A 230,686-nucleotide genomic window follows, 5' to 3' on the forward strand; every position below is an offset into this window, starting at 1 on the left:
TGGTATTTGTCGATATACAGACTCCCGTCCAATTGGAGCTCTGCGTAAAATACTTGATCTAAAGAATAAATGTTGGCTTTCTTTAATTGTTGGTTGAGCCAGACAACGGAGACATCTATTTTATTAAGATTCTTTTCTACGATTTTACCATCAACGATAAGCTCAGTTGGGATATTGTGAATAGGTGCAACGTTTACTTTTATATCTTTTTTTGTTGCAGGCAGCAGTTCTTCTTTTATCAACACGCTAAGTTTACCGTCAGGTTCCAGAATTGCAAATTCGACTTCTTCGGGTGAAAAGACATCCTTATTCCGAAGTAACATGCTTAAATCGTCGATGTTGAGGTGCTGCTTAGCTAATGCCTCTTCCAGAATCTTGCCTTGTTTGACGAGAATCGTAGGTTGGCCGTCGAGAATCTCACGTGCTTTGACAGAGCGCAGTCCGATCAATGCAACGCTGAACGCCAAGAGCGACCATAAGACCAAGCTAGATATTCCTTGCAGCAGCGTGATTTGTCTGTTGACGATAATTTCCGCAGTGGTGGAGCCGAAGGTGATCCCTGTTAAATAATTGAAAAACGTTAGATGTCCGACTTGTTTTTTACCTAGAAGACGCGTCAAAACTAGTAGAGCAACGAAAGACGTTGCCGTACGAAATAGAATTTCTCCATATGTCATATGCTGAGCCCCTTCTTGCATAACAGATAGTCTTAAAGTGACCCCCATTTTCCTCGCTTATACTTGTTAAGTGAAAGGAATCGAATGAACATGAACGGCTGGACGAACGTTTAGATAGGACATGACGTTGTGTTTTTAGTTAGAAACTGACAAAAAAGTATCCTGGCTTTATAATTGTTTTATATATCCAAGTAGTGTCGCTGATCAGGAGGACGGAATGCAATTTCAACCAATGTATTATGACGGGAGATTTATTAAACCCCCTCCTCATTACCTTGGCATGGACAGTTGTGCTAACAGTAGTGTCTGTCATTTTGTATCAGCGGCGGTTGAAGGACGAGTAAGGGAGCTCTGAAGGGACTTTAGCCAGCCTTCGATGGGTCTTTGGTAGGGTCGAAACAAGCGGCCGACTGAGACTATATGACGATTATTCTCTAATTGAGGCTGTGATGTTGTCATGACGGGGCCTGCTGGGTAATAAAGATGATTAGAACTTTCAAATTTGGCTGAATTTGGATTGGGAGCCGAGGAAAGGGAGGGAAAGATCATGGCGGCACAGACAGTATCAGGCATCAGCTCTGTACAGACCATTGCGGCCTACGGCGGTACACAGAGTGATGTCAGTTCCCTGGAGAAACAGCGGAACCGGCTGATGATGGAACTGGATAAAGTGAATGCGGCACAAGGAAGTGAGATGCAGACTCCTTATCGCCGGGAGCAGCTGCAGCGGCAAATCCGGCTGCTGGAGTCCCAACTCGTACAGAAAAGCGGGAGTAGCGCCCCCGTAAATTTTGTACCGGCTTCTCCGCTTCAAGATCACCTCCCCCTCTCGCGGATTGAGTGGAAGGGAGGCCTCAAGGGCATCGGTCTGACCGATCCCCGGACGGCGACGGTGAACTCGGAGGGCCATTTCGACGCGTTAATTTAGGCAAGAGAGGGAAGGTGCGAAAAGCGTCCGGTGATGAACCGGCTTTTCGCACCTCTTTTTTAAATGCGCGGTGAACCGTATCTTAAGTAGCGGCAAGTTTCTCCTAGGTACCCAGCAAAACTGTGCATGAGATGTCGGATGGATGCCGACGATACTTGCTATATTGTTAGTGAAGGGAGGTCATTCGAATGGATTTGCTTGCAAATCTGAACGGGGCTCTACAATACATTGAAGAGAATCTTGCTGATAATATAGACCTGAAGGAAGCGGCTAGGTTGGCTTGTTGTTCCGAATATCATTTTTCTAGAATGTTCTCATTTCTTGCAGGCATCACGCTATCAGAATACATCCGTCGGAGACGCCTGACATCTGCGGCATTTGAGCTTCAAGCTGGAGAATTAAGAGTTATGGATGTGGCGGTGAAATATGGATATAGCTCAGCAGACGCATTTTCTAGAGCTTTCCAAGGCTTGCACGGTATTCCGCCCTCTTCGGTAAAGTTGCATGGCCCTTCATTAAAAGCCTATCCGCGCTTGACCTTTCAATTAACGATTCAAGGGGGAAGTGCAATGAACTATCGTATCATTGAAAAAGAGTCATTCTGTATCGTTGGCATTACGAGAAGGGTACCTATCCAATTTAATGGCGTAAATCCGGAAATCGCATCTATGTGGAAAAGCTTAACTAGCGATGACATCGACCAGCTCAAAAAGCTCTCAAATGTCGAACCTCAGGGACTGATTCAAGCATCGATGAATTTTTCTGAAGAGAGAATGGAAGAAAAGGGAGAACTTGACCATTATGTTGGCGTTGCTACAACCAAGGAATGCCCCGAAAAGTTAACGAAACTAGATGTTCCTGCAGCAACATGGGCTGTATTCGAAGCCGTTGGACCATTTCCCGATACATTGCAAAATGTCTGGGGACGCATCTATTCTGAATGGTTCCCTACCGCTAATTATGAGTTGGCAAGAGGCCCGGAGATTTTATGGAATGAGGGTAAGGATATATCTTCACCCACCTTCAGAAGTGAGATTTGGATACCGGTTTTGAAAAAATAATAAACGGTGATTACTATTGTACTTCTGATTTGTCAGGCCATCCCATAGAAGGATGGCCTTTTTTTGTTGTGGGGGATGGTTTGTAAACTTGAGATTGACCCTTATTTTTACATATGAGAGAATAATGGAAATTTGAAAATGAAAGGAAAATAATGTATGAGCAATCTTTTCCGATTCATTCCTATTAGTCAACTAGCAGATAAATTTCCGGAAGGATCTTGGTGGGCGAAGTTTTACCAGGATTTCAGTGACGAGCAGCTAGCCGCTTATTATGAAGGGGATTTGACGCTGCCTTCTCTTAATCTGGATTGGGAGCAGGCTTTCCCGCAACAAAAAGAGGTAATCATCATTTTTATCGATGGGAATTTTACAGTAGACAATCTCTATAATAAAGAAACAGATGGTGCTATAGGGCTTATGGTAACCGGTAATTTGAATGCGAAAAATATAGCTGTAGGCGGTCAGGAAATCTATGTTTCGGGCAATCTGATGGTTGAGGAAATATTGTGCGGCACCTACAATCATGGGGAAACAATTGTTATAGGTGATCTTAGCGCTGCGGTTTTAGTTCAGGATGACGAGTACAGCATCAAAGTAGACGGGCAGAAATCTATTGCATGCTTAGTAAATGTATGGGAGGGAGACGGCGTATTTCAGGAGCTTCCGGTGGACATTCATGAGGTGTTGATTGATGAAGTTTTTCTGGATATGGATGAGGAGGACATGGAATTTTCCTTTTGCACGCTGGTGAATGTTATTGTAGAAGGGCGTTCCGCATTGAAAAAAGTAAATGAAACCCTCACGAGAAAGAAACCTGTTCATTTATATTTTACCCATAACACAATCAATGAGGAAAATATATTGAAATTGACTCAGTGTATTTTAATGACGGATGACAAACCATCGTTTGATTTTCAGGAGCAAGGCGTATTTTTCAAAGTTCAACTGGAGCATATTGATGCAGACGGGGATGAGCGGGATCTCAGCGTTTATATGAAAGATAACCGGCATCACTATTATATTTGGCTGGAGCAAGATCATTCCATCGGTTTGTTGAGGAGAACTATAGATGAGGGGTCTGAGTGGGAGCACATTACAGAAGAGTCTCAGGAACAACTAGCGGAGATTAGCGATTGCTGGACTATGTTGCTGACCTGTATTAATATGGCTGAGCTTTATTTACGAAACATTGAGGTCCAATATGTGCAAGACATTTTGCAACACACTGTAATTCAGGAATTATATTCGGAAGAAGAGGAGGATGACGGGTTCTGGGACGGCTCAAAATATTACAGCTTCCGTAATGCGCATACGGACGAGGACGGAGACTACCTGCATGCTCGGATTGAAATCAAGACTCCAGATGAGGCGTATTATTTTTATACAGTGGATCATGGAACTTATGTTTCCCGGCATTATCAGCCGCCCAATCAATATGGCAAGCAGGACATGTCTTTTTTGGACCTTAGGCGCTGGGAGGCATCAGAGCAGTATTTTACAAGATTCAAGCAATTTATTGATCAGAAGATAGAGGCTGGTGTAAATAGTTAGGCTTGATGACGTTCTAAGAGGTGAGCTTTGTCGTCAAGGAGGTCACGCATCACGCATGGCAACTGATCTTCCACCGAGGAGACCAGCATGGCAGAAACAACAAAACAGGCGAGAGGGAAGCACCAATACTTCCTCCTCGCCTATTCGTGTTCATGCATTTTGTCTAGGGTTTATCCACTTTACTCCGGTGTTCCTTGCGTTACCCCATGGATTTACGTTAAGGTCGGGGAATCGACTGCCCCTAGCCCCGGATTATAGGTAAAGGAGTACTCGATGGTATCCCCGTGTTGCAGGTGATTTACAGGGTAGGTATAGTTACCGTTTCCTGCTGGGGTCATGGCTACGTTTAGCTGACCTATTTCGATTTTCAATACCTACATCCCATCTGGTAGAATAGGGAAAACCATATTTCTCTATATTCTAGTAATTTGATTATAAGCTTTGGGAGGTAGACCATGGACAAAGAACTAATCGCACAGCTGACACAGTGGCATGAAGATGATGAACACCAGAAGATTGTAGACACCTTGATGACGATTCCTCCAGCGGACAGAGATTACGAGGTAGTCAGCAGTCTGGCAAGAGCGTATAACAATTTGGGACGTTATGAAGAAGCGCTTGGACACTTCGCGATGATTGCGGAACAGGGGCAGAATGACCATCTGTGGCATTTTCGTGTGGGATATTCTTACTACTATTTGAATCGATATGAGGAAGCGGTGAGAGTGCTGAGTATTGCCCATGACCTCGATCCGGATGATGAGAATACGGCCATATTTCTAAAATTCAGCCAGCGCAAGCTACGCAAAGAACAGCACGCCGCAGCCAGACAGGCAATCAGAGAGCAACATAATGATTCGGGGACGACTGCAACTCCTTTTGAAGGGATGGACCTCTCCGAATTTTGGAAAGATAGCGATTATGCGCTAAAAGAATATGTTTCTGCCCCGCCTACGGATGATCTGATTGCTTCTGTAGAAGAAGAACTGGGTTACAAGCTTCCTGCCTCTTATATCAGTCTGATGAAGCAGCACAATGGGGGAGTTCCTTATAATACTTGTTTTCCGACGGAGGACGCGACCTCATGGGCTGAGGATCATATTGCGATTACGGGCATTATGGGCATCGGACGCGAGAAAAGCTATTCACTCTGTGGCGATCTCGGCAGCCCGTTCATGATTGAGGAGTGGGGGTATCCTGACATCGGCGTAGTAATTTGTGACTGCCCTTCGGCAGGCCATGATGTCGTGATGCTGGATTACCGGAACTGTGGGAGGGACGGCGAACCCGAGGTGATTCATGTGGATCAGGAAGACAATTATGAGATTACGTTCTTGGCCCAAGACTTCGAGACGTTTATACGCGGCCTACTGAGTGATGAGGAATACGACACCTCTGAAGAAGATAAAGAGGAGGATTTGCGCAAAGTAGCCGTAGGCCAATTCTCGCCTTTGCTTGCCAAGCTGTGCAGCCATGTGCCTGAGGTAGATCAGCTTGAGCAGAAGATCCGTAGAGTCTGTACCCGAATCGTAGAAGAGAAGGGACACTTTTCCTTTCATGCGGATGAGCTTTCTGCTCTGATGTACGATGTGCAGTTCTGGCTGTACACAAGCTCTTATCCAAATACGAGCCGTCAACAATATCTGGATGTATATGAGGAAATGATCGCTTTTGGCGGCGAGTTCGGTCAAGGCGGGTATGCTCCGGGCTGGATCAGCGATTGGCTGGATGGGCGGATACGGGAAGGGCTGATTGTTCAGAAAAACGGGGTGCTTTGCTTCACGAATCAAGCCCGCTCTGAGGTCATTGCACGGCTGGAAGCAGAATCCGCAGAAGAGGACGTTGCCCCTTTTATACTCGTGGATCAGCAAGGTGGAGGCATGTCTGTCATTCTAAATGTGGGTAGCTACCGATCGGAAGTGTTCGAGGCCCGGGCAGACGAAGGATTTGAAGGCAACGGGTACGATTGGGCTTCTTTGGCGGCTGTGTTTGTGAACGAATATATGCCTGAATGGGTAGATACGATTCATTTTGACCCGGAAGCGGATATGTTCTGTGCTTATTCGGAGAATAGCGAAGCTATTAAGCAGTTCGCGGTGCGGTTGAAGCAGGCCTGTGAAGATGAGACGTTGATCCTGGATCTCTTCTCCCGCGCGGAGCTCGATTGATCACAACAGTATTCAGGGGCTCGGTCACACAGAAGGTTGAGAGAATGCGTCAGGTAGGAATCCGTTTCAAGGTTTGTTTTCGATGGCACCAATATATGGATGATACGGTTTTTAGCTGACCGTCAGCATCTGCTGCAAGGACGAAGGCTATAAGTCTTGGCCGATTTGCAGCAGATGCTCTTTTTTAGAAAGTTACGGGCATAGATTTGAACATGTGAAGTGGATTATTTTTGATATAATATAGTTAAAATTTTAGTTATTGTATTCTATTGATAGGGAATAATGAGAGAAAAGGAGAGATGGAAATGACGTATATCGTTGATTTTAAAAATGTGTCTACGGTCGGAGTAGAGTCTTCACCTGTAGCAGAGGCGCTTGCTGGTTTACGTGCGAATGAAGCTCGTTACTTTATGAACAAGTACAAGCATGAATTTACAGTTGTCCCAGCTAACGAAAGCCAGGAAAACCTTGATTATGTGAGCCGAATTTTAAAAGAAGAACGTAATATTGAGTTTGCGGCAAAACCTTTAGAAACGTCGCGTTTTCAAGTGGAAAATATTAAATTCACTTATGTCTTTTATGAAGATGGACTCGAGGTTAATGTCATGTATACGGTTGATGATCCTAAGAAGCGAGCCGTTGGTTTTAAGCTTTCTGAGGGGATGGAGATACCAAAGGAGTTAGAAGAGAAGTTTAAATTTGCTAGGCAGAAGTCTAAACTAGCCGGTACAATCCGTGGCTCGTATTTTGTAATCAAAGGAGAGTATTAAAGGAGTAAGAATAATACAAGTCTCTATTCCGAGTGGCGGGATAGAGGCTTGTATTATTTGCTATCTGCATAAGCCAAGTATCTTAAAATGAGGGCGTAACCAAGGGATTCACGGTAACTGTAACCATCAGACTAAGTAATTTAAAGTCCATACTTTCTTTTAATTTATCTAATCCTGCGGAGATGATTTTATAGGATTATCTCCGCAAGGCGATATATCCCCTGCTCAATTGATGCTTCATCTACTTTTGCAAACCCCAATACCCATCCCTTTCTTTTGCTATCCAGACAATAGGGTCCAAGAGGGTAAACACGTATTCCATGTTGTAGGGCTAAATTTGTCACAGTTTCTTCGTCGTATGATTCCTCAGCCTCAAGTAACACATGCAATCCTGTTTCTACTCCACTGAGTGTAAAACGCTCCCCTAAACCACTAGCCATAATAGCTTTTGTCATGACCTCGTGTCTTCTTCGATATACATTTCTGACTCTTCTCATATGCCGCATAAAATGACCATTTTTAATGAAATGGGTTAGTGTTAGCTGATCCATAATCGGAAGATGACGGTAAGTCAGTTCCTGTACCTTCGCTAGTTGAGCAATTGCCTCGGATGAACCTATAATAGCCGAAATACGAATGCCAGGAGCAATCATTTTAGAGAAACTCATGAGATACAAAGTATTATTGGGTGCCTGACTAAACAACGTTGGCAGCGGCTCCCCACGATACCGGAATTCACTATCATAATCGTCTTCAATGATCCAAAACCGTTCTTGAACCGCTTTATGTAGTAATTGTTGCCGACGGGTCTCCGACATAACGACCCCTACTGCGCACTGGTGAGAAGGGGTGGCAAAGATCAGTTTGGATTGAGGGTGAATATGCTCCACCACTAGACCATACTCATCAACGGGAACAGGTACCACATTCATTCGTCGATATTTCATCGCCATCCAAGCAGCTGGGAAACCTGGATCTTCTACTGAAACTGTATCCCCATCAGCTAAAAGCGACTGTGCGATTAAGTCGATACTGTGTTGAGCTCCTGAGGTCAACAGAATCTGATTAGTTTGGATATGTATGCCCCGTTCAAGGGATAAATAACGCTGTATTTGCTCACGTAAAGGTGTGTAACCGTAGCAATTACCGTAAGCCCAGCTTGATAAATCCATTTCAGCAGATGCGTGGAGCAGCGATTGCCGCCAGTTCTTTTGGAATTGTTCATCCAAATAGGGTTCATGAGGACTGAAATCAATATCCACTTCTATCTGTTCTTTACCTCTGAACCAGTCATGTAAATGATCAACAGCTGAGTCTAACAAGGAGAGTGAAGGAGGTGTGGGACCCTCTGTTTCTATTTCCTTCGTTGACACATTGAATTGCTTCCATCTACTAACTCGCGTTCCTCCTCGGCGAGAGGTAACTGTATAACCTCGACTTAACAATTCCTCATAGACGATCTGTATAGTTGAGCGTGAGACACCTACGATGTGAGCAAGTTCGCGGGTAGGTATTAGTAATTCTCCTGGCGCCCAGACTCCGCTAGTAATATTATGAATTGCTTGATCAAGCAATTGCTGCCAGATCGGTCTCTTATCATTACGAATTACTTTCATCATCGTACACACCTCCAAATAGAAGCCCAATCATAATAATATTAATTATGGATTGCTTTAAACGGTGATTTTTGGATATTTTAATGCAATCCATTCATTGATATACTACCGTAACAACGCTGGTATTCGCAATTTGGTCGTTGCCGCACGCTAGAGTTAAAGGAGAGATATCGATATGAATTCGGTTCGTTACAAGAGCAGGGAATGCCTGGATCAAGAGAAGATTGAAGGGTTCCTTCAGCAAGCGAGATTGGGTTATCTTGGGTTGGCTGATGGCAAACTCCCCTATGTTGTGCCACTTAATTATGTATGGACAGAAGGGAAACTCTATTTTCACGGGGCTGGAGACGGAAGGCGGAATCAGGTGATGAGTGATAATTCAGAGGTGTGTTTTACGGTATGTGAGGAATATGGAACCATTACGGATCCGGTACCTGCGAAAACGGATACGGCTTATATGAGCGTAATGATATTCGGACAAGCAGAACCGATCACGGATTTGGATGAAGCCACTCATGTACTTCAGGAAATGATGAATAAGTATGTACCAGGTTACTATAATCGCCCCCTGTCCAAGCAGCATGTGGAGAAGTATAGATCAGCTGTATTCGGCGGTCCGGTTCAAGTTTATCGGGTAATTCCAAGCCATATGACGGCAAAAGAGAGTCCTATTGAAGCGGAAAAAATGTATAAAAAGGACATGGATACTGAGCGTCAAGTTTAACCACAAGATGTTCCCAACGAGTATCAATAGCTCAATAAACACGATAAGGCAGCCGATCAGTCAACGTGATCGACTGCCTTTATTCAGCTAACGGGCAGATTACTTAAACACTATTACAATAAAATTGTTCAAATGATGAAATAATCTGTTATTTAAAGCGCTATTATTTACCATTTGTTATTTACTTTGAAATAAGATATTATGAAGTTAACTTCACATGAAGTGAACTTCATATGAAACGAACTTCACTTCAGAAGAATAAGTTAGTTAGGAGAATTACATTTGAAAAAACTATTCATACAGCGACTTTTATTATCAATCTTGTTAATGGTATTGGGATTTATTCAATTATATCTCGATACATCGGAAGGATTTAATTATGGTTATGTCATGTTATTCATAGGTGGAATAATTTTGTTGATTTCAATAATTTCTTACCTTAAATCCCGCAATAACAAAATATTGGAACGGAACATGTCAAAGGAATATGATGAAAGAGATATTTTAATTGATGGAAAAGTTTCTCACTTTTCAATGCGTTTTTTGATGTATGTAATTATAATTATTATGTTTTTAACTAATTTTGTAGTAATTCCTACAAATACTGCATTATTAATTGTTTTAATATCTTTAATCATTAGTGAATTTTGTTCTAGAAAATATTATAATCATGTCCTTTAATCAAGGAGATATTTAATGAAAAATAGAGTGAAAGAATTACGATTAGAACAAGGAATAACTCAACAAGAGCTAGCTGATAAAGTAAGTGTATCTTCTAGAACAATCATCTCATTAGAAAAAGAAAAGTATAATCCATCTGTGCTACTTGCGTATAAAATAGCTTCAGTTTTTAATTTATCAATTGAAGAAACGTTTATTTTTGATGAAGATGACAAATAATATTTTTCGTAAATATGCGCATATGAAACAAATAATGGAGGAATATAATTGCTTAGTATATTATTTATTTTTGGGGTAGTTTTGATAGTTTGGGGTCTTTATCTTATGAGAAAAGAAGAGGGTTTATTTGGGGGAAATAGAAAAAGTAAAAACATATTCAATTTCATACTAATGGGACAAGCTTCAGGATTAGGACAATTTATAAGTGGGATTTTGTGTATTATAGTAGGGATTATCGCAATTATTATGAAGTAGTCATAAATATGAAGTTCGATTTTTTTAGTATGTGTTAGCGGCGGATCCTCCTTTAGAGATCCGCCGCTTATTCAGTTTAAAGGGGCTACTCATGATTTCAATAAATTCCTCAATTCCTATTTCTGTCCCGTCCCTTTTTCTTGAACGTGAGCAATGCTAATCTCCACAAAGTTCAGCACTTCGTCGGATACGGGATATAGTCCTGACTCTAATGTAGGGAGCTTCCTCACTTCCCAAAACTTCTCCATCAATTTCTCGTCTCCATTAAAGGTTTCGTGTGATAGCTTCATTAACTCGCAGGCAATGTTATAACCTTCATCAGATTCAGGTGGAACAGATTGCTGTATGCACCATTCAATCCGGCGCAGCAAAGAGGCATATTGCTGAGTGGTCTGGTCATTACTGTTGAGATTGGGGAGTGCATTCTGTAGAAATGCACTTTCGTCATCGTTGAAATAATCGATCCACTGTTTAGAAATGGGTTGTACGTTATGGACCAGATGAGAAACCCGATCCCAGGAGAGTGTACCTTCTAGATCAATCATATTGATCAAAGACGTAGTATTTGCAATACTGCCCTGAAGAGAAGTAAGCTGCTCCTGAAGATGATTATGATGTGCGATTAGAATATGACGAAAAGATAGCTTGTCCATTACATTTTGAATGTCTTCAAGCGGTAGTGATAGTGATTTAAGCAACGTTATCTTTTCGAGAGTGAATAAATCTTCCTCTGAATAATAACGGCGGCCGTTATCTTCCTTATAACTCGGTGTAAGAAGACCAATTTGATCATAATAACGTAGGGTTCGAACGGAAATGTTCCGCTGTTTGGATACTTGTCCTGTTGTCCATCTATTCATGATTCTTCTTTCCTCCCGAAAATAATGCTTGCAGGTGACGTAACGTCACCTAATATCATTAAATTATATCACAGAGGATTGAGGGATTAAGGATGACCAGTACGGAAATGTGGAAGAAGATGGATCAGTGGACATGGCGTGAGTTTATTGCTTTACTTGCGCTTGAATTTGTATTCGTTATATTCGTTATCAAGTATGCGGTACAGTCAATGTATGAGCAATGGTTGGGGAATACTCTTTACTCAGGGACTCTTACAGGGCTTACCATCGCGATTGTACTTTTGTTAGGATTATATTTCATTGCTTTACGACCGAAGAAAATGTCCTGGACAGAGGTAGGAGTAAAGGGGTTTCCGGCGAAAGATTGGTGGAGGATTGCCCTGTGGACACTCATTCTCATCGTATTTAGTGTGGCCACTCTCTATCTCACGAGTTTTCTTGGGAATACGGTGGACAACAGCAAAACAGAGAGTCTGAAGCAAAATGTCACTCTATTTACTATAATTATTGGTATCGTGTCGGCAGGGATCGTGTCACCCTTTTATGAAGAGATATTTTACCGTGGATTTATATATCGTTGGCTACGGGCTCGTGTTAGTATGAGATGGGCGATTGTGATTAGTTCGCTAATCTTTACTTTTGCACATTTTCCCACTATGAATGCCATGCCCGTGAATTTTATTAGTGGAGTTGTGCTTGCATGGACCTATGAACGTACGGGATCGGTCGTGCCTGGTATGATTGTTCACGGTGTGTTTAATACGATTGCCGTATTGTTAACAGCGATGAGTTAGAATGATGATTATATTATGTATACACGATGAGCGCTGATGACAGGACACGATAGTTGAGTAATTATAAATAACTTAAGGATATGCCGGTTTCGCTAGAAATTTCATCAAAAAAAAGCCTTTTGGAATAAAATCCAAAGGCTTTTTGTATGCTTATTTTTTTCAAGACCTTATTCAACATCATAATTGATCAGAAAGAAAAAGTCTATACTTTGGGCTGGATTTTATTTACTATTGTGAAGCCGGCAAAACTTAATCAATGGAGTGTTGTTAATGGACGTTACCTATCATCTCGATCAGGCCGACTTACAGGATTATATTGGACGGATTTTTGGCACCAGTTATTTAGTTACTCGTGTTTCACGAATGCATGGTGGCGCACAAAAGGTGGTCTACAAGATTGAGTGCAGTAATGGATTTTCCTGCGTTTTGTATGTGTGGGATCTTTCCATGAATTATTTTGAAGAAGAAAAAGCGAATGAAGATATAAATGAACAGTCCTATGGAAGTGATTTGTTTGAATTAAACAATAAGTATTTAACACAACATGGAATTCAGACCCCAGCACTTTATGATCTGAATAAGGAAAGAGACCGTTACCCATTTGATTATGCGCTTGTTGAATATATAGATGGACGTAAGGCAGAAACCTTTTTCCAACATTCCGAATTAGCTGTTCAAGATAAAGTGTTTCAGCAGTTGGGGGATATGCTTACTACAATGCATACCACCGAAAGGCAGATTTTTGGGAAAGCCAATTCTAACGAGATCAGTACAGAACAATGTCATTCATTACAAATGAAAAATGCGAAAGTACAGCTAGCTTACGCCTCTCAGCATATGGAGAAGATCGGGTCTAATCAAAGTAAACTGCTCGATAAGTTGTATGAGCTTGAATCAAGAATTAAGCCTAGAAAGCAGTATGGATTTATTCATGGGGAACTGGGTCCTGACCATGTATTGGTTAATGATAAGCTGGAGCCCTTTCTGATCGATATCGAAGGAGCAGCGTTCTTTGATATTGAGCATGAGCATAGTTTTATGGAGATGCGATTTGGAGATTTCTATCGGTATCTTAAGAACGATAAGCTTGATCCGGATAGGCTGTTATTTTATCAATTGCATCACCATATATCATTAACTTCAGCGGGTTTAAAGCTACAGCATAGAGGATTTCCCGATCAACAATTCGCAAAAGGTCTAGCTGAATATCAATCTGAACGTGCGCTTAGGTTTATCGAAAAATGAAGCAAGAAGCGGCGCGTCATCTCTTGTCAAATATCGTGGGGAGCTGAATATTCGAGTTAATACACGGACGTTTCAACGAAGCGAAGGGGGAGTCAACCTAACCTAGGGAGACTCCCTCTCTCTTGTGCGTTCTAGGGACAAGCCTGACGGTAGTCAAGAGGTGTATACGAAAGTAAAGACTAGTATATAGATGGGGGTCCTTTCCTTTCCTATACTAGAACTAGGAAGAGAAGCAGCATGAAGTAGATGCACGACCTATTTTGAGACAATGTGGAGGGGTAATATGAAGAAAAAAAGTAGAATACTTCTGATCGTTGCATTGATCCTAAGTTTAACTATCACGGCATGCGGCAAAACCACAAATGAAGGGGAGAAGCAGCCTGAGAAGCAGCCTGAGACATCTGTGGAACAAAAAAATGAAGTGATTGAAGTTTCAACAGTTTCGGCAAGCGATCAGTATCTCAAATTCGATGAGGGCGAAAGCTTTGAGAAGAACTCGGTCTATGATGCGTATGAGAAAGATATCGGTGTGAAGCTTACGAATAAATGGGTGTCCGCCGATGACGTTCAATTCAAGGAAAAAGTGAAGATGTCCATCGCCTCCAATGACCTTCCGGACTTCATGAAGGTTAATGCTACACAGCTGAAAGAGCTGACCGAAGCGGATATGATTATGGATATCACGGACGTATATGACAAGAATGCTACGGATGAGACGAAGAAATTCTTGTCGATGGATGGCGGAATGCAACTGAAGACCGCCACTTTCGACGGTAAACTCATGGGGATTCCAAGTTCTTATAATCCGTACCAGTATCAGTTCCTCTATGTACGCACGGACTGGCTGAAGAAATTGAACCTGCCGGAACCGAAGACGATGGCAGATCTCTTGACGATCTCCGAAGCGTTCAAAACAAAAGATCCAGGCGGCACTGGGAAACCGTATGGAATTGTAATTAGCAAAGATCCATTTAACAACCAGTCCACAGCTGTTACAGGACTAATAGCATTCTTGAATAGTTACCATGCTTATGAAAATCTTTGGATGGAAGACGGAAATGGCAATTTGGTCAACAGTGACATTCAGCCTCAAGTGAAAGACGCACTTAAGGCGCTGCAGGAGATGTTCAAGAAAGGATTAATTGATCCTGAGTTCGTCGTTAAAGATGTGGAGAAAGCAGCAGAGCTCCTCTATAACAACAACGCAGGTATCGTATACGGCCAGTCTTGGGTACCGGCTCAGCTCGCAAAAGGCGCAGTAAAGGATGGTAAAGTCGTACAAGAGTGGGGCGTATTCCCGATTCCATCGGTGGATAGCGAACCTGCACTATCGCAGATAGGTTTGGGTGTTGACGAATATTATGTTATCTCCAAGCAAGCGAAGCATCCGGAAGGCGTTATTAAATTGCTGAACCATTGGATTGTCGTGGATAATCATCCGACGCCAGAACAGAAAGTGTATGAGTATGGTAAAGACCTGAAGGAGAAAGGCAACAACTACTGGCTTCTAAGCCCGCTTCGTGTTGGTAAACAAAAGGATAATAACGGTGAAATATTGCCAAAAGCGATCGAGAACAAAGACGAGAGCATTTTGGAGACGAAAGATCAAAAAACTCGTTACGAGCGTGCCATGAAGTATGTTGACGGTACCGATATCAACATGTGGTGGGAATATCTGATCTCAGGTCCAAAAGGTGCATATTCACTTGTTCCTGAAATTCAGAACAATAAACAGTACCTACAAAACAAGTTCTACGGCGCACCGACTCCAACCATGGCAGATCGACAAGAAATCCTGAAGAAGAAGCGGGATGAAGTATACTTCAAGATTATGATGAATCAAGTATCCGTGGATGAATTCGATAAATTCGTGGAAGAGTGGAAAAAGCTTGGCGGCGACGAAATGACCAAAGAAGTCAATGAATGGTACGCGACTCACAAACAATGATAGCAGGAGAATCGAGGGGTTGGACACAAACGACCTCTCTTTTCTTTAACCTAGTTCTTCATTTTTAGTCCTATAGCGAGGTGGATGGCATGAATGTATTAACGCGTATGTGGAAGAGGGAGTGGCCGCTTCACTTGATGTTGGTTCCTGGGATCGTATTGGTCCTCATCTTCAGTTATATCCCGATGGCCGGCATTACGATGGCCTTTCAGAAATACGTACCGAATAAAGGGTTGTTCGGCTCACCATTTATTGGTCTTAAAAACCTTCAGTTACTGATGGATTACCCCGATATCGGCCGGATATTCTTCAATACAGTATACATTGCGGTGATGAAAATTGTAGCAGGCATGGTCGTTCCGGTCACCATAGCGATACTGCTGAATGAGCTGCGGAAAGAATGGGTCAAACGGACCTTCCAGACGCTCGTGTACTTGCCGCATTTTCTATCATGGGTCTTGTTAAGCGGTATTCTAATCGATGTATTGTCTCCATCTTCCGGTATTCTCAATCAAGTGCTTGGCTTGTTTGGTATCGACCCTGTTTTTTTCCTGGGAGACAATAAGTGGTTCCCTTATGTCATGGTCATATCGGATGTATGGAAAGAGTTTGGATTTGGTACGATTGTCTATCTGGCTGCGCTTACCGGTATTAATCCGTCACTGTACGAGGCAGCGGAGATCGACGGTGCAGGACGCTTTAAGCAGACGTTACATGTGACGCTACCCGGGATGCTTCCTATTATCGTTCTCATGTTTACGCTTAGTATCGGGAATGTACTGAATGCCGGATTTGATCAAATCTTTAACCTATACAGTCCTCCGGTCTATGAGAGCGCGGATATTATCGATACCTTCGTATATCGTATGGGGATTGAGCAAGCACAGTTCGGTTTCGCTACGGCCGTAGGACTGCTGAAATCAGTCATCTCTTTCATATTCGTATCTATGTCCTATATCTTAGCCTATCGTGTAGCGAATTACCGCATTTTCTAATGCAAGCGCGGTAATTCAGAAGGGAGACAGATCGTGCGTACTAACAGGTCATTCGGAAGAAAATTGTTTTTGATATGTAATTTCATTTTTCTGGCATCCGTATCTTTGTTATGCCTCATGCCTATTATTCATATTTTGGCGCTCTCGTTCAGCTCCGGGCAGGCAGCATCCGCCGGAAAAGTCATCCTGTGGCCAGTTGAATTCACAACGGCTGCTTATGCTAACGTATTTGGAAAACCTGAATATTTACGCGCATTCTGGGTATCGATTCAGCGGGTCCTTATGGGAACGACAATCAGCATGTTCCTGACGATTATCACGGCCTATCCATTATCCAAAGATTCTCGCCAATTTCGGCTGCGGACCTTCTATTCATGGTTTTTCGTATTCACGATTTTATTCAGTGGCGGGCTTATTCCAAACTATTTAACCGTGAAGAACCTTGGGATGCTCGATACAATCTGGGCTTTGGTGCTGCCAGGAGCGGTCACGGTGTTCAACGTTATTCTGCTGCTGAATTTCTACCGCAGTCTGCCCAAAGAACTTGAGGAATCTTCGCTGCTCGATGGGGCGGGTCAATTTACTACCTTATGGAAAATATATGTGCCGCTATCGTTGCCGGCATTGGCAACGACAGGTCTTTTCACCATGGTGGGGCATTGGAATAGCTGGTTTGATGGTATGATTTACATGAATCATCCCGAGAATTATCCGCTGCAGACTTTCCTGCAGACGATCATTATCAAAATGGATTTCCGCTTTATTAAACCTGAGAGGGCAGAATTAATGATCAAATTGTCCGATCGTACGAGCAGAGCAGCTCAAATATTCGTAGCAGCATTTCCGATTCTAATCGTGTATCCGTTCTTGCAGCGGTTCTTCATTAAAGGAATTGTGATGGGGAGTGTCAAAGAATAAAAGAGGGCACTCAAACTAAGACATTGCATTGCAGGAGAACAAACGATGAAAATCCGATTCTTGATTAAAGATTCCTCTATATTCCAGAAAATAATGGCTGCCTTTCTGGCAGCCTTGTTTCCGCTCATGGCGATTACCTGGTTGATTAATGAGAAGGGGTCGGACAATATTCGGAGTGAAATTTCCGAGTCTATTCTAAATACGACTCGCTTCTATCTGGATTCACTCGACAAGGAAGCAGACCGGATCAGCCGTTATTTGCCGAACTATGTGATGGACAAAGACTTGATGGAAATTGCAACTACAGGCAATTACATGAGTTATTACGATCGTGCGCAAAAAATATTAGATATCCAAAGACGACTTGAATTGATGAAGAACTCAAGTCCATTTATTCAAGAAGCAAGGGCGTATATCCCTCTTATCGACCGAACGATTCTTAGCAATAAATTTGAAACTTCGATGAATAAGCAGGAATATGCTTCTATGCAGCAAAACAAGAGATTATACGAAGAACCTTTCATTTACTGGAACGATCGATTATTTATTTCCATGCAATACCCCATTAATACCGTTAAAAATCCGATTTATATCGTAGCGGTTGAATTATCGACTACCAAAATCAGAGAAACGTTATCTCAAATCGGCAGCTCGCGTGGTGGACAGAGCGTATTGCTCAATCTGGAACGGGGTTGGGAGATCGAGAGTGACATGGATCCGGAACTGCTGGAACAAATGAAATCCTTCGCAGCGGATAAGCGGGAATTGCAAAAAGACGAAGGATACGAAACGATTATGTATAATGGTAAGCGGTTTCTTACGGTATATAAATACTCCAGTCTCTGGAATTCCTATTCGATTATGTGCATTCCCGAAGAAACGATTTTGGGTTCTCTTGAGATCTATCGAACATTGTTCTGGTGGGCTTGCGCGCTAGCTGTGGGTATTGTCGTTTTCTTCTCCTACTTTCTATTACGATTTATCTATCGACCATTAATGAAACTTGTGCATTCCTTTCGGCGCGTTCAGCAGAATAGGCTGGAACCGATCGTGATCGATCGTGGAGCCGATGAGTTCGGGTATTTGTACCAAGCTTTTAATAATACGATCCGATCCTTGAAAACACTAATCGAGGAAAATTACGAGCAGCAAATCAGGAACCAGCGTTCCGAACTGAAACGATTGCAATCGCAAATTAATCCTCATTTTTTATATAATTGTTTTTTTGTATTGTGCCGGTTAATTAAATCCGAGAATCAGAAGGAAAAGGCTTATCAATTCTGCCTGTACATCGGACAATATTTTCAGTTCATTACTCGCGATGACGAGGATGATATTCCGCTGGGGCTGGAGGTCAATCATTCTCGCACGTATGTAGACATGCAAACCATATGTTACGGAGACCGTATTCAAGTCAAGTTCGAAGGTGATGTTCCCGATCTCTTCGTGCCGAGGCTGATTCTGCAGCCGATCATCGAAAATGCTTATAAGCATGCCTTGGGCAATATGATTCAGCAGGGTGAGCTATGGGTTCATTGTGAGCGGGTGGGTGATGTATTCTCCATCTATGTCGAAGATAATGGCCGAAGCATCTCGGATGCGGAGATCGAACAGCTTCAGAAGCGACTGCGTCAATCCACCACTCGGATGGAGGAAACAACCGGAATCATAAATGTGCATCGCAGAATACAGCTGCGGTACGGTGAGGAATATGGCATTACAGTGTCACGTTCTGCTCTTGGTGGACTTCAAGTAAGAATCAATCTGAGCGCGAACTAGAGGAGGAATCAGCATGTACCGACTGCTAATCGTCGATGACCTTCCCATTATTGTCGATGGTCTTCTGGAGCTATTCAATGAGACCGATCATTTACAACTCGAGGTTATGAAGGCATATTCAGGTGAAGAAGCACTGGAGGTACTGTCTCATCATCGTATTGATATCGTGATTTCCGACATTAAGATGCCTGGACTGGAAGGGATTGAGCTGCTTCGGGAAATCAAATCCCAGTGGCCGGCCTGCAAAGTTATTTTCTTAACAGGATACAATGATTTTCATTATGCAAGGAGCGCAATTACGTACGGTGGGTTCGATTATATTCTGAAGGTCGAAAGTGATGAGAAAATTATTCAGTCCGTAGAACGGGCGATTGAGAAAATTGAAGAAGAAAATAACCAAGAACAGATGATTGCTAGAGCGCAATCCAAAATGAGACTGGCATTGCCCTCCCTGCAAAAAGAGTATGTGTGGGAGCTCTTTCAAGGCAAGCATGTATCGGATAGCCAATTAAAGCAGGCGTTCAAAGAAATCGATATCCCGCTTGATGCGACATTGCCGGTTTACTTGCTCATAGGCAGGGTAGACGCATGGAAAGAAATGTTCACGACGCCGGATAAAGCGTTATTGACTTACGCCGTACAGAACATTTGCGATGAGTATTTGTCCACGCAGGTCAGATGCTATTCCGTTGTATTCGAGTTATCCAAAATCGTCTGGATGATTCAACCGAAAATCCCGGATGGATCGTCTATCGAATACGGGGATCAGGATTGGATCAGAGCTCATCGGTATACGAGCGGTATTCTGGAGAATGTGCAGGGAAATTGCAAGAGATTGCTGAGTTTATCGGTTTCTTTCCTTCTTGGAAGTGAAGCAACGACATGGGATAACATATCTGATCGGTTTCACTCGATCAAATACGGCCTGGTACAAGGACATGGATTATTTAATGAAGTCATATTGACCGATAAAGACATTCAACGAGAAGTGAACGGTGATCTGAGTGGGAACTACCACGATGCCTTCTATCACGCCCGTGTTCAATTGCTGATGTCTTGTCTCGAGAATAATCATCGGGAGCAATTTAACAAGCTGTATGCCGAACTAACGTCCATTTGGAATGATGAGGAGTCGCCGAATGAGCGGAAGATCGAACTGTATCATTCGCTTTCAGCTATTTTTCTGTTCTATATCCATAAGAATCGAGAAATTCGGGATTACATCAATACGCTGATGGATCTGGATAAGTTATATCGCTATGGAGATTCCGCATCATGGTCGGAGCTGATTCAATACTTCTCGCAAATGGCGGATTGCTTCTTCGAATGGAATGCGCTGCGGGGTACGCAATTGCCAACAGAGGTCGTGAATAAAGTACATCGATATATTGAAGAACATATTTCCACTGATATCTCCTTAAATGCGCTGGCCGATTACGTGAGCTTGAATCCATCTTATTTGTCCCGACTTTATAAGCAAATCACTGGAATGGGGTTATCTAAATATGTGAACGACTATCGTAACCTGATCGCCAAAGATATGCTGCTCAACACATCGATGAAAGTGAATGAAATTGCTGCTGCCCTGGGGTACAACTCAGCGCTTGCGTTTATTCGCTTCTTTAAGAAGCAGAACGAAACGACGCCGCAAGATTTCCGTATGGCAAGGATCCATATACAGAATCAAGGTCAATAAATGTATATGAAATGTCAGTAACGATCTCTTTTACCTCCGTTCCTACCGCCTTACAATGGAAGTACACTAGGTGCGCAAGAGGAGGAGTAGTCTTGAGAACATTAACAGCTGTATTACTTGGCGCTGGCAGTCGAGGAAGATATATTTATGGGCCCTACGCGGAGAAGTTCCCGAATGAATTAAAGATTGTTGCCGTAGCTGAGCCGGATGATGAACGTAGAAATCGATTTGCAGAGATTCATAGAATTGCCCCAGAACATGTCTACGATTCTTGGGAGAAAGTATTCGATCAGGGTCAAATTGCGGACGTGATGATAATTGCTACGCTCGATCGGATGCATTATATACCAGCGATGAAAGCGATGGAGCTAGGCTATCATGTCATGCTAGAGAAGCCGATGTCTCCTTCCATGGAAGAATGCATCGAATTGGAGCAAGCTTCGCTTCGGTATAAGCGATTGCTCGTCGTAACCCATGTCCTGCGATATTCCCCGTTCTGGTCTGGGATCAAAAAATGCATCGAAGACGGTGAACTCGGAACGATAGGTACGATTCAATTAACCGAAAATGTGGGCTACATGCATATGACACACAGTTATGTCCGCGGGAATTGGCGCAATTCGGAGGAGACGAGTCCCATGATCCTGGCCAAATCATGCCATGATCTGGATCTCATCTCATGGCTTATGAATCAACCGTGTACAAGCGTGAGCTCGTACGGATCATTACTGCATTTCAGGGCGGAGAACGCTCCGGAAGGCTCCGCGGATCGCTGTATCAACGGCTGTGAGGTTGAGAAGGAATGCGCCTTCTCGGCGATGAAAATATATATTCAGCCCCCGGAACACCCTTGGGCACGCTATATGACGAATGATTTGTCGCAAGAGGGGATCTTGAAGGCGCTGAAGGAAGGACCGTGGGGTCGCTGCGTGTATCGCTGCGATAATAATGTCGTGGATCACCAGGTAGTCAACATGGAGTTCGAGAACGGAGCGAATGCATCGTTCATCATGTCAGGGCTGACACAGAGCGGCACGCGTCGGGTTCAAATTATGGGAACACAAGGTGAGATCATCGGGGATATGGACAAAGGATCTTTCACGCTGTACCGCTATGTATCGGGCGAGAAGGTTGAGATTGGCTGCAATGTGGAAGGCGATGGCCATGGAGGCGGCGATGACCGTATGGTAAGCTCATTCCTGCGGAATGTGCGTCAATTCGACAGCAATCCATCGCAAGGTTTGACCTCGGCGACGGCATCCCTGCAGAGTCATTTGATCGCATTCGCGTCGGAACATTCGAGATTGAACGCAGGTCAGGCTGTCAAGCTTTCGGACTTGCAGAAGAAAGGAGAAATGTCTGTATAAGATTAAATGGTACTAGGAAGCCTCTTTCGAAGTGATGGGATGCCGTCATGGAGAGGGAGGTTTTTTGGTATGTATTTGATTCAAGAAATCGAGTCAATATGGAAAAGGTTTTTCGTTACATAATTTCAAGGCATAATAAAAGACCGCTCTACTGGAATGACTTCCGGATCTGCGGCCTTAGGACAAGATTCTATTATAGGGTCAATCTGTATCTAAAGGTGGTGAGATTAATGGAATTTAACAGTCTTGATACGAGCTTCTTCTTCATAGGTGAGTGGTTTTGGGGATCTTGGAGTGTGCAAGTGGCGTTGCACAGAATATTCCATTTTTTGATAATCCTCATTACCTGAATTCATCGTTGGATTCCAATTTTCCGTTACCCAATTTTTAAGTTCTTTAAGACCTGCTAGCATTTCCTCCAGCCTCCTTTGGCGAAGAAACAATATATTTTGTATTGTTCTGGTTACGCTTTCATTATATCATAGAAATTAGTTTTTTAAAGCTGTGTCCACGTGAAAAACACAGTTTTTAAGTGAACATTGTGTGTTAATTAGGGTTTGTGCTTCCTATGGAGAAAAGTGTCTCCTTGTAGGAGACACTTATATTAAATTTAAAAGGATAATCTATTGCCCTTGAGAGTTGCAAAGGATTTCTAGTAATTACCAATCTGTCAGATGACTTTAAGGTCGTAGATAGTGTTACTCTGATTATAACTAGAGCTGCATATATCGTCCGATATTCTATTTTTAATTGGAAATTATAAGGTCTTATTTTATGGGCGTTCACTTAAATGAAACTATTTTTCTAGTATGACCGTTCTTCTGGTGGAAATAAATTTTATTTTTAAAAAAATAGAGAAAATAATTTACAGAACCTAATTTAAGTGATATCTTGAATATGTAGAAAAGAAACCGTTCACATCTTAAGGGGGATTATCAATGACACTCAACAAGTTCCACGGAATTATACCTGCCTTCTATGCTTGCTATGACGATCAAGGAAATATTTCTGAATCCCGGACACATGCCTTATGTGATTACTTATTTGAAAAAGGAGTTCAAGGTGTTTATGTGGGAGGCAGTTCTGGAGAATGTATTTACCAGAGTCTGGACGAACGCAAAGCGGTACTTAGCTATGTAGCTAGTAACCTGAAAGGTAAAATGACACTGATTGCTCATGTAGGAGCCCCTTCCACTAGAGATAGTATCGAATTAGCAAAACATGCGGCGAGCTTAGGATATGATGCACTATCCGCAATCCCACCTATATATTTCAAATTACCTGATAGTGCAGTAACTAAATACTGGAGCGAGATTATGGAGGCAACTCCTCTACCGTTCATTATCTACAACATTCCTCAGACTACGGGATATACACTAACTCCAGCTTTATTCGAGAAACTGCTTACTAATAAAAGAGTTATCGGCGTTAAGAATTCTTCTATGCCACCTATGGATATTGAACGCTTCAAAAGAGTGGGTGGAAAAGATGTAGTGGTCTTTAATGGACCGGATGAACAGTATGTTGCGGGAAGAATCATGGGAGCCGATGCTGGCATTGGTGGTACTTATGCAGTTATGCCGGAGCTGTTCTTGCAAGCTAATGCATTTGTACTTGCCGGCAAGTTTGAGGAAGCAGGACAACTTCAAAGTGAGATCAACGATATCATCATCGCGCTTTGTTCCCTCAAGGGTTCTATGTATGCGGAAATTAAAGAGGTTCTGAGATTAAGAGGCGTAAACATTGGTAGTGTAAGAGCACCGCTTGAAGGGGTAGCCGCTGAAGATGCTGGTCCAATCGCAGACATTATGAAATTGATTGATCAAGCGATCGAAAAATATTGTGGTTAATGCAATGAAGAGAACCATCGTATGCTTTGGTGATTCCAATACTTGGGGCTACGACGCAGAGACGGACCAAAGGTTTAATGATGAAATACGTTGGACCGGACTTCTACAATCAGAAGTGTGCAACACTTACCGAGTCATAGAGGAAGGGCTTCCTGGTAGAACTAGTGTTAGTGACGATCCGCTATTTGAAGGGTTAGCCGGAATAGCTTATCTCTATCCATGCCTCATGTCACATGCACCACTTGATTTGGTGGTGATCATGCTTGGGACAAATGATACGAAAGAAAGATTTGCACTAACTTCTTATAACATCGCACAAGGTATTGTTAGACTCGCTCATAAAGCTAGAGGGAGCGGGGCAGGTCCAGCCGGGAAAGCTCCAGAAGTGCTTGTGATCGCTCCTCCCCCCATTGGGGCAGAGTATTTGAATACTCCTATTGGTAAGCCAATGGGAAGTAATTGTAGCGAGAAATCTTTGGAGCTCTCTCAGCATCTTGCAGCTTTGCTTTCGGGGACAGATATCCACTTTATTGATTCCAGAGAATATGTATCGATGAATGAAATAGATTACATGCATCTTGATATACAAGGACATCGGAACATGGCTGATTTAGTGAAATATCATGTCAAACGGATACTAGAATAGGGGAGGATTTAAAATGAAGAAGAAACGTTTACTTTCGACAATGGTTGCATTAATGGTAATTATTTCACTGATTTCAGGATGCTCTGGTAACAACGCAGCAAGCTCTAATACATCCGATAATACTGCTAAATCTGGCAAGGAAAAAGTGGCGATTAAAGTATGGCTGACCCCTCAGTGGAAGGGTGTTGTGGATGCAACGGAACAAGGTGCTGACTATGATAGCTTCCTTAAGGCTGCTGCTGAGAAATTCAAGGCACAATATGATAAATATGATGCTGACATTCAGGTCGAAGTCATTGCCGGAGATCAGCGAGACCAACTCCTCAATGTTAACTTGAGCGGAGGAACGCCACCAAATGTCTTCTTTGAAAGCGTATTCCCAATGGGCGATTATGTTCACCGTGGAGCTTTGGAGCCTTTGACTGACATCATCGATGAGGACGCAAAAAGTGATATCGCACAAAATTACTGGGATGCAGTAACGTTCGGAAAAGATGTGTACTTCTACCCATTCCAACACAATCCAGGCACTTTGGTCTACAACGCAGACATGTTTAAAGCGGCTGGTTTAGAAAAGTTCGTCGGTGGAGAGTCCGAAATTAAGACTTGGAACTTGGATGAATATCAACAAATCTTGGATGGTCTGAAAAATAATCTTCCGAAGGACAAATATTCTAATGCCTATCCAATGGCACTGTACGCTGTGAATAATCAAGGAGATACGTGGAACCTTGCATACTTAAGAATGTTCGGCAACAAGTTCTTCGATGATCAAGGGAATATTGTTCTGAATGATGCGAATGGAGTTAAAGCTGCTACATGGTTGAAAAAATTATATGACGGTGGATATACAAATCCAGGTGCTGAATCTGTATCCTCCAATGATGCCAATGCCATGTTCCAGAATCAGCAGCTAGCGATCAGTTTCACCAATCCAATCTTGTTCAATGGAACAAAAGCAAATATGGAATCCGGCACGTCTCCAAAGTTTGATATGCGTCTTGCTAATATTCCGTCCGAAAGCGGAGATCCTCTATCCTTTACTTATGTAGTGGGTGCTAGTGTATTCAAGTCTAAAGATGCGAAGAAGACTGAAGTAGCTAAAGATTTCGTGAAGTTCTTTTCAAGTGATCCTGAATTAGTTAAATCCTCTAAGAATGGTATTCCTGTGAGAAGCTCCGTGGCTGAAGAACTTAAGTCGGAGAATCCTCTCTTTGCTGCTTATGATGCCAACTCAAAATATTTGTTTAACTTCACGGGCAACGTTCCAGGATATAGCCAATTAAGAGAAGTTTTGTACCCTGATCTACAGGCGCTTTACATGGGAGCAAAGACACCAGAACAGTTTGTACAAGATTATCAGACCAATGGTAATAAAGTGATTGATACGAATAAAGCTAGCTCTGTCATTTTCCAATAATCTAAGAACAGGTAAACAATAAACGATTAACAGCCTTTAGAGTCTGAAGAGGCTCGAAGGGCTGCTAATTAGAAAGGTAAACGATATGAAACTACGTAGTAATTACCTAAAAGAGAATATTACAGGTTATCTGTTTATTTTACCTCAGATGATAGTATTCTTAGCCTTTCTTGTCTATCCGATCTTAGAAGGGATGCGCCTGAGTTTATACCAAATTAATTATGATAGTGAGAAGTTTGTGGGTCTGGCTAATTACACCACATTGTTTAATGATCCGGTATTCTTCAAGGCGATCTTCAATACGATTATATTCGTAGTCTTTATCGTCCTACTTACAGTGGGCTTTGCATTATTTGTAGCCTCGGCTGTATTTGATAAGAACGCTAAGTACGTTTCCTTTATAAGAGGGAGCTATTATATCCCGGTCATGGTATCCATGGTTGTAATGAGTATGGTGTGGAGTTTCCTGCTGAATCCTGCTAATGGACTTATTTCTTTTATATATAAAGATATGGGTCTTGGGACGATCAATCTTCTAGGAAATCCAAAGACAGTTTTGCCAGTGGTGATCTTTGTGACCTTCGCGACTAACGTGGGCCAAGCCATTATTCTGTATATTGCTTCGATGATTGGTGTATCTAAAGAGCTTTTTGAAGCAGCAGAAATCGACGGTGCAAGCAGATGGCAAGTAATTTCGAAGATCCTCATTCCTTCTGTAGGACCAACAACGACCTATATTACGATTATCAATATTATTGCTGTTCTAAAAATATTTGTAGTCATCCAGTTATTAACCGGCGGTGGACCGAACAACTCATCGGTAACCTTGATGTACTACCTCTATAATAATGCCTTTAAGTACAACCAACTCGGCGTAGCTTCTGCGGTAGGCGTTATCATGTTCGTGATTACATTGTTATTATCTGTGCCTCAGCTACGAAGCATGATTAAGGTGAAGTGAGGGGGAATACAACATGTCGAAAATAAGAAATAAGAAGAAGAGAGAGAAGTTTGATGTGATATCGAATGTGATCATTGTCCTCTTCGCGCTCCTTAATCTTTTTCCATTGTATTGGTTATTCACTAGTTCTCTTAAGAACAGTTCAGATGTTGTGAAGATGCCTCCAGACTGGTGGCCTAAATCGATCACATTCTCCAACTATGTGGATGTGTTTCAGAACCAACCGGCTTTGAGATGGACGTTTAATAGTATTTATGTCTCAGGCGTATCTACGATTATCGTTATTATTGTAGGCGCTATGGCTGCCTATGCATTCTCAAAGATCAAATTTAAAGGTAAAGATATCATCTTCATTATTTTCATATCGAGCTTGATGATTCCTAAGGAAATTATGATCGTGCCTTTATTCCGGATTACACAGCAATTTGGAATGGTGAATTCGTATAACGGTATGATTTGGCCGAACGTTGCGGGCGCATTTGGAGTGTTCCTATTAAAAGGATTCTTCGATTTAACCCCTAACGCTTTGAGAGAAGCCGGGAGAATAGATGGTGCAAATGAATGGAGAATCTTCACTCGCATCATGGTGCCTATTATTAAACCTGGTATTGGAGCCTTATTTATTCTGAATTTTGTGCAAGTCTGGAATGATTATTTGTGGCAGCTGGTTATAGGCCAAGAGAACAAAATGAAAACATTAATGGTTGGTACTGCAACCTTAATGCAGGATCTGAATCCTAATTTCGCATATAAAATGGCCGGAGCCACCATTGCTGCAATTCCGATGTTGCTAGTGTTCATGTTATTCCAACGGTTCTTCACCAATGGAATTACAGCAGGAGCAGTTAAAGAATAAATAAAGATGTGGAGTGGGTTACTGATGAATACTGAAAATAATGTACTTAAAAAGATAAAACATAAACTAGTCGTCTCCAGTCAAGCCTTACCCGAAGAACCGCTGCATAGTCCGTTTATAATGGGAAGAATGGCTTATGCAGCATACTTGGGCGGTGCTTCAGGCATTCGGGCAAATAGCGTAGCGGATATTCAAGAAATTAAGAAAACAGTGAATCTACCGATCATTGGGATCATCAAAAGGGTATATGAAGGTTCTGAAGTGTTTATTACACCAACCCTGAAGGAAGTAGATGAGCTTTACCGCGAAGGGGTAGATATCATTGCTATGGATGCGACGGACCGGACTCGTCCGGATGGATCAACCATCTCAGAACTATTTCCTCACCTAAGAGAGACCTATAAAGATCAACTGTTTATGGCAGATTGCTCTACATTTGAAGAAGCTGCTAAAGCCGTTGAGCTGGGGTTTGATCTTGTGGGTACTACCTTAAGCGGATATACAGAATACACCAAAGAGCGGTCACTTCCAGATTTCGAGCTAGTCAAGCAAATCGTAAGCAACTTCTCTGTGCCTGTGATAGCTGAAGGCGGTGTTTCCACTCCTGAAGAACTGAAGACAATGTTCGATCTAGGTGTTTATTCAGCAGTTGTCGGCTCAGCGATTACAAGACCAATGGAGATTACCAAAAGGTTTGTAAACGCTATTCAGTAGATTGCCGGAGAGGGTAGATAAGGATGAGAATTCTCGCTGTAGATATTGGCGGTACCAATACCAAGATGTGTATATGCGATAAACTTGGGAATGTTCATAACTTTAAGGAGTATGCAACTGAGAGCCACTTGGGAGGGCCGCATGTAATCTCAAGATTGCTTGATAAAATTGCAGAAAATGATGATTTTGATGCCATTGCTATAAGTACGGCCGGTCAAGTCAATGCTGAAGAAGGAATTATAGTCTATGCTAACGAAAATATACCTAGATATACAGGGATGAAGATTAAGGAAATTGTAACTAATCATTTTCATAAACCTGTTATGGTAGAGAACGATGTGAATTCAGCAGCATTAGGCGAGGCTCATTATGGTGCTGCCCAGAACTTTAACAATTTTTTATGCTTGACGTTTGGCACGGGCATTGGTGGTGCCATTGTATTGAACCGCCAAATCTATAAAGGAGCAGATGGGGTAGCGGCCGAATTTGGTCATATCCTGACACATCCATTGTCAGATGTGGTGGAGGGACTGCCTTTTTATGAGAAGTATGCTTCAACCACTGCTTTAGTCAAGATGGCTCAGCAGGCAGATCCCGAATGTACAGACGGAAAAGTCCTTTTTGATAAAATTCACAAAGGGGACGAAGCTCTGAAACAGATCTTGGATTCATGGGTAACTGAGGTGTCCGTGGGTTTAGCCTCAATTATTCATATTTTCAATCCATCCGCTATAATTATTGGGGGCGGTGTTATGGAGCAAGAAGATTTAGTTCAAAGGGTCGAGGAACGGACGAAGTCTTTAATTATGGAGAGTTTTGCGGGTGTAAGAATTGTTAAGGCCTCACTTGGGAATAAGGCAGGCTTGCTTGGCGCTTCCTCTTTATTCGCACATTAAATCATTGTAAAGGAGGGGCTTATTTGCGAACAATCAGTATTTTTTCTTCTATTCATTCCAAGTACAATAATTTGACGAATACGGAGAAAAAGGTAGCGGACTACGTGCTGGAGAACACGAGAAGTGTTGTCTATATGTCGATTACTGATCTTGCAGATGCGTGCGATGTAGGTGAATCAAGTATTTTTCGATTTTGCAAATCTTTAAGTTATAAAGGGTATCAAGAGTTCAAGATTGCACTCGCTCATAGTATCACTGTAGAGAATGAGATCCCGCAGCTTACGGATCAAATTCTAATGGACGACACTACTGAAGCTGTGGCTTCCAAAGTGCTGACCACAAATGTAAGTGCACTGAACGAGACCTATAATTTAATTGATATACAGAAAATCAATGAAGCTATTGATTATATGATAAACGCGGAACGAGTATCATTTTTCGGCGTGGGCTCTTCATTAATCACGGCGATGGAAGCCAAAATTAAATTTATGCGCATTACAAACAAAACGGAGTGTTTGATGGATTCACATCTTCAGATGATGTCTGCGGCGCTAATGTCTAACCGAGATGTAGCTGTAATCATTTCTTACTCCGGTTCAACGAAAGATAGTATCGAGGTTGCAAGAAAGGCGAAGGAACGAGGCGCTAAGGTGGTGTCCATTACGAGATTTGAAAAGTCACCTTTAACGTCGTATTCGGATCTTACCTTACTTTGTGGTGCTAATGAGGGTCCTCTGCAGGGCGGTTCATTATCTGCTAAGATCTCACAACTCTATCTGCTGGATATTTTATATGTGGAATATTTCAAAAAGACTAGTGAGCAGTCCATTATCAATAAAGAAACAACCGCTGCGGCAGTTAGTGAGAAGCTCCTATAAGTGCGAGTTCAAAAAGTATGGTTTTCAGCACCGAGAAGATTGGATGAAGGTAGAAACTGAGGAGCGGAGCGTAGTGGAAGCTACGTGAGCACCGGAAGTTTCGCCTGAATTTAATATTCAATGTCGAGTAAGCTTCTTGGGCTACTTCGTGATCAAAAGCGGACTTTTTGAACAACCTCTGTAGATAATTGAGATGTGAGGAGAATGAGACAATATGATCTTAGGTTCATTGTCATCTTGGGAAGAGCATAGCAGATACGAGAATTCAGTCATTGTAGAGGCAATTGAGGAATTGAAAGTCATCTTACAACATGAACCTGATCTCGGACGAATCGAGATCCGCGGTAACGAGATATACGTTTCGATTATGGCGCTTGAGGCGAAGTCGCTAGAGGAACAGGTTGCTGAAAAGCATGAGGCTTATATTGATGTGCATTATCTGATCGAAGGTGAAGAAACGATCGGTTGGTCCCCTCTGCAAGAAGGGATCGAGGCTACTAAGCCTTACGATGCCGAAGCAGATTATGCGCTTTATCCTCCGTCATCCGATGAAATTTTGTTAACTTTGAAGTCGGGGATGTTCGCTGTCTTTTTCCCGCATGATGTACACAGACCTGGGATGGGTCAACCGGGCATGAAGATTAAGAAGGCAGTTATAAAGATCCATGTAGGATTATTAAATTCATAGATTGAGAAAGCAGCGATTCTCCTTTTTATTGGAGGATCGTTGCTTTGCGTTTCGGTCATTTGCAGCTTGCTTCTGTAGATTATGGGCAGGTAAAAGCCAAATCGACTTCTAGCACTACTGAAGAAGTGAAACGGAAGCTCTGATAGATAATTAGGGAAAATCTCCGTAAAATTCTGCGATTTTTGCTTATTTGACTAATAATTAGGGAAAATCTCCCTCTAATTCAACTGATTCGTTGGTGAATATAGATATTACCACGATTTTTAGGGAGGAATTCCCTAATTCTATTCATTAAAAGCAATTATCGGCTATAATCAGGGAGATTTTCCCTAATTACTCTCTACAAAGAATCCGTCCGATAATCAGGTTTCTCTAATTTTGTGACAACCACGTCTAATTTTACGTACAAACATTATAACGTTATATTTACTTAATACGCTATTCGTGTTATTTTAAACATTATAATGTTATATGGAAAAAGGTGAGAACAATGGATGAAAGATACGTGCTCCGTCAGGTGAAACGAGTAAGCGGAGAAGAGATCGACATTGTAATCGAAAATGGCAAGATCGCTGAGATCACCCCGGCAGGTGAGGCGCATGGGGGGCAGGAGTGGGAAGGTTCAGGCGCGTACGTATCCAGTGGCTGGATCGATATGCATGTGCATGCCTTTCGCGAATTTGATCCGTATGGTGACGAGATCGATGAGATCGGTGTCCGGCAAGGGGTGACCACTCTAGTCGATGCCGGTAGCTGCGGGGCGGATCGGATAGGTGATCTGGCTCTGGACGCGTCTCAGGCTAAGACGAATGTGCTGGCTTTTTTAAATATCTCGCGGATCGGACTGCTAAGAATTGATGAATTGTCCAACTTGGAATGGATTGATAAGGAGAAGATCCTGCAATCCGTCCGAACCTACGGGGAGATAATCGTGGGATTAAAGGCTAGGATCAGCAAGAGCGTTGTCGGCGCGAGCGGGATTGAGCCGCTGCATATTGCACGAAGCCTTTCAATGGAGACGGGGTTGCCGTTAATGGTACATATCGGTTCAGCACCGCCAGATATCAGAGAGGTTATGCCCCTTTTGCAGCGTAAGGATATCGTGACCCATTATCTCAACGGAAAAGAGAATAATTTGTTTGCTGCGGATGGTCAGCCGCTTCAGGTACTGACTGAGGCCATTGAACGGGGAGTTCATCTCGATGTGGGGCATGGAACAGCAAGCTTCTCTTTTAAGGTAGCTGAGGCTGCTAAACGTAATGGTATTGGATTGAATACGATTAGCACGGATATCTATCGAGTGAACCGATTGAAGGGACCTGTCTTTAGCATTTCTAATGTACTTTCCAAGTTTCTATGTTTGGGCTATGCTCTGGATGAGATTGTGGCAGCGGTTACTTCCAATGCGGCGGAATGGCTGGGCAGGCCGGAGCTGGGCCGAATTCAGGTGGGAGATCCTGCAAACTTGACTCTCTTCACCCTGCAGCATAAGTCTGCAGTGCTTGTTGATTCTGAAGGAGAAGAAAGAATGACGGATAAAGTAATCCATGCAAAAGGAGTGGTTATAGGTGGGGAATTCATTAAATGTGAAATACGGGCTTAAACGCGTAATCAATGCAAGCGGCAGAATGAGTATCTTGGGGGTGTCGGCTCCGTCTGACACAGTGATGGAGGCGATGAAGCAAGGCGGACAGAGTTATGTGGAAATAGCGGATCTGGTGGATAAAGCCGGAGATTACACGGCACGAATTCTCGGCGCTGAAGCAGCGCTTATCGTTAACTCAGCCTCCAGCGGTATTGCATTGTCCGTTGCGGCGCTAGTGACCCAAGGCAATCGGCGCCGCAGTGAACGTTTGCACCAAGAAGCCATTCCACGCAATGAAATCATCATTCTGAAGGGGCATAATGTACAGTACGGAGCTCCTGTGGAAACGATGGTCTATCTAGGCGGTGGGAAGCTAATTGAGGTCGGTTATGCGAATGAAGGCCGGGCCGAGCATATAGAGGATGCCATTTGTGAGCAGACGGCTGCCATTCTATACGTGAAGTCCCACCATGCGGTGCAGAAGAATATGTTATCCGTCGAAGAAGCATGGGAGATCGCAAACCGTAGGGGCATTCCACTAATCGTAGATGCCGCAGCGGAAGAAGACCTCTGTAAATATGTGAAATACTCTGACCTGGCAATTTATAGTGGTTCTAAAGCTATTGAAGGGCCTACATCCGGTATTATCGCCGGAAAACGTAATTATGTGGAATGGGCTAAGGTCCAATTGTATGGAATAGGACGCAGTATGAAGGTTGGTAAAGAAACTTCCTTTGGTCTGCTGCAAGCACTAGAGGAATACATGGTCAAGGAAGACAAGAGTGACACCGAGAAAGCGTCTTTGCAGGGATTGATGGTGTTGAATGATCTTCCGGGAATTCTTGTAACCATTGTGCAGGACGAGGCGGGCCGTGCCATCTATCGCGGCCGGGTTCAGGTTGATCCACAGCAGGCCGGAATTACGGCGAAAGAATTGGTGGAGGGGTTGCAGAAGGGCGAGATTTCGATCTACACCCGCGATTATGGAGTGAAGCAGGGATATTTCGATATTGATCCACGGCCGCTTCTGGGGGATGATCTGCACGTGATTGTAGACAGCATTCATAAATTAATAGGGGGACAATAAGATGACGATTTCACAACGTTTTTATAAGGGCCGCACCGCATTAAATGTACTCGCTAAAGATATCGCTAATGCTAAAGAGATTTATGAAGCGGCGGAAGGATATGTGCTGGTCGGTGTGCTCTCTAAGGATTATAAGTCGGTAGAAGAAGCCGTAACAGCCATGAAGCAATATGGTCAAGAGATTGAAGATGCGGTATCCATTGGCTTAGGTGCAGGAGATAATCGCCAAGCGGCAATTGTGGCCGAGATTGCTAAGCATTATCCGGGTAGTCATATTAACCAGGCATTCCCGCTGGTTGGAGCTACACGCGCTAATCTTGGTGGGAAAGACAGCTGGATCAACAGCATGATCGCCCCTTCTGGTCACGCTGGTTATGTGAATATTTCTACAGGAGTCTTCAGCGCTGCGCAGAGTGAAGCGGCGATTGTACCTATAGCATCGGCAATTGCGCTTGTTCGGGATATGGGTGGTAATGCACTGAAGTATTTCCCGATGGAGGGATTAAGCCGTGAAGAGGAATACCGCTCTGTCGCTAAGGCCTGTGCTGAGGCAGAGTTCGCACTCGAACCAACCGGTGGAATTGATATGGACAATTTCGAGGAAATACTAGAGATTGCGCTTGAAGCAGGGGTGCCACAAGTGATTCCGCATGTCTACTCATCCATTATCGATAAAGAATCGGGCCAGACCCGGACCCAGGATGTGCGTGATTTGCTTGGAATTATGAAGAGGCTGACCGATAAATATGCCTAAACGAATCGGGGCATTCGGAGAAGTGATGATGCGTCTGCAGGTGCCGGGAGTTCAGTTGCTATCACAGGGAAACAGCTTAAACTATTCATTCTCTGGTACCGGGGTTAATGTCAGCGCTGCCCTGGCACGCTTCGGGCATGAAGGTTATTTGATTTCCCGTTTGCCGACTACTTCCTTGGGAGAGGCCGCCGCCGCGTATTTGCGGAAGCTGGGCATCTCTTCTAGCCTCGTTATACGAGGAGGAGAATATCTGGGCTTGTATTTCTTGGAGAATGGATTTGGAGCACGTCCAAGCAAGGTGACTTACAGCAATCGTCTGGAGAGTAGCTTCAATACGGCTCCTGAGAAAACTTATAATTATGAAGAGATTGCGCGAAGTCTGGATGTGATCCATTTCTGCGGCATTACGCTGGCTATGAACGATAGTGTACGTCATCATATGAAATCCTTGGCTAGAGCTGTCAAGCAGCAAGGTGGGACTGTGATCTTTGATTGCAACTATCGTCCGTCCTTGTGGGGACCGGAAGGCTATTCACAAGCGAAGCCGCATTACGAGGAGATGCTGCAGCTGGCCGATATCGTAATGATGAATGAGAAGGACGCAATCTTTATCTTGGGGATCAGCACTGAACAAGCTGAACGTGAAGAGCAACTGATCGAACTGATTCCAGCAGTTGCGAAGCATTACGATATCTCGGTGATTGCAGGCACCCATCGCAGTATTCATGGCGACAACACACATTCACTGCGTGGGTTTCTTTATAAGAATCAGAGCTTCTTCTTTTCGGATACGCTGAGATTTCTCGTCTATGATAGAATAGGGGCTGGAGATGCCTATACGAGCGGAATTGTGCATGGCGAGCTAACAGGATTTACACCTGAGCAGACAGTACGGTTTGCCGCTGCCGCTAGTATGTTAGCCCACACTGTCGAGGGCGACACTCCCATGGCTTCAGAAGCGGATATACTTCGAGCTATGACTCTATCCGTAGGCGATGTAGAAAGGTAGTGAACCTCTTGAGTTTGTCCCGAAAAGATAAGCCCTTATATATGCAAATTGCAAATATTATAAAGGATCGGATTCTACACGGAGTCTATCCTATTGGATTGAATATTCCTTCCGAGCCTCAGCTAGAGCAGGAATTCAATGTCAGCAAGATTACTGTACGTGGTGCCATTCAGGAGCTCGTCCAAGAAGGATTTCTGGAGAAGGGTAGCGGCAAGGGGACGAAGGTGATCCGTAATACCTCATCATCCAAGCTGTCCAAGTGGAAAAAATTCACGGAAATTCTAGTGGATGAAGGGCACCAAATTCGGAAGCAATGGCTGAAGGCGGAGCGAGTATATAATGAAGTCGAAAGCGAAGCCTTTCGTTTATTCGGCGAACGTTGTATACGCTTGGAACGCATATATAGTCTGGGTGATATTCCATACGTTCATTACACGCATTATTTAGTAAATGGTATGGATGATTTGGATCTACTGGACTTAAATGCCCAGTCCTTGTATGAACTGCTTGAAGAGCGGAGCGTTTCCTTAGAGAAACTGCGTGATGAATTTTCCGTTGCCGTTCCTCCGCCTGATGTAGAGGAGATATTGCTCCTTGATAAGAAATGTCCCTTGCTGAAGCGAACTCGTTATTCTTATGATGAGCTGGGCAAGGTAACTGAGTATAGTGTAGGCTTTTACAATACAGAGCTGCAGAATTATGTAGTGAACTATGAGGTGTAGTTAGCGAAAATCCGGAGCAATTTGCAGGGGAGATTCCTTGCAGGCTGATTCGGATTTTTTTTGCATCTTAGTATGTGATAAATATAACTATTTAAATTTATGAATATACAAGCTGTGATGACTGATGTAAAATTACAATACCTGAAGCGTCCTGGAACAGCTTAAGGGCTTTTTGCATGCTCTTTTGCAGATTGCAAAGAATAGGGGCATGTCTACTATAGAAAGATTAATGGAGGTAGGAGAGTTTTATGAAGAAAAAAGCATTAAAAAGAATGTTGATGTTGTCGATGATGGTCGTTGTCGTCGCTGTACTTGCAGTAGGTTGTGGTTCAAAGAATAACACGAATACAGCATCGACAGAGGGTAACGCAGCAGAGGACTCAAAAGAAGCTGTTACTTTGTCACTTGGCTTACTGCCTTCGATTGATGCGATTCCTTTTGTAATTGCTCATGAGCAAGGTTTTGATAAGAAGCATGGAGTGAACCTAGATATCCAAACGTTCAAGAGTGCAAAAGACCGTGATGTCGCCTTTCAAGCAGGCAAGTTAGAGGGGATCAGTGCTGATTTGGTTGCGATTTCTATCTACAATGAAGCCGGGCTGGATGTGAAGATCACTAGCACAACTTTTGGTGAATTCGATTTATTGACTGGGAATGACGCCATCCAAGATGTGAAGGATCTGAAAGGCAAAACTGTGATTTTGTCCAAAAATACTTCCACACAATATACTGTGGCGATGATGCTGAAACAAGCGGGTTTAACAGAAGATGATATTACGGTAACTGAGGTCCCACAAATCCCTACCCGTTTAGAATTGCTTAAGAATAATAAGGCAGATGCAGCTATTTTGCCGGAACCATTTGTAACTATGGGTAAAGCTTCAGGCTTGCGCGTGCTTAGCTCCACGCATACAGCGGGAGTGAATCCATTTGTATTGGCTTTCCCACAAACCGCTATTGATGCTAAGGCAGATGCGATTCGCAATATGTATGCTGCTTATGACGAGGCGGTAGCGTATATGAAATCTCATGATCAATCCGAATATATCGATCTTGTGATCAAAGAAGTTGGTTATCCAGAAACGTTGAAAGATGAGATCAAGGTGCCTGATTATGTCCCTGCCAATCAAGTGGATGTGAAAGAAGTAGAAGCCGCATTTGCCTGGGCACGGGAAAAAGGTTTGCTTAGCAAAAATATCTCGGCTGAAGATGTGATTTCTGATGTCCAATTCAAGAAATAAAGGACTCGTCATTAAGGACCTTAAAGTAGAGTATAAGACAGGTCAACTGGCCTTAGGAAAGATGGATCTATCTTTACCGGAGCATGGGATTTACACGATCATCGGACCCTCTGGCAGCGGAAAATCAACTTTATTACGGGCGATTGCGGGCTTGCTGCCAAGCTATATGGGGCAAATTCTTTTTAATGAAAAATCCGTGCATGATAAAGAAACTCTGATCGGCCTGGTACCGCAAAACTACGGGCTTCTTCCATGGAAAACTGTACATGATAATATTCAAATCGCGATGAAAATCTCGCATACTGCGAGCACATCCAAGCAAGAACGGGAGAATCAGATTAATCAGTGGCTATCATCGATGGGAATCTCTGATTTAGCTGATCGTTATCCTCTATCTCTCAGTGGGGGACAGCAGCAAAGAGTGGCAATTGCCAGAGCATTCGCCATTTTGCCCACCATTTTACTGCTGGACGAGCCATTCTCCGCACTGGATGCGATTACTAGGGAAACGCTGCAGGTGCTCTTTTTAGATAACTGGCTGGCTCACCCGACTACTACATTATTTGTGACTCATGATGTGGAAGAAGCGATTCTGCTGGGACAAAAGATTATCGTCATGCCGTCCAACAAAGAAGCTACACCTGAAATGATTGATAATCATTTGGTGTTTCAGATGAAGCATGAAGATAAGCGGGACAGTGTAGATTTCTTTGAGCAGACTAAGCGAATCAGAAAGGTAATGCAGGAGATATGGTGAGAAAAAATCGGATTCATCACATAATAAGACTGCTGTTTGTGTTCTTTTGTATGAATGTGGTTTGGTATATTGCCTATTTGCTTATGAATCATTCGATTTTGCCGAGTCCATTCGCTGTATATAACGCTACGTTTCACTTAGGTGGTCAGGAGATTGCTTTAAATGTGGGGTATAGTTTGTTTAGAATTTTTGCAGGGGTAGTGCTGGCGTTAATCATTGGACTGCTCATTGGTCTTCTGATGGGACGTTCGCTGACTTGGAATAAGCTGCTTGACCCTGTCGTCTATTTAACCTATCCTGTTCCCAAAATCGCCCTGCTTCCCGTAGTGATGCTATTCTTCGGGCTTGGTGAAACGTCTAAAATCTTAATGATCATGCTGATTCTCTTGTTCCAGATTATCATCTCCGTTAGGGATGGTGTGAAGGCTATTCCTGAGAATACCTATGATGTCTTAACGAGTATAGGGGCAAGTACAGTGCAGAAATTCTGGCATGTGACACTGCCGGGTGCACTATCAGTCATTCTGAGTACGATTCGTATTTCGCTTGGAACAGCGATATCTGTACTCTTTTTCACGGAGATTTATGGAACTGAGCATGGCATGGGCTTTTTCATTATGGATGCTTGGTTAAGACTGGATTATCCGGAGATGTATGCGGGAATTATGCTGTTCAGCTTGGTGGGATTTGTCCTCTTCTTACTTGTTGATTATCTTGATTACAAGTTTATGAAGTGGCGGAATTAAATGTAGTTGGAGATATAACTATAGCTTTCCTTTGTCGAGTTTAGGCAAGGGGGAGCTTTTTTTGTGTGATTTTAGAGTGGCAACAAAGGGGCTTCAAATTAGTATATCAATTCGGTTAAGATGGATAAGTATTCGATAAACTGTATTGGATACACATCCAAACTAAGGGAGTAAAACGATGAATAAGCGCACATCGGGATTTGAGCACGGCACAGCAGCCTTTGCTGAGAAGAAAGTTACCTGGCTGGAACTATTTTATGATCTGCTTTTTGTAGCTGCAGTTTCAAAAGCGAGTCATGTCTTGTTGCATGTAGAGGCGGGTACAATTCCACTTGAATATTTATCTAAATTTATCTTAATATTCATTCCGATCTGGTGGGCCTGGGTGGGACAATCGCTTTTTGTAAATCGGTTTGGACAGGACATCTTTTCACACCGAATATTTCTGATTCTACAATTATTTTTTGTATTAATAATGACGGCCAGCTTATCGGTTAACTTTGATCAATACTATATGCCATTTCTAATCGGTTATGTTGGCTTAAGAGCTATGACTGCCATTCAATATCTTACGGTAAATAAGAATGAAGAGGATGATAGAAAGGGCACTGCCCGCTATCTGGGAAGCAGATTTTGGATTGGATTAGTGATCTCTGCTTTATCACTTTTCTTTGACTCCTGGATACGTTATGTAGTTTTGTATACGGGAATTACTATAGACATTTTGCTTCCATTAATCGGTCGGAGATACTTGGTGAAAAGCCCGATAAATACTCATCATTTATTAGAACGTTTCTCGTTGTTTACCCTCATTCTACTTGGTGAATCAGTGGTCAGTATACTTGCAGTCTTACAGTCTAGCCACTGGACGTGGCAATCTATTTTATTTGCATTATTAACTTTTCTATTAATTATAGCTATGTGGTGGCAATACTTTGATAATGTTGAAAAGAAAGTGGACAAAACGATAGAGACTGCCGGGCAAACCATAATTTATGGGCATTTATTTATTTATGTATCCTTAAGCATGATTGCAGCTTCAATCCAATTGCTATTTTTAGAACAATTAAATTACACATTTATGGTATGTTTTATTTTTGGATCGGTCCTGCTCTACTTCTTCTCTACCTCGTTGGTCTTCCATAAATACAGACGTATACAGCAACGGTTAGGGATATTTCATTTGGCGTTATTATTAGGTTTACTTGGTGTTTTTTTCGCAGTAGATTTGTTGTTCCTTATACCTAATTACCTGATCATTGGTGAAATGATGTTATTTTTTGTTGTATATGCAAAATTAACGACTTGAGCTTTTAGCCCCGAAGCTGAATAAAAACAGGAAGGAAGCCGGGTCATTGCAACCAGGCTTCCTTCTTTCATAATGGGAGTGCGCGGTATCCCCCTGTCGTTATTGCCCAAGAAGCGCTGGCACGATAAATCGGCCGAACACATTAGCTGGTGAGCCTTTCTTGTATTTATCCGCAGTAATGACTGCAACCAGCTCATAGGATGGAACCACAATAATATGCTGGCCCATGAAGCCAAGCGCAAAATAATAAGGGATCTCCTCTGGCTGCTGCTCCGTACCTGCATTGAATGAAGATACCCACCAGTGCCATCCATAGAAGCCCTTCTGCGGTAGCGTGGCTGAGACATAAGGGTGAGTGGACTTCTGAACGGTATCCGAATGAATGAGCTGTTGATCCTTCCAGCGCCCTTCTTGCAAATAAAGGAGACCGAATTTGAGCATATCCTCAGGCACCATATAAAGGCCAAATCCACCAGTGTGTATGCCTTGCGGATCACTGTCCCAGCGATAGCTTTCGATGCCAAGCGGCTGAAATAGCTGATCTTCAGCAAATGCTGCAACGTCTTGTCCAGAACATTCACGCAGGATAGCGGATAAGAGCTGAGAGCAGCCGGAGTTATAGTTCATCTCAGTGCCTGGCGTATGAGATAGCGGCTGGGCGAGCACAAACTTTATCCAGTCTGCGGTTCTAGTCATGGTTGGAAAGGAATTCTGCCCCCCAAACTCCGTCCAGTTAAAGCCTGCGGTCATCGTTAATAAGTGACGGATAGTGATCTCTCTTTTTCTTGGATCTTGATCCTCTTTTAATGAAGGGAAAAATAGAGAAACAGGTGTATCAGGTGGCGGAACGATTTGTTTATCTATGGCTATGCTGACTAAGGCGGCGAGCACGCTTTTGGTGCATGAGTTAATTTTACCTAGCTCTTTAGCGATTTCTGGCTCGCGATAATGCTCCAGTATAGGTTTTCCATGTTGAACGATTAGACAACTGCGAATTTCTAGGCCAGTAATACCGTCTATAAGCGGCTGAAGGTTCCAATCAGTGATGTGAATGGCCCCCTTTCATAGATGAGTTGAAGCTGTAGCTGCCTACCATTATAGCTTATATAGTGTGTATTACATAAACGTTGTAATTTCCTGTCGTTAATTAAATATGGAAAATATAAGAAATTATCTGTATAATGTTATGAATCACGTGTTAGAGGAGGATGAATTCTTTTGAAAAGCAATAATACTCACTTTGTTCATCAGACAGCTAAAACGGTATTGATCACTTCAGTGGCGCTCGCGTTATTATTACCTCCAAGCTTGGCCGCAGCCGATTCTACATCTGTTAGTAGCAACACTACGGTAACACAGGTTAGCGCACAAGCACCGGTGACTACAACGAACTCCGAGGCAGATCTTACAAAAGTGAAATTCACGCAGGAGCAAGCGATTGCGAAGCTAAAAGAATTATTCCCATCCCTAAAAGATGCTACGGTAAACAATGTACAACTGGGATCTAATCAAAGCTACCCCCCTCCAACAAATCAAATGATCTGGAATATTCAGTGGCAGATTCAAGAGGGGAATTCGGGATTTGGCTTTAGCAGTGAGGTAGATGCCATTAATGGAGATATCATCAGTACGTATATTTCATACCCTCGTGAGAATAACGAATCCTATTATCCACCGAAAGTATCGCAGACTCAGGCACTGGAGATCGCCAAGGCTTTTGTGGCTAAGGCAGCCTCATCGGTTAAGAGCAGTGATCTGCAATTAAATGAGAATGCTGGTTATAATTATTTTTCGAACTCTTTATTCGGTCCTGTTCAATACAGCTATTACTTCAGTGTCATGAAGAATGGTCTTCCTTCTGGATCGGATAACATTAACATAGCTGTGGATGGCAATGGAAATGTTATTCAATTCTCTAAGTTTTCTCAAGGGCTTGAGTATCCGTCTGCACAGCCGAAGATTACCTTGGAGCAAGCACAGAAGCAATTTGCGGAACAGTTTGATGTAGGCCTTTTTTACATTCCTATTTATAAGAACGGAAAACCTAACAACTGGATTCTAGGCTGGCGCCCAGTGGATCAGTCTCTATATCCTATCGATGCATTGACAGGCAAGAGAATAGATTATGAAGGAAAAGAATCCGTATCTACCGCAGTCGTGTATTCAGATGTAGCAAAGAGCAAGGATGTCTTTCAAGCAAGAACTTCAACTACAGAGCTTACTGCAAAAGAAGCGGAACAGCTTGTAAAGAAGGTTGCATATATTCCAGCAGATCGTAAATTGATCTCCCAAAGCTTGAGAAATGACTATCAGGATACAGATCGGAAGATCTGGCAGTTATACTGGGGTGGGGCTAGTGGAAATGAACGCTACATTGGGGCTGGCTTTCCAGAACAATCCTCTGCCGAGATCGATGCAAAGACCGGTGAAATATTACAGTACCAGGTTCAAGCTTATGGTGCTACTCAGGATAAGAAGAAGGAAGAGGCGGCCCCTGCTGGAGGGAAGAAGCTTAGTGAGGCTGAAGCTAAGACTAAAGTACTTAGTATAATAAATAGCCTATATCCTCAGGCGAGTCAGAAGCTAAAGCTTGTAGAATATGGAGATAACTCAAACGTTACTTCAGACGGATCAGGATTTAGATATCAGTTTATTAGATATCATCAAGGCATTCCTGTGAGTGACAGTACCCTTACGGTAAACTTGGATCTTTACGGCAGACTGATTGCTTACATGGGGAATCGGATAAACGGTATCGATGAAATCACATTATCTCCTGATGCAACAATTTCCAAGAAGGAAGCGCTCGAAAGTTATAAACCTAAATATCAGACTAAGCTGAAATATACTCAGGTTGGTGGATACTATAGTTATAATAGCTATGCCGCGCCAAAGGTGAAGCTGGTATATGATACAACTTTTGATGAATCTAATGGATTATATCAGGTTTTAGATGCAGCCACTGGAAAATGGGTAGCGGTCTATGATTACCTCGGTCAGCAAGATGCTCAAATATCTGCAACGGATATCAAAGGTCATGCAGCAGAACAACCCTTATCAGAATTAGTAAAATATCATGTGATTACTCCGGATGCCGATGGTAAAGTAAACCCAGATCAAGAAATAACAGTTGGCGATTGGTTAACCTATCTTGCCAAGGCTTCTAATCCGAATTTCAGCAGTTATATTGCTAATAATGAACGGAAAACTGTGGCAGGTGTGAAGCCTGAGAATTCATATTATGATGTTGTTACTTATGCAGCAGATCGTAAGTGGATCAACAAGGATCAAAGCCTGCAAATTGATAGTAAGTTAACCCGGGAACAGCTTGCTGTTCAGCTGGCTAATTTTTTGAAATACAACAAACTCACAGCCTATCTTGATAAAGATGTAACGGTAAGTCAGTTCAGTGATAGTGCATCTATAAACAATAAGGGAGCGGTGGCTCTTGTTGTGAAATTGGGAATCCTAAAGGATGACAACGGCAAGTTTAATCCGCAGCAGACGGTAACGAAAGCACTGGCGGCTACGGTGATTATGAAGCTAGTGGAACTGCAAGGTAAGACTGATCAGATCATTGGTCAATAAGAATATATAATGCAGAGCCTGCTTCCCATTTGATGGTGGAAGCAGGCTTTTCTGTATGAGGAGCAAAATAGGGAGTAAAAGAAAACAACCCGAAAGACAAACACCTTTACAGAAGGGGTGTGTCTTTCGGGTTATATTTGTTTTTGCTATTCAAATACAATTAATGGAGCTGTTTATCTACTTCTTTAACTGGATTCTCTCCAACATTCTCTTCTACCTTGCTGCTCATAAACCAACCGATTGCAGCGATGAGCACGAGTACAACATAGAAGGTGACCTTCCAAATGGTACTATGCGCGAAATCCTCGGAAAGAACACCAAGTGAAGGGTGTGCCAAGGTAATGACTGCGAGCTTAACGCCGACCCAGCCTACGATGAAGAAGGCTGCAATTTCAAGACCTGGACGGGTGTGAAGCAGCTTAACGAAGAAGGAAGCTGCAAAACGCATAATGACCAATCCGATAAATCCGCCGGCAAAGATGACGAGGAATTGTCCACCGTCAAGGCCTCCGATTTTTGGAAGACCACTTGCAGGTAGTGCAACCGCAAGTGCAACTGCGGCTAGGATGGAATCGACCGCGAAGGCGATGTCAGCAACTTCTACTTTAAAGACAGTAAACCAAAAGCTGGATTTCTTTTTGTTGACTGCGCCGTCCGTACCGCTTTCAGCTGCTTCATCCGTAACGGGCTTCTTGATTAATAGTTTTCGGAAGATATGGTTCCCCGCGATAAACAGTAAATAAAGTGCGCCGATGGCTTGTACTTGCCAAATATCAACCAGGTAAGAGATGACAAATAGTGAACCGAAGCGGAACACGAAGGCTCCGGCTAATCCGTAGAATAGTGCTTTTTTTCTTTCCTCATCAGGAAGGTGTTTAACCATAATTGCCAATACCAGTGCGTTATCTGCGGCTAGTAGTCCTTCAAGTGCTACAAGAACTAGTAATACCCAGCCGTACTCTAATAATAATCCCCAATCCATTACTGTTGTCCTCCCTTTTCTTATGCAAATATCTACTAAAAGATACTTACCTTACCATTTTAACCAATTTTATATAAAAAAGACCTTTACCAAACAGATTAGCCTTTGGAATAAAGGTCTAACCTGATTGGTAAAGGTCTCGCTAACAATGTTGAATTGCCAATAAAGCCGGAGAATATCCTCATATTCTCGTATTGACGACTTTATTTAACAGCTACTCCCCTTTACGGGATATATTAAATTTTTGATTTAATTCATTGTGATTTTGCCTAAGGAGATCATATACGAGTTGAAAGTTAATGTCAATAAAATGTTGGAGGAATAAGAGAAGCTAGAGTTCTCCACGCTTTTTATGTTAGCCCTTAACCGCCCCAGCGGTAATTCCCTTAGTCATCTGTTCTGTGAAGAGCAGATAGATCAGGATGGTTGGGATCGCAATGATCGTCATAACAGCGAATTGAGCACCGTAGTTGGACGAGTATTCTCCGGCGAATTTCATAATGGAGAATGGAATGGTTTTGAGATCCTCCGAGGTGAGGAAGGTGTTCGCCATAATAAATTCATTCCATGTGCTGATGAAATTGAGTACACAGATGGTAGCTAGTGCGGGTTTCGTAATAGGGAAGATGATGCGGAAGATCACACCGTAAATGCCGCAGCCATCGATAACCGCCGACTCTTCAATCGCACGAGGGATGGTCTCTAGAAAACCAGTCATGATGAGCACACTCATTGGGATGACAATAGCTGAATAAGGCAGAATCAGTGTGTACATATTGTTCAGCATTCCGAGCTTGTTAAACAGAATAAAGTTCGGCAGTAGTGTCGCGTGAATGGGAATGATCATGCCCATCATGATAAGTGACAACACGATACCACTTAGCTTCCATTTCATACGGGTGAACGCATACCCCATCATCAGTGACACTAGTGCGGACAGCGCAACGGTAATTACTGTAATGATAAGACTGTTGGCAAAATAGCGTGGTACACGCCCATAGGTAAAAGCGTTTCTATAATTCTCCCATTGCGGGGGGGACGGCCATTTCAGAAAAGAGCTTCCGAAAAAATCACCACTCTTTAGCAGGGAGTAATCGATCAGCCAGATGAGCGGAAATAACTGAATCAAAGCAATGAGACAAAGAAACACCATCATTAGGATTTTGCCAGTTGTAGGTTTACTGCGCTTCTGTTTATGAAGCTTCAGATTGAGGGGCGAAGCGGCAGGTGCTAATGAATTATTCATATGATTTCCTCCGGTTACAGGGATTCTAAAACTCTCCGATATCTTTCTTCAGAACCTTGTTGAGTATTACGGTCAGTACAAGGCAGAACACAATGAATAGGATGGATATGGCATTACCGTAGCCGTAAAGCGACGATGAGAAGGCTGTTTTGTAAAGGTAGTTCCCTAAGAATTGCGTACTGTTCGCCGGGCCACCGTTGGTCATTAAGAACACGGTTTCCATTTGCTTAAGACAGGTTGTAACCGCGATGATAATGGCAACTCGCATCATAGGCGAAAGAAGCGGTATGATGATGCGCGTGTAGAGGGTATAGTTGTTCGCGCCATCGATCTTTGCGGCTTCGCTTAGATCACTTGGAATGCCTTGCAGACCTGAATAATATAGCAGCAGTGCGTATCCAAATCCTTGCCACATTACAACAATGATGATGCACCAGATCGCTGTCTTCGGATCTCCAAGCCAATCATGTGTGAGTGAATCCAACCCAACGCCGCTTAGCAACTTGTTGAGCAATCCGTAATTGGGATGAAAAATCCCGCTCCACAGCTTGGCTGTAACCACAACAGAAATTACTGCGGGGATAAAAAAGATCGTCCGGAATATTTTTTCGTATTTGCCGGAATTGGTCAGGAATATCCCTATGAGAATTGCAAAGGGATGCTGTAAGAATACAGTAGCAGCGGTCAGTAACAGGGCATTGCCCAGTGAAGTCCAGAATACTTTGTCATGAAATAGGATTTCGCGATAGTTATCAAAGCCGATAAAATTGTACTTGCCGATCCCGCCCCAGTCCGTAGAGCCGTAATAAGCGCTCATGAAGATAGGGATGCAAATCATAAAAGCAAACAGGAATAGCCCGGGTGCGATGAGTAGGAATATCGCTTTTTTGTCGCTTAACACTCTGTGCATGGAAATCTCCGTCCTTTGAAAGAGTAATCTATCTACTACCATCGTAACGGGAAGCCAGACCCTGGAACATGCCGTATATTTCAGATGATTGTACACATTTTTTAAATTATGGAATGATAATTTTCTCTGACGTCGATGGGGCTTATGCTCGAACAACAAACCCCCGACCTCTGGGGGAAGTCGGGGGTTGTACGCCACTATTTATGATGTTAAATCAGAAGCGCCGTCATTCATGTACTTAGTAGTATTAGAGTTTATTTACCAGCCAATTTATCGGACGCAGCGTCGAGCGCTTTGGCGAATTCCGCTGTATTCATAGCGCCGGAGAGCAGGCTTTGGTGAGCCTCCATTACCTTTTGCTTGAACTCGTCGTTACCAATATCCTGTAGCGGAGTTCCGCTAGAAGAGGTCATCGAGCTGAAGACATCCACTAGTTCTTTTTGGAGTTGAGTTTCATTACCAGTTAAGAATTCATCGAATTTTTGCGCAGGTGTACCCGCGCCAGCTTGCCATAACATCTTGGACCAGTTCTCAGGAGCGAAGAAATATTTCAAGAAATCAACAGCAGCTTCAGGATGCTTGGAGTTTTTGCTTACTGCATATCCACCACCGTACCAAGCAGCATCATCCGTTGATTTACCTTTATCTGAACCAGGGAAAGCGAATGCGCCTACATTATTACGGAATTCTTCAGAGAAGTTCACATCTGTAGCTAGGCCAGACTCCCAAGCGCCCATAAAGAACATAGCGGCTTGTCCTTGTCCGAACAAGTTACGCGCTGCACCGTAATCGGCGGTCAGCCAGCCGTCGGCAAAACCTTTAGCATTTGCGAAATCTTGCATTTCAGTTGCAGCTGCAACAAGACTAGGATCATTAAAGGATATTTTACGAGCAACAGCTTCATCCATCTTATTAAAATCACCATTTTGACGTTGAGCAACAAACTCATACCAGATTGGAAGTGTCCATGCATCCATACCGTTCATAGCGATAGGGTTAATCTTGTTTGCACGCAATGTTTTGACAGCTGCGAGCAGGTCAGCCGTAGTCTTTGGAACCTCGATGCCGTTGTCAGCAAAGATTTTCTTGTTATAAAACATAACCATATAGTCGGCACTACGTGGCAATCCATACAGTTTGCCATCTTTGCTGAAGCCGTCCATGGAACCAGAAACAAACTGATCACCTTCGAAGTCAGCGCTGTTCAGTTCAAGCAGTAAGTCATTATCGAGCAGAGGACTCAGGAAAGAAGGCTGACCCCAAGCTTGAATGATATCAGGCATCTGATTGCTGGAAGCATATACTTTGATTTTTGATTTATAAGGTTCATCTTGAAGCGCTTCCACTTCTATCTTGACGTTAGGGTGCTCTTTCATATAAGCGTCGATAATGTCTTGCTCCACCTTGCCTGAACCGTTTGCCCGATCCGCAAGTGCGGTGAAGAACTTCAGTGTAATTTTTTCGGCTGGTGCGTTCGCTGTGGCCTCGGCAGTAGCTTCGGCTTTGTCATTTGCAGGAGCGTTTGTAGCTTTAGCATTGTTATTTCCGCCACCACAGCCTGCAAGCAGAGCTGGAAGCATTAGACTCATAAGCATTAGCTTGATTCCTTTACTTTTCATCAAAAACCCACCTTTTTAGAATGATGTATTTTGAAGAAACGATTGTTATCCATCAAGGAAGACGACAACGTCGTTTCTTCTTGAAATATAAGAATGTATAAGTTTCACGCTATACATTATCCTTATATTTCTCGCATAAACGCTGACCGTCTATAAGAGACGTCGAAGGCGTTTTTGCTTGCATCCTCATCTTAAGAGTTTCTGGCTAATAGAAACATGGTTCATATTTAAGAATGATGTAGGCATTTTTTAGCGAATGTAAAAAGCCGGTTCAGGGTGTAATGATTTCAGTTATACTTGGTTTACACATCTTTCTAGTATATAAGAAGGTGGTTCACATGAATCGAAACTTTCGCTTAGTCAGCCGTTATCGCCATCTTCCGCTCCAATTTAAGCTGTTGTTATGGTTCGTCCCCCTGCTTCTGGTGACCATATTCGCAATGGGCTGGAACTCGTATCAGATCTCTTCACAGCAGGTGGTGGAGAAAATGAAACAGTCGCAGGATCATCTTACCAAAAAAACAGCAGAGCAGATCGATGAGATGGTGCGAGGCATGATATCTTTTTCGAATACACTCTTTCTGGATGAAAGTGTGCAGCGGCTCTTAGCATCGTCTGAAGCACAAAAGGAACGTAATTCTGTATTTAAGACCGTTACCAATCTTATGGTTGCAGGCAATTCAATTCAATCGCTGATTCTGTATTCTTTAGACAATAACAATGGAGCAGAGCCTTTTGCTGCGAATCAGGCAGGATTGACGACAGGTATGAAGTACTCAGATTTCATCAAAACCTCGTATTATAAAGAAGCTATTAAAGCAGCAGGTAGCCCAACCTTTGGACTCTCCAGGCCGACGGACGGCATTTTTGTAGGCGATCATTATCATAAGATTGTGCTTTCCAGAATCATCATGAATATTTACACCTTAAAGCCGGCAGGACTCGCTGTGATCGGTGTGGATGCAGGGAAGATTGGGAGCCAATATCTCGACAATGCTGAAGATGATGTAGATATGTTCGTGATTGATCGGGATGGGCTGATTATTACGGCTTCGAATCCGAGCTGGATTGGCAAAAGAGATCTGGAACTTCCGTATTTTGCGGACAGCGACCCTAAGCTGACTGTGAAAAAAAGGCTGGAATCTACAGCGGATCATAAACAGTGGATTGTGTCACATCTGCAATCGGAGACGACAGGCTGGTATGTGGTGGTGGCTCATTCCAAGCGGCAGCTTGTTAAAGAGCTCGGTCAGATTTTACAGGTCACGATGACGATTGCTGTTCTGTGTTTAGTAGTTAGCCTAATGGTTACTTGGCTGGCAGCTGCCGCTATCACGAAACCACTGAAGAAGCTTTCCCGTTCGATGCGCAGACTGCAGACAGGTGATTTCACGCAGCGGGTATTTTTTGAAGGAAATGACGAGATCGGCTTACTCGGGCATGGTTATAATCTAATGGTGCAGCGGATTAAATCGCTCATCAATGATGTATACGCCTCAAGAATGAAGCAACAGGAGGCAGAGTTGAAAACGCTTCAAGCTCAAATCAGGCCTCACTTTTTATATAACACGTTAAATACAATCTGTTGGGAAGCTGAGAAGAAGGGAGATAAAGAAATTGCCGATATGGTGTATTCTCTCTCTCAAGTGTTCCGACTGAGCTTAAATGATGGACGGGATACGTTTACTTTGGAGCAGGAAGTGGAGCTGGTGACCAATTACTTGTTCCTGCAGAAAAATCGCTTTAAGGAGCGTTTTGAATTCGAAATTTCTCTGGATGAGAGTATCAAGGATTTCACAGTACCAAAGCTGCTGTTGCAGCCACTAGCCGAGAACGCAGTGATTCACGGGATTGAGCCGCTGTCTGGAAGCGGGCTGATATCCGTTCGAGCTTACCGTATAGAGAAGACTATTGTGCTTGAGGTACAGGATAATGGTGCAGGGATCACGGCAGATAGACTTCTAGAGCTTCATCAACGTTTAGCAAGGGGAAATTCTTTACCTGAGGAAGACAATGTTGGACGCACAGGATTTGCGCTCATGAATGTGCAGGAACGACTGGCCTTATTTTTTGCAGGAGCCTCTTTACAACTAGAGAGTGTGGAAGGGGCAGGCACACGTATTATTATTCATATCACTGTGGAGGGGCCATAAATGATGAAGCTGCTGATTGCTGAAGACGAAGATACGATCCGTGAGGGCATTGTGAATATGATTGATTGGAAGTCACATCAGATTGAGGTCATGGGTGAGGCGGGGAACGGAAGTGAAGCGCTGGCTTTGATGGAGAATGAACAGCCCGATCTTTTGTTAACGGATATTCGTATGCCACAAATGGGTGGTCTCGAGCTGATTGAAGTCGCACGGCGTAGAGGTTACGGCTTCCGGTCGATTATTTTATCCGGATATAACGAGTTCTCTTATGCGAAGCAAGCGATTTCCCTCGGTGTTGTTGATTATGTGCTGAAGCCATGCCGACCTGAGGAAATTCTGAAGACGGTACTGAAGGCCAAGGAACTCATTGAAAGACAACGAAATCAGGAGGATGAACAGCTTAAAAGAGATCGTTCTTGGCATAAAAATGCACCGCTTGTCAAAAGCCAGGTTCTGTCTCAATGGATTTATCATCCCCCGGTTCCGCTAGAACGGCGACAGGAGCTGATCGGAGAGTTATCTATGGCGATTGGCTTTGAAGGACCACAAATTGGTCTGGTCAGCTTTGATTTTGATCCACCCTCCGCTACAGGAACAGGACAGGATTTTGTACTTCTACGTTACGCAGCGTTAAATATTATCAGTGAGACCTTGTCGCCTATCTATAGAGGAAAAATAGAGACTTTTCATGATGGCAATAACTTGCTATGGATTGGCAGCGGATTAGCCGGAACCGATTCTCGCAAGCCTTACCGAGCACCCCTCCAATTGAAAGAGCAGATTGAGAAGCTGCAGAGTAATTTGGAGAAATATCTCAAACTGTCAATCAGTATTGCCGTTGGCTCCTGTCGTTCGGATATTTCTGAAGCGCATCTGTCGTATAAAGAAGCCCTTCAGGCGATGGAATCGCGATTTTTGAACGGAAAAGGTGGTGTCTATTACTATACAGAAGGAACGGGAGTAATAGGTGGCGCTCCACAGGAAATCGGGATTTTAGATGATTCTGAATTAAATGTGCTGGAGGATGAAATGCTTGTGGCGGTGGGGGCTGGGAGCAATGAGCTCGCACTCGATCTGCTGGAGAAATGGCTGGATCGTTTTCGTAGCAATCCGGGATGTCTTAAGCAAGAAGTGAATATTCGAGCAACTGCTTTTGTAGTTCGATTAAAGAGACTCGCGCAGGAAAAACAAGTCGCTGGCTTCGAATGGAAGCAGCATTTGGTCAATTGGATGGAGCAGGCTCCACAGATAGAGACGTTGGAAGAATTGTCTACGATTTTGAATAAGGTCATGCAGAATGTGGTGGAGGCTTTTTCTAAACATCGTCCACTACATCGCACAGTAGTCACTGCTATGGAGATCATCCGCAATAAATACAATACCAATCTGACACTAGAGTATGTCGCGAAAGAAGCCTATGTTTCTAATACTTATTTAAGCTCACTTTTCCGCCAGGAGCTTGGTGTGAATTTTCTCGATTACTTGCACCAATACCGGGTAGAAGAAGCGAAAAAGCTGCTCCGCCAAAATCTAAAGATGTACGCCGTTGCAAAATTGGTAGGGTACGGTGAAGAGCGTCACTTTAGTGCTACTTTTAAAAAATGGACTGGACTTACACCTTCACAATATCAAAAGGGATTAGGGAAGTAGGGGGATTTGTTATCTACTAGGCTCTGTGTGGTTAAACTCTACATATAGCTAAATAGGAGGTAACCGAGTTATGAACCCCAAATGGTGGAAAGAAAGCGTCGTGTATCAGATTTATCCGATCAGCTTCATGGACAGTAACGGAGATGGAATCGGAGACTTGCAAGGTATTATATCCAGACTGGATTATTTACAGGACCTAGGTGTAGATGTGATCTGGGTCTGTCCTATTTATAAATCACCTAACCATGATAACGGGTATGATATCAGTGATTACTGTGACATTATGAAGGAATTCGGTACGATGGATGATTTTGACCGGTTGCTCAGGGAGTTGCACACACGTGGAATGAAGCTGATGATGGATTTGGTTCTGAACCACACGTCACATGAGCATCCTTGGTTTGTAGAATCCAGGTCGTCGAAGGACAATCCTAAACGGGACTATTATATTTGGCGAAAAGGTAAAAATGGCGGCCCCCCGAACAACTGGGAGTCTTATTTCAGTGGCTCGGTATGGGAGCTTGATCCGCGGACGGATGAATATTATCTACATCTTTACTCCAAATACCAGCCCGATCTGAACTGGGAGAATCCTGTGGTCATTGATAAGCTACATGAAATGGTGGAGTGGTGGCTGAAGAAGGGTGTGGATGGATTTCGTTTTGATGCGATTGCACATATCGTGAAGACGAAAGGGTATCCAGATGCAGACAACCCGGGCGGAACACCTACTGTAAGGGCCTATGGTATGTTCTCCAATCTGGAGGATGTGCATACCTTGCTACAGAATCTATACGATAAGGTGTTATATTTCTACGATATTATGACGGTAGGTGAGACCTCGGGGCTCGGACCAGAGCAGGCGCTGGATTATGTAGGTGACGGACGCCGGGAGCTGAATATGACTTTTCAGTTTGAACATATGTTTCTGGATGCCGCTTCGCCGGGTAGTGGGAAATGGGATGTGGTTCCCTGGAGTCTACTTGAACTGAAAAAGATCATGAGTAGCTGGCAGACAGTTTTACATGAGAGAGGCTGGAATGCGAACTATTTATGTAACCATGATCAGCCGCGTTCGGTGTCTCGGTTCGGGAACGATCTCTTTTACCGGATTCCTTCGGCTAAAATGCTTGCGACCTTCATTCATATGCTGGAAGGCACTCCTTACATTTATCAAGGAGAAGAAATCGGTATGACGAATGTCTGTTTCGATTCCATTGATGAATACCGGGATGTGGAGACACTTAATTATTATGAAGAAAAGCGAAAAAACGGTGTTCCAGAAGAGCAGATTATGTCTGCGATTCATCATAAAAGCCGGGACAATGCCCGTACCCCAATGCAATGGGACGATGGACATGCAGGCGGTTTTACAACGGGGACGCCCTGGATTGAAGTGAATTCCAACCATATGGAGATTAACGCTGGCAATGCGGTTAAAGATCCGAATTCTATCTACAACTACTATAAGCAGCTGATAGCGTTAAGAAAAAAATACAAGGTGATCGTGTACGGATCATATGAGCTACTGCTTGCAGAGCATACTGAGATTTATGCGTATACCCGAACTTTAGAGGATCAGCGATTGTTGGTTATTTTGAATTTTTTTGATAGAGAGCCTGAATTCGAATGGCCAGCGGGGTTCGATCCAGATCAGCTGGAGCTATTAATCAGTAATTATCCGCAGTCAAAAGATCAGGATATTCGTTCTTTCAAACTTCGTCCTTATGAAGCAAGGGTCTATTTGCAGCAGCGTGTGTAAAGGAAGTTTCAATAAGAGTTGTCATTAAAGCCCAAGAGGTCAAGATGATGACTCTTCTTTGAGTTTGTCAGCAAAAGACTGTACAATGGCGATACATTAGCATACATGAAGTGGAGTTGCGGGATGACGCCTGTAGGAGGAGAGGAGAGACAACATGACTGAATGGTATGAAAAGAGCTTTGGTGAGGACTATCTGATCGTATATAAGCACCGGGATTTCGGTGGAGCACGTAAAGAAGTAGATCAGATGATCGCCTGGTTGAGACTGCCTCCAGGTTCGAAAGTGCTGGATTTATGTTGTGGGATGGGACGTCATTCTCTGGCACTTGCGAAGGAAGGATACGAGGTTACCGGAGTGGATTTGTCGGAGGTCTTGCTGCGTGAAGCTCGATCTCAAGTCGGGGCGGAGAAGGTAACCTGGATCCGTTCCGACATGCGTGATTTACCACTAGATGGAGGATTCGATGCCGTAGTTAATCTGTTTACTTCTTTTGGTTATTTTGAAAAAGATGAGGAGCAAGTAAAGGTTCTGCGTGAAATTTATCGTCTGCTGAAACCAGGTGGCAAGTTCGTTATTGATTTTTTGAATCCTGCGCATGTGATTCGTCATCTGGTGCCGCATTCTACGCGTGAGGACGGAGAGAATTTGATAGATGAGTCACGCCGGATTGAGGATGGTTATGTGAAGAAGGACATCATTCTAACCACTAAGAATGACCCTACGCCTCGTCAATATCATGAGCGTGTGAAGCTTTATTCACTGGAGGAGTTCAAGGAAATGATTGAGAAAGCGGGCTTGCAGCTCGAAGCTGTACATGGCAGCTATGAAGATGAGGTTTATGATGCAGAAAGGTCCACGCGGATGATCTTTGGTGGAACACGTCCCTAAATGGTTTCCGGAAAAAGATTTAAAGGTGGTGAACGCTCTATGTCTAAGGCAGAGATTACTTCATGGGACAAGAACATTCTCCAAGTCTCGGTACCCATGGACTCGCCTCTTCGTCAAGTGAACAGCTATATCCTCTCGGATGAAGATGGTAGAGTAACTATTATCGATCCAGGTCCGCGCAGCCCGGATACAGAGAATTGCTGGCTCGGGATTTTGCAGGAGCTGGACTTGTCGTGGATGGATATACGGGATATTGTCGTTACGCATCACCATCCCGACCATTACGGATTAGCCGGCTGGCTGCAGTCGCAGAGTGGCTGTAAGGTGTGGATGACGGAGCGCGCCCATGCGGAGGCAAGGTTGATGTGGGGCTTGGGCACTGGTGAAGATCAGGGGAATGACATGGATGAAGATACGGGAAATGGCGTAGACAATGATGTAGGCATAAATGAGATCTTACCGGATTATTTCATCCGGTATGGGATGACGGAGCAGTGGTCGAACGGGATTAAAGCCCACTTGGAAAGCTTTAATTCCCAAGTGGAGCCGCAGCCTGCCGTTTCTTATTTCAATGTGGCGGAGCCCTTCAAGATGGGCGACCGTGAATGGCAGCTCATTATTACCGGCGGACATGCACCGGGGCATGTGAGCCTGTACCATGCTGACAGCGGGCTTATGATCTGTGGGGACGCTGTGCTCCCGCAGATCTCGCCCAATGTCAGCCTGCTGCCAGGCAGCGATCCACAGCCGCTGCAGACGTTCCTTCAGGGGCTGCGGGAACTGGGCAGCTACCCGGTCAGCATGGCGTTCCCGGGTCATCGCGAGCCCTTCGCTGGCTTCGCGCACCGGGTAAGCAGCCTGCTCGTTCATCATGAGGAGCGGCTGGATACAGCGGCGGCGCTGCTCACCAGGGGCCCGCTTAGCGGATTCGCGGTGTGCGAATTTCTGTTTCGCAGCCGAGTAACGACTGTTCATCAGATGCGCTTTGCGATGAGTGAGACCCTGGCGCATTTGGAAGAATTGGTACGCCGGGGACGGGCAGTCATGCTGGAGGCAGACGGCGGTTTCTTGTTCGCCGCAGCTGAAAGTGTTGGAGAACATATCAGCTAGAGAGCATCTTGCAAGCAAGATCGAATTGTACTGGAAAGTATAACTTGTTAAAGAGCAGTCCTGATTGTGGGGACTGCTCTTTTTGTATTTGAGTAACCTTGTTCCTCCTTCCCTCTTTCCATCCTTCGATCGCTTCCATATTCATGCGTTAGCGTATGTATTCGGACTCAGATGACGCTATTCGTTGATTTTGGAGCTTTTGAGGTTAGTATCGGACCGGAAAGGCGTTATTACTTGTACAGAGTAGTGTTTTGGGTCATTTTTGAACGAATAGCATCTCTGGAGACCGTAAGTGTTCAGATTCAGGGTGATTTATGAGTGTAGCGCCTCCTGAGTCCGATAGCATGGGCGAAACGTTTCAAAAGTCGAGCAACTAAATGATGTATGTCATGCAGCTAAACGTTGGTAGTAATTATAGGGAATTTCACCCTATAATTTTGCGTTTAATGATTCTAAATCTGTTTATAGGGAATTTCTCCTTATAATTCTACTGATTTGGCTATAGATTAAGGTTTTCATAGAGATTATAGGGAAGAATTCCGTATAATCTCTGGATTTGAGCCAAAATCGTTATTTTATAGGGAGGATTTCCCTATAGGCAACGAGCTCCTGTAGAACCCCCACCGTAGAACCCCCATAGCAGAAGCACCATCGTAGAACTCCTCGTCCGCTACCCACAAAAAAGCGATTGTCTCAACAGCCCGCAGGGCTGTGAAACAATCGCTTTTTCCTCAGAGTTTCATATAGTCGATCTGAAACTCATCATTAAGGTGTACCTAAAACTCCTCATTCCGGAGTTTCATCATATTCTGCAAGTTTCCTAGCGGCCTCTTCGCGATCCTCTGGTGTGTGGGGCAGATCCAGCTCAATTTCGCGCTCCGCTTGCTTGCGGTGTGCGATTCGGCTACTGGCTGCCGCCGCCACGGCACCAACGATGTCGTCGAGATAGGTGTGGATCTGTCCGGTGCTTTTGTCATTTAACCTTTGAAGAACGCCTGGCTTCAGCTTGTCCACGTAGCCATAATTGGTAAATCCGATACTGCCGTATACGTTCACGATAGAGAAGGCAAGAATCTCATCTACGCCGTACAATCCCTCATCATTTTCGATCATATCTTGAAGTGGGGAGAACAGCTTGCCCTCTTCTGCCATTACATCTAATTGAATGCCTGTTAGTACAGCATTTTGTACTTCTCGCTTGCTAAGCACCATCTCTACATTATGGATACATTCATCCATCGTTAAATTCGGATAGTATTTCTGTTGCAGGAACATAACGAGTTCCGCGATTTCTTCCAGGGTTACTCCACGCTTGTTCAGCCAGAATTTGGTCGCATCTGCGACGGCCTTGCTGTTCAGACTGTACGGAATTTTTTCGATTTTGTCATCAGCCATGTTCAGTCACCTCGTTGTTTAGTAAGTCATTTCATTACAGCAAACGTTAGTATGATGTTAAGGACTGTTGTTACCTCAGATTGTACGTTTACTGGAAGTATTTGTCCAGCGAGGGAAGTTTCAGCGAACTGAAATCCAGGCCCTACTTGAGATGAAGAAGTAGTTCACAGGCTTTTCCAACAATTTAGGATAAGCTGTTGTTATTTTTTGGACAAAGGTCTCGTATACATAGCAGTACAAATGATATCTAACCTTGAAAGGGGTAATAAATGATGAAACCTATGCAACAAATCCGCGGAATCTCCGCAGTATGCTTACTCGCAGTTCCACTGGCACTGTCCGGGTGTGGGCTGTTTGGTTCAGAATCGGCATCGATTGATGCTCCGCCACCAGAGGTTGAAGCACAAATGTTACAGACTAGTGGGAATACTACGTTGGATTCAGGTGTATTCGGTCCTGTGACACAGGATGATACACAGACAGCGGTTAAAGGCAGCACCAAAACTTCACAGGGCAATGCTTCCGGAGATCGGACAACTGTATTTTTGGAAGATGGTAATGGATTACTCGCTCCTGTATCCCTAAGCTTGCCAAAGAGCAAAGATTCCAGCGCACTCAAAAACTCGTTAATGGCATTAGTGAGCAAGGGAGAATATGCCTCATCAGTGCCTGAAGGATTCCTAGGCGTTCTTCCAGCTGGAACGGAAGTCCAAAATGTTACGGTAGACAAGAAGTCGAATTTAGCTGTTGTGGAATTTAATAAAGAATTTAATAACTATGATGCTGCGGATGAGCGTAAAATCCTCGAAGCTATCACTTGGACGCTGACCGGTCAAGATGACATTAAAAGCGTACAGCTCTGGGTAGATGGTAAAAAGCTCACAGAGATGCCGCTTCAAGGAACTCCGCTGGATCGTCCATTAACCCGCACAATGGGCATAAACTTGCCGAAGCAAGGTCCACTTCTGATGAACTCCAGTGCGGTTACTGTTTATTTTTCCACAACATCTCCTGACGGTATCCAATATTATGTACCTGTAACCCGCTTTGTACCCGCCGGACAAGAACAGCTGACCGCTGCTTTGAACGAATTGATTGCAGGTCCTGAATCCGGAAATGGGCTGGAAATGGTCATGACACAGGGGACGATACTTGATTCCGTTGATGCTGGGCAGAACGGTGTAGTTACCGTGTCCTTGACGGATGATATGTTCACAGATGGTAAAGGTGTACCCGCTGAAATGCTGGAATCGGTCGTACTGACGGTTGCGCAAAATTCGGATGATTCTCTGGTACAAATTCGCTTGAACGGCAAGGAATCAATAACGGATACGGATAATGTGGACTACAGCAAACCTGTTTCCGCACCTGAATATTTGAATGAGATCCCGTTATAGAATGACCCTGTAAGGTTTAAAAGATGCTTTTGTGCCTCCTCTTTGGTAGAATAAAAGTTGCTCAAAAAGACGTTACGTCCCAAGCATTGTGTTACTCGGTATTTATGACGGGGAAATGGGACTCACGCTAAACTTTTAGTTATACGATGTAGGAGGCAGAAAAGATGAGATCAAACGGGCGAAACGACGACCAATTACGGCCGCTGACAATAACAACCCAAACGAATAAATATGCTGAGGGCTCCGTGATCATTGAAATGGGAGATACCAAAGTCATTTGTACGGCTACTGTGGAGGAAAAAGTGCCTCCGTTTCTTAAAGGGCAAGGAAAAGGCTGGGTAACCGCTGAATATTCGATGCTTCCTCGGGCAACTCAATCCCGTAATCAGCGTGAAGCAGCACGTGGTAAGCTTACCGGACGGACTATGGAGATCCAACGGCTGATCGGACGAGCGCTTCGTTCCGTAGTTAATTTACATGCGTTAGGCGAGCGTAGTATTACGCTGGACTGTGATGTGATTCAGGCGGATGGTGGTACGCGGACCGCTTCGATTACAGGTGCTTTTGTTGCGATGGCATTTGCTATTAACAAAATTGCACTTCAGCACAAGTTGCCTGTGTTTCCTATAACAGATTTCTTGGGGGCAATCAGTGTCGGTGTTGTAGGGGATAAAACGCTGCTCGATTTGAATTATGAAGAAGATTCCAAAGCAAAAGTAGATATGAATGTAGTTATGACTGGCGGCGGTGCCTTTGTTGAACTTCAAGGGACTGGCGAAGAAAGACCGTTCACTCGTCAAGAGTTGGATCTTTTGCTGGGTCTAGGTGAGAAGGGAATCTATGAACTGATTGCTGCGCAGAAAGAAGCGCTTGGAGCGATCGCTCTCAAAATCCCTTCCGGCCAGCCGGGCCAAGAGGTGTAGCATGAAGTCTGACGGCGGTATTCTTATTGTTGCGACGAAGAATAAGGGGAAAGTACGCGAATTCGAGCATGCTTTTGCCCCGCTAGGGCTGACAGTGAAAAGTATGTACGACTATCCGGATCTGCCCGATGTGGTGGAAGACGGAGCCACTTTTGCCGAGAACGCCTTTAAAAAATCCAAAGCCGTAGGCGATGCCCTGGGAATTCCGGTACTCGCCGATGATTCGGGTCTTTGCGTAGACGCTTTGGATGGCAAACCGGGTGTATACTCTGCACGTTACGCAGGGGAAGATGCGGGGGATGAAGAGAACAATCTGAAGCTGCTTAGCGAACTTGAGAAGCTAAAACAGGGCGAGGATACCGGACAGCCTTTGCTAAGTACAGCTCGGTTTGTCTGTACATTGTCCTTATACGATCCAAGCTCAGGACGGGAGTTAACCGCTGAAGGTGCAGTGGAGGGATGGATCACATCCGAACCTGCTGGTGGTGGTGGCTTCGGCTACGATCCGTTGTTTTACTTGGCGGAATATGAAAAGACAATGGCAGAGCTAACGCTAGAAGAGAAGCAGCGGATTAGCCACCGAGGCACTGCGCTAAGGTTGCTGACGGAGAAGCTGGCAGCTGCAGATGACTTGAATTCCTAATCCTAAACCTCTATGCGGTCGCATATGAGATGAAATAAAGAAGCTTGCAAATCCAAGGGGTGTACCTTGATTTGCAAGCTTCTTTTGATTTGTAAGGCTAGGCTTATAATTTTATTGAATTAGTTCAGCTTCCAGAGTGCGGGTGTCGCTGTCGGTTCCCAGCCCAGCAGTGAAGTGTGGGGCTGTAGACATGTATACGTTAACCCATTGTAGCTAACCTTATCACCCGCTTTGTATGCGACTCCCGCTGCCCAGGCAGATATTCCTGGATTTGGCGTTGGCGTAGGTGCTATGGTTGCAGTCGGTGTTGGTGCAACGGTCGGCGTTGGAGTAGGTGTTGCGGTTGCAGTCGGCGTTGGTGTCACAGTAGGTGTCGGCGTTGCGGTCGGTGTTGGTGTTACGGTAGGCACAGGTGTTGGTGTTGGTGTCGCAGTTGGTGTCGGTGTCGCAGTTGGTGTTGTTGTAGGTGTAGGCGTTGGAGTGATGCCTCCATATAGTTTGTCGTATTCCTGCTGGGACGAGCTTCCGTTCAGTGTAATTCGCTGCGGACCACCCGAGAAATTCAGCTTCATCATGCCTGGAACTTCCAGTGTACCTCCGTTTGCAATCGTTTGAGATGCAGTCCCGGTAATACGATAGCGATTAAAGTCCCAATCCGTAGAGATTTGCTCTACAGTACCGGCTCCCCATGCAGAGGTCAAGGTTGTTGTTGTCGGTAGATCGAATTCCAGCTTCCAGCCACCGGAGATATCCGCGCCTGTGTTATTCGTTATTTTCAGGGAGTAGGTATAATTCGGATGATCGTAAGCGCCACTGAAGCTAAGACTGAAGTTCGTAGGTGCAGGTAGTTGTGGCTTTGGAGTTCCACCTGGCAAAGAGGCTGACTTAAGCTGGTCATAGGCAAAATCGGTCAACGAGTTGCCATACGTGTAAGTGCCATCACTCTTTTCAGAGTAGTCGCCGGTCAGTTCCCAGAACATCATCCCTCCCAAGCCTTTTTGCTTGATATAATCCAGTTTGTAGCCGAGTGACTCCTTATCTTCATACGTAAGAAAGACCTTCTTGTCTGCGTTAAACAAGTATGGAGTTTTGGTAACGGGATCGAAATAACGTTTGTTCGCTGGATCTTTGAGCAGATTCAGCACATGCCAGATTGGATTTGCGCCAGCCGGCTGCTCTGGTGCAGGATCATTCCAGATTCCGTATACGCCGTCGGCTCCACCTCCGGTTGTAGGAGCTGTACCATAAAGACCGGTGTTGTTGATGCCTCCATTTACATTCTTCCAGCCACGTGAGTAATAAGGAACTCCGATGACGATTTTTTCCGGAGGAAGCGTACCCAAATAGTATCGAACGGCCCAGTCGGTATTCAGAACCGGAGTGCCCAGCGCAGCTGTTTCAGTATCACGAGAATCCGGGTACAGGGCGGAATGCGGCCCAACATATCCATTCCAAGCGCCGTGGAAATCATAGGTCATAAGGTTCGCCCAGTCCAAATACTGGTTAGCTTCCCCTAGCTTCATTCCGCCCAGAATCCAAGAGGAGGCGGTTGCAGCGATGGTTAGGTCATATTTCTGATTGTCCTGTGCGCCTGCCTGATCCAGCTTTTCACGAAGCTTTTTCATGAGGAGAACATAGTTGTTGTAATTCACTGTGCGCAGCGGCTCAGCCACACCGAAGTCATTCGGGTTACCTGATTGACCAGTACCAGATGGGTACTCCCAATCAATGTCCACACCGTTGAATTGGTAGGTACGTAGAAAATCCACAACACTGTTGGCAAAGGTCTCGCGGCCAGCTTCCGAATTGGCCATGTTATAAAAACCACCAGAACCCGACCAACCACCAACCGAAATCAGGGTGCGGACATCGGGGTATAACTGCTTATACTTTACGAGTTGATTAAAATGTCCTTTATACGGCAAATTAGTTAATTGGTCAGGGTAGTCTTTTTCGATAGCTGCTGTACGGTCCATCAGATCAATCTTGTTCGTTTGAGGGTTTACCTTGGCGAACGCATAGTTAATGTGAGTGATTTTGCCCCACGGTATTTTATCGACAGTATAAAATCCTTTGTTCTCCTGATCTCCCCACTCCGGGAAGTAAGCTACAATTTTACGCGGATGATCTGCAGCCGGAGCTGGAGCAGTAGGCGTCGTCCCTGCTGCTAAGGCTACTTGCGACGATCCACCTGCACTTGTGTAAAGCGGAAGCAGAATGATGGCGCTCATTAAGGCCGCAATGTAGCGTGCGGATTTACTTCGCCTATTACGTGTACTTATGTTCATTTAACATTCCTCCAAAAGGGATAATATAACTGCGGGAGTAGATTAGGAACGATGATCCTTTCGCGTTAATAATGAGTCTTAATTCAGCTTCCAAAGTGCGGGTGTGGTCGCTGGTTCCCAGCCTTGAAGTGAAGTATGGGGCTGGAGGCAAGTATACGTTTTGGCGTTGTAGCTAACGATGTCACCCGTTTTGTAAGCGATTCCTACAATCCAGCTAGAACTCCCAGGGGTCGGTGCTACAGTTGCGGTTGGAGCCGGAGTTGCTGTCGGTGCTACAGTTGCGGTTGGTGCTACTGTTGCTGTCGGTGTTACAGTGGCCGTTGGTGTGGGAGTTGCGGTTGGTGCCACTGTTGCCGTCGGAGTCGGAGTTGCTGTCCCGCATACGTTGATGAATTTCCAGACTCCAGCAGCACCGCTAAGGTCGGGACGATCGCCTTGAGTCCACCACTTAGCTTCATAGACTGAACCGTTGTAAGAAACTTGCTGGCCGCCAGTATATACGGCAGTCTGGTTCCACGCCGCTGCGCATTGTCCTGGAGTAGCCGTTGGTGTTGGAGTTACCGTTGGTGTTGGTGTTGTCGATGGAGTTGCTGTAGGCGTCGGCGATGGTGTTGGAGTTACTGTTGCCGTTGGAGTCGGTGTCGGTTGCACTACTCCGCCGCCAAGATCGGCGTTCAGTTTGTTGGTCAGTGTTTTGTTACGGTCACCACTTGTCTCCCAGAACATAGCACCCGCTAAGCCTTTTGATTTGAGATAATTGATCTTATGGCCAAAAGATTCTACGTCGTCATAGCTGATATAAGTTTGGTTCGTTGGATTATAGAGATAAGGCACTTTAGAAATGTCATTCCAATAACGGGTATAGCCGTTTTTGTTAATGTAATTAGCTTCAAGGTCATAGAAGTCATAACTACCCTTTTCCCATGTACCCGTGGACGAAATACCAGCGGACAATTGATATTGGCCATTTCCTGCGGCAGGAGCACCTCCCCAACCACGGCCATAGAATCCCATACCAAGCACTAACTTGTTCGCGGGTACGCCATTGGCTAAATAGCTGGTTACCGCTTTATCGACGTTGAAATTTTGCGGTTCGGTCAGGCCTGATGCAGAAGCGGCTGGATCATAGTACAAAGGAGCATTGTGACCGGTGGTCTTATTCCAGCTCCCGTTGAAGTCATAGGTCATAATATTGATCCAGTCAACAATGGAAGCAATACCTGCAAGATTATTGTTATTGACGTACGTCGGTCCTGCACCGGAAGCAATGGTCAGCAGGTAGGTTTTGCCATCGGTCTGACCGGCAGCATTTAGCTTCTCACGAATTTTTTGCAGTAGAAGTACATAGTTTTCCTTGTCTTCGGGACGATAACTGTTGCCTGCGAGCCCACCGCTGACTGGGTACTCCCAGTCGAGATCGACCCCGTCCATTTTATATTTACGAATGAAGTCTACCGCCGAGTTGGCAAAAACCTCACGGGTTACGGCTGTAGCCGCCACATCCGAGAAACGGTTCGACCAGGTCCAGCCCCCAACGGAGATCAACGTTTTCAGGTTCGGGTTCTTTTCTTTCAGCTTCCATAGCTGCTTCAGATTACCTTTGATGGGGTCATCCCATTTGTCATCTCCGAAGCTCTTTCCGGTGTCAATCCACGGGTCACCCAGCACAATCGTGCCGTTCGGAACGTTAATGGTCTGTGCTTGCTCATTTTGACAGCTCCATGTTACCGGATTAGGGCCGGTAGGATCAGGGTTGCCGTGAATGCCATTCCAACAAATATCTGCGAAGGCGTAGTTAATGACATTCATTTTGGTGGGATCGATATCTGATACATTGTAAGCCCGCCCGTAAGCGGCCCAAGAAGCGTAATAACCAACCAGTTTATAATCCTGTGCGGCGTTGGCCGTTTTGGCACTACTACCCAGGGCTGAAAAAAGTGTAAGAACAAGTGCGGCGATCATCGCGATCGCAAAGGTCTTACGTGAACTTTTTTTCGTGAATATCATTGATTTTATACCTCCAAGGTTCAATGTGTAGTTCGAAATTCTTTTCGGCAAGAAATCCCAACCTTCACCTCCCATAGTTTGAAATTCACCTGTACCTTCACCCTTGCAAATCTCTCACTCTACTGACGCCCTGTTCATAGATTTAGCAGCAAAAAAATAGCGGTCTACATGAAGCTCACGCAATAAGTAAGCGCTTTCTAAACTGCTGTTCTAAGAATTCCTTTTTGTTAAACTTGTAGATGTAACATTGTTGAAGGGGTGTAGGGTGAGTAGAAGAGTGGGTTTGGAGTTCAATAATTAGGATTAATTTCTTATTTATGGGTGAAGGCATTTCTTATTTTCAAGCATAGAGAGGGATTATGCTAGGGATAAAATTCGTTAATATAGGGGGACATTTTTCTAATTCATGGATACTTGTTTAGGTGAACTTTGATAGAAAAGGTGCATGTCCTCTTTTTAAGGAAACTCATGCAGAACACATAACCTCCGATGTTATGAATATAAATTATATACATGCCTGCAATATTTTTACGGAATTACGCAACGCATCGCTGTTTCTTTTCGTTATAGTAGTATCATACGGAAGGTGGTGGGTTCACCGATGGTTGTGTTTTGGTTGATCGCAGCCGGTGTCCTGTTTGTTGTTGAGATGATGACGCTTACTTTTTATCTGTTATGGCTTAGTATTGGTGCGTTGGCCGCAGGTTTGGTGTCGTTGATTGTTCCTGAAGCCATTTTGTTTCAGGTGATTCTCGGATCACTGGTCGCACTTGGTCTGACTATATTCTCGAAACCACTGGTTTCTAAATTTCGCAGTTCACGTGGGTTCAAGGATACAGGCACAGAAATCGTAGGCAGGCAAGGAGTCGTCATTGAGCCGATTGAGCAGGGGCGCTACGGGCAAGTGAAGGTAGGCGGAGATACGTGGAGCGCGAGCTCTGACCAGTCTTTGGGCAAGGACGAAGTGGTAAGAGTAGTGAAGCGAGGCACGACCATTATTGAAGTAGAACGATGGGGGGATATGAACTAATGGAATGGGCAATTATTTCAATTATTCTAGTGGTAGTCGTAGTATTTGTGGCATTAACGATCAAAATCGTACCGCAACAACGGGTAGGTGTAGTGGAACGCCTGGGTAAATTCAATCGTCTACTGACGCCGGGTCTGAACATTCTGATACCTGTGATTGATCAGGTACGTACTTACCATGATCTAAGAATTCAACAAGCGAATGTGCCTCCGCAAACGGTGATCACGAAGGATAACGTGCAGGTGCAGATCGACACGATTATTTTCTATCAGGTAGTGGGACCAGAGGAAGCTACGTATGGTATTTCCGATTATGTATATGGGGTAAGAAACATTTCAACGGCAACTATGCGGCAAATTATTGGTAAGCTGGAATTGGATGAAACGCTTTCTGGGCGTGAAAAAATCTCAACTGATATTCGTCTGGCGCTTGATGAGGCTACAGAGAAGTGGGGCGTAAGAATCGAGCGTGTGGAAGTCATCGATATCAAGCCGCCGCTCGATATTCAAGAAGCAATGGATAAGCAGATGAAAGCGGAGCGGAGCAAACGGGCGATTGTTTTGGAAGCGGAAGCTGCCAAGCAAGATATGATCCTGCGTGCTGAAGGGGATAAGCAGAGCAAGATTCTGAAAGCGGAAGGCGACAAGGAAGCACGTATCCGCCAAGCAGAGGGTTCAAGACAAGCACAGGAGCTGGAAGCTCATGGTGAGGCGAAAGCAATTCAAGCAGTGGCTGAAGCAGAAAAATCACGCATTGAGCTGATTCGCTCAGCAGGTCTGGATGAGCATGTGCTCGCATATCGCTCCTTCGAGGCTCTGGCTGAAATCGCCAAAGGTCCTGCCAATAAAGTGTTCTTGCCAACAAGCGCTGTTGAAACGCTGGGAAGTCTTGGGGCGATTGCTGAGGTATTCAAAGCGAGCAAGGATAGTAAATAGATTTTACAATTCGTGCTTCTTCCGTTAAAGTAAAAAGCAAAAACAACCCTATGCATACGAAGCTATTGTTGCTCATGCAAACTTTGAAGGAGAGAAGCTACCGTGACACAAAAAGAAATCTCACCGTTAGTTGAACTGCTCGGATTACAGCCCCATGTTGAGGGCGGTTGGTACAAAAGACTTTGGAACTCCGAATTTGAAATTCCGCAGGAAGTGCTTGGGGATAGCTATTCCGGATCGCGCCATTCGGCATCTTCGATTTATTTTTTGCTACACGAGGGGGAACAATCTGATTGGCATACTGTTTTGTCCGATGAAGTTTGGTTCTGGCATTCCGGTAGTCCAATAGTGCTTAGTCTCGGAGGTAATGGAGATAAGCCTGAGAATGTGCAGGAAGTTATTCTGGGTCTCGATATTGCTGCAGGTCAACAGCCGCAGGTCGTAGTTCCAGCAGGCGTATGGCAGGCGGCTCGCCCGTTAGGATCAGAACCGGTCCTGGTATCCTGTATCGTTTCTCCAGAATTCCATTTTGACGATTTCAAACTGATTGAGAAATAAAGCGTTACTTCTGTCTAAACGTTAAAGAAGCAAAAAGTAGCGAGTCTCCGGTCATCGGAGGCTCGCTACTTTTTTGCTTTCTGTCGTTGGTATCAGACGATGCACAATGTAAAAATCCTCGGAGTCTTGTAAATATCCTCTATTCCAGTAGAATCGGGCAATTTATATGATGGAGTTACTAAAAACATACGAACAAGGGGTTCGTAAGTGGAAGGAGTAACACCATGACGCCAAATTTAGAAACTAAGCGCATATCGTCCAGACCCAAGCGCGGGTTCGGGTCACGACTGACCGGATTGGGAAGTTCATCAACGTTCGTAGGCTACTTGTTCGTCACCCCCATCTTGATCTTGATGGGAATCTGGTTTTATTACCCACTGGTACAATCTTTAATCTACAGCTTCCAAGACATCAGTTTCCTAAATCCGGATGCAGCCAAATTTATCGGATTCGGAAACTATGTTGAGATTGTCCAGGATAAGGACTTCTGGACGGCTTTGAGTCATTCCTTATTGTTGACAGTAGTAGCGGTACCGCTACAAGCGATCATCGCCTTGGTGATTGCAGTAAACCTCAACAAGGTGATGCACCTTAAAGGTGTGTTCCGCACACTGTATTACATGCCTTATATCACCTCAACCATTGCGGTGACGACTGTATTTATGTATTTGTTCATGCAGAATGAAGGGATTGCAACACAATTGCTGACCTGGTTTGGTTTCCCCGACGTTTCATGGTACGCCAACGTTAAGTATGCACTTCCATTCTTAATGATCCTTACCGTTTGGACGTATGTGGGATTCTACATGGTAGTGTACTTGGGTGGATTGCAAACCATTCCAAACGATATTTATGAAGCGGGTCGTGTGGACGGAGCAAATGGATGGCAGCAGTTCTGGAAGCTTACGGTTCCTATGTTGAAACCAGTAACCTTCCTTGTCATAATGTCCGGGATTATTAACGTCATGCAACTGTTTGACCAGCCTTATGCCTTGGCAAGAAACGGCTCGCTCGGAAGTCCGGCCGGTGCAACGAGTACAATAGTAACTTATTTCTACAGCCAGGCATTCAGCTTCAACCGTTCCGGTTACGGTAGTGCTGCAGCATTTATTATTTTCGCCCTTATTATTGCGCTGTCTATGCTTCAAAAACGCTTTCTTAAGGAGGAGATTTAGATGATGCTTAACCGGAAAACTCATATTTTACGCTATGTACTACTGTTCGCATTCTCCATATTCTTCGTAGTGCCGTTTGGTTATGCCATCTATACATCGCTTTTGTCCAAAGCAGACATCGGGCATCTTGTGCTGCCAAGCCAGTGGACATTTGAAAACTACAGGGACATTTTCCAAACCTCGGATATATTGATTTGGTATAAGAACTCGATCATCGTAACGTTCGGTATTTTGATTGGTAACTTGTTTGTTAATACGACGGCTGCCTACTCCTTGGCTCGTATTAATTTTCGGGGCAGAGGTGTAGTGTTTTTCCTAGTAATCGGGATGATGATGGTGCCTTACCAAGTGATGATTATTCCGATTTTCTCCATGATCGTTGATATGAAATGGCTTAACAGCTACCAAGGCCTCATTATTCCATTTCTGTTTCAGGGCTTCCTTGTCTTTCTGATGCGTCAGTTCTTTTTGACAGTGCCGAAGGAGCTTGAAGAAGCGGCGGAGGTTGATGGATTGAGCAAGATTGGTATTTTCTACAGGATCATGCTTCCGCTATCCAAAGGTGCGATTGGCACACAAATCATTTTCAGTTTTACCGGTACGTGGAACTCTTTCGTATGGCCGGTGACCTTGGTGAATGACAGCCGCTGGTATGTAATGACTGTTGGTCTGAACACACTTAAGAATCGTTATTTTGAATGGCCAAACCTCACGATGACTGGTGTTGTACTCTTGACCCTGCCAATCATTATCGTCTTTTTGATGTTCCAGCGCCATATGGTGCAAGGCATTGCCACTACAGGATTGAAAGGTTAATACAGAATACGTTCAGACAGGAGGATGTAAAGTGATTGAATATACTGGATTAAATGCGCTCGATGACGGTTGGGTGATTGCGGAAACAGAGTTTGACGCTAGATTTTTAGGGAAGTTTGAAACGATTTTTTGTCAGGGTAACGGATATCTTGGGCTAAGAGCTGCTACAGAGGAGTCCTATCCGGGTGAACGCCGCAACTTGTTTGTTGCAGGAGCGTTTAACCGCTTTGCCAATCAGGAGGTTACTGAGCTTCCGAATGCCGCAGATATGGTGCAGCTCGATATCCGTCTGAACGGTAAACCATTTCATTTAGAAAAAGGGAAAATTCACAGCTACCGTCGGGAGCTGGATTTACGGCAAGGAGAGCTCCGGCGTGACATCCTCTGGGAGGACGAGAACGGCGATCAGTTTAAGATGACTTTCCTGCGGTTCGTATCGCTACAGGACCGGCATCTAATGGGTATGCGGGTGGAAATTACCCCGCTGACGAAATCCGCGGAAATTTCAATTCGTTCCGGTATCAACGGGCAGATGACAAATTCGGGCGCACAGCATTTTATAGAAGGTGAGCGGAGGGTGTTTGATAAAGAGCTGCTCCAGCTTACCGCAACGACATCGGAGTCGAATATTGAATTTGTACATACCTGTGTCCATCAGATGTATGAGGGGGGTGTACGTCTTACAACTGCGCCAGCTCCGAGCATGGATCGCAGAAGAGTTTCACTGACTTACAAGCTTAAAGCGGAAGTCGGCAAGTGCATTACGCTGGATAAGGTGGCTTCGGTGCATACGAGTTATGATAAGGAGTGGAGAGATCGGGGGGCCGCGCATCAAGCTTTGCAGGATACCGCCCGGGAATATCTCAGCAAGAAGGAAGAAAAAGGCTTTGATGTACTTGTTAATGAAAACGAGCAGGCCTGGAAAAGCGTATGGGCCAAAGCCAACATTGAGATCAAGAGCAACGACGTCTTCGATCAGTTGGCCATCCGTTTTTCACAGTATCATCTGCTTCTGATGACACCTGCTCATGACAGTCGTTTCTCTGTAGGAGCCAAGGGACTGACAGGAGAGGGATACAAGGGACATGTATTCTGGGACACAGAAATTTTTATTCTGCCATACTTTTTGTATACCGACCCGCAAACAGCCCGTAAGCTGGTGGAATATCGTTATCACACCTTGAACGGTGCGAGAACAAAAGCGCGTGACAATGGTTATCGCGGCGCGATGTACCCTTGGGAATCCGCAGCAACCGGCGAGGAAGAGACTCCTGAGTGGGGCCCTGTAGATATCGTTACCGGAAAGCCAACCTTTATTTGGACAGGCAAAATCGAACAGCATATTACAGCGGACGTGGCATATGGCGTGTGGCATTATTATCAGGCTACCGGTGATCAGGAATATATGGATCGGTGCGGATATGAGATTATATTCGAAACAGCGACTTTCTGGGCAAGCCGGCTGGAGTGGAGCGATAAGGAACAGAAGTATCATATCTGTGATGTGATTGGTCCGGACGAATATAAGGAACATGTCTCTAACAATGCATTCACCAACTATATGGCCTACTGGAATATGACAAAAGCAATCGAATGCACCCGCAAGCTTATGCAAGCGCAAAGCGATGTTTACTTGACTTTAGAAAGTCAGTTGGTTCTATCCGAGCGGTTGAAGGAATGGGAGGATAAATCCAAGCTGATCTATCTTCCGCAGCCAGATATGCATTCGTTCATCATTCCGCAGGACGATACTTATTTGAACAAGCAAATTATTGATCTGGAGAAGTACCGTGATCAGGATCAGGTGGCTTCCATTCTTGCCGACTACAGCATGACCCAGCTCAGTGAAATACAGGTTTCGAAGCAGGCGGATATTCTCGTTTTGTTTTACTTACTGGAGGACTGGTTCTCTAAAGAGACTAAAGCGGCGAATTGGCATTATTATGAGCCGAAAACGTTGCATGACTCTTCGCTCAGCTTATCCACGCACAGTATGCTGGCTAGCGATGTCAATGAACTGGAATTGGCTTACGATATGTTTGCCAAGGCAGCCCGCATTGATTTGGGTACAAACATGCATAGCTGCGATGAAGGTATTCATTCAGCTTCGATTGGCGGCATTTGGAAGGCAGCGATCATGGGCTTTGGCGGGGTTCGTTCCTGGGAGGGCTCTCTTCGCCTGAATCCGAAACTTCCACAGGCCTGGGAGCGCTTGTCTTTCCCGCTTGCCTGGCAGGGTGAGCGTCTGCAGGTGACGGTTACCCGTGGCAAGCTGGAGGTGGAGCGCCTAACTTCAGGATTGGGTGAGCTTACCTTGCTCATTCATGGCCGGGAATACGTGTTGAAGGATCGTATCGTTACAGACATGAAGGAGGCTGAGCGAAGTGAATAAAGAATATCAGGAGATTCAAGCCATGATTTTTGATCTGGACGGAGTAATTACCGACACGGCGAAATATCATTATGAAGCGTGGAAACAGCTGGCAGATGAGCTGGGTATTCCCTTTGACCTGGAATTTAATGAGCAGCTCAAGGGGATCGACCGCATGGCTTCCTTGGAAAAAATACTGAGTCAACTACCGGACGGCGGTGCAGCCTTCACTTTGGAACAAAAAAAGGAATGGGCTGATCGGAAGAACAACAATTATAAGCGATTGATTCAGGCTGTGGATAAATCTGAAATATTGCCAGGCATCCTGGATTTGTTCCATGATCTCGAGTATGCCGGAATACCGATCGGGTTGGCTTCGGCCAGCCGTAATGCCGGCACACTGCTACGGCAGTTGAAGGTAGATTCATATTTTCATGTGATTGCCGATCCGGAGAGTGTGGCTCATGGAAAACCGGCTCCGGATATTTTTCTGAAGGCAGCGGAGGAGCTAGGGGTTGACCCCCGTTATTGTGTTGGAGTAGAGGATGCAGAGGCTGGAGTTCAGGCGATAAAAAGTGCGGGGATGTTTGCCGTAGGGGTTGGTGATGCTGAGATTCTGTCGAAAGCGGACTATATTATCTCGGAAACATCGAAGCTATCTTTGTCCGAGATTCAGCAGCATATGGCCGGACGCTAATTTAAAAGTTAAATCTCAAAATACTATGTAAGTTGAACGAATTCGTATGAATAGTTCAGCTTACATAGTTTGCTATTGAAGCAAACCAGGATATAGCATAAGATTAATTCGTCAAAATACAACAAATTATTACAAGAGGAGAGGATCTCATCATGCGGAAATGGAGTAGGTTTCGGGATCGAAACATACGGCAAAAGCTGTTTTTGACCTACACGCTGTTGATGATTGTTCCTCTCGTGGTCATTAGTATTTACTTTTACATATACGCTATGTCTGTTTTTGAATCCCGCATTGTGAAATCGTTTCAGGAGACCAATCAGCAGATGGTATCCACTGCGGACTCGTTTGTTAGCAGTATGTTCAAATCCTCGGAGCAGCCTTTTTATGATGAAAGGCTTATGCAAATTTTGTCGAAGGATTATTCTGCTGTAAACTATGAGACTTTTGAAAAAAGTATGGATTTTCGTTACATAAGCGATAACGTTTTTAAAGAGCTGATGACATTTAATCCCGATATTGATTCCATTCTGATCTACCCTGTAAACAATTCATTAATCTATCGCAGGGGTTATGATACGACATTCAATTATAATTACAGTCCGGTGACTGAACCGTGGTACCGAACCATTGTGAATAATGCGGAGAGACCCATTCTGGTCGGCATGCATGAGGAAAAACAGATGTATGCCAAGCCCCGCTCTGTGGTATCTGTAGGCCGTGTACTGGTGGATGTGGGTAACTATCAGAAGCTTGGTGTGCTGCTCGTTAATTTCCGCATGGATAAGCTTGAAAAGCTATTCAGCGGACTAGGTGACAAACAGGACGTAAACCAGTTCATCGTGGATGAAAAAGGGATGGTTGTGTTCAGTTCAGATCCGGTCATGATTGGGATGAAATATAGTCAGGTCATGGGGAAAATGAAGCCGGACAATGAAAACTACTATGTTGTTCACGATGAGTCCAATGTGTCTGGGTGGCAATTCTACAGCATCGTTCTTCGTGACAAGCTGCTCACCGAAATTAACCAGATACGCAATTTTTCCACACTACTGCTCCTTTTGTTGATTGTATTGGGTTTCGTAACAGCTTATCTAATATCTGGGAGCATCACCAATCCGATTCGAAGGCTCAATCGGCTAATGCGCAAGGTAGAGAAAGGGGATTTTGATGTTACTGCTCAGCAGGACAGTCTGGATGAAGTGGGACATTTGTCGCGTTCCTTTAACCGGATGACTGCCGAAATCAAAGAACTGATTGAGCAAACCAAAATTGAAGAGAAGAAGAAGCGGAGTGCAGAACTTAATGCGCTGCAAAATCAAATTAATCCGCATTTCATTTATAACACGCTCTCCGTGATTAAATGGATGGCGCAGGCTCAAATGGCGAACAACATTACGGAAACAGTAGATGACATGATCAAAGTTCTGTCCTTTTCCACACGTAATACTCAGGAGTTTGTTTCTATTGAGGAAGAAGCGGCCTTTATACACAGCTATCTGGAACTGCTACAGCTCAGGTACTTTAATGTGTTTGATTTTGAAATCGATGTTGCACCGGATGTTTTGGAATGCAGAACGTTAAAATTTATGGTGCAGCCTTTTGTAGAGAATGCGGTGTTTCACGGTTTTGCAGAAGATTCCCGTCAATATAACTTGAGTATACGCGTGCAGAGAAAAGGCAGCGATATTCAGTTTACGATCTCGGACAACGGGATGGGGATCTCAGAAGAACAGCTAAGTAGACTCTTGCAGCAGGAAATGTCGGACGCGCAGACGATGAATTCTATTGGTGTGGGCAATGTCTCCCGAAGATTGAAGCTTCATTTTGGAGAAAAGTACGGGGTGACTATAAATAGTGTAAAAGGGGAAGGAACTACCGTTCTTATCCTGATTCCTGCTATGGAGCATCATCAGAACCACGCTGGAACGAGAAAAGAGGGATCCGCATGAAAATCATGATTGTGGACGATGAGTCCTTTATCCGAATGAATTTTAAGACCTTTGTGGACTGGAAACAACATGGCTATTACCTAATAGGCGAAGCTGCAAACGGCAAAGAGGCTTTGGAAAAAATGGATGAGCTTCATCCGGATGTGGTCTTTTTGGATATCCGAATGCCACTGATGGATGGGCTTGAGGTTCTAAGGCAGCTCCGGCATACCAAACATTCCTGCAAAGTCATTATTCTCAGCAGCCATAATGAGTTTGAGTATGCCCAAGAGGCGTTTAGGCTAGGTGCATGCGATTATATTCATAAACCGAATCTGACCCAGTCCGCTGTATTTGAAGCGTTGGAGCGTGTCCGGGCACAGGTGAATCATCAGCCTGTGGGAGATCATCTTGTTTCTTTACAGCAAACTATGGAGAAGAACCGAAATGAGTTGAAAACGCTTTTTTTACGGGATTTAGCGATCGGTGTTGTTCGTCATGAGTGGGAAATTGAGCAAAAGACAAAGCTGTACGATTTGAATCTGAAACAGCCTAATGTGCTTTGCATCGTCATGTTGATTGATCAGTATGACAAGGTGAAGGAACGTTACAATAAGGGAATGGAGCATTTACTCGGCTTTTCGATCCTCAACATTTTGCAAGAGGTGCTGCATCGGTACAGCGAGCTAGAGCTGTTTCTGATGAGTCCGAACGAGCTGGTTATTATAAAAACGTATTCCGGCATCAGAAGTATGAATGAGATTCTTGAAGAACGCTGGGGACTTATCCGTAAAATTGAAAAGACATTGAAACAGTTTTTGAACATACAAGTTAGTTTTCTTATCAGCGGGCTGCATGCCCGTCTGCTTGATATTCCCAAAGCCTATCATGAAGCTCAGGAATCTGCTGAAATGCTATTTTATGAGGATTGCAGCAACGTTGTTGTCTACGAACCAGGCAGCATCAAGGAAATGAATGATAAGGCACTGTTTACCCTGTTTGAACAGCGTATTCGCAAGGAAATGGATGAAAAGCACGTATCTTCTGCTATCGCCATAGTTCATGAGATGTTTGCTACGATCAAGGAGAAGAGATCTTTAGGTCGGCATGCCACCTTGGAAATGTGCGTGAATCTTCACTGCCAGATTCAGTCCCATATGAAGGAGGACAGTGGGGAGGAAGACTATACCGGGATGCAGGAAATCATGTCAGCCGAGCGTTTGGAGCATCTTCATCTGCTGCTGATCCAGGAGTTGGAGAGTCTACAGGAGAGTTATACGGATGCGGCGACATCTACGAACTACAAGATAAAAAGAGTCATTGATTATATTCACCAGAATTACAATCAAGATTTGACACTGAATGAGCTAGCTGGTTATGTCGGTCTGAATAACAGTTACCTGAGTCGTATTTTTAAGGAGCAAACGGGTTCCATGCTGATTCCATATATCAACGGCTATCGTGTGAAAAAGTCTCTAGAGCTACTTAAAGAAGGAAAGCTGAAAACGTATGAGATCGCGGAGAGGGTAGGGTTTAACAGCATTGATAACTACTATATCAGCTTTAAGAAGATTTATGGGCTCCCACCGAACGAATACCGAAAGACTAGTATGGGAAAGTAAAAAATCACAAAGATATGTAAAGATCCTCTGTTTGCTCTCGATTGCTGTGAAGCTAAGATGAAGATAACACCACTTACGGTGAATCTTCTTAAATAAAAGGGGTAGTGACAAATGAGAAAGAAGTCAGTCCTGTTATTGTGCTCTCTGATGTTGATGCTGTCTACTGCAGCGTGTGGCACCAAATCCAATACCGGTAACTCTGGCAACGGAGCTTCAGAGAACGCTGGAGCGGCAAAGCCGGAGAAGCAAGAAACCGTAGAAGTCACGATGGCATACTGGGCCAATGCATCCGAACAAAAGAACTTCGAATTTATGGTAGATGGCATTGATAAAGAGCATCCAAACATTAAAGTTAAGATGCAAATGTACCCAACGAGTGACGAGTTTTGGAAAGCGGTTCCAACGGCGATTGCTGCCGGGGTAGGACCTGATATCATTGCTATGTCGGATGAAGGAAACTATGAGTATATCAAGAAAGGCGTACTCGCTCCACTCGATGAGATGATCGACAAAGTGGGGTTTGATAAAGAACGTATTACTGGATCGCTGTACAAAGGCTGGACAGATGATAATAAACTTTACGGAATTCCTTACGATTCTTCTACTTCTATGCTGGCGATCAACAAAGAGATGTTTGAAAAATCAGGAATCACTAAATATCCAGAAACAATGGATGAGGTTGTTGAGTTGGCAAAATCCATGACTAAAGATGGTGTGAAAGGTATTATCGGCAGTATCGATCCATTCCACATCACTCAATATGTTCACGCTTTCGGCGGAGACTGGGGCTTCGGAAAAACGATCAATTCCAAAGAAAACGTAGCTGGTGTGCAGTTCTTCGTGGACCTTTTCCTCAAAAATAAGGTTGCTATTGCTCCAATCGAAGTAGGGGCTCCATGGGACGGCGAAGTATTCAGTCAAGAAAAAGGGGCTATGTCCACAGCTGGCCCATGGTATGTAGGTCATTTGAAAGAAGCTAACCCTGATATGGGATTGATTGCTCTGCCGATGCCTAAAGGTACGGTAGAAGCACAAAGCGCTTACTCTCACGGCTTGTCGATTCTGGACGGCAGCAAGCATAAGGAAGAAGCTATGCAAGTGATCAAGTATGCGCTGCGTGATGAGGCTCAATTAAATGCGATTGAGGCGGTTGGATATTCACCGGCAGTATCTTCTCTGCTTCCTAAATATTTGGAGAAGAATCCTGAATTGAAAGCAGTATTCGATAATATGGAAAAAGTCGGTATGCCATTTGCTTACCCTGAACAAACCAAAGCATTTCATGCGGATCTGCTTAAAGGCGTAGAGGAAATCATCTTTAAGCAAGATGGCTTGACGGTTGAGAAGTTGCTGAATGATCTCCAAAGTAAATACGGAGAAAACTAGTTATCGAGCGGTTGGACTTTGCCATAACCAAAGTCCAACCATTTTTTTCACAATCATATAAGGAGGTCAAAGGGGAAAATGAAAAGGTCGCTTAACAGTGTCATTTCAAAGATTGTACTCATGTGCTTGTTCATAACATCCATCGGTCCTGTGTACTCTATGCAGGCAGCACCCGCAGCACCCGCTCCTAAGATTAATGAAGGCGTGGTCAATGGCGAGTTTCCGCTGAATTTAACACAAACGGGGGATATCGACTGGCTGCATTTTAAAGCGGATAACTTGAATCAGCTTCAACGAATTCAGAAGGCAGGCCCAAACTCGGTCACCTTCAGTGTATATGGGGATACGGCAACTGAGGGCAAATTGAACAGAGGCACTGATGCCGATTACATGTCCTATACCTGGAGTAATGGTATGCCAGGATTTGAATATGGTTTAAATGACACGGGAACAGGTTTATTTTATCCAAAGTCCAGCCGAGACAAAGGGAGCTATAACAATGTTGGCTGGGATATTGAAGTAGCAGCACAGCCGCAGGATTCCACCCTTGTATTTGGTCTTGGGTTGTGGCAAGCGGATATAGATCTTAACATCTATACTGATGATATACTTTCGGTAACCCGAAACGTCTATGGCGATTCTGTTTCCAAGAACTATAAGTATCAAGTCAACGTGCCTGCTAATGTGAAGCTGAAAATTGAAGGGCGTTTGACAAAGGTTGTAGCGAAGAACGGAAATATGTCATTCTCTGGATTGGCTTTAAGCAGTGTGGCACTTGCGGATAAATTGCCGCTGCAAAATGAATACAACAGAGTTAGCAATATGACGCAAGGTCTTTATACAAATGAGACGTGGCAGGTTCTGGTGAATACGCTGGCTGCTGCCAAACTTGTACTTGATCGAACAGAGGCAACCCAGCCGGAAGTTGACAGCGCTATCAATGCTTTGGTAGCAGCGCAGCTTGGTCTGGTGAAGAGAGAATCGAACATTGTAATCGATTTTACGGATAAAGCGTTCAAGGAGTATACTTTCGGTGCTAAAACTGATCAACAGGACAGATATCAAACCTTCACAGTGAAGGAAGCTGTTGATATGAAGTATGTTCAGATCAATGTCAAAAGATATAAAGAGCCTGTGAGCGACTTGATTATCAAGTTGCATGCAGTAAACAGTGAAGGGCTGCCGACTGGAGATCCACTAGTCCAAACGACAGTGGACAAAAACCGGATTGTGGACGGAGGACTCACTACTGCGGAGCTGAGCTACAGTCTCCTTCAGGATACGCGATATGCGCTTGTTCTGACTCAACAAGAGCGGGGCTCCGGGGAATACCGCTGGGTCATCATGTCCAAAAACTTTGAATCTCAAAAGGAGTCATTTGGTAAATCGACATCAGGTGTCTTTAAATCTGAAGCGAGTCTGGGCACGGGCATCATGAGAATTGTGAAAGAGGGTAACGTGGATCGGGGCCCGCTGCAGGGCTTGATTGAAGAGCTTAAGCAATATAACAGACAGCTTTACACGCTCCAGAGCTGGTCTTCCTTGGAGATAGCATTGAGCAGCGCTCATGAGCGTTTGAACGATGTGGATGTTAAACAGTTAGAGCTTGATACGGCATTAAATCAGGTGCAAACTGCTTTTAATAACCTAGTGCTAAGTACGAACCTGGATGTAATGGCTAAACAGATGGAGACGATCAGCCAAGCGGCCCTGATTGGCTACACCAGCCAGTCGGCAGATGCTTTGCATCAAGCGATCCAGGAAGCACAAGCTTTGAATATCGGTGCATCCGAGCAAGAACGGATCAAGGTGTATTCAAAAGTACTGAATGCAATGGATGGATTGCAACTGGAAATGAAATATCAGTACGAATTGAACCCTAAAATGACCGCTGGTTTTGGTTTTGAGGGTGACAAGAACGCCACGCTGGCTTTCCTTGACGGATCCTATCAGATCGGCGGAACCCGCCCTATGCAGAATGGGTTTGTGGCAACGAAACAAATCGTTACGTTCGGTGCGACAAATACGTCAGGCATCAAATGGTATAATGCCGAAGGCTATCTGCCAGTCTTTATAAATGAGTTTACCAAAGATAATATGGACTATAAAATTGAATCGTTTGGCAACAAGCAGACGGTAGAAAGCAAGGACTACGTGATTAATTATTCCAGAATGACGGTTACCAATCATTCGGATGAGACGCGCCTGCTGCCGGTTGTATCTGCCAATCTGGTTCCGATGAATCAGGCTGCAAACGAAGTTTATACGATCAAACCTGGTGAGACTGTTGTCAGAGAGTTTGCTATTGAAGGGGATAAGTATGAATATTTCGATGCGGGGAAAACGAGCTTTACATCCTTAACGAGAGAGCAAGTGTCGAAACTAGGTACGTTTGACAGCAACTACAGTGAGATGAAATCCTACTGGAATAACAGACTGTCCACAATAGTTGATATCGATCTGCCGAATAAAGAGCTGGTTAATGCTTTTAAAGCAGGCTACATTTACAATATGATTATTAAAGACGGCAATTATCTGCATGTGGGTGAGAATGGTTATGCCAGACTATACTCTCACGATACCATCGGGATTGTTGTTCAATTGATTCAGAGCGGTGACTTTGCACACGCAAGAGAGTATCTGGAAAGCATACCTCTTACTGGCGGAATTAACATCGAGACCGGTCAAGTGGACCCAAACCTGTTCTGGGATGCCAACTGGAAGCTTCCGTGGACGTATGCTGTATATTTGAGCAAAACCGGCGATACATCCTTATTTGATGAAAAGATGAAAGCGGATGACGGATCAGAGGGTACCGTTTTCGATAAGCGGGTAAAATTCGGAGCAAGAAGCATTGAAAGCGACCGCGCTGGAGATGGTCGAATTATGAAAGAAACGAAAGCCATAGATTCATTGGGGTATTGGACGATTGACAATTACTCCGCTCTGACAGGATTGGCATCTTATGAATACATCGCGCGTGAGCTGTATAAGGTGAAAGGCCAAGCAAGTTATCTGGCAGAGGCAGAGTGGGCTAACGCTCAATACGAGGATCTGCTCGCGGCTTTCACGGCCAAATTGCAAAAAACAATTACCGACAAAGCACTAAACTATATTCCTGCATCTGTTGTGCAAAGTAATGACGAGAACCGGATGAAGGACTCCCGGGATGCCAACTGGGCTTCCATGTTCCTGTTCGGAAGATGGCTGTGGGATGGATATTTGTATGGTGCGAACCAGCCAGAGGACAATATCAACCTGACGATGCTAGATGATACTTATACCTATGGTATGGAGCGACGCGTCAAGGAAGGGACAACCGATTCTATTTATAACTTTGGCGGTTATCCGCATGGCTTCTACTCCAGTGCGTATAACGCCGGTTACGGCAGCGCGGCGCTTCGCGGTGAGAAATACAGAGACATGGGGATTAAAGCTTACGAGTTTATGATTGAAAACTCCATGAGTGGACCGTTTAGTTGGTGGGAAGGCGTAGCTTACCCTACCGCAGAATCTAGCCCTTGGACGGCAACCAATGATGAACTTGGTGTGCGTAGTACGCCTGGCGGTGGCGGATCGGCCCAGCATATGTGGGGGCAGGCCGTCAATTCAAAGGTATTGGTGGACTCGCTGATCACTGAGCGTATCTACGATCAGAACACAAAATACGAAATTATTGTGGGACGTGGTATTCCTAAAGAGTGGGTAACGGATGCCGATAAGAACAACAATGTGGTAGCGGATGTTCAGAACTATCCTGCATTCCAAGGTGGAAGAGTAGGATACAATGTGGTTAGAAAAGCAAACCAGCTTGTGGTTACATTTACGACCAGTCTGGAGCAAGCCAAGGCTGATACGAGCAATGCACAAATCAGCATTCAATTGCCTAGTATGGTTAACAACATTCTGGAGTCTTCTGGGGGTGTTGTTGATAACGCGAAAGGTATCGTTACCGTTCCGCTCAGTACAAAAACATTAGCAATCACTTTGAGTGATCTACCTAAGCCTACCGATGTAGAGCTTGATAGAGAGGAGCTTACCATTGGATTTGCTACCGGCGACTCCAGTGACTCGGTAACCCAAAACGTGGTGTTGAGAGCGGAAGGAAAGCGCGGTAGCTCAATCACTTGGTCTTCAAGCGAGCCGAATATAATTTCTAATACGGGTAAGGTGAAGCGCCCGACTGTTTCTACTCCAGTGACGTTGAAAGCAATTTTGGAAAAAGACGGCGTTCAGGTTGAGAAGACGTTTGTCTTAACGGTTATCAAGGCAAATGAAGATTCGGGCAATAACGGAAACAATAGCAACAACGGTAACAATAGTAATAATAGCAACAGCGGAAACACCAGCAATAATGGTAATAACGGGAACACCGGAAACAACGGAGGTTCGGTTAATCTACCGAAATTTCCGGACATTTCGAATCACTGGGCATTCGATTCTATTGTTACCGCAATAGAACGTGGAATTATCAAGGGTTATGAAGACGGAACATTCCGTCCGAATGCTGTGGTGAAACGCAGTGAGCTGATGGTTATGCTTGGCCGTGCGTTGAAACTCTCGGATACGGACACTACAACTCTTCCGTTTGAAGATGCAACTAGCATTCCGTCATGGGCGAAACCTTACATCTCCAGTGCAGTCAAATCTGGACTTATTAAGGGATACGAGGATAATTCATTCCGTCCTGATGGTAAGGTGACCCGGATCGAATTTGTAGCGATGGTTGCACGTGCGCTCGATTTGAAGAGCGGTACGAAGACAACCTTGCCTTTTGCTGATGCTGGTCAAATTCCTGCCTGGGGGAAAGATTATGCAGCAGCGGCATATGAGGCAGGTCTGATCCAAGGCAAAGGAAATGACCGATTTGCTCCAAATGATCCGGTGACGAGAGCGGAAGCGGTGACCCTGCTTTTGAGAATGTCTAAATAAGATTAGAATAATTTAGTTGGATAAACAGGTTAGAGGCTTGCGGGTAAGATGCAAGCCTCTTTTGATTTTACACAGCACCTGTTTTTTTATGAGGATTTTGGGAATGATGAAGCAGTCTGCTATACTTTTGTGGTAGCGCTTGCTTCTGAAGCGTGAATTTAGGTTAAGTAAGATTAATGAAATAACAATAAGCTTGGAGGGTTAAGCGATGAGTGAATTGAATGCACCGTTCTCGGGAGGTCCGACTTTAAATGATGGAGTGACCATGCCGTGGCTAGGCCTTGGCGTGTATCAGACTAAAGATGGGGAAGAGGTTATTCACGCGGTCAAGACCGCAGTGGAGCTTGGATATCGCAGTATTGATACGGCTGCTGGTTACAATAACGAAGAAGGTGTAGGTCAGGCTATTCGTGAATGTGGAGTGGCCCGTGATGAACTGTTTATTACGACGAAAGTGCGCAACCCTGATCAAGGCTATGAATCAACGCTGAAAGCGTTCGAGGTTAGCCGGCGCAAGCTGGGGCTGGACTATATAGATTTGTATCTCATACATTGGCCGGTGGCAGGAAAGTATCGGGAGACTTGGAAAGCTCTGATTCATCTGCAAAAAGAGGGTCTCATCAAATCTATCGGTGTGAGCAATTTTCAGATTCATCATCTGAAGGATATCATCGAGGACACTAGCGTAGTTCCAGTGGTAAACCAGGTGGAATTCCATCCGCTATTGACTCAGCGCGAGTTACTGAAGTATGCCAATGAGCAAGGAATCCAGCTTGAAGCTTGGAGTCCGCTAATGCAAGGAAACCTAGATCTCCCCCTTCTTAAAGAGCTGGCTGGAAAGTATGATAAGACCCCTGCTCAAATTGTACTTCGCTGGGATTTGCAGCAAGGCGTAATTACGATTCCAAAATCGGTACATGCGGATCGAATTAAGGAGAATGCGGGATTCTTTGACTTCACGTTAAGTGATGAGGATGTTAAAGCCATCGAAGATTTAAACAGAGACCATCGTTTCGGTCCGGATCCGGACAATTTTAATTTCTAAAAATTACGAATACAAGCCAAACAGCAAGCCACCGATACGGGGGCTTGCTGTTTGGCTTGTCGCTTATTGGATGGAGACGTTATATTTACGCAGCCAGAGATCTACTTGAGCTAGGTAAGCAAACAGCTGAGGACCGGACATGAGCTGACCGAACCAAGGCAGATTGGTAGAGGATTCTGGGGAAGCGGCGATCTCACGGATTTTGGCGGCATCGATTAAAGGAAGTATTGGCGAAGTAGAGTCATCTAGAATGTTCAATACTTGTGTTCGCACTGCGTTTAAATAGGCTGGATTGTGGGTTTTCGGGTAAGGACTTTTTTTACGATATAGCACATCATCTGGAAGAATTCCCTCAAGCGCTTTGCGCAAAATCCCTTTTTCACGACCGTTCAGGTTCTTGATTTCCCAAGGAATATTAAAGACATATTGAACGAGGCGATGATCACAATAAGGAACACGTACCTCTAGTCCGGCGCCCATACTCATTCGGTCCTTACGGTCGAGCAAAGTAGGCATGAAGCGGGTGATGTTTAAATAGGACATTACGCGCATTTGTGCTTGTTTACCTGTCTCCCCATCCAATGTTGGGACTTCAGCTACTGCATCACTGTATCTGTCACCCAAATATTCCAGCGGCCGAATCCATTCATTAACTTCAGGGGATAATAGACTTGCACGCATTTTAGGAGCAACTGACCAAGGAAAAGTGCCCGAGGAGAGCATCTCCTCCCGGTGGAACCAAGGATATCCGCCAAAAATCTCATCGGCAGCTTCGCCGGAGATGGCTACAGTAGCATTCTTTTTAATCTCACGGCAAAATAAATACAAAGAAGAGTCCACATCGGTCATCCCAGGTAAATCGCGTGTGTACAGCGCATTATCAAGTGCTTCTACAAGCTCTGGTGTATCAAATGAGATATAGTGATGGTTCGTATTTAATTCATCGACCATTCGCTTAATCCATGGACCATCTGCTCCGGGCTGAAAAGTATGACTCTTGAAGTGCTTGTCGTTGTCGACATAATCGACGGAATACGTATCCACTCGTCCCTGGCCGTTTCGGTTGTAGTAGTCCACTGCAAGTGCTGTCAGCGCACTGGAGTCCAGCCCTCCTGACAAGAGCGAGCAGACAGGAACATCTGAGACCAGTTGGCGTTCGAGCGTATCCTGCAGCAGTTCACGTACTTTAGCGGCTGTCTCTGCTTCATTGTCAGTATGTTTTGCGCTTTCCAGCTTCCAATAAGCGTAACTACGTAGACCTTCGCGACTATAGATCATGGCATGCCCCGGACGAAGTTCCTGCATATCCTTATAAACACCGTGTCCGGGTGTTCGAGCTGGACCGATAATAAAGATTTCCGCTAACCCTTCGGGCCCGACTATTGGCTGTACCTTGGGGTGCTGCAGTAGCGCCTTAGGCTCTGATCCGAAAACTAAGACGTCATCCACTTTACTATAGAACAGAGGCTTCACACCTAAGCGGTCACGTGCAAAAAAGACCTGATCCCGAAGTCCGTCCCACACTGCAAAGGCAAAGATCCCATTGAGCTTCTCTGCACAATCCGGTCCCCATTCGATATAGGCATGCAGCAGAACCTCGGTGTCACACTGGGTACGGAATTGATGACCCCGCTGCTTAAGTTCTTGTTTGAGCTCGGGTGCGTTATATAATTCGCCGTTGTACACAATCGCGTATACCTGTTCGTCATGGCGGGTGATCATAGGCTGCGCGCCGTTCTCTGGATCGATAACGCTAAGTCTGCGGTGACCGAATGCGCAAGGACCAGAAATCCAAGTTCCAGCTGCATCGGGTCCGCGGTTTGCTAAAGTTTCAGTCATTTTGACCAGCAACTGCGAGTGCTGCGTGAGATCTCCGCGCCACTGGATAAATCCGGTTATTCCGCACATGATGGTTCATCCTCTCTTTTTGTGCGATTGTTGTCCTTACTTTTTTGCCAAGTAATACAGATATATGCCGAAGGAAGGCATAAAATGTATGTCCTTATCCGAACACTAGGGGAGAGAGGAATTTGCCAGGAGGGAAGGATGACAGGTGTATTATATTAAAGATGCCAAAATTCGCAGAATGATGGAGTATGATGGTGCGCCTTGTGCAGAAGTAGGTGTATTGCCAGGTGCTGTTAGTGATCCTGCGCTTTTGGTGTATATCGTAGAAGATCAGCGTGAAGAAGGCTATGAGATTGTCCGTATCCTCACTAACGACGCAGACACTTCTACCGATTGGTTTGATAACAATATGCATGATGCTTTTAAAGATGTGACTTCTAGCGCGTTTACAGGCAGTATGATTATGACGCCAGAAGATGAACGTTCCAAGTTTCAGAGAGAATTAATGACATACGGAGATTTAAAAAAGCAGCTGGAGCAGCATTTTCGGAATCTGGAGTAATATGGAGTAGAAATGAGGGTATCCGTAAGCTATGAAAATAGCTAGGATACCCTTGTTATTATTAAAACAGGATTAAGATTACTTATTTTCCAAAATGTTTGATCTTGAAAATTCTGCTGAATAAGGTATAATAAATATCGTTGCGTCAATACATATCATTAATTCTTATATGTCCCGGTAGCTCAGCTGGATAGAGCATGCGCCTTCTAAGCGCACGGTCAGGGGTTCGAATCCCTTCCGGGACGTCAAGTAACAGCCTTCCTTCGGGAGGGCTGTTTTTGCGTGCAGGGAAAGAGAAGCCCGGGTGGTTCGTCGGAGCATAAGCATCGATAGGATCAGCTTCGCAGTCAGTCCGAAAGGGCTGCATCCCGCTCGGGGCAAGTAACAGCCTTCCTTCGGGAGGGCTGTTTTTGCGTGCAGAGCATCCTCGCCAAAGTAAGTAAACTGAAGCTCTGACAGATAATTAGGGAAAATCTCCCTATAATTCAGAGCTTTCTACTCAATAAACTAATAATTAGGGAAATCCTCCCTGTAATTTAACTAATTCGTTGGCGAATATAGATATTCCCCGATTTTTAGGGAGGATCTCCCTCTTTTCATTCATTTCAAGCAATTATCGGCTAAATAGAGGGAGCTTTTCCCTAATTACTCTCAAAAAGGCCAACCCTATAATTTGGGTTGGCCTAATTATACGAAAAGAAGGTGCCGAGAAAGTAGCCTTCACTACTTTCTCGGCGCCTTGAGTCTTCCCGTGAGAAGGCTGCCTTGCATATGCCCACCGCTAAAGAAGCGGCCAAATCCCCTCCCAGACAGTATCTAGAATAGCTTGCATATTATCTTCCATACTGTTAATAGCGATTACTACTTGAGCATCCGGTACAACAATGCAGAATTGACCATGAGCGCCATCGGCACGATAAGCATCGTGCGTACACAACCAGAATTGACAGCCGTACCCTTGGCCCCAATCACCAGCTCCGTTATTTTCGATCTGCTTTTGTGTAACAAAATCAACCCAAGCTGCGGGAATAAGCTGCTGTCCCTTCCACATTCCTTTTTGCAAAAGAAGCTGTCCAAATCGGCTTAGTTCTTCCGTATTGATCTGAAGTCCGGCACAACCGAGGGTGATCCCTTGAGGGGCCGTTTCCCAATCGACGTTTTCTATGCCTAGTGGGGCAAAGAGACGGGGAACGAGGTAATCCTTTACGGTTTGTCCGACACGGGCCTGAACCATTGCAGAGATCATAATGGTATCCCCGCTGCTGTAGGTAAACTGTTCCCCAGGAGGTCTGTCTAAAGGTAGCGATAGATAATGTTGTATCCAATTTACATCCTTCAAGGCCAATCTTTCTTCAACCCAAAACGGTGGGGAATCATGCCCTGTACTCATACATAGTAAATCGAACAAGGTCAACTCCCCAGGTTGCATGGAAGGAAGGACTTCTTTATGAGTGAATGCATATTCTGGAAACACATCCTTAAGTGTTGTATTTAGTGATAGTTTTCCTTCTTCGATGGCTAGACCCACCGCCATGCATGTAAAAGATTTGCTGACCGAATGCTGCAAGCGCCGAATATCCTCTGCGAGATCCACTTTTCCCACTAACGTTCCATTTTGAAGCACACGAACATTGAACACATTCAATCCACGTTCGCGGATCTGGGCTTCGAAGCGAGTCATGTTTAACATAAAATGTAGCCCTCTCTTTCTTAGATTCCAATCTGGGATTAGGAAGTTTGGTAGTCGAAATCATAGAAAATGATGTGGAAACGTTTCCTCTGACTAGATATTAAATAGCTAAATCGATGCTATTCTATTCTTATTTCAAAGTCAATGCAAGCAGAAAGACTACTATTTAACATCAAAACAATTAAAATTTAAAACAAATTTGAGATGTGAATCATTTTTAGTCAAAAATCATAGGTTGACTTCTAAAAAATATCTGTCCATAATGAACGTATTAAGCGATTTAGATCCGAAAACAGTCAAAATGATGTCATGGGAAACGTTTCCCATCATTTCATGCGTTTCCACCAAGCTGATTATATCAGGTGCAGGGGAGCTCATTATAGGGGTGAAACAGGGGGAATTATGAATATCAAGGATATTGCAAGGCTATCAGGCGTTGGTATCGCCACGGTCTCCAGGGTAATTAATAACTCCGGTGTCGTAAGTGATGCAACCAGAGCTAAAGTAATGGCTGTTGTAAGAGAACATAATTACATTCCAAATGGAAATGCAAGCAATTTGAAAAAAACGCGTTCTAATACGATAGCACTTATGGTTAAGGGGATTGCAAATCCGTTTTTTGCAGACATGATCAAAGAAGTAGAGCGTCAAGTGAATCTGCGCGGCTGCCCGCTTCTGATCCAGCATGTTGAAGATGGAGTGGATGAGATCAATGCTGCTCTTCAGCTTGTGAAGGAAAAGAATTTATACGGGGTAATCTTTATGGGTGGTACATATGACCATTCTGAAGAAAAATTCAAACAATTGCCGATCCCATTCGTTTTGACTACCATCACGACTACGAAGGATGTTGATCCTGCCGTATTCTCCAGTGTGATCATTGATGATATGCAAGAGTCTTATAAAGCTGTGAGCTATCTAATTTCACTCGGACACCGGAACATTTGCTTTTTGGCCAGATTCCCTTTGGTTCAGCATACTACCGGAAACCGTCGTCTTATGGGTTATATTAAGGCGCTTGAGGATCATGGGATTGAGTATGATGCTTCCTTGGTGGAGGATTGTGAATACAGTCCAAGTTCTGGTTTTACGGCTACGAAAAGACTGCTGAATAAGAAAAAAGATATCACCGCTGTATTTGCCGCATCAGATACCATCGCTATCGGAGCTGCCAAGGCTTTATTGTCTTTGGGTCTATCGATTCCAAATGATATTTCGATCATCGGATTTGACGGTATAGAGATGGCAGAATACTATCACCCATCGCTGGATACGATTAGCCAACCTGGGGTGGATATGGCGAAAGCCAGTGTTGAAATTCTGTTTGACCTGATTTCGGGACAATCGGAGAACAAACATGTGGTATTCGAGTCTGTTTTGGTGAAGCGGGGATCTTGTAAGAAGATTAATAAACAAGCATAAACGCCTTCGGCGTCCTTATAAAGACGGTAAGCGTTTGAGCGAGAAATAGAAGGATAATTTATAGCGTAAGCATATAATTTCTTATATTTTAAAAAAGGTTCCGTAAGGAGATGACATATGGCACTTCTAACCGTTGAGACTGGTTCTCCTACCTTAAGAATGACAACGTCCATCAGTATCATCTCCCCCGTCGATTCGGGCAACACCACCGGAGGAACGCTCTATCTGTTACATGGTGCTGGCGATAATGCTAGTACATGGTACAGGCTGACCACCATTGAGCAGTATGCTAACAAATATGGCTGCACAGTCATAATGCCTCAGGTAGGCAGAAGCTATTATACAGATATGGAGTACGGACTGGATTACTTTCACTATGTTACGCAAGAGCTTCCTGAGCTTTGTGGCCGAATGTTGAGACTGGATGATGATCCGCAGAAGACGTATGTTGCCGGTCTATCGATGGGCGGATATGGGGCGCTAAAATGTGCGCTTACTTATCCCGATCGTTACAGCAAAGTAGTTTCCTTATCAGGCGTTACTGATATTCAGAAAAGATTGAAAGACCCGCAAATGTCTTCGGATATGGCGAGGGAGATGGCAGGCACTTTCGGAAAACGCTTACAAGTTAAGCCGGATCAAGATCTGTATGCTTTAGCGGCTAAATTGGTCGACGATAAACGTAAGCTGCCTTCAATTTTGACCTGCTGTGGCTCGGAAGATCCATTTGTGGAGATGAACCGGGAATTTGCTTCGCATATGCAAGCGAGTCCCTATACATTTCAATATGTTGAGACTCCGGGAACACATGAATGGAGATTCTGGGAGGAACATCTGAAGACAGCTTTTGATTTTTTGTACAACTAAGAGCAATGAGCAATTGCAGAAAGAGATATTATGGAGGATTTGAGATGAAAGACCAGCAACTGACGTCCCTGTTGAACCAGATGACGCTTGAAGAGAAAATAGCACAATTGCAGCAGCTAGCTGCTAATTTCTATGAAGGAGCGGAAGAAGGAGGGCAAATCACTGGCCCTATGGCATCCATGGGGATTACGGATCACATGATTGAGAACAGTGGTTCAGTACTTGGACTTTCGGGCGCAGAGCAAGTCATTGCCGTCCAAGAAGCTCATTTACGTAAAAATAGATTGGGTATTCCACTGCTGATGATGGCGGATATCGTGCATGGCTTTAAGACGATTTTTCCGGTGCCACTGGCGATTGGTTGCTCTTGGGATATGGAACGGGCGGAGCTAAGCGCTGAGATTGCTGCTAAAGAAGCGGCAGTATCTGGTGTACACGTTACTTTTGCACCTATGGCGGACCTTGTTCGGGACCCGCGTTGGGGAAGAGTGATGGAGTCTACCGGCGAAGATCCTTATTTGAATGGTAGGTTTGCCCGTGCATTTGTACGCGGGTTTCAGGGAAATGACTTGACGGGTGATGTAAGTCGTCTGGCGGCTTGCGTTAAGCACTTTGCAGCCTATGGTCTATCCGAAGGCGGACGGGATTATAATACAGTCGATTTATCAGAACGTCAGCTACGGGAATATTATCTGCCAGCCTATCGTGCAGCACTGGATGAGGGTGCAGAAATGGTTATGACTTCGTTCAACACGATTGACGGGATTCCAATAAGCGGAAACGTTAAGCTGCTTCGTCAGCTGCTGCGTGAGGAATGGGGCTTTGACGGCGTGTTGATCTCGGATTGGGGCGCGGTGAAGGAACTGATCCCACATGGTGTCGCCGAGGATGAGGCTGAAGCAGCACTTAAAGCTATCAAAGCTAGCGTGGATATTGAGATGATGACAGAGTGTTATGTGCACCAATTGCCAGCTCTTGTAGCTGGCGGGCAAGTGGATGAAAGTATCATTGATGAAGCCGTACTTCGTATTTTGAAATTGAAGCAAAGACTGGGCTTGTTTGAGAATCCGTTACGTGGGGCAGATATAGAGAAGGAGCGCGAGGTGATTTTCTGTGATGCTCACCGGACAGCAGCGAGAGAATTAGCGGTTAAATCCTGCGTTCTACTGAAGAATGATCAGGTTCTGCCGCTTGCGACAGAGCAGCGGGTTGCGCTAATCGGACCGTTTGCTAATAACGGAGATATTCTTGGACCATGGTCCTGGTTGGGTTCAACAGAAGAAGCTAGCCGTCTTGCTCCAGCTCTTGAAGCTCGTGCAGCTGCAGGTAAGGTTACCGTTGCAGAAGGCTCCGGGATTGAGAGCTTTACAGAAGAGCAATGGCTGGAGGCGAAAGCGGCAGCGCTGGAAGCCGATGTGATTGTGCTGGCGCTTGGAGAACATTCGGATATGAGCGGAGAAGCTGGAAGTCGTTCGGATATCCGCTTGCCGGAAGCGCAGCGTGAGCTTTTGCAACGTATGAAGACGCTGGGTAAGCCTATTGTGGTGGTGTTGTTTAACGGACGCCCACTGGATCTTAGTGGTGTGATCGAGAATGCGGATGCCATTCTGGAAGCCTGGTTCCCAGGAAGCGAGGGCGGTGCTGCGATTACCAGTCTACTGTATGGTGACGAGAATCCGTCAGGAAGATTAACGATGTCTTTCCCTATATCTGTTGGGCAAATTCCGGTCTATTACAATCATTTCAACACTGGACGTCCTCTACATGCACCGGGTGCGGACAAACGTTATGTCTCACAATATCTGGACATTCCTAATGAACCGTTCCTGCCATTTGGCTTTGGTCTTAGCTATACGACATTTGGCTACAGTGAACCGATCCTTTCCGGTGAAATAATGACGAAGGATCAGCCTATTAAAGTAACTGTTACGGTGACTAATACAGGCAATGTACAAGGTGAAGAGGTAGTGCAGCTCTATATCCGAGACATTTCAGGAGAAGTTGTTAGACCAATGAAGGAACTGAAAGACTTTGCCAAGATCAGCCTCTCCCCGGGAGAAAGCCAAGAAGTGAGCTTTACGCTTACAGAAGAACAGCTTCGTTACTATCATAGCGATTTAAGCTTTAGCAGTGATCCGGGACAATTCAAATTGTTTGTGGGTCCAAATAGCCAAGAGGTTAAAGAACGCGATTTTCGCTTAACATTAGCTTAAGTAGAATATATACGACACAGGCTGTCGTAATAGAGGAGTGCAAGAATATGACTACTAATATGAATTCTAACATCCATTTAAACGCTGGAGACTTATCATTCACTTTTACAAACAGCGGGGACTTGTTCCAAGTTCTCCATGAACGGACAATGATCAATCAATTGCTGCCTAATATCGTGGATGGCTCCTTATCCAACCTATATTTACGCATTCATAGTAATGGAAGCATTCAAGCTGTTCCTTTGCTGGGCATTCATTCCTCAAGCACTGTACGTAAGGCTGGGAACCGCTTGGTTTGGGAAGGTACTGCGGAAAATATCGAGTATCAGGTTATTTTTACTCCGACGGCTCAAGGCGCTTGGTTCTGGGACGTGAAGCTTACAGGTCAAGATACAGATGTGGATCTCGTGTACGGACAAGACGTGGGTATTGCCGATATCGGCGCAGTTCGCAGTAATGAGGCCTACCTGTCACAATATATTGACCATGCCGTATTCGAGGATGAGTCAAAGGGATATGTCGTATGCTCCAGACAGAATCAGCCGCAAGGTGGCAAATTCCCATATTTGCAGCAAGGTGCAATCACTAAGGCAGCAAGCTTCTCAACAGATGGTTTCCAATTCTTTGGATTGTCTTATAAAGAGACAAATCAACCAGAAAGCCTGAGCCGTGAGCAATTAAGTAATGAAATCTATCAATATGAATTCGCTTATACTGCGCTGCAATCGGAGCGGGTGAAGCTGAGTGGGGAAGCCCAGTTTGTATTTTATGGATTGTTCAAGCAAGATCATCCAGAAGCGATTACCTCGTTAGAATTCACGAAGGATGTTGCTGCGGCTTGGGAAACGGTAAAAGAGTTGCCTTTAGAAGCTGAAGCACCGCTAGAACGTTCTTTCTTGACAAAAGATCTGGGAGCACCACTAGCTGCAAATTCTCTGACGAGTGAAGAGATCGAAGCCTTGTTCCCGGTTCGCTATCAAGAGGAAAAAGAGGGAGACCAGCTTCTGTCTTTCTTCACGGAAAATTATGAGCATGTTGTATTGAAAGAGAAGGAACTTAAGGTAGAGCGTCCTCATGGTCATATTCTAATGAGTGGGGACAACGCTCGACTTAACGATAAGGTTATCACGACAACTTCTTATATGTACGGGATCTTTAACTCCCAAGTAGTCATTGGCAATACCAATTTCAACAAGCTAATGTCCAATCCTAGAAATGCGCTTAATATTCCAAAAGCTTCGGGACAACGAATCTATGTGCAGTGGAATGGCGAATACCGCCTCTTGACCATGCCTTCATTGTTCGAGGTTGGTTTCAACTATGCCCGTTGGTATTACAGAACAGATGGCGAATGCTTCATTATTACGAACTACACTACTGCAGATTCTCCGGAGATATTCCTGAATGTGCGTACGGAAAGTGGAAAAGCTTATCGCTATCTAGTCACTAATCAAATCACTATGAACGTTAATGAATACGAGCTTCCATATCAATTCAAGCAAGAAGGAGGAACCATAACCTTCTCGGCTGATAGAAGCGCACTAAGTGCAGGAGAATATCCTGATCTGCAGTATAAATTCCAGGTACAGGGAGCGGATTTCACTCTTCAAAATGAAGGTAGACTTGTCTCTCATGCTGAGAAGTCTGATGCACCGCTAGCTATTCTGGAACTGTCGGAGAGCAGTGAGTGGACATTGAACATTCAAGGTCTTCTGGATGGTAAGGAGATTCAATCGAGCAGCGGTACAGCTGAAGAGGAGATTTCCGCATACCGCGAATTCTACAGCGGGGTTATGAATGGCTTCCGCTTGACGTTAGGTGATGGGTCCGAAGGTGAGTTGTTTAAGGTAAATGCTCTGGCTTGGTGGTATACACATAATATGCTCGTCCATTATTCAGTCCCTCACGGATTGGAACAATACGGCGGCGCTGCTTGGGGAACCCGTGACGTGTGTCAGGGACCAGTGGAATACTTCATGGCTACGCAAAAATACGATCAGGTTCGTGAAATATTGCTGACCCTGTATGCTCATCAATATGAAGATGATGGTAACTGGCCACAGTGGTTCATGTTTGATAAATATACGAAGATTCAGCAAGAGGAGAGCCATGGAGATATTATTGTATGGCCACTCAAAGTGCTTGGAGACTATTTGGCGGTAACGCAAGACTACAGTATTTTGCAAGCGACTGTACCTTATACTCGTAAGCATAGCTTTGATTTTACAGAGGAAAAAGCGACGCTGCTGGATCATGCACGGAAGGAAGTTGCTTATATTAAGAATCACTTCCTGCATGACACGCATTTGTCCTCGTACGGTGATGGAGACTGGGATGATACACTCCAGCCTGCAAATCCACAGCTGAAGCAGTACATGGTTAGCAGTTGGACAGTGGCGCTTACCTATCAGACATTGAATCAGTTCTCAGAAGTGCTTCATAAAGTTGATCCAGCAGGTTCGGAAGAGCTGAAAGCGATGGTGGAGGGAATTCGTGAGGATTTCAACACACATATGCTTCAATCTGAGGTAATTCCAGGCTTCTTGTATATGGAGGACCCAGAGCAAGTGAAGCTTATGGTGCATCCAAGCGATACGGAAACAGGGATCCAATACCGTCTGCTGCCAATGACGCGCAGTATGATCAGTGAGCTGCTTACACCAGAACAAGCTGAAGCGCACTATGAAGTAATCCAGGATAAACTGTTCTGTCCAGACGGCGTTCGTCTGATGAACCGTCCAGCTCAATATGTTGGCGGCGTAAGCACCCATTTCAAACGTGCGGAGCAAGCTTCTAACTTTGGTCGGGAAATTGGACTTCAATATGTACATGCACACATCCGTTATGTAGAAGCTATGGCTAAGCTAGGGAAAACCGATCAGGTCTGGAATGGCCTAGCGGCGATCAATCCGATCGGAATCCGCGACGTGGTGCCAAACGCTGAACTCCGTCAGGCTAACTCTTATTTCAGTAGCTCGGATGGTAAATTTAACACCCGTTACGAGGCACAGGAGAATTTCGATAAACTGCGTAATGGTGACGTAGCGGTTAAAGGTGGCTGGAGAATCTATTCAAGCGGTCCTGGGATCTACATGAACCAGTTGATCTCGAATGCACTGGGGATCCGTACGGAAGGCGGAGATTTAATCGTCGATCCAATTCTGCCGGAGTCGCTGGACGGAATGCGCTTTAGCTTTGAATATGCAGGCACTAAGGTAGACTTTATTTATCACCTTTCGGGCTCTGATAACAGTCGGATTACTGTTAACGGTACAGAAGTACAAGCGGAAGGTACGCTTAATCGCTACCGTAGTGGCGGTATCCGTATCAAACGTGAGGACTTTGATCGCCTCTGCGTAGAAGCTGGAAATGTGATAGACATTTATAAGTAAGATAATAAAAGAAGGGCAATCTCCGCGATAAGCGTGGAGATTGCCCTTTTTGTACTACATACGGCTCGGTGTCGGTAACCCAAGCACCTCTAGCACATCACCTAAAGTGTCCTTAAATCTCGAAGTGAGCCAGAGGCGGAACGCGATGGTAGCCTCCTCACCTTTTAAAATCGGACATATAGAATAGAAGTTATTGAAAAGTGTGGCTAAGGTATGAGCGTACGTGCAGAGTATATTCGGCGTCAATTCTATGCTGCCAGAATACAATGTCTCCTGCCAGAGGCTAAGCTGTCTCAGCAAAGCGAGCTCTGCTTTTTCCATTTCGAGTGGAAATTGAAGCTTTGAGGCATCTGTGATGAATGGGATTGTAGATTTGCTCAAAACACTGCTGGCACGGGCATAGGTGTACATCAGATAAACCCCGGTATTACCGGATATTTCGGTAGCCTGTTTGAAATCAAACACGATTTCCGTTCCCAGGTTAAACCGCAGCAGATAATAACGAATAGCAGCAGCTGCAATGATATGGCTGGAAAGACCCTCTTTATCGGAGCGCGAATGTTCTATGTTCTGTTCCATAAGCTTTACTAAATCGCTCACCTTAACGCCGATTCCTTGGCGCCCGGACATGGCATAAGAAGATTTCCCTTCTGAAACATCTATCCCCAGCTCAGCAGCAGAGGCCGGACTGAGAGAAACAACGCCATAACTTACATGATGGAGCTTCTCAGCCTGCTCGTTATATCCTAGTGCTCCTAAAGCCTGCTTAACCATTTGTTGCGGATATTCCTGTCTATAATCGATCACGTTAATAACACGGTCGGCATGTCCATAAGGCTCAGGGGTTCCAGTTAAACCTGTGGTCCATAAACCAGACGAGAATTCACTGTAGGTGAAATCTTTGGATAGTAGACCGAATTTCCAGAGATGATAAGCAATGTCTTTGGCTGTATATGTCAAAATCCCATTCGAACGCACAAGCACCTTATCCATCTGATGATCCTCTGACTCCGCTCCACTGCTAACCTCTGTCCCTTGCTTTAGCACCCAGCAGCCCGCAAGTTTGCCTTCAGTCTCCTGTACAAAAACTGCCGTTTGCTTCAATAGCTCAGATGCGGCTGTCCAGAAGCCCTCTTTTAAAATATTGCTCTCCCACACCAGCAGGTCATAGTGAATACCAAAACGCTTCATTTCCGATATATGTTCTCTCACAATACGTTCAGCGACTAGGTTGCCCAGCCACGCCTCATTACCATCACCCTGTTCAAGGGCATGCAGCATATCCGTGCGCTTGTGAGTGATCTCTGGATTCCGTGCATATTCTTTGTTCACTTTGGCATATAGATCCCAGCAATAATCACCGAAACGTTGATGTTCCCCTTCTAAAGGTACATTTAATAAACCAACGACTGTATCTGCCAGCTGGTTGCCCAGATCATCCACGTAGTTATGGACCTCTACGTTATGTCCGGTTCTTTTCATTATTCTGACCAGCGCATCGCCGATGCAAGCATTTCTCAGATGACCTACATGAGCAGCTTTATTTGGATTGATTGAAGTGTGCTCTATGATGACCTTTTCCCTTGTGCTGTCAGGCAGATTAAAGGAATGTTTAGCCCACACCTGCCAATTCATATACAAATTAATAAATCCAGGAGCAGCTACTTCGACTTTTTGTAAAAGACCCGTGTAACTCTCTTGTAATTTAATTTCTGCTTTTACTAACTCTGCTATGTCGAGAGGGGATTTACGCAGGAGTTTGGCTAGCTGCATAGCAATATTGCAGGAATAATCACCATGCTCTAGATTAGCTGGCTGTTCGATCAGAATTGCAACATCGTTTGGGTAGGCAACTTCTAAGGTGTGGAATACTTTTTTTACACTTTGTTCAATGCTGTGTTTGATGATTTGACTTAACATTTTATACCCTCCTTTAAAAATACAAAAAAGCCCTCGTCTCAAAAGAGACGAGGGCTTTAGCGCTCGCGGTACCACTCTCGTTGCTAAACAGATGTTTAGCCACCTTACAGGATAACGGTCTTCAGCCGGGACTTCCTACTTAGGTTCAGAAGTCCATCTCACGGGTGCGCTTCATTAGGTGATCTGTACCGGCTTGCACTTACCCGGCTCGCTGTGGACTAGAACACGTTAACTACTCTCCCGCTCATCGATGCTTGAATAATTTTTATCAGTATAACGAATATTTAGAAAAAAGCAATAGGGTGTTACTCAGTAAAGTCTAGAAGATGCTTGAGTTTTAGATTGTCCGATTAGTAGATTACAAATTCAAAGAATAGAAGGTTGTCTTTTTTTCGGGTGGCAATTCCTTTGCTTAAATGTCCACACATTAACTTTAAATACAGAATATTACTATATAGAGCTATTAGTTATGAACCATGTTACTAGTGTTGTAGTTTTTAATCTTTCGAACTGCTGGTGGAAGGGAGGAGTGAATAGAGATGGCTTTATTTTCAACTGGACCTATAGATAATAGTCCAATTCTGGGGATCAGACAGACGCAAATGGTAACAGTAAAAGTAGTTAATCGTGATTCCCTTAATTCTTATAATCTAGTCATTCAAGGGTTTTTACTAGATGGATCAAGAACGATGTATGTGAATGAAATGGTGAGTCTCGCACCTAACCAAGTTTTAACTAGGAATTATTTTGCTGATTTAGACGCATTTGAATTTGAGTTTGCAACCTTAGAAGAAATTGAAGAAGAGATAGGGATCTCATTTTGGGGAAAACAGAATTCAGGGGGATTGGTAGATTCTCATCGCGTAGTAGCATGGGAAAAACATGCAGGAATAATCTAAAGGAGTGTTGAGAATTGAGCTATTTATCTACCGGGCCGATAGATAATACCATGGTGGGAGGTATACGACCTACTCAACATGTTACGATCAAAATCGATAACCGAAGCGACGTTATTTCTTCTACGGTTCTTGTCCAAGGTTATTATATGAATGGGACAAGAACTTTATATGTTAGTGAGCTTGTTAACGTTATGCCTGATCAAGTTGTAACAAAGGACTATTATGCGGATTTTGATGCATTTGAATTTATTTTTACGACTTTAAGCCTGGTAGATGATCCTATTCAAATTTCTATATGGGGAAAAAATAGTGTAGGTCAAGTCGTGACTGCTCACCGACTTGTCCATTCAGAATTATACGGAGCAACGGTAGGGACAACTGGTGCTACAGGTGCAAATGGAGCGACAGGAGCAACAGGTGCGGATGGAGCAGATGGAGCGACAGGGGCAACGGGTGCGGATGGAGCAACTGGAGTCGCCGGAGCGACTGGTGCGACAGGGGCAGCCGGAGCAGACGGGGCGACAGGAGCAACAGGAGCAACAGGAGCCGACGGAGTGACTGGTGCAACAGGGGCAGCCGGAGGAGCGACCGGAGCAACGGGAGCAGATGGAGCGACCGGAGCAACGGGAGCCGATGGAGTGACCGGAGCAACGGGAGCCGATGGAGTGACTGGAGCGACGGGAGCGGCAGGTGTAACTGGCGCAACGGGAGCGGCAGGTGTAACTGGAGCAACAGGGGCAACGGGAGCCGATGGAGCAACGGGAGCCGACGGAGTGACAGGAGCAACGGGAGCCGATGGAGCGACAGGAGCAACAGGAGTAACGGGAGCCGATGGAGTGACTGGAGCAACGGGAGCGGCAGGTGTAACTGGAGCAACGGGAGCGGCAGGTGTAACTGGAGCAACGGGAGCGGCAGGTGTAACTGGAGCAACAGGGGCAACTGGAGCCGATGGAGCAACGGGAGCCGACGGAGTGACAGGAGCAACGGGAGCCGATGGAGCGACAGGAGCAACAGGAGCCGATGGAGCAATAGGAGCAACAGGAGCAACAGGAGCCGATGGAGCAACAGGAGCAACAGGAGCCGATGGAGTGACTGGAGCAACGGGAGCCGATGGAGTGACTGGTGCAACGGGAGCCGATGGAGTGACAGGGGCAACAGGAGCAGCTGGAGCGACTGGGGCAACGGGAGCGGCAGGTGTAACTGGAGCAACGGGAGCGACTGGAGCAACAGGGGCAGCTGGAGCGACTGGAGCAACGGGAGCCGACGGAGTGACAGGGGCAACAGGAGCAGCTGGAGTGACAGGGGCAACAGGAGCGGCAGGTGTAACTGGAGCAACGGGAGCCGACGGAGTGACAGGAGCAACCGGAGCAGCTGGAGCGACTGGGGCAACGGGAGCGGCAGGTGTAACTGGAGCAACGGGAGCGGCAGGTGTAACTGGAGCAACGGGAGCCGACGGAGTGACTGGAGCGACGGGAGCGGCAGGTGTAACTGGAGCAACAGGAGCCGATGGAGTGACCGGGGCAACGGGAGCCGACGGGGTGACTGGAGCAACAGGGGCAGCTGGAGTGACAGGAGCAACCGGAGCAGCTGGAGCGACTGGAGCAACCGGAGCAGCTGGAGTAACTGGAGCAACAGGAGCGACTGGAGCAACCGGAGCTGATGGAGCGACTGGAGCAACCGGAGCAGCTGGAGTAACTGGAGCAACAGGAGCGACTGGAGCAACCGGGGCAGCTGGAGCGACTGGAGCAACGGGAGCCGACGGAGTGACAGGGGCAACAGGAGCAGCTGGAGTGACAGGGGCAACAGGAGCGGCAGGTGTAACTGGAGCAACGGGAGCCGACGGAGTGACAGGAGCAACCGGAGCAACCGGAGCAGCTGGAGCGACTGGGGCAACGGGAGCGGCAGGTGTAACTGGAGCAACGGGAGCCGACGGAGTGACTGGAGCGACGGGAGCGGCAGGTGTAACTGGAGCAACAGGAGCCGATGGAGTGACCGGGGCAACGGGAGCCGACGGGGTGACTGGAGCAACAGGGGCAGCTGGAGTGACAGGAGCAACCGGAGCAGCTGGAGCGACTGGAGCAACCGGAGCGACTGGTGTAACGGGAGTAACAGGAATAACTGGAGTGACAGGAGCAACAGGGCCGAATATTCAAGCTGAGGGATTCTCTGCGTTCCTATCAGCTTTGTCAGTTTCTACTTCTTCCCAACTGACTGGATGGTCTGTGGCTTCTCCTTTCTATTCTGATCCTTCCTTTAACCCCGTTACGGGAAATTACACAGTTCCGACAACGGGTAGATATTCTATTGAAGCGACCATTAACTATTCCACAACTGCCTCAATCTCAATTAGTCTTGGTAGTGGGGTTAATCCAGCTTTCGTAGTTCAGAGAACTTCTCCTACTTCAACAAATTTGGTAAGTGGATTATTCCCTGTGTTGGATGTGAATGTTGCGCTTATTCTAGATTTGAGAGCTATTTTGGGAAGTGGGACTGTAACGCTGGTTGGAGAATTTGCACTAACAGCAGGTGATGTTATTGGCTTGTTCTATGTTTCTAATGGCTTGACGGTTCCTTTGAATCTGGGCGGTGCCAATACTTCGGGTATAGTTTGGTCTGTTCATGAATTGACGTAAATTTATCTCTGAGTTAATGGTACAAAGAGGGGATACTCTGTAGCCGTAAGTAAGGCTTACTGAGTTATCCTCTGTTTTGTTAACGGAACAAGTTTTGGGCAGAACGGAATAATGCTTCCAAGATTTTCAGTCTAATTGAATGATGATAGATTTCCAGAGTTTTTAAAGTAGGATTCAATATGTATAGTAGTAGCTTTTGATGGATGTCCACATCTTAAGGGGAGATAAGAATATTACTATTAAGAGCCGAAAACTTCCAACTGAAAAATATAATAGGCTCATTGTTAGCAAATTTAGAGTAGATCGGAGGAATGATTATAGTAACGCTACTATTAAGAATTTTTTGTAGGACAATCTTGTTGTAGTCGATCTATTTAAAGATAAAAGGAGTTGGGAAATTGAGCTACTTATCTACTGGGCCTATAGAAAACAATCTGGTAGGTGGTGAAAGACCCACCCAGCTTATTACGATTAAGCTTGTTAATCAGAGCGATGTCACTGCGGCAGCGATTCAAATCGAAGGCTATTATATGAATGGTACTAGAACACTATATGTTAGTGAACTTCATACTGTGGGACCTAATCAAGTGAAAACGAATGATTATTATGCAGATTTTGATTCATTTGAATTTTTATTCACAACAACAGCTCAGATAGACGATCCTATTCAAATCTCTGTTTGGGGAAAAAGCAGCACAGGTCAATTAGTGACTGCTCATAGGCTTGTCTATTCTGAATTATATGGTGATAATATTGGATTTACAGGAGCCACCGGAGGCACAGGAGCGACGGGAAGTGCAGGAGACACCGGAGCAACCGGAGCAACGGGAACAACTGGAGCAACCGGAAGCACCGGAGCAAACGGAGTAGCAGGAGCAACCGGAAGCACCGGAGCAAACGGAGTAGCAGGAGCAACCGGAAGCACCGGAGCAACCGGAAGCACCGGAGCAACAGGAGCAACCGGAGCAACGGGAGCAACAGGAAGCACCGGAGCAACGGGAATAACAGGAGCAACCGGAAGCACCGGAGCAACAGGAGTAACGGGAGCAACGGGAATAACAGGAGGAACTGGAGTAACAGGAGCAACGGGACTCTCTTTTGCACCAGTGAACCGCATATATGTTGCAAACAATCAAAGCGATAACGTTTCGGTGATTAACGGTCTAACCAATACCGTAATCGGTACAATTAATGTCGGTGATGGTCCTTTTGGTGTTGGGGTCAACACCTTCGCTAATAAGATTTACGTTGCAAATTCACAATTAGACAATGTTTCAGTGATCGATGGTTTTACCAATACCGTAATTGCTACAATCCCCGTTGAAAGTAGACCATTGGGAGTAGATGTTAACCCTTCTACCAATCGGATTTATGTAGCAAACAACAACAATAGCTCTGTTTCAGTAATAAATGGTTCAGACGATACTGTAATTGCTACTATACCCGGTTTTAGCGGGCCGTTTGCAGTCGGAGTCAATCCATCTACAAATAGCATCTATGTGACAAATCAAAGTTTAGACAACGTAATGGTAATAGACGGTATCACCAACAGTGTGTTTACTACCATTCCAGTTGGAGATAACCCTGTAGGTATAGGAGTTAACCCAATCTCGAATAAGGTATATGTTGCTAACGCTAGTAGTAGTAATGTAACAGTTATTAACAGTTTAACAAATACCGCAGTTGTTACGATTCCTGTTACCAGCGTAACAAGTATAGGAGTAAATCCTTTAACCAATCGAATTTATGCAGCAGGTTCCAACAATATTACGGTAATTGACGGATTAGCTGATAGTATACTTACAGATATTCCGCTCATTCTATTTTCGCCAGGAACTGACGGAGTGGGAGTAAACCCTTCTACAAACACAATCTATGCATCGAGTCAATTTGCTGATTCGGTTTTAGTATTCAGTGGATCTACCAATACTCAAATTACATCTATCACGGTTGGTGATTCCCCCTTTGGGGTAGGAGTCAGTACGTAATTCTGTCCATGAGACGAGGGGAGATGGTTATGGCCATTCAATATCCATTTTTTGGGTACGGGGCTAATGTTGATTGTGCCGACCAACTTCTTCACGGCCTTGCAAGGGCAAACCTTCGAGGGCGTAACAATTATTGCACCACCCACGACTGCTTTTGCCCAGTTATCCTTCAGCTTGTCGCAGAGGGTTCCCGCTTGCAACATCCTGGTGGATGAGGTTATTGTGATGCGTACACAGGAAGTTAACGGAGCAACAGGAGATACTTATGCACCTGGGCCGAACGTCCAACAAGAGGGATTCTCAGCATTTTTTCCTACATTTTCAGTTGCCACATCATCTCAAATCACAGGTTAGAGTGTAACGACATCTTATTATGATAGTGTGAAACTCAATGTAACTTCTGGCAACTATACTATTCCGGCTACAGGTAAATATCCATTTGTAGCGACTATCAATTATTCCACAACTACTACAATCACAGTAAGTCTTGGTGCTAGGATTCCATCCTTCGTAGTCCGGAGAACATCCCCTACTATAACTGATTTGGTAAGTGGCTTGTTTCCTTACTAAATGCGAATGTAGCGATCGTTTTATCTTTGAGAGCTATTTTGGGAAGTGGGACTGTAACGTTGGTTGGAGAATTTGCACTAACAGCAGGTGATGTTATTGGTTTGTTCTATGTTTCTAATGGCTTGACGGTTCCTTTGAATCTGGGCGGTGCCAATACTTCGGGTATAGTTTGGTCTGTTCATGAATTGACGTAAATTTATCTCTGAGTTGATGGTACAAAGAGGGGATACTCTGTAGCCGTAAGTAAGGCTTACTGAGTTCTCCTCTGTTTTGTTAACGGGACAAGTTTTGGGCAGAACGGAATAATGCTCCTAAGAGTTAAAATCTATTGAATATTGATAGATTTTAGATTTTTCCAATAGCACTCAATATGTATAGTAGTAACTTTTGATAGATGTCCACACATTAAAAAGAGAAAAGAATATTACTATTAAGAGCCGAAAATTTCCAACTGAAAAATATAATAGGCTCATTGTTAGCGAATTTAGAGTAGATCGGAGGAATGATTATAGTAACGCTACTATTTAGAATTTTTTGCAGGCAATCTATTTAAAAATAAAGGAGTTGATAACTTGAGTTATCTATCTACTGGACCTATAGAAAACAATCTGGTAAGCGGTGAAAGACCCACTCAGCTTGTTACTATTAAACTTGTTAATCAGAGTGATGTCACTGCGTCGTTGATTCAAGTCGAAGGATATTATATGAACGGTACAAGAACACTATATGTTAGTGAACTTCATACTGTGGGACCTAATGAAGTACTAACAAATGATTATTATGCAAATTTTGATTCATTCGAATTTTCATTTTCAACACCAACTTTGATAGACGATCCTATTCAAATCTCTGTATGGGGAAAAAGCAGCACAGGTCAATTAGTGACTGCTCATCGGCTTGTCTACTCTGAACTGTATGGTGAAAATATAGGTTATTCAGGAGCCACTGGAGCCACCGGAGATACCGGAGCGACAGGAAGCGCAGGTGCAACAGGAGCGACAGGAGGCGCAGGAGTTACCGGAGCGACAGGAAGCGCAGGTGCAACAGGAGCAACGGGAAGCGCAGGTGCAACAGGAGCGACGGGAAGCGCAGGTGCAACAGGAGCGACAGGAAGCGCAGGAGTTACCGGAGCAACGGGAAGCGCAGGTGCAACAGGAGCGACGGGAAGCGCTGGAGTTACCGGAGCAACGGGAAGTTCAGGTGCAACAGGAGCGACAGGAAGCGCAGGGGTTACCGGAGCGACAGGAAGCGCAGGAGTTACCGGAGCGACGGGAAGCGCAGGTGCAACAGGAGCGACGGGAAGCGCAGGTGCAACAGGAGCGACGGGAAGCGCAGGTGCAACAGGAGTGACAGGAAGCGCAGGTGCAACAGGAGCGACGGGAAGCGCAGGTGCAACAGGAGCGACGGGAAGCGCAGGTGCAACAGGAGTGACAGGAAGCGCAGGTGCAACAGGAGCCACAGGAAGTGCTGGCGCAACTGGAGCGACTGGAGTGACAGGAACAACCGGAGCAACGGGACCTACTGGTTCAGGTGCAATCATTCCTTATGCTTCTGGTCTTCCTGTAGCTATGACAACTGTATTAGGAGGCTTGCTGAATACTTCAAGTATCGTAGGATTCGGAAGTAGTGCGACGAATATTAGTGCTGCTGGCGGTACGATAGATCTCACCGGAGCGGCCGGAACCTTGCTGAACTTTGCATTCTCAGTACCACGCACCGGAACGATTACTTCTTTGGCGGCCTATTTCAGCACAACAGCAGCGCTTAGTTTATTAGGTTCTACAGTAACAATCACTGCTCAATTATACAGTTCTTCTACCCCTAACAATACCTTTACTGCAGTCCCTGGTGCTGTAGTCACATTAAGTCCTCCATTTACAGGTGTCCTTTCACTTGGCACAATTAGCAGTGGTAATACCACAGGTTTGAGCATTCCTGTAACTGTGGGAGAGCGCTTGTTGTTGGTCTTTACTTCAACAGTATCAGCCGGAGTCGACGTTGCTACAACCATTGCAGGCTACGCTAGTGCAGGAGTTACAATCGCATAATCTGATGATGATTATGACGTATTTACTACAGAAAAAGGGATATCCGAAAAGCCGTTTGGCTGAAGGATATCCCTATTTTTCTCCAACCATCATTACACCTAGATCATCAGAATTTCTCGGATGTCTTGTTCTGTAAGGGTAGATAACCCTTCCTGACCTGGCTGGATCACTTCATCGATTAAGTTCCTTTTCTTCTGTTGTAGCTCATACATCTTGTCTTCCACAGTACCTTGGGTGACGAGCCGAATGACTTGAACTACTTTTTTCTGTCCGATTCGGTGAGCCCGATCTGCAGCTTGCTGTTCGACGGCAGGGTTCCACCATAGATCGTATAGAATGACAGTGTCTGCTCCTGTTAAGTTGAGTCCAGTTCCGCCAGCTTTTAAGGAGATAAGGAAAATATCCCGCTCCCCTTCATTAAATTGATTACATAAATCTACGCGCTGAGACACAGGCGTTTGACCGTCTAGGTAAAAATATGGAATACCTTGATAGCCGAGTTCACGTCCAATCAAACCGAGCATTTCTGTGAACTGGGAGAATACTAGCATTCGTTTACCTGAACTGCGGCATTCCTCTATGATTTCAAACAGCTGCTCGAATTTGGCGGAGCTTCCTTCATACCCGTCCACAAATAGAGCCGGGTGACAGCATAGCTGGCGCAGACGGGTGAGTCCAGCAAGGATTTTAATCCGATTATTATTACCGAAGCTATCCTGGGTCAGATGCTTTAGAGCCTCTTTTTTCAAACGGGCGAGATAAGCGACATATAACTTCTTCTGCTCAGGGAACAGCTCACAGGCTTGGAGTGATTCGATTTTCTCAGGCAATTCTTTTAACACATCACTCTTTAAGCGGCGCAGCAAAAAGGGACGTGCCCGTTTAGCGATAGTTTCCCTCGGCAAATCGTGAAAAGCCTTCTTACCTGGAAACAACCCGGGAAACACAGTGCCGAAGATGGACCAAAGATCTTCCAACGCGTTCTCCACAGGAGTCCCAGTAAGTGCAAAACGATGCCGGGCTTGAAGAGCCATAACTGCTTGAGCGGTCTGCGTCGTATGGTTCTTTATGGTTTGCGCTTCATCGAGAATCAGGGTATGAAAAGATTTCTTAGCATACAACTGAACATCTCTGCGAAGCAGTGGGTAAGAGGTGATGATTACATCCGCGTTCGCTGCATTTTTTAAAATCCGACCGCGTTCTGTTAAGCTTCCATCTGCAATAACAGCCTTAATCTCAGGCGTGAACTTTTTAAGCTCATTATGCCAGTTGTAGGTGAGAGAGGCAGGAGCGACAATAAGAGCGGGCAGACCACTCTGACGAATATCCGGAAGCTCAGAGAGCAGAAAAGCGATACTTTGTAGCGTTTTGCCAAGACCCATATCATCCGCTAAAATTCCCCCGAAACGGTAATGGGCCAGCGTCTTCAGCCACTGAAATCCATACTGCTGATAATCCCGGAGCACAGGAGCTAGACTCTCTGGTATAGGGAAATCAAGGTTCTCAGGATTGTGCATATTCGCAAGTAATCTTTTAAAGGATCTGCTCAGTTTGACTGAGTCACTTTGAGAATCGGAAGAGGTTAAGTGTAACCCACGAACGACTGGTAAAGAAAATTGCGCACCTTTAATCTCACCTTCTCTAATGCCCATCTCGTTCATAAAGGTGATGATTTCTTGGAGCTCCTCGCTCTCCAGCGGTAGCAGTGCCCCTTCGGGCAAGCGGTAGTATTTACGTTTATCCTGAAGTGATTTTAAGACCATCACAATCTCAGATTCGGGAATACCACCCATGTCGAATTTAAAATCAAGCCAGTCGGTTTTCTCATTCCAACTAATGCTTACCTTGGGTGGCGTGGTTCCCGTGAACAGTCTCTCTTTAACAGCGGTGGTCGCATAGACCGTTAGTAGTGGCTCAAGCAACGGAATCGTGTGATATAAAAAATCGTACTCACCGTCCTCATCCGTCATAATATACCCGCCTTCGGTTTTGGCGAAGGATTCATGCTCCATCAGCTCCAGAATTCGGGCCTCTCCTTCACCGTCGCGTATAAGAATCAAGTCCGTACCGCGAACATGGGCTTTTTCATCCAAAGGATTGATGATAATGTCACCATACTGAAACTCTAGCCCGGCGAGCAGTCGATCTCTCACGCGGTCCAGATAGAGCCTGGCTATAAGCTTATGTTGCACAATTCGATCAGCAATAGAGTCGGCGATATGCACGTTTCCCAGTTTTTTCAGACCAGGAATAACCTTGTCCATAAAAGGCTCCATTTGTTCGGGGGCAATATCGATGCCATCTCGACGAGAGGATTCCAGCATTTTCTTCATCTCAGATAGGCGCATGCATTCCTGAGCAGTTAGCTTCAACAGCTTACCTTCAGACAGCACGAGTCCGTAATCTTCCAGAACTGAGATCTGCTCCAGTCCTTGAATATCCAGATGGTAGCCTTCGCCTTCGGCTTGTTCGAACGCAAAGCTAAGGGGCGGTGCTTCATTAGACATATGAATGCCTTCGTACAACACCTCTTCTTGTTGCAGATATACCGACGAAACTTCTGAAAGTGCGGGCTGAAGCGTCTCCCAGAAAAAAGGAGGGATAGCCAGCAGGCGATCTCCCCCCAGGTTGCCACCATATGGAGAGTAGTTAGTGACGTTATCGCGATACATTTTTTCATTGAAGACAATTTCAATTAGCTTCTGAAGAACGATGTTATCTTCCTTCCGAAAGCTGTGAATGGCAGGATCATAGACGAAATGCTTCGAGAATTCGAAGGTTTCTCCACGATGTACACGTTCCAGAAAACCTCTTATTCTATGAACGACATATAGTCGTTTCGAGCCGATTTTCATTTCTATTCCCAGCATGGTAGTGCTATAGCTGTAAGTGAATGGCTTGCAGATGAACTCGACATTTAAAGGGATCCTATTATCCACAAAAGCCCCAGTACCGCTCGGACGCGGCTTATGGTTACTGAACATGCCTAGCAGGCTGCTCACCAGATGCTGGTCTCTGGACCTTCCTCCCATGTCTCGCGTAGAATCCGTAACATTACGTGGTGTTAAGACTCCAGTATCTTCAATAGTAGAAAGGCTAGAAGTTCCAGTATGAGCTGGCCGTTCTCCAGCAGTTTCAAGGGCATCGATGCTGATCAGTACGGCTGCGATATGTTTGCAGAAAGGCCCTCCATGCGTGTAAGCAGGACAAGTACATTCTGCCGTGACATCACCGTCGATATCGATGACAACCATGACTTCGTAGCCAATGCCCCCTTGAACGAGCGCTTCATAACGAGAGCGGGGAAGATCTGGGATGGATTCATTACGTTCTTCAACATCTATTATTTCAACGCTTCCAGACTGGTAATAAGCCAATCCTTTTTCAAAAATAGACTTGCCGCACAGCAGCTTAATTACCCGTTCTGTCACACTAAAGCCCATAACATAATTCCTTCCTCGTAACTTGTTCTTCGAAAAGTCCGATTATTATATAGTCCTTATGATAACAGAACGGGCGTGCGCATCAAATAGGGGCTGCTACTCCACTAATCCCGTGCATAATAAAACGGATCGTCAGGTTAATCTCTTCCTCATCGTTCCAGTCCTTCTCCGGTTGTAGCAGCAGGCGATTAAGCAAATACCCACCAATGGATGAAATAGTGAAACGTAGAATAGCGGGTGTGGGTAATTCAATGACTTCACCTTTTGACTTGAAGTGTTCAACAATTTCGATGACGCGCTCCAGCACCTTACTTAGAATATTTTCTGCGAACTGTTCTCTGAGCAACGGTTGAAAAGGAATCTCCTGTATCAGAATCTTTAGCATTTTAAAATTTCTACGGGCGAACTCCAGACGATTGACGATAAATGATCGTAGGAATTCTTCAAAGCTGTCATAGGGAACATCGAGTACCCCGTTGAAATTCCGCAGTACAAAAGGAGCGAGCATACGACTCATGGTAGGGCCAATGATGGAGAGCAGTAAATCTTTTTTGGTTTTGTAATATCGGAAAATCGTACCCTCTGCTACGCCTGCCTTTTGAGCAATTTCACTAGTCGCAGCAGCAGCGTAACCTTTTTCGGAGAACACCTCAATCGCCGCATGCAAAATGGAAATCTGCTTTGGTGTCAGTTTATCCTCTTCACTTATGGCCAGCAGCTCTTCAATCCACTGCTCTTCTATATTTTGTTCCGCAGAATCATGTTCTTTCATTACAATTATCCTCCAAACTTGGTTCATTCCGTTCAACCGATGAATGTTCTTAGTGAGGCTACATTTTCCGGTGTTTGCGCAGTGCCAATACATTCAGCACCATGAATAATAGTGAGAATCCGATCAGTACATAGACATCCAGAGCGATGGAATTCCATCCTTTGCCGCGGATCATGATGTTCATAAGCGCTTCTGATCCATAATAAATTGGGGTTGCGTAGCCGATGCGCTGTAGCCACAGCGGTAGGGTGTCGAGTGGGAACAGTCCGCTGAGGAAAACTTGTGGCACGATAATAAGCGGGATGAACTGAATCATCTGTAGCTCGTTGGCTGCAAAAGCAGATAGTAGCGTGCCCAGCGTCAAAGCTGTCATCGACAGGAGTAAGGTGATCAGCATTACGTAACCAAAGCTTCCCGTCATCATAATGCCAAGAATCTGAATAGAGAACCATGAGATCAACAGCGCTTGGAATACGGTGAAAATGCCGAAACCACATACATACCCGAGCACAATCTCCCATCTTTTTAAAGGAGTGGAAAGTAAACGTTCAAGGGTGCCTGTAGTCCGCTCTCGCAGGAAAGAAACACCGGCAATCAGGAATACGAAAAAGAAAACAAATACACCAATCATAATCGGACCGAAGCGGTCAATCGTCTTCATATTCTCAGAACCGTATAAGTAGCTGATCTGGGGCTGTAATTGCAGCTGTTTCTCTGTACTTGGAAGGAGCTTCTGAGAAAGCTTTTGAAGCGTCATAATTACCGCCTTGTTGGCTGTAGGGTTGCTCCCCTCTAACAACACTTGAGGGATGACTCCTGAATTCCCAACGTTTCCGTCCAAAGTGATCAAAGCGTCAATCTTTCCTTCTACTAGAGCACTTTTCCCTATCTCTTCGCTGGCATACTCTTTAATTGTGGTATTTTCTTCTTTTAACGCAGCTGAGATATTTAGTGGCACACCGGATACTCCGATTTTTGGCTCATAGGCGTCCCCGTTGAATACCAAGCTCATTAAACTTAGAACGATGAGCGGTGCAATGAACATTAAGGCCATCGTTCTTTTATCATGAATAAATTGTCGCAAAATCCGTAAGGTGATCGCTCGGATTCTCATGAACGGACACCTCCATAATATAGAAAGGCTTCTTCAATAGAAGCTGAGCCAGTGGCTTCAAGCAGTCCGGCAGGTGTGTCGGCGGCAAGCAGCTTGCCATCACGGATCATTCCAAGGCGATCACATTTCTCAGCTTCATCCATGACATGCGTAGTGAGTACAATCGTGGTACCTTTCTCGTTCAGAGCTTTTAGTTCTTTCCAGATGGATAGTCGGAGTACAGGATCGATACCTACTGTTGGTTCATCAAGAAGAAGTAGCGGAGGCTCATGGAGCAGCGCAATCGCCAGGGATAGGCGGCGTTTCATTCCGCCAGAGTATTGATCTACTCTTTTGCGCAGATGCTCCTGAAGATCTACTAGTTCCATAACAGCTTTGATGCGTTTGCCGCGCTCCGCACCTTTTAGTCCATATAGCGCAGCGAAGAACTCCAGATTTTCTTTTGCGCTGAGTTCTGTATATAGGGCATCAGATTGAGCCATGTATCCAATTTGCTGCAGCATGGATAACTTAGGCATGGTAACACCAAGCACCTTTACCTCACCTGAGGTCGCCTCATCGATACCTGTAAGCAGCTTTACTAACGTTGTTTTTCCGGAGCCAGAGGGTCCTAGTATGCCGAAGGTTTCCGCACGCTCCACTTGAAGTGAAATATCTTCGAGCACCTGTTTGTCTCCAAAGGCTTTACTAACATGGCTCACTGAAATGACTGGAACTTCCGAACCCATATTCATCTCCTCGATTCTGAATAGTCTGGGATACAAAGTGGTGTTACTGAGTGCTCTGCACAACAATAATGAGTGAGCGCTCACTCATTATTGTGCTCCGGAATCCAGTAAATGTAAAGTGTTAGATTTCCGCTACTTGAAACTAACTTACAATTAGGTGTAAATCGCAAAGTAGCGGCATTTTTGCACAAGATGCGAATACCTGCTCACGAACCAACTTGATATGATGTTAATAAGGAATACAGCTGGGATGTTCGACAACTCAATGATGCAAATGCCATTGCTTCCGAAATTGATTAGGCGTTGTGCCGAAATGGGTTTTGAACAATTTGCAAAAATGAGAGCAATTTGTAATTCCCACTTCCTCGGCGATGTGTGCAACTGTGTATTTGCTTGAAGTCAGAAGATGAACGGCTTCCTGCATTCTTTTGACCGTTAAATAATCGGAAATACTGCTGCCTGTACATTCCTTGAACAAGTGGGATAAATGATGGGGTGAAAGATGCAGATCCTTGCTCATTTGATCGAGCCGCAAAGGTTCCTTGTAATGCAGCTGTAGCCATTCCATAATACGTTCTGCCTGATGTGGTTTACGAAGCAATTGTTCCATGGAGGCCGGCTTCTGCTGTGTATCCCAAAGCGGCTTTAAAGTACGTAGGAACGTGATGAGAAACAATGAGACCTCTTCCATGAAATCATTTTTGTACAAAGTTGGAAGCGCTTTATCCAGATCCTTTAGAAGAACTATCAGGGATTGCAGGTCCTGCTGTTCATACCATCGAGGTGAGGCCAAATTGCCGCTGTGAATATGATTGAAAAAGCTTTGTAGGATGGGCCACTTTTCAAAATAAGCTTTAAATATGCTGGGCTCATAATGCACGATCGAACGCACGAACGGAACCGCCTCATTAATTTCAATTTGAATATGATGCAGTTGATACGGCTGGAAAATACAAATCATCCCTGGCTTTATTTCATAGCTATTTTGATCAATGATCAGCGTCCCTTTACCTTCATGAACAATAAGAATTTCAACACCCTGATGAGCATGGAATGTACCTTGATAGTCGTCTGTATTTGTACTTGTTCTTTTATATACAAAATAGAGATGGAACGGTTGTAAGTCCTGCTGCTCATGGTACGTCACATTCGTGTTCCTCCTATTAGTAGGGATGCGGATAACCTATCGTTTACAAAAGTATAAGAGAACCATTGCACAGCTAGCAACATCTAGATTAAAAAGTCTTACTCACTAATGGAGGACACCGAATTATGGCAGAACAACAGACAGAATTACATAACGCAGGGTATAAAGCTTGGCTCGAATATCCATATATTCAATCGAGTGCAGTAAGAGAGTGCTATTCTCCTTGGTGCTATAACATTTTGACAGTCAAACAAGATCATCCAGTGATCAAAAGTGCTGTGCAAGAACTAACACGTGGCATACTAGGAATGCTCGATATAGAAGCTACCATTGCTGAATCTCAGGATAAAGATAAACAAGCTTGTATTGCAATCGGTACGTTTGATAGTAATCATCCGTTGATTACGCATACCTTTAGCGAGGCTACAAGGACAGCAATTGGATCAGAAGGATATGCCATTCGAACAAACACGGAGAAGGACTGTATTGCAATTGGTGCTTCCACACCCGTGGGTTTACTGTACGGTGTATTTGCATTCCTACGCTTGCTTGGAACGGGTCAATCTATGAAGGCGTTGGATATGTTGGATCAGCCGGTAAATACGCTCCGCATGATGAATCAATGGGATAACATCGATGGAAGCATCGAACGTGGTTACGCAGGGAAGTCCATATTCTACTCAGACAACGAAATCACTAAGGACTTTGATCGATTGGAAGATTATGCGAGAATGCTCGCTTCGATAGGGATCAATGCGATTGCTATAAACAATGTCAATGTGCATCGGTTTGAAACGATGTTTATTACGGAGCGCTATCTTCCTGACATCGCGAGGATTGCCGATATCTTTCGTAACTATGGGGTGAAGCTGTTCCTAAGTATTAACTATGCTAGCCCGATCGAAATCGGCGGATTGAATACAGCTGATCCGTTAGATTCTGATGTACGCCAATGGTGGAAGGCAAAGGCGGTAGAAATTTATAAATTGATTCCAGATTTCGGTGGGTTCCTCGTAAAAGCTGATTCAGAGAATCGTCCAGGTCCATTCACTTATGATCGTGATCATGCAGAAGGTTCGAACATGCTGGCTGAAGTTTTATTGCCTTTCGGGGGAATCGTCATCTGGCGCTGCTTCGTTTACAATTGCAAGCAGGATTGGCGGGATCGCTCCACCGATCGTGCACGAGCGGCATATGATCACTTTAAACCGCTAGATGGTCGATTCATGGATAATGTTATTTTGCAGGTGAAGAATGGACCGATGGATTTTCAAGTACGGGAAGGTGTGTCTCCGTTGTTCGGTGCCATGAAGCATACGAATATGATGATTGAATTTCAGGTTACACAGGAATACACAGGCCAACAGCGCCATGTCTGCTACCTCGTCCCTCAATGGAAGGAAGTTCTTGATTTTAATACTTACGCAACGGATTCGGAGTCATCGGTGAAACGGGTCGTCGATGGATCCATGTACGGTTATAAATATAGCGGCTTCGCTGCTGTTTCGAATATTGGTAATGATCATAACTGGACGGGGCATTTGTTAGCGCAGGCCAATTTATATGGTTACGGTCGTCTCGCTTGGAATCCGGAATTAAGTGCAGAGCAAATCGCGAAGGAATGGACAATGCTCACGTTCAGTGCGGAGGATGAGCAGTTAATAGATACGATTCGTGAGATCTTGTTAACCTCCTGGAATATCTATGAATCTTATACTTCGCCGCTTGGGGTAGGCTGGATGGTCAATCCTGATCATCATTACGGTCCAAATGTGGATGGATATGAATATTCGAAATGGGGAACGTATCATTTTGCAGACTTACAAGGTATTGGTGTAGACCGGACAATAAAGACGGGTACGGGATATGTTGCTCAGTATCAAGGAGCGAATGTAGATTTGTATGAATCGGTAGCTACTTGTCCAGATGAGCTATTACTCTTCTTTCATCATGTACCGTATACGCATACTCTTAAATCTGGTAAAACGGTCATCCAGCATATTTATGATACGCATTTTGATGGCGTGGATCGCACAGCAGGGCTGAAAGAGAAGTGGCAATCCCTTGAGGGGAAAATGGATGGCAGCAGGTTTGGGCAGGTGGCAGACCGTCTGCACGAACAGGTACTACATGCCCGCGAGTGGAGAGATATCATCAATACGTATTTCTATCGAAAAAGCGGTATCCCAGACCAGCATCAACGTACAATATACTAAATATTAGCAGTAGGAGGAGTGTGTCCAGCAGGGCCACTCCTTCTATTGCTCCATCCCTTTGTTTCATAATCCTATGAGAAGAAAGGAAGATACACCTTGAATCAGAAAAGATTATTTAATGAGGGCTGGGAATTCGCCAAGAGTACTTTAGAAGTGACGAATGCTGAGTCCTTGGATTTCCATCCCGTCGATCTCCCGCATGATTGGTTGACCGTCCCAAAAGCCATGATTTTGACTGCATGGGGCGGTCTTTTAGTTCTGAGTTGGCTCTGATCATATACGTTATTACGCTTTAATATAATCTGCAAAATTCTCCAGTAAGTATGAAGAGTTCATATCCTCACGTAAATGATGCTGGACTAGCTCATCCACTTTGTCTGGTTCATGGTTTGTCATACAATCCAGGATCATGTGATGCTCGCTCAAAATTTTCTCCAGCTTTTCTTGCTTTAGGTTATGCAAGCGTCGATATCTTTCATAATGCACATGGGAGAACTTAATTTGCTCCCACAAAAATTCATGTCCTGCTAATGTGAATAACGTCTTATGATAGGCGTCATCCAAAGAAAAAAAGTGCTCAGTGGCATGTTCTTGATGTATGGCATTTCTTTGCTCTTCTAGATTCTTTTTAAGTTCTATAATTCCTTTAAGAGTAAGGCTACCGCATAGACCCTTGATAATATCTTTTTCCAAAACACTTCTTAAATAAATCATTTGCTCGACAGATTCCAAATCAATGTATGAAACCAGATTCCCTTTCTTCGGATACACATCAATATAGGACTCTAGTGATAGCTGCTTTAGTACATCGCGCAAAGGTGTTCTGGATATCTGAAACCGTTCGGATAACACGGTCTCACTTAGAATGGATCCAGGCTTTAGTGTTAGGTTAAGAATTTCGTGCTTTAATAGGTTCAAAATATCATTTTTGGTGGACATGAGGTTGCGTCTCCATTGCCGTTGAATTTGTAGTGCTGATATCTGAAACGGGATCCTGAAATAAGATAGTGATTTCATTATATATTTTTTTAATCTTGTATACAAGTTGGTGATTATTGATTTTATGTCATTGACAAAAGGTATTATTTAAATCTAATATTTGAGTATATTATCTTGTATACAAGATCTCGACATATGAAATTATAGGAGGTTTTATCTAGATGAAAATGACATGGAGATGGTATGGAGAAGGCAATGACAACATTACGCTTGATCATATCCGGCAAATTCCGGGGGTAATGGGTATTGTCTGGTCACTACATCATAAGGTAGCGGGCGAAGTGTGGGAAATGGATGACATTCAAAAGGTTGCGGATCAAATTACGAGCAAAGGGTTTAGCACTGCCGTAGTAGAGAGTGTGAACGTCCATGATGATATCAAGATTGGACTCCCGACGCGTGATAAATATATCGATATTTACATAGACACCATACGGAAGCTAGCCAAGGTCGGTACTAAAGTGATCTGTTACAATTTCATGCCTATCTTTGACTGGACTCGGACGGAGCTGTACAAGGAATTGCCAGATGGCTCGAATGCTCTTTTTTATGAAAATGCGGCCATTAATGAGAACCCTCGCGACATGGTGAATCGTATTCTCGAGGGGGCCGGCGAATTTACGATGCCTGGCTGGGAGCCGGAGCGTCTTGCGAAGCTCGATGAGCTATTCGCTGCTTATGCAGATGTAACGGAAGAGAAGCTGTTCGAGAACTTGGTCTATTTTCTGAAGCGCATTATTCCTGTCTGTGAAGAAGTCGATATCAAAATGGCTATTCATCCCGATGATCCTGCTTGGCCGATCTTTGGCTTGCCCCGCATTGTCCGCAGCCGTGATACGATCCGTCGTTTACTTGACGCAGTAGATAGTCCGTATAATGGATTAACCTTCTGCACTGGGTCGCTCGGTACGAATCCGAAGAACGATCTGCCGGCTATGATTCGGGAATTCTGTAATCGCATTCATTTTGCTCATATTCGAAATGTTAAGGTTTTTGAGAACGGAGATTTTATTGAGGTGTCTCATCGTGGACGGGATGGCAGTGTGGATGTGGCAGAGGTTGTTAAAGCGTATCATGAGAATGGATATACGGGGTATGTGCGTCCAGATCATGGTCGTCATTTGTGGGGTGAAGAGAAGACTTGCCGCCCGGGGTACGGGCTGTACGATAGAGCAATGGGGATCATGTATTTACTTGGTGTATGGGACAGTCTCGACAATACGATGGGGGTGAAGTGAATGCTGCTTCTGACAAGAGAGAGTATTCAATCATGTGCAGAGGCATGGAAGGACGCTGACGTGGAGCTTCCTCAGTTTGATTATGAGCAGGTGGCGGAGAATACGCGCGTTAGGCCGGAATGGGTTCATTTTGGAGCGGGAAATATTTTTCGGGGATTTATTGCGAATGCTCACCAGAAGCTGTTGGAGCTTGGAAAAGCAGATACAGGTATTATTGCCGCTACCTCCTCTGACTACGAGCTGATTGACAAGATTTATAAACCACATGATCATTTAACACTTCTCGTACTAATGAATGCGAGTGGCGAGTTTACAAAAAAGGTCATTAGCAGCATTACCGAAGCTATTATGGCAAACAAGAATCGAGCGGAGGATTACTGCCGTTTGGTTGAAATTTTTGAAAACCCGAGCCTGCAGATGGCCAGCTTCACCATTACAGAGAAAGGCTATACCTTGACCGGTCCTGATGGAATGTACCTTGATATCGTGAAGAAGGATATGGAGCAAGGGCCAGAGCAGCCATCCCACAGCATGAGTGTGATCGCTTCTCTAGCGTACCGTCGATATCTTAAGGGGCAGTATCCGATGACTTTTGTCAGTATGGATAACTGTTCGCACAATGGGGATATGTTGAAAAATAGCGTGATTACAATCGCCAAGGCATGGGCTGCGAAAGGGATTGTGGAGGAAGGTTTTGTTGCGTACCTCGAAGACGAGAGTCACATAACATTCCCCTTGTCGATGATCGATAAAATCACACCACGTCCATCCGAGGTAGTACGTAATGCTTTACAGGAGCAGGGGATTGGCGGCATGGATATACTTATTACCTCGAGGAACGCTCATACCGCGCCTTTTGTTAACGCAGAAGTTAGTGAATATCTGGTCATTGAGGATAAGTTTACGAATGGGCGACCTTTATTAGAAGAAGCCGGCATTATATTCACAGATCGTGAGACCGTGAACAGGGTAGAAACGATGAAAGTTACCACCTGTCTAAACCCCTTGCATACTGCATTAGCGGTCACTGGCTGTCTACTAGGCTACACACAGATTTCGGATGAGATGCAGGATCAGACCCTACGTACATTAGTCGAGCGGATTGGGTATAAGGAAGGATTGCCTGTAGTTGTAGATCCTATCATTCTACGTCCACAGCAGTTTTTGGATGAAGTGCTGCAAGAGCGATTGGCGAATCCATTTATTCCAGACACCCCGCAGCGAATTGCGACAGATACGTCGCAGAAGATAGGCATTCGTTATGGGGAAACGATCAAATCCTATGTACAACGCGAAGATCTTCATCCAGCTGAATTGACGGCGATTCCACTAGCAATTGCTGCTTGGTGCCGCTATTTGATCGGAGTGGATGATGAAGGGAATTCATTTGAGCTAAGTCCCGATCCGTTAATGGAGTCACTTCAAGCGCATCTGCAGGGAGTGACTTTGGGAGATTCGACCTCTAATGTGCATAGAATTCTAGAAAATGAGAAGATCTTTGGTGTACCGTTATATGAAATCGGTCTGGGTAGCAAGATTGAAAGTTACTTCTACGAGATGCTGAAAGGCCCAGGAGCTGTACGGAGAACGTTGGAAAAGCATTTAAATGAAGAGTTAGTGTAGATCACATTTACAAAAAGCCTCATGGAGTAAAAGCTACTGCACCCCGCAGAGCTATCCCCCATGAGGCTTTTTCGTGTCTAGTCCATTTGGTTTATCTGAATTTAGCAGTCTAGTACGCTAATATACCTACTTTTTCAAAAAAATAATTATAGTTAATATTTCCATAACATTCCTCTGCAACAGAGTTGACAATTGTAGACGAAAATGACATTAGCAGTTACCTATACGAAAAGGGTGAATCTAATTGAAAAACAGTAAATGGATTAGCGCAACGCTCGCTTCAGCACTTCTTGCAACTGTAGGCGTTGGGAGTGTATCTGCAGCTAGCATCGGCAGTAATGTAAAATCTGTGGCTACCAATCAAACCGCTGCAAAAACAGCAGTTAAAGAAGGTACAGCCACTTGGAATGTAAATGGTACGCCGATTGTGTTTAACACCATTAATAGCAGTGGTTACAAGCTGTACTCGCTGAATCAGGTAGCTGGTGAAATTGGAGCTAAGTTAGTACTTGGAGCTGGCGGGTTTGAACTTAATGACAGCAAAGGATTACATAATGTCCAACTCAAAACAGGCTCAAAGAGCTATCAAGTAGATGGTAATTCCGAGACATTCACAGTTGCTCCAGTATTTTATAACGGTAAAACCTATGTAGAGCTTTCAAAGTTAGTTTATGCATTAGGTGGAGAACTGGATGCTGACGCTAGCACGATTCTAAGCTTTGCTCGTCCTGAAGGATTGTTTGATACTTTGCACTGGACAGCAGCTGGAAGTCTGATTGCGAACAAAAGTGATGCTGAATCTGCTCAACTTATCAAGTTCAGCACAGAGCCAGGTAACTATGAAGTATTTTCGTCGAATGACAGTGCGGTGGATTTTGCAGTATCGCCGGATGGGCAGTGGGGAGCTTTCAATGATGAGACTGGTTTGTTGAATCTGATTAACCTGTCTAGCGGAGCTACTAAGACACTTGGTACTGACAATAGTGTAAAAACAGATCTGGTTTGGTCGAACGATGGTAAAAGTATTTACTTTATCCAAGGTGACAAGCAGGAGAAAATCGCAAAAATCTCTGTAGACACTGGTGAAGTTAAATCCGTATTGGCAGACAAAGTAGAAAATAAATCCGAACTGCGCATTTCCGCTGACCAAAAGAGCGCCGTTTATATCGTTAACTTGACGGGTGTTGCTAAAAACGATGCGGACAGCACAGAAGATTCCCTTACTGTAGACTTCAGCTCTGCTGGAGAGCAGCTTTACAAGCTTGATCTTGCTACAAAAGATGCTAAGCCTGCTGCACTTACGACTACACCGGATAACAAGCTATACCCTGAAATTTCAGCCGATGGTAGCGTCGTATATCTGAGCGCAGATTCTGATGGCAATGCGGCTAACACACTGAAGGTTATCAAAGCAGACGGAACAAGCAGTAACCTTGCACTTGATGTCGAAGTAACTTGGTCCACTGGCGTTAACAATGGCTTGGTTGTAGCGGGTACAGCGGCAAACGGAAGCACAGTAGTCTACTCCATCGATAGTAAAGGTGCAAAAACTGAGCTGTACCGCTCCACTGAAGATGTATCTGAAGTTGCTGTTTCGAATGATGGAAGCAAGCTTGCTATCGTAAGTGATGGCGGTGTATGGGTGGTTCAAGGCGGTAAAGCATTGCAACTGTCGAAATAATAAATATCCCTAATCATATTTTAACGGCGTAGAGCCGAGAGGAGAAATAATACAAATGAAGATTTTCAAAAAGCTAACAGTAACGGCTCTAACGGCTGTAATTGCGGTAACCGCATCTTTCGCAGGGGTTGCAGCAGCAGCCGATTCACTTAAAGGTAAAATCACAGTTAACGGTTCAACCGCACTTCTTCCATTGACGCTTCAAGCGGCAAAAGAATTCCAAAAGCTGCACCCTAAAGTGAAAATCGCAGCCTCAGGTAAAGGTTCAGTAACTGGACCTCAAGCTGTTAAAAAAGGCATCGCTGATATCGGCGCTTGCGACTGGGATGCTAGCATCGACGTACCAGGCTTCAAAGCTTTTGACGGTCAAGTAGCAAACAAAGTAGCAGTTATTCCTTTTGCTACAATCGTTAACAAAAATGTTGGTGTAGATAACCTTACAACTGAACAGCTTAAAGGTATTTTCGCAGGTAAAATCACGAACTGGAAAGAAGTAGGCGGTGCAGATGCTGACATCGTGGTTATCACTCGCTCTTTCGGTTCCGGTACACGCGTAAACTATCAAGCTAAAGCTTTGGATGGCGGAGATATCGTTAAAAAAGCTAAGAACTACAAAGAAACAGGTTCATCCGGTGACATGAAGACTGCCGTAGGAACAACTCCTAACTCTATCGGTTATATCGACCTTGTATATGTAAGTGGCGACGTAAAAGCTGTTAAACACAACGGTATAGCTGCTACTACAGACAACGTGATCAATGGATCTTATAAGATCTGGGCTTATGGTTACTACATGACTAAAGGCCAACCTACTGGCGCTACAAAAGAATTCATCGAATACGTACAAAGCAAGAAGTTCCAACAAGGTTCCCTGAAAAAACTTAAATTTATTCCGATCGCAGCAATGAAGGGCTAATAACATCTAAAGATCATATTGAACGGTAACAGCGGCCAGCTCCGATCTTGATACGGGGGTGGCCGCTTACAGGAGGGAAAGTATGGGGGCACCAGTCCAAGGCTTGGCAACTAGGGGAAAAGAGAGCGTAACGCAGGTTAGCGCTAATCCCAAACGTCATGGTAGACATTTGTTTAGCAACAAATTGTTTAAGTTTTATTTTTTATTCAGCATTCTTGCGCTTTGCTTTGTGCTTGGACTTGTAATTCTATTTATCGGCAAAACGGCTATGCTTCTGTTCGGCCATCTCTCGCCTGCGGACTTTTTCTTTTCCTTTAACTGGACGCCGGAAGAGGATTCTTTTGGAGCGGCTGCCTTCATTGTAAATACACTTTCACTAACTGCATTAACGCTGCTGATCGCAGTTCCTATTTCGGTAGGGATGGCAGTACTTTGTGCAGAGATTGCTCCAAAATGGATGAAGACTTTTATCCGTCCAGTGCTAGATTTATTGGTAGGTATTCCTTCAATTGTTTACGGATATATAGGCTTAACAGTATTACTTCCTTTCTTGCGCAGAATTAGTGGGGAGAGCTTAGGCGATGGCTTGTTAGCTGCTGCGCTGGTGCTCGCATTAATGGTGCTGCCAACGATTTGCCGAATCAGTGATGATGCCATTGTCTCTGTGCCGCGCAAATATCGGGATGCTGCATATGCGCTTGGATCTACCCGTTTACAGGTCATCATGCGTGTAGTACTGCCTGCGGCTAGCCGGGGAATTATCTCTGCGGTTATTCTAGGTATGACTCGTGCTGTGGGTGAGACGATGGCTGTAGTTATGGTTATCGGGAATACACCGCAATTGGCGAAGACGTTATTCACGCCAGCATCGGTGCTGACTAGTAACATCGTTATGCAAATCTCCAATGTAGAGTTTGACTCTACATGGAACTATGCGCTACATATGATGGCATTTCTCCTGCTAGTAATATCATTTGTATTAATTCTGATCATCCGCGTGCTGGGTAGAAAAAGGAGGGATGCAGCGTGAACGGATTCGCAAGTACAAAGCATACAGCGCGGGCTCAAAGAAACAATAAAATTGCAACCATAGGGTTTTATACGCTTGGGGCTTTAGTCATGCTGCTGATCTTCTGGCTGCTCTTCACGATTCTTAGTAAAGGTTTACCGGCACTTCGGCCCGATTTCTTGATTAAACAGCCTGAAGAGATTGACGCAGGTGGTGGGATTGGCCCGGTGCTGTTTAACTCCTTTTACATTTTATTCATCTCGCTGTTTATTTCCGTTCCAATTGGTTTGGGTGCGGGAATCTATATGGCTGAATATGCACCAGACAATAAATTTACAGGCGCACTACGTATTTGCGTAGAATCTCTGTCATCAGTACCATCGATTGTGTTCGGTATGCTCGGACTTGCGATTTTTGCGGAATATTTCGATATCGGTCTGACGATTCTTGGCGGAGGCGTCAGCTTGGCGCTGCTGAATTTACCTATGCTTGCGCGAGTGACAGAGGAAGCGGTACGTGCTGTCCCCGGGGAGATCCGCGAGGCTGGTTATGCGCTTGGGATGACTAAATTCCACGTGATCCGCACGGTAGTCCTGCCCGTTGCAATGTCTGCCATTGTTACTGGGATTTGTCTCGTTGCTGGACGCGCCTTCGGGGAGTCTGCGGTTATTATCCTTACCGCTGGTCTCAGTACCTCGGGAGAAATGTGGGATTTCAATCTGTTCTCGCCGGGTGAGACCCTGGCTGTGCATCTATGGTATGTACAATCCGAGGCGATTGTCGAAGATGCGCGTCAAATTGCGGATAAGTCAGCAGCCGTACTTGTATTTGTAGTTTTGTTTATCAATTTTGTATTCCGATTTCCGTTGTGGTTGGGAAATCGCCGCAAAGGACACTAATTCGTTCAAAAGGTACGTAAAAACTGTCACCCGGCAATGGATATCGGTGGGTGACAGTTTTTTTGTCTTCTTATGATGAATTATTTAATGTAGCATTCCCTACGGATACGGCCAAAGGAATAACCTCGCGAAACACTCGCGGCAAGGCTGAGACAATATCGCACATTTCACTTTCATGTCTAAATTGATAATATTCGCACAAACACATCCTGCACTATTGCTTCCGCGTGCTCCTGCTTCCCAGCATACGAATAGTAAAAAAACTTTTTCGTAATGTGCCTCGATTTCCTCAAAGGATAAAGTATGATGTGGTGAGTAATGAGTAATGAGTAATGGTGTTAGAGGTGGCTTTAGTTGCACTTTATGCAGCTATTTATCATGGTGTAGGGTTTATTTAGGATTAATTGTACTTTGTGCAACTAAAAATGGAGAAAATGACAATCTAGGAGTTAATCAGAGAATATAAGTGTACGGAATACAGTTAAACCGAGTTGTTGAGGTGAAAGGGAACCTTTTAGTTGCACAAAATGCAATTAGAGTGTTCGAGTTAGGCAGAATCTAAGCGGAACGTTGTCTAATGATCTGACTGCTACGTGGGTGTATATCGTAGTAGGGGGCTTATCGAAGCTTGAACTCCACAGAAGCCTGAGCTCCATTGAAAAGTGAGCTACATCGAGGCCTGAGCCTCATGGAACCCTAAGCCCTAGGCTCTGCTTAGGCTCTGCTCCTAGCTCTGTCCCTAGGGCTACGCCTTCTCCCAGGTTCGCATCCCCTGAACGCAAAAACAGCCTCCCCGAAGGAAGGCTGTTACTCTGACGTCCCGGAAGGGATTCGAACCCCTGACCGTGCGCTTAGAAGGCGCATGCTCTATCCAGCTGAGCTACCGGGACATGATTGCTGGCTGAAAAGCAAGCAGGAGTTATCATATCATGTACGCCGATGTTTTTCAAGCTGTTTTTTAAAAAGAGTACGGGGTATGCTATAATCTACAATTATTAAGTTTCGGATGAAGCTTAAGGTCTTAATAACATTTATGACGTTTTAGAATTCAATTCACATAATTAGCTATAAGGAGGTGCCCTCATTAAAGATTCAGATTCCCCCGCCACAAAAGAGAATATCGTCCTGTTTCCCAAGACACTGGACTATTATCAAATCCAGCTTACGGTGATGCTGGAGAGTGAACGATACGGGGAAGCGATGGAGCTGCTGCGTTTTTTGTTGCAGTGTCAAGGACAGGAAGAACGAAATTACGAGGAATGGCGGTCTCTGCTGGAATGGCTCGAAACAGCTTTCCCCTACGCCTCTCAGAATGGAGATGCAGAAGGAGCCGTTCACCCCGAAGACGAAGATTTAAGGGAAGAAGATATGGCCCGTCTCTTGGCCAAATCAAAAATGACTGAGGATGCGGGGTATCCTCAAAAGCTGCTGCAGCGGATAATGAATGAGCCGCTGTCAGAGGCGACAATCCTAGCACTAGAGCAGCTTTCATATCTGGAAGGCGGCGGAGTCGATGAGGCGCTGACGGCATGGCTGCAGGGGGATAATGTTCACCCGCTGCTGCAATTTCGGACCCTGCAGACCCTTCGGCGGCGTGGGATGCAGGGAACAGTGAATCTGATTCGTGGTCACGAATCAGCAATTGTAGAGATTGAAAGTGTACCGCTGCAGACAGAGGATTTTCCGCCGCAGGTGAGTCAGGTGCTCGAGCGGGTAGCCGAGCAGGCGGAGGTACATGAGCCTACGCTGTATTATTTTGCACAGGAGCTCTGGGGCCAGTTCGTTATGTCGATTTATGGATCGGAAGAGTATCGGAAAATACTGGATGGGGAAGACGCGCTACTAGATATTTGGGCGGGGGCGTTACACCAGTTTGTATCTGAGAGCTTAAACGGTACACGGCAGGAGGAGGAGACTCGCGGAATGTACGGCATTACAGACGGCATGCGCTTTCAATTTGAGGGGGCTTATCGTGCGCTCAAGGGTTTTGTAAAGACTTCTCTACTTGATAAATAAAGTAATGTTGTATATAATATAATGGTTATTCTGTGCGTGGATTGTATCATTTTTTGAAGTAAACTTGTGAACCTATATTTTGGAGGGAAAAGTATAATATGAAAGCAACATGGGAAAAAATAGAGAAGAACCTTGGAGTTCTTGAAGTAGAAGTTGACGCAGAACGCGTTGCAGCAGCACTTGATAAAGCTTTTAACAAAGTCGTTAAGAAAGCTAACGTACCAGGCTTCCGTAAAGGTAAAGTGCCACGCCCGATCTTTGAATCCCGTTTTGGTGTAGAAAGCTTGTACCAAGATGCAATCGACATTCTTCTTCCTGAAGCTTACGGTGAAGCAGTTGAACAAACTGACATCTTCCCTGTAGACCGTCCTGAAGTTGATATTGAGCAATTTGCTAAAGGTCAATCCTTTATCTTCAAAGCGAAGATCACGGTTAAACCTGAAGTGAAGCTCGGCGATTACAAAGGTCTGGAAGTTCCAGTACAAAAAGCTGAAGTGACTGAAGAAGAGCTGAGCGCTGAGCTTGCTCGTCTGCAAGAGCGTCATGCTGAACTCGTAGTAGTTGAAGAAGAAGCAGCAGCTAACGGCGACATCGCTGTGATCGATTTTGACGGATATGTTGATGACGTACCGTTCGAAGGCGGAAAAGCTGAGCGTCATTCTCTTGAACTTGGTAGCAATTCCTTCATTCCTGGATTTGAAGAGCAAGTAGTGGGAATGTCCACTGGAGATTTCAAAGATGTTGAAGTTACTTTCCCTGACGAATACCATGCAGAGAACCTTGCGGGTAAGAAAGCAGTATTCAAAGTGAAGCTGCACGAAATCAAACGCAAACAACTTCCTGCACTCGATGATGAGTTCGCTAAAGATGTAAGTGAATTCGAAACTTTGGAAGAGTACAAAGCAGATCTGAAAGCTCAGCTCGAATCCCGTAAACAGGATGAACTGAAAGGCCTTCGCGAGAACGCAGTTGTTGATAAAGCAGCAGCAAACGCTGAAGTTGAGATCCCAGAAGCAATGATCAACAGCGAAGTTGAGAACATGGTTCGTGACTTCGACACTCGTCTTCGTCAACAAGGTATGAACATGGATATGTTCCTGAGCTTCTCGGGTCAAACTCGTGAAGACTTGCAGAACCAAATGAAAGGCGATGCTGAAAAACGCGTTCGCAACAATCTGGTACTGGAAGTTATCGCTAAACAAGAGAACATTGAAGTTTCCGAAGAAGAAGTTAACGAAGAGTTGGCTACTATGGCTGAAGCTTACAAACGTACTCCAGAAGAAATTCGCAGCATCTTGGCAGCTAACGGTTCACTGGGCAGCTTGAGCGAAGAACTTTCTTTGCGCAAAACCATTGATTTCCTTGTTAGCAACAGTGTTGAAGTTGAAGCAGTAGAAGAAGCACCAGCTGCTGAAGACGCTAAAGCTGAGTAAGATTTTTCAAACTACCTAGAACGGCCGAGCAATCGGCCTCCATACAGATATGATAAGGCACGTAAGTTTCGTTACGTGCCTTATTTTTATCCTCGGGCACAGATATATGTGATTACATAGGTATCCGTATGAGCGTATGGTATTAAGGAAATTGGCGTGATGACGTCACTATCACAAGCGGTGGACAGGTCTGCTGTAGTGAAAAAATGACATCGGGCCGTGAACGTGTTAAAATATTTTTGAAACGATAAGACTAATCTGTATAGAGAAAAGAGGTTGGTGGCATGAGTCTGGTACCAATGGTTGTGGAATCAACAAGTCGTGGGGAACGTTCATACGATATCTATTCCAGATTGCTCAAGGATCGCATTATTTTCTTAAGCAGTGCGATTGACGATGATGTCGCCAATCTGGTTATTGCTCAATTGCTGTTCCTTGCAGCAGATGATCCCGAGAAGGACATTCACTTGTACCTCAACTCACCCGGTGGTTCAGTAACAGCCGGCATGGGTATATACGATACGATGCAATATATCAAACCGGATGTTTCAACCATTTGTGTAGGGATGGCGGCAAGCATGGGATCGCTCCTTTTAACAGCTGGGGCTCCGGGCAAAAGATACGCGCTGACTAACAGCGAAGTTATGATTCATCAACCGCTCGGTGGTGTTCAAGGTCAAGCGTCCGACATTTGGATTCATACCGACTGGATCCTCAAGACGAAACAGAAGTTGAATCAAATTTATGTAGATCGCACAGGTCAGCCCCTTGAAAAAATCGAACGGGACACAGACCGCGATAACTTCATGAGCGCGGAAGAAGCCAAGGAATATGGGCTTATTGACCAGGTTCTTTCTTCACCGATGAAATCTTAAAGGGGTGGTTAGATGTTTAAATTTAATGATGAAAAAGGGCAATTGAAATGTTCTTTTTGCGGCAAATCACAAGAGCAGGTTCGTAAGCTTGTAGCAGGACCGGGCGTTTATATATGTGACGAATGTATCGAGCTTTGCACGGAAATCGTGGAAGAAGAGCTCGGTCATGAGGAAGAGCTTGATCTGAAGGATATTCCGAAACCAAAGGAAATCCGCGATATTTTGGATCAATATGTAATCGGTCAAGAGCAAGCCAAGAAATCGCTGTCTGTTGCGGTTTACAATCACTATAAGCGTGTGAATAGCCAAAGCAAAATCGAAGATGTTGAACTGACGAAGAGTAATATTCTTTTGCTCGGTCCAACAGGTTCGGGTAAAACTTTGCTCGCACAGACGATGGCGAAGATTATCAACGTTCCGTTTGCGATTGCAGATGCTACTTCCCTAACGGAAGCTGGTTATGTCGGCGAGGATGTTGAGAACATTCTGCTTAAGCTGATTCAAGCGGCAGATTATGATGTGGAGAAAGCCGAACGCGGCATTATCTATATTGATGAGATTGATAAAGTGGCACGTAAATCCGAGAACCCGTCCATTACTCGTGACGTATCCGGTGAAGGTGTACAGCAGGCACTTCTGAAGATTCTCGAAGGAACGGTTGCTTCCGTACCTCCACAAGGTGGTCGTAAGCATCCTCATCAAGAGTTTATTCAAATTGATACGACGAACATCTTGTTCATCGTGGGCGGTGCCTTTGACGGTCTGGAGCAAATGATTAAACGCCGTATCGGTAAAAAAGTCATTGGCTTCAACGCAGCGGTTGAAGGACAAAAGGATCTCAAGCCTGGCGAATATTTGTCGATGGTATTGCCTGAAGACTTGCTCAAATTCGGATTAATCCCTGAATTTGTAGGCCGTCTACCGGTCATCTCGACTTTGGAGCCGCTTGATGAGAATACGCTGGTGCGTATCCTTTCCGAGCCTAAGAATGCACTCACGAAACAATACATCAAGCTGCTGGAAATGGATAACGTAGCGCTGAAGTTCGAACCGTTGGCACTCGAAGCGATTGCCAAGGAAGCGATCAAACGCAATACGGGAGCCCGTGGACTGCGCGCGATTATTGAGAGCATCATGCTTGATGTGATGTATGAAGTTCCTTCACGCGATGATATTAAGGATTGTGTGATCACGGAGCAGGTCGTTCAAGAGAAGGCTTTGCCTGAATTGAACCTTAAGAAAGACAAAAAGAAAGAGGAAAGCGCGTAAGTCGCTTGCCTTAACAATACATGTCACTGTCTCCACCTTTCTTCCGCTTATCCCGCTTCACTAGCGGTTGCGAAGGGGTGGAGCTTTGGCGTTATGGGGGAGAAAAATCATGTTCTTGAGACACCAAACCCGTCCTGTCAATGTTGGCGGGCTCATTATTGGGGGAAACAACGAGGTTGCGATTCAAAGCATGTGTACAACCAAAACAGCTGATGTGGAGGCTACTGTAGCCGAAATTTTACGGCTTGAGGAAGCAGGCTGCCAACTGGTACGCGTTACTGTCAACAATGAAGAGGCAGCCGCCGCGATTAAGGAGATCAAGAAGCAGATTCATATCCCACTCGTAGCGGATATTCATTTTAACTATAAGCTCGCGCTGATGGCTATTGAGAACGGCATCGATAAAGTACGGATTAATCCGGGCAATATCGGTCGTCGGGAGAAAGTAGAAGCAGTAGTTAAAGCGTGTAAAGAAAAAGGAATTCCGATTCGGATTGGTGTAAACGCCGGTTCTTTGGAGAATCATCTCTTGGAGAAATACGGATATCCGACTCCAGAAGCTATGGTAGAAAGCGCACTGTATCATATTGGGATTTTGGAAGAGCTGGATTTCCACGACATTATCGTTTCCTTAAAAGCATCCGATGTGCCAATGGCCATCGAAGCTTATCGTCAGGCTGCGGAAGTTATTCCTTATCCGCTGCACCTCGGGATTACAGAATCCGGCACCTTGTTTGCCGGTACAGTAAAAAGCTCCGCGGGTATCGGTGCACTGCTCTCTATGGGCATCGGCAGCACCCTGCGTATCTCGCTTAGCGCTGATCCAGTGGAAGAAGTTAAGGTGGCACGCGAGCTGCTGAAGACCTTCGGTCTGATCTCTAACGCGGCAACACTCATTTCTTGTCCGACTTGCGGACGACTTGATATAGATCTCTTCTCCATCGCTAATGAGGTGGAAGAATACATTTCGAAGCTTAAGGTGCCTATTAAAGTATCCGTGCTCGGCTGCGCCGTTAATGGTCCTGGTGAGGCGCGTGAAGCGGATATTGGTATTGCTGGTGCCCGTGGGGAAGGTTTGTTGTTCCGTTACGGTCAGATGATTCGTAAGGTGCCTGAAGCGGAACTCGTGAACGAGCTGAAGAAGGAAATCGATGCGATTGTTGTAGCGTATGAGGAAACTGGTGAAATCCCAGGTCGCGCTCATGCTAATCTTGCACCTCCGGTGCAATCAAAGTAATTTGGTCTTTTACGAATTAATGATTCAATTCATAATAAGTGGCGAAGAACGCCCTGTTACACCCCGGTATATCTGGTGGTGGGAACGGGGCGTTTTTTTTGCGTGGAATTAATGATTAAGGGGGGACATTGAATGCATTATGAACAAGCCCATGAAGCATTTATTGAGAAACATCTAGCAAACAGGAATGGGGAACGACGAGGAAGGCTAGAGAGAGGGCATCGTCATGCCGAAGAAATGTTTTTACAGAATGTATGGTGGCCGCTTCGTGGGGATTTCAATGATCTACATCCGGAGTATGAGGTGCTGGATTGGCGCGGACGATCTTATTTCGCGGATTATGCTTTTTTGCCGGGGCCTATCAAGCTCTTGTTCGAGATCAAAGGGTATGCTGCGCATGTGAGGGACATGGACAGGCTGAAGTATTGTAATGAGCTAAATCGTGAGACGTTTCTATACGGAATGGGTTACCAAGTAATTTCATTTGCCTATGACGATGTGGAACAGCGTCCTGAGCTATGCATTACACTGCTGCGTGTGGTGCTAAGTCGTTACTTAATTGTAGATGCACCGCATGGAAAATTACTATTTGCTGAGAAGGAAATTATGCGATTAGTGGTTCGCCAAGCAGGGACAGTTCGTCCCAAAGATGTAGCAGAGTATGTTGCTTTGGACCCCAAAACGGTACGTTTGATGTTGATGAAGTTGTGCGAAAAGGGCTGGTTGAAGCCTGTGAGAAGAGGGAATGGTGTTAGAAATGTTGGGTATGAGTTAGCTCGAGATATTCTTTTTTACTGGGATTGATGGTAAGTAGAGGAGGTATCAAGAGGAGAGAAAGGCACTTTTTCAAAAATAGCTATGGTTGCATGCTTGTTATAGGGAAAATGTCCCTGTAAATAGAGCAATCTTGTTAAAAAAGAGAGTTTATACGGAAAAGTTCCCTATAAATTAACGATAATCATCCGTTTTAGCGTGAAATCAATGGATTATAGGGAGAATTTCCTTGTATATAACTTATTAGGACTCGTCACCTCCAACTACGGGGAGTTTTTCCCTATAATTCTTGGAGGGGGTCGTACAACAATTCAACAAATCCTCAATTGTGCGTTTACTAATTACCGAAACGGCTATACTACCTAATAGTAGCCAAAGGTGGAAAGGTAGACTGAACGAAACAGGAGGATGACCTATGGAATTAAGTATAGTTGTGATGATCGTGCAGCTCTTTTTCGCGCTGGTTATCGGCGTATACTTTTGGAATCTGCTGCGGGGTCAGAAGACAAACAAGACGGCGGTAGACCGAGAGTCGCGTAAGGAACTGGATAAACTACGGAAAATGCGTATGATTTCACTAACCAAACCATTGTCGGAGAAAACTAGGCCGGCTTCTATTGGAGATATTGTTGGGCAAAAAGATGGGCTCCGCGCCCTGAAGGCCGCACTATGTAGTGCTAATCCGCAGCATGTGATTATTTATGGTCCGCCAGGAGTCGGCAAGACTGCAGCGGCGCGCGTGGTCATGGAAGAGGCGAAAAAAAATGTCCTTTCCCCTTTTAAAAGTGACGCCAAATTCACTGAAATTGATGCGACGACCGCTCGTTTTGATGAGCGTGGTATTGCCGACCCGTTAATCGGATCGGTACATGATCCTATTTATCAAGGTGCTGGAGCCATGGGCGTAGCAGGTGTGCCGCAGCCAAAGCCCGGAGCGGTGACGAAGGCGCATGGCGGGATTCTTTTTCTGGATGAGATCGGTGAGCTTCACCCCATTCAGATGAATAAGCTGCTAAAGGTGCTGGAGGACCGGAAGGTTCTGCTAGAGAGCGCGTATTATAATTCGGAGGACAATAATACTCCGGCTTATATTCATGATATTTTTCAAAATGGCTTACCCGCTGATTTCCGGTTAGTAGGCGCGACTACGCGTTCCCCGGATGAGATTTCTCCCGCGCTGCGTTCACGCTGCATGGAGATTTATTTCCGTCCGCTATTGCCGGATGAGATTGCAGTCATCGCGCGTGACGCGATACAGAAGATCGGACTGAAGCCAAGCCCTGAAGCAGTTACTGTTGTGCAGCAATATGCAACAAATGGCCGGGAGGCAGTCAATATGATTCAGCTCGCAGCTGGATTAGCGTTAACGGAGCAGAGAGATACGCTAAGTGCTGCTGATGTAGAATGGGTGGCAGGCAGTAGCCAGCTTCCACTTCGAACAGAGCGCAAGATTCCTTCCGCGCCGCAGATTGGATTGGTTAACGGACTTGCAGTGTATGGGCCGGGAATGGGTACCTTGCTTGAGATCGAAGTATCCGCAGCACCTGCGCAGAACGGTCAAGGTAGACTGCACGTAACCGGAGTGGTGGATGAGGAAGAGATCGGTGGAGGTTCTCGCACGATTCGGAGAAAGAGCATGGCTAAAGGCTCCGTTGAGAACGTATTGACCGTACTGCGTACCATGAATCTGGAACCAGACCGTTATGATCTGCATGTGAACTTTCCAGGTGGAACACCCATTGACGGACCCTCAGCAGGGGTTGCGATGGCAGTTGCTATCGTCTCCGCCATTCGTGGTCTTCCCGTGGATAATACCGTAGCAATCACTGGTGAGATAGGCATACATGGGCGTGTGAAGCCTGTTGGTGGTGTAATTGCGAAGGTGGAGGCTGCTTTTCAGGCAGGAGCTACTACGGTGCTTATTCCAAAAGAAAACTGGCAGTCCCTATTCGCTGACCTCGCCCCACTACGCGTCATTCCAATGGAAACGGTGGAGGAAGTATTCCGTCATCTGTTTGGCGCCGATACAGCAGATGTAAGGCTTCCAGCAGTAGCTGGAGAGCTATTCTCAGCAGCACCTTCACTTTTGAAGGCCGATGCCGCTGGCGAGTCTGCAAAGGGTTGAGCTTAAATTATTACCTAAAATGTAAGCTAGGGTGTGTTATGGTTTCGATAAGTAAATCGTGACTTGCCACTGTGAAATAAAGGGAGCCGCAGGCGTGTCTGCTGCTTCCTTTTTTAAAGTATAGATTCACACTTTCCATAATCCTTACATTTCTTTGAGAAACGTTGCCGTTTTTTAAGGATAATAAGGTTGTTTATTCTTAAATTGCAAGTACTTTGTTGGTGTTTTGGGGCTGCTTTTGTTAGAATGAATTCATATGAGATTAATTGAGAGCCATGGGAGGTGCGAAAGCGATGATGACAAATAAAACAAAAGGTCGTCGTTTTCCTTTATTACCGCTAAGAGGTCTTCTTGTGTACCCAAGCATGGTTCTTCACTTGGATGTGGGCCGTGAGAAGTCAGTTCGGGCACTAGAAAAAGCTATGGTTGAAGATAATTTAATTCTTCTGTGTTCACAGTCGGAAGTGAATATTGAAGAGCCTGGTCAGGACGATATTTTTCGGGTCGGCACCGTCGCGAATGTGCGGCAAATGCTGAAGCTACCAAACGGTACGATTCGTGTACTGGTTGAGGGTGTAGAACGAGCCGAAATTATTAATTATATCGATAATGATGAGTATTATGAGGTTATGGCGCGCGAGCTACCAGAAGAGGAAGATGGCGATCAAGAGTGTGATGCGCTGATGCGTACAGTACTTAATCAGTTCGAACACTATATAACGTTATCCAAAAAAGTGACACCAGAGACATTGGCTGCTGTATCCGATATTGAGGAGCCGGGTCGTCTTGCGGATGTCATTACGAGTCATTTATCGCTAAAGATTAAGGATAAGCAAGAAATTCTAGAGACTATTGATGTTAGTAAACGGCTAGAGAAGCTTCTTGATATTCTTAATAATGAGCGTGAAGTGCTGGAGCTTGAACGCAAGATCAATCAACGTGTGAAGAAGCAGATGGAGAAGACGCAGAAGGAATATTATTTGCGCGAGCAAATGAAAGCGATCCAGAAAGAACTCGGCGAGAAGGAAGGCCGGGTGGGAGAAGCGGAAGAGCTGCGGAATCTAATGGAAGAGAAGAATTTGCCGGAACGCGTAAAAGAGAAGATGGAGAAGGAAATCGATCGTCTGGAAAAAATGCCAGTGAGCTCAGCAGAAGGTGGCGTAATTCGCAATTATGTGGATTGGCTGCTGGGTCTTCCTTGGAATGAACAGACAGAAGATGACCTTGACATCAAGAAGGCAGAACAGGTACTCGATGAGGACCACTATGGTTTGGAAAAACCAAAAGAACGGGTATTGGAGTATTTAGCGGTTCAGCAGTTGGTGAAGAAGCTAAAAGGTCCGATCCTATGTCTTGTAGGGCCTCCAGGTGTGGGCAAAACCTCACTCGCTCGTTCCATCGCCCGTTCACTCAATCGTAAGTTCGTTCGCATTTCGCTTGGCGGTGTGCGTGATGAAGCGGAAATTCGTGGTCATCGCCGGACTTATGTGGGTGCGATGCCAGGCCGAATCATTCAAGGGATGAAGACAGCGGGAACGATTAATCCGGTTATCCTGCTAGATGAGATTGATAAAATGGCTGCAGATTTCCGTGGCGACCCATCCTCAGCATTGCTTGAGGTACTGGACCCAGAACAGAATAATACGTTCAGTGACCATTTCGTCGAGTTGCCGTTTGATTTATCGAACGTTATGTTTGTTACAACAGCGAATGTAGTGCATAACATTCCGCGTCCACTACTCGATCGGATGGAAATGTTATTCATTCCGGGTTATACGGAACTGGAGAAATTGCAGATCGGTAGCCGTTATCTTTTGCCGAAGCAGAAGAAGAACCATGGTCTTGCAGAAGATCAGCTGATCATCGAAGACGACAGTTTATTGCGTATCGTGCGCGAATATACTCGTGAATCCGGTGTGCGTAATTTGGAGCAGCAGATTGCAGCGTTATGCCGCAAAGCCGCGAAACAGATTGTGTCTAAGGAAAAAGAAAGTGTAGTCATTCTGCCGGATGACATCAAGGATTACTTAGGTGTATCGAAATACCGTTACGGTATGGCGGAGCTTGAAGATCAGATTGGCACAGTAACTGGACTGGCCTGGACTGAGGTTGGTGGCGATACGCTGCTGATCGAAGTGACTGTTGTGCAGGGAACGGGCAAGCTGACACTTACTGGACAACTGGGCGATGTAATGAAGGAGTCGGCGCAGGCCGCTTTCAGTTATACACGTTCGAAGGCGGAGGAGCTGGGGCTCCAGCCCGATTTTTATGAGAAGATTGATATTCATATCCATATTCCTGAAGGTGCGATTCCGAAGGATGGCCCGTCTGCAGGGATTACGATTGCTACCGCTTTGATTTCTGCACTCACGAAGCGTTATGTTTCGAAAGATGTGGCTATGACCGGTGAGATCACCCTACGTGGACGTGTATTGCCGATCGGTGGACTGAAAGAAAAGTCTTTAGCTGCACACCGTGCTGGATATAAAAAGATCCTTCTTCCCAAAGACAATGAACGTGATCTGAAAGAAATTCCAGAGAGCGTACGCAATGATGTGGAGTTCATACCAGTATCTAACATGGATCAGGTCTTGCATCATGCGTTAGTTGAGCATCATAATGAAATTAGCAGTGAGCCACCGAGTAGTGTGCATTAGAAAGGAAGTCCTATGAAAGTTAATATTGCCGAATTTATAATCAGTGCCGTTGGCCCTGATCAATACCCTGATGATGCTTTGCCAGAGGTTGCTCTGGCAGGGCGCTCCAATGTAGGGAAGTCATCCCTCATTAACCGAATGATTAACCGCAAGAATCTGGCTCGGACAAGCTCCACTCCAGGTAAGACCCAGCATATGAACTATTACCGTATCAATGAAGACAGCATGTATTTTGTTGACTTTCCAGGTTACGGATATGCTAAAGTGTCGAAGACGCAACGTGCAACATGGGGCAAGATGGTGGAAAAATATCTATCTGAGCGCGATACGTTGAAGCTTGTTCTGCTCATCGTGGATCTGCGTCATCCGCCGACCAGCAATGATAAGATGATGTTCGACTGGTTGAAGCATTATGATCTTCCTATGTGTGTAGTAGCGACTAAGGCGGATAAGATTCCGAAGACTCGCTGGCAAAAGCATATCAAGATCATGAAGCAGGAGCTTGGCGTGCTGCCAGGGGATAATTTCATTCCATTCTCTTCAGAGATTGGCCTTGGTAAAGAAGAACTTTGGGGATTGATCGATGGGTATGTTCTCTCCTCTCCAGATTCTGAAAATGCTGAAATAGATGGAAATGAACCTCAGCAAGAGGAACCTACTGAAGCATAAGACAAGAACTCATTTACAATCAAGCAACCATTCCATCTGGGAATGGTTGTATTTTTTTGTCGTAAAACTAAATTTTCTATGTGAAGGGACCGATAGATAACATATGAAAGATATCCATTGCCACATCTTACCCTTTATGGATGACGGAGCTACTGATTGGGAATCCGCTCTCGCCATGGCGCAAGACGCCTATAGGGACGGGATTACATCCGTCATTGCCACACCACATCACGCCAACGGTCAATATATGAATAACTCCGCTAGTATAAGAGAAGCAGTGGATCTGATGAATGAGAAACTTCGTCAGCATGGCAATCCACTGCTTGTTCTTCCAGGTCAGGAAATCAGAGTGTACGGAGATTTACTGGATGATCTGGAGCGGGGGCAACTGCTAAGTCTTGCAGACTCGCGGTATATTTTGCTAGAAATGCCTTCTTCACGAGTCCCACGCAACATGGAAGAAATCTGTCACGAGTTGATCATTCAAGGGTTCGTTCCGGTCATCGCCCATCCGGAGCGTAATGCTGAAGTAGCTGCCGATCCTTCTAAGTTAGAAAGATTGATAGAGCTGGGATCACTTGGTCAGGTAACCGCACAAAGTCTTGCAGGCGTCTTCGGGAATAAACTTCAGAAGCTATCCCTGGAGTTATGTCGTAGAAATGCAGTACATGTGTTGGCCTCTGATGCACATGACAGTGTTCATCGTCCTTTTGGATTAAATGCTGCTTATGTGGTTTTAGAGAAAGAATTAGGTCCTGGGATGCGCGACTATATGCGCGAGAACTCTCAGCAAATTGTGGCAAATGGAGAGGTTATTCGTGGTAATCACGTACAAAAAAGGGGGAATCGACACAAATTGTTTGGCATTTTTTCCCGAAAGGGCTGACTAATCTACCTAATAGTGGTAGAATGGGTTTTATTGGGTGAATCGTGATATACGTAATAGTGTAGACATAAGGTGAAATAGTCTAGGACTATAGTAACAAAAGGAATTTAAATACATATAAAGAGGTGGATATTTAGTGACTTTGAAAAAGAAACTAGTAGTATCAACATTGGCAGTTAGCATGGCAGCGGTTGCAGTAGCAGGGCTTCCGCTTAGCAGCAAAGGATTGGCAGCTCAGTTTGGAATCGTTGGAACAGCATCTGCTGCGACTAACGTGGATTTTGCAAGCTTGAAGGAGCGTGCAACGAAGCTTTATAGCACGCTTAGTGATGCAGATAAACAGACGCTTCGTGATTTCCGTACTGAGCTTCAAGGTCTTTCACGTGAGCAACTGGAAAAAGATTTCGCGCCTGTTTTGGCTCAAATTGAGCTTAGCGATGCAGAAAAAACTACATTGTTTGATCTCTATTTAGAAGTAGTATCATCTATCTATACTCCGGATTTATCCGCAGTGACAGATATTCTGAAGTCCCCAAATTATGAGGCTTATCAAACACTACTGAAGAAGATCGGTAAACAAGCTGGTATTACAGATCTTTCCGTTGAAGAAGTTTACAGCTTCATCTTTGGTTCAAACGGTGTTGAACAGAAACTAATCAACCTACTAAAAGGAAAATCCGAAACGGATCTAATTGATCTTATTGCTCATCCGAACAGTGAACTCGCGAATAAAGTGAAGGCTATTGTTCTCGACAGCACCATTGGTACTGCGAACTATTCCTTGAGAGCGTCTCTTGCAGAACTTAAAATTACTAAAGATATGATTGCAGCAACCAAGAATAACGTTGAATCAACACTCATTAATGAAAAAGCAGCCGCGCTAGTTCTGGCGAAAGCTTACTATAATGCCTATCTTAAATCATCTACAACTACACCGACTAATCCTAGCACTCCAGGTTCCGGTTCCATAACGACTCCGCCTGTACTAACTGTGGATCAGAAATTGGCAGCTGCAGCTACTTATGATGTATCTAAACTGGTACAAGTAGTAGATGGTAAAGCAACTGTGAAATTGGTAGATACCGATACAATCAATGCATTGGCTAATCTTGCTGCTGCAGCTAAAGCTGCTGGTAAAGAAGGTACTGCCCTTACGCTGACATTGAATCTTGGTACGATCACTGCGCCTACTGTTGAAGTTCCGTTGTCCAAAGCTATTGTTGAAGCAGCTAAGACGAATGGCATTGCGAATATCGCAGTAACCTTTAATGGAGTAACCGTAACAATTCCTGTAAGTCAGTTCAGCACAGCAATCTCGTTGTCTGTAACAACTGCTAAACCAGAAGTCGTGACTTCCGTTACGCAATTGAAATTGGCTTCGGATGTATACGAGTTCGGACTCAGTGTGGATGGTGTAGCGACTAGCACATTCAAACAACCAATCACCATTAAACTTCCGCTTAAGAATACTGATGGTCTTGATAAAGAATTGCTGTCCGTAGCGAAGCTTGTATACGGCAGCCTGCAATTCCAAGGTGGAGTGCTTAATGGAGAGTTCATCGTAGAACCACGTGATACTTTCTCATCCTATGCAGTGCTTGAGAATAAAGTAAACTTTACGGATATTGCTAGTGTACAAGCATGGGCTGGCAAACAAATTCAAGTCGTAGCTGCAAAAGGCGCGATTGAAGGCGTAGGCGAAGGTAAATTCGCACCGAAGAGCAATGTAACTCGTGCAGAGTTCGCTAAAATGCTGATTCGTGCGCTTAACCTGGAGAACAACTCAGCTGTACAAAGCTTTAGCGATGTAAGCTCAACTGCTTGGTATGCACCATATGTAGCAGTTGCAGCAGAAAAAGGAATCATTACTGGCCGCAGTGCGGCTAAGTTCGATCCTAATGCAACCATCACACGTGCAGAGATGGCAACAATGATCGCCCGCGCAGTGAAATCTATCAATCCGGCTGCAACAACGAATGTAACGGCAATTAGCCAATTCTCCGATGCTGCTAAGATCAGCGCATCTTTGAGAGATGGCGTAGCATTCGCAGCAGATCATAACTTGGTTATCGGAAATGCTGGTAAGTTCAACCCGAACGATACGGCAACTCGTGCTGAAGCAGCAGTAATTATCTACCGTACCATTAACTTCAAGTAAGTAAATTTAAAAGTATAGTATACAGCCTCCTCTCATGTAGGTGAGAGGAGGCAATTTTTTGCCAATAGGGAAGTGCTGTAATATAGTAACGAAATATTTCAGAAATAGCTTGGAGGTAATTACACTTGTCATCACAAGAATTGGATCTTCGCGATTATTTTCAGATCGTCAGGAAGAGACTATGGCTGATTGTTAGCATAGTTGTTTTGGTGTGCGGTGTTGCTGGTGTGTACAGTCTGTATATTAAGAATCCGGTGTATGAAGCATCCACTAAGATTATCGTTAACCAGACACCGACTCAATCGGCAGCAGCGCAGCTTGATTTAAACCAGATTAATACTAATATTCAATTGATTAATACGTATAAGGAAATTATTAAGACTCCAGCCATCCTTGATATTGTTACGAGAGATTATCCGCAGTTCGATATTACTGCAGAAGAGCTGTTGAAAAAGGTTAATGTGAGCTCTGTCAATAATACGCAGGTGATGACACTTGTCGTTCGAGATAATTCGTATCAGCGAGCCGCTGAAATCGTGAATGCCATTTCACTTGTATTCAAGGATGAGATTCCTAACCTATTTAATGTGGAGAACGTATCGATTCTGAATGAGGCCAAAGTGAATCCACTTAACGAGCCAGGACCCGTAGAACCGAATGTCTTAATGAATATGGCTATAGCTTTCATCGTTTCCTTGATGATTGGTTTAGGGATTGCTTTCTTGCTGGAATACATGGACGATACGCTGAAGACTGAAGCCGATATTGAGAAATATCTTGGTCTACCAACGATAGCGATGATTACAAGATTGGGTTCAGAAGAAAGCAAACAAGGCGCAACACAGGCACAGACGCAAACATCCAGAAAGGCGGGCGAACTCGAACATGTCACAGCTGCCAAATAAACAAAGACATCTGATTACCGTTACGAACCCTCGCTCCCCTGTATCTGAAGCGTTTCGCGCGCTACGCACGAATATTGATTTTTCCTCTGTGGATGAGACTATTCAAGTAATCATGGTAACTTCGTCCGGACCGGAGGAAGGTAAATCAACAGTTTCTGCTAATTTAGCTGCGGCTTACGCACAGGCAGATAAGAAGGTATTGTTGATTGACGGTGATTTGCGAAAACCGACAGCACATAAGACTTTTTCGCTTAGTAACCGATTTGGGCTATCTTCACTACTGTCGCAGCAGGCGGTTCTTGAGGATACTGTCCAAGATTCTGGTGTTTCCAATCTTTCCATTATGACCTCAGGACCGATTCCTCCAAACCCAGCAGAAATGATGGCTTCTAATCGGATGAGTACTCTTTTGCAGGACTTGCGCCAGCGTTATGATGTCATTCTTATTGATACTCCACCGTTATTGGCGGTTACAGACGCACAGATCATGGCTTCCAAGAGTGATGGTGTCATTATGGTTGTCAGCTATGGCAAGGTAAAGCGGGATATTGCTGTAAAAGCTAAAGCTAACCTCGATCGTGTAGGTGCAAAAATGCTTGGCGTGGTTCTCAATAATGTAAAACGTAAAGCCAGCGAAGGTTACTATTACTACTACTATGGAAATTGATTTGTTCTTTAACAATAATGTTGTTTTTGGAGGCACTGAAAATGACAGCGAAATCTAGAGTGATTCTTTTATTCTTCATTGATCTTGCGATCATTTGGTTCAGTATTGTGACATCTTATTTGTTTCGGTACCCTAACCATGCTCTTCAGGAATACGTTGTACAGATGCTGCAATTTGGTGTGATTGCAACATTTGCATTCGGTGGAAGCCTGATATACTTCGGTCTTTACCGAAGAATGTGGCAATATGCCAGTATCGGTGAGATTATATCGGTTTCTAAAGCTATTGTAGTAGGGTCTTTATTTTCATTTGCACTGGCGTATCTAATTTTGCCGGATAGAGTACCTCTTGCCATAGAAGTTCGGTCGATGGAGACTATTCTTTTATTAGTAGGTGGAGTTCGATTTTTGTGGAGAGTACTTCATAATGATCGAATCAATTACAAAGACACTAAGACCCATACACTAATTGTAGGTGCAGGCGATTGTGGAATATTAATTGCCAGGGAAATGATGGGACCTTCTTTCGCTCATACGAAGCTAGTAGGTTTCATTGATGATAGTATCAATAAATATCATTTGTCTATATTGGGTGTGCCAGTGTTGGGCAATCGTTACGCGATTCCCGCTATTGTGAAAGAACGGGAAATTCATGAGATTATTATCGCCATGCCTTCCGTTTCACGTACTGAAATCTCTGAAATTATTAATCTGGCGAAGAAGACAGGGGCTAAACTTAAGATTATACCGGCGCTTAACGATCTGATCGCGGGAAAAATATCAGTGAAGAAATTGCGAGATGTTAGCGTTGAAGATTTACTAGGTCGTGAACCGATTATAGCAGATTTGAACAGTATTCTAGGATATGTACACCACAAGACTGTGTTAGTTACGGGGGCTGGTGGATCTATTGGTTCAGAGCTATGTCGGCAGATTGCCCCATTTGGTCCCGACAAGCTAATGTTGCTTGGACATGGAGAGAACAGCATTTATATGATTGAAATGGAGCTTCGTAAGAAGTTTCCGGATCTGAATATTGTTACGGTAATCGCGGATGTACAGGACCGCAGTCGGATGATGGACATATTCAGCAGCCATAAGCCACATGTTGTCTTTCATGCGGCAGCACATAAACACGTCCCATTGATGGAGCGGAACCCTTCAGAAGCCATTAAGAATAATGTCTTCGGAACAAGGAATGTTGCGGATTGTGCAGATAAATATGGTGCGGAGAGATTTGTAATGATCTCCTCGGATAAAGCGGTTAACCCAACGAGTGTGATGGGTGCAACTAAGCGTATTGCTGAAATGTATGTGCAAAGTCTGCATACCACAAGTAGAACGAAGTTCTCAGCCGTGCGTTTTGGGAACGTGCTTGGCAGTCGTGGAAGTGTAATCCCGGCCTTTAAAGAGCAGATTGCTGCTGGTGGACCAGTCACTGTTACTCATCCAGAAATGGTCCGTTATTTTATGACGATTCCAGAAGCTGTTCAGCTTGTAATCCAGTCGGGTTCTTTTGCCAAAGGTGGCGAAGTGTTCATTCTGGATATGGGAGAACCAGTAAAGATTCTAACGTTAGCAGAAGATTTAATTACACTCTCTGGTTATGAACCTTATAGGGATATTGATATTCAGTTCTCCGGTATTCGTGAGGGCGAGAAGTTATATGAAGAACTATTAACAGATGAAGAGAATTTAGGCTCTACAGATCATGGGAGAATCTTTATCGGTAGACCTAGTGTGATAAGTCTGAATCAGCTAGAACTGGAATTCAAACGATTGGATCGAGTTCTTGCTGAAGAACCAGAAGTTATACGTGAAGTGATTAATCAGATTGTACCCATGCAGCCCGTTGCCCAAGTTGCTATCAGCTAATTTATTCATAAAGGGGGATACGTAAATGTTCAACAAACGATGGAAAAAGATCCTTTTATGGACGCTGTCAATCATTGTAGTTCTAGGTGTTGGTGGTCTGTTCGCTGCTAATTATGCTGTGGATAAGCTGATGAATTCAATGGCAGATGGTTTTGATCTGGAGTCTGAGGATCAAGTTAGTGGTGGGCAAGATCAAGGAACTGCACCTGAAGATACAGTAGCAGATGATAAGGTCGAACCTGTAGCTTCTGCAACACCTGCTCCATCAACAGATGATAAGGGAAGCAAAGATACTGGAGAAACTGGAAAAGATACAACAGCTTCTACTACTAGTGAACCTACGAAAGCTCCATCAACAGATCAAAAAGATACCTCTTCAGATGGATATACGGCACAGGTTTCAACAGATAAAGCTAAAGAAATTCAAGAGAATGTAACGATGAAGGATAAAGCAGATGTAGCTGCTATTGTACTCGGTCAACTAAGTGTATCTGATATCAATCGACTAAAAGATTTGGCCAAAGGTGGCTTAACCATTGACGAGAAGCGGGAAGCACGCAGTATCATCCTCGGTAAAGTATCCGAAGAACAGTACAATGAGCTTTCACAGGTTGCTAAGAAGTACGGTGTGAGTCAAGGGAAGACACGTGATCAAATTCTTAAAGAAGAAGAGCAATTAAAAGCGAAAGAAAAGGGAAGTGAATAAGTATGTCTAAAGCAACGCTACCAGTCATAGCTCTATCGTTAATAGCTTCAATAGGGTTAGCACCCTTAACGGCATCCGCTCCTATTTCCGTATCAGCAGCAGCGGTACCAAATGCAACAACTAAGGCGGCAACAGCCACGGTTAAAGTACAAAGTATGAACGTGAATATGATTTTTGATGGAGCAAGTATTGGGACTCCTGCAGGTCAATATGTATTCATGTACAACAATACAACTTATGTTCCATTACGCTTTATGTCATATGCATTGCAAAAGAGTGTAGCTTGGGATGCTAAAAACGTTAAGGTTACTGTAGCAGAGCCTAGTAGCTCTGAGCTAGTAGTGATTAAAGAGTATCTAATGAATGCAACCAACGGGAATAGTGCTTCAGCAGTATCTAAGAATCTTGTACTCAACCAAGTGAAGGCAAGTTATGTATTTAACGGTGCAACCAAGGCATTACCAACGGGGCAATCCAGCTTTATCTTGAATGGCTCCTTATATGTGCCTCTACGTTTTTTATCGGAATCTGTAGGTCATAACATTAGCTGGGATCAGAAGACGAAAACCATTACTGCCGCTTCTAAGGCGTATCAAGAGCAAGGTGGCAATAATAGTTCGACTGGTAACAATGGGAAGGACCCATCTCCAGTAGTGACACCTGCACCAACGGATTCAACTGGTGCAGCTGGTGTTGGTACTGCGGGTACTGGAAAGGTTTCTTATGAAACCATTACTAGTGAAACGGAAGCCAAACTTACTGCACTCAAAGATCAAAGCCAATCGACATTAATGAGTATTGCTTTAGAATATCTCGGGGCAAAAGATGAAGCGAGTAAAAAGAGTATTAAGGCTAAAGGTGTACAACAACTTTCAGCGTTTACTGCTAGCTTCAATAGTATAGTTGCAGACACTGAACAAAAACTGAACAATAATGGATATAGCACAGCAATCATTAGTCAATATAGAAGTGAATTTGAATCGCAGCTTCAGTTGGGTAAAGATTTGGCTGAGGGGATGGCGAATTAATAATTCGCTATTTCTTAATATACTTTACAGCAGAGTTTTAGAGATAGAAAGATGGTTCTAGTGTATAAAGGGGTTTTACTAAGATGCAAACTGAGCTGAAAAAAAGTATAAATACAGACTTACAACAGTCTAATGAGAAGGGTATATATAGAAGATTTATTAAGAGGCCAATGGATTTTTTGTTGTCCTTAATTGCAATAATTGTTCTGAGTCCTATTTTTGTAGCTGTTGCTATTTTGGTAAGGATAAAGCTTGGCGGTCCAGTGATTTTCAAACAAAAAAGACCTGGGCTTAATGAAGAAATTTTTACAATGTACAAATTTAGAACTATGACTGATGAAAAGGATTCGAATGGTCATCTTCTACCGGATAATATAAGACTAACCAAATTTGGAATTTTTTTAAGATCTACGTCATTGGATGAATTGCCAGAGCTTTTTAATATTCTCAAAGGGGATATGTCAATAATAGGGCCCAGGCCCTTATTAGTTAGTTATTTACCTCTTTATAATGAACATCAAAAACGTCGTCATGAGGTTAGACCAGGGTTATCAGGGTTAGCTCAGGTTAACGGAAGGAATTCTATAAGTTGGGATGAAAAATTTAATCTGGATATCGAGTATATAGACAAAATAAGTTTTATTGGAGATTGGTTATATATCTTTTTAACCTTTAAGAAGGTTGTTGTTAGAGAAGGTATTAGTTCAGAGACGACAGCAACGATGGATCCATTTATCGGAAGCAGGGAGTTTACTTCTGAATAGAATTTCGTTTATAAGGAGTTTGCAGCTTAATGAAGGATTTAATTATAGTGGGTGCGGGTGGTTTTGGAAGAGAATTATTGCAATGGATTAAAGATATAAATAAGGTTAATAAAACATGGACAATAAAGGGATTCATTGATGATAATTCTAATGCTTTAGCCGATTTACAATGCGATTACGAAGTTATTGGCAGTATTAAGGAATGGGAACCTAATTATAACGAGATTTATGCTTGTGCCATTGCAAACCCAGGAATAAAAGAAAATATTGTAGCTTTATTAAAATCAAAAGGAGCTTCATTTGAAAGTATAATTCATCCCAAAGCTATAATTGGAGATCATAATAGAATTGGGGAAGGGCTAATTGCTTATCCTAATTCCTGTATTACAGCTAATGTTGTGATTGGGGATTTTGTAACGCTACTTTCTTCAGGTATAGGCCATGATGCAAAAGTTGGTGATTATTCTACTATTTCTTCCTATTGTGATATAACGGGTGGAGTGAAAATTGGAAAGAGAGTGTTTTTGGGAAGTCACGTAACAATAGTACCAGGTAGAAAAATTGGCGATGATGCATTTCTTGGAGCCGGAAGTGTAGTCGTTACACATATAAAAGAAAAAACTAAAGTAATGGGGAATCCAGCGAAAAAGATATTATTTTAATAGTACGCTTTTATATATGTTGATATATCTGAAGGATGTGAATTAATGAATATAGGAATTAAAGCTATCGAATATGTCCTTCCTGAAAAAGAATTATCAAATGATGATCTGGCGGAGATATACGATGACTGGACAGCTGAGAAAATTCTCATTAAAACAGGCATAGCAAAACGTCACGTAGTTTTAGAAGAAGAATGTGCATCCGATTTAGCAGAAAAAGCAGCTAATAAAATATTTGAATCTGGAGTCATTACTCCAAAGGATGTTGATTTTATTATATTTGCAACTCAAAGTCCGGATTATCAATTACCAACAACAGCTTGTATATTACAGGATAAATTAGGTATTCCTAAAACAGCAGGAGCTTTTGATTTCAATTTGGGATGTTCTGCTTATATATATGGGTTGGCGATGGCTAAGAGCTTCATATATATGGGGATAGCTAAAAATGTATTGTTACTCACAGCGGAAACATATTCAAAATACATACATCCTTTAGATAAGAGTACACGAACTATATTTGGTGATGCAGGTGCTGCAACTGTAGTGTGTGAGAATGGACATCACATAGGTGAATTTGATTTGGGGACTGATGGAAGTGGGAAAAATGCATTAATTATTCCTTCTGGTGGATCTAGATTGCCACGTTCAGAAGTAACAGCAATAGAAAAAGAGGACAACGGATCAATACGTTCAATGGATAACTTGTATATGGATGGTGCAGAGGTATTTAATTTTACAATTGAGGCGGTCCCACAAAGTGTTGGGAATATTCTGGAAAAGCATAATTTGAATTTAAGTGATATTGATTTGTTTGTTTTTCATCAGGCAAATAAGTTCATGTTGGATTTCTTGAGGAAGAAGTTAAAGATAGATAAGGAAAAGTTCTACATTAATATAGAAGATATCGGGAACACCGTATCAGCAACCATTCCGATTGCATTGAAACGTGCTGAGGAAGAAGGAAGGTTGAATAAAGGTAATAAAGTATTGATCACTGGTTTTGGTGTAGGTCTTTCTTGGGGCAGTACAATAATTACCTGGTAAGGGAGGCAGACAATGATTAAATTTAATTTTGAAAACATAAAAATTGCTGGTATTGCTGTTGCAGTGCCCACAAAGGAAGTAGAGATCGACAGTTTTGCTGCGATATTCGGAGATGAATCAGTTCAGAAATTCAAGAAAATGACTGGCGTCAATAAACTGCATTATGCAGATGAAAATCAGACAGCTTCTGATTTGGGGTATGTAGCTGCCAGACAATTGATGTTGGAAAAGGCTATTGATCCTTTATCAATAGATGCATTGGTTTTTGTTTCTCAGTCACCAGACTATAGAATCCCTGCAACAGCAGGTGTACTTCATAAGCGTCTTGGTTTAACAAAAGATTGTCTTGCCTTTGATATTAACCTGGGATGTTCCGGATATGTTTACGGTTTGCAAACAATTTGTTCTTGTATGCAGACATCTAATATAAATAGAGCCCTACTTATTGTGGGAGATACTTTAAGTAAACTAGTTTCCCCTGAAGATCGTTCTTCTGTAATGTTGTTTGGTGATGCTGGTTCTGCAACACTACTGGAAAAAGAAGAAAATGCTCCTGAAATTAAAGCTTCAGTTAGAACAAGTGGGGAAGGATATGGAGCGATAATCATGCATGGCGGTGGCTATCGCAATCCTACTGCAACTAGTGAACGATATATGTGGGAAGATGGGAACGTTCGTTCTGATAATGATTTATTTATGGATGGAACTGAGGTCTTTAATTTTACTATTTCAGAAGTGCCAAATCTTCTTAAAGAGTTTTTGGAATCTGAAAATTCAATTCCAGAAGAGTATGACTGTTTGGTATTACATCAAGCAAATCTCTTTATTCTGAAGCAAATTGCGAAAAAAATAAATTTTCCAATGGATAAAGTACCTATCTCTATCGATGCCTATGGCAACACAAGTGTAACCTCGATACCCCTTACACTTGCCAAAATGTATGGCGGGGGATATACGAAGAATGAAATCAATTCTCTTATGTGTGGGTTTGGTGTTGGATTATCTTGGGGAGTAGTTTCGGCTAAGATAAATGTTTCTAATATTTTACCTATCATTTACACGGATGAATACTTTCCAGCGGGAGGATTCAAACGTGATTAATCCAATGGATCTAACTGGTAGACATATACTAATAACTGGTGCGTCACAAGGTATTGGTAGGATGGCTGCAATTCAAATTAGTAGGTTGGGAGCTAAAGTGTCTTTAGTCGCTCGTAATGAAGAGAAACTTCGAGAAACTTTAGATATGTTAGAAGGCGATGGACATGCTTTATATTGTTTTGATCTGAAAAAGGTTGAGGAAATTGAGGAGTTAATTAAGCAAATAGTTACTCAATGTGGTGCTTTGAACGGAATGATCCACAGCGCGGGAATAGCAACTATGCGCCCACTTGCAATGACAACGAGTGACTTTTTACATGATATGATGCTAATTAACTTCTACGCATATGTGGAATTAGTGAGATGTATTTCAAAAAAAAAGAACTATATCGCAGGCGCGAGTTTTATTGGAATGTCTTCAATAGGTAGTCAGTCTGGTGATAAGTCGAAAGTCGCTTACTGTGCTACAAAAGCAGCTATGGATGCAGCGACTAAAAGTATGGCTGAGGAACTTGCACATAAAAATATAAGAGTAAATACAGTAGTTGCTGGATTCATAAAAACAGATATGTACAAAATGTTTGTCGAGAATGCAGGTGAAGACGCTGTTGGTTCTCACGTTTTAAGTAGACAGTATTTAGGGATGGGTGAGCCACTAGATATAGCAAACGCTATGGCATATTTATTAAGTGATGCATCAAAATTTATTACTGGCACAGGATTTATAGTTGATGGTGGCTATTTATCATAGGGTAATTAAAAAGAAAAATTAATAAACGGAGGTAACAAAATGACAAATCAAGAGAAAATCACTTTATTAGAAGAAATGATGGAGCTAGATTCAGGCACGCTTAATGAGGATATCGCTTTAACAGATATAGAAGAATGGGATTCGATGGCAGCTCTTTCCTTGATCGTTGTAATGGATGAGAACTTTAATAAAAAACTGTCTGGTGCTCAGATTAAGGGTTTTAAGTCAGTACAAGATATACTTGATTTTATGGAATAAAGGGAGTTTTTGTATAGGTGCATCGTTAGTTACCTACAAAATTAGCGGTGCACAAATTTAGACTTTATAGTCTTAACAAGTTTGGAGTTTTATTCAGTGATTAAATTGTATTTTGAAGAAACAGAAAATGCGAAAGCGCACTCGGAAATGATCTGCAGACGGATTTTAGGCAAATATTTAAACACAGATGGTGATAACCTCATAATACATAAAGCGGAATTTGGAAAACCATATCTAAGAGACTACCCAAAAGTTCATTACAATATATCTCACACAAATGGAGTATTAGTTTGCGCCATAGCCGATGAGCCAGTGGGAGTAGATATTGAAAACATTAAATCTTTCAATAGACTTATTGTGGAACGTTTTTTCACAAAATCGGAGCAAGATTATATCTTAAATAATGAAGAAGACCAAGATGAGAGATTTGCATTGATATGGACTAAAAAGGAAGCTTATGTTAAATGGATAGGTAAAGGCTTATCTATACCATTCGAGTCATTTGATGTACTGAATAACAATGGATTTCCTTATATATATAGTTTCTTGTATGAAAAAAACTGTATTTCAATATGCGTTAAGGAATCTAAATTAATTGATCGATGTGATCTCTTAACGTGTTAAAAATAGTAATTCTGATAAGAAACTTGATCACTAGGTTAGCTAAGATCAATAACTTTAAATATAAAAAAAGGTGACGATAAAATGTCTAATGAACGGATTTTCCTATCTCCGCCTCATATGAGTGGGAATGAAATGAAGTACATACAAGAAGCGTTCGATACTAACTGGATTGCTCCGTTAGGAACAAATGTAGATAAATTTGAAGAAGAATTATGTAAATACATTGGAATGGAGCATGGATTGGCATTATCTTCTGGTACAGCTGGAATTCACTTAGCTCTAAAATATTTTGATGTTGGTCCTGGAGATTATGTATTTTGTTCTGATTTAACTTTTGCAGGAAGTTGTAATCCAATTTTATATCAATACGCTAATCCAGTGTTTATTGACTCTGAACCGGAAACTTGGAATATGTCTCCGATTGCTTTAGAGAAAGCATTTGAGTGGGCTAAAAAAGAAAATAAAATGCCTAAGGCAGTTATTATAGTAGATTTATATGGACAAAGTGCCGATTATGATTCTCTACTTCCGATTTGTGAACATTATGGAGTTCCGGTTATAGAAGATGCAGCTGAAGCGCTTGGTGCTACTTATAAGGGTAAGAAATGTGGATCTTTTGGGCATATTGGCATTTTCTCCTTTAATGGTAACAAGATTATTACCACATCAGGTGGTGGCATGGTCGTTTCCAATGATGAAGAAGCAATAAAGAAAATGCGTTTTTGGGCTACACAGTCAAGGGAGCCTGCAAAACATTATGAGCATAAAGAAGTTGGTTATAACTATCGGATGTCTAATATTTGTGCTGGGATTGGGCGGGGACAACTGCAGATGTTAGATAGTTTTATAGAAAAGAGAAGACTCAACAATGAACTTTATAATACTCTATTAAATAAAGTTCCAATTATTCCCATGCCTATCTCAAGTAATGGTGAATTGAATTATTGGCTATCTGTATTTACTGTTACTAAGGATAATCTTGATATTCGTGAGAAAATTCTTTATCAATTAGAGACTGAGAATATAGAGGCTAGACCTGTATGGAAACCTATGCATATGCAACCTTTATTTAAGAAAAATTATTATTTTAGTCATAGTAATGATATATCAGAGAGTTTATTTCAGTCAGGAATTTGTTTGCCTTCTGGTACTGGAATGTCAAGTCGAGACGTAGAAAGAGTAGTTAATACTATAAATGAAACATTTAAAGCGGTTATAAGATGAAAGTACTAATTATAGCAGGATATACGCCTTCACTTATTAACTTTAGAGGAGATCTAATAAAGGCTATTGTCAGAGAAGGGCATGAAGTAATTGCTGTAGGTCCAGAACTTGGTTTTGAAAAAGAAATAGAGGAACTAGGAGCTAGATTTGCACGACTACCGATTGTTAGAACGGGTACTAATCCATTAAATGATATTCTGCTTTTAAAGGAAATTTTTAAATTAATGAAAAAAGAGGACCCGGATTTAGTATTTAATTACACGATAAAACCAGTTATATTTGGCTCTATAGCAGCACGTTTATCGGGTGTCAAAAATATTTATTCAATGCTTACAGGATTGGGTTTTGTTTTCGTAGCTAAAGGAAGAAAAGCATTTATTCTTAAGGCAATAAGTAAATTTCTATACGGGATTGCATTGAAGAGTTGTAATAAAGTGTTATTTCAAAATCCGGATGATTTAAATGAATTTGTATCTAATAAGCTAGTTAGTAGGAGTAAAACAGTTCTTATAAATGGTTCTGGAGTCAACCTTGAATATTTTTGCCCAAAGCCACTACCTAAGGAAATTTCATTTCTAATGATCTGTAGAATTATCAAGGATAAAGGGGTTTTAGAGTACTTACAGGCGGCAGATATGGTGAAAAAAATATATCCTAGAGCGAAATTTTCATTAGTGGGACCTTTTGATGTTAATCCTAATGCTTTGGCATTTGAGGACATAAAACCTTACATAGATTCTAAAGTTATTAACTATTTAGGAGAGACTAAGGATGTTCGGCCATCTCTAGAGAGTGCGTCTGTGTTTGTTCTACCTTCTTATAGAGAAGGTACTCCTAGAACGGTATTAGAGGCAATGGCAATGGGAAGAGCGATTATAACTACAAATGCTCCTGGGTGTCGTGAAACAGTAGTTGATGGTCTAAATGGCTTTTTGGTTCCCGTTAAAGATGTCGAAAGTCTTGCTAATTCAATGATTTATTTGATAGAGAATCAAAATGATCTGAAGAGCAAAGCAAAGGAAAGCCTTAATATATGTAGACAGAAGTACGATGTAAATAAAGTAAATGATAGTATAATAAAACATTTAGGACTGGAATCTTGATCGATTTATAAAATTGTTTGGAGGACTTATATGACTTCACTATACGAGGGTATTAGAAGCAAGGAAGAAAAAATATCGATTATTGGACTTGGTTACGTAGGTATGCCGCTCGCCATAGCTTTTGCTAAAGTAGCAGATGTTATAGGGTTTGATATTTCACGTAGTAAGGTAGAGGAATACATACAAGGAATCGACGTAACCAAAGAGGTAGGAAATGAAGAAATAGCCAAAACATCAGCATTTTTCACATGGGAAGAAAGATACTTGAAAAATGCAAAGTTCCACATAGTGGCAGTACCTACACCTATAAATAAGGATAAAACTCCTGATCTAACACCACTTATCTCTGCTAGTAGAACGTTGGGGAGAAACCTTACCAAGGGCTCAATTGTCGTTTTTGAATCTACTGTATATCCAGGTGTGACGGAGGATATATGTGTACCAATATTAGAGGAAACTTCCAATTTAAAGTGTGGTGTTGATTTTAAAGTTGGCTATTCCCCAGAGAGAATTAATCCAGGAGATAAATTACATAGGCTTGAAACAATTGTAAAAGTAGTCGCAGGGATGGATGGGAATTCATTAGAACAAATCTCAAATGTATACAGCATGGTTATAGAAGCAGGAGTGTACAAAGCGGAAAGTATCAAAGTTGCTGAAGCAGCAAAGGTAATTGAAAATTCACAAAGAGATATCAACATAGCCTTTATGAATGAGCTCTCAATAATATTTAATAAACTAGGGATTGATACGGAAGCTGTTTTAAAGGCAGCAGGAACCAAGTGGAATTTTTTGAATTTTAGTCCTGGGTTAGTAGGGGGCCACTGTATTGGCGTGGATCCATACTATTTGACTTATAAAGCAGAAGAAGTGGGTTATCATTCACAGATCATATTATCTGGGAGAAGAATAAATGATGGAATGGGTAAGTATGTTGCCGAGAACGTTGTTAAAAACCTTATTACAGCAGATTTGTCCATACATGATGCAAAGGTTGCGATATTAGGTTTTACATTTAAGGAAGATTGTCCTGATACAAGAAACAGCAAGGTTATTGATATAGTCAATGAATTAAAAGAATACAAAATAAATCCGGTTATTTATGACCCAGTTGCAGATAGTTTAGAAGCAGAACGAGAATATGGGATAAAATTCACGGATATTAGAGATATAAATAATATGGATGCAATTATTATAGCGGTATCACATAAACAGTTTTTGGATATGAATTTAAATGATTTTGATAAACTATTTAAAAAGGTAGACAATAACAAAAAAATAATTATCGATGTAAAGGCAGTACTAGATCGAAGAGAAACAGAAAACTTAAATTACCGTTATTGGAGATTATAAAAATGGGATATAAAAATTTGGAGTTTCCTATAGGTAGTAGATTTTTAGTTACTGGTGGAGCTGGATTTATTGGTTCTAATTTATGTGAAGCTATTTTAGATATGGGATATTTTGTGAGATGTCTAGACAATTTTTCTACAGGAAAGAGAGAGAATATAGCTCCTTTCTTAGAAAACCCCTTATTTGAACTTTTAGAAGGGGATATTAGAGATTTGGATACTTGTATGCATGCATGCAAGGGTATTGATTTTATTACACACCAAGCGTCATGGGGAAGTGTACCAAGGAGTATTGAAATGCCACTTCTTTATGAGGAAATTAACATAAAGGGTACACTAAATATGATGGAAGCTGCAAGACAAAATAAAGCAAAGAAATTTGTTTATGCATCTAGTTCTTCAGTTTATGGTGATGAACCAAATCTTCCTAAGATTGAAGATAGGGTAGGTAAAGTATTGTCTCCTTATGCACTCACTAAAAAAGTTGGTGAAGAATATGGAAGACTGTACACTCAGATATATGGTCTAGAAACAGTAGGATTTAGATATTTTAATGTCTTTGGTAGAAGACAAGATCCACACGGTTATTATGCTGCTGTCATTCCTAAATTTGTAAAAGCACTATTGAATAATGAGATTTCTACTATAAATGGTGATGGAGGACAGTCAAGAGATTTTACTTATATCGAAAATGTAATAGAAGCAAACTTAAAAGGGATGCTTGCTCCTAAGGAGGCTGCTGGCGAGGTTTATAATATTGCTTTTGGTGGTAGAGTGTTCTTGGTAGATTTGTATAATAAGCTATCTGAATTGTTAGAAAAAGATATCCAACCTAATTTCGGGCCAGACCGAGCTGGTGATGTTAAGCACTCGAATGCAGATATATCTAAAGCGAAAAAACTTTTAGGATATAATCCGGATTATGATTTTAATTCTGGTATTGAATTGGCAGTGAGTTGGTATAAGGAGAACTTATAAAAAATATGCAAATAATAAAGATCCTATGGGGGAAAAATGAAAACTTACATATTTGTAAGGAATATAAAGTACCGTCCGAGTACTTTTTATAGAATATTTCAATATTTAAATCATTCTGGATTAACTAGTTATGAACTGGTAGAATTTGAATCGAATTTATTCTATGAAAAAAAAACAAAAAAACGAATTGTGAATTTATTTTATATGCTGATATATTCTTTAATACCAGGATATATTCGTAGATTAAAAGCTCTTATGAAAATATCTAATAATAAAAGTAAATATAAAATAATAATTCAAAGGGAGTGTTTTCCTAGAATAATAACTCCACTAGGAAAATTGTTGTTAACTAAAATACTGAAAAATGCTTATGAAGTATATTGGGACCTAGATGATAATATTTTTGATTCTAAAGAAATATCGAAATATGAAGAAATACTTTTAAATAATTATGCCAAAACCATTATTGTAGGTAATGATTTCCTTAAAAGTAGAATAATGAATGAAAAAAAAGTGGTTATTTTAAACACTACAGATATTATGATGGAAAATATAGATTTAAATATTGTAAATAAAGAAAGAAAAAAATCATTTTCACAAGAAATTATTTTAATTTGGGTGGGAACAAAAAGTAACATTGAGTTTTTGAAAAATATAATACCTCAGCTAGAAGTTTTGGCTAGACTGGTTGAGAATAAAAAAGTTAGGCTCAAAGTTATTAGTAATATCGAATTAAGAACTACAACTAAATACTTGATTGTTGAAAATATTAAATGGAACAGAGACTTGGCGTTTAAAGAAATGTTAAATTCACATATTGGTTTAATGCCTCTAACTGAGAATGAATTTACATTAGGCAAATGTGCTTTTAAAGCAGTTCAAGCAATAGGGTGTGGGTTGCCTGTAGTTGTTTCAAATGTTGGTATGAATAAGGAAGTAATTAAAAAAGGTAATGGAGTTCTAATAAATGACAACTCCAGTTGGGATGAGGCAATAATTTCTATTGTTTCGAATTTTCAGGACTGGGAAGAAAAATCATTATTATCAAGGGAACTATGGTTGCAAGATTTTAACTCCAAAAATAATCGAAAATTTTTATTGGATTTATTAATTTAGGTTTTAGTATTCATATATATCGATTCAAGGGAAGGATAAATTGTGCTAAATTACCAAAACCAGAAAAAAAGTAAAATATCAAGATATGTTTGCAATGGTTGTAATACCAGTATTGACCGGATTATCCGCATTTTTGATTGCAAATGCTACTAATCTTTATTGACTCAAATTTGATTTTGTTTGGTTACCTTTACTGCCAATAGGTGTTATAAAACATTTCTCATTAATTCAGAATAGATTATATTGTAATGGAAATGGAGGGATGATATATGTTTAACAACAACATTGCGATATTGTTGTCCACATATAATGGAGAAAAATATTTAGCGGCCCAATTGGAATCTTTATTGAAACAATCTTATAAGAATTGGGTTTGTTTTATAAGAGATGATTATTCAATTGATAAAACAGTTGATTTAATAGAAAAGTATACTAAAAAATATCCATGTAGATTTCAGAGAGTAATTACTAGTGGAGAAAATTTAAGGCCATGTAAAAGTTTCTTAGAATTATTAGTACAAGTGGATTCATCTTTTGATTACATTATGTTTTGTGATCAAGATGATGTGTGGGATGAGAACAAGATTGATATTTCGCTTAAGGTGATGAAAGAATCTGAAAACAAGATTGGTATTGATACGCCAATTCTAGTTCATAGTGATTTAGAAGTTGTTAATGAGAATCTTGAATTGGTTAGTAAATCAATGAAACTAGATCAGAAAGTTAATTTTAAATTTAATGAAATTAACTATTTAGTCATTCAAAATATTGTCACAGGTTGTACAATGATGATAAATAAAGAGTTGAGAAATCTAGTAAAGAATATTCCTAATAATGCAGTAATGCATGATTGGTGGTTAGCTATACTAGCGAGTTGCTTTGGTGAAATTGTATTCATTGATAAACCATTAATTAAGTATAGACAGCACAATAATAACAGTATTGGTGCAAAAAAAATTAATGTTATTAATTCTATAATGAAACTAAAAAGAAATAATTTAAACAAAATCTACAATGATTATATAAATATGATGGAAAAGAGCTTTAAACAAGCAAAAGAGTTTTTTGAAATTTATAAGACTGAGTTAGATCAGGAGAGTTTAGATGTCTTAGACTGTTTTTTGTCTGTTAAGAATAAAAATAGATTTAAAAGAACGTATCATTTGAGGGAATTCAATATAAAAGGACAAAACCATTTAACTAATGTATTTTACAAAACTATAATTACCATTATGTAATTTAAAGTTAGCAGTGTGAATTTGCTATAGAATGTTGAGGGCAAAGAGTTGAATTATAAAGTTGTGAATTTCATGAAAAATTTTTCGTACACTCTAACATCAAATTTTGTTTCTTTAATCGTCTCGACTTTGGTAATATTAGTAATTCCAAAGCTTATTGGTATAAACGAGTATGGGTATTGGCAACTTTATATGTTTTATTCTTCATACGTTGGTTTTTTGCACTTTGGTTGGAACGATGGGATTTATCTAAGATACAGTGGTAAAGAATATAACGAACTAGATAAACGATTATTTTTCTCGCAGTTTTATATGCTACTCTTACTCCAATTAATAATTGGAATAGTAATAATTAGTATTTCAGCTTTGTATGTTTTTGATGTGAATCGAGTATTTATTATTAGAATGGTGACAGCTTGTTTATTATTAGTCAACCTCAGATTTATGTTACTTTATATCCTACAAGGCACAAATAGAATTAAAGAGTATGCACAGATTACAATGATGGATAGAATACTGTACTGCTTCCTCATTACTGTATTTTTAGTGTTTGGTGTAAGTAATTATAAATTAATGATATTAGCTGACTTGATAGGCAAATTATTCTCTTTGTTATATGCAATGTATTGTTGCAGGGATATTGTATTTCGTAGAATTTCGACTTTCTACTTTAGCTGGAGAGAAACCGCTACTAATTTAAACATTGGGATAAAATTAATGTTTGCGACTATAGCAAGCATGTTTATTATAGGGGTAATCCGTTTCGGAATAGAACGATCTTGGGATGTGTCAACTTTTGGAAAGGTATCTCTTACATTAAGTGTGTCTAATCTCTTGATGTTATTTATTAATGCTGTCGGGATAATAATGTTTCCGATTTTACGGAGAACTGATGAAAAGAAACTGTCACATATTTATGAGACTATGAGAACCATTTTAATGGTATGTTTGTTGGGTGTTCTAATAATATATTATCCATTTAAAGTAGCTCTAACAGCGTGGCTTCCACAGTATGCAGATAGTTTAAAGTTCATGGCTATTGTGTTCCCTATGTGCGTTTATGAAGGTAAAATGTCACTATTGATAAATACATATCTAAAGACATTAAGAAAAGAAAAATTAATGTTGAAAGTTAATATAATAACACTAGTACTTAGCGTTATAATTACCATTTTAACTACAATAGTATTTAAAAATTTGAGCTTAGCAATATTGTCTATCGTAATACTCTTAGCATTTAAATGTATATTGTCTGAAATTCTATTATCTAAAATATTAAAGATTTCAATCTGTAAGGATATACTAGTAGAATTATCTATGACCATTATATTTATATTGTCAGGATGGATGTTGAATTCATGGTTATCAGTCATAATATATGCCATGGCATATGCATTGTATCTAGTTGGGAAACGAAAAGATATTTCTGGCACAATTAAAAATGTGAAACACTTTATAAAGATATGATATGAAAACTTTTATCCAGCGAAACAAGAGGAGTGAGGACATTTTGAAAGGCATTATCCTTGCAGGCGGTAGCGGCACACGTCTATATCCATTAACAATGGTTACAAGTAAACAATTACTCCCCGTTTACGACAAACCAATGATTTACTATCCTCTATCCACATTAATGCTAGCAGGCATTAAAGACATTTTAATTATCTCAACACCGGAGGATACACCTAGATTTGAAAGTCTACTAGGTGACGGTTCTCAATTCGGTATCTCATTACAATACATAGTTCAACCAAGTCCAGACGGTTTAGCTCAGGCTTTTATTTTGGGTGAATCTTTTATCGGTGATGATTCGGTTGCCATGATCCTTGGAGATAATATCTATTATGGAAATGGAATGCGAAAGATGTTGCAGCGTGCTTCTTCTAAAGAGCAAGGAGCAACAGTATTCGGATATCATGTACAAGATCCAGAGCGATTTGGTGTTGTGGAATTTAATGAAGATGGAAAAGTATTGAGCGTGGAAGAAAAACCGGCTCAGCCGAAATCTAACTATGCGATTACTGGTTTATATTTTTATGATAATAGAGTCATTGAGATTGCTAAGAATGTTAAGGTCTCTTCACGTGGGGAATTGGAGATTACCTCCATTAATGAAGCTTATTTAAATCTTGGTCAGCTTGATGTGGAACTTCTAGGTCGGGGATTTACCTGGTTAGATACCGGAACTCATCAAAGTCTTGTCGACGCAACTAATTTTGTACGGACTATTGAAGATCATCAAGGAATCAAGATCGCTGCTCCTGAGGAAATTGCATATATTAATGGATGGATTACCAAAGAACATTTGTGGAATTGTGGGGAGAAGTTGAGTAAGACTGGGTATGGTCAATATTTGATGAAGGTAGCTAAAGGTAAAATACAATACTAATAACTGAAAGTGTGGCAGCGATGAAAATTATAGAAACCATATTGCAAGGCGTATTAGTCGTTGAGCCAGCTGTTTTTGGGGACCACCGAGGTTGGTTTATGGAGACATATAGTGGAGCTAAGTTCAAAGAGCACGGTATTGACATGGATTTTGTACAAGATAACCAATCTTACTCTGCGACTAAAGGAACATTACGTGGTTTGCATTATCAATTACATCCTAAAGCACAGACAAAGCTGGTTCGTTGTACACGTGGTGCTATTTTTGATGTAGCCGTAGATATCAGAAAAGGTAGTCCTACTTATAGTAAATGGTTTGGCATTGAACTGAGTGCTGAGAATAAGAAGCAACTGCTTATTCCAAAAGGGTTCGCTCATGGATTCATGACGCTAACAGTAGACGTAGAGGTTCAGTATAAGTGCGATGAGCTTTATGCCCCAGAATGTGATGGGGGTATTCTGTGGAATGATCCTTCTATTGGCATCGAATGGCCTATTCATGTTACACCGGTACTGTCTGCCAAGGATGAGAAGGCGCCTTTATTAAAAGAGGCTAATTTGAACTTTACTTATGATAACTAATGTTAAACAAATAGATCGGGGTGCATTCATTGAGTAAGCAAAAGATGCTGGTTACGGGTGGTGCCGGATTTATTGGAGGCAACTTTGTACAGTATATGATAGATAAATATCCACATTATGATATTGTGAATTTGGATTTGCTAACTTATGCGGGTGACCTAACGAAGCATAAGGATATTGAGTCCAAATCGAATTATCGGTTCGTTCAAGCTGACATTGCTGATCGTGGGGCAATAATGTCTCTTTTTGAGTTGGAGAAATTTGATTATGTTGTCCATTTCGCTGCAGAGAGCCATGTGGATCGCTCAATTACTGATCCTGCGGTATTCGTTCGTACAAATGTTATGGGGACACAGGTACTACTGGATGCAGCAAAAAAATTCGGCATTACTAAATTCCTCCATGTCTCTACGGATGAAGTGTATGGCGAACTCGATTTCGATCCTACTGTATTTTTCACAGAGGAAACGCCTTTGCAGCCGAACAGTCCTTATAGTGCAAGTAAGACTGCGTCAGATTTGCTAGTGCGAGCTTATTATGAGACCTTTGGTTTACCAATGAACATAACGCGCTGCTCGAATAATTATGGGCCTTATCATTTCCCTGAAAAATTGATTCCACTAACGATCTCAAGAGTATTAAATGACGAGAAGGTCCCTGTCTATGGCGATGGAAAAAACATTCGTGATTGGCTCCATGTCTGGGATCACTGCGCGGCCATTGACCTTGTTGTACACCAAGGAGTAAGTGGTGAAGTTTACAACGTAGGTGGTCATAATGAGAGAACTAATCTTGAAGTAGTTAAGACGATTATCAGTACCTTAGGGAAATCTGATGGTTTGATTGAATTCGTAACAGATAGATTAGGACATGATAAACGCTACGCCATTGATCCAACAAAACTTGAGAATTTAGGTTGGAAGCCAACTTATACTTTTGAGACAGGAATTGCTCAGACGATCCAGTGGTATATTGATAATGCTGACTGGTGGCAACAAATCCTTAGTAACGAATCGCATAAGTGATCCATGAGTAACTTATCTATTAAGAAAAGAAAAGGTAAATTAATTAATAGGAAATTTGTCCTTTTCATATGCTTACTATTGTTGATTATTGGACTCTTTAGTGCAGGCAGCTTCTTAGTTCTATCTGAATCTCCCAAACAAGCCGATGTAATCATTGTACTTAGCGGAGGCCAAGGCCGTGTAGAACAGGCAGCTGAGTTATATAAAGCAGGCTATGCTCCTTATATAATTCTTTCCAATGCCAAAGAGTCAACGAGTAAATCGGGTGACATGGTCCAAACCGCTCTTAAACTCGGAATACCGAAGGATTTAATCTTTACCGAGAACGCAGCCGAAAGCACTTACCAGAATGCAGAGTTTACTCTCCCTATAATGCAGGAACACGATTTTAAATCTGCGATTGTTGTTTCATCGGATTTTCATATGCGGAGGGTTAAGTTTCTTTTTGATCGTGTGTACAAAAAATCAAAGATTGAGCTTACGTATGTAGGATCTCCCTCAGTTTATAATGCAGAGCGCTGGTGGAGTGATCGTAAGAGTCGGGAAACAACGTTTAATGAGTATGTGAAAATAATCGGAAATACTTTCGGCTACAATGGGCCGGAGGCAAAAAGTACTCTTGATCAGATTAAAAATTGGTTTCGCTAGTTAATGCAGTATATTTATTTTATAGCCTATTCTAGGAAAAACGGACACCTTCAAAAGGGATCAATTCTATATAGGTATAAGTACCTTAACCCGACGATTGTATTCGTCGGGTATTTCTAAGTTTAGAGGGTTCCATCCTAACATTTATTTAAGTTGAGAATTCTATGAAGTGAAATAATAACTTACAACTACTCCATGCACTAATTCGTACAATATTATTTTCGTGCTTCAGCTTATTTAATGTCTATTAATATGGCCTGAGATTTTATTTATGCATGATCCATAGGTATATTACCAAAAAAATATCCACTAGTCAGTTACCCAGAATTACTATGATCCAACTATGATCTTATTCAACATTTTGTATATAATTTAACTATATAAACTGGTATAATCTTGTTATTCTGCCTAAAAGGAGCCTCGTAATGAAGCATAATTTAATACCATTTTTATTTATACTAGGTATTCTAATTCCTACATCTATCAACCGAGAAATGACGAATGCATTCGTTTTTGGTGGTTGCACTCTCCTTCTCTTATCTTTATTGTATATTTTGGACAAACAAAAGAATATCCCGATCAAATCTTTTTACATCCTTCTATTAATAAATAGTTTGCTTTTTATATTTACCTTAACTTCTTATTTGACTGAATATCGCTTCGGTAATTCTCTATATTTTTTAATGTTGACTTTGATCTTTCTTCTTGACTTTAATGGCTTGGAAGCCAATATTGATAAATACAGAAAGTCTTTACAGATTGTTAATCTCATTTTGATTACATTTTCAATATCAATTATTTTTAACTTCACTCCAGTCGTGAATTTTTTACATAACTGGTTTTCAGCTTTTTACATAGAACTATTGCCAAATATGTTTGCCCAAAGAAAGCCAGTCTCAACGTTTGGAACACACTCTATTGCTGGTTTTTATTACTTTATTTTGTTTATACTTAACTTTATTACTTACTATTTTCTGAAAAGAAAAATTCATCTTTTTATAAGTTTGTTTTATATGGTATTCTTGTACAACATACAATCAAGTACCTCATTGGTTTATTTTCTTGGTTGCTTTTTAGCAATAGCCTTTCTACTTTTCAAGAAAAGCAAGCATGTATTCTTTATGAGTACGGTAATATTATCAATAATTATAGCTGTTAAATTTAACGATATAACTATTTTTCAAAAGGTAAATGATAAGCTTTTTTCAACAAATAATGGGTTGTTAGTTAGGTATTCTACAACTGGTACGCTAAATCAGAACATTAAATACATAACCCATAACCCTTTCAGTGGAATAGGGTTTGGATATTCTAGTACATACCAATATGTTGACTCAGGTATTGTTGAATACGCTCTCCGAGGATCAATTTTCACCTTGTTAGCCATATTTTTAGGATTCTATCAGTTCCTTAGAAGAAATTTGACAAAGAGCCTTTCAATTTTCATATTTGTTTTGTTCCTATCATTTGAAATTGGATTTTCAAATTTAATTTATTTCAGAAGTTTGTTTATCCTCCCTTTCATAGTTGCCTATTTGAATAAACTTATTAACAAAGACATCTCGGTGATTTGAGGTGTCTTTTATTAAATTTGTTATTTTATTCTAGTTGGTCTATGAAACTCCTCCAATTTCACTTGGTCTCCAATGATCCTTACTTGAAGCTTAACACCCGATTTTTAGCCTTTGAGCCCAAGACGGCCGTCTCAGTCCTACAGTAATGTTATTGGAATCAACGATCAGGAGCTCTTTCAGAATACCGCGTACTCGCCGCGTCTTTCGATTGCATAGCCCGATCAAGTGTTTCAGCAAACGCTTGAATAACTTAAAAGGAACGTCCTTGGTTTTTTTCGATAGGGTCGAGTGATCTACAGAACATAGTTAACAAGGGCCATCGGCTGTTCTCCGTCCAATACCCCTCCCACTGTTGGAAGGTGGCTTCGCCCAAAAAAACTACGTTTGTCCGTTTCACTAACCTTGTTAAGAGCTTCTCCCAAAGGGGTACTAAGGGCAAGGAAGGAGGAGGGTCGTATTCCTTCAACTAAAACAGGATTCCCTCGGAAAAGAGGATTTATTTTTATAGTGATAAATGGCAATGCCGCACTGTGGAACGAAACTGAAGCGGCATCATACAGCTTGGCATAAATATGTGAATAGGCTTAACGGAATCTTTGATATCTGGAATATGGCCTATGCCTGTCCAAACCCCGAGTGCCCGTATCTCTGATCCTATTTTCGATCTGCCGAAGCAGACGTGATGGTGATGAAACACACCTCTTACGGTTTCGACATCCTTGCCCTCGTTGGCGAACTTCGATTCGTTTGGCCATATCCAGTCTGTGGCCTGAAGTGCTCTGTATTGCCAGTACCATTTTCTCAAAGATATTGCCAAACCCGTCATGGATCTGGACCGAAGACTGGGATTAAGAAGAACTTGCGCGGGATTCGCCAATTGGAAAAGTAGATTCAGCCTGAGGTTTCCGAAGATGCTGCCATTGCTAGAGACGATCTGGCTGCGGAGCGAGCTGTCTTGCTCGAAGATGGGAATCTACCTCTAGATCTCCCGAGTATTCGGTTTACGAACAAGCCTTGGCGATTCTGAATCAACCTCAACGAAGCGCTAAAAAAGGGGGTTCACCTACAGCCAGAAACTACAGAAGTTGTTTGAAAAACTGGACGACTTCCCTCGTCATACGAGAAGGTGGAGCAATGTTTAAAGCTTTTAAAAGATGCTGCGCATATTTTCAGTGCGCCAGAGCCGCTAATCGCTGACTGTGTTCGCGGGCTATTATACAACATACCTGCAAAGGACCAATAATGACCATGAACGATTCTTCCACCGAACCCAAATACGTCACTGTCGAATGACCGGACTACGTAGCTGGAATCTCTACATCTGGCGTAGGTGAGAATTTGTTATTTGGGTAGATGACGTTTTAAACAAGAGAATATGCTGAAACGGTTGAGCTGTGTAGTCTACGAAAAACTATTTCCACGAACGAAAGTTTGGGAATTTCGACTTCTCGAAGGTACAAAGCGTCTTTCCTTCCGCTGAGATACTAAAACTCATTTAAATCCTCTAGAAAACTATGTATGCTTGTTAATTAGACAGACGTAGAAAAAATCATATACCATAGACTTATTTTCGACATTATATAGTTCAATTCTTCGAGGATAGGAAATATTTTTTCTTTGGGAAAATTGCAGAATATTCGATAATGAAGTGGAATTTTTCATGAGGTTGCCTCGTTTCGGATGTTTGTAGGGGTACACTTTACCGAATGAGATAGGGTTATATGTAATATTCGAGAACTGCGAATCATGATCTGTTCCCATTATATGCAAATTAGAATTGATAATTTCCAACCTCACTTCCACCAACTAATAATTAATCACAAAATAACCCATCCTAACCGTAGCGAACCTGCGGTTTTTTATTTATAATAATTATTATCTGGATTTCATAAAGCGTTCAAAAAATCTGTAAAAAGTCGTATTTTCGTGTGATATACTTAACACAGTGTTTTGAGATGTTGTGAAAGTGAATATTATGTAAAAATATTCTTTAATATAACTGTATTACAGTAATGAATAGAGACTAGGATGGTGAACTATCGATGCACATCGTCGTCGTTGGCCTGAATTATCGTACGGCTCCCGTGGAGGTAAGGGAACAGTTTGCTTTTGCGGAGAGTGATCTTCCGGCAGCGCTTCATCAACTGATGAAGACGAAGGGTGTGCTGGAAGGGGTCGTAGTAGCCACCTGCAACCGTACGGAAATTTATGTGGTCATGGACCGCCTTCATATGGGAGGTTATTTCCTCCGCGGCTTTATGGAGCAGTGGTTTGGAGTGAAAAACGAGCAATTTGCACAGCATATGTATATATATGAAGACGAGCAGGCGATTGCGCATTTGTTCCGCGTGACCTGCGGCCTGGATTCCATGGTGATTGGCGAGACACAGATCCTGGGACAGGTACGAAGTTCTTTTCTCACAGCTCAGGCTGAGGGTGTAACTGGAACTTGGTTCAATCGGTTATTTAAACAAGCTGTGACACTCGGCAAAAGAGCACATAGTGAAACGTCAATCGGCGAAAGCGCAGTATCTGTCAGTTATGCGGCAGTGGAGCTGGGCAAGCGGATTTTTGGCATGTTCACTGGTAAAAGAGTGCTGATTCTCGGCGCCGGTAAAATGAGCGAGCTCACTGTAAAGCATCTATATAGTAGTGGTGCGGCTGAGGTGATTGTCGCTAACCGTACGCTGTCGCGTGCGATTGAACTGGCAGAGAAGTTCTCGGGTAAGCCAAGCACGATTGAAGATGCGCTAAAAACTCTTAATGAGGTAGATATCGTGATCAGCTCAACGGGAGCTGACGGCTATGTACTTTCGGCAGATCAGGTAGCGAATGCTATGAAGCGTCGTCCTTCGCGGCCGCTTTTTATGATTGATATAGCTGTACCCCGTGATATTGATCCTGCAGCGGCTAATGTGCCAGATGTTTTTTTGTATGATATTGACGATCTGGAGGGCATTGTGGAGAGTAACCTGGAAATGCGCCGGAGTGAAGCTGCGAAGATTGAAGTGATGATCGGTGAGGAAATGGATGAGTTCCAGCTGTGGCTTAAGACACTTGGCGTGAGACCGGTAATCCGGGCGCTTCAGGATAAGTCGAATGCGATTCATGAGGAAACGATGGAGAGTCTGTTCAATAAGCTGCCTGAGCTGGACGAGCATCAGCGCAAGGTGATCCGTCGTTTGACCAAAAGCATTGTGAACCAAATGATGCATGATCCAATCAATGTAATTAAAGAGATGTCCGGTGGCAAGCAGGGGAATGAAGCTCTTGATTATTTCTCCAAAATCTTTGCGCTACAGGAACAGCTCGAATCTAATTCAGATGGCGGAGATTCCGCCCCGGTTAAGCAGTCTAGTTCCACAGAACGTACTGCCGGTAGCGGCGATTTTTCTGTGCCTAAGACGGTGCTTGCTCCGGCAGGCCTGTTGGGTAGGTGAGTGATATGCAACTGCTGAACGGAATATATGATGCCGCTCTGCTGCTATATGCCCTGAGCCTGCTGTTTGTTTTCTCGGATTGCCTTTATCGCAACCCGAGTGGGAAGCGGTTAGGCACGGGGCTTCTTGTTGTTGTGGGTCTTTTGCAAGCTGCAGGACTGGGGATTCGTTTCTCTCAGGAGAAGGGACTGCCCATTTTCACGCCCTATGATTTCTTGTTCTGGTTTGCATTTAGTATTGTGCTGACTTCGCTTGCGGTGGCTTTCACACGTGGAGGCGAGTTTACGATTCTGCTGCTTAGTGTGGCTGGATTCTGTGTTTTTCTCCTAAATCGGGTGTGGCTGACGGCGGGGGGACATACGCTTGAGACTTGGAGCTCGGTGTATGGCTGGTTGACAATGCATGTGATTTTGGCCAATTTGAGTTTTGCTGCACTGACACTTGGGACGGTATTTGCAATATTGTACTTATTCCTGCACACCAGACTCAAAAGCAAGCAATGGAGTGATCGGATTCGTCGTTTGCCGAACTTGGAGACCACAGATAAATATTCTTACACCGCTATTCTAGTGGGGACTCCTTTGCTGGCAATCTCTCTGGTGGTGGCTAGCTTATCTATTGTTTCTGAGGGACGGACACTATTATTGAAGGATTTAAAAGTACTAACGACACTTATTGGCCTTGGAATTTACATATTTTATATTATCTTTAAGAAATCCGGGCGGAAAAGTGGAGTAAGTATGGCTCGCTGGGCGATTTTAGGATATGCTTTTACTATCTTGAATTTTTTGTTGAATTCTTTGTCTGGTTTTCACGGTTGGAGCGGGGAGTGAAGAGCATGACTCGGTATTTGCCCATAATGCTGGATTGTGAAAAGCAACAGGTTGTGGTTATTGGCGGTGGTGCCGTGGCTGAACGGAAGGTGAGTGGGCTGCTGGAAGCTGGAGCGGTGGTTAAGATGATTAGTCCCTCTTTGACAGATACGCTCGCCTCTTTAGTGAAAAAGGGTCTCATGACCTGGCATGACCGCCCTTATGCTCCCGGAGATCTCCGTGGGGCCTTTCTCGTATATGCAGCCACTAACGATAGAGTGATTAATGAAGAGGTTGCGCAGGAGTCTAGGCGACTTGGCATTCATGTGAATGTGGCTAGCCATGCGGAAGCGGGGGATTTTATCACGCCCGGAGTTGTACGTAGGGGGCGTTTGACGGTAGCTGTATCTACTTCGGGTGCTGGTCCGCTTGCGGCTGCGAAGATTAAAAGTGTGCTTGAAGAGGCGCTGGATGCGGCGTATGAGCCATATTTGGATTTTGTACATACCATGCGAACCCGGATTAAGGAAACAGAATCTTCTGCTGAAGTTCGTGGCAGACTTTTGCGGAAGCTTGGGACGCTCGATGTGTTGAATGAAATGAGAAACGGTAGCTTTATCGCGTGGAGCCCGGAGGATATGGATGCTTGGATTGCTGATCATCGGGCGAAGTAAAAGTGCGCGTGGACACTGTGAAGATTACAAAATTAGGTTAGATTAATGATATGAGTACGGCTGAAGTGGCTGAAATAGTCGAATGAGCGGTATAAGTACCGCTGAATTGAGCGAAAGTGGCTGAAATGGTCGAAAGAGGGGTAAAACTACCCCTGAATTGCTCTAAAACGCTCATATCAGCCAAAAGAGGAGTAAAAATACCCCTAAATTGAGCTATAACCGACGAAGGAGCTAAATAAAGGGCAAAAATGCCCTTTTAATAGTGCGGAGTAGCTTTTGGTTAGTTTGGATTACTATATACGGTCTATGGTGAAGAGTAAGAGGCAGACGTAATCAGGAGGAATGGACAATGCGTAAGATTATTGTGGGGAGTAGACAGAGTGCGCTTGCGTTGACGCAGACAGGACACGTGATTGCGGATCTGGAGCGACTGAGCGAGGAGCATGGTTTTGGATTCACTTTTGAAGTGAAAAAGATTGTTACCAAAGGGGACCGCATCCTAGATGTCACCTTGTCCAAGGTAGGCGGCAAAGGGTTGTTCGTGAAGGAAATCGAGCAGGCCATGCTGGAAAAGGAAATCGACATGGCGGTGCACAGCATGAAGGACATGCCCTCCGAGCTGCCGGAGGGGCTGATCAACGGTGCTGTGCCGAAGCGCGTCGATCCGCGCGATGTACTGATCTCTAACGGAGGCGTCTCGCTGGACGAGTTGCCTCAGGGCGCACGCGTAGGCACAAGTAGCCTACGCCGATCCAGCCAGCTCGCTGCGCTGCGGCCTGATCTGGTCATTGAGCCCGTGCGCGGCAACATTGACTCGCGGCTGCGCAAGCTGGAGAGCGGCGAATACGACGCAATCCTGCTGGCAGCGGCGGGGCTGTCCCGCATGGGCTGGCAGGATCGCGTGAGCGCCTACCTGCCGCCGGAGGTTTGCCTGCCCGCTGTAGGGCAGGGCGCACTCGGCATCGAGTGCCGCGCAGATGACGCCGACCTGCGGAAGCTGCTGGCGTTATATAACGACGCCGATACAGCGTTGACGGTGGCGGCGGAGCGCACGTTCCTTGGCGCGCTGAACGGCGGCTGCCAAGTGCCAATTGGCGCTTATGCGGTGCTTGACGCAGCTGTGGAAGCCACTACTGCGGAGCACAAAATAATCTCCTTAACCGGGATGGTGGGAACACCTGACGGTTCAACAATTTTGAAAGAAACTTGCACTGGAGTGGATCCGGTACAGCTCGGCGAAGAAGTCGCTAAGAAGCTGATCGCAAGAGGAGCGGAGAAGATACTGTCAGACGTTAGGGGATGAGGGGATTGACGGGGAAGGTTTATTTGGTAGGTGCAGGTCCCGGGGACGCAAAGCTGATTACTGTAAAAGGCCTCGAGTGTATTCGAAAAAGCGACGTGCTGGTGTACGATCGGCTGGCGAGTCCTAGATTGCTGAAATGCATGAAGCCCGGCGGCGAGAAGATTTATGTTGGCAAGCTGCCGGATCGCCACACGATGAAGCAGGAAGAGATTAATCAATTGTTAGTTGATCTGGCTTTACAGGGGAAAACAGTGGTGCGGCTGAAGGGTGGAGATCCTACGATTTTTGGCCGCGTAGGTGAAGAAGCGGAGCTGCTGCGCAAAAATGGGATCTATTACGAAATCGTACCGGGTATCACGTCGGCGATCAGCGTACCTGCTTATGCGGGTATACCTGTCACGCACCGCGATCATGCTTCTTCCCTGTCGATTATCACCGGACATGAGAGTCCAGATAAACTGGATCATTCCATTCATTGGGATAAAGTAACGAATGCCACGGGGACGTTAGTGTTCCTGATGGGCGTAGCTAAAATAGGATATATCAGCGCCCAGCTGATCAAGCATGGGCGTCCGCCAGAAACACCAGTGGCGCTGGTGCGCTGGGGTACCCGCGCAGATCAGGAGACACTGACGGGAACCCTCGCCGATATTGAGGCGAAGGTGAAGGCGGCGAATTTTCAGCCGCCGGCCGTCATCGTCGTTGGCGACGTGGTGCTGCAGCGGGAGCAGCTCAAGTGGGCCGAGGCGATGCCGTTATTCGGCAAACGCATCGTGGTGACACGGGCTCGCAGCCAAGCGAGCGAGCTGGTGGATATGATTGAGGAACTCGGCGGGGAACCCTACGAGTTCCCGGTGATCGAGACGATCATGCCGGAAGGCGCAGAGAAGAAGGAGAAGATTGCAGCGGCGTTTGGCGCGCTGGAATCGTACGACTGGGTATTCTTCACTAGCCCGAACGGCGTGGAGTTTTTTTGGCGCCACTTGGCGGAGCAGGGGGCGGACATTCGGGGGCTTCACCGCGCAAGGATTGCAGCGGTGGGGCCGGGTACAGCAGCCGCGCTGGCGCAGCGCGGGGTGATTGCTGAGGAGCTTCCGGCGAAGTTTCAGGCGGAAGGTCTGATTGAGAAGTTCGGTCCCCAGCTGCTGCCGGGGCAGAACGTGCTGTTGCCGCGCGGCGATCTGGGGCGCGACTGGCTGCCGGACAAGCTGAGAGAGCTTGGCCTTCAAGTCACAGACGTCGATACCTATGAGACGGTTGTGACGGGTGAGGATGACGACGAGCTGCTGAAGCTGCTGGAGGAGGGGCGCGTTCACGCGGTGACTTTTACTAGTTCTTCAACGGTGCGCAACTTCATCCACATTCTTAAACGAATGGGGCTGGAAGATCCACTCCCATTGCTAGCTAATGTGAAAATAGCCTGCATCGGGCCATTAACCGAGCAGACTGCAGTGGAGGCGGGGCTTACTCCGGGACTGCTTCCTGAAGAAGCAACTATTAATAGTCTGGTGCAGGAACTCTGCCGCTGGAATGCGGAGACTCAGCTACAAAAAGCTTGAATTGACGCCAATAGAACATCGGCTTTACAACATCGTCTGTAGTTGTATCTAAGCTCGGAAGCGCCACGCCGCTATTGTAAGTAACTTAAGTAACATTAAATTGGCCACCAAACGCAGGTACTGTTGAAGCTCAGAGTATGATGGACGGCGAAGTTGTAAACTAACTGGTGTGTGTATGGGTGAGTAAGTTTATGTGTGTATGTATAAAGTTCACGCAGTTCTAAGTGATATATTAGATGTTGGGTACTTGGATTAGTATGCAATCTAGTGGAAATATAGCTTTTAATCTGGTTACGAGACTGGTATGAGGTCTGTTAGCATGAGGTCTGATTGAGGTTTAGTTGCACATTATACACTTAAATTCCCTGGATATAAGCGAAGATCGATTTTAATTGTAATATGTGCAATTAAAAACGGGCTAAAACAGGGAGTTTCGCTCTTTTGTAATAAATAACTGTAGAGAGTGCAACTAAAGCTTACAGTTACGATATAACATCAAAATAACTGCACAAACTACAACTAAGCAGCCGCAGTTAGTCAACGATCGAGGGTTTGGTTATATATTTTATTTTCAGGAGGATGAACAAATGAGCTTTCCAATTACACGTCACCGTCGTCTACGCGGTTCTGCTGGAATTCGCGGTATGGTGCGGGAGACAGTACTGAATGTACTGGATTTTGTACAGCCTATATTTGTGACTTATGGAACAGGTGTGAAGAATGAGATTAGCTCGATGCCGGGCGTGTACCATTTTTCGCTGGATACTTTAAAAGCAGAAGTGGACGAGATTGCCGCACTAGGCATTCCGGCTGTACTGTTATTCGGGATTCCTGAAACGAAGGATGCAATCGGTTCTTCCGGTTTCGCAGAGGATGGAATTGTGCAAGAGGCTACTCGCTTGATCAAGCAGTGGTACCCTGAACTGTTGGTCGTTGCAGATACCTGCCTTTGTGAATTTACGGATCACGGACATTGCGGGATGGTGCATACGCATACGGTAAATGGTGTGGTACACGGTGATGTCATCAACGATGCTTCGCTAGAGCTGTTGACCCGTACGGCGGTATCCCAAGCTAAAGCTGGAGCAGATATTATTGCCCCTTCGAATATGATGGATGGATTCGTACACGCGATTCGTGCGGGACTGGATGAGAATGGTTTTGAACATGTGCCGATTATGTCGTATTCGGTCAAATATGCTTCGGCATTTTATGGCCCTTTCCGCGAAGCTGCGGATTCAGCACCACAGTTCGGAAATCGCAAAACCTATCAAATGGACCCTGCCAATCTGCGCGAAGCGCTCCGTGAAGCAGAATCCGATGTGCTGGAAGGCGCAGATATGTTAATGGTGAAGCCGGCTCTGGCTTACTTGGACGTGATTCGTACGATCCGCGACCAGTTCGATTTACCTCTTGTGGCTTACAATGTGAGTGGCGAATATTCCATGGTAAAAGCAGCAGCGCTGCAAGGCTGGATTGACGAGCAAGCGGTTGTGCTGGAAATGCTGACTGGCATGAAACGGGCCGGAGCGGATATTATTATTACTTATTTTGCAAAAGATGCTGCGCGCTGGCTGCGTGGTTAATTTCTTTCACAATGATATCGCTGCATAGGCAGTTGCCTTATACCTGTGTGACCAAGAACAGAATAGGAGTGAAGATAGATGAGTAATGAGCCAATGGCGCGTAAAGAGGAAGCGTCCCGCAAGGCTTTTGATGAAGCAAAACAATATATTCCCGGTGGGGTGAACAGCCCTGTACGGGCGTTCAAATCCGTAGGTCTGACTCCGATTTATGTGGATCATGGGATCGGCTCGCGTATTTATGATATCGACGGCAACAGCTTTATTGACTATGTATGCTCATGGGGACCGCTGATTATGGGTCATGCGCATCCTGAGGTTGTAAAGGCATTGCAGGAGACGGCAGTAAAAGGGACAAGCTTTGGCGCACCAACTTTACTTGAAACTGAAATGGCAAAAACCGTTGTCGAACGTGTAGCCTCTGTAGATATCGTACGTATGGTTAACTCCGGAACGGAAGCGACGATGAGTGCGATTCGTTTGGCACGTGGTTATACAGGACGCAGTAAAATTTTGAAATTCGAAGGCTCCTATCATGGTCACGCAGATAGTCTGCTTATTAAAGCGGGTTCCGGTGTAGCCACATTAGGTTTGCCGGATAGCCCAGGTGTTCCCGAAGGTGTGGCAGTAAATACGATTACAGTTCCATACAATGATTTAGAGTCCACTAAGATTGCTTTCGAACATTTTGGCAGTGAGATTGCCGCAGTGATCGTGGAGCCGATTGCCGGCAACATGGGTGTTGTACCACCACTTCCGGGATTTCTGGAAGGACTTCGCAAGTTAACTTCAGACAATGGATCTTTGCTTATTTTTGATGAGGTAATGACAGGCTTCCGTGTCAATCGTGGCTGTGCTCAAGGCTTGTTCAACATTACTCCGGATATTACCTGCTTCGGCAAAGTTATCGGTGGAGGACTTCCAGTCGGCGCTTATGGCGGCAAAAGAGAAATCATGGAGCAAATCGCTCCTACGGGACCGATCTATCAGGCTGGCACACTTAGTGGTAATCCATTAGCGATGGCGGCAGGACTCACGACGTTGAAGCTACTGACACCGGAAGTTTATGATCGTCTGGAACAATTAGGGGCGCGTCTGGAGGCAGGCTTGAAAAAGAATGCAATCGAGACCGGTGTTCCACTGACAATTAACCGCGTGGGCTCGATGGTCTGTCCGTTCTTCACGGAAGGACCAGTAACTAACTTTGAAACGGCCAAGACTAGCAACACGGATCTATTCCGTCGTTATTTTGGTCATATGCTGAGCCAAGGCATTAGCGTGCCACCTTCACAGTTTGAAGGCATGTTCGTGTCGGCTGCGCATAGTGAGCAGGATATTGATGATACCATTGAGGGCCACTATAATGCCCTGAAGGCCCTTTGAGTATTGGAGCCGGAGAACGAACCGGTGGTGGAGCTTGGACTAGACGTGGGGAGTGGCTGGAAGTAACACCCGGCAAAATCATTACAGGAGCCGAGGATTCTGAAGCTGCAATTGATAAGTGGCTGCTGGAAACTGTAGGTATGCCTGAGAAGCTTCATCTGCGTCTGCGCCGTGAGGGGGGCATTCAGTGGAAGGGAGATCGACTGCGACTGGCACTTTTTCCGGATCGTGAAGCCGGCATTGAACCGGTATGGGAAGAGCTTGAGGTGCTGTATGAGGATGATTTTTGCTTGGTTGCCCACAAGCCGGCAGGCATGGCGGTTCATCCGGATGGCAGTGGCTTAGGTGTAACGCTGGATCACCTTGTAGCTGCGCATTATGTCGCTACCGGTGTTAGTGCAGCTGTAAGGCATATTCACCGCCTAGACAAGGATACAACAGGTCCGGTGATGTACGCGAAGAATGAGTTCGCACAGCTTGTCCTAGACGAGAATATGCGTGAAAAAAGCATCTCGCGGCTCTACGCCGCGATCGTCGAAGGCACAGTGCCGCCTACGCTTAAAGTGATCGACGCGCCGATAGGGCGCGATCGTCATCATGCGGCGCGGAGAAGAGTCTCACCCGGCGGACAGTCCGCCGTGACTCGAATCATCGGACGCGAAGCACTGCATGGCGGGAGCCTGGTGCATGTGCAGCTGGAGACCGGAAGGACGCATCAGATTCGCGTCCATCTCAGCCATATGGGTCATCCCTTGTATGGGGATGCGCTATATGGCGGCCCGGTCTGGGCTTCCAGCGCTGCCGGCCGACATGCGCTCCATGGCGAGCTGCTGTCTTTCCGCCACCCTTGGAGCGGTGAACAACTGGAAGTAAGCGATCCGTGGCCGGAGGATATGCTTCAGCTGCGGGAGCTGCTGTCTGAAGCGCCTTGACGGCTACGTTATAAACCTGAGAATCGTGGTATCAGCAAATGCTGGTATTACGGTTCTTTTTTTATCTATTTTTTCGTAGGGTATATAATTTTCTGTTTTTTCAGAAAGAAGCATCTATCTATGTCCTAATAGCAAAAGCAGCATATAATACTTTGTTCATGCGGAGTAGTTCATCTATTGGCCGGCAGATAGGTTCGAATAGTCCCTGAATTTATGAAATTAATAGCATCCTGTCCGGTTAGTGCTACCAAAGTTGTCATGCCTTTCTGTTTGAAGCATATACATGTGGGGAGTAACATTTTGGGCTTATACTCTGGGCCTGTCTCAGGGTTAGATTATGCCAAGAAGGAGGACATATCCCGTGTTTGATCAGTCCCACGGCTTGCGGTTTGATATTTATGAACGCATTCACCTATCGGAAGAGCTTCCGGGAATAGCTGAGCTGGAGGAGGTTGAACTACTTCCGGAAATCCAGGTGATTCAGCGGGAGGATCGTGCCGAGTTATATGGTCAGCTGTTGCTTACCGGACTCTACCGGAGCGAAGATGACCGAACACAGCGTCTGGAGCACGCCATTCCCGTTGAAATCACTGTTCCGCTTACACGCGTCAGCTCGATTGAAGATATTGGGGTGGAGATCGAGAATTTTGATATTGATCTGCTCACGATGCGTACTGTGAATATAACAGGCGTATTATCCCTGCGGGGAATCGGTGGTGCGGAGCCTCAACCACAACCGGCCTGGCAGCAGGAAGAGTACACAGTTGCCTATTCCCCTCTCAGTGATGACAGGGTAATCGAAGCATCTGCAGTGAACCAAGAACACGAAACTGATGCACTTTATGAAAATTCACAGTGGACCTTTGGCGAGGATGCATCAGAGGTTGCCGTAGAAGAACATGAGCATGCTGAAGCTAATGCAGGTGCATCAGAGCCCTCATTGGTCTCGAGTGGAGCTGGTCATTCGTCCCCTATAGTGAATTTCTCATCCGCTCATGAGAAGGACAAGGGCGCGAAAGCGCGGACGCATAGTCTGGATTCGCAAACAGAGGATTCCAAAGCAGGAATAGCGGATTACTGGTTTAAAGCTGAGTCACAGAATGAAGCTGAGGCCACTCAGCTGAATCAAGTTAGCCAGGCGAGTCAAGCGGATCAGGAGCAAGAAGCTGAATATACTTTTGCTTCAAGAGAAACCGCTGTTCCAGCAGCTAATGCTGATGCGGATCAAGATATTGCTGTATTCGCTTCGGAAAACGAGGCCAGTAATGAGCTTCATGCACAAGAAGAGAATGCTCAGCCGATCCACGAGAATACGAATGAAGTTCTTGTTTCTCAAGAGACTGTGCCACAGTCAGAGGAGAAGCAAGATCTTAAGATTGCGCTAGGAAGCAAGAAAGAAGCAGAGGCTCCAGTCAAAGAGCATCTCACCTTCTCTTCATTACTCAGTTCTAGTCGTTCTCGTAAAGAACAAGAGGCTCTCCTATCTGAAGGAAATGCATCGGCTGCAGCGATCATTCCAGAGGCCGGAAATAATACGGAGTGGAAGAGCAGATTCATTGCTGGAGCAGATGGCGCTAACCTATTCCGTAAGGTTCGCCTTTGCATCGTGCAGCGTGAAGAAACGCTGGATACAATCGCAGAGAAGTATCAGCTAAGTGCGCGGGAGCTGGGAATGTATAATCGATTGTCTGGGCAGAGTGTAGAAGAAGGGCAAGTGTTGTACATTCCGTAATTGAATTACAATGCGTACTCATATGAATAGGTGAATCCCGATCTGATAGTAGATCGGGATTTTTGTCAAATATAAGAATATATAAGTTTCACGTTATACATTATCCTTATATTTCTCAAATAAACGCTTACCGTCCGTAAAAGGACGTCGAAGGCGTTTATTCTTGTGTGACCGGAGAACGTTAGAATGTGGGGTATCTAACCAACGCAGAGTGATGAATCGAATGAAAATTCGACATATGCACGCTATAAGTCGAAATTCCGCTTAAAGTCCCGCTGTAGAAGCCTATTCAGGTTGACTAGGGATGACTCAAAATGTATTATGGAGTAAGCAATATCTAAGTAAAGACTGGGAACGGGAAGAGTAGGCGGTCAGCCCTTCAGAGAGCGGAATGCAAGTGCTGTGACATTCCGTAGGATACAGCCACCGAAGTCGCCCCGGAGTCGCCCTTCTGAGCTTGTCTTCATGGATATGAAAGATAAGTTAGGATGTGGCCGGTAGCAGCCGTTATCTGTACGAGTGTCGCGCTAAGCTTCTGAACCGTAAGGTGAGAGAAGTGCAGGTTTATTTTTCATTGGCGCGAAACAAAGGTGGTACCGCGAAAGAATGGCCTTTCGTCCTTTGAGACGAGGGGTCTTTTTGTTTTTTAGAAACCAACTACAAGTAACCAAGTGGAGGTATCAGAGAATGGCTGACCAAAACAATCTAACAGCGGCAGAGTTGCCGAACTTGCAAGATACAGCGGCAGATGCTGCCGCTGCAAATGATTCTAAGAATGAAATGCCAACCACGTATGATCCAAAATCGGCAGAAACCAAGTGGTATTCCTACTGGACAGAGGGTGGATATTTCCGTGCAGGCGGGCGTCCAGATGCAAAAGCATACAGCATTGTAATCCCGCCGCCAAACGTAACGGGAATGCTGCACATTGGTCATGCGCTTGATTTTACGCTTCAGGATATCCTGATTCGTACAAAACGGATGCAAGGCTTCGACACGTTGTGGCTACCAGGTACGGACCATGCCGGTATCGCAACGCAGACAAAGGTAGAGCAAAAGCTGCGTGAGCAGGGGATTTCTAGACATGATCTCGGCCGTGAGAAGTTCCTGGAACAGGTGTGGGAGTGGAAAGATAAATATGCGAACACCATTCATGAGCAGTGGGCTAAGATGGGGCTTTCCCTTGACTATTCCCGCGAACGGTTTACCCTGGATGAAGGGTTGTCGAAAGCTGTACGCGAGGTATTCGTTAAGCTCTATAATAAAGGCTTGATCTACCGCGGCAAACGCATTATCAACTGGGACCCTGCGGCTCGTACAGCATTGTCGGATATCGAGGTTGAATATAAAGAAGTTAATGGTCACTTGTATCACCTGCGTTACCCGCTCAAAGACGGTAGCGGATTTATCACAGTGGCGACCACACGTCCGGAGACCATGCTGGGTGATACAGCGGTTGCTGTTCATCCGGAAGACGATCGTTATAAAGATCTGATCGGCAAAACGTTGATCCTGCCGATTATCGGCCGTGAGATTCCGATTATCGCTGATGATTATGTAGACAAAGAGTTTGGTAGTGGTGCGGTTAAAATTACACCAGCTCATGACCCGAATGACTTCGAGATGGGTCAACGTCACAACTTACCGCAGATTAACGTAATGGATGAGAGCGGTACGATGAATGAAGAAGCAGGACCTTACCAAGGTCAAGACCGGAGTGTATGTCGTAAGGCTATCACTGCTGACCTGAAGGAGCAAGGTGTGCTGATCAATATCGAAGATCATGTGCATCAAGTTGGCCACAGTGAACGCTCTGGAGCGGTTGTTGAGCCGTACTTGTCCACACAATGGTTCGTGAAGATGCAGCCACTCGCTGAAGCTGCCATCAATGCACAGAAGGATGGGAACGGGGTTAACTTTGTACCGGACCGTTTCGAGAGAACTTACCTGAACTGGATCGAGAACGTACGTGATTGGTGTATTTCCCGTCAGCTGTGGTGGGGACATCGTATTCCAGCATGGTATTCCGAGTCTACTGGTGAATTGGTTGTGGCAAATGACGAGGAAGAAGCGCGCCGGATCAGTGGTCTAACCGACTTGAAACAGGACGAAGATGTACTGGATACCTGGTTTAGCTCTAATCTGTGGCCTTTTGCCACACTAGGATGGCCAGATGAGAACAGTGCAGATTTCAAACGCTACTATCCGAACGATGTGCTCGTAACAGGCTACGATATTATTTATTTCTGGGTAGCGCGGATGATCTTCTCAGCTCTTGAATTTACCGGAGAAAAACCTTTCTCAGATGTATTGATGCATGGTTTGGTACGGGATTCCGAAGGTCAAAAAATGTCCAAATCACTCGGGAATGGCGTAGACCCCCTTGAAGTAATCGAGAAGTATGGCGCAGATGCAATGCGTTACATGATTTCTACCGGAAGTACAGCTGGACAGGATCTACGCTTCCGTTGGGAAAAGGTTGAGCAGGCGCGTAATTTCGCCAATAAGATCTGGAATGCATCACGCTTTGCGTTGATGAATTTGGAAGGCGTAAGCTTTGAGAATATTGACATTTCGGGTGAGCTAAGTACTGCTGATCGCTGGATTTTGCACCGTCTGAACGAAACTTCTCGTGAGATTACGCGTCTAATTGACTCGTACGAGTTCGGTGAGACCGGTCGCCAGCTGTACAACTTCATTTGGGACGATCTATGTGATTGGTATATTGAGTTCGCGAAGCTGTCACTTTACGGATCAGACGCCGCGGCCAAAGCTAAGACACAGTCTGTACTTGCCTATGTACTAGACCGCACAATGCGCTTGATTCATCCGTTTATGCCGTTTATTTCGGAAGAAATCTGGCAGCACCTTCCGCATGAAGGGGAGACGATTACGCTGGCTGCATGGCCGGAGTATGATGCTGCTCTGGAGAATCCGCAGGCCGTAGCGGAAATGAACCTGCTGATGGATGTAATCCGGGCCGTTCGTAATATCCGGGCTGAAGTGAATGTACCGATGAGCAAAAAGGTTGAATTGATCATCAAAGCGGGTAATGAAGAGACGCTGAGTATTATCACCCGTAACGACAACTACATTGGACGCTTCTGTAATACATCTTCCTTCGAAGCTGGCCTGAATCCAGAAACGCCGGATAAGGTAATGTCCGCTGTAGTAACAGGAGCAGAACTGCTTCTGCCATTGTCGGGACTCATTGATATTGAACAAGAAATCGCTCGTCTGGAAAAAGAAGTACAGACGCTGAACAGCGAAGTAGAACGCGTAGAGAAAAAGCTGAGCAATCAAGGCTTCGTGGCCAAAGCTCCTGCTAAAGTTATCGAAGAGGAACGGGCGAAGCAGGCAGATTATTCTGCTAAACGTGAGAAAGTACTTGCCCGCATCGCAGAGCTGAGAGGATAAGAGACATGGATGACCTAAATCGGGGCGGAAGTACCGCCCCTCTTGCGACATACACCGAAGCGGTTGATTGGATCAAGAGCCTAATCCCTTTTGGGATACGGCCAGGTTTAGATAGAATCGAGATGTTGATGGACAAGCTGGGAAATCCGCACCGTCGGCTGAAGTTTATTCATGTGGCGGGTACGAACGGCAAAGGTTCAACTTGTGCTTTTTTGACTAGTGCACTTATACAAAGCGGCTATTCAGTAGGCACCTTTACATCTCCGTATATTACAAAGTTCACGAACAGGTTCCAATATAATAATACGGACATCTCTGAAGAAACGCTTGTCGAACTGGTTAACCAATTACGTCCACTAGTCCAAGAAATTTCGGAAACGGAGTTTGGCTCACCTACGATGTTCGAGGTAACTACAGCTGTGGCCATTCTATTTTTTGCGGGCGTCTCTTGTCCTGATGTTGTCGTATGGGAGACCGGGCTTGGGGGAAGGCTGGATGTAACGAACATCGTGACTCCGATTGTTTCTGTGATTACTAATGTTGGTCATGATCACATGGATATTTTGGGAGATACGTTAGAGAAGATTGCAATGGAGAAAGCCGGAATTATTAAGACGGGCGTACCTGTTGTTAGCTGCGTAACTCAGCCGGAAGTCGTAGCGGTTCTGAAAGAGAAAGCAGCGGCTTGCCGCTCTACTCTTTATCTTGCCGGAGAAGATTTTAGCTATGAGGCTACTGAAATCCGGGAGGATGTGCAGACTTTTCATTTTAAGGGTCCCTTTCGTTCGCTTGAACTTGGGATCGTAATGAAAGGCGAGCACCAGATTAGCAATGCGGCAGCTGCCATGATGGTACTTGAGGTTCTGCGTCAGTATATGGCCTTTATGCTTGAGGATGAAGATGTGCTTGAAGGTTTGCGCCACGCATTCTGGGCTGGAAGGCTGGAAGAGGTAAGCAAGTCTCCAAGGATTGTACTGGACGGAGCACATAATCCGGAAGGTGCGGAGAGTCTTGCAAAAAGTCTGCCTCAGCTCTATCAATACGGTAAATTAAATTTACTTATGGGAATGCTGTCAAATAAGCATCATGAATCCTACTTTAAGCATATACTGCCTATAGTGGATACGCTCATCCTGACCGAACCGGATTTCCAGAACAAAATGGACGCGGAGAATCTGCAAGTTATCGCAGAAAGTCTGCGGGAGAAATATGCCAAGGAAAACTTGGCAATCATAGTAGAACATAATTGGGGAAAAGCGCTGCAGCTACTGAAGTCGATTACAGCGGAGGATGACCTTGCCGTCGTATCTGGTACGCTGTATTTAATCTCTGACGTACGCGGTACACTTTTGCAGCAACCCGATACTGAAAAAGGCTGGTGACGACTGTTGGATACTACTGAACGTGTGCATTTTATAGGGATCGGCGGCTACGGAATGAGCGCGATTGCCCGGGTAATGCTAGAAATGGGATATACAGTTACGGGCTCCGATGTGGCTGCCCAAGAATTAACGGATAAATTGATTGCTAAAGGTGCCAAGATTTATATCGGGCATACAGCAGAACAAGTAAAAGGTGCGGATCTAGTCGTATACTCTACGGCTTTGTCTAGTGATAATGTGGAATGGGTGGAAGCTGAGCGTCTTAAGATTCCAATTCTGCATCGTTCGCAAATGTTAGCCCGTTTATTGAATGAACGTAAAGGGGTAGCCGTTGCTGGAGCACACGGGAAAACTACCACCTCCTCCATGATTGCACTTGTGATGGAAGAGTGCGACGTTGATCCAACGTATATTATCGGTGGAGAGATTATGAATGTAGGTACGAATGCAAAGGCGGGACAAGGTGAGTTTGTAGTAGCGGAAGCGGATGAGAGTGATGGCTCTTTCCTGCACTATCACCCTTGGCTTGGGATCGTTACGAATGTTGAAGCGGATCACTTGGAAAATTACGACGGAGACTTTAACCGTCTTAAGGCTGCATACGTGCAGTTCATGAACCAAACGCGCGAAGATGGAACTGCTATAGTATGCGCTGACGACGAGAATGTGATTTCTCTTTTACCTGAAGTAACAGGTAAGGTGATTACTTATGGCATCAAGTCGAACACTGCGGATTATATTGCCACTGATATCGTTTTAGGCGATCGTCAAGTATCGTACACGATGAATCATAATGGAGAAGTGCTTGGACGGATTGAACTCTCCGTTCCCGGGCAGTACAATCTTTATAATTCAATGGCAGCGGTAATCGCTTGTTTGAAATCAGGGATTTCTTTCGAGAAAATCGCTGAAGCGATTGTGAAATTCCATGGTGCGAAGCGCCGTTTTCAAGTGCTCGGAGAAGTCAATGACATTCTGGTCATTGATGATTATGCGCATCATCCTACAGAGATTCAGGCAACGATCAGTGCTGCTAAGGCAACAGGGAAACGGATTATTGCGGTATTCCAGCCTCAGCGCTATACACGTACTTTCTTCCTGTTAGATGCTTTCAGCCGTGCCTTTAGCGAAGCTGACGAAGTCATCATCACTGATATTTACTCTCCGGCTGGAGAGAAACAAATCGAAGGTGTTACTTCTGCGAAGCTGGTTGAGCTTATCGTTAAGAACAGTAATGCGGGCGCGAGACATCTGCCAACCAAAGAAGATGTGCTAGCTGATCTGACACCTCGTATTGCTCCAGGTGATCTGGTGATTACGATGGGCGCAGGCGATATCTGGAAGGTCGGATACGCACTGGCAGACGGTTTGAAGAAGAAGCATTAAGTTTGCAAATTGAGGTCAATTCGAGGATATTTATATTCTCTATTCAATAGCACTTCCCCAAAATTTCCTTCAGATAATCCTTGTGTTTATCTGAAGGGAGTTTAGAGGGAAGTGTTTTTTGGTATTGTTAACGTATTTACTGATATAGTTATAAAGTGCTATAGTGCTGTCAGAAGAGGATCGATTTTTCAACGTATATTTGGGGTCCCCACAAAGTACCTGAATACGTTATCGAAGCAAAGCCGCACTTTGTGGGGATATTTTCGCATAGGTGGTGACGTATGAGCTCCCTGCTTGAAATTAGAACACTGATTTATTTGTTTATTTTCGGAAATTTATTTATATTGCTGCTTATAACCAATTATCGAAGTACCGCTGTTAAAGATACAGCCTCCACCTTGTTCATCCGATCAAAGGAAGTGCAGCTACTCTTTTGGTTTTCGATTTTATTATGGGATTATCTCCCTCATGCGTTGTCCATTCCGCTTAGCAATGCTCTGATGCTTGGAGGGTGCTGTCTCGAAATTACAGCGTTACTGCTGATGATGGGAGTACTGGGGCCAAGAATAAAGCGATATTACATCATTCTTTCGATATTGAGTGCAATCAGTTTTAGTATTATCGCATTATTTTTTAATCAAACCAACTTGCGTATCGCCTGTACTTCACTTTGGTCTATACTGTTTGTAGTTTATCCGGCTTATCATCTAACTGTGAATAAAAAGGCTACACCTCTTCAAAAAATATTAGGTGTATTATTTTATGTATTTGCAGCGATTATGCTGATGCGGGCACTTGTTGCACTGATTTGGGAGCCCGAGATGAATGTGTTCTCCACCAATCTTACGCAGTATTTGTATTATCTGGGGATGTATTTATTATTTATTGTGGGGGCTGCCGGTTTTATTCTACTCTCAAATGAGCATTCCTTCGTCAAACTAAAAAGAATAGCTAGTTATGATGATTTGACTGGGATTCTAAACCGTGGGGCATTTCTTCAGGAAGCGGAGATAAAGCTTGAAAAGGCAGTTCGAGCGCAGGAGTACTTCTCATTTTTGCTATTGGATTTGGATTATTTTAAACAGGTCAACGATACTTATGGTCATGATACCGGTGACATTGTGCTGGAAGAGTTCGCATCGACGATTAAAGATAATCTCGGAAATGGCGATTTGTTTGGCAGACTGGGGGGCGAGGAATTCGCAGTCATACTCTGTGGGGTAGATGAGCAAAGCTGCGATCAGAAAGCTGAAGCGCTTCGTGAGACGATAATGAATAATTCCACTAATAAGGTTCAACAGGGGTACACAGTTAGTATAGGTGTAATTACGATCATGCCAGATCAGGAGATCTCGATAAATAAGTTGTACAAGCTAAGCGACAAGGCATTATATCAGGCCAAACAAGAGGGAAGAAATAGAGTCATCAGATACCGATATGTATACTGAGAGTCAGGAATACTAGGGGAGGTGAACTTCACTTATATGCATCTGGATCTCCAGACACTGCTGGTGTGTCTCTTTTTGTGGCAATCGTTCACGGTGCTGCTTATCGTGGTGTATCGTTTGCGTTATGCGCAGGAACAGACTTCTTCATTGTTTATCACAGCAAAATATTTGCAACTAGCAGCCTTGATCCTCTTATTACTGAAGGATTTTATAGATACACCGCTTAGTCTACCGATCATAGCACTTCTTGCTCTGGCTGGAGGCACGCTCGAAAGCTTGGCGCTTCTAATGCTTCTCAGAGTATTCGGGAGCAAGGTGGAGAGATATTATTCTATATTATTCGGAGTATCCATTCTCGTTGTGGTGCTTATGTATTTGTTGATGCCAAAGGATCCTCTCGTTATTCCAGTCGCTTGTCTGGGTGGAGTTCTGATTATAGCCTATCCTGCTTATATACTATGTCTGAAGGTCATGGAGACTTCGCTACAAATAATAATGGGACTGCTATATTGTCTTGTCATCTTGTCGTTGGCGGGTAGAGCCTTGGAACCGCTGTATTCCGTATTAGGAATCAATACACAAGTTGCACAATTTCTTTATTTGTTTTTTTATCTCGGGATTTATTTGTATATGTTTCTAGGAACCGCGGGAATTATGCTGCTTTATAGAGAGGATTCCTTTGCAGAAATGGAGCGGGTAGCAACTTATGATGAGTTGACCGGTATTTTGAATCGCAGGTCGTTCGTTCTGCGTGCTCGGCCTTTAATAGCTGCTTCAGCGATGAAGAAACTGCCCTATTCTTTTTTACTGCTGGATGTCGATCACTTTAAGAGCATAAATGATAATTACGGCCATAATACAGGTGACCAAGTACTAACTGATTTGGCGTCTAAAATAGAGCAACAGCTTGGCCATGGTGATCTGATCGGAAGATTTGGGGGAGAAGAGTTCGCAGTGCTCCTGCACAGAGCCGATGAGAAGAGTAGTGATGTCATTGCTGAAGGAATGCGCACAGCTGTTATAGGTTCAATGATTCATGGCGTACCGCTGCACTACACGATAAGTATTGGGGTCATTACGATAGAATCAGGCGAGCGTTTTTCTCTGAACAATCTCTACAAACTTTGTGATAACGCATTATATCAGGCTAAGAAAAAGGGCAGGAACTGCGTCGTTAGAAGCTACGAAATATAAAAGTGTCTTTCTTTCGTCATTAGACGAGGAAGACACTTTTTTTTGTTGCATAAGGAATGGTTCAGAATACCTAACGAGTATAAAATTTTGAAATAGAAAATTCATGTTCGTGTATTGCTGGAAAAATGTTTTTTTTGCTTCATTCTTCAAAAAAATAGCGATATATATAGGTTTATCGCAATGATTTTCGAATAAAGCATGAAAATATATAAAAATTTTAAAGGTTTCCCTATAAATCGACAAAAATTTTATGTGAAATGAGTTACTATTGAACTGCATCTAAAGTTGCAGTGATAAGTAGAGAGAATTTATATAAAAAATTCAAGGAGCCAGAGTCATGCGAGAAAGAATGCTGTTCCTTTCAGCACATAATCAAAGCGCAGAGGATCTAGAAGGAGAAATGAGAACAGGGAGTATTCTCGAGATTTTGCTAGGGAAATTTGATATTGATTTGCTGACGTATGCCAGTACGCACAAGGATATGTCTACAAATGATGGAACTGCACTAACGGTTCATTACATTAACGGGTGCATTACCTCGTGGAGATCTATGCTGCGTCCCTTACATATATTACGGAATTTCACTAATCGGAGTCATGCGGAGAAAGACATGAAGAGTACCATCATGGAACTTTGTAGATCGAATAATTACAGACATGTATTTATATCGCATAGCTTGCTGGGAAATTGCATTGATATGGTTCGTAATCTGCTTCCTGAGGCCAGTGTTATTACAGATACGTATCGTTTTGAGAGCGGGCTTGCCGTTGGAAAAGAAATTGGGAAGCCGAGCAGCAGTAATCCTTATTATAAACTAAATGAGGCTTTGGTTCGGCGGAATAAGCGGAGACTAATGAATAAAACGGGTGTACTCTTGGCAACCTCGGAATGGGATGCCCTTTCATTCAAATCTCTATCCTTTGCGGATGCCCGTAAAGTTCATGTTGTTCCTCATTTCATAAAAATGAATGAATACGACGCTTTTACTGAGCCTGTTGCAAAAGAAAATTCAATGGTTCTGCACTGGAATATGAACACCAGACAGGGGATTAAGGCTGCCCAAAACTTCTTTAAGAAAAGCTACCCTTTGATTAAAGAACAAGTGCCTGATATCAAGTGTTACATCACCAGTCATGAGGTTCATACGGATGTATTGTCGCTTGTAAAGGATGATGTATCAGTTATTATCACTGGACCTTTGAAACCGTCTGCTGATTATATACGTCGTGCTAAAGCGGTTCTTGTGCCTATTCTTGAAGGTTGTGAAGTCTCCAGAAACATTCTGGAATCATGGGCACTCAAAACGCCGGTGGTTACAAGTTCTATAGTATGCGAGCGATTGAACTGTGAGCATAACCGTAATATTTTGCTTGCTAATACCTCAGTTGATGTTGTTGCTAGTGTAATAACGTTGTTAAAGAATCCTGAGATGGCAACGATTATTGCTGATCGGGCGCATCGCACATTGTTGAAGGATTACGAAGTGAATTATGTGAAGAATAAGATTCTTAGTCTTGTGTAAAAGGTACCGAAAAGGGCACTGCCTGCAGTATATAAAAAACCCGCGAGGACGTTTTAAGGTCCTACGCGGGTTATTTCATTCTTGTATGATTTTACAGCAGGTTGCGGCGCAATTCTTCTGGAGATTTCGGAGACAACATTCCAAGTGGAATATCGAATACTGTACGCGCTCCACTCTGTCCTTCTTGACTCATACGCTGAGCGGCTCTGGCATAGGCCACGAGAACACTAGCTGTAAATTCTGGGTTGCTCTCCAGCTTCAGGCCGAATTCAACAATCTGCTTCGTACCTTCCCCTGTTACACCACTGCGAATAACAAACCCGCCGTGCGGAATTCCGCTATGCTGAGCTGCCAATTCTTCTTCAGTGATGAAAGTAACCGTAGTATCATAATCTGCAAAATAGTTCGGCATATTCACGATTTCTGCACGAATGCGTTCTTGATCTGCCCCTGCCTCAGCCACTACAAAACACTCTCTAAGGTGTTTTTGGCGAGTGGTAAGCTCTGGTGTTTCACCAGCGCGAATGGCCTCAATAACCTCTTGTACTGGAACGGTATATTGTACACCAGCTTTAACTCCATCTACTCTGCGGATCGCATCGGAGTGGCCTTGGCTAACGCCTTTGCCCCAGAAGGTGTATTCTTTACCTTGTGGAAGAATAGCTTCAGCTAGCAGACGATTCATTGAGAATAAGCCTGGATCCCAACCAGTAGAAATTACGCTGAGTGTTCCACCTTGTTTAGCTGCGGCGTCAACGGTCTCGTAGAACTCGGGGATTTTGGCATGAGTATCAAAGCTGTCCACGGTATTAAACATCCGGGCAATGGCTGGTGTTTGTTCTGGCAGATCGGTAGCCGATCCTCCGCATAGAATCATAACATCCACTTTACCCTTATATTGTTCGACGGCAGAGATGTGTTCGAACTTCACACCGGCTTCTCCGGCTTCCAGTTGTCCAGGTTCTCTGCGCGTAAAGATCGCAACTAGCTCGATATCTTCACTTTGGTTGATAGCCTTACGTACACCTTTTCCTAAATTTCCGTAGCCTACAATAGCTGCTTGAATTTTTTGTTTCAGAAGAAGCCCTCCTAATCAGTAGTGAACTAAAGCATCATTTCTAGCTTACCTAGTATAGTGTACACTTTTAGCTCTTTTTATATAGTATATAAAAGGTACATGTAATGTAAACTGAATCTGCATAATCTTTCATAATTCCTATGGCTTAAAAATAGCATATCTCTCTATTGTCTATCATATATTTACTTATAGATTAGATGAGGTGAGGTGTAACTGTTGAATAACGGAAGAATGACATTCCGATTTGACGTGAACAAGGACGAGCCTAAACCAAAGCCTAAAGTGGTGGAGCGCTGGTCAAATGGCGGATTGGGCACAGCTGAAGAGTACGCTGAGGGACTGCGTCAAGAGGTAGGTCCAGCACAGCAAACATGGCTTTATGAGCCTGATTTTCGTTCCACGCATGAGGCACCACCGGAAGATTCCTATGACTATTACTCGGGTACTGTAGATCCACGTCAGGAAGAATGGGACGAACAGGATAAGGATTTTAGATATACACAGCAATCGTATCTTCTGTCAGATATGGTTTCGGATAGCAGAGATAAATTAGAGAATGTATCCTCTGGCAGTTACGGAGGCTCTTATCATACTCGACGTCCTTCGTATTGGTGGAAATTAGCTCTTTCTGTTACGGGAGCCATCGGCACAGGGGTACTGCTTGGTTATGCTGCACTTTCTTTCTTTTACGGAGGGAATATGGACAGTAGCTCTGGAAATGGGACAGCAGACATGGCGGCTACTTCAGTGCAGTCCAGTGGAGCTAAAGATCCGGCAGGTGTAGGTACATCAGGATTACCAGTGACGGGTACTGAAAATGCAGGGAAGAACACCATCCCAGTTCAAGTAGCTGCGCAAAGCTATTATCTGCTGCAGTACGGAGTATTCAGTACACCTGCAGGCGCTGAAGAGGCTCGCCAGGAGTTGTTAACCGCAGGATTGGCTGCGGGTATGGACCCTGCTGACGGCAATCGTGTGTATGCTGGAATGTCATCCGACCGTGAACAGGCCAAGCTACTAAGCAGCGGACTAAAGAATCAGGGTATTGAACTGTATGTGAGAGAGGTGGCGCTTCCCGAGGCAGAACAGCTTGCCTATACCGGTAATGCAGAGGAAGTGAAGAACTATTTCTCCGTGAGTGGGCAGCTGCTCAGTGAACTAAGTAGTCAATCTGCTTCTTTACTAAGCGCTGGTCAAACTAGTACGACAGCAAATACCCCCGCTATGAGTGATCTCCACCTGCAATGGAGTGAAGCAGTAAAAGTGCTGGAACAAGGCGTATCTCCTGAAGCCAAAAGCATTTGCGCAGCGTTAGAGAAATCAATGAGCCAAGGGATATCAGCCTGGAGTGAATATAACAAGAACAAGGCTCAGGGCCTACTTTGGGAAGTGCAAGAATCGATGCTGAGCTTTTTGACTAGCCAGAAACAGCTACTAACTGCAATGAATTAACTGATAAATTGTTGACTTTAAAGACAGCAAGCCTCCAGATGTGGGGGCTTGCTGTTTTGGCGCGAAAGAGGAAATTATCCCTATATATCTTAAACTATAATTGATACGGAGGATGGTATCGCTCCGCAACTTTTAGTGCAAATGGTGGTAAACATTACCGTAAGGGATTTTACGTTTGTATTGATCACAATTTCACCGTATAATAATTAGGGTGTCAAAAAATGGCGAGGGAAGACTGAGATGAAGAAGAAAAATGTAGGAACACTGCTGTTATTTCTAATTCTAGGCTGGCTGGCTGGAGCCTGGATCGCCAAGCTACTGCAGCCGGTAAAGGCTCTTTCTTTTCTAACAACATCGACTGTGCTTAAGTGGTCTCCGCGAGCCGATTTGGACATTATAACCTATGACATCACTATTCATTTGAAATTGTGCATGCTAAGTCTCGTCGGTATTATTACAGCTGTATGGCTGTACCGAAGACTGTAACTCTCGTTACTGATCAAGAAGGGACGTTTACAACGTGGACAACTCACAACACATTATTTTAGCCTCAGGTTCACCGCGTCGACGAGAGCTTTTGTCTTTACTGGGCTTGCCTTTTGAGGTCATTACCAGCGAAGCTGACGAAAGCACACCACCGGACTTTACGCCGGAGCAAATCGTGCGGAGTTTGGCTCTGCGAAAAGCAGAGGCTGTAGTGGCTGCAGCAGGAGAGCGTAACGCAGTAATTATTGGTAGTGATACGATTGTTGTACTAGATAACACTGTGCTAGGCAAACCGGTGGACGAGCTGGACAGTAAATCGATGCTTACCAGACTTCAGGGCCGGAATCATAAGGTATACACGGGTGTAGCCTGTATTGGACTTCCGCATGGAAAGACTATAGTGGAGCACCGTGTTACTTCCGTAACGATGAGAGCAATGACGGAGAATGAAATTATTGCTTATATAGCTACGGGAGAGCCCGCTGATAAGGCTGGCTCTTATGCGATACAAGGGCTTGGCTCCATCTTGGTGGAACGAATTGAAGGCTGTTATTTCAATGTTGTCGGATTGCCGCTGTCGCTTCTTGGCGAAATGCTGTCCGAGTTCGGTATAACTGTATTGAACCGGTAGGAAGCTTGGGAAAGAGGGATAGGGATGGAGTCGCAATCAGTAATGCTGCGGGACCTCCCCCATGAAGAACGACCAAGAGAGCGCATGATGCATTATGGGGCGGAATCATTAAGTCAAGCGGAGTTGTTAGCCATTCTGCTGCGTACGGGAACACGCCGTGAATCGGCTATTCATATTGCACAGCAGATGCTGGGGAAAATCGGTGGCCTGCGTGGGCTAGTTGACCTTAGCATCGAAGAACTGACCGAAATCAAAGGTATCGGCCCTGCCAAGGCCGTGCAACTAAAAGCAGGCATCGAACTTGGAAGGCGCCTTGCGAACTCCAGGTTTAACATGCCGGTCATTATCCGTTGTCCTGAGGACGCTGCGGAGATACTGACTGAGCAATTGCGTTATCTGCAGAAGGAGCATTTTGTCTGCTTGTTTCTGAATACGAAGAATCATGTGATAGGACAAGAAACGTTGTCTATGGGCAGTCTTAATGCTTCGATTGTTCATCCTCGTGAGGTATTCCGAGCAGCTATAAAATGTAGTAGTGCCTCTATCATATGCGCACATAATCATCCTAGTGGTGATCCAACGCCTAGTCCGGAGGATATCTCCTTGACCTCAAGACTGCTTCAGGCAGGCGAGATTGTCGGGATTGACGTGTTAGATCATCTAATTATCGGTGATAGCAGCTTTGTAAGCTTGAAAGAAAAAGGACACATGTAATATAAATGTGAAGATTTACTTAGGAAAAGGAGAATTAGCATGTTGGGTAGTTTTACGAAAGATTTAGGAATTGACTTGGGGACAGCGAATACGCTTGTCTATGTACGCGGTAAGGGGATCGTTGTAAGAGAGCCTTCCGTTGTAGCCATTAACACTGACACTAAGACGATTGAAGCCGTGGGTGAATCCGCTAAAAAGATGATCGGTCGTACACCGGGAAACATTCGTGCGATCCGTCCGATGAAGGATGGCGTTATCGCTGATTTTGACACAACGGCTACGATGATAAAATATTTTATTCGTCAAGCACAGAAACAACGTTCTATGTTCCAACGTCACCCTAATGTAATGGTCTGCGTACCATCCGGCATTACTGCTGTAGAGCAACGTGCTGTAGAAGATGCTACTAGACAAGCTGGTGCTCGCGAAGCTTACATTATCGAGGAACCTTTTGCTGCAGCGATTGGTGCAGATCTACCGGTATGGGAGCCAACAGGAAGTATGGTTGTTGATATCGGCGGAGGTACTACTGAAGTTGCTGTAATTTCACTCGGCGGTATTGTTACTAGTCGTTCCGTACGTGTTGCGGGTGATGAAGCGGATGAGTCCATCATTCAGTACATCAAACGTCAGTACAATCTGATGATTGGTGAACGTACTTCGGAACAGCTTAAAATGGATGTAGGTTCTGCCTTGCCACTTGAGAAAGCTGAGACTATGGAAATTCGCGGACGCGATCTCGTTACAGGCCTGCCAAAGACGCTTACAATTACTTCTGATGAGATCTGTGAAGCATTGTCCGATACAGTGAGTTCTATTATTGAAGCTGTTAAAGTAACTTTGGAAAAATGTCCACCGGAGCTCGCAGCAGATATTATGGATCGCGGGATTGTCTTGACAGGTGGAGGCGCCTTGCTTCGTAACTTGGATAAACTGCTTGCGCGTGAAACTGGAATGCCAGTTATTGTCGCTGAGAACCCTCTGGATTGTGTAGCGATTGGAACAGGAAAGGCGCTTGATAATATCCATTTGTTCAAGAGTCGCAGCAGTTCCAGTCTTCGCTCTAAGAGATAAGCCTATGTATTGCCACTTGTGTACGTCAACCCCTGTTATGGGAGAAATACTGTTGTTAGAGGGTGTTGAAACTGTTTAAACTCTTAAGCAATAAACGTCTGTTTATTCTGTTGATTACACTGGTGCTGTTCATTGTGGTGATGGGCTTCAGCTTGGCATCAAGGAGTTCCTTGTCCTGGCCGGAGAACTTTCTTAGAGATACTACTGGTTTCGTGCAAAAAATGTTCTACAAGCCCGCTGGATATGTAGCGGGCTTGTTTGAAGATATCGGAAATCTGAAAGATCTTTCTAAGGAAAATGAGCAGCTGAAGATTCTAGCCGCCCAATATGCACGTGATAAAGCCCAGTATAACTTCATTCAGGCAATCAATGAAGATCTGCATAAGCAGTTGAGGTTCACAAAGGAACAAGAGAAATTGTATAAGTATGAGTGGCACATCGCTCAGGTAGTTAGCCAAACTACGGAGCCTGGTAACAGTACTATTGTGATTGATTTAGGCTCCAAAGATGGAGTTAAACCTAATATGTCTGTCATTTCCGTAGATGGTCTGGTGGGTGTTATCAGTCAGGTTAGTAATTTCACTTCTACTGTGAAATTGATTACAATGATGGATACTAATGATCCAAACTCCCAACCTCCGATAGCAGCAACAGCCGTGGGTAAAGAGGGCAAGAGCTTTGGTATGATCGAGAGCTACAATCAGAAAACGAATAAATTACTGATGACTAAGATCCCACCAGGAGACCCTATTGTAAAAGATGATGTTGTTGTTTCCTCCGGTATCGGTGGGTTATATCCACGTGGTTTGACTATCGGTACTGTTGACAGTGTTGAAGTAGGAGAATATGGGCTGACATCTACAGCTGTTGTTACACCTTCTGCAGAGTTTATGGATTGGAAGCATCTATTTGTTGTGTTTACGGAGGAGCGTGCTGAATAGTGAATATGCGCAGATCTGTTCTTGTTCTGTTACTGTTCCTCTTGTTCATTCTGGAGGGAACCATTCTGCCTTGGCTGATTCCAGATGTATGGCAGATGCGAATTATTCCGAATCTAGTGTTCGTTGTGCTATTGTTCGTGGCTGTATATCATCATCGTCATACAGCGCTTATACTGGGCCTAACTTTCGGACTATTACATGATGTCGTTTTTTATGGCAGAATTCTAGGAGCACATTCTTTTGCGATGGGTCTGTCGGCTTATTTAATCGGCCTTCTGTTTCAGATTCCGCGTGCTCCACTGCCTCTTATGATGACTGTGATTCTGCTCGGAAGCTTGCTAGAGGATAGTGTGTTATTTGGTATTTATAGTGTATTCAATCTCAATCAGGAGCCTTATAGCTGGGCTATTTTGAATCATATGCTACCAACGATGCTCTTTCATTTTGCTATTGCTTTGATCCTCTACATACCGTTACGACGCCAGCTTGAGCTGATCAAGAAAGAGAAGAGTACGGAAGAAGCGGCATAAAGAAGCTTCTATTTTCTTTCTTAATAAAGCAGGAATTTAAGGGGCCCGGCACGAATGAATGAGGATAGGGGGCCAGGCATATGACAGTAAAATCCAAGCATGTAAGGATTAAGGGCATCAAGGATGGCCTGATATTCCTGCTAGACGACAAGTGTCCCTTCGAAGATCTTCTGAGCGAGCTTCGCTATAAGCTGGAGCACAGCCATCAAAATATTTTGACTGGACCGATTGTCCATGTAGATATTAAGCTGGGCAATCGTCCCGTAACTGAGGAAGATAAGGAAGCTGTGCTGGAGATTCTGAAGGGACAGGGAAATCTACTGATTCGTTCCATAGAGGCGCTTCCAGTGCCCGGCAGTGAGGATAATGACGCGTTGTTTCTTATGAGCGGGATTCTTCGTTCCGGTCAGGTGCTGCACCATGATGGAAATCTTTTATATCTGGGGGATGTGAACCCAGGAGGAACTATTACCTGTTCAGGCGATATCTATATTCTAGGATCACTTAGAGGTATGGCGCATGCTGGAGTAGATGGAAATGAAGAGGCGATTATCGCTGCTTCATTAATGTCTCCGACACAACTGCGAATTGCTGATATTATCAGTCGTCCTCCCGATGAGTGGGAAACCCGAGAAAGCAGTATGGAGTTTGCATATTTAACGAACGGAGCTATGCAAATCGATAAAATTCATAATTTAGTCAAAGTACGTCAGGATTTAAATGTGTTTAAAGGGGTGTAGCCTCCATGGGAGAAGCGATAGTCGTAACCTCGGGCAAAGGCGGAGTTGGCAAAACAACCACAACAGCCAATATTGGAACCGCACTTGCACTGCAGGGTAAAAAAGTATGTCTCGTCGATACCGACATTGGACTGCGTAATCTGGATGTAGTAATGGGGCTTGAGAATCGTATTATTTATGATCTTGTGGATGTAGCGGAGGGTCGTTGTCGCCTAAATCAAGCACTGGTTAAAGACAAACGCTTTGATGAGTTGTATATGTTGCCCGCAGCTCAAACGAAGGATAAAACGTCCGTCACTCCTGAACAAGTAAAAGATATTATTCTCGAACTGAAGAAGGAATATGAATATATTTTGATTGATTGTCCAGCAGGGATTGAACATGGCTTCCGCAATGCGATTGCCGGTGCGGATAAAGCGATCGTGGTTACCACACCAGAGCATGCTGCTGTGCGGGATGCGGATCGTATTATCGGACTGCTTGAGCAGTCACATGTGGAATCGCCAAAGCTGGTGGTAAATCGTATTCGCCCAGGTCTTGTGAAGTCTGGGGATATGCTTGATATTGAGGATATTTTACAGGTGTTGAATATTGATCTTATCGGAATTGTTCCGGATGATGAACTGGTCATTAAGGCCGCAAATAGTGGAGAGCCTACAGTTATGAATCCCGATTCGTCAGCAGCTATTGCCTACCGCAATATTGCTCGTAGAATTTTAGGTGATGCTGTGCCGCTAATGCAACTTGATCGGAAACCGGGAGCATTTAAGAAGTTCAAGAAATTTTTCGGTATGGCTTAATTCTGCACCAAGCAATCTTACTATAGAAGCATTAACGGTCCCACCACTAGAGAAATCTATGGGTGGGATTTATTTATTTAGTGGTATTTAAGTGCTCCACCTTGGGTGGGCTTGTTCTAAAGAGACTTCCGTGCTTCATAAAATGGAAGTAAAACAAGCCCGTCCGGAGGGATAAACATGGATCTCAAATCAGATATCAAGAATCGCCGCAAGGAGCGTATTCGTAGTTTGCTGGAGGAAATCCCGAATATAGAAACAGCAGAGGTGCCTCCGTTATTCGTTATGCCCGAAAAGAGTACGAGCTTCAAGGAGTGGGGTACGGGGTTTAAGAAAAATGAGGAGCAATCATCTATAGAGCCTGATCCGGAAGTGATGTGGAAAGAGAGACGGGGTGGCTGGGAGGAACCAGGAGGAGGAGGTTCTAAATTTTCTTCCGGTTTTATTCGACGGGTTATAGCCAGTGTGCTTGTGTTTGGAGCGGTGTGGGGAGTTTTTGCAGTTCACCAGCCATGGTCCTATAAAGTCCAAGCCTTTATTAGTGATGCCTTGAGTAATGACATGGATTTCACAGCAGTGCGGGTCTGGTATGAGGAGAATTTTAATGGTGCACCGGCGTTCATACCGATTTTTGGTGACAAAGACGAACCTGCTCAAAAGGCAGCAGCTCAACATGAGCTTAGTGCTCCGGTAGCTGGAAGCATTGTGGAGCCCTTTGCTTCCACGCTAAAAGGTGTAGAAATTATGCCTCAAATCGATTCAACCTCAAATGTGACGGTGAAGAGTATAGACATGGGACGTGTTCTTTCCATTTCCAAAGAATTGGACGGTGGCATTCGAATTGCAGTTCAACATTCTGGAGGAATCACAGCAGAATACGGACATTTAAATGGCACTAAGCTGGAGATTGATGACTGGATTCAGAGTGGAGATGAACTCGGGTGGATGCTGGAGAAAGAGGGCTCCTCAGCTCCAACGCTATTTTTTGCAGTGATGAAAGACAAGACTTATATTGATCCTACAGAAGTGGTATCGTTTGATTAGGATCTTAGGGATTGATCTGTCACTACATCCATTGTTCGTAATCATTATGTTGTTCTCTGTACTCACAGGACAATTTCTGGAGTTGCTAACTTTATTTACGATTGTCCTCATTCATGAAATGGGACATGTGGTGGCTGCCCTTTTAGTTGGTGTTACAGTCAAATCGGTTCAGCTTCTTCCGTTTGGCGGAGTTGCGGTTATTGAGGATCATGGGCGGCTCACCGCTAGTCGTGAGATTGGTATTGCACTTGCCGGTCCACTGCAAAATGGCATCATGATTGTTATGGCTCTTGGGCTTCAGCAAGCAGGTTATGGTAATCAGGAATTTTTAGTCTATTTTATAAATGCTAATGCCATCATTGCGCTCTTTAATCTTTTGCCTGTTCTGCCACTTGACGGAGGCAAAGTACTTCAGGCTACAGTCAGTTTATTTCTTCCTTATTACTATACTTTGCTATGGAGCGGACGAGTGAGTGTTGCTGCAAGCATTTTTGTGATTGTTTATGCGCTATTGCCTCTTGGAGCAGGTGGAGGCTTGAGGCTGAACATGGTTATGATCGGTGCTTTTTTATTGTATTCAAATCTCACGGATCATCGGAATTTACCGTACCGATTTGTTGCGTTTTTGATGAATAGGGAGGCGGTTTATGAGTATCATTTGCGGACAGGAAGTGTGGCTCGTCCAATTGTTGCCTTATCTGCGAAACCTTTAGATGCTATATTGCGTCTATTTAAACGTAATCAATATCATTTTATCTATGTATTAAACGGCGAAGGAAATGTTGTTGCTGTTGTGCCGGAACAGCGCTTAATATCTACCTACTTCGGAATGTAGTGTATTTATGCAGAGCGTGAGAAGGGATGAATGAATGAACGAAACCAGAGGTGAAGCCATGAAACAGATGATCGTTCACTGCACGCAGCACATTACCCGAATGGCTCTTCTGGAGAACGGAAGGCTTGTGGAGTACGCGGCTGAACGCGATCAGCAGCAAGGGCTGGTCGGAAGTTATTATAAAGGCCGTGTGATTAACGTACTTCCAGGTATGCAGGCTGCTTTTGTTGACATTGGACAGAAGAAGAATGCTTTTTTATATGTTGATGATGTTTTGCACCCTCATTTGGATAGACAGCCGGATGTGAAGCCTTCTATCGAGACGCTTTTGCAGCCGGGTCAGGATATTGTTGTACAAGTAAGAAAAGAGCCTAGTGGCGGCAAAGGTGCGCGTGTAACGACCCATTATACATTGCCCGGTCGCTGGATGGTGTACATGCCTTTTGCCGATTATGTTGGGGTATCCAAAAAAATAAGTCGCGATGCAGAACGTAGCCGGCTCAAAGGAATTGGTGAACGTCTGCGAATGAAAGAAGAGGGGGTTATTATGCGGACCGTCTCTCAGGATGAGCCGCATGAAGCAGTGGAGGGTGATCTTTCATTTTTACGTGCGCAATGGGATAACATTACACGTCGGGCACAAACTGCAGAAGCCCCAGCTCTACTTCATCGTGATCTTAGTATTGTTCAGCGCTTTATAAGAGATGCTTTTAATCCACAGCGTGATCAGTTGATTATAGATTCTCCAGTTGCAGTTAAAGAAGCCAAGGCATTTCTGGATGACATGGCACCTGATGGGTACAAGCCTGTGAGTTTATATAATGGACCGGAGTCCATTTTTACAGCTTATGGGGTTCAGGAACAGTTGCACAAGAGCTTCAGTCGCAAGATCACGCTGGAGGGCGGAGCGACAATGATCTGGGATGAGACGGAGGCGCTCACCGTTATTGACGTGAACACTGCGCAATACATTGGAGGAGCATCCCTTGAAGAGACGGTGACGAATACTAATTTGCTTGCAGCAGAGGAGATTGGTCGTCTGATCCGTTTACGAGATACGGGCGGAATCATTATTGTTGATTTTATTGATATGGAAGAAGAGATACACCGTAAAATGGTTACCGAGCGGCTGGAGAAAGTGATCTGCAAGGATCGAACTAAAACCCATATTCTCGGTTGGACAAGACTTGGACTCCTCGAGATGACCCGGAAGAAGGCAAGACATGACTCAGCCAGCTTCGCACCTATCCTTTGTCAGTGCTGCGGAGGGACTGGGAAAGTTGGAGAATGGATGGAATGAGTTGACGATGGGCGATAAGTATGATAATATCTTCAAGTATGTGTTTGATTGATTCGGTCCTGCACATGCTGTAACCGCTCCGATCGGGTACATAAGTGCAGTTCCCACGGGAATCTGCCACCTAGACTAGGCGAGTCTGAGACATGAGGAGGTGCAAGTAAAATGTATGCAATTATCGAAACTGGCGGTAAACAATACAAAGTCCAAGAGGGCGATGTTTTGTTCATTGAGAAGTTGGAAGCTGAAGACGGCGCAAGTGTAACTTTTGACCGTGTATTGGCTGTTTCTAACGAAGGTGGTCTGACTGCAGGAACTCCGCTCGTAAGCGGCGCGTCTGTAACAGCTAAAGTCGAGAAACATGGTAAAGGCGCTAAGGTTGTAGTTTACAAATACAAACCTAAGAAGAACTACCACAAGAAACAAGGCCATCGTCAACCGTACACGAAAGTAACTATCGAGAAGATTCAAGCGTAAGAAGGTGCGTGAATGATTAACGTACGGATTACACGATCTTCGGATCTAGGAACTATCGTTGGCTTTGAGGTAAAAGGGCACGCGGGTTATGCAAAGCGTGGCGAAGATATCGTATGTGCCGGAGTTTCGGCCGTAACGGTTGGAACCGTCAATTCGATTGAGACTTTGACCGGAATCTCCATGGATACATCCATGAAGAACGGATTCCTAAGTGGAACATTAGGTTCCATTGATGATTTCGATACTTCCGCGAAGGTGCAATTGCTGCTTGAATCCATGGTCGTGATGCTAAATGATATCGCAGAATCATACGGAAAGTATCTTCAAATAGAGCAAGTAAATATTTAAAGAAGGAGGTTGACAACATGTTGAAATTGAATCTTCAATTGTTCGCATCGAAAAAAGGTGTAGGTTCCACAAAAAACGGACGGGATTCCCATTCCAAACGTCTTGGCGTGAAACGTGCTGACGGTCAAGCAGTAACCGGCGGTAACATCTTGGTTCGTCAACGCGGAACAAAAATTCACCCAGGCACTAACGTAGGCATCGGTAAAGATGATACGTTGTTCGCATTGGTGGATGGCGTAGTGAAGTTCGAACGTTGGGGCCGCGATCGCAAAAAAGTGAGCGTATACCCAGTTGATGTCGCTCCGGTAGCAGCGGCACTGGAAGCGTAAGCTTACGGAACCATATTTGCATGTAGAAGCCTCCGGCATGAGTGCCGGAGGCTTTTTTGTAGAATATTCAGAAGCGTTTGTGGATACCTTTGAGCACTTTAGAAATGTAGACCTTCAGAGTTTTAAGAAAACATAAACATCCTTAGACATATGTGAAATCTCACGGTTATCTCTGGTGAACTACAGGGAACTGCTGTGTTATACTAGGAAATGGTAATTGATGAGGGTAATAATCTAAACGAAGTCATGAATTTTGCGAACTGAGGGACGGGGAGAAAGAATGAAATCCTGGAAAAGTGCAATCTGGGCAGTCATGTTATCCGTAATGCTTCCTTTAGGACTCGTGTATTGGCATACCTCCCTTTTGACGTGTCTGTTGCTTGGAATTTGGGTAGCAGCAACGGTTGCTTTCAGTTTGATTTGGAATCAGCGTCATTGGGAACGGGAGCTGCGTATACAAGAGAACACTCTGCAACAGGCGGCGATTCGGACACTGAATCATCATCGTCATGATTGGATGAATGATTTGCAGATTCTTTACGGATATATTCAGCTTGGAAAGCCTGATAAATCCGTGGAGTGTGTGGAAAGAATAAAGGAACGCATAGCGCTTGATAGTCGTATCGCGAAGCTGGGCATTCCTTCATTGGTCTTCTATATCCAATCTTTCCGAACTTACCGGACTAGTCTGGAACTGGAAGTTCAAGTGGAGGAAGGATTGCAACTGGAGGAGAAGCTAAACCGGGAAGCAGGAGATGAGCTGACTTCAGTGATCATGCAGACCGTACGAGCTTATCAATATAACGGACTGGCTCCTCAGGGTGAAACGCGCAAGCTGCGTCTTGGCTTTATTCAGGATGGAGGAGACATTCTTATCTCCTTCGAAGGTGAGGGAGAGCATGGCAATCCCGAGCAGCTCAAAGGGCAAATTTATAATATAGTACAAGGGAAAATCATGAAAGCGGAGCAGTTTAAGCCCAGCAAGGCTTATGTAGAGCTGCGTTTGCCGCTTGAAATGTGAGGAAGGTGAACATTAATGTTCGTAGATAAAGCTAAGATTTATGTTAAGGGCGGAGACGGCGGGGATGGTATCGTTGCGTTTCGTCGGGAAAAGTATGTACCGGATGGTGGCCCAGCAGGTGGTGACGGTGGCCGTGGTGGCGACGTTATCTTCCGAGTAGATGAGGGCTTGCGTACGCTGATGGATTTCCGTTATCAGCGCCATTTTAAAGCGGACAAAGGGATTAAAGGACGTAACAGAAGTCAGCATGGGGCGAACGCTGATCATATGATCGTGCGGATTCCACCTGGAACCATATTAATTGACGATGATACTCATGAGATCATCGCCGATTTGACTCGTCATGGTCAGCAAGTTGTTGTTGCCCGTGGGGGTCGTGGGGGTCGTGGGAATGCTCGTTTTGCAACAGCAGCTAATAAGGCTCCAGAGCTAGCAGAGAACGGCGAAGAGGGTCAAGAGCGGTATATTGTTATGGAACTTAAGGTTATGGCTGATGTGGGACTTGTAGGCTTCCCGAGTGTGGGCAAATCTACGCTACTGTCGGTCGTATCAGCAGCTCAACCAAAGATTGGTGCATACCATTTCACTACAATTACACCGAACTTAGGTGTAGTAGATGTTGGGGATGGACGAAGCTTTGTAATGGCGGATCTGCCAGGATTAATTGAGGGAGCTAGTGAAGGCATAGGGCTTGGCCATGAATTCCTACGCCACGTTGAACGTACACGGATCATTATTCACGTAGTGGATATGTCTGGTTCAGAGGGGCGTGATCCCTTCGAGGATTGGGTTCTCATTAATGACGAGCTGAAGCAATACAATGCGGCTCTAATTGATCGTCCTCAGATCGTGGCCGCGAATAAAATGGATATGCCAGAGTCAGAGGGAAATCTCATCGCCTTTCGAGAACGCGTAGCTGAGCTGCGTCCGGATCTTGAGGTTATGCCAATCTCCTCGCTTACCCGTCAGGGTGTTCAGGAACTGTTATATCGTGCAACGGATATTCTTGATAGTATTCCGGTGGCACCGGTAGTTGAAGAAGTATCAGGAACAACTGAACGTAAGGTTTATAAGCTAGAAGCGGAAGATAATAACTCGTTCACCATTACACGTGATAATGAAACATATGTGGTCAACAGCCCTCGTATCGAGAAAATGTTGAAACGTATGCAGCTTAGCACACATGATGCGATTCTAAAGCTCGCCCGGACATTGCGACATATGGGTGTAGATGCAGAGCTTCGTAAACGTGGAGCTGTAGAGGGGACTATTGTCCGTATTGGTGAGTTCGAATTCGAGTTCGTAGAGAATAGCAGTTACTATTAATATTTAGCTGATTACAAAGCGCGACTTGTGTTCTCCTGTAAAGGAAGACGCAAGCCGCGCTTTTTTTATTTCCATATCGAGTATATTTTTTTCGTGAAAAGAACCCAAATCACGATATATATCGTATACAATTAATATCGAAATACACAATTTCCCATCCGGGAACGCATACGTTATTCATATATCATAGATGATGAAAGAGGGAATAGCAGATGGCAATTATAGAAGTGGTGAAGTACGACGGTCCTCCGGGGATTTTCGCATGGAAATATCCTAACCAAGAGCTAGGGACATGGACTCAGCTAATCGTTAATGAATCTCAGGAAGCGATCCTATTCAAGGGCGGACAAGCGCTTGATTCCTTTACGGCAGGGCGGCACACCCTGAGCACCGCCAATATTCCTATTTTATCTAATATCGTTAATCTTCCTTTCGGTGGGAAGTCGCCGTTCACAGCAGAAGTATGGTATGTGAACAAGACCAATTCGATGAATGTTAAATGGGGAACCAGCGCACCTTTACAACTCCAGGATCCTAAATACAAAATTATGATTTCTGTTCGTTCCTTCGGACAGTTTGGTGTAAAGGTTGATAATCCGCGCAAATTTTTGTTGCAGCTTGTTGGAACGCTTCCTCAGTTTGATCACGATACGCTCGTGAATTATTTCCGCGGCTTGCTTATGTCAAATATAAATGAACTGATCTCATCCTACCTTGTACATAAGCAAATCAGTATACTGGAGATTAATGCCTATGTTGCAGAGATCTCAAAGCATATCCAGGGGCGGCTAGCATCAACTTTTCTGGATAATGGACTTGAGCTGAATAATTTCTATATTGATTCCATTAATATTCCTGATGATGATCCGGCAACGATTCGATTAAAGGAAGCTTTAGCTAAAAAAGCAGAAATGGATATTATCGGCTTCAACTATCAGCAGGAGCGCGGCTTTAACACGATGGAAAAAGCAGCAGGTAATCCTGGTAATCTTGGAGTAGGCATGATGAACACCGGGATGGGGCTTGGACTTGGTATGGGATTCGCTGGACCGGCTATGGATATGGTGAATCGTATGACCCGAGGGATGAGTTTTGATTCAGGGACTACAGTTGTGCGTCAAGAGCGCTCCTGTTCGAAGTGTGGGGTTATGAATTCTGTTGAGGGAAGGTTCTGCAGTGGCTGTGGGCATGCTCTGGAGAGCATTCAGCAAAGCGCATCGTCCGGAAACAAGATCAATTGTTTGGAATGTGGTCATGAATTGAAAGCAGGAGCCAAGTTCTGTCCTGGTTGTGGCAATCCTTATCGTGCTTGTCCAACCTGTGGAGCAGATAATCCTGAGGGTGCATCTTCCTGTGTCTCTTGTGGAAAAGAAATGCCTAAAGCCTGTGGTAAATGTGGAGAAATGGTATCACCAGGGGTGAAATTCTGTCCTCACTGTGGAGATAGCTTGGTTATTAAATGCGGAGGTTGTGGGCATGAGCTGAAGCCTGGACAGAAATTTTGTGCAGAGTGTGGAACAAAAGCAGGCTGAAGGAGGACGTTATGAACAAGGGCAAAAGCTATATTCGTATCATCACCATTATTTATGTGGCTGCTATAATACTAACGGTGTTCTCCTTTATAGGGTTAGGCTTCTCTGAATCACTGTTTCGATTCGTGATTTCGCTAGTTGCTGTTCTGCTGGCGGAGAGTGTGGTGTATGGCTATTGTATTTTTTGGCTCCGTACTGCAGGTAGTGTGCAGCGGACCTCACCCGTTCTTCTCAGCGGTGCATTCATCACGGGGATTTATGCGGTTGGAGTATTCGCATCGGCTATTGTCTTCGATTGGCTACTGGAGTTGTCCCCTCTGTGGTATGCTGCCGTTCAACTGCTGATTCTTTTGATTGGTGGAATCACACTAGCTGTGATCGGGATTTATGGATGGAATGCCGGAACAGAAGAACAGCAAATGCAGAGGTCCTTGCAAGCTTTTCGGCAGCATCAGAGTGAAATAAACGAGATCAGTACGCTGGCAAGCAGCTGGAACAATCCCGAAACTGAACAGCTTGTAAAATTGCTCAATAAGTTACGAGATCAATTCAAGTTCAGTGATCCTGTATCAGATCCATCTTTATATGCTACTGAGGATATCATGCATCAGCAGATCTCCCTGTTGCATGATCATGTGAAGCTTCTGCTCATGACAAATGAGCCACATGAGAACTGGCAAGCTGAAATCAACGAAATGGCCGACAGTATTAAAGCTACACTAGAGCGGCGAAATCGGGAATTAGCGGCACTTAAATAGGAGGAAATAACTACATGAACAGATTGAACATACAAGAGCCGTCACCGACCCCAGCGGGGAGTGCAGCGGTTCCTCTGATTAAATTAGACCGGACTGGGTTTGATTATGTCATTCTTGCAGCGGCTTATCTATTCACACCCATTGGACTCGTTCTTGCATTGTTACGTTTGATGCTAACCCATTATAAAAATCATCGGAGACCCACCAATCTAAATCTGATCATGCATGTATTTATCGGAGGATTTGTTGAACTCTCTATTGCAATGTTTGTGGATACCATGAGTGGAAATACTGGAACTTCCGAATTATTAACGATCCAGATTTTCCTTGCAGTCATATTTTTGATTCCGGCACTTATTCTTGCGAGTGTGACAGCAAAAGCTAAATATACACTTTCTAAGCTTAATACTTCTTATATAGAGCTGATTCAAAATAAAAATATCCGATATGTCGGCAGTATATCTGAACGGATAGGTCAAAGCGAAAGTGATGTACGGAGAGATGTCCAATATCTAAAGAATAAAGGATTTTTGGATATTGATATTGTACTTTCCGAGGGGCGTCAGACGCCAGATCCATCCATGGCAGCACCTAATCTTGTACATCCTGAAAGGACTTCAGGCTTCGGAGCCCAAGCTTCGGGACAACAGATTCATTCTCAACCGCAGTCCTCACCGCTGCTGCCTAAGTCCATCCGTTGTCCGGGCTGCGGAGCACAGAACACGGTTCAGCCTAGTCAGTCTAAGAGCTGTGAATACTGTGGCACGATGATATCGTACAGTTAATGCCAAGGTTCTCCCTGAGCATTGTAGATATAACTTAACTAGGGGAGATAAAAGATGAGTAAATTGGATATACGAAGGCAGCCACCAACAACAGGCAAACCGATATATAAGCACGAATATGAGCGGACGGCGTTTGATTATACGACTATTGTGTTTGCGTATGTATTTGCTCCGGTTGGCTTTATATTGGCTGCCATTCGGTTATTATCTACACATTCCAAGAGACAGCGCAAAGCAAGCAATATTAACCTGTTTTATCATGCGTATATGGGTGCCTTTGTAGAATTGGCGATCTATTTCATTATTAGCAAGCTACTCGGTCAAATCGATTATGTCGCACTCTTGATCAGGCTGGTGATTATCTACGCATTGTTTAGGATTCCCGCCATCAAATTGTCAGTTAGGGCCGTAGGATGGAGAGAGGGATTCACCTATCTTTGCAATGACTATATCGCTTTGGTTCTTGTGGACGGCATAAGGCATATCGGCAGCCTATCCGATATTCGCGGATTCAGTGAAGAGAACGTCCGCGAGGTTTTGGAATATTTAAAAGATCAGGGAGTACTTTCTCCAGATATTGTTTATTATGAAGGACGTGTAGACAATCCATTTGTAAAATTGCCGCCGAAGCTTATTTATTCCAAACGGGCACAAGCACTGGTGCGTGCGCCTGAGAATAACCTTCGCTACCGTAACAAGCGAGACCGGTCAGTGTTTGATCGAATCATCATGGCGATTGCCTATTTGTTTGCTCCACTTGGGTTTGTACTTGCGATGCTTCGTTTTGTAAGCACTCATTATAAGAATGAGCGGAAATCATTTAACTACAAATTGCTCTATCATGTATGTATGGGAGCTTTTATGGAACTTGCCGTCCTCTTCGCCGTGGGGACCTACAAAGGGGATTTTAAGTGGTTCACTTTATTGATCATTCTGGTGGTCCTCTACTTGATCTTTATAATTCCGGCGGACAGCTTTGCAGGGAGGGCTACCTTCGCAACAGAAAACTTTGATTTTCTGTGCAAGAAGTATCTCATGCTGATCATAGTGGATGATGTTAGACATATTGGTAATTTAGCTGATATCACGAAACAAAGTGAAGATGATGTACGTAGAGACCTACGGTATTTGGTGAGATGGGGGTTACTTGCTTCTGATCTTGTCTATTATGAAGGACGTGTTAAGCTCTTAGATAAACAACCGCCCAATCTTGTGCATCCTGACCGGGCACAGCCCTCCGCGGCATCAGAGAACCAGCCATCATCTGGGCGGCAGTCATTACCGGAGAATAGGCCTAAGCCACCTGTCCAACTGCCGAAATCCATCGTTTGTTCGAGTTGCGGTGCTAAGAGTAGAGTGCTTCCTGGGCAGGATAAAATCTGTGACTATTGCGGGACGACGATTCCATACAGTTAGTGTACATACGATTGCCTGCTGCCCCCGGGAATCCGGGGGTTTTGCTGCACCGTACTCCCTGGCCTCAGAGTATACATATAAAGTTATTGCATTTTATAAGTCTTTTCCGATATAATGTCCACTAAGAAAACACAAAAGTCTTTGAGGTGAGGACGTTCGTGAAAGAACGCTATTATTTGGTCCGTGAGGACATATTACCTGATGCCGTACTTAAGACAATGCAGGTCAAACAATTGCTTGAGGCCGGGGATGCGAAGACCGTACATGAGGGTGTAGAACAGGTAGGATTAAGCCGAAGTGCTTTTTATAAATACAAGGATGGCATTCACCTGATCCATCAGCTCGAACGTGAGCGAATTGTTACGATCTCCATGGATTTGGAACATGAATCGGGGATGCTCTCCAAGGTTCTAGGATCTGTGGCGGGGCATGGGGCTAACGTGCTGACGATTCACCAGAGTATTCCGCTACAAGGACGAGCGAATGTGGTGATTTCCGTGGAAATCTCACATTTGAATGAGGAGCTCGGAGAGATGCTTGATAGTCTGAAGAATATTCCGGGAGTGAAGCGCGCCCTAATCGTTGGACAGGGATAGAGAAGTTATATACGTAAAACTTTTAGGAGGATACAGATGAAGCCGGTTAAAGTAGGGTTGCTGGGTCTGGGAACAGTTGGTACAGGTGTAGTTCGTATCGTGGAAGGAAATCAAGAGGATTTGAGCAGTCAAGTAGGCTCTCCAATACTCATTGAGCGCATAGCGGTGAATAATTCCAATAAGCCACGTGATATTGAGGTTGACCCTGCCAAAATAACAACAGATCCATGGGATGTTATTCGTGATCCTGAAATTGATGTAATCGTTGAAGTGATGGGTGGTGTCGATGGAACAAAGGAATATATTCTTGAAGCTTTGGACCGCGGTAAGCATGTCGTAACTGCGAACAAGGATTTGATGGCGCTGCACGGTTCGGAGATTCTGGCTAAGGCGCAAGAGAAGCAATGTGATGTCTTTTATGAGGCTAGCGTTGCGGGTGGCATTCCGATTATTCGGACGCTTATCGAAGGCTTTTCTTCAGATAAGATCATGAAGATTATTGGAATTGTAAATGGAACAACTAATTACATACTAACCAAAATGAGCCAAGAAGGCGCATCCTACAATGATGTGTTAAAAGAAGCGCAGGATCTAGGATATGCAGAGGCCGATCCAACTTCCGATGTTGAAGGTCTGGATGCTGCCCGCAAAATGGCGATTCTCGGAACCTTAGGCTTCCGCACTAACGTGGAGCTACATGATGTAAGTGTGAGCGGGATTTCAGAAGTGAGTAAAGCCGATATTGCTTTTGCGAAGCGTCTCGGATATGAAATCAAGCTGCTGGGTATCGCTGAACGTCAGGATGAGGAATTTAGTATCAGTGTTCAACCGACCTTGATTCGAACAAGTCATCCGCTTGCATCCGTAAATGGTGTCTTCAATGCAGTTTATGTGTATGGTGAAGCGGTAGGAGAAACGATGTTCTATGGTGCGGGCGCGGGTGCAATGCCAACAGCAACTTCGATAGTAGCTGACTTGGTAGCCATTATTAAGAACCTCAAGCTGGGTGTTAATGGATTGAAGCAAAAAGTACCTTATAAGCAGAAGAAGCTTAAGAGTGATGAGGATATCTTTTATAAAAACTTCCTACTTTTACACGTTGATGATAAAGCAGGTGTATTGGCCAAGATTACTCAGGTGTTTGCCGAGTATGATGTGAGTCTTGATTCGGTAGTTCAACAAGCCAATCCAAATAATCCTGATGCGGAGATTATTATTGTTACCCATAACGCCAGCAAAGCAAGTATGAATAAAGTGCTGCGCCACTTTAAGGAACTGAAAGTCATCCACCGGATCAAGAGTCATTATCGTGTGGAAGGTTAGCACTGTAGATGGACTATACTTTCTATATTTAAACAATGAGTAAGGAGATTGCACCTGTTATGAGTACTTATGGAGTAGCAAGGGTTAAAGTACCTGCTAGTACTGCCAATCTTGGTCCGGGCTTCGATACTCTTGGCATGGCATTGCCGCTGTATGCCTGGATTGAGATGGAGGAAGCAGAGGAGACAGTTTTTCATCTATATGGTGACGAGATGAAGGGAGTGGCTCGGGATAAGAGTAATTTACTCTATAAGGTCGCTCAAATGGTATTTGCAGAAGCTGGCGTTACGGTGCCTGAAATATCTATTTCGATGTACTCTGAGATTCCGCTTACGCGTGGACTCGGCAGCAGTGCCTCGGCCATCATTGGGGGCATGGTCGCAGCTAATACGATGATCGGCTCTCCGCTCGATGATGCCAAGCTGTTTGATATGGCTACCCAGCTTGAGAAGCATCCTGACAATGTAGGAGCTTCCTTATTTGGTGGCATCATTACCGCAGTGTGGGACGGTGATCATGCGGATTACGTTCGCCTTGATCCACCTCAAGACCTTGAGGTTCTCGTGGTTATTCCTGAATTCGAGCTGGAAACCACAAAAGCACGGGGAGTGCTTCCAACAGAAATCTCAGTTAGTGATGCTGTGTACAACATCAGCAGAACCTCTTTAATGACAGCCTCGTTTGCATCAGGTCGGCTTGACCTGATCAGTAGAGCGATGCAGGATCGTCTGCATCAGCCCTATCGTGCAGCGCTTATTCCAGGCATGGAGAAGCTGCTCGCGGAAGCACCTAACCATGGTGCTTTAGGAATCGCACTTAGCGGTGCCGGTCCTACCCTACTGTGTTTAGTTGATCGCCATGAGACTCGTAAACGAGAGCTTGAGGCTTTCCTGATGAATACGATGCAAGAACACGGCATCTCTGCTCAGACTTGCTGGCTGATGCCTTGTACTTCAGGTGTTACATCAGAGCTTCTTGAAAGAAACGAGATGCAAAACGTATCATTTTTGGATATGATAAAAGGAGAAGTACGGTTATGAAATCAATAGCGGTATTGCCGCAGGGCTCGGTATCTCACGAAGCGCTGCTGCATTTGTTTAACGGCGAGCCTGTAAAAATTGTGCATCACAAGCTAATTTCCGATGTCTTTCTCTCTACGGCTGGTGGCACCACTGATTACAGCGTTATCCCGATTGAGAATACTATTGAAGGCTCAGTTAGTCTACATATTGATTGGCTCATTAATGAGGTCGATCTGCCTATGCAGGCTGAATGGATCTTTCCATCGATACAGAATCTCATCGGTCACCCGCTGGAATTCAGAGATACGAACGGCAATAAGGATTTCACTAAAATTAAAAAAATCCTTTCGCATCCTGTTGCAATGGCACAATGCATGCAATTTGTTCGGAAGCATGCACCTTGGGCTGAACTGGAGTCGGTCGGAAGCACCTCTGAAGCTGTTGAAATCGTTAAGAACAATCCTGACAAGGGCTGGGCTGCGATTGGTACTGCTCTTGGCGCAGCAACTCATGGGCTGGAGATTGTTGATCGGAAAGTTACAGATCACAACAACAACTACACACGATTTGTCCTTGTCGGTCCGCAGAAGATTGATCTTCCACGGAGCAGCAATGGTGTAAAGACGAGTGTCCTAGTTACGCTGCCGGAGGATTTTCCCGGTGCTTTGCATCAGGTCCTCGCTGCCTTTTCTTGGCGGAAGCTGAATTTATCGCGTATTGAATCACGACCAACGAAAAAGAAGTTGGGTACTTATTATTTTTATATTGATGTGCTGGAACCGATAGAATCAGTCCTGCTACCAGGAGCGATTGAAGAGATTAGTGCTTTAGGCTGTCAGGTTCGGATTCTGGGCTCGTATCCCACATACACCTATGAGGAAGAGAAAGCGGAGGTGCAGTAAATTCATGGCTGAACAATGGATCTATCTGGATGGACAACACGTAACTAAGGAAAATGCAAAGGTATCCGTTTTTGATCACGGTTTTTTGTATGGAGACGGCATATTTGAAGGTATTCGTATTTACAATGGTAATATTTTTAAATGTAAAGAGCATTTGGACAGACTATATGATTCGGCGAAGTCGATCATGCTGGACATTCCGCTCACTTATGACGAGATGCTGGAAGCTATGGCTGAAACGATTCGCCTTAACGACATGCGTAACGGTTATATTCGACTGATCGTATCCCGTGGTCCTGGTAACTTGGGTCTTGATCCACGCCGTTGCCCTAAAGCCAGCGTAATCATTATCGTTGAACAATTAGCTATTTACCCAGAGCAAGCGTACATTAATGGGCTTCGTGCTGTTTCTGTATCCCAACGTCGTAATATTCCGGATGCACTGAATCCGAAGATTAAATCGCTTAACTATCTCAACAATATCCTAGTGAAAATCCAGTCCAATCTGGCAGAAGCCGATGAAGCAATCATGATGAATGCTCAAGGATATGTTACTGAAGGATCTGGAGATAATATTTTCATCATCAAAAATGGTGTGGTCTTTACTCCTCCGTGCTATTTGGGAGCGCTTGAAGGAATCACACGTCTGGCGATCATCGAGTTATGTGAGAAATTGGGTATTAAGCTAAAAGAAGAACCATTCACTATGCATGATGTTTACATAGCGGACGAGGTATTCTTCACAGGTACTGCTGCTGAAGTTATTGCTGCGCGTGAAATTGACGGCCGAATCATTGGTGAAGGACAAGCGGGTCCAATCACTTTGAAATTGCTTGAAGAGTTCCGCAATGTTGTTGACAAAGATGGCTACAAGGTTTGGGAATAACAGTTAATCGTACAATTTTCTCTTTACATGCTAGTCGTGTAATGAGTATTGAATAGGCATTAGATATCCTTTCATGCATATGAAGAAGATGGCCGGAGGTCTCTGGTAAATCTTTTCATGTCTCATGAAAGGATTTTTTTTATTTCAGGGATGTCATTCGCCCATGGGCTGCATAAGATGTAGTAACGAAGGAGGCGGCTGTACCGCATATAACTCTGTAAGAGAGCAATGTTCCATCCAAAGGGTGTTTGCTTTCAAAGCCAGTTTTGCTGTGTAGCTGTAAGAAAGCAATACTCCACAAAACTTTTAGGAGGTTAATGCTACGTGAAAATACACATTGTCAAACAAGGCGATAGTCTGTATGCATTATCGCAAAAGTACGGAGTGCCGTTACAAAAAATTATTGAAGCTAATCCACAGATCAGTAATCCGAATGTGCTGGCACTTGGTGAAAAAGTAAAAATACCTACGGCTCCTGTATCCGTACCGGATAACAGTGAAGTTTACTACAAGCATACAGTCAAACAAGGAGATACCTTATGGAAATTATCTAAGGCGTGGGGAATCCCTTTAAAAGATATGGTTGAAGCAAACCCCCAGCTAAAGAATCCGAATGTATTGATGTTAGGGGAAGTAGTCAACATTCCTAAAAAGACATCAAACGCTTCACCCGTACAGCCAGGCTACATGCCTTCTAATGCTTCTGAGAAAACACAAGTTGGCGGGAAGGAATATACGGGTCCAAAAGAACAGCCAGTAGCTGAGGTAGTTCCTGCACCAAAACCGGAAACTAAACCAGAGGTCAAACCAGAAACTAAACCGGAAGCAAAAGCAGAAAATAAACCAGAAGCTAAAGCGGAAACTAAACCTGCACCTAAATCATCGCCAAATATCTCGCCTTTGTACAATTCTGCACCGCACCCATCGATGAACATAGCCCCTATTAATACTCAAAATGCTGCACCTAATGCTGCGCCGAATATGCAGATGGAAGTTGCTCCTGTGCAAGAAATTGAAATGCAGAGCTTATTTGTTCAGATTACAGTTCCAAATCAAGAGCCTGTAGCTCATCATGAGGCAGCAAAAGCTGAGATGAAGCCAGTGGCTTGCAAAGAGGAAAAGGCAGATGCTTGTGACAACATGGGATATCCAGGACTAGGAGGAAATCCTTATCTCTATGATTCTTATCAAAATAGCCCTAATATGAACATGAATTGGGCACCAAGTTATGTTCAACCGGCGTCATATGGACCTGAATGCATGTCTCCATACTACTTTTCAGAAAATATGTATTCACCTAACATGAGTCCAGAACAATGGAATCCGAATGCTGCACCTAATGTGAGTCCAGAACAATGGAATCCGAATGCTGCGCCTAATGTGAGCCCAGAACAATGGAATCCGAATGCTTGGCCTAACATGAGTCCAGAACAATGGAATCCGAATGCTTGGCCTAATATGAGTCCGGAACAATGGAATCCGAATGCTGCGCCTAACGTGAGTCCAGAACAATGGAATCCAAATGCTGCATCTAACAATATGGAGGCTAATGTTTCAGGGATGAACCCGATGTATGGGATGTCATCGAACCTTCCTTGGCCAACTACTTGTGGGTGTGGGGGAATGCATGTTCAACCCTATTCATATGAAATGCCCGTATATAATACCTATCCTGTATATGGAAACCCAAATGCATTCTCTGCTTATGGAGCGGGAACACCTAATCAGGGAATAGTTCCAGCATCTCCTCTTGGAGCTTTTGGCGGGCCGATAATGTCGAGTATTCCGTCTAATCCGCAGTATCCAGGTATTGGTAATTATTCGCAGCATAATCGGGTTCCAGAAATCCAAGATCCTGAAACGTTTGTACAGGACACTCCCGAAGTTGTTAGAACAGTGAGTGAGGAATCTACTTCTGGCGCTTCTCTCAAGAGCAAGGGAACTGCAACGAAGGAAACGGCATCAAAAGCAAAGACCTCGAGTCAAAACAGCAGTAAGAAAAACAATACAGGTGTGAAGTCTCAACGTTCAAATGCTGGTGGTCGTACAGAGAGCTCAAAGAAACGCAGAAATCCGTGGATTTCTAATTAATACAGTTCTAAACTAACATCCAATCTCTATTTAACGTGTAGGTTCTGATTATTAGAATCTGCACGTTTTTTATGAGAAGATGGGAACGAGAAGTAGGACTGAGGCGAAAGTACTTATTTATGTTTTTTGAATTTAGGGGTTGTTTTTAGAGTGGGTTATATGTTACATTATAAATCCAGTCGCAAAGAGGAGATATAAACTTTCGGTTGGTGAATGTTAGTCCGGATGAAATTACAAAAGACTTTGAAAAAAAAGTGTTGCAATTCATCGGAAAACATGATATATTATAAAAGTTGCTGCTGAGACATTAAACGGCGCCAACGAGAACTTGATCTTTGAAAACTGAACAACGAGTGAGTGGGAAATCACGAAAGTGAAATCCAAAATTAGAGAATTAATTTTCTCGTCAGATGTTTCAAAATGAGCATATCGCTCTTTTCAATACTAATTGGAGAGTTTGATCCTGGCTCAGGACGAACGCTGGCGGCGTGCCTAATACATGCAAGTCGAGCGGAGTTAGTTTGAAAGCTTGCTTTCAAACTAACTTAGCGGCGGACGGGTGAGTAACACGTAGGCAACCTGCCCCTTAGACTGGGATAACTACCGGAAACGGTAGCTAATACCGGATAATTTCTTTTTTCTCCTGAAGGAAGAATGAAAGACGGAGCAATCTGTCACTGAGGGATGGGCCTGCGGCGCATTAGCTAGTTGGTGGGGTAACGGCCCACCAAGGCGACGATGCGTAGCCGACCTGAGAGGGTGAACGGCCACACTGGGACTGAGACACGGCCCAGACTCCTACGGGAGGCAGCAGTAGGGAATCTTCCGCAATGGACGAAAGTCTGACGGAGCAACGCCGCGTGAGTGATGAAGGTTTTCGGATCGTAAAGCTCTGTTGCCAGGGAAGAACGTCCGGTAGAGTAACTGCTACCGGAGTGACGGTACCTGAGAAGAAAGCCCCGGCTAACTACGTGCCAGCAGCCGCGGTAATACGTAGGGGGCAAGCGTTGTCCGGAATTATTGGGCGTAAAGCGCGCGCAGGCGGTCATTTAAGTCTGGTGTTTAAACCTTGGGCTCAACCTGAGGTCGCACTGGAAACTGGGTGACTTGAGTACAGAAGAGGAAAGTGGAATTCCACGTGTAGCGGTGAAATGCGTAGATATGTGGAGGAACACCAGTGGCGAAGGCGACTTTCTGGGCTGTAACTGACGCTGAGGCGCGAAAGCGTGGGGAGCAAACAGGATTAGATACCCTGGTAGTCCACGCCGTAAACGATGAGTGCTAGGTGTTAGGGGTTTCGATACCCTTGGTGCCGAAGTTAACACAGTAAGCACTCCGCCTGGGGAGTACGGTCGCAAGACTGAAACTCAAAGGAATTGACGGGGACCCGCACAAGCAGTGGAGTATGTGGTTTAATTCGAAGCAACGCGAAGAACCTTACCAGGTCTTGACATCCCTCTGAATCCACTAGAGATAGTGGCGGCCTTCGGGACAGAGGAGACAGGTGGTGCATGGTTGTCGTCAGCTCGTGTCGTGAGATGTTGGGTTAAGTCCCGCAACGAGCGCAACCCTTAACTTTAGTTGCCAGCAAGTAATGTTGGGCACTCTAGAGTGACTGCCGGTGACAAACCGGAGGAAGGTGGGGATGACGTCAAATCATCATGCCCCTTATGACCTGGGCTACACACGTACTACAATGGCCGGTACAACGGGAAGCGAAACCGCGAGGTGAAGCCAATCCCATCAAAGCCGGTCTCAGTTCGGATTGCAGGCTGCAACTCGCCTGCATGAAGTCGGAATTGCTAGTAATCGCGGATCAGCATGCCGCGGTGAATACGTTCCCGGGTCTTGTACACACCGCCCGTCACACCACGAGAGTTTACAACACCCGAAGTCGGTGGGGTAACCCGCAAGGGAGCCAGCCGCCGAAGGTGGGGTAGATGATTGGGGTGAAGTCGTAACAAGGTAGCCGTATCGGAAGGTGCGGCTGGATCACCTCCTTTCTATGGAGAATCGTCTTCTGCAATGAAGACATTCAAATCGGAAGTTAAACTTCCAAATCTCAGGTTTAGGCCTGTTACTCACTCGTTGCTCAGTTTTGAGAGTTTAAGCTCTCAAGTAAGACTTGATCCTTGAAAACTGGATACCGAAACGAATTTGCGTTTTAGAACATCTTTTAGCTAAAACTTGTGTAAACAAGTACGTTAGTTATTAGCTGGAAGCGAAGATTTTCAATTGTGCGAACAAGCGAAACATCGGAGCGAAGGTTAAGCTAATAAGAGCACACGGAGGATGCCTAGGCGCCAGGAGCCGACGAAGGACGTGGCGAACAACGAAACTGCCTCGGGGAGCTGTAAGCAAGCTTTGATCCGGGGGTGTCCGAATGGGGAAACCCAGCTGTGGTAATTCGCAGTTACTCATCTCTGAACACATAGGAGATGTAGAGGCAGACCAGGGGAACTGAAACATCTAAGTACCCTGAGGAAGAGAAAACAATAGTGATTCCGTCAGTAGCGGCGAGCGAACGCGGAACAGCCTAAACCTAAGAGCTTGCTCTTAGGGGTTGTGGGACGTCTCACATGGAGTTACAAAGGAATATGGTAGGTGAAGAGGTCTGGAAAGGCCCGCGATAGAGGTAAAAGCCCTGTAACCTAAACTGTGTTCTCTCCGAGACGGATCCCGAGTAGTGCGGGGCACGTGAAACCCCGTATGAATCCAGCAGGACCATCTGCTAAGGCTAAATACTACCTGGCGACCGATAGTGAAACAGTACCGTGAGGGAAAGGTGAAAAGCACCCCGGAAGGGGAGTGAAATAGAACCTGAAACCGTGTGCTTACAAAAAGTCAGAGCCCTATTAATGGGTGATGGCGTGCCTTTTGTAGAATGAACCGGCGAGTTACGTTTAACATGCAAGGTTAAGTCGAGAAGACGGAGCCGCAGCGAAAGCGAGTCTGAATAGGGCGATTGAGTATGTGGACGTAGACCCGAAACCGTGTGATCTACCCCTGTCCAGGGTGAAGGTGCGGTAACACGCACTGGAGGCCCGAACCCACGCATGTTGAAAAATGCGGGGATGAGGTGGGGGTAGCGGAGAAATTCCAATCGAACTCGGAGATAGCTGGTTCTCCCCGAAATAGCTTTAGGGCTAGCCTCGGTATAAGAGTAGTGGAGGTAGAGCACTGATTGGGTGCGGGGTCCGCAAGGATTACCAAGCTCAGTCAAACTCCGAATGCCATATACTTATTGCCGGGAGTCAGACAGTGAGTGCTAAGATCCATTGTCAAAAGGGAAACAGCCCAGACCATCAGCTAAGGTCCCCAAGTGTGTGTTAAGTGGGAAAGGATGTGGAGTTGCACAGACAACCAGGATGTTGGCTTAGAAGCAGCCACCATTGAAAGAGTGCGTAATAGCTCACTGGTCGAGTGACTCTGCGCCGAAAATGTAACGGGGCTAAACACACCACCGAAGCTATGGCTAGATACGTATGTATCTGGGGTAGGGGAGCGTTGTATGTGGGTTGAAGGTGTACCGTAAGGAGCGCTGGACAGCATACAAGTGAGAATGCCGGTATGAGTAACGAAAAGATCAGTGAGAATCTGATCCGCCGAAAGCCCAAGGTTTCCTGAGGAAGGCTCGTCCGCTCAGGGTAAGTCGGGACCTAAGGCGAGGCCGAAAGGCGTAGTCGAAGGACAACAGTTTGAAATTACTGTACCACCGTAATCCGCTATGAGCGATGGGGTGACGCAGGAGGGTAGTGACGCGGACTGATGGATATGTCCGTCTAAGCAGTGAGGCTGATGTGTAGGCAAATCCGCACATCGTTAAGGCTGGGCTGTGATGGGGAGCGAAAATTACAGTAGCGAAGGTCATGATCTCACACTGCCAAGAAAAGCCTCTAGCCAGGAGAAGGTGCCCGTACCGCAAACCGACACAGGTAGGCGAGAAGAGAATTCTAAGGCGCGCGGAAGAACTCTCGTTAAGGAACTCGGCAAAATGACCCCGTAACTTCGGGAGAAGGGGTGCCCCGGTAGTGTGAATAGCACGAGGGGGCCGCAGTGAAAAGGCCCAAGCGACTGTTTAGCAAAAACACAGGTCTGTGCGAAGCCGCAAGGCGAAGTATACGGGCTGACGCCTGCCCGGTGCTGGAAGGTTAAGGGGAGTGGTTAGGGGTAACCCGAAGCTATGAACCGAAGCCCCAGTAAACGGCGGCCGTAACTATAACGGTCCTAAGGTAGCGAAATTCCTTGTCAGGTAAATTCTGACCCGCACGAATGGCGTAACGACTTGGGCGCTGTCTCAACGAGAGATCCGGTGAAATTTTAATACCTGTGAAGATGCAGGTTACCCGCGACAAGACGGAAAGACCCCATGGAGCTTTACTGCAGCTTGATATTGAATTTGGGTACGATCTGTACAGGATAGGTGGGAGCCGTAGAAATCGGAGCGCAAGCTTCGGTGGAGGCGCCGTTGGGATACCACCCTGATCGTATCTAGGTTCTAACCTAGTACCCTAATCGGGTACGGGGACCGTGTCAGGCGGGCAGTTTGACTGGGGCGGTCGCCTCCTAAAGAGTAACGGAGGCGTTCCAAGGTTCCCTCAGAATGGTTGGAAATCATTCGAAGAGTGCAAAGGCATAAGGGAGCTTGACTGCGAGACCTACAAGTCGAGCAGGGACGAAAGTCGGACTTAGTGATCCGGTGGTACCGCATGGAAGGGCCATCGCTCAACGGATAAAAGCTACCCTGGGGATAACAGGCTTATCTCCCCCAAGAGTCCACATCGACGGGGAGGTTTGGCACCTCGATGTCGGCTCATCGCATCCTGGGGCTGAAGTAGGTCCCAAGGGTTGGGCTGTTCGCCCATTAAAGCGGTACGCGAGCTGGGTTCAGAACGTCGTGAGACAGTTCGGTCCCTATCTGTCGTGGGCGCAGGAAATTTGAGAGGAGCTGTCCTTAGTACGAGAGGACCGGGATGGACGTACCGCTGGTGCACCAGTTGTTTCGCCAGAAGCATGGCTGGGTAGCTACGTACGGACGGGATAAGCGCTGAAAGCATCTAAGCGTGAAGCCCCCCTCAAGATGAGATTTCCCAATTAGTAAGACCCCTTGAAGACGACGAGGTAGATAGGTTGGAGGTGGAAGTGCAGTAATGCATGGAGCTGACCAATACTAATCGGTCGAGGGCTTATCCTATACTTAAAATGCAAATTCAATTCGGATTCAGTTTTCAGGCATCAAGCCTGTACACGCTTAGAAATTCATTCTCACTTCTGGTGATGAACGAAATTTCACGCGGCAGCGTCTGTTTCACAGACGCATGTTTGGTGGCGATAGCGGAGGGGTTCCACGCGTACCCATCCCGAACACGACCGTTAAGCCCTCCAGCGCCGATGGTACTTGGACCGAAGGGTCCTGGGAGAGTAGGACGTTGCCAAGCACGCAAGACCACTGTTGAGTAATCGACAGTGGTCTTTTTGTTGTGCCTTGTAGAGTGAATTTGCTTGTAAGTTTTTATGATAAAGTGGTTTAATAGAGTCACTAATAGATTATTCATGGGGGATAAAGATCTTGATTATATGGATCAATGGAGCTTTTGGTGCGGGGAAGACAGAAACTGCATATGAATTACATCGCAGACTTCCTGATTCTTTTGTATACGATCCAGAGAATGTAGGGTATTACATAAGAGCAAACATTCCCGATGTGATGACAAAAAGTGACTTTCAGGACTATTATCTTTGGCGTGAAATTAACCATTCCATGTTAAAATACATAGCTAGTGAATATAGGGGAACGATTATCGTACCTATGACCATAGTCAATCCAGAATATTGGATGGACATTGCTGGTAATCTAATAAATGAGGGATTAGAGGTTCATCATTTTACTTTGTGTGCCTCACGAGAGACGCTGCTCAAGAGATTGGGTGTTAGAGGTGAAGAGAATGACTCGTGGGCCGTTCAACAGATCGACAGATGCCTCTCAGGGCTTAATAAGGACGTATTCAAAGACCATTTAGACACAAATAACCTGACTACTCTAGGAGTCGTAAAGATGATAGCTAGTAAGCTTGATATCACTTTAACGCCTATTATAGAAGAAAAGTGAAAATATATTAATTTAGGTATTGCTATACTTCGAAATACATGATATAATCTTTTTTGTTGTCAAAACATTTTGTTTTCAATACGGCCCGTTGGTCAAGGGGTTAAGACACCTCCCTTTCACGGAGGTAACATGGGTTCGAATCCCATACGGGTCACCAATTTCTTTAAAACGTAATTGTTCTTCTGAAATAAAATGTTGCATTACAGGTTGGAATGTGTTATGATAATTGAGTTGCTTCTTTACATGGAGGCTTAGCTCAGCTGGGAGAGCATCTGCCTTACAAGCAGAGGGTCGGGGGTTCGATCCCCTCAGCCTCCACCATGAAGCTTTCTTATGGTAATGAATAGCTAAATATTTTTAATGACGCGGGGTGGAGCAGCCCGGTAGCTCGTCGGGCTCATAACCCGAAGGCCGCAGGTTCAAATCCTGCCCCCGCAACCAATTTTCATCAAGCAATTATATCTTTTGGAACCGTGGTGTAGTTGGCCTAACATGCCTGCCTGTCACGCAGGAGATCGCGAGTTCGAATCTCGTCGGTTCCGCCATTTTTCTTGCTTCATGAGCCATTAGCTCAGTTGGTAGAGCACCTGACTTTTAATCAGGGTGTCGAAGGTTCGAGTCCTTCATGGCTCACTTCTTAAGTGAGTCGGACACTAATACATATCGTGTGCGGACGTGGCTCAGCGGTAGAGCATCGCCTTGCCAAGGCGAGGGTCGCGGGTTCGATTCCCGTCGTCCGCTCCATATAAATTTTGCGCCCTTAGCTCAGCTGGATAGAGCGTTTGACTACGAATCAAAAGGCCGGGAGTTCGAATCTCTCAGGGCGCGCCATATTTTAACTTCATACTTTGCCGGCGTGGCGGAATGGCAGACGCGCTCGACTCAAAATCGAGAGGGAAACCGTGGAGGTTCGAGTCCTCTCGCCGGTATCAATTAGCAAGCGAAGCTCTTATGCGTTAAGCTAAGGGCTTTTGCTTTTCAAGTATAGCAAGGTAAATCATTATATTGTGGACTCTTAGCTCAGTTGGTAGAGCAGTAGACTCTTAATCTATTTGTCCAGGGTTCGAGCCCCTGAGAGTCCATCCTTAAAAGAAACGGCAGATGCCGTTTCTTTTTTTATATGAGTTATACGGTATCAATTATAGTCACAAAAAAAAGCCACGAAGTACGATATTAGCGTACTTCGTGGCTTTTGATATTTATGGAAGGATATTACCCGCAGCGCGGTAAATTTCATACCATTCTGGTCTGGTGAGTGTAATATCGGATGCTTTGGCAATATCCCGCAATCGCTGCGTATTGGTTGTACCTACAACAGGCTGCATATTTGCCGGATGTCTGAGAATCCAGGCAATGGCAATAGCAGTATTGGTAACCTCTTTTTCAGCTGCCAAACGGTTAATGACCTCGTTCAATTCAGGGAACTTGTCGTTGTCCAAGAATACACCTTCAAAAAAGCCATATTGGAAAGGCGACCATGGCTGAATGGTCATGTCATGAAGACGGCTGTACTCCAAAATCCCGCCATCATGAACAACCGAACCGGAGGTTGTCATATTCACATTAAAGCCGGTATCAATCATACCCGTAAACATAATGCTTAATTGCAGCTGGTTGAACAGCAGTGGTTGCTTTACATTTTTCTTCAGTAGCTCGATTTGTAACGGGTTCTGGTTGCTGACACCAAAATGCTTGACCAATCCCTTGTTCTCCAGAATGTCAAAAGCCTCAGCCACTTCTTCCGGCTCGAAAAGCGTGTCAGGACGGTGAAGCAAGAGCACATCGATATAATCGGTCTTCAAGCGTTTTAGGCTACCCTCTACGGATTGTAGGATATGCTCTTTGGAAAAATCAAAATAGCCCTTGCGGATTCCGCATTTGGTTTGGATCAGCATTTTATCACGCATACCAGGATTGTTCTGAAGTACCCCTGCGAATACCTCTTCAGCTTTGCCGTCCGCATAAATGTCGGCATGATCAAAGAAGTCTATTCCGAGCTCCAACGCACTATGTACATGTGTATCAGCCTCTTTTGCAGATAAATCCGCAATCCGCATACAGCCAAGCGAAATTTGGGATACGTCAAGTACACCATTCGCTACACTTATTTTCTTAACCATGAGTGATTCACTCCTTAGAATGTAAGTTAGAACTTGCAGTATTCTATCAAACCATATCACAAAGTGGGAGGCTAAGCCAATATGCCCTACGACGTATAGGTAGGTTGTAAGCAAAGTACAAAAAAGAGGCTGCCACATCAGTAGAATTCACTACTTTTGCAGACAACCTCTTTGTTTATATATCCATAATTAGCATATGGAAGTATTCAGAATCATTTTAGTACATATTCGGAATGTCGACATTAGGATCAATATCTGCTTCGTAGTCTATGCCATCTGTTCTAAAGCCAAACAGATTGAAGAAATCTTGGCGGTAGCCTTCAAGATCTGCCAGCTCACCTGCATTATCAGTTGTCAGCTCGTCCCAACGTTTCATAACCTCTGTCTGAACGTCCTCACGCATTTCCCAGTCGTCAATGCGGATCAAGCAGCTTCCGTCCGCAGTAGCCTTGCCTTCACCGTATAGGTGCTCAGAGAACAAGCGATACATTTGTTCAATACAGTTCTCGTGCAGGCCTTTTTCCTTCATCACTTCATAAAGTGCAGAGATATATAGGGGCACTACAGGAATAGCTGAGCTGGACTGAGTTACGAGCGCCTTATTAACGGATACAAAGGCACGTCCGCCTTTTGATGAAAGAAGGTCATTCATTTGGATCGCAGTCTGTTCCAGATCGTGCTTGGCTTGGCCAATTGTTCCGTCCCGATAGATAGGGTGAGTGATTTCAGGCCCGATGTAGGAGTAAGCAACGGTAGTAGCACCATCTGCAAGGACATCAGCTGCTTGAAGCTGATCGATCCACATTCTCCAGTCTTCGCCGCCCATTACAGCGATGGTCTGACGTACCTCCTCTTCATTAGCAGGCTCAATGGTGGTCATGGATACTTCGCCTGTATGGAAGTTCAAGGTTTTATTCGAATAAGCTATTCCCACTGGTTTAATAACGGAGGAGAAGGTTTCTCCTGTTACCGGATGGGTACGACGAGGTGAAGCGACACTATAAATAACTAAATCGATGGTGCCATATTCAGCTTTAATCAATGCAATGGTCTTCTCTTTAATCGCATCAGAGAAGGCATCGCCAACTATGCTGTGTGATTTAAGTCCAAGCTCTGCTGCTTGTTGTTCAAAGGCAGCGGAGTTGTACCAGCCTGCAGATGCGGTGCGCTGACCTTCCGCAGCCTTATCGAAGAACACACCAATGGTATTGGCGCCAGCACCAAAAGCAGCTGAAATTCTAGAAGCCAGTCCGTATCCGGTAGAGGCACCGATGACAAGTACATTCGCAGGGCCCTCAATTTTCGTTTGCGCTTTTACATATTCAATTTGTTGTTCTATTTGTTTGGCGCATCCCTCTGGATGGGCTGTTGTACATATAAATCCGCGTGTTTTAGGTTGAATAATCATCAAGGAATTCCCCTTTGTATAAAAATTTAAGTCTACTGATACACAGAGAAAGTATAGCAAACAATATTTACTAATACAAAGAATTTAGGATATTCGATAAGAATCCGCTGCCCTGTATTTTTGTTTGTTGGCTAGCTGCGCTATCGAGTCTTGATCATTTATTAAGGCTTGCGGACTCCAGTGACGCTATTCCTTAGAAAAGGGGCTGCCCCAGTAGCCATTTCATGACTTCAAGGACAACCCCCTTTACATTATAAGGCGCTATTACGCCTTAAAGATTGAATCAATCGCTTTGATCTCATCTGGTGTCAGCTGAACTTTCAGAGTCTGGAGATTCGATACGATCTGTTCCGGACGTTTAGCTCCGGGAATAAGTGCGTCGATGGAAGGTACGGTCAAATACCAGGCTAGCACCACATGTGCGACTTCAACACCTTTGGCATCGGCAATTTGGCGAACCTTGTCCACCTTCTCCAGGTTTTTGGCAAAGGTCGCTCCTTGAAACATTGGGTTGTTCTTTCTATTGTCGCTGAACGTATCGCCTTGCTTATACTTGCCGCCAAGAAGGCCGGACGCGAGTGGGAAGTAAGGAACGAAAGAAATGCCAAGCTCCTGCGTGTAAGGGAGCAGTTCTTTTTCTGCATCACGGTGCAGCAGGTTGTAATGGGATTGGAGAACATCCACATGCCCGTCCTTGTTGGCTTCTCTCAGCTGTTCAATGGAGAAGTTGGAGACCCCGATCGCTTTGATCTTTCCTTCATCCTTCAGCTTCTTAAGCTCGCCAACAGCTTCATCCTTAGGAGTGCTTTCATCAGGGAAATGAATATAGTAAAGATCGATATAATCGGTCTGGAGGCGTTTCAAGCTGTCTTCCACAGACTGTCTTAGAAAAGCTGGAGAGTTGTCGATCGTAACCTTATCGCCAGTAATCTTGTGAGCGCCCTTAGTAGCAATAACCACATTGTCACGGCCGCCTCTTTCTCTCAGCACTTCTCCAATAAGTTCCTCGGATCTACCTGGACCATAGATAAAGGCAGTATCAATGAAATTGATCCCATGGTCAAGAGCGTTGCGAACGATGTCTTTACCAGTCTCATCATTTAAGCCGGGAAATAAATTATGCCCACCAACAGCATTGGCACCCAGTCCGAGAGGGAGTACCTGCAAATTTGTTCTACCTAAAGTTATTTTACTAGACATAATCAATCGTCAGCTCCTTAAAATAGAATATGAACTATATTAAGTATAGCTAATAGCCCGTGGTAAGACAAATTGCTGATTTTCAGCTTTATACATGAATATTTAAAGCGTATAAGTTATGATATAAAGAATAATTTTGCGTTCCCACATTTGTTGCCACAATGAAGTAAAGGAGGTTTGTCTTATGCTAGTTATTAATCAAAATGAAGTGGCTGAGCTATTAGCAATGGAGTCTTGCATCACAGTGATGGAATCCGTTTTGTATGACTTGTCCGCAGGACAAGTCATACAGAGCTTAAGACAAGTACTCCCGCTGCACCAAGGCAATCTGATTGGCTTAATGCCGGGCTTTTTGCAGAGTGAAGAAGTAGCAGGCGCCAAAATCATCAGTGTATTTCCAAGCAACCATGGCTCAGGTTTACCTTCCCATCAAGGGCTTGTTACGTTATTCGATTCTTCTACCGGTGTTCTGAAAGCTGTAGTAGATGGACAGAAGATTACCGCAATTCGTACAGCAGCTGTTAGTGCAGTAGCCACTCGTTATCTGGCTAGAGAAGATGCAGAGGTGCTTGCCATTCTAGGTACCGGCGAGCAAGCCAAAAGTCATCTGGATGCGATGCTACTGGTTCGATCGATTCGTGAGGTCAGAGTTTGGAGTAGGACACTTGCAAAGGCAAGAGATTTCCAAGCAGAAATGAGCCGTAAATATGGTGTGGACATCCTTGTGGCTGAGTCTATTCAAGAGGCAGTTAATCCAGCAGATATCATTTGTACCGTAACGGCATCTACAGAGCCTGTGCTCAAAGGAGAATGGCTGAAGCCTGGAGTACATATCAATGCGGTTGGAGCCTGCAGAGCAGCGGATCGTGAGCTGGATTCGGAGACCGTACGGTTAGCTAAGTTATATGTAGACCGATTTGAATCCGCGCATAATGAATCTGGGGATTATTTAATTCCGCTGAACGAAGGCGTAATTACTTCAGGCCATATTATCGGTGAAATCGGTGAACTGATCAGCGGTAATATTGAGGGCAGAGCTAAAGCTGATGAGATCACTCTTTTTAAAGGACTAGGACTTGCAATAGAGGATTTAGCAGCAGCCAATTTCATTTATAATGAAGCTGTTAAATTACAAAAAGGTATTGAAATTGCATTCTAAGGAGCGACCACATGATGAGCACATATGAAGGTTTGTATGATTTCAAGTTAACGGAGCAAGACGAAGAACGGGCCGTACATTTGCATGAACAGAACATTAATATTGATTTGCTATTTCAAGGTCCCTTATCTCCAAACGCAATTCCAGAGTCTGTGTCTAAAAAAATAAAAGAGCTGTGTGAGCCCTATAAAGATGAGCCAATGATATACAGCAGCATGCCAGCAAAAATGATCACAAAGCTATCGGCCAGCGGTGAGATCCCCGAGTATAAAAGTGAATGGTATAAATCGGGAATTACCGCGGGTAACCGGGAACTTCATTTAGAGTCCTTTGAAAGCATGATAAATAGCATGGCTGAAGTTCAGCTTCAGTTTGACTCCGCAGATTGGTTAGTTAAAGCTTTAACCGCAGAGGACATACGTGCAGCCAAGCGTAATGGCCATAAGGCGGGTATTATCACAGCGCAAGAAACGGATGGCCTAGGTACCAATCTGGACCTATTAGATGTGTTACATAATTTTGGCTTAAGAATTTTACAATTAACTTATAACAATCAGAATCAGGTCGGTGCAGGCTGTGCAGAACAGTCGAACGCTGGGATTACGAATTATGGAAAAAGATTCATTGAGCGTCTGAACAAGCTCGGGATCATTGTAGATACGGGACATTGTGGAAAACAGACCACGCTCGATGCTTGCCAGTATTCTAAGACTCCGGTCATTGCTTCACACACGGGTGTAGAGGCTATCTATCCACATATGCGCTGTAAAAGTGATGAAGAGATTATCGCGATAGCGAAGACGGGTGGAGTTATCGGTATTTTTGCTATGCCGTGGTTTGTTCATGAAGATCCTAACCATACGACCATTGATCATGTGCTGGATCATATCGAATATGTGATTCGGCTTGTAGGCGTGGATCATGTCGGGATTGGAACGGATTGGCCGATGAGTGATGTGCTTTGGTCCTTGGTTTATTTTAAAGAACATATTGCACCTAAGCTAGGATTTGCCAAAGGAGACGGACCTTCTACTGAAACCGTTGCTGGGCTTGAAAAATATAGCTATTTTATCAACTTTACTAGAGGTCTAGTGGCTCGCGGTTATAAGGATGAGGATATTGCAAAGATTATGGGTGGCAACTGGCTGCGCGTGTTTGAAGAAATTTGGGGATAGGGGATAAATAGATGACAACATACTTGAACACAACTACATTTAACTTCTACTGTTCTGGCATTTATTCAGGGAAAATACATTTTACGGAACAACAAATTTTGCTCGCTAAGGTTGATCCACGCAGACGAACACAAATGCAATACAATGCGCTGGATAGCCAGTTCAAGACCGTCCTTCCATTTCAAAAAATCCACGAACACTTGGACGCTTACGCTAAAGCAGAATGGGTCAATGATGAGGTAGTTCTAAGTAATGGTGATCTTTATCAAAAGCATATTCAGTATCAGGCTGTATTGGATGGCCGTGAGCTTACTTCACAAGTATGGGCGCTACGAAAAGAGACGGCACTGGATATTGTGACCTTGGATGGTGAGATTATTGCCTTTCTTACGCCGAATCGGTATGGCATCGAGCTGATTGTTAAAGCAGGATATGAGAAGCTGACGCCTCTGGTTGTTTATGATGATCCCCTTTTGTCCAAGCCAGAGTATGGTGTAAATGATTTGGGTACGGATCTGATTCCGATGCGTGATGGCGTGAGACTGGCTACGGATGTGTTTCTTCCTGAGGGCATTCAGCCGGGAACCAAGCTGCCGACGATTCTTGTGAGAACCTGCTATGACCGTAATGGGAAAAAGGAGATTTTTATGAGATGGGCTAACAAAGGTTATGCAGTGGTATCACAGGACGTAAGAGGTCGGGCGGATTCGGAGGGGGAATTGATCCCTTTTTATAATGAACGGGATGATGGCTACGATACGATCGATTGGATTATCGCGCAGGAGTGGTCAGATGGCAATGTTGGAATGTGGGGCGCGTCCTATCTCGGCTTTGTGGTTGTCTCGGCGGCGACCAGTGGGCACCCTAATTTGAAGGCTGTTGTGGATGAAGTGAATGTTGGCTCACCGTTTGTAGATACAGCGCGTAAGGGTGGGACGCTTTGCTCTTGGCCACTCTTGTCTTGGACGCTTGCACAATCTGTGGGTACCCGGACGGATTTTGATATTTTTGGGGGCATTACGGTGAACCCAGAATCGGCCGTCGATGCGAGACCGATTAAGGAGATTCCACAGCAAATGATCGGCAAAGCATCCGGACCATGGGATTTGTGGAGCCAGCATCCGGAGTATGATGATTTCTGGAGAAACTGTACCTTTACGGAACGTGGGGATCAAGTGCAGGTCCCTATGTATGTGATCTCAGGCTGGTATGATGGCGACAGCCCTGGCGTATCGGAGACTTGGAGAATGCTGACTGAACATGATGTGCCAAATCGTAAAATCCGTCTGGGTGCATGGGAGCATGGGCCAAACCGAGCCAGAGATTATGAGGGAGTAAGCTTCGGCAATGATGCAGTCGTCTATGATTATGATGTTTCTGTACTGCGCTGGTTCGACCGCTTCCTCAAAGGCATTCCGAACGGAATAGATCAGGAGCCTAGAGCCTCTTATTATGTCGTTGGTGAGAATCAGTGGAGAACGTCGGAGGATTGGACACCAGTTGAAGCTACAACTACGCCGTTTTATCTTTCCAGTGCTGGTCGGGCTAATTCAGGACAAGGAGACGGGAAGCTGCTCATAGCGCCAGAGGAACACTCTCCAGAAGATACTTATGTCTATAACCCAAATGATCCTATGAATGATAGCGGTGAGCGGGAGCCTGAAAATTTGCGGAAATATGAGCTCCGAAATGATATTCTTGTGTACACTAGTGAGGTGTTGACGGAAGAATTGACTATTGCTGGCGAATTGTCTGCTGTCATCTACGCCGCTAGCACAGGTAAGGATACGGATTGGGTAGTTACGCTTAGTGATGTGAATGAACATGGAGACTCTATCCGGTTATCTAACTATATTGTCAGAGCTAAATATCGTCATGGGTTTGATGCACCAGAGCTGCTCACGCCAGGGCAAGTGGAGGCATACGATATTTTCATGCCGAATATTGCTCACAGATTTGCGGTAGGACACCGAATTCGTTTTTCGATTACTTCTTCCAGTAAATTCGTTGCTTTCCCGAATACGAATACTGGTGATAACCCGTATGAAGATTCAGAGGCGATTACAGTGCTGCAGACTGTTTACCATAATAGTGAATATCCAAGTCATGTGAAGCTGCCGGTTATTCCTAACGCTTGAACGATACTGCAAGGTCAACCTTGCAATTAGGATAAAATAGCGATTATTCACAGAAAAGCGCATAAATGATCCCTTCTCAGGTCACAATAGGGAAAAACCAGAATGAAGGGATTAACGTGTCGCGCATAAAAAAACAACTTTGGCAGCGATGGAGACGTTGGAAAAAGGCGCTTTGGGTAGGGGCAGCTTGTTTAGCTCTTACTGTACTGGCATGGCGCAGTATGCAGGTACCTGAGGAAATCAGTGGACTGCTGACGGATTCTAGTTGGACGGATAGTGCCGAAAGCGAGTTGGCCGCAGCTGTATTTAAAGTAGGCGTGGACAGCGGTGAGGAGAAAGAGAAGAGCACCATAAAAAACGAGCAACTGTTGCAGACGATCGCTCAAAGCGGACTCAGCAGAACCGTTCATTTAAAAATATCGTATGTATCTGGGGAAGAAGTTCAGACATTGCCAGGTGAAAAAAACCCGCTTCAGCTTAAAAAGATAATTCACGAACACCCTGCATGGAGCGGTTGGATCAGCAGCGATGGAGATTTGTGGCTGGAGCAAAAAGTGAATGATCTATCAACCCTAACGAAAAAAGAAGCCTATATCGGGGTCGATGCATTTGGGAACTTGAAATTATTTAAAGGCCCTCCGGTACAGGAAAAGGTTCTGAAGACCTTTTTTCAAATGGATATGGGTTCCTTGAAATCCTCTCTGCCGGAAAGTATTTGGAAAGAGCTTCATGAGGGCATTCGTGTACAAGATATTGAAGAGTACAACAGCGTATTGTCCACCTTCAGTGACTATGCGCGTGAGGCTGCCGAACATGTCATGCAGAATAAGCAATAGCATCCTTAAGCATATCAGCTGTCCTAAAGTCATTATTAATGGCTATAGGGCAGCTTTTTTTTGCAAATATAAGAAAGTTTGAGGTTCTCATTGTAGGCCTAAAGTTGTCATTTCGCATTAGAGGGTAAACTTTTTTTCTCCCGGAAGGGGTATTTTTGCTATAATGGTTTGAAGGAATACATATGTTCGCTTCGTAGCGGAGTAATGGATGAAAACGGTGGAATAAACTGCCTGTTATAGAGGAGAGATCGTGCTTGCGCATTTTGGGAATTGATCCAGGGCTGGCGATTGTCGGTTTTGGCTTTGTGGATAAGGAAGGTCATAAGTTGACCCCGGTCCAATATGGTTGTATCCAGACTGAGGCTCACACACCTGAGGAAGAACGTCTGCTGCATGTCTATGAAGGCATGGGTCAGCTCATTGATAAATATAAACCTGATGCTGTAGCGATAGAGAAGTTGTTCTTCGCACGTAATGTTACAACAGCATTGCCAGTAGCACAGGCCCGCGGAGTGACGATATTAGCTGCTGTACAGCGTGGCTTATCCGTCTCGGAATATACACCTATGATGGTGAAGCAGGCTGTAGTTGGTTATGGTAAGGCAGAGAAACGGCAGGTACAGGAAATGGTGAAGCTGCTACTGAAATTATCGGCGATCCCTAAACCGGATGATGTAGCGGATGCACTCGCGGTAGCGGTATGTCATGCCCATTCGAGCAGTCTTAATTCTAAATTAAATGAGGTATTGCGAAAATGATAGATTTTTTAAGAGGACCCGTCGTTCATTTAGAGTCGGAATATGTGGTACTGGATGTGCAGGGCGTAGGATATCGGGTGTTCTGCCCGAACCCTTATGCTTTTGCTAAAGTAGAAGGGCCTGTAATGATCTATATTCATTATCAAACACGTGAGGATGCGACGCTTCTGTTCGGGTTCCCGACTCGGGAGGAGCAAAAATTGTTCCGCAAGTTGATTGAGGTATCTGGGATCGGTCCGAAGGTTGCGCTCGGAATACTGACAGGTGGAACTCCAGATCAGTTGATCTCGGCAATTTACCAAGAGAATATAACCTTCTTAACGAAACTGCCGGGCATTGGCAAGAAGACGGCGCAGCGGATGATCCTAGATTTGAAGGACAAGCTGGACGGACTCAGTATGGCTTCCATGCAAACGGGATTATTTGCAGTTCCAATGGAAGAAGCAGCGGATGGGTTAGCTTGGCAAGAGGCTAGGGATGCCCTTAAGGGATTGGGTTATACCGAAAGTGAATTGGACCGTGTGTGGCTCGCTATGAAAAAAGAGGGCGCAGAGACAGGGACTGTAGATGTGTTGATGAAGAAAGCACTTGGGCTATTATATATTG

At 44.2% G+C, this 230,686-nt stretch carries 185 protein-coding genes, 11 tRNA genes, 3 rRNA genes, 1 pseudogene and 3 other annotated features (2 of these 203 cut by a window edge); of the genes and pseudogenes, 172 read left to right on the top strand and 28 right to left on the bottom strand.

Annotated elements, in window-relative coordinates; translation table 11 throughout:
- Positions 1-677, bottom strand: partial view of a DUF421 domain-containing protein gene (locus tag MKY52_RS14465; RefSeq protein ID WP_341053423.1) — the 5' portion only. It extends 16 nt beyond the left edge of the window; 677 of the gene's 693 nt are visible here — the first part of the coding sequence; its start codon is at positions 675-677; the stop codon falls past the left edge of the window.
- Between the two features lie 547 nt (positions 678-1,224).
- Between MKY52_RS14465 and MKY52_RS14470 the strand changes: the two genes are divergently transcribed.
- From MKY52_RS14470 to MKY52_RS14480, 3 genes are all read left to right on the top strand, one after another.
- Positions 1,225-1,605, top strand: coding sequence for a FlxA-like family protein (locus MKY52_RS14470; RefSeq protein WP_076286012.1), 381 nt, complete (start codon positions 1,225-1,227; stop codon positions 1,603-1,605).
- A gap of 188 nt (positions 1,606-1,793) precedes the next feature.
- Entirely contained in the window at positions 1,794-2,666 is an 873-nt protein-coding gene (locus MKY52_RS14475; protein WP_341051933.1) for an AraC family transcriptional regulator, read from the top strand.
- Between the two features lie 156 nt (positions 2,667-2,822).
- Positions 2,823-4,217 carry a hypothetical protein gene (locus tag MKY52_RS14480; RefSeq protein WP_341051935.1) on the top strand — a complete coding sequence of 465 codons (1,395 nt, stop codon included), beginning with the start codon at positions 2,823-2,825 and terminating at the stop codon, positions 4,215-4,217.
- A gap of 212 nt (positions 4,218-4,429) precedes the next feature.
- Here MKY52_RS14480 and MKY52_RS14485 read toward each other — a convergent pair whose 3' ends face one another.
- Positions 4,430-4,588 (bottom strand): hypothetical protein, encoded by a 159-nt coding sequence (locus MKY52_RS14485; protein ID WP_341051936.1) that lies wholly within the window; start codon positions 4,586-4,588, stop codon positions 4,430-4,432.
- Positions 4,589-4,672: 84 nt separating this feature from the next.
- On the opposite strand from MKY52_RS14485, the pseudogene MKY52_RS14490 reads away from it, so the two are divergent.
- The 3 genes and pseudogenes from MKY52_RS14490 to MKY52_RS14495 all read left to right on the top strand — a co-directional run.
- Positions 4,673-6,034: pseudogene (locus MKY52_RS14490) on the top strand (SMI1/KNR4 family protein); the annotation flags it as partial.
- Between the two features lie 42 nt (positions 6,035-6,076).
- On the top strand, positions 6,077-6,385 hold the full coding sequence (locus MKY52_RS30370) for an immunity 51 family protein (protein WP_445671023.1): 309 nt from the start codon (positions 6,077-6,079) through the stop codon (positions 6,383-6,385).
- 305 nt (positions 6,386-6,690) lie between these two features.
- Positions 6,691-7,155 (top strand): phage tail protein, encoded by a 465-nt coding sequence (locus MKY52_RS14495; protein WP_341051940.1) that lies wholly within the window; start codon positions 6,691-6,693, stop codon positions 7,153-7,155.
- A gap of 188 nt (positions 7,156-7,343) precedes the next feature.
- Here MKY52_RS14495 and pdxR read toward each other — a convergent pair whose 3' ends face one another.
- Positions 7,344-8,774, bottom strand: a complete 1,431-nt coding sequence (pdxR, locus tag MKY52_RS14500) for a MocR-like pyridoxine biosynthesis transcription factor PdxR (protein ID WP_341051942.1) — start codon at positions 8,772-8,774, stop codon at positions 7,344-7,346.
- A 172-nt stretch (positions 8,775-8,946) separates the two neighbouring features.
- Here pdxR and MKY52_RS14505 point away from each other — a divergent pair, with 172 nt between their 5' ends.
- From MKY52_RS14505 to MKY52_RS14520, 4 genes are all read left to right on the top strand, one after another.
- Complete coding sequence (locus MKY52_RS14505) at positions 8,947-9,495, top strand: pyridoxamine 5'-phosphate oxidase family protein (protein WP_341051943.1); 549 nt, start codon at positions 8,947-8,949, stop codon at positions 9,493-9,495.
- A gap of 282 nt (positions 9,496-9,777) precedes the next feature.
- Positions 9,778-10,176, top strand: a complete 399-nt coding sequence (locus MKY52_RS14510; RefSeq protein ID WP_341051944.1) for a hypothetical protein — start codon at positions 9,778-9,780, stop codon at positions 10,174-10,176.
- A gap of 15 nt (positions 10,177-10,191) precedes the next feature.
- Positions 10,192-10,395, top strand: coding sequence for a helix-turn-helix transcriptional regulator (locus tag MKY52_RS14515; RefSeq protein ID WP_076286019.1), 204 nt, complete (start codon positions 10,192-10,194; stop codon positions 10,393-10,395).
- Positions 10,396-10,443: 48 nt separating this feature from the next.
- On the top strand, positions 10,444-10,650 hold the full coding sequence (locus tag MKY52_RS14520; RefSeq protein WP_341051946.1) for a hypothetical protein: 207 nt from the start codon (positions 10,444-10,446) through the stop codon (positions 10,648-10,650).
- Between the two features lie 116 nt (positions 10,651-10,766).
- Here the strand turns inward: MKY52_RS14520 and MKY52_RS14525 are convergent, their stop codons facing one another.
- Positions 10,767-11,510 (bottom strand): MerR family transcriptional regulator, encoded by a 744-nt coding sequence (locus MKY52_RS14525; protein WP_076286021.1) that lies wholly within the window; start codon positions 11,508-11,510, stop codon positions 10,767-10,769.
- Positions 11,511-11,602: 92 nt separating this feature from the next.
- On the opposite strand from MKY52_RS14525, the gene MKY52_RS14530 reads away from it, so the two are divergent.
- The 8 genes from MKY52_RS14530 (at position 11,603) to MKY52_RS14565 (ending at position 22,252) form a co-directional block, all read left to right on the top strand.
- A complete protein-coding gene (locus MKY52_RS14530) occupies positions 11,603-12,304 on the top strand; it encodes a CPBP family intramembrane glutamic endopeptidase (RefSeq protein ID WP_341051947.1) in 702 nt (233 codons plus the stop codon).
- Between the two features lie 315 nt (positions 12,305-12,619).
- A complete protein-coding gene (locus MKY52_RS14535; RefSeq protein WP_341053424.1) occupies positions 12,620-13,549 on the top strand; it encodes a phosphotransferase in 930 nt (309 codons plus the stop codon).
- 283 nt (positions 13,550-13,832) lie between these two features.
- Complete coding sequence (locus MKY52_RS14540; RefSeq protein WP_341051948.1) at positions 13,833-15,497, top strand: extracellular solute-binding protein; 1,665 nt, start codon at positions 13,833-13,835, stop codon at positions 15,495-15,497.
- Positions 15,498-15,586: 89 nt separating this feature from the next.
- Positions 15,587-16,492, top strand: coding sequence for an ABC transporter permease (locus MKY52_RS14545; RefSeq protein ID WP_341051950.1), 906 nt, complete (start codon positions 15,587-15,589; stop codon positions 16,490-16,492).
- 33 nt (positions 16,493-16,525) lie between these two features.
- Entirely contained in the window at positions 16,526-17,410 is an 885-nt protein-coding gene (locus MKY52_RS14550) for a carbohydrate ABC transporter permease (protein WP_042191389.1), read from the top strand.
- A 45-nt stretch (positions 17,411-17,455) separates the two neighbouring features.
- Positions 17,456-19,189, top strand: a complete 1,734-nt coding sequence (locus MKY52_RS14555) for a sensor histidine kinase (protein WP_341051951.1) — start codon at positions 17,456-17,458, stop codon at positions 19,187-19,189.
- A gap of 13 nt (positions 19,190-19,202) precedes the next feature.
- Complete coding sequence (locus tag MKY52_RS14560) at positions 19,203-20,885, top strand: response regulator (protein ID WP_341051953.1); 1,683 nt, start codon at positions 19,203-19,205, stop codon at positions 20,883-20,885.
- A 92-nt stretch (positions 20,886-20,977) separates the two neighbouring features.
- On the top strand, positions 20,978-22,252 hold the full coding sequence (locus MKY52_RS14565) for a Gfo/Idh/MocA family protein (protein ID WP_341051955.1): 1,275 nt from the start codon (positions 20,978-20,980) through the stop codon (positions 22,250-22,252).
- Positions 22,253-22,479: 227 nt separating this feature from the next.
- On the opposite strand, the gene MKY52_RS14570 is transcribed toward MKY52_RS14565, so the two are convergent.
- Positions 22,480-22,665, bottom strand: a complete 186-nt coding sequence (locus MKY52_RS14570; protein ID WP_042130754.1) for a hypothetical protein — start codon at positions 22,663-22,665, stop codon at positions 22,480-22,482.
- A 525-nt stretch (positions 22,666-23,190) separates the two neighbouring features.
- On the opposite strand from MKY52_RS14570, the gene MKY52_RS14575 reads away from it, so the two are divergent.
- From MKY52_RS14575 to MKY52_RS14660, 18 genes are all read left to right on the top strand, one after another.
- A complete protein-coding gene (locus MKY52_RS14575; protein WP_341051958.1) occupies positions 23,191-24,102 on the top strand; it encodes a dihydrodipicolinate synthase family protein in 912 nt (303 codons plus the stop codon).
- Positions 24,103-24,106: 4 nt separating this feature from the next.
- Positions 24,107-24,748, top strand: coding sequence for an SGNH/GDSL hydrolase family protein (locus MKY52_RS14580; RefSeq protein WP_341051959.1), 642 nt, complete (start codon positions 24,107-24,109; stop codon positions 24,746-24,748).
- 13 nt (positions 24,749-24,761) lie between these two features.
- Positions 24,762-26,168, top strand: a complete 1,407-nt coding sequence (locus MKY52_RS14585) for an ABC transporter substrate-binding protein (RefSeq protein WP_339798354.1) — start codon at positions 24,762-24,764, stop codon at positions 26,166-26,168.
- 85 nt (positions 26,169-26,253) lie between these two features.
- Positions 26,254-27,129 carry a carbohydrate ABC transporter permease gene (locus tag MKY52_RS14590; protein WP_042191374.1) on the top strand — a complete coding sequence of 292 codons (876 nt, stop codon included), beginning with the start codon at positions 26,254-26,256 and terminating at the stop codon, positions 27,127-27,129.
- Positions 27,130-27,142: 13 nt separating this feature from the next.
- Positions 27,143-27,985 (top strand): carbohydrate ABC transporter permease, encoded by an 843-nt coding sequence (locus MKY52_RS14595; RefSeq protein WP_341051962.1) that lies wholly within the window; start codon positions 27,143-27,145, stop codon positions 27,983-27,985.
- Between the two features lie 24 nt (positions 27,986-28,009).
- Entirely contained in the window at positions 28,010-28,699 is a 690-nt protein-coding gene (locus MKY52_RS14600) for an N-acetylmannosamine-6-phosphate 2-epimerase (protein WP_341051964.1), read from the top strand.
- A gap of 23 nt (positions 28,700-28,722) precedes the next feature.
- Positions 28,723-29,595 (top strand): ROK family protein, encoded by an 873-nt coding sequence (locus MKY52_RS14605; RefSeq protein WP_341051966.1) that lies wholly within the window; start codon positions 28,723-28,725, stop codon positions 29,593-29,595.
- Between the two features lie 23 nt (positions 29,596-29,618).
- Complete coding sequence (locus tag MKY52_RS14610; protein WP_076300453.1) at positions 29,619-30,473, top strand: MurR/RpiR family transcriptional regulator; 855 nt, start codon at positions 29,619-29,621, stop codon at positions 30,471-30,473.
- Between the two features lie 214 nt (positions 30,474-30,687).
- Positions 30,688-31,161: a YhcH/YjgK/YiaL family protein gene (locus MKY52_RS14615; RefSeq protein WP_341051968.1), complete on the top strand. Its 474-nt coding sequence runs from the start codon at positions 30,688-30,690 to the stop codon at positions 31,159-31,161.
- 490 nt (positions 31,162-31,651) lie between these two features.
- Positions 31,652-32,764, top strand: coding sequence for an amidohydrolase/deacetylase family metallohydrolase (locus MKY52_RS14620; protein ID WP_341051970.1), 1,113 nt, complete (start codon positions 31,652-31,654; stop codon positions 32,762-32,764).
- The gene (locus MKY52_RS14625; RefSeq protein ID WP_341051972.1) at positions 32,730-33,833 is read left to right on the top strand and encodes a DgaE family pyridoxal phosphate-dependent ammonia lyase; all 1,104 of its coding nucleotides are present in this window, start codon (positions 32,730-32,732) and stop codon (positions 33,831-33,833) included. Before MKY52_RS14620 ends, MKY52_RS14625 begins: the two co-directional genes overlap by 35 nt.
- A 1-nt stretch (position 33,834) precedes the next feature.
- The gene (dagF, locus tag MKY52_RS14630; protein WP_341051974.1) at positions 33,835-34,587 is read left to right on the top strand and encodes a 2-dehydro-3-deoxy-phosphogluconate aldolase; all 753 of its coding nucleotides are present in this window, start codon (positions 33,835-33,837) and stop codon (positions 34,585-34,587) included.
- A complete protein-coding gene (locus MKY52_RS14635) occupies positions 34,580-35,596 on the top strand; it encodes a sugar kinase (protein WP_341051976.1) in 1,017 nt (338 codons plus the stop codon). The genes dagF and MKY52_RS14635 overlap by 8 nt, the downstream gene beginning before the upstream one ends.
- An 8-nt stretch (positions 35,597-35,604) precedes the next feature.
- Positions 35,605-36,318, top strand: coding sequence for a GntR family transcriptional regulator (locus MKY52_RS14640; RefSeq protein ID WP_341051978.1), 714 nt, complete (start codon positions 35,605-35,607; stop codon positions 36,316-36,318).
- Positions 36,319-36,566: 248 nt separating this feature from the next.
- Complete coding sequence (locus MKY52_RS14645) at positions 36,567-37,559, top strand: ABC transporter substrate-binding protein (RefSeq protein ID WP_339798340.1); 993 nt, start codon at positions 36,567-36,569, stop codon at positions 37,557-37,559.
- On the top strand, positions 37,540-38,316 hold the full coding sequence (locus MKY52_RS14650; protein WP_341051980.1) for an ABC transporter ATP-binding protein: 777 nt from the start codon (positions 37,540-37,542) through the stop codon (positions 38,314-38,316). The genes MKY52_RS14645 and MKY52_RS14650 overlap by 20 nt, the downstream gene beginning before the upstream one ends.
- Complete coding sequence (locus MKY52_RS14655; RefSeq protein WP_341051982.1) at positions 38,310-39,062, top strand: ABC transporter permease; 753 nt, start codon at positions 38,310-38,312, stop codon at positions 39,060-39,062. The genes MKY52_RS14650 and MKY52_RS14655 overlap by 7 nt, the downstream gene beginning before the upstream one ends.
- Positions 39,063-39,240: 178 nt before the next feature.
- Positions 39,241-40,371 carry a low temperature requirement protein A gene (locus MKY52_RS14660; RefSeq protein ID WP_341051984.1) on the top strand — a complete coding sequence of 377 codons (1,131 nt, stop codon included), beginning with the start codon at positions 39,241-39,243 and terminating at the stop codon, positions 40,369-40,371.
- Between the two features lie 99 nt (positions 40,372-40,470).
- Here the strand turns inward: MKY52_RS14660 and MKY52_RS14665 are convergent, their stop codons facing one another.
- Positions 40,471-41,418, bottom strand: coding sequence for a serine hydrolase domain-containing protein (locus MKY52_RS14665; RefSeq protein ID WP_341053425.1), 948 nt, complete (start codon positions 41,416-41,418; stop codon positions 40,471-40,473).
- A 171-nt stretch (positions 41,419-41,589) separates the two neighbouring features.
- On the opposite strand from MKY52_RS14665, the gene MKY52_RS14670 reads away from it, so the two are divergent.
- Positions 41,590-43,959 carry a YcdB/YcdC domain-containing protein gene (locus MKY52_RS14670; RefSeq protein ID WP_341051988.1) on the top strand — a complete coding sequence of 790 codons (2,370 nt, stop codon included), beginning with the start codon at positions 41,590-41,592 and terminating at the stop codon, positions 43,957-43,959.
- Between the two features lie 160 nt (positions 43,960-44,119).
- On the opposite strand, the gene MKY52_RS14675 is transcribed toward MKY52_RS14670, so the two are convergent.
- From MKY52_RS14675 to MKY52_RS14690, 4 genes are all read right to left on the bottom strand, one after another.
- Positions 44,120-44,941: a TerC family protein gene (locus tag MKY52_RS14675; RefSeq protein WP_042130725.1), complete on the bottom strand. Its 822-nt coding sequence runs from the start codon at positions 44,939-44,941 to the stop codon at positions 44,120-44,122.
- A 355-nt stretch (positions 44,942-45,296) separates the two neighbouring features.
- Positions 45,297-46,187, bottom strand: a complete 891-nt coding sequence (locus tag MKY52_RS14680) for a carbohydrate ABC transporter permease (RefSeq protein ID WP_081393202.1) — start codon at positions 46,185-46,187, stop codon at positions 45,297-45,299.
- Between the two features lie 25 nt (positions 46,188-46,212).
- Entirely contained in the window at positions 46,213-47,097 is an 885-nt protein-coding gene (locus tag MKY52_RS14685) for a carbohydrate ABC transporter permease (protein WP_042130723.1), read from the bottom strand.
- Positions 47,098-47,351: 254 nt separating this feature from the next.
- Positions 47,352-48,716: an ABC transporter substrate-binding protein gene (locus MKY52_RS14690; RefSeq protein ID WP_042191338.1), complete on the bottom strand. Its 1,365-nt coding sequence runs from the start codon at positions 48,714-48,716 to the stop codon at positions 47,352-47,354.
- A gap of 338 nt (positions 48,717-49,054) precedes the next feature.
- Between MKY52_RS14690 and MKY52_RS14695 the strand changes: the two genes are divergently transcribed.
- The 5 genes from MKY52_RS14695 to MKY52_RS14715 all read left to right on the top strand — a co-directional run bounded on the left by MKY52_RS14695 (position 49,055) and on the right by MKY52_RS14715 (position 56,280).
- A complete protein-coding gene (locus MKY52_RS14695) occupies positions 49,055-50,869 on the top strand; it encodes a sensor histidine kinase (RefSeq protein ID WP_341051991.1) in 1,815 nt (604 codons plus the stop codon).
- Positions 50,870-52,519: a response regulator gene (locus tag MKY52_RS14700; RefSeq protein ID WP_042191336.1), complete on the top strand. Its 1,650-nt coding sequence runs from the start codon at positions 50,870-50,872 to the stop codon at positions 52,517-52,519.
- Positions 52,520-52,589: 70 nt separating this feature from the next.
- Positions 52,590-54,281, top strand: coding sequence for a glycoside hydrolase family 13 protein (locus tag MKY52_RS14705; RefSeq protein ID WP_341051994.1), 1,692 nt, complete (start codon positions 52,590-52,592; stop codon positions 54,279-54,281).
- 154 nt (positions 54,282-54,435) lie between these two features.
- Positions 54,436-55,170: a class I SAM-dependent methyltransferase gene (locus tag MKY52_RS14710; RefSeq protein WP_076286049.1), complete on the top strand. Its 735-nt coding sequence runs from the start codon at positions 54,436-54,438 to the stop codon at positions 55,168-55,170.
- A 39-nt stretch (positions 55,171-55,209) separates the two neighbouring features.
- Entirely contained in the window at positions 55,210-56,280 is a 1,071-nt protein-coding gene (locus tag MKY52_RS14715) for an MBL fold metallo-hydrolase (RefSeq protein WP_341051997.1), read from the top strand.
- A 786-nt stretch (positions 56,281-57,066) separates the two neighbouring features.
- Here the strand turns inward: MKY52_RS14715 and MKY52_RS14720 are convergent.
- Positions 57,067-57,675 (bottom strand): phosphatidylglycerophosphatase A family protein, encoded by a 609-nt coding sequence (locus MKY52_RS14720; RefSeq protein ID WP_076286050.1) that lies wholly within the window; start codon positions 57,673-57,675, stop codon positions 57,067-57,069.
- Between the two features lie 272 nt (positions 57,676-57,947).
- Here MKY52_RS14720 and MKY52_RS14725 point away from each other — a divergent pair, with 272 nt between their 5' ends.
- The 3 genes from MKY52_RS14725 to MKY52_RS14735 all read left to right on the top strand — a co-directional run bounded on the left by MKY52_RS14725 (position 57,948) and on the right by MKY52_RS14735 (position 60,638).
- Positions 57,948-59,072, top strand: a complete 1,125-nt coding sequence (locus MKY52_RS14725; RefSeq protein WP_341053426.1) for a GerMN domain-containing protein — start codon at positions 57,948-57,950, stop codon at positions 59,070-59,072.
- A gap of 164 nt (positions 59,073-59,236) precedes the next feature.
- A complete protein-coding gene (gene rph / locus MKY52_RS14730; RefSeq protein ID WP_076286052.1) occupies positions 59,237-59,995 on the top strand; it encodes a ribonuclease PH in 759 nt (252 codons plus the stop codon).
- Position 59,996: 1 nt separating this feature from the next.
- Positions 59,997-60,638: an XTP/dITP diphosphatase gene (locus tag MKY52_RS14735; RefSeq protein WP_341052000.1), complete on the top strand. Its 642-nt coding sequence runs from the start codon at positions 59,997-59,999 to the stop codon at positions 60,636-60,638.
- A gap of 119 nt (positions 60,639-60,757) precedes the next feature.
- Here the strand turns inward: MKY52_RS14735 and MKY52_RS14740 are convergent, their stop codons facing one another.
- Both MKY52_RS14740 and MKY52_RS14745 read right to left on the bottom strand, forming a co-directional pair.
- Positions 60,758-62,926 (bottom strand): glycosyl hydrolase family 18 protein, encoded by a 2,169-nt coding sequence (locus tag MKY52_RS14740; RefSeq protein WP_341052003.1) that lies wholly within the window; start codon positions 62,924-62,926, stop codon positions 60,758-60,760.
- A 78-nt stretch (positions 62,927-63,004) separates the two neighbouring features.
- Entirely contained in the window at positions 63,005-64,933 is a 1,929-nt protein-coding gene (locus tag MKY52_RS14745; RefSeq protein WP_341052008.1) for a glycosyl hydrolase family 18 protein, read from the bottom strand.
- A gap of 601 nt (positions 64,934-65,534) precedes the next feature.
- On the opposite strand from MKY52_RS14745, the gene MKY52_RS14750 reads away from it, so the two are divergent.
- The 12 genes from MKY52_RS14750 to MKY52_RS14805 all read left to right on the top strand — a co-directional run bounded on the left by MKY52_RS14750 (position 65,535) and on the right by MKY52_RS14805 (position 83,428).
- Positions 65,535-65,963, top strand: coding sequence for an NfeD family protein (locus MKY52_RS14750; RefSeq protein ID WP_076300470.1), 429 nt, complete (start codon positions 65,535-65,537; stop codon positions 65,961-65,963).
- Positions 65,963-66,898 carry an SPFH domain-containing protein gene (locus MKY52_RS14755; protein WP_042191323.1) on the top strand — a complete coding sequence of 312 codons (936 nt, stop codon included), beginning with the start codon at positions 65,963-65,965 and terminating at the stop codon, positions 66,896-66,898. Before MKY52_RS14750 ends, MKY52_RS14755 begins: the two co-directional genes overlap by 1 nt.
- A 102-nt stretch (positions 66,899-67,000) precedes the next feature.
- Positions 67,001-67,456 carry a cupin domain-containing protein gene (locus MKY52_RS14760; RefSeq protein WP_076286056.1) on the top strand — a complete coding sequence of 152 codons (456 nt, stop codon included), beginning with the start codon at positions 67,001-67,003 and terminating at the stop codon, positions 67,454-67,456.
- Between the two features lie 224 nt (positions 67,457-67,680).
- Positions 67,681-68,631: a carbohydrate ABC transporter permease gene (locus MKY52_RS14765; RefSeq protein WP_341052011.1), complete on the top strand. Its 951-nt coding sequence runs from the start codon at positions 67,681-67,683 to the stop codon at positions 68,629-68,631.
- The gene (locus MKY52_RS14770; protein WP_341052013.1) at positions 68,632-69,447 is read left to right on the top strand and encodes a carbohydrate ABC transporter permease; all 816 of its coding nucleotides are present in this window, start codon (positions 68,632-68,634) and stop codon (positions 69,445-69,447) included.
- A gap of 31 nt (positions 69,448-69,478) precedes the next feature.
- Positions 69,479-71,839: a glycoside hydrolase family 65 protein gene (locus MKY52_RS14775; RefSeq protein ID WP_341052015.1), complete on the top strand. Its 2,361-nt coding sequence runs from the start codon at positions 69,479-69,481 to the stop codon at positions 71,837-71,839.
- Between the two features lie 22 nt (positions 71,840-71,861).
- A complete protein-coding gene (pgmB, locus tag MKY52_RS14780) occupies positions 71,862-72,515 on the top strand; it encodes a beta-phosphoglucomutase (protein ID WP_076120814.1) in 654 nt (217 codons plus the stop codon).
- Positions 72,516-72,667: 152 nt separating this feature from the next.
- A complete protein-coding gene (locus tag MKY52_RS14785) occupies positions 72,668-74,464 on the top strand; it encodes a sensor histidine kinase (RefSeq protein WP_341052020.1) in 1,797 nt (598 codons plus the stop codon).
- A complete protein-coding gene (locus MKY52_RS14790) occupies positions 74,461-76,065 on the top strand; it encodes a response regulator (protein ID WP_341052023.1) in 1,605 nt (534 codons plus the stop codon). The genes MKY52_RS14785 and MKY52_RS14790 overlap by 4 nt, the downstream gene beginning before the upstream one ends.
- A 111-nt stretch (positions 76,066-76,176) precedes the next feature.
- On the top strand, positions 76,177-77,451 hold the full coding sequence (locus tag MKY52_RS14795) for an extracellular solute-binding protein (RefSeq protein ID WP_076120774.1): 1,275 nt from the start codon (positions 76,177-76,179) through the stop codon (positions 77,449-77,451).
- A 78-nt stretch (positions 77,452-77,529) separates the two neighbouring features.
- On the top strand, positions 77,530-82,383 hold the full coding sequence (locus MKY52_RS14800) for an S-layer homology domain-containing protein (RefSeq protein WP_341052026.1): 4,854 nt from the start codon (positions 77,530-77,532) through the stop codon (positions 82,381-82,383).
- Positions 82,384-82,591: 208 nt separating this feature from the next.
- Positions 82,592-83,428 carry an aldo/keto reductase gene (locus MKY52_RS14805; protein ID WP_076286057.1) on the top strand — a complete coding sequence of 279 codons (837 nt, stop codon included), beginning with the start codon at positions 82,592-82,594 and terminating at the stop codon, positions 83,426-83,428.
- 63 nt (positions 83,429-83,491) lie between these two features.
- On the opposite strand, the gene asnB is transcribed toward MKY52_RS14805, so the two are convergent.
- Positions 83,492-85,336 (bottom strand): asparagine synthase (glutamine-hydrolyzing), encoded by a 1,845-nt coding sequence (asnB, locus tag MKY52_RS14810; protein WP_042191317.1) that lies wholly within the window; start codon positions 85,334-85,336, stop codon positions 83,492-83,494.
- A 145-nt stretch (positions 85,337-85,481) separates the two neighbouring features.
- Between asnB and MKY52_RS14815 the strand changes: the two genes are divergently transcribed.
- Together MKY52_RS14815 and MKY52_RS14820 are read left to right on the top strand one after the other, a co-directional pair.
- On the top strand, positions 85,482-85,838 hold the full coding sequence (locus tag MKY52_RS14815) for a hypothetical protein (RefSeq protein ID WP_076286059.1): 357 nt from the start codon (positions 85,482-85,484) through the stop codon (positions 85,836-85,838).
- 171 nt (positions 85,839-86,009) lie between these two features.
- A tRNA-Arg gene (locus MKY52_RS14820) sits at positions 86,010-86,083 on the top strand.
- Positions 86,084-86,619: 536 nt separating this feature from the next.
- Here MKY52_RS14820 and MKY52_RS14825 read toward each other — a convergent pair.
- Complete coding sequence (locus MKY52_RS14825; protein ID WP_341052031.1) at positions 86,620-87,528, bottom strand: serine hydrolase domain-containing protein; 909 nt, start codon at positions 87,526-87,528, stop codon at positions 86,620-86,622.
- Between the two features lie 402 nt (positions 87,529-87,930).
- Here MKY52_RS14825 and MKY52_RS14830 point away from each other — a divergent pair, with 402 nt between their 5' ends.
- From MKY52_RS14830 to MKY52_RS14845, 4 genes are all read left to right on the top strand, one after another.
- Entirely contained in the window at positions 87,931-88,950 is a 1,020-nt protein-coding gene (locus MKY52_RS14830; protein ID WP_042191311.1) for a LacI family DNA-binding transcriptional regulator, read from the top strand.
- Between the two features lie 117 nt (positions 88,951-89,067).
- A complete protein-coding gene (locus MKY52_RS14835) occupies positions 89,068-89,817 on the top strand; it encodes an alpha/beta hydrolase (protein WP_341052033.1) in 750 nt (249 codons plus the stop codon).
- A 44-nt stretch (positions 89,818-89,861) separates the two neighbouring features.
- Positions 89,862-92,030: a glycoside hydrolase family 3 N-terminal domain-containing protein gene (locus tag MKY52_RS14840; protein WP_341052034.1), complete on the top strand. Its 2,169-nt coding sequence runs from the start codon at positions 89,862-89,864 to the stop codon at positions 92,028-92,030.
- Positions 92,031-92,077: 47 nt separating this feature from the next.
- On the top strand, positions 92,078-95,422 hold the full coding sequence (locus tag MKY52_RS14845) for a GH36-type glycosyl hydrolase domain-containing protein (protein ID WP_341052036.1): 3,345 nt from the start codon (positions 92,078-92,080) through the stop codon (positions 95,420-95,422).
- A gap of 54 nt (positions 95,423-95,476) precedes the next feature.
- On the opposite strand, the gene MKY52_RS14850 is transcribed toward MKY52_RS14845, so the two are convergent.
- Positions 95,477-97,342, bottom strand: a complete 1,866-nt coding sequence (locus MKY52_RS14850) for an arginine--tRNA ligase (protein WP_341052038.1) — start codon at positions 97,340-97,342, stop codon at positions 95,477-95,479.
- 40 nt (positions 97,343-97,382) lie between these two features.
- Positions 97,383-97,599, bottom strand: a binding site (T-box leader).
- 282 nt (positions 97,600-97,881) lie between these two features.
- Here MKY52_RS14850 and MKY52_RS14855 point away from each other — a divergent pair.
- The 6 genes from MKY52_RS14855 to MKY52_RS14880 all read left to right on the top strand — a co-directional run bounded on the left by MKY52_RS14855 (position 97,882) and on the right by MKY52_RS14880 (position 105,480).
- Positions 97,882-98,241, top strand: coding sequence for a hypothetical protein (locus MKY52_RS14855; RefSeq protein ID WP_341052041.1), 360 nt, complete (start codon positions 97,882-97,884; stop codon positions 98,239-98,241).
- Between the two features lie 14 nt (positions 98,242-98,255).
- Positions 98,256-100,874: a beta strand repeat-containing protein gene (locus MKY52_RS14860; protein ID WP_341052042.1), complete on the top strand. Its 2,619-nt coding sequence runs from the start codon at positions 98,256-98,258 to the stop codon at positions 100,872-100,874.
- Positions 100,875-101,272: 398 nt separating this feature from the next.
- The gene (locus MKY52_RS14865; RefSeq protein ID WP_341052044.1) at positions 101,273-102,862 is read left to right on the top strand and encodes a YncE family protein; all 1,590 of its coding nucleotides are present in this window, start codon (positions 101,273-101,275) and stop codon (positions 102,860-102,862) included.
- 66 nt (positions 102,863-102,928) lie between these two features.
- Positions 102,929-103,216: a hypothetical protein gene (locus MKY52_RS14870; RefSeq protein ID WP_341052045.1), complete on the top strand. Its 288-nt coding sequence runs from the start codon at positions 102,929-102,931 to the stop codon at positions 103,214-103,216.
- Positions 103,217-103,458: 242 nt separating this feature from the next.
- The gene (locus MKY52_RS14875) at positions 103,459-103,626 is read left to right on the top strand and encodes a hypothetical protein (protein ID WP_341052049.1); all 168 of its coding nucleotides are present in this window, start codon (positions 103,459-103,461) and stop codon (positions 103,624-103,626) included.
- A 378-nt stretch (positions 103,627-104,004) separates the two neighbouring features.
- Complete coding sequence (locus tag MKY52_RS14880; RefSeq protein WP_341052052.1) at positions 104,005-105,480, top strand: exosporium glycoprotein BclB-related protein; 1,476 nt, start codon at positions 104,005-104,007, stop codon at positions 105,478-105,480.
- 98 nt (positions 105,481-105,578) lie between these two features.
- Here the strand turns inward: MKY52_RS14880 and MKY52_RS14885 are convergent, their stop codons facing one another.
- The 5 genes from MKY52_RS14885 to MKY52_RS14905 form a co-directional block, all read right to left on the bottom strand.
- Complete coding sequence (locus MKY52_RS14885) at positions 105,579-108,923, bottom strand: DEAD/DEAH box helicase (protein WP_341052055.1); 3,345 nt, start codon at positions 108,921-108,923, stop codon at positions 105,579-105,581.
- An 82-nt stretch (positions 108,924-109,005) separates the two neighbouring features.
- Positions 109,006-109,695 carry a TetR/AcrR family transcriptional regulator gene (locus MKY52_RS14890; RefSeq protein ID WP_341052057.1) on the bottom strand — a complete coding sequence of 230 codons (690 nt, stop codon included), beginning with the start codon at positions 109,693-109,695 and terminating at the stop codon, positions 109,006-109,008.
- A 58-nt stretch (positions 109,696-109,753) separates the two neighbouring features.
- The gene (locus MKY52_RS14895; protein WP_341052059.1) at positions 109,754-110,809 is read right to left on the bottom strand and encodes an ABC transporter permease; all 1,056 of its coding nucleotides are present in this window, start codon (positions 110,807-110,809) and stop codon (positions 109,754-109,756) included.
- Positions 110,806-111,537, bottom strand: coding sequence for an ABC transporter ATP-binding protein (locus MKY52_RS14900; RefSeq protein ID WP_445667133.1), 732 nt, complete (start codon positions 111,535-111,537; stop codon positions 110,806-110,808). The genes MKY52_RS14895 and MKY52_RS14900 overlap by 4 nt, the downstream gene beginning before the upstream one ends.
- Before the next feature lie 262 nt (positions 111,538-111,799).
- Entirely contained in the window at positions 111,800-112,684 is an 885-nt protein-coding gene (locus MKY52_RS14905; protein ID WP_341052061.1) for an AraC family transcriptional regulator, read from the bottom strand.
- A 125-nt stretch (positions 112,685-112,809) separates the two neighbouring features.
- Between MKY52_RS14905 and MKY52_RS14910 the strand changes: the two genes are divergently transcribed.
- Both MKY52_RS14910 and MKY52_RS14915 read left to right on the top strand, forming a co-directional pair.
- Positions 112,810-114,900, top strand: a complete 2,091-nt coding sequence (locus MKY52_RS14910) for an alpha-glucuronidase family glycosyl hydrolase (protein WP_341052063.1) — start codon at positions 112,810-112,812, stop codon at positions 114,898-114,900.
- A 96-nt stretch (positions 114,901-114,996) separates the two neighbouring features.
- Positions 114,997-115,173 (top strand): hypothetical protein, encoded by a 177-nt coding sequence (locus MKY52_RS14915; RefSeq protein WP_341052065.1) that lies wholly within the window; start codon positions 114,997-114,999, stop codon positions 115,171-115,173.
- A gap of 12 nt (positions 115,174-115,185) precedes the next feature.
- Here MKY52_RS14915 and MKY52_RS14920 read toward each other — a convergent pair whose 3' ends face one another.
- Positions 115,186-115,839 (bottom strand): GntR family transcriptional regulator, encoded by a 654-nt coding sequence (locus tag MKY52_RS14920; protein ID WP_341052068.1) that lies wholly within the window; start codon positions 115,837-115,839, stop codon positions 115,186-115,188.
- Between the two features lie 221 nt (positions 115,840-116,060).
- Between MKY52_RS14920 and uxuA the strand changes: the two genes are divergently transcribed.
- The 6 genes from uxuA to pstA all read left to right on the top strand — a co-directional run bounded on the left by uxuA (position 116,061) and on the right by pstA (position 123,265).
- Positions 116,061-117,137 (top strand): mannonate dehydratase, encoded by a 1,077-nt coding sequence (gene uxuA / locus MKY52_RS14925; protein ID WP_341052071.1) that lies wholly within the window; start codon positions 116,061-116,063, stop codon positions 117,135-117,137.
- Complete coding sequence (locus MKY52_RS14930; protein WP_341052073.1) at positions 117,138-118,760, top strand: mannitol dehydrogenase family protein; 1,623 nt, start codon at positions 117,138-117,140, stop codon at positions 118,758-118,760.
- A 244-nt stretch (positions 118,761-119,004) separates the two neighbouring features.
- Complete coding sequence (locus tag MKY52_RS14935) at positions 119,005-120,441, top strand: stalk domain-containing protein (protein WP_341052076.1); 1,437 nt, start codon at positions 119,005-119,007, stop codon at positions 120,439-120,441.
- 55 nt (positions 120,442-120,496) lie between these two features.
- Complete coding sequence (locus MKY52_RS14940) at positions 120,497-121,357, top strand: phosphate ABC transporter substrate-binding protein (protein ID WP_042191274.1); 861 nt, start codon at positions 120,497-120,499, stop codon at positions 121,355-121,357.
- Between the two features lie 82 nt (positions 121,358-121,439).
- Complete coding sequence (gene pstC, locus MKY52_RS14945; RefSeq protein ID WP_042191272.1) at positions 121,440-122,387, top strand: phosphate ABC transporter permease subunit PstC; 948 nt, start codon at positions 121,440-121,442, stop codon at positions 122,385-122,387.
- Positions 122,384-123,265, top strand: coding sequence for a phosphate ABC transporter permease PstA (pstA, locus tag MKY52_RS14950; protein WP_042191270.1), 882 nt, complete (start codon positions 122,384-122,386; stop codon positions 123,263-123,265). The genes pstC and pstA overlap by 4 nt, the downstream gene beginning before the upstream one ends.
- An 816-nt stretch (positions 123,266-124,081) precedes the next feature.
- Here pstA and MKY52_RS14955 read toward each other — a convergent pair.
- Positions 124,082-124,155 (bottom strand) — tRNA-Arg (locus tag MKY52_RS14955).
- A 310-nt stretch (positions 124,156-124,465) separates the two neighbouring features.
- Here MKY52_RS14955 and MKY52_RS14960 point away from each other — a divergent pair.
- From MKY52_RS14960 to MKY52_RS15125, 34 genes are all read left to right on the top strand, one after another.
- On the top strand, positions 124,466-125,281 hold the full coding sequence (locus tag MKY52_RS14960) for a hypothetical protein (RefSeq protein WP_445670994.1): 816 nt from the start codon (positions 124,466-124,468) through the stop codon (positions 125,279-125,281).
- A 98-nt stretch (positions 125,282-125,379) separates the two neighbouring features.
- Positions 125,380-126,714, top strand: a complete 1,335-nt coding sequence (gene tig / locus MKY52_RS14965; RefSeq protein ID WP_076286460.1) for a trigger factor — start codon at positions 125,380-125,382, stop codon at positions 126,712-126,714.
- A gap of 284 nt (positions 126,715-126,998) precedes the next feature.
- A complete protein-coding gene (gene clpP, locus MKY52_RS14970; protein ID WP_036685049.1) occupies positions 126,999-127,589 on the top strand; it encodes an ATP-dependent Clp endopeptidase proteolytic subunit ClpP in 591 nt (196 codons plus the stop codon).
- Between the two features lie 12 nt (positions 127,590-127,601).
- A complete protein-coding gene (clpX, locus tag MKY52_RS14975; RefSeq protein ID WP_042130648.1) occupies positions 127,602-128,858 on the top strand; it encodes an ATP-dependent protease ATP-binding subunit ClpX in 1,257 nt (418 codons plus the stop codon).
- A gap of 109 nt (positions 128,859-128,967) precedes the next feature.
- Entirely contained in the window at positions 128,968-130,095 is a 1,128-nt protein-coding gene (ispG, locus tag MKY52_RS14980) for a flavodoxin-dependent (E)-4-hydroxy-3-methylbut-2-enyl-diphosphate synthase (RefSeq protein ID WP_060621818.1), read from the top strand.
- Positions 130,096-130,227: 132 nt separating this feature from the next.
- Positions 130,228-130,899 (top strand): BlaI/MecI/CopY family transcriptional regulator, encoded by a 672-nt coding sequence (locus tag MKY52_RS14985; protein WP_341052081.1) that lies wholly within the window; start codon positions 130,228-130,230, stop codon positions 130,897-130,899.
- Positions 130,900-131,284: 385 nt separating this feature from the next.
- Positions 131,285-132,994 carry an ATP-dependent protease LonB gene (lonB, locus tag MKY52_RS14990; protein ID WP_341052083.1) on the top strand — a complete coding sequence of 570 codons (1,710 nt, stop codon included), beginning with the start codon at positions 131,285-131,287 and terminating at the stop codon, positions 132,992-132,994.
- 293 nt (positions 132,995-133,287) lie between these two features.
- Entirely contained in the window at positions 133,288-135,651 is a 2,364-nt protein-coding gene (gene lon / locus MKY52_RS14995; RefSeq protein ID WP_341052085.1) for an endopeptidase La, read from the top strand.
- A 12-nt stretch (positions 135,652-135,663) separates the two neighbouring features.
- Positions 135,664-136,320, top strand: coding sequence for a ribosome biogenesis GTP-binding protein YihA/YsxC (yihA, locus tag MKY52_RS15000; protein ID WP_341052086.1), 657 nt, complete (start codon positions 135,664-135,666; stop codon positions 136,318-136,320).
- Positions 136,321-136,423: 103 nt separating this feature from the next.
- Positions 136,424-137,206 (top strand): tyrosine-protein phosphatase, encoded by a 783-nt coding sequence (locus tag MKY52_RS15005; protein WP_340972545.1) that lies wholly within the window; start codon positions 136,424-136,426, stop codon positions 137,204-137,206.
- Between the two features lie 136 nt (positions 137,207-137,342).
- Positions 137,343-139,364, top strand: a complete 2,022-nt coding sequence (locus MKY52_RS15010; RefSeq protein ID WP_341052088.1) for an S-layer homology domain-containing protein — start codon at positions 137,343-137,345, stop codon at positions 139,362-139,364.
- 125 nt (positions 139,365-139,489) lie between these two features.
- A complete protein-coding gene (locus tag MKY52_RS15015; protein WP_341052091.1) occupies positions 139,490-140,269 on the top strand; it encodes a YveK family protein in 780 nt (259 codons plus the stop codon).
- Positions 140,250-140,936 (top strand): CpsD/CapB family tyrosine-protein kinase, encoded by a 687-nt coding sequence (locus tag MKY52_RS15020; protein WP_042191248.1) that lies wholly within the window; start codon positions 140,250-140,252, stop codon positions 140,934-140,936. Before MKY52_RS15015 ends, MKY52_RS15020 begins: the two co-directional genes overlap by 20 nt.
- A 41-nt stretch (positions 140,937-140,977) precedes the next feature.
- Positions 140,978-142,810: a polysaccharide biosynthesis protein gene (locus MKY52_RS15025; protein ID WP_341052092.1), complete on the top strand. Its 1,833-nt coding sequence runs from the start codon at positions 140,978-140,980 to the stop codon at positions 142,808-142,810.
- 25 nt (positions 142,811-142,835) lie between these two features.
- Complete coding sequence (locus tag MKY52_RS15030; protein WP_341052093.1) at positions 142,836-143,516, top strand: hypothetical protein; 681 nt, start codon at positions 142,836-142,838, stop codon at positions 143,514-143,516.
- 2 nt (positions 143,517-143,518) lie between these two features.
- Positions 143,519-144,544, top strand: coding sequence for a copper amine oxidase N-terminal domain-containing protein (locus MKY52_RS15035; protein ID WP_341052096.1), 1,026 nt, complete (start codon positions 143,519-143,521; stop codon positions 144,542-144,544).
- Positions 144,545-144,627: 83 nt separating this feature from the next.
- Positions 144,628-145,308: a sugar transferase gene (locus MKY52_RS15040; RefSeq protein WP_341052098.1), complete on the top strand. Its 681-nt coding sequence runs from the start codon at positions 144,628-144,630 to the stop codon at positions 145,306-145,308.
- A gap of 29 nt (positions 145,309-145,337) precedes the next feature.
- The gene (locus tag MKY52_RS15045; protein ID WP_341052100.1) at positions 145,338-145,970 is read left to right on the top strand and encodes an acetyltransferase; all 633 of its coding nucleotides are present in this window, start codon (positions 145,338-145,340) and stop codon (positions 145,968-145,970) included.
- A 45-nt stretch (positions 145,971-146,015) separates the two neighbouring features.
- Entirely contained in the window at positions 146,016-147,017 is a 1,002-nt protein-coding gene (locus MKY52_RS15050; protein WP_340972522.1) for a 3-oxoacyl-ACP synthase III family protein, read from the top strand.
- A 12-nt stretch (positions 147,018-147,029) separates the two neighbouring features.
- Complete coding sequence (locus MKY52_RS15055) at positions 147,030-148,118, top strand: 3-oxoacyl-ACP synthase III family protein (RefSeq protein WP_340972520.1); 1,089 nt, start codon at positions 147,030-147,032, stop codon at positions 148,116-148,118.
- Positions 148,111-148,869, top strand: a complete 759-nt coding sequence (locus MKY52_RS15060) for an SDR family NAD(P)-dependent oxidoreductase (RefSeq protein WP_341052101.1) — start codon at positions 148,111-148,113, stop codon at positions 148,867-148,869. The genes MKY52_RS15055 and MKY52_RS15060 overlap by 8 nt, the downstream gene beginning before the upstream one ends.
- A gap of 39 nt (positions 148,870-148,908) precedes the next feature.
- Positions 148,909-149,127, top strand: a complete 219-nt coding sequence (locus MKY52_RS15065; RefSeq protein WP_340972515.1) for an acyl carrier protein — start codon at positions 148,909-148,911, stop codon at positions 149,125-149,127.
- Positions 149,128-149,223: 96 nt separating this feature from the next.
- Positions 149,224-149,751 (top strand): 4'-phosphopantetheinyl transferase family protein, encoded by a 528-nt coding sequence (locus MKY52_RS15070; RefSeq protein ID WP_341052102.1) that lies wholly within the window; start codon positions 149,224-149,226, stop codon positions 149,749-149,751.
- A gap of 81 nt (positions 149,752-149,832) precedes the next feature.
- The gene (locus MKY52_RS15075; protein WP_341052104.1) at positions 149,833-150,975 is read left to right on the top strand and encodes a DegT/DnrJ/EryC1/StrS family aminotransferase; all 1,143 of its coding nucleotides are present in this window, start codon (positions 149,833-149,835) and stop codon (positions 150,973-150,975) included.
- Entirely contained in the window at positions 150,972-152,078 is a 1,107-nt protein-coding gene (locus MKY52_RS15080) for a glycosyltransferase family 4 protein (RefSeq protein ID WP_341052105.1), read from the top strand. The genes MKY52_RS15075 and MKY52_RS15080 overlap by 4 nt, the downstream gene beginning before the upstream one ends.
- Positions 152,079-152,108: 30 nt before the next feature.
- Positions 152,109-153,431: a nucleotide sugar dehydrogenase gene (locus tag MKY52_RS15085; RefSeq protein ID WP_341052107.1), complete on the top strand. Its 1,323-nt coding sequence runs from the start codon at positions 152,109-152,111 to the stop codon at positions 153,429-153,431.
- A 2-nt stretch (positions 153,432-153,433) separates the two neighbouring features.
- A complete protein-coding gene (locus tag MKY52_RS15090) occupies positions 153,434-154,408 on the top strand; it encodes an SDR family oxidoreductase (protein WP_341052109.1) in 975 nt (324 codons plus the stop codon).
- 36 nt (positions 154,409-154,444) lie between these two features.
- Entirely contained in the window at positions 154,445-155,524 is a 1,080-nt protein-coding gene (locus tag MKY52_RS15095) for a glycosyltransferase (RefSeq protein ID WP_341052111.1), read from the top strand.
- Between the two features lie 269 nt (positions 155,525-155,793).
- On the top strand, positions 155,794-156,762 hold the full coding sequence (locus tag MKY52_RS15100; RefSeq protein WP_340972497.1) for a glycosyltransferase family 2 protein: 969 nt from the start codon (positions 155,794-155,796) through the stop codon (positions 156,760-156,762).
- Positions 156,763-157,263: 501 nt separating this feature from the next.
- The gene (locus MKY52_RS15105; protein ID WP_340972495.1) at positions 157,264-158,229 is read left to right on the top strand and encodes a hypothetical protein; all 966 of its coding nucleotides are present in this window, start codon (positions 157,264-157,266) and stop codon (positions 158,227-158,229) included.
- 43 nt (positions 158,230-158,272) lie between these two features.
- Positions 158,273-159,151: a glucose-1-phosphate thymidylyltransferase RfbA gene (rfbA, locus tag MKY52_RS15110; RefSeq protein ID WP_341052113.1), complete on the top strand. Its 879-nt coding sequence runs from the start codon at positions 158,273-158,275 to the stop codon at positions 159,149-159,151.
- A gap of 20 nt (positions 159,152-159,171) precedes the next feature.
- Positions 159,172-159,732: a dTDP-4-dehydrorhamnose 3,5-epimerase gene (gene rfbC, locus MKY52_RS15115; protein WP_341052116.1), complete on the top strand. Its 561-nt coding sequence runs from the start codon at positions 159,172-159,174 to the stop codon at positions 159,730-159,732.
- Between the two features lie 29 nt (positions 159,733-159,761).
- Positions 159,762-160,757, top strand: a complete 996-nt coding sequence (gene rfbB, locus MKY52_RS15120; protein ID WP_341052117.1) for a dTDP-glucose 4,6-dehydratase — start codon at positions 159,762-159,764, stop codon at positions 160,755-160,757.
- Between the two features lie 3 nt (positions 160,758-160,760).
- Entirely contained in the window at positions 160,761-161,405 is a 645-nt protein-coding gene (locus MKY52_RS15125; protein ID WP_341052119.1) for a YdcF family protein, read from the top strand.
- A gap of 2,076 nt (positions 161,406-163,481) precedes the next feature.
- Here MKY52_RS15125 and MKY52_RS15130 read toward each other — a convergent pair.
- Positions 163,482-163,784, bottom strand: coding sequence for a hypothetical protein (locus MKY52_RS15130; protein ID WP_341052122.1), 303 nt, complete (start codon positions 163,782-163,784; stop codon positions 163,482-163,484).
- Positions 163,785-165,021: 1,237 nt separating this feature from the next.
- Here MKY52_RS15130 and hemA point away from each other — a divergent pair.
- The 15 genes from hemA (at position 165,022) to MKY52_RS15205 (ending at position 186,746) form a co-directional block, all read left to right on the top strand.
- Positions 165,022-166,419, top strand: coding sequence for a glutamyl-tRNA reductase (gene hemA, locus MKY52_RS15135; protein ID WP_076286482.1), 1,398 nt, complete (start codon positions 165,022-165,024; stop codon positions 166,417-166,419).
- Positions 166,420-166,424: 5 nt separating this feature from the next.
- Complete coding sequence (gene ccsA, locus MKY52_RS15140) at positions 166,425-167,252, top strand: cytochrome c biogenesis protein CcsA (protein ID WP_076286483.1); 828 nt, start codon at positions 166,425-166,427, stop codon at positions 167,250-167,252.
- Between the two features lie 5 nt (positions 167,253-167,257).
- A complete protein-coding gene (locus MKY52_RS15145) occupies positions 167,258-167,905 on the top strand; it encodes a precorrin-2 dehydrogenase/sirohydrochlorin ferrochelatase family protein (RefSeq protein ID WP_341052124.1) in 648 nt (215 codons plus the stop codon).
- Between the two features lie 349 nt (positions 167,906-168,254).
- Positions 168,255-169,208, top strand: coding sequence for a hydroxymethylbilane synthase (gene hemC, locus MKY52_RS15150; protein ID WP_341052127.1), 954 nt, complete (start codon positions 168,255-168,257; stop codon positions 169,206-169,208).
- Positions 169,209-169,213: 5 nt separating this feature from the next.
- On the top strand, positions 169,214-170,767 hold the full coding sequence (gene cobA / locus MKY52_RS15155; RefSeq protein ID WP_341052128.1) for a uroporphyrinogen-III C-methyltransferase: 1,554 nt from the start codon (positions 169,214-169,216) through the stop codon (positions 170,765-170,767).
- Positions 170,768-171,354: 587 nt separating this feature from the next.
- On the top strand, positions 171,355-172,353 hold the full coding sequence (gene hemB, locus MKY52_RS15160) for a porphobilinogen synthase (RefSeq protein ID WP_042191201.1): 999 nt from the start codon (positions 171,355-171,357) through the stop codon (positions 172,351-172,353).
- 78 nt (positions 172,354-172,431) lie between these two features.
- Entirely contained in the window at positions 172,432-173,733 is a 1,302-nt protein-coding gene (gene hemL, locus MKY52_RS15165) for a glutamate-1-semialdehyde 2,1-aminomutase (RefSeq protein ID WP_341052129.1), read from the top strand.
- Positions 173,730-174,665 carry an RluA family pseudouridine synthase gene (locus tag MKY52_RS15170; RefSeq protein ID WP_341052130.1) on the top strand — a complete coding sequence of 312 codons (936 nt, stop codon included), beginning with the start codon at positions 173,730-173,732 and terminating at the stop codon, positions 174,663-174,665. Before hemL ends, MKY52_RS15170 begins: the two co-directional genes overlap by 4 nt.
- A gap of 361 nt (positions 174,666-175,026) precedes the next feature.
- Positions 175,027-176,397, top strand: a complete 1,371-nt coding sequence (locus tag MKY52_RS15175; protein WP_341052131.1) for a LysM peptidoglycan-binding domain-containing protein — start codon at positions 175,027-175,029, stop codon at positions 176,395-176,397.
- Between the two features lie 341 nt (positions 176,398-176,738).
- Positions 176,739-177,022: a binding site (T-box leader), on the top strand.
- A 155-nt stretch (positions 177,023-177,177) separates the two neighbouring features.
- Positions 177,178-179,814, top strand: a complete 2,637-nt coding sequence (locus tag MKY52_RS15180; protein ID WP_076286506.1) for a valine--tRNA ligase — start codon at positions 177,178-177,180, stop codon at positions 179,812-179,814.
- A 5-nt stretch (positions 179,815-179,819) separates the two neighbouring features.
- Positions 179,820-181,196, top strand: coding sequence for a bifunctional folylpolyglutamate synthase/dihydrofolate synthase (locus MKY52_RS15185; RefSeq protein ID WP_341052132.1), 1,377 nt, complete (start codon positions 179,820-179,822; stop codon positions 181,194-181,196).
- 6 nt (positions 181,197-181,202) lie between these two features.
- Entirely contained in the window at positions 181,203-182,582 is a 1,380-nt protein-coding gene (murC, locus tag MKY52_RS15190) for a UDP-N-acetylmuramate--L-alanine ligase (RefSeq protein WP_042191191.1), read from the top strand.
- A gap of 281 nt (positions 182,583-182,863) precedes the next feature.
- A complete protein-coding gene (locus tag MKY52_RS15195; protein WP_341052133.1) occupies positions 182,864-184,030 on the top strand; it encodes a GGDEF domain-containing protein in 1,167 nt (388 codons plus the stop codon).
- 36 nt (positions 184,031-184,066) lie between these two features.
- Positions 184,067-185,224, top strand: a complete 1,158-nt coding sequence (locus MKY52_RS15200) for a GGDEF domain-containing protein (protein ID WP_076300736.1) — start codon at positions 184,067-184,069, stop codon at positions 185,222-185,224.
- A 337-nt stretch (positions 185,225-185,561) separates the two neighbouring features.
- Complete coding sequence (locus MKY52_RS15205; protein WP_341052135.1) at positions 185,562-186,746, top strand: glycosyltransferase; 1,185 nt, start codon at positions 185,562-185,564, stop codon at positions 186,744-186,746.
- A gap of 91 nt (positions 186,747-186,837) precedes the next feature.
- Here the strand turns inward: MKY52_RS15205 and MKY52_RS15210 are convergent, their stop codons facing one another.
- Positions 186,838-187,824, bottom strand: a complete 987-nt coding sequence (locus tag MKY52_RS15210; RefSeq protein ID WP_076286493.1) for a diaminopimelate dehydrogenase — start codon at positions 187,822-187,824, stop codon at positions 186,838-186,840.
- Between the two features lie 216 nt (positions 187,825-188,040).
- On the opposite strand from MKY52_RS15210, the gene MKY52_RS15215 reads away from it, so the two are divergent.
- From MKY52_RS15215 to MKY52_RS15410, 40 genes are all read left to right on the top strand, one after another.
- Positions 188,041-189,276 (top strand): SPOR domain-containing protein, encoded by a 1,236-nt coding sequence (locus MKY52_RS15215; protein ID WP_341052138.1) that lies wholly within the window; start codon positions 188,041-188,043, stop codon positions 189,274-189,276.
- A gap of 240 nt (positions 189,277-189,516) precedes the next feature.
- Positions 189,517-189,762: a DUF4321 domain-containing protein gene (locus MKY52_RS15220; RefSeq protein WP_042191180.1), complete on the top strand. Its 246-nt coding sequence runs from the start codon at positions 189,517-189,519 to the stop codon at positions 189,760-189,762.
- 34 nt (positions 189,763-189,796) lie between these two features.
- The gene (locus tag MKY52_RS15225) at positions 189,797-190,393 is read left to right on the top strand and encodes a Maf family protein (protein ID WP_341052139.1); all 597 of its coding nucleotides are present in this window, start codon (positions 189,797-189,799) and stop codon (positions 190,391-190,393) included.
- Between the two features lie 24 nt (positions 190,394-190,417).
- On the top strand, positions 190,418-191,107 hold the full coding sequence (radC, locus tag MKY52_RS15230; protein WP_042191176.1) for a RadC family protein: 690 nt from the start codon (positions 190,418-190,420) through the stop codon (positions 191,105-191,107).
- Positions 191,108-191,146: 39 nt separating this feature from the next.
- Positions 191,147-192,181 (top strand): rod shape-determining protein, encoded by a 1,035-nt coding sequence (locus MKY52_RS15235; RefSeq protein WP_042191174.1) that lies wholly within the window; start codon positions 191,147-191,149, stop codon positions 192,179-192,181.
- A gap of 62 nt (positions 192,182-192,243) precedes the next feature.
- On the top strand, positions 192,244-193,122 hold the full coding sequence (gene mreC, locus MKY52_RS15240) for a rod shape-determining protein MreC (protein ID WP_341052140.1): 879 nt from the start codon (positions 192,244-192,246) through the stop codon (positions 193,120-193,122).
- Positions 193,122-193,652, top strand: a complete 531-nt coding sequence (gene mreD / locus MKY52_RS15245) for a rod shape-determining protein MreD (protein WP_081383060.1) — start codon at positions 193,122-193,124, stop codon at positions 193,650-193,652. Before mreC ends, mreD begins: the two co-directional genes overlap by 1 nt.
- A gap of 80 nt (positions 193,653-193,732) precedes the next feature.
- Entirely contained in the window at positions 193,733-194,392 is a 660-nt protein-coding gene (gene minC / locus MKY52_RS15250; protein ID WP_042191171.1) for a septum site-determining protein MinC, read from the top strand.
- Between the two features lie 5 nt (positions 194,393-194,397).
- On the top strand, positions 194,398-195,192 hold the full coding sequence (gene minD / locus MKY52_RS15255) for a septum site-determining protein MinD (RefSeq protein ID WP_042130573.1): 795 nt from the start codon (positions 194,398-194,400) through the stop codon (positions 195,190-195,192).
- Between the two features lie 177 nt (positions 195,193-195,369).
- Positions 195,370-196,233, top strand: coding sequence for a M23 family metallopeptidase (locus MKY52_RS15260; RefSeq protein WP_076286495.1), 864 nt, complete (start codon positions 195,370-195,372; stop codon positions 196,231-196,233).
- A complete protein-coding gene (locus MKY52_RS15265; protein ID WP_042191168.1) occupies positions 196,226-197,068 on the top strand; it encodes a M50 family metallopeptidase in 843 nt (280 codons plus the stop codon). Before MKY52_RS15260 ends, MKY52_RS15265 begins: the two co-directional genes overlap by 8 nt.
- A gap of 58 nt (positions 197,069-197,126) precedes the next feature.
- Complete coding sequence (locus tag MKY52_RS15270) at positions 197,127-198,368, top strand: Rne/Rng family ribonuclease (RefSeq protein WP_042194404.1); 1,242 nt, start codon at positions 197,127-197,129, stop codon at positions 198,366-198,368.
- A 62-nt stretch (positions 198,369-198,430) separates the two neighbouring features.
- Positions 198,431-198,516: a sequence feature (ribosomal protein L21 leader region), on the top strand.
- A gap of 14 nt (positions 198,517-198,530) precedes the next feature.
- Positions 198,531-198,842, top strand: coding sequence for a 50S ribosomal protein L21 (gene rplU, locus MKY52_RS15275; protein ID WP_042130566.1), 312 nt, complete (start codon positions 198,531-198,533; stop codon positions 198,840-198,842).
- 12 nt (positions 198,843-198,854) lie between these two features.
- Positions 198,855-199,190, top strand: coding sequence for a ribosomal-processing cysteine protease Prp (locus MKY52_RS15280; RefSeq protein ID WP_042191166.1), 336 nt, complete (start codon positions 198,855-198,857; stop codon positions 199,188-199,190).
- 17 nt (positions 199,191-199,207) lie between these two features.
- Positions 199,208-199,519 (top strand): 50S ribosomal protein L27, encoded by a 312-nt coding sequence (gene rpmA / locus MKY52_RS15285; protein WP_042130564.1) that lies wholly within the window; start codon positions 199,208-199,210, stop codon positions 199,517-199,519.
- 280 nt (positions 199,520-199,799) lie between these two features.
- Complete coding sequence (locus MKY52_RS15290) at positions 199,800-200,540, top strand: Spo0B domain-containing protein (protein WP_076300740.1); 741 nt, start codon at positions 199,800-199,802, stop codon at positions 200,538-200,540.
- 15 nt (positions 200,541-200,555) lie between these two features.
- Positions 200,556-201,866: a GTPase ObgE gene (obgE, locus tag MKY52_RS15295; RefSeq protein ID WP_341052142.1), complete on the top strand. Its 1,311-nt coding sequence runs from the start codon at positions 200,556-200,558 to the stop codon at positions 201,864-201,866.
- A gap of 212 nt (positions 201,867-202,078) precedes the next feature.
- A complete protein-coding gene (locus tag MKY52_RS15300; protein WP_042191160.1) occupies positions 202,079-203,398 on the top strand; it encodes an SPFH domain-containing protein in 1,320 nt (439 codons plus the stop codon).
- A gap of 11 nt (positions 203,399-203,409) precedes the next feature.
- Positions 203,410-204,156, top strand: a complete 747-nt coding sequence (locus MKY52_RS15305) for a hypothetical protein (RefSeq protein ID WP_339798178.1) — start codon at positions 203,410-203,412, stop codon at positions 204,154-204,156.
- A gap of 14 nt (positions 204,157-204,170) precedes the next feature.
- Positions 204,171-204,941, top strand: a complete 771-nt coding sequence (locus tag MKY52_RS15310; protein WP_341052145.1) for a hypothetical protein — start codon at positions 204,171-204,173, stop codon at positions 204,939-204,941.
- Between the two features lie 54 nt (positions 204,942-204,995).
- On the top strand, positions 204,996-206,357 hold the full coding sequence (locus MKY52_RS15315; protein ID WP_341052146.1) for a hypothetical protein: 1,362 nt from the start codon (positions 204,996-204,998) through the stop codon (positions 206,355-206,357).
- Positions 206,358-206,515: 158 nt separating this feature from the next.
- Positions 206,516-206,953 carry an ACT domain-containing protein gene (locus tag MKY52_RS15320; protein WP_042130552.1) on the top strand — a complete coding sequence of 146 codons (438 nt, stop codon included), beginning with the start codon at positions 206,516-206,518 and terminating at the stop codon, positions 206,951-206,953.
- Between the two features lie 36 nt (positions 206,954-206,989).
- Positions 206,990-208,276: a homoserine dehydrogenase gene (locus MKY52_RS15325; protein ID WP_341052147.1), complete on the top strand. Its 1,287-nt coding sequence runs from the start codon at positions 206,990-206,992 to the stop codon at positions 208,274-208,276.
- Between the two features lie 59 nt (positions 208,277-208,335).
- Positions 208,336-209,316: a homoserine kinase gene (thrB, locus tag MKY52_RS15330; protein WP_339243281.1), complete on the top strand. Its 981-nt coding sequence runs from the start codon at positions 208,336-208,338 to the stop codon at positions 209,314-209,316.
- Positions 209,313-210,200, top strand: coding sequence for a prephenate dehydratase (gene pheA, locus MKY52_RS15335; RefSeq protein WP_149646001.1), 888 nt, complete (start codon positions 209,313-209,315; stop codon positions 210,198-210,200). The genes thrB and pheA overlap by 4 nt, the downstream gene beginning before the upstream one ends.
- Positions 210,201-210,204: 4 nt before the next feature.
- Positions 210,205-211,086: a branched-chain-amino-acid transaminase gene (ilvE, locus tag MKY52_RS15340; RefSeq protein WP_042191145.1), complete on the top strand. Its 882-nt coding sequence runs from the start codon at positions 210,205-210,207 to the stop codon at positions 211,084-211,086.
- Between the two features lie 324 nt (positions 211,087-211,410).
- A complete protein-coding gene (locus MKY52_RS15345; protein ID WP_341052149.1) occupies positions 211,411-213,177 on the top strand; it encodes a LysM peptidoglycan-binding domain-containing protein in 1,767 nt (588 codons plus the stop codon).
- A 445-nt stretch (positions 213,178-213,622) separates the two neighbouring features.
- Positions 213,623-215,180 (top strand): 16S ribosomal RNA (locus MKY52_RS15350).
- A 262-nt stretch (positions 215,181-215,442) separates the two neighbouring features.
- Positions 215,443-218,371 (top strand): 23S ribosomal RNA (locus MKY52_RS15355).
- 127 nt (positions 218,372-218,498) lie between these two features.
- Positions 218,499-218,615, top strand: a 5S ribosomal RNA gene (gene rrf / locus MKY52_RS15360).
- Together the 16S, 23S and 5S rRNA genes form the textbook arrangement of a ribosomal RNA operon.
- 131 nt (positions 218,616-218,746) lie before the next feature.
- Entirely contained in the window at positions 218,747-219,286 is a 540-nt protein-coding gene (locus tag MKY52_RS15365; protein ID WP_341052151.1) for an AAA family ATPase, read from the top strand.
- An 82-nt stretch (positions 219,287-219,368) separates the two neighbouring features.
- Positions 219,369-219,443 (top strand) — tRNA-Glu (locus tag MKY52_RS15370).
- A gap of 88 nt (positions 219,444-219,531) precedes the next feature.
- Positions 219,532-219,607, top strand: a tRNA-Val gene (locus tag MKY52_RS15375).
- 43 nt (positions 219,608-219,650) lie between these two features.
- Positions 219,651-219,727 (top strand) — tRNA-Met (locus MKY52_RS15380).
- A gap of 26 nt (positions 219,728-219,753) precedes the next feature.
- Positions 219,754-219,831 (top strand) — tRNA-Asp (locus MKY52_RS15385).
- 15 nt (positions 219,832-219,846) lie between these two features.
- A tRNA-Lys gene (locus MKY52_RS15390) sits at positions 219,847-219,919 on the top strand.
- Positions 219,920-219,955: 36 nt separating this feature from the next.
- A tRNA-Gly gene (locus MKY52_RS15395) sits at positions 219,956-220,030 on the top strand.
- 10 nt (positions 220,031-220,040) lie between these two features.
- A tRNA-Arg gene (locus MKY52_RS15400) sits at positions 220,041-220,117 on the top strand.
- Between the two features lie 19 nt (positions 220,118-220,136).
- Positions 220,137-220,215 (top strand) — tRNA-Leu (locus tag MKY52_RS15405).
- Positions 220,216-220,295: 80 nt separating this feature from the next.
- Positions 220,296-220,368 (top strand) — tRNA-Lys (locus tag MKY52_RS15410).
- Between the two features lie 117 nt (positions 220,369-220,485).
- Here MKY52_RS15410 and MKY52_RS15415 read toward each other — a convergent pair.
- From MKY52_RS15415 to MKY52_RS15425, 3 genes are all read right to left on the bottom strand, one after another.
- Positions 220,486-221,406 carry an aldo/keto reductase gene (locus tag MKY52_RS15415; protein WP_341052153.1) on the bottom strand — a complete coding sequence of 307 codons (921 nt, stop codon included), beginning with the start codon at positions 221,404-221,406 and terminating at the stop codon, positions 220,486-220,488.
- Between the two features lie 217 nt (positions 221,407-221,623).
- Positions 221,624-222,814 carry an enoyl-ACP reductase FabV gene (gene fabV / locus MKY52_RS15420; RefSeq protein WP_341052154.1) on the bottom strand — a complete coding sequence of 397 codons (1,191 nt, stop codon included), beginning with the start codon at positions 222,812-222,814 and terminating at the stop codon, positions 221,624-221,626.
- 264 nt (positions 222,815-223,078) lie between these two features.
- Entirely contained in the window at positions 223,079-224,014 is a 936-nt protein-coding gene (locus MKY52_RS15425) for an aldo/keto reductase (RefSeq protein WP_076284850.1), read from the bottom strand.
- Positions 224,015-224,198: 184 nt separating this feature from the next.
- Between MKY52_RS15425 and MKY52_RS15430 the strand changes: the two genes are divergently transcribed.
- The 6 genes from MKY52_RS15430 to ruvA form a co-directional block, all read left to right on the top strand.
- The gene (locus tag MKY52_RS15430; RefSeq protein WP_341052158.1) at positions 224,199-225,173 is read left to right on the top strand and encodes an ornithine cyclodeaminase family protein; all 975 of its coding nucleotides are present in this window, start codon (positions 224,199-224,201) and stop codon (positions 225,171-225,173) included.
- Between the two features lie 11 nt (positions 225,174-225,184).
- Complete coding sequence (locus MKY52_RS15435) at positions 225,185-226,348, top strand: dipeptidase (RefSeq protein ID WP_341052160.1); 1,164 nt, start codon at positions 225,185-225,187, stop codon at positions 226,346-226,348.
- 11 nt (positions 226,349-226,359) lie between these two features.
- Positions 226,360-228,486, top strand: coding sequence for a CocE/NonD family hydrolase (locus tag MKY52_RS15440; protein ID WP_341052161.1), 2,127 nt, complete (start codon positions 226,360-226,362; stop codon positions 228,484-228,486).
- A 116-nt stretch (positions 228,487-228,602) separates the two neighbouring features.
- On the top strand, positions 228,603-229,322 hold the full coding sequence (locus MKY52_RS15445; RefSeq protein ID WP_341052164.1) for a BofC C-terminal domain-containing protein: 720 nt from the start codon (positions 228,603-228,605) through the stop codon (positions 229,320-229,322).
- Positions 229,323-229,576: 254 nt separating this feature from the next.
- Complete coding sequence (gene ruvC, locus MKY52_RS15450) at positions 229,577-230,080, top strand: crossover junction endodeoxyribonuclease RuvC (protein WP_341052167.1); 504 nt, start codon at positions 229,577-229,579, stop codon at positions 230,078-230,080.
- A protein-coding gene (gene ruvA / locus MKY52_RS15455) for a Holliday junction branch migration protein RuvA (protein WP_341052169.1) crosses the window boundary here: on the top strand, positions 230,077-230,686 show its 5' portion. It continues 8 nt past the right edge of the window; the window shows 610 of its 618 coding nt (coding positions 1-610); the start codon lies at positions 230,077-230,079; its stop codon lies off the right edge, out of view. Before ruvC ends, ruvA begins: the two co-directional genes overlap by 4 nt.

It is taken from the genome of Paenibacillus sp. FSL P4-0184 (genome assembly GCF_038004625.1).
Classification (GTDB): domain Bacteria; phylum Bacillota; class Bacilli; order Paenibacillales; family Paenibacillaceae; genus Paenibacillus_AQ.

Coding starts and splice junctions, on each gene's coding strand:
- MKY52_RS14470 (WP_076286012.1), top strand. CDS start 1,225: ATGGCGGCACAGACAGTATCAGGCATCAGCTCTGTACAGACCATTGCG.
- MKY52_RS14475 (WP_341051933.1), top strand. CDS start 1,794: ATGGATTTGCTTGCAAATCTGAACGGGGCTCTACAATACATTGAAGAG.
- MKY52_RS14480 (WP_341051935.1), top strand. CDS start 2,823: ATGAGCAATCTTTTCCGATTCATTCCTATTAGTCAACTAGCAGATAAA.
- MKY52_RS14495 (WP_341051940.1), top strand. CDS start 6,691: ATGACGTATATCGTTGATTTTAAAAATGTGTCTACGGTCGGAGTAGAG.
- pdxR (WP_341051942.1), bottom strand. CDS start 8,774: ATGATGAAAGTAATTCGTAATGATAAGAGACCGATCTGGCAGCAATTG.
- MKY52_RS14505 (WP_341051943.1), top strand. CDS start 8,947: ATGAATTCGGTTCGTTACAAGAGCAGGGAATGCCTGGATCAAGAGAAG.
- MKY52_RS14515 (WP_076286019.1), top strand. CDS start 10,192: ATGAAAAATAGAGTGAAAGAATTACGATTAGAACAAGGAATAACTCAA.
- MKY52_RS14525 (WP_076286021.1), bottom strand. CDS start 11,510: ATGAATAGATGGACAACAGGACAAGTATCCAAACAGCGGAACATTTCC.
- MKY52_RS14530 (WP_341051947.1), top strand. CDS start 11,603: ATGACCAGTACGGAAATGTGGAAGAAGATGGATCAGTGGACATGGCGT.
- MKY52_RS14540 (WP_341051948.1), top strand. CDS start 13,833: ATGAAGAAAAAAAGTAGAATACTTCTGATCGTTGCATTGATCCTAAGT.
- MKY52_RS14545 (WP_341051950.1), top strand. CDS start 15,587: ATGAATGTATTAACGCGTATGTGGAAGAGGGAGTGGCCGCTTCACTTG.
- MKY52_RS14555 (WP_341051951.1), top strand. CDS start 17,456: ATGAAAATCCGATTCTTGATTAAAGATTCCTCTATATTCCAGAAAATA.
- MKY52_RS14560 (WP_341051953.1), top strand. CDS start 19,203: ATGTACCGACTGCTAATCGTCGATGACCTTCCCATTATTGTCGATGGT.
- MKY52_RS14570 (WP_042130754.1), bottom strand. CDS start 22,665: ATGCTAGCAGGTCTTAAAGAACTTAAAAATTGGGTAACGGAAAATTGG.
- MKY52_RS14575 (WP_341051958.1), top strand. CDS start 23,191: ATGACACTCAACAAGTTCCACGGAATTATACCTGCCTTCTATGCTTGC.
- MKY52_RS14580 (WP_341051959.1), top strand. CDS start 24,107: ATGAAGAGAACCATCGTATGCTTTGGTGATTCCAATACTTGGGGCTAC.
- MKY52_RS14585 (WP_339798354.1), top strand. CDS start 24,762: ATGAAGAAGAAACGTTTACTTTCGACAATGGTTGCATTAATGGTAATT.
- MKY52_RS14590 (WP_042191374.1), top strand. CDS start 26,254: ATGAAACTACGTAGTAATTACCTAAAAGAGAATATTACAGGTTATCTG.
- MKY52_RS14595 (WP_341051962.1), top strand. CDS start 27,143: ATGTCGAAAATAAGAAATAAGAAGAAGAGAGAGAAGTTTGATGTGATA.
- MKY52_RS14600 (WP_341051964.1), top strand. CDS start 28,010: ATGAATACTGAAAATAATGTACTTAAAAAGATAAAACATAAACTAGTC.
- MKY52_RS14605 (WP_341051966.1), top strand. CDS start 28,723: ATGAGAATTCTCGCTGTAGATATTGGCGGTACCAATACCAAGATGTGT.
- MKY52_RS14615 (WP_341051968.1), top strand. CDS start 30,688: ATGATCTTAGGTTCATTGTCATCTTGGGAAGAGCATAGCAGATACGAG.
- MKY52_RS14620 (WP_341051970.1), top strand. CDS start 31,652: ATGGATGAAAGATACGTGCTCCGTCAGGTGAAACGAGTAAGCGGAGAA.
- dagF (WP_341051974.1), top strand. CDS start 33,835: ATGACGATTTCACAACGTTTTTATAAGGGCCGCACCGCATTAAATGTA.
- MKY52_RS14635 (WP_341051976.1), top strand. CDS start 34,580: ATGCCTAAACGAATCGGGGCATTCGGAGAAGTGATGATGCGTCTGCAG.
- MKY52_RS14645 (WP_339798340.1), top strand. CDS start 36,567: ATGAAGAAAAAAGCATTAAAAAGAATGTTGATGTTGTCGATGATGGTC.
- MKY52_RS14650 (WP_341051980.1), top strand. CDS start 37,540: ATGTCCAATTCAAGAAATAAAGGACTCGTCATTAAGGACCTTAAAGTA.
- MKY52_RS14655 (WP_341051982.1), top strand. CDS start 38,310: ATGGTGAGAAAAAATCGGATTCATCACATAATAAGACTGCTGTTTGTG.
- MKY52_RS14660 (WP_341051984.1), top strand. CDS start 39,241: ATGAATAAGCGCACATCGGGATTTGAGCACGGCACAGCAGCCTTTGCT.
- MKY52_RS14675 (WP_042130725.1), bottom strand. CDS start 44,941: ATGGATTGGGGATTATTATTAGAGTACGGCTGGGTATTACTAGTTCTT.
- MKY52_RS14680 (WP_081393202.1), bottom strand. CDS start 46,187: ATGAATAATTCATTAGCACCTGCCGCTTCGCCCCTCAATCTGAAGCTT.
- MKY52_RS14685 (WP_042130723.1), bottom strand. CDS start 47,097: ATGCACAGAGTGTTAAGCGACAAAAAAGCGATATTCCTACTCATCGCA.
- MKY52_RS14690 (WP_042191338.1), bottom strand. CDS start 48,716: ATGAAAAGTAAAGGAATCAAGCTAATGCTTATGAGTCTAATGCTTCCA.
- MKY52_RS14695 (WP_341051991.1), top strand. CDS start 49,055: ATGAATCGAAACTTTCGCTTAGTCAGCCGTTATCGCCATCTTCCGCTC.
- MKY52_RS14700 (WP_042191336.1), top strand. CDS start 50,870: ATGATGAAGCTGCTGATTGCTGAAGACGAAGATACGATCCGTGAGGGC.
- MKY52_RS14705 (WP_341051994.1), top strand. CDS start 52,590: ATGAACCCCAAATGGTGGAAAGAAAGCGTCGTGTATCAGATTTATCCG.
- MKY52_RS14710 (WP_076286049.1), top strand. CDS start 54,436: ATGACTGAATGGTATGAAAAGAGCTTTGGTGAGGACTATCTGATCGTA.
- MKY52_RS14715 (WP_341051997.1), top strand. CDS start 55,210: ATGTCTAAGGCAGAGATTACTTCATGGGACAAGAACATTCTCCAAGTC.
- MKY52_RS14720 (WP_076286050.1), bottom strand. CDS start 57,675: ATGGCTGATGACAAAATCGAAAAAATTCCGTACAGTCTGAACAGCAAG.
- MKY52_RS14725 (WP_341053426.1), top strand. CDS start 57,948: ATGAAACCTATGCAACAAATCCGCGGAATCTCCGCAGTATGCTTACTC.
- rph (WP_076286052.1), top strand. CDS start 59,237: ATGAGATCAAACGGGCGAAACGACGACCAATTACGGCCGCTGACAATA.
- MKY52_RS14735 (WP_341052000.1), top strand. CDS start 59,997: ATGAAGTCTGACGGCGGTATTCTTATTGTTGCGACGAAGAATAAGGGG.
- MKY52_RS14740 (WP_341052003.1), bottom strand. CDS start 62,926: ATGAACATAAGTACACGTAATAGGCGAAGTAAATCCGCACGCTACATT.
- MKY52_RS14745 (WP_341052008.1), bottom strand. CDS start 64,933: ATGATATTCACGAAAAAAAGTTCACGTAAGACCTTTGCGATCGCGATG.
- MKY52_RS14750 (WP_076300470.1), top strand. CDS start 65,535: ATGGTTGTGTTTTGGTTGATCGCAGCCGGTGTCCTGTTTGTTGTTGAG.
- MKY52_RS14755 (WP_042191323.1), top strand. CDS start 65,963: ATGGAATGGGCAATTATTTCAATTATTCTAGTGGTAGTCGTAGTATTT.
- MKY52_RS14765 (WP_341052011.1), top strand. CDS start 67,681: ATGACGCCAAATTTAGAAACTAAGCGCATATCGTCCAGACCCAAGCGC.
- MKY52_RS14770 (WP_341052013.1), top strand. CDS start 68,632: ATGATGCTTAACCGGAAAACTCATATTTTACGCTATGTACTACTGTTC.
- pgmB (WP_076120814.1), top strand. CDS start 71,862: ATGATTTTTGATCTGGACGGAGTAATTACCGACACGGCGAAATATCAT.
- MKY52_RS14785 (WP_341052020.1), top strand. CDS start 72,668: ATGCGGAAATGGAGTAGGTTTCGGGATCGAAACATACGGCAAAAGCTG.
- MKY52_RS14790 (WP_341052023.1), top strand. CDS start 74,461: ATGAAAATCATGATTGTGGACGATGAGTCCTTTATCCGAATGAATTTT.
- MKY52_RS14795 (WP_076120774.1), top strand. CDS start 76,177: ATGAGAAAGAAGTCAGTCCTGTTATTGTGCTCTCTGATGTTGATGCTG.
- MKY52_RS14800 (WP_341052026.1), top strand. CDS start 77,530: ATGAAAAGGTCGCTTAACAGTGTCATTTCAAAGATTGTACTCATGTGC.
- MKY52_RS14805 (WP_076286057.1), top strand. CDS start 82,592: ATGAGTGAATTGAATGCACCGTTCTCGGGAGGTCCGACTTTAAATGAT.
- asnB (WP_042191317.1), bottom strand. CDS start 85,336: ATGTGCGGAATAACCGGATTTATCCAGTGGCGCGGAGATCTCACGCAG.
- MKY52_RS14825 (WP_341052031.1), bottom strand. CDS start 87,528: ATGTTAAACATGACTCGCTTCGAAGCCCAGATCCGCGAACGTGGATTG.
- MKY52_RS14830 (WP_042191311.1), top strand. CDS start 87,931: ATGAATATCAAGGATATTGCAAGGCTATCAGGCGTTGGTATCGCCACG.
- MKY52_RS14835 (WP_341052033.1), top strand. CDS start 89,068: ATGGCACTTCTAACCGTTGAGACTGGTTCTCCTACCTTAAGAATGACA.
- MKY52_RS14840 (WP_341052034.1), top strand. CDS start 89,862: ATGAAAGACCAGCAACTGACGTCCCTGTTGAACCAGATGACGCTTGAA.
- MKY52_RS14845 (WP_341052036.1), top strand. CDS start 92,078: ATGACTACTAATATGAATTCTAACATCCATTTAAACGCTGGAGACTTA.
- MKY52_RS14850 (WP_341052038.1), bottom strand. CDS start 97,342: ATGTTAAGTCAAATCATCAAACACAGCATTGAACAAAGTGTAAAAAAA.
- MKY52_RS14855 (WP_341052041.1), top strand. CDS start 97,882: ATGGCTTTATTTTCAACTGGACCTATAGATAATAGTCCAATTCTGGGG.
- MKY52_RS14870 (WP_341052045.1), top strand. CDS start 102,929: ATGTTGATTGTGCCGACCAACTTCTTCACGGCCTTGCAAGGGCAAACC.
- MKY52_RS14885 (WP_341052055.1), bottom strand. CDS start 108,923: ATGGGCTTTAGTGTGACAGAACGGGTAATTAAGCTGCTGTGCGGCAAG.
- MKY52_RS14890 (WP_341052057.1), bottom strand. CDS start 109,695: ATGAAAGAACATGATTCTGCGGAACAAAATATAGAAGAGCAGTGGATT.
- MKY52_RS14895 (WP_341052059.1), bottom strand. CDS start 110,809: ATGAGAATCCGAGCGATCACCTTACGGATTTTGCGACAATTTATTCAT.
- MKY52_RS14900 (WP_445667133.1), bottom strand. CDS start 111,537: ATGGGTTCGGAAGTTCCAGTCATTTCAGTGAGCCATGTTAGTAAAGCC.
- MKY52_RS14910 (WP_341052063.1), top strand. CDS start 112,810: ATGGCAGAACAACAGACAGAATTACATAACGCAGGGTATAAAGCTTGG.
- MKY52_RS14920 (WP_341052068.1), bottom strand. CDS start 115,839: ATGTCCACCAAAAATGATATTTTGAACCTATTAAAGCACGAAATTCTT.
- uxuA (WP_341052071.1), top strand. CDS start 116,061: ATGAAAATGACATGGAGATGGTATGGAGAAGGCAATGACAACATTACG.
- MKY52_RS14930 (WP_341052073.1), top strand. CDS start 117,138: ATGCTGCTTCTGACAAGAGAGAGTATTCAATCATGTGCAGAGGCATGG.
- MKY52_RS14940 (WP_042191274.1), top strand. CDS start 120,497: ATGAAGATTTTCAAAAAGCTAACAGTAACGGCTCTAACGGCTGTAATT.
- pstC (WP_042191272.1), top strand. CDS start 121,440: ATGGGGGCACCAGTCCAAGGCTTGGCAACTAGGGGAAAAGAGAGCGTA.
- MKY52_RS14960 (WP_445670994.1), top strand. CDS start 124,466: ATGGAGCTGCTGCGTTTTTTGTTGCAGTGTCAAGGACAGGAAGAACGA.
- tig (WP_076286460.1), top strand. CDS start 125,380: ATGAAAGCAACATGGGAAAAAATAGAGAAGAACCTTGGAGTTCTTGAA.
- clpP (WP_036685049.1), top strand. CDS start 126,999: ATGAGTCTGGTACCAATGGTTGTGGAATCAACAAGTCGTGGGGAACGT.
- clpX (WP_042130648.1), top strand. CDS start 127,602: ATGTTTAAATTTAATGATGAAAAAGGGCAATTGAAATGTTCTTTTTGC.
- ispG (WP_060621818.1), top strand. CDS start 128,968: ATGTTCTTGAGACACCAAACCCGTCCTGTCAATGTTGGCGGGCTCATT.
- MKY52_RS14985 (WP_341052081.1), top strand. CDS start 130,228: ATGCATTATGAACAAGCCCATGAAGCATTTATTGAGAAACATCTAGCA.
- lonB (WP_341052083.1), top strand. CDS start 131,285: ATGGAATTAAGTATAGTTGTGATGATCGTGCAGCTCTTTTTCGCGCTG.
- lon (WP_341052085.1), top strand. CDS start 133,288: ATGATGACAAATAAAACAAAAGGTCGTCGTTTTCCTTTATTACCGCTA.
- yihA (WP_341052086.1), top strand. CDS start 135,664: ATGAAAGTTAATATTGCCGAATTTATAATCAGTGCCGTTGGCCCTGAT.
- MKY52_RS15005 (WP_340972545.1), top strand. CDS start 136,424: ATGAAAGATATCCATTGCCACATCTTACCCTTTATGGATGACGGAGCT.
- MKY52_RS15020 (WP_042191248.1), top strand. CDS start 140,250: ATGTCACAGCTGCCAAATAAACAAAGACATCTGATTACCGTTACGAAC.
- MKY52_RS15025 (WP_341052092.1), top strand. CDS start 140,978: ATGACAGCGAAATCTAGAGTGATTCTTTTATTCTTCATTGATCTTGCG.
- MKY52_RS15030 (WP_341052093.1), top strand. CDS start 142,836: ATGTTCAACAAACGATGGAAAAAGATCCTTTTATGGACGCTGTCAATC.
- MKY52_RS15035 (WP_341052096.1), top strand. CDS start 143,519: ATGTCTAAAGCAACGCTACCAGTCATAGCTCTATCGTTAATAGCTTCA.
- MKY52_RS15040 (WP_341052098.1), top strand. CDS start 144,628: ATGCAAACTGAGCTGAAAAAAAGTATAAATACAGACTTACAACAGTCT.
- MKY52_RS15045 (WP_341052100.1), top strand. CDS start 145,338: ATGAAGGATTTAATTATAGTGGGTGCGGGTGGTTTTGGAAGAGAATTA.
- MKY52_RS15050 (WP_340972522.1), top strand. CDS start 146,016: ATGAATATAGGAATTAAAGCTATCGAATATGTCCTTCCTGAAAAAGAA.
- MKY52_RS15055 (WP_340972520.1), top strand. CDS start 147,030: ATGATTAAATTTAATTTTGAAAACATAAAAATTGCTGGTATTGCTGTT.
- MKY52_RS15065 (WP_340972515.1), top strand. CDS start 148,909: ATGACAAATCAAGAGAAAATCACTTTATTAGAAGAAATGATGGAGCTA.
- MKY52_RS15075 (WP_341052104.1), top strand. CDS start 149,833: ATGTCTAATGAACGGATTTTCCTATCTCCGCCTCATATGAGTGGGAAT.
- MKY52_RS15080 (WP_341052105.1), top strand. CDS start 150,972: ATGAAAGTACTAATTATAGCAGGATATACGCCTTCACTTATTAACTTT.
- MKY52_RS15085 (WP_341052107.1), top strand. CDS start 152,109: ATGACTTCACTATACGAGGGTATTAGAAGCAAGGAAGAAAAAATATCG.
- MKY52_RS15090 (WP_341052109.1), top strand. CDS start 153,434: ATGGGATATAAAAATTTGGAGTTTCCTATAGGTAGTAGATTTTTAGTT.
- MKY52_RS15095 (WP_341052111.1), top strand. CDS start 154,445: ATGAAAACTTACATATTTGTAAGGAATATAAAGTACCGTCCGAGTACT.
- MKY52_RS15100 (WP_340972497.1), top strand. CDS start 155,794: ATGTTTAACAACAACATTGCGATATTGTTGTCCACATATAATGGAGAA.
- MKY52_RS15105 (WP_340972495.1), top strand. CDS start 157,264: ATGATGGATAGAATACTGTACTGCTTCCTCATTACTGTATTTTTAGTG.
- rfbC (WP_341052116.1), top strand. CDS start 159,172: ATGAAAATTATAGAAACCATATTGCAAGGCGTATTAGTCGTTGAGCCA.
- MKY52_RS15125 (WP_341052119.1), top strand. CDS start 160,761: ATGAGTAACTTATCTATTAAGAAAAGAAAAGGTAAATTAATTAATAGG.
- hemA (WP_076286482.1), top strand. CDS start 165,022: ATGCACATCGTCGTCGTTGGCCTGAATTATCGTACGGCTCCCGTGGAG.
- ccsA (WP_076286483.1), top strand. CDS start 166,425: ATGCAACTGCTGAACGGAATATATGATGCCGCTCTGCTGCTATATGCC.
- MKY52_RS15145 (WP_341052124.1), top strand. CDS start 167,258: ATGACTCGGTATTTGCCCATAATGCTGGATTGTGAAAAGCAACAGGTT.
- hemC (WP_341052127.1), top strand. CDS start 168,255: ATGCGTAAGATTATTGTGGGGAGTAGACAGAGTGCGCTTGCGTTGACG.
- hemB (WP_042191201.1), top strand. CDS start 171,355: ATGAGCTTTCCAATTACACGTCACCGTCGTCTACGCGGTTCTGCTGGA.
- hemL (WP_341052129.1), top strand. CDS start 172,432: ATGAGTAATGAGCCAATGGCGCGTAAAGAGGAAGCGTCCCGCAAGGCT.
- MKY52_RS15180 (WP_076286506.1), top strand. CDS start 177,178: ATGCCAACCACGTATGATCCAAAATCGGCAGAAACCAAGTGGTATTCC.
- MKY52_RS15185 (WP_341052132.1), top strand. CDS start 179,820: ATGGATGACCTAAATCGGGGCGGAAGTACCGCCCCTCTTGCGACATAC.
- MKY52_RS15195 (WP_341052133.1), top strand. CDS start 182,864: ATGAGCTCCCTGCTTGAAATTAGAACACTGATTTATTTGTTTATTTTC.
- MKY52_RS15200 (WP_076300736.1), top strand. CDS start 184,067: ATGCATCTGGATCTCCAGACACTGCTGGTGTGTCTCTTTTTGTGGCAA.
- MKY52_RS15205 (WP_341052135.1), top strand. CDS start 185,562: ATGCGAGAAAGAATGCTGTTCCTTTCAGCACATAATCAAAGCGCAGAG.
- MKY52_RS15220 (WP_042191180.1), top strand. CDS start 189,517: ATGAAGAAGAAAAATGTAGGAACACTGCTGTTATTTCTAATTCTAGGC.
- radC (WP_042191176.1), top strand. CDS start 190,418: ATGGAGTCGCAATCAGTAATGCTGCGGGACCTCCCCCATGAAGAACGA.
- MKY52_RS15235 (WP_042191174.1), top strand. CDS start 191,147: ATGTTGGGTAGTTTTACGAAAGATTTAGGAATTGACTTGGGGACAGCG.
- minC (WP_042191171.1), top strand. CDS start 193,733: ATGACAGTAAAATCCAAGCATGTAAGGATTAAGGGCATCAAGGATGGC.
- minD (WP_042130573.1), top strand. CDS start 194,398: ATGGGAGAAGCGATAGTCGTAACCTCGGGCAAAGGCGGAGTTGGCAAA.
- MKY52_RS15260 (WP_076286495.1), top strand. CDS start 195,370: ATGGATCTCAAATCAGATATCAAGAATCGCCGCAAGGAGCGTATTCGT.
- MKY52_RS15270 (WP_042194404.1), top strand. CDS start 197,127: ATGAAACAGATGATCGTTCACTGCACGCAGCACATTACCCGAATGGCT.
- rplU (WP_042130566.1), top strand. CDS start 198,531: ATGTATGCAATTATCGAAACTGGCGGTAAACAATACAAAGTCCAAGAG.
- MKY52_RS15280 (WP_042191166.1), top strand. CDS start 198,855: ATGATTAACGTACGGATTACACGATCTTCGGATCTAGGAACTATCGTT.
- rpmA (WP_042130564.1), top strand. CDS start 199,208: ATGTTGAAATTGAATCTTCAATTGTTCGCATCGAAAAAAGGTGTAGGT.
- MKY52_RS15290 (WP_076300740.1), top strand. CDS start 199,800: ATGAAATCCTGGAAAAGTGCAATCTGGGCAGTCATGTTATCCGTAATG.
- obgE (WP_341052142.1), top strand. CDS start 200,556: ATGTTCGTAGATAAAGCTAAGATTTATGTTAAGGGCGGAGACGGCGGG.
- MKY52_RS15300 (WP_042191160.1), top strand. CDS start 202,079: ATGGCAATTATAGAAGTGGTGAAGTACGACGGTCCTCCGGGGATTTTC.
- MKY52_RS15305 (WP_339798178.1), top strand. CDS start 203,410: ATGAACAAGGGCAAAAGCTATATTCGTATCATCACCATTATTTATGTG.
- MKY52_RS15310 (WP_341052145.1), top strand. CDS start 204,171: ATGAACAGATTGAACATACAAGAGCCGTCACCGACCCCAGCGGGGAGT.
- MKY52_RS15315 (WP_341052146.1), top strand. CDS start 204,996: ATGAGTAAATTGGATATACGAAGGCAGCCACCAACAACAGGCAAACCG.
- MKY52_RS15325 (WP_341052147.1), top strand. CDS start 206,990: ATGAAGCCGGTTAAAGTAGGGTTGCTGGGTCTGGGAACAGTTGGTACA.
- thrB (WP_339243281.1), top strand. CDS start 208,336: ATGAGTACTTATGGAGTAGCAAGGGTTAAAGTACCTGCTAGTACTGCC.
- pheA (WP_149646001.1), top strand. CDS start 209,313: ATGAAATCAATAGCGGTATTGCCGCAGGGCTCGGTATCTCACGAAGCG.
- ilvE (WP_042191145.1), top strand. CDS start 210,205: ATGGCTGAACAATGGATCTATCTGGATGGACAACACGTAACTAAGGAA.
- MKY52_RS15415 (WP_341052153.1), bottom strand. CDS start 221,406: ATGGTTAAGAAAATAAGTGTAGCGAATGGTGTACTTGACGTATCCCAA.
- fabV (WP_341052154.1), bottom strand. CDS start 222,814: ATGATTATTCAACCTAAAACACGCGGATTTATATGTACAACAGCCCAT.
- MKY52_RS15425 (WP_076284850.1), bottom strand. CDS start 224,014: ATGTCTAGTAAAATAACTTTAGGTAGAACAAATTTGCAGGTACTCCCT.
- MKY52_RS15430 (WP_341052158.1), top strand. CDS start 224,199: ATGCTAGTTATTAATCAAAATGAAGTGGCTGAGCTATTAGCAATGGAG.
- MKY52_RS15435 (WP_341052160.1), top strand. CDS start 225,185: ATGATGAGCACATATGAAGGTTTGTATGATTTCAAGTTAACGGAGCAA.
- MKY52_RS15440 (WP_341052161.1), top strand. CDS start 226,360: ATGACAACATACTTGAACACAACTACATTTAACTTCTACTGTTCTGGC.